We start from the raw sequence: 228,587 nt of genomic DNA, 5'->3' as shown, positions 1-228,587 counted from the left end.
AGTCGCGCGCGTCGACCAGCAGGTTCGCCTCGGGATAATAAGCCGCGACCGACCCGCGGGCGATCGGATAGGCGACGGCGGTCTGCTTGGCCAGCACCCGGTCGTCACTTGCCACCACATCCACCGTGTCGCCATGCGACAGTCCGAGGGCAGCAAGGTCGTCGGCATTGACGAACACCACGTCGCGCCGGCCGCTAATGCCGCGATAGCGATCGTTCAGGCCATAGATGGTGGTGTTGTACTGGTCGTGGCTGCGCAACGTGGTGCACACAAGCGTGCCCTCGTCGCGCCCGTCATCCTCGTCGAGAGGTGCGCCGGCGAGGAAGTTCGCCCTGCCATTGGGCGTGTGCCAGACGCGCTCCGCAGCGCCATTGGGCAGGCGGAAGCCGCCCGGCACGGCGATGCGGGCGTTGAAGTCGCTGAATTCCGGGAATACTTGCTCGATCTTGTCGCGGATGCCGGCGTAGTCGTTGCTCAGTCCCTCCCAGTCGATGGCGCTTTTGGCGAGGGTCGCGCGGGCGATGCCGGCAATGATCGCGACTTCGGAGATCAGCATTTCCGATGCCGGCTTCAATGTGCCCCGCGAGGCATGGACCATGGACATGGAATCTTCCACGGTCATCGCCTGCAGCGTGCCGGCCCGCAGATCGCGCTCCGTGCGCCCGAGGCAGGGCAGGATGTAGCTGTGCGTCGCCGTCAGCAGTGCGGTGCGGTTGAGCTTGGTGATGATCTGCACATTGAGATCGAGTTTCCGGAAGGCGGCGAAGGCGACCTCCGGATCCGGCATTGCCACGGCGAAATTGCCCCCGAGCCCGATGAAGGCGCGCGAAGAGCCGTTCGCCATCGCCGCCAGCGCCTCCACCGCATTGTGTCCGTGCTTGCGCGGCGCGGTAATGCCGAAGGCCGCATCGAGGCGCGTCAGGAAGGCCTCGGTGGGAATTTCGGTGATACCGACCGTTCGGTCGCCCTGAACGTTGGAATGCCCGCGCAGCGGACAGATCCCGGCGCCGGGCTTGCCCATATTGCCGCGAAGCAGCAGCAGGTTGACGATCTGGCGCACATTCTCCGTGCCGTGCCGGTGCTGGGTGATGCCCATGCCGTAGCAGGCGATGACGCGCTCGGCGTTCCAATAGACGTCCGCCATGCTCTCGATCGCGGCGCGGGAAAGGCCGGAGCGACGCTCGATGGCGGACCAGGACGTGGCGTCGAGGTCCGCTCTCAGCTCATCGAAGCCGACCGTATGCTCGGCGATGAAGGCGCGGTCCAGAAGCCCCTCGCCGCCGGCAGCGAGGCGTGCCTCGTCCGCAGCGAGCAGGGCTTTCATCATGCCCTTGAGCATGGCGACGTCGCCGCCGACCTTCACCTGATGATAGGCCGAGGCGAGACGGGTGGAGGACAGGGTGAGCATCTCCACCGGGTCCTGCGGGGCGGCGAACCGTTCCAAGCCCCGCTCCTTCAGCGGATTGGCGACGATGATCGGCGCGCCGCGCTTGGCTGCCGCCCGCAGGGTGGTCAGCATCCGCGGGTGGTTGGTGCCCGGGTTGTGACCGATGCAGAAGATCGCGTCGGCATGGTCGAAATCCTCGAGCGACACGGTGCCCTTGCCGATGCCGATGGACTGCGGCAGGCCGATGCTGGTCGGCTCATGGCACATGTTGGAACAGTCGGGGAAGTTATTGGTGCCGAAGGCGCGCGCCAGCAGCTGGTACATGAAGGCCGATTCGTTCGACGCGCGGCCCGACGTATAGAATTCCGCCCTGTCGGGATGGTCGAGCGCGTTCAGGCGTGCGGCAATGCCGGCGAACGCTTCCTCCCACGACACCGGCACGAAACGATCCGTTGCAGCCTCGTAGCGCAGCGGGGTCGTGAGGCGTCCGGCATCCTCCAGCGCGTGGTCGCTCCAGCCCCAGAGCTCGGAAACCGAATGCTCGGCGAAAAAGGCCGGGCTCGCCCGCTTGCCGGTCGCCTCCCACGTCACGGCCTTGGCGCCGTTCTCGCAGAACTCGAAGGAGGAGGTGTGCTTGGGGTCCGGCCAGGCGCAGCCCGGGCAGTCGAAGCCGTCGGGCTGGTTCATGCGCAGCAGGGCGCGCGTATTGGCGACCTCGGTCTCCATCTCGTTGCGGACAGCCTGAGCCACCGCCGCCAGCGCTTGCCATCCGCCGGCCGGGCCGGAATATGGTTTCACTCCGTCGGGTGAATTCTCGGACATCAGCGCCTCTCAGTGCGTTCCATGGGGGCTGGCGAAGGGACATGATTTCGGTCTCCGCCCATGAGGTCAACTGAGGCGCAAATGCGCGACCGGTCTATCTCCCATATGGAAGATGGACGGCGGCAGCCGAGTACGGCAATAGGAAATGCATTAGAATCTCAGACCGCTGGGGGCTTTGCCTCCATTAATCGAGCTGTGTCATTCGATGTCTTTAGAGCGCGAAGTCGATGTCTGCCTTGCGGCCTTCGTTGTCGCGGCATGAATCTTCCGCCATCTGCCCCATGCCGCACGGTGATCTCCGTCGCCGTTCGTGCTTTGCTGCCGTAGGGTTTCGGGCTGATAACCAGAGGTAGGGCGCCGTGCTTGTCAGGGCGTGCGGGGGTCGCAAGGGGGGTGTGATTGAAACCGAGCGCAGTATTTGGGCTGCTTTTTGCGAGCGTTCCGATAACGGCTTATGCTGGCAGCTTCCTTGAGCCTGCGGGGCCGATCGCGTCGGCGCAGCTGTCGCATTTCGGCGTTATCAGCGGGCTGATGCTGATCGTCATCGTGCCGATGTTCGTGGCGCTGCCGATCGTGCTGTGGCGTTACCGGCGCGGCGGCGCGGGCGCGTACCGGCCGGACTGGGAGTTCAACTGGGGCCTCGAGCTGCTGATCTGGGGCGTTCCGGTCGCGCTGGTCGTCGCCCTTGGCACGGCGCTGTGGCGGCAGACGATCACGGGCGACCCCTACCGCGCGCTCGGCCCCGACCCGCTGGTGGTCGAGGTGGTGGCGCTCGACTGGAAATTCCTGTTCCTCTACCCCGAGCAGGGCGTGGCGACGCTCGACCTGCTCGCTCTGCCCGAGGGCCGGCCGGTCACGCTGAAGCTGACCAGCGGCACGGTGATGCAGTCCTTCATCATTCCGCAGCTCGCCGGGCAGATCTACGCGATGGCCGGCATGCAGACGCAGCTGAACCTGGTTGCCGACAGGACCGGCGATTTCACCGGCCGCAACACCCAGTATAACGGCCTCGGCTTCGCCACCCAGTCCTTCACCACACGGGTGATGAGCCCCGACGCCTTCGAGGGCTGGGTCGCGGCGACGAAGGCGCAGGGAACCGCGCTCGATGCCGCCGGCTACGCCAAACTTCTCCCGTCCTCGGTGGTGAACGCGCCGGTGCTCTACAGCCAGTTCACCCCGGGCCTGTTCGACCAGGTGATGGCGGGCTTCGCGCCCGGCATGTTCCAGCATCACGGCCATGCGGCGATGCCCGGCCATGCGGCGATGCCCGGCCCTGCGGCGATGCCCGCTCCGCCCGCGCCCCACCAGGGCCATGACCATACGCCGGAGGCCGCGCAATGAACTGGGAGCTCATATTCGGCCAGATCAAGTGGACCTCCTTCGTCTTCGCCGGGATGATCGAGAACCCCTCGCTCAGCGAGGCCATCGCCTCGGGCGCCGGGTCGATCGCGGTGCTGGGCGCGCTCGCCACCGTCATCCTGCTGACGGTCAAGGGCTGGTGGGTGCCGCTGTGGCGCGACTGGCTGACCAGCGTCGACCACAAGAAGGTCGGCATCATGTACATCGCGATCGCGCTTGTCATGTTCGCCCGCGCGGTGATCGAGGCGGCGCTGATGCGCGCCCAGCAGCTCGCCGCCACCGAGGGCGCCGGCTTCCTGTCGGCCGATCATTTCGGCCAGCTGTTCAGCACCCACGGCACGATCATGATCTTCTTCGTGGCGATGCCGTTCATCACCGGGCTGATGAACTATGTCATGCCGCTGCAGATCGGCGCCCGCGACGTCTCCTTCCCGCTGCTCAACGCCATCTCGCTGATGCTGACCATGGCGGGGGCGATCCTCATCATGGTGTCGCTGGTGGTGGGCCAGTTCTCCACCGGCGGCTGGTCGGCCTATCCGCCCTTCACCGGCATCGAGTTCAGCCCGGGCGAGGGGGTCGACTACTGGATCTGGGCGGTGTCGCTCGGCTCGATCGGCTCGACGCTGACGGGCCTCAACTTCGCGGTGACGATCTACAAGAAGCGCTGCCCCGGCATGTCGCTGTTCCGCATGCCGCTGTTCACCTGGACGACGCTGTGCACGTCGATCCTGATGATCTTCGCCATGGCGCCGCTGACCGCCGCCACCATCATGCTCGCCCTCGACCGCTATGCCGGCTTCCATTTCTTCACCAATGGCGACGGCGGCAACATGATGAACTACGCCAATCTGTTCTGGCTGTTCGGCCATCCGGAGGTCTACATCCTGATCCTGCCGGCCTTCGGCGTCTGGTCGGAGGTGGTGGCCACCTTCTCAGCCAAGCGCATCTATGGCTACACCTCGCTGGTCTACGCCACCATGTGCATCGCCGTGCTGTCCTTCGCGGTGTGGCTGCACCACTTCTTCACCATGGGCCAGAGCGCCAATGTGAACGCGATCTTCGGCATCGCCACGATGATCATCGGCGTGCCCACCGGCGTGAAGGTCTATGACTGGCTGCTGACCATGGTGGGCGGGCGCATCCGCTTCTCCACGCCGATGCTGTACCACATCAACTTCCTGCTCACCTTCATCCTCGGCGGCATGACCGGCGTGCTGCTGGCCAATCCCGGCGTCGATTTCCAGGTCCACAACACGCTGTTCCTGGTGGCGCATTTCCACAACATGATCATTCCCGGCGTGCTGTTCGGCATGTTCGCGGCGGTGCAGTTCTGGTTCCCGAAGGTGTTCGGCTTCCGGCTGCATGAGGGGCTGGGCCGGGCCTCGTTCTGGTGCTTCGCGCCGGGATTCCTGCTGGCGTTCTTCCCGCTCTACTGGCTCGGCATGATGGGCGCGACGCGGCGCACCTATATGTGGTCGAACCCCGACTACGTGCCCTGGCTCGCCCTCGCCATGCTCGGCGCCGGGCTCATCCTGGCCGGCTTCGCGCTGATGGTGACGCAGATCGTGGTCTCGGTGCGCCAGCGCGCGCAGCTCGCCGCCCCGCTGGGCGATCCCTGGGACGGGCGGGCGCTGGAATGGTCGATCCCCTCGCCGCCCCCTAGCTGGAACTTCGCCGTTCTGCCGCAGGTGTCCTCGCAGGACCCGTTCTACGAGGCCAAGAAGGCCGGCATCGCCTATCGCTCGCCGGCGGCCTATGAGGATATCGAGGTGCCGCGCAACACCGCGACGGCGCCGCTGATCGGCCTGTTCGCCTGCGCCTGGGCGTTCGGCCTGGTCTGGCACATCTGGTGGCTGGCGATTGTCTCCTTCGTGCTGATCTGGGCCGTCGTCATCGCCCGCTCCTTCGCCACTGACACGGAGGAGACCATTCCCGCCGCGACGGTGAAGGCTTTGAACGAGGCCTTCCTCGCCGCGGCGCGCGCCACGCCGGGCGTGACCCGCGACCGGGAAATGACCTCCGACAACAAGGGCCGGGCGCACCCCGAAGCGCTGGAGGGCCGCGCCGGGACCCTCGCCTCCGGCACCGCCGTGGAGGCGCTGTGATGAGCCTTTCCGAACGCCTTCATCCCGGACTGAACCTCGCCGGCACCGATCCCGAAGGCCATGAGGCGGCCGAAGAGACGCTGTTCGGCTTCTGGATCTTCCTGATGAGCGATCTGGTGCTGTTCGCAGTGCTGTTCGCGACCTATGCGGCGATGAGCGTGCAGGGCATCGCCGAAGGCCCCCGGCCCGCCGAGGTCTTCGACCTCACCGCCGCCTTCGTGGAAACGCTGCTGCTGCTGTTCTCCAGCTTCGCCTTCGGCCTCGCCATGCTGGAGATGAAGTACCGCGAAAACCGGCGCGGCGTGCTGGTGTGGCTGCTCATCACCGGCGTGCTCGGCGCGGCCTTCGTCGGCATGGAGCTGCACGACTATTACGTGATGATCACGGAGCATGCGGCGCCGCCGCAGGCCAGCGGCTTCCTCTCCGCCTATTACCTGCTGACCGGCACCCACGCGCTGCACGTCTCGTCCGGGCTGGTGTGGATGGTCATCATGGCGGTGCAGGTCGCGGTCTTTGGCTTCAGCACGCCGGTGAAGCTGCGGCTGATGCGCCTCGCGCTGTTCTGGCACATGCTCGACGTGGTCTGGATCGGCATCTTCACCTTCGTCTATCTCTACGGGGTCGCGTCATGAGCCGCCGCATTGCCGCCGACACGCCCACCGTCGACCATGCGGAAGAGGGCCGCGAGCGCCGCTCCTATGTGATCGGCCTGGTGCTGGCGCTGGTTCTGACCACCGGCGCCTTCGCGGTGGTGGGGCTGAACCTACTCAGCGGCGCCGCCGCGCTCGCCGCGCTGGGCCTGCTCGCCCTGATCCAGGCGGTGGTGCATCTGCGCTACTTCCTGCACATCGACCTCGAACGCTCGCACCGCGACGACCTGCTGCTGATCCTCTTCACCGTCCTCATCCTGATCATCATGGTCTCCGGAACCATCTGGATCCTCTACGATCAGCACATCCGAATGATGCCCTGACAGGCGGACGCGCAGACGGGGGAGGCGCAGCTGCCCGATCGCGACGGTGGCGACACCCGCGCCGACCGCCGTCGACATCCTCCACGCCCGCGGCCGCACAAAAAACCCCGCGGAGATGGCGGGGTTCGTCAGCGGTCTGGGCGTCGGGTGGGTGATACGGCTTTCAAGAGAGGTTCCGTTGCCCCATTCGCGGTGGGGCAACGGAAAGTCGCGGAGAGGGTCAGACGGCCTTCTTGAACTTCGCGGCTTCTTCCGAGCCGCCGGTGGCATTGCCCTTGGAATAGGAATGCGCCCCAGTGCCCGCCAGCGCGCCACCCTGGACGATGAGGTATTCGTCGCGGATCGCCCGGCCCTCGAAGAAGCATTCGAGGATTTCCCGCGTGCCGGCGGCGTAGCGCGCCTGGGCGGAGAGCGAGGTGCCTGAAATGTGCGGCGTCATGCCGTTCCACTTCATCGTCCGCCAGGGGTGATCGGCCGGCGCCGGCTGCGGGAACCACACGTCGCCGGCATAGCCGGCCAGATGCCCGTTCTCCAGCGCCCGGGCTACTGCGTCGCGGTCGCACAGCTTGCCGCGGGCGGTATTGACGATATAGGCGCCGCGCTTGAACAGCTTCAGCGTCTCGTCATTGATCATGTGCTCGGTTTCGGGATGCAGCGGGCAGTTGAGCGTCACCACGTCGCAATGCGGGTACATCTCCTCGCGCGAGGCGTGCCAGGTGAGGTTCAGCTCCTTCTCCACCGCCTCCGGCAGGCGGTGACGGTCGGTGTAGTGCAGCTTCACGTCGAACGGGGCGAGGCGGCGCAGCACCGCGAGGCCGATGCGGCCGGCGGCGACGGTGCCGACGCTCATCGCTTCGAGATCGTAGGAGTGGGCGACACAGTCGGCGATGTTCCAGCCGCCCTGGCGAGCCCAGTCATGCGAGGGCAGATAATTGCGCACCAGCCCGAGGATCATCATCACCACATGCTCGGCGACGCTGATCGAGTTGCAATAGGTGACTTCGGCCACGGTGATGTTGCGGTCGATCGCCGACTGAAGATCGACATGGTCCGAGCCAATGCCGGCGGTCAGCGCCAGCTTGAGGTTCTTCGCCTTGGCGATGCGCTCGGGCGTGAGATAGGCCGGCCAGAAGGGCTGGGAGATGACGATGTCGGCGTCGACCAGTTCCTTCTCGAACACCGAGTTCGGCCCGTCCTTGTCGGAGGTCACGACCAAAGTGTGGCCATTGGATTCCAGATAGCTGCGCAGGCCAAGTTCGCCAGACACCGAGCCGAGCAGATGGCCGGGGGTGAAGTCGATCGCCTTCGGCGTCGGCAGCGTCTGGCCACCGGGATAGTGGTCGATCTTCGGCAGGTCGTCCCGGGCATAAGTGGTGGGGTAGCCGTCGATCGGGTCGTCGTAGAGCACGCACAGAATCTTGGCCATCGGGCATTCCTCTCGTCAGAGTGAGCAGGGACGCTTCCGCCGCGCACCGCCCGCACGGGCTGCGCCGCGCTGTGGTCGGGCGGCGCGCCCACCACGAGGCGGGGCGACGGGCGTCCTTCGTGCCGGTCCGGTGCGAAAGCCCAGGCTTCCCCGCCGCCGACCATGCGAGAGTGGACGGGGCCGGCAGGGGATTCAAATTGAAAGGGACGAACAATTGATAGATGGCGGCAATGAAGTGCTTGTCATTTAAAGATATTCTCAATCGAACCTTCGCGCCCGAAGCTCTGCGCCATCTTGAGCAGAGCCCCCGCCACCGGGCTCAGCGGGTCGCGCTCGGACAGGACGAGGCCGATCGGCTGGACATGCACCGGATCGACCAGCGGCAGGGCGACGAGATCCGCCGCCTCTCCCAGCCCGCGAAAGCTCGCCTCCGGGACAATGCTGTTCCACGGCCCGCGCCGCACGAAGGACCACACGCCCATGAAGGAGTTGGTCTCGATCGCCGGGGTTGAGGCGATGCCGGCCGCCCCCATCACCTGGTCGATGATGCGGCGGTTCTGCATGTCAGGCGTGAGCAGGCACAAAGGCTGCGCCGCCGCCTCGGCCCAGCGCAGGCTGCGCCGGCGCGCCAGCGGCTCGTCGGGGCGGGTGATGAAGACATAGTGCTCGCGATAGAGTGGCAGGCGGCGCACCCGGTTCAGCGGTTCGTTTTCGAGATAGGTGATGCCGGCGTCGAGTTCCATCTCGTCGAGGCCGCGCTGGATGGCGGCGGAGGAGAGGGTGAGCATCTGCACCTTCACTTCGGCGTGCCGCAGACGGAACGGCGCGAGCAAAGCGGGCGCGGCCGCCGTGGCGGCGGGAATGGCGCCGACGCGCAGCGTGCCGGTGATCTGGCCTGATGTCTCGACCTTTTCCTGCCGCAGGCTCTCATAATCGGCGGCGATCTGCCGGGCCCAGCCGAGCACACGCTCGCCTTCCGCCGTGAAGCCGAGGAAACGATGGCCGCGCACCACGATGGGCACGCCGAGTTCCTGCTCCAGCTTGCGGATGCCGGCCGAGAGCGTCGGCTGGGTGACGTGGCAGGCTTGCGCCGCGCGGCCAAAGTGCTTCTCGCGCGCCAGCGCGACGAGATAGTGCATCTGCCGCACAAACATGGGCGCTTTCCGTGGCTGTCACAGGTTCTGCCGCGCCGCGACTTGCGTGGGCGACGTTATTTCCTCTCGGATACAGCAGACATATAGGCGGAAAGCCGGCGGCGGAAGGCCCTCGGCTTTTCCGCGAACAGCCGGGCCTGCAGCAGCAGGGCGGAGTGGGTGAGCCTTTCCTGCCGCGTGTCGATCGCGGCGAGCAGTTGCGTGCGCCAGAGCGGCCCGCCACCGGCACGCACTGGATGCGCCTCGACCAGCGCGCGCAGGACGGCGAGGTCGTGATGCTTGCCGAGCTTGTCACGCAGCCGCTGCAACTCGTCCACCCACAGCTCGCCAAGCGCCGGCCAGGCTGAAATGACCAGCTCCATCTGGTAGCGCTGGGCGACCACCTCCTTGCGCAGCTCGTGCAGGCTTTCCTCGTCCCGAGGGTCGGCCGCACGGCCGGCGCGGCGCGCCCGGATATAGGAGACCGTCAGCGCGGCGATGAGCGCCTTGTCGTCGAGCGCAGCGCCAAGCCGGGGTAGCGCCTGCGCCAGCGCCGCCATCTCGGTCTCGAGCGCGGCGCGGTGTGTGCCCACGCCCGCATCAGGCGCGGACGTCGTCGCCGGGGCAAAGGCACGGCTGGCGGAACGTCGTGCGGCAGCGGAAAGGCCAGCCTTGGCCACGAGATCATCCAGCGCGTCCTCGCGGGCCGCCGTATCCCGGGCCTGCGCCAGGTGGCGGGCGATGGCGGCGAGCGCGCGCCGCGACGCGCGGGCAAGGGCGGCCACCTCGCGCTCGCGGGCCGTGCCCGCCAGCCGCAGAAGAGCCCGCAGCCGCTTGAACCCCTTGCGCACGCCGTGCACCGCCTTCACAGGATCGGGCAAAGCAAGCGCGTCGCAGGCCTCTTGATGCGCCGCGTTCAGCGCCAGGGCGAGGCGCTGCGGCGGTGCAGCGAGGGGAGCGGGAGAGCTATCCACCGCTTCGGCAACGACATCAGAGAGCTTGTCCGGCATGAATTACCCTTCCGACGCAATTGGTTAGATGAGTCTTTCACCCTCGGCGCGACGATCCGATGACAAAAAGATAGCCCAGCCCCCTTTCAATTGGCCATGCGGATTGCTAGATACCCGCCATCGGCAAGCGCGTGACGCGACGTGCCGGTTCTGACGCGGGGTGGAGCAGCCCGGTAGCTCGTCAGGCTCATAACCTGAAGGCCGCAGGTTCAAATCCTGCCCCCGCAACCACTGATACCGACAAACCCGCAGCCTCGGCTGCGGGTTTTGTTTTTTTGCCGATCTTTCCGATTGCTTGGCGCTCGGTCCATTCGAGGATGGTGCGCAGTTCACCGTGCAGCGCCGCGAACATTTCGCCTCGTTCATTGCCGGGCGGCAGCACGATCCGCTCGATCAGCATCCGCAAAGCTCCCGCGGCCTGAGGCCTTTCCTCTGGCCTGTTCAGCGCACGGGTCAGAGTCGCCACCTTGCTCGCATAGAAGACCGCTGCCCTCGCCAGCATGCCCGGAACGTCGTTGGGAACATCGACCAGTAGCTCCGAAAGCCCCTTCTTTCGGGCCTCCAATGTGTCCATTTCGGCCTTCATGCTCTCATGGAACATCCCAGCCTTGATGGCTTCGATGATGCCCCTGATCTGCTTCTCCACCTTGACCAGCTCGGCTTTCCAGGCGTCGCCATTCGAGCGGCGTTCCCGATTGAGCCGGTTCGTTTCTTCGGCATAAGCACGCATCGCCTCAGCCGCGACCTCAGGCGCCATCATCCGGCCCTTGAGACCGGTCAGTACGCCGCGCTCCAAGTCCTCGCGCGGGATCGTCCGGCTGTTGGAGCAGCTACCCTTGCTGATGTGGTTTGAGCAGGCGAAACGGTCGGACCCACGCATGGAGTACGGGCCACCACAGCAGCCGCAGAATATCAGCCCAGAGAGCAGCGACTTCGGCCGGCGGCCGCCGTTCAATCGATTCTTGGTATGGTGATCACGGATGGCCTCGGTGACATTCACGTACTTCTCGGTGATCTCGCCTTGCCGCTCGAGCACGGCTTGCCACAGCTCGTCGTCGACGATTCGCAGTTCAGGGACGTCCTTGGCGATCCATTCCGACTGCGGATTCATCCGCGAGACCCGCCTCCCGGTTGACGGGTCTTTGACGTATCGAAGCCGGTTCCAGAGCAAGCGGCCGATATAGAGCTCATTGTTCACCAGGCCGGTTCCGCGCTTGACGTGACCGCGGATCGTTGTGTCGCTCCACAGTTTGCCGCTCGGGCCGGGAATGCCCTCCTCGTTCAGTCGGCGCGCAATTGTGCGCGGACCTACACCATCCGCGAACTCGCGAAAGACACGTCGAACAATGTTGGCTTCGACCTCGTCGATCTCACGGTCTCCCCGAACAGGATTGCCGTATGTGTCGAGCTTCTTCACCACCTTGTAGCCGTAGCAGAGCCCACCGCCCGACTTGCCGTCCTCGATACGACCACGGAGGCCGCGATGCTGAACCGCCCCGGGTTTCCCGGAGGCCGTTTCTTTTGAGTCACGCCGCCATGGCTGGCTGGTCCAGCGTGGCGTAGTAGCGTTCCTCGGCCTCGGCCGGCGGGATGTTGCCGATAGGCTCCAGCAGCCGGCGATGGTTGAACCAGTCGACCCAGGTGAGCGTCGCGAACTCGACGGCCTCGAAGGATCGCCACGGACCCCGCCGATGGATGACCTCGGTCTTGTAAAGGCCGTTGATCGTCTCGGCGAGAGCGTTGTCGTAGCTGTCGCCGACGCTGCCGACAGAGGGCTCGATGCCTGCCTCGGCGAGGCGTTCGGAGTATCGAATGCTGACGTATTGAGAACCCCTGTCGGAATGATGCACGAGGCCGCCGCGATGGACGGGCCGTCGCTCCTGCAAAGCCTGCTCCAGCGCGTCGAGCACGAAGCTGGCGTGTGCGGTCCGCGATACGCGCCAGCCGACGATGCGGCGGGCGTAGGCATCGATCACATCAGCGCAAATGCGGAGCATTTGTCGCGAGGCGACATAGACGAAGCCCGACCAAGTGCTGACGTAGGTGAAGTCGGAGAGCCAAAGCATGTTCGGCGCCGGCGCGCGGAACATGCGGTTCACGTGATCGAGCGGACACGGCGCCGCCCTGTCTTGAACCGTGGTGCGCACAGGCTTGCCACGGATCACGCCTTGCAGACCCATGTCGCGCATGGCGCGAAGAGGTCCTTCGCAACGGCGTGTCGGGAAGGCCGCTTTGGGACAGCGGTGCTGGCGACACCTCAATCCGCTCCAACGGATGAATCTCATGTGCTGCCCCCGCTTGCCGCACTCGATCCACACGTGTATCGGGTGTCATGATTCCAAGACGATCAGCATATCGGCAACAGCGCGAGCCTTCGGCCGTTTTCCTTTTGGCGCGCCGACTCAACGCCCCGCTGGCACTCTGCCGCCGCGCCTACAGCCTAAGGCGCCTCGTGTCCTCGCTCGTCGGAGCAATCCTCCGGACATCGATGAGCTAGACACCAAGGTCTCAAGAGGCCACCGATATAGGTCCAAACAGCAAGCCCAGATGCAGAGCGGCGTTCCGAGGATCAGGTTTGAAACGACTATTGTTGGTTAGCGCGCTTAAAAACATAAAGCGTTCATTGTGCGGGTTCGGCCTCGTAGTCGGAGCTTTGTTCTTCGCCGCCTCGTTAACTCCCAGCCTCATTCCGCGCAGCTTCGAGGTTCAGGGAGTTCTTGCAGGCGTCGCGTTCAGTTCCGGTTATGGGATAGGCGTCCTAGTCCGTTGGCTGTGGCGCTACCTGGAGATGCCAAGTCTCAGTGCACGGATTTTAAATTACACCACGTTGGCATCAGCGGCCATTTGCTTGTGCATCGTGCTGCTCGCTTTGCGTCAGGCCGGCATCTGGCAAAATTCGGTTCGAGTGGTGCTAGATATGGCGCCGGTCGATACCGGGTACCCCTTCAGCGTCAGCCTGATTGCCGTTGCAACCTTTGTGACTCTGCTTTTCGGGGCGCGCGGCCTGCTCGGGATAGGACGACGTATAGCAAATAAGCTAAACAGCTACCTTCCACGCCGGGTGTCCATCGTCGCCGGCATCGCCATCACTGCCGTCTTGACCACAACCATTGTAAATGGGGTGCTTGTCGACTATGCGTTTCGCGCTCTAGATCGTTCGTTTGAACGATTGGACGCCTTGATCGAACCGGATCGGCCGCAGCCACTCATAGTTGAGCGCGCTGGAAGTCCGGGATCGAAACTTGAATGGCGTAAGCTGGGCCGAACCGGCAGAGCATTCGTTGCCTCAGGGCCAAGTGCAGCAGAAATAAGCGATTTCACCCAAAAACCGGCGCTTGAACCGATAAGGCTCTATGCTGGCCTTCAGGCCGCCGAGACGCCAAGTGAGCGCGCTAAATTATTGCTCGACGAGTTGATCCGGGTAAATGCCTTTGATCGCGCCGCGTTGGTTATTATAACCCCAACGGGTACGGGATGGGTAGACCCGTCTGCCATAGATGGACTTGAGTTCTTGTTCAATGGCGACGTCGCGAGCGTTGCCTTGCAGTATTCCTATTTAAATAGCCCTCTTTCTTTGCTGTTCCAACCCGAACATGGGCTTGAATCGGCAGAGGCTCTGTTCCGAGCAGTTTATAGTCACTGGAAAAAACTCCCCGTCAACGAGCGCCCGGAGCTGTATCTTCACGGACTGAGCCTTGGAGCGTTTAACTCTCAGCGGTCGATAACGTTTTTTGACATCCTTGGAGATCCGATCCACGGGGCCGTTTGGAGTGGAGCACCTTTCCCAAGCGAAAAATGGCGGTCGCTCACCGATAACCGCGACGCGGGCTCCACCGAATGGCTGCCCGTGTTCCAGAAGGGACGATTTGTGCGGTTCATGAACCAGGACGGCCCTCCTGCGGGAAATACAGCACAATGGGGCAGCGTGCGTTTCGTGTACTTACAGTACGCAAGCGACGCGATTACGTTTTTTGACAAAAGCCTGCTCTATCAAGAAGCTGACTGGATGAAATCGCCGCGTGGTCCGGACGTTTCGCCGGCGCTTAGGTGGTATCCCGTCGTGAGCATGCTCCAAGTTCTCATAGACATGCCCTTGGCGGACACTGTTCCTATGGGATATGGGCACGTTTATGCACCAGAGCACTATTTGAACGCATGGTTGGAAGCAACTGGGATTGAAGGGTGGAGCGCTGAAGACGTCGACGCGCTCAAACAGCACTTGAGGACCAGGAGCCAAAGCGACGATGGATACGAGTATCGCGGTGGCTAGGCTGCAGAGTCATGGGCCGCGAGGTGAGATCTGAATAGGCTACGCAGAGGGCTGAGATAAGGGCTGACGAACGAGTTGTGCGCCCGCTGGAAACGCTGGTCGCGGCGCCCCGCGATAGCCGTATCCGCTTCGTCCAGTTCGAGCCGTACAGCGTGGTGCGGATCATCGGCACCCTGCGCTCATCCGTTCAGGTCGAATTCGCGCCCGAAGAGGAAATCGTGCACGTCGCCACGGGCAACAGCATTGCCTGGGAGGTGGCGCCGGCGGGGAGGATCCTGTTCCTCAAGTTCCGCGAGAAGCAGGTCGTGACCAACCTGCAGGTCGTCACGGCACGCCGGGACGGCTCGAAGCGCAGCTATCAGTTCGAGCTGACGGTTCGCGAAAGGGGAGGTTGGTCCCGGCTCCGACACCTATTCCTTGCCAAATTCCGATACCCCGGCGACGAAGCCGAGGAGCGCCGCCGGATTGCTGCCGCCAGGGCGGAAGTTGAAAAGGCCAACCAGGCCGACAAGGTGCTGGAATTCACGATGCGTTCGGGCCGCGCAACGGGCGCTGCTCGGCGCAGGGGTCGCACGTTATCGGGCCGGCGTCGGTCTACGAGAATGGCAAGGTGACGACGTTCGCCTTTTCCGGGAGCACAGGTTCCGGCGATCTATGTCGTCAACGCCGATGGGTTTGAGAACCTGGTGCCCAGCTCGACCCATGGCGATCTCGTCACGGTCCATGCCATTGCCACGAAATTCGTGCTGCGGCGCGGCAATACGGAACGTCTCGGCGAGATCCGCAAGGCGCTGTCTGCCGCCGGCCGGGTGATCATCGCCACGGACTGCGGCCGCGAGAAACCCACTTCGCACCAGTCGAAGACGCCCCCACCCCCATGCTGATCCTCACCAACTCGGCGGGGGGGTATCGAGTGACGGGTGGGTGGACCGGGCCTCTCCTGTGACCTCAGCCCTGCCCGACGAAGGTCTGGCGCTGGACGCCCAACTTCTCGATGCCGAGCTCCACCACGTCGTTGGCCTTGAGATAGCGCGGCGGTTTCAGGCCGAGACCAACGCCGGGCGGCGTGCCAGCCGAGATTATGTCGCCAGGATGCAGGCTCATGAACTGGCTGAGATAGGACACCAGATGCGGCACACCGAAGATCATGGTGCGGGTCGAACCGTTCTGCATGGTCTGGCCGTTCACCTTGAGCCACATGCCGAGATCGTGCGGGTCGCCGACCTCGTCCGCCGTCACCAGCCACGGGCCGATGGGCCCGAAAGTGTCGCAGCTCTTGCCCTTGGTCCACTGCCCCTGTCGCTCCATCTGGAAGGCGCGCTCCGAGACATCGTTGATCACGCAGTAGCCCGCCACATGGTCGAGCGCCCCGGCTTCATCGACATAGCTCGCCGTCCGGCCGATGACGATGCCCAGCTCGACCTCCCAGTCGGTCTTCTGCGACCCGCGCGGTATCCGCACCTCGTCGTGCGGCCCGGATATGGCGGAGGTGGCCTTCATAAACACGATGGGCTCGCTCGGCACCTCGACGCCGGCTTCCGCCGCGTGGTCGGAGAAATTGAGCCCGATACAGATGAACTTACCGACGCCCGCGACACACGGGCCGAGCCGGGGCGAGCCGGCAACGGCTGGCAGGCTCGCCGGATCAAGAGCGCGCAACGTATCGAGCGCGGCCGGCGCAAGGACTGCACCGCCGATGTCGGCCACCTGCGCCGACAGATCGCGCACCACACCATTGTCATCGATCAAGCCCGGCTTCTCGGCGCCGGGCGCGCCGTAGCGAACCAGTTTCACGTCATGTCTCCCTGGAGTTTGCGGCCCGGCCGGGCCTCCGGCCTCGTAGCGGAAGGCGCAGGCCGGCACCCTGGGCGGTCAGAGCGACCAGCCGCCATCGATGTTGTAGGCTTGGCCGGTGGTGTAAGTGGCGCCGGCAAGATGCACCGCCAAGGCCGCGATTTCCTCGGGCTGGCCGATCCGCCCCATGGGCTGGCGGGCGATGAAGGCCTTCCGGGCAGCCTCATAATCGCCGGTCGCGCTCAGCCGCTGCTCCAGCGACGGGCTTTCGACCGTTCCCGGACAGATAGCGTTGCAGCGCACCCCACGCGCCACATAATCCGCCGCGACCGCCTTGGTAAGACCGATGACGGCCGCCTTGGTGACGCCGTAGACAAAGCGGTTCGGCGCGCCCTTGGCCGCCCCAACCACCGAGGCCATGTTGATGATGGCACCCTCGCCGCGCTCCAGCATGGCCGGAAGCGCGGCGCGGATGGTGCGGACCATGGAGCGGACATTGAGATCGACGGCGAAATCGAATTCGGCATCGGTCATGTCCAGCACGGTGCCCGCATGCACGAAGCCGGCACAGTTGAACAGCACGTCCACTGGGCCGATCTCGGCGAAGGTGGCTGTCACGGCCGCATCGTCGCGCACATCGAGCCGGCGCGGCACGATGCCAGGCACCACTTCCAGCCGGCCGAGCGCCTCGGCATCGATGTCGGTGGCGTAGACGCGGGCTCCGGCGGCGGCGAAGGCGAGCGCGCTCGCCCTCCCTATGCCCTGGGCAGCGGCGGTGATGAGAACCGAGCGATTGCGGACCCATCCACTCATGCGACGGCGCTCCTGCGCTGGACGGCGACAGCGGCGTCGTACAGGTCGCGGTTCACGCAATCACGCGAGCTGCCGCTTTCGAGATAACCGAGCGCGGTGCGCGCCGACTTCTGCCGCAGGTCGACCAGGCTCGACGGGCTGTAGAACGCCGCGTGCGGGGAGAGCATCAGCTTGTGGCGGATCGAGGAGCCCGGCGTGCGCCAGAGCGCCATCAGCGGATGGTCCGCCGGCAGCGGCTCCTGTTCCAGCACATCGAGCGCGGCACCGCCGATGCGGCCAGCGGCAAGGGCCTCGGTGAGAGCCGCGAGGTCGACCACCCCACCACGGGCCGTGTTGACGAGCAGGGCGTCCGCCTTCATCGCCACCAATTCGGCGGTAGAGATGAGATGGCGCGTCTCGGTCGTCAGCGGCGTGTGCAGCGACACGACATCGGATTGCGCCAGCAGCTCTTCGAGGCTGTTCACGCGGCCGAGGCCGACGGCGAGCTCGGTACCGGTCGGGCGATAGGGGTCGAAGAAGATGACCTTCATGCCCAGTGCCTTGGCCCGCAGCGCCGTGGCCGTGCCGATGCGGCCGAGGCCGACCACGCCGAAGGTCTGCGTCGACAGGCGGCGGATCGTGGTCGGAATCTGGAAGCGCCAGCCGTCGATCGGATCGTCCAGAAGGGCGCTATTGTACTGCACCAGCCCACGCAGGAAGGCGAGGCTCATGGCGATGGCGTGGTCGGCGACGTCCATCGTGCCGTAATCGGGCGTGTTGCAGACCGCCACCCCGCGCCGCCCGGCGGCCGTGAGGTCGATATTGTCGAAGCCGACGCCGGCACGCACCACCACGCGGCAATTTGGCATGCGCGCGAGCACCGCATCGGTCACCTCGATCTCGTGGTAGCAGACCATGGCGACCGCATCGTGCCAGACCTGCTCGGGAATGCTGCCGAGATTCTTCGACTTCGACGTCACGACCTTGTAGCGCGGCCCATAGACCGCCTGCTCAAGATCCGCCTCGCCGTCGAACTGGACGTCCGGCTGCAGGATGATATTCGGCATTTCCTTTTACCCTTTTCTTGGCCGGCGCGCAGTCCTCGCCGCGCTGCCGTCATGTGTGCGAAGTTTCAGTTGTGAAGACCGGCCAGACGCGGCAGCCACAGCGACAGCGCCGGCACATAGGTGATGAGGAGCAGCGCCACGATCTTGATGCCGTAAAATGGCAGCAGTGCCCTTGAGATTGCCATCATCGGGCGCCCGGCCACCGAGGAGATCACGAACAGGTTCGTGCCGACCGGGGGCGTGTTGAGCCCGATCATCAGATTGACGATCACCACGATCGCGAAGTGGATCGGGTCAATGCCGAACTGCACGGCCGTAGGCTGCAGGATAGGTACGAAGATCAGGATCGCCGGCACCGTGTCGACGAAAGCCCCGACGACCAGCAGGAAGACGTTGACCAGGAGCAGGAAGACAAAGGGGTTGTCTGTGAGCGACTGGAACAGGTCGCGGGCGGCGTTCGGCACGTTCTCCATCGCCAGATACCAGGCGAAGAGATTGGAGGTCGCGACGATGATCATGATCGTCGCCGTGGTCATCGCGCTCTCGCGGAAGACCTCGATGAGCTTGGTGAGCCCCACGGTGCGATAAGCCACCGCGCAGAGCAGGATGGCGTAGCCGCACAGAATTCCCGCCGCTTCCGTGGCAGTAAACATGCCCCCACGCACGCCGCCGACGATGAGAAGTGGGGCCGCCAGCACCGGCAGCGCGGTGATGGTGGCCTTCACATAGACCCTGAAACCCGTCTGCGCCGGCACGATGAGCGCGTCTTTGCGGCGGGCGAAGGCGACATATCCCATCAACAGCAGGGCGATGAGGACCGCTGGCAGGATGCCGGCAAAGAACATGGCGCCGATGGAGAGCTTGGTGGGGATCGCATAGATCACCATGATCAGGCTCGGCGGCAGGATGGGCGCCATGATCGCCCCGGAGATGGTGAGCGCGGCGGCGAAGTCGGCGGTGTAGCCGCGTTCCTTCATCGCCGGGATCATCACCGCGCCGATGGCGGCTGAATCCGCTGTGGCGGATCCCGATACGCCCGCCATCATCAGGTTGGCGAGCACGTTCACCTGGGCCAGACCGCCGCGGATGCGGCCGACCATTACGTCGGCGAAAGCGATGAGCCGCTGGATGACGCCGCCGGCCACCAGGATGTTGCCGCCAAGGATGAACAGCGGCAACGCCAGCAGTGCATAGGCGTTCATGCCAGAGAACATCCGCTGGGCGGCGATGCTCGGGGTCGAAATGCCCGCCAAAGTCAGCCCCGCGACGGCGAGAAGCCCGATGCTGAAGGCGATCGGCACGCCGACCGCCAGCATCACCACCAGAAGCACGATCAGGATTACCGCGGTCATCGGTTGCGTTCCACGGTCAGCAGCAGGTGGATTCTGGCGAGGAGCGCCAGGAATGACAGCAGGCAAGCGATGGGAATGACGAGGTAGAACATCCCCATCGGCAAACGCATGGCCGGAGAGGGCTGCGCCCATGAATTGCGGGCCAGTTCGAGGCCGCCATAGCCGATGTAGGCGACGAAACCGGCAGCGGCGAGCAGGCCCGCCGCCTGAAGAAGGCGGACCAAGGGTCCGCCTCCCTCACGAGGAAGAACATCCAGCCGAATATGCATGTCCTCTCCGATCGCCCGGTACATGCCGAGGAAGGAAAGACACACGAGCAGGAGCTGCGACAGTTCCTCCGGCCAGGGGAATGCGGCGTGAAAGAAATACCGCGCCACCACCTGAAGAATTATCGAGAAGACGATCACCGCGAGACACCCGATGATGATCGCGTCGACGAATTTATGAAGGATCACTGCTCGGTTCATCGAAGCCCCCTGTACGTCCGTAATGGCGCGACACGCTTCGCCCCGCAGATTTACTTGACGTCGGAGGCCCGCGCCGCACGGATTTGCTCGATCTCGGCGTAGACCGCCTTCACGAAGGTCGGATCAAGCTCCTTGTTCAGGTAGGCCTGCATCGGGCCCTTCACGGCGTCGCGGAAGGTGGCCGATTCCGCCGGAGTCGGGAAATAGACCTCCATACCCTTCTTGCGCAGGGCATCGACCGTCACGACGCGGGACTGGTAGTTTCGCTCGCCGTATTCCGTTGCGGCGGCCATCTGCGCGCCCACGGCGACGACCTCGCGAAGCTCCGGAGAGAGCCTCTGAAAGAACGGCTCGCTGATGATGATGCTGTTCAGGCCGAGCTGGTGGTTGTCGACGGTGAGGTACTTCTGAACCTGATAGAAGGAGTAGTCAAAGATGACACCCAGCGGGTTTTCCTGCCCGTCGACCACGCCGGTCTGCAGCGCGCCATAGAGCTCCGCCCACGGAATGGGCGTCGGAGAGCCGCCCATCGCCTCGACCATCGCCAGCGACATCGGGCTCGGCGGCACGCGCATGCGGATGCCCTTCATGTCCGCCGCCGACTTGATGGGGCGCACATTGTTGGTGAAGTCGCGGAAGCCGTAGGAGGCCGCCGCGAGCAGACGCAGGCCGGACTTGGCGGCCATCTCGTCATTGGTCTTCTTGAACAGGTCGCTGGCGAGGAAGGCCCGGGCCTCCTCGTCATCGGCGAAGAGATAGGGCGTCGCCAGGATCATCATCGGCTTATAGAAGGCGTCGAGCGTCTGCTCATCGCCCTGCGCGATCTGGATCGCCCCGGCCTTGGCCTGTTCGAGCCCGTCGGTGATGGAGCCGAGCTGGCCGGCCGGCGAGATGACGACATCGATCTTGCCGCCGCTCGCGCCTTCCACATAGGCCTTGAAGACGAGATATCCCTTGTGCAGAGGGCTTTCCGGGGCCTCCGAGTGGGAGGCCCGGATGGTGTAGTCGGCCGCCATGGCGATGGCCGGCACCACGAGGCCGGCCGCCATGACGGCGACAGTGAAGATCTTCAATCCGTTTCTCATGCTTTTCCCCTGGACGTTCTATGTTTTGATTGATGAGACAGATCGGAGAGCTGGGATCAGGCCAGCTCAGAGCACGCCATACTTGGCGTAGACGTCCGCGAGCAGCAGACCGTTCTCCAGTTCCTGGCGGGTCTTGTTCTCGCTGGTGACCTTCCGCATCGCCGCCTCGACGACCTGGACACTGACCTCCTTCGGCACGACGACCACGCCGTCGACATCGCCGAACACCAGATCACCCGGCTTGACGCTGACGCCCCCGCACTGGATCGGCAGGTCATAGGCCATCATCTTGCCGCGGCCGCGCGAATCCAGCGGGCCAATGCCGCCATGGAACACCGGGAAGCCGAGCGAGCGGATGTGGCGGACATCGCGCACCAGCCCGTCGGTCACGCAGCCGACCGCGCCACGCTTCATCGAGGCGGTGGTAAGCAGCTCGCCCCAGGGGGCAATGCGCTGCGTCGGGCCGGCGCAGCCGAGCACCGCGACATCATTCGGCTTGAGGTCGTCGATCAGCGCGATCTCGATCTCGTAGGGGTTCTCACCCTCGCGCACCGAATAGGTGTTCATGAACAGGCCCGTGCGGGCATAGCCGACCAGCTTCTTGCCTTCGTCCAGAGGACGGACGAATGGGGCCATCGCCTGATTGGGCAGGCCGAAATCGTCGAGCACATCGCTGAGGACGGCCGTATACAGAGTGGTCTTAATTGCGTCGAGGTCGAGAACGTCGTTGGGCAAGGAAACCTCCTGATCGCCTTTGTTAAACGTTTAACAAACGATATGAGCGTTTCCGTATGGCGTCAATGGCCTTATTAGACACAACTTCCGCGAGGGATGGTCGAATGGCAAAAGTGAACCTGCACACCGTCGCAGCCCATGCCGGGGTCTCAACCGCGACCGTGTCCAAGGTGGTCAACGGCGTGCGCCAAGGCATCTCGGCGGAAACCGTGACGCGCGTACAGGAAGCCGTGCGGGTGCTGGGTTACAGACCCAACCGGACGGCGCGCGAACTGCGCACGCTGCAGCGGTCGATCATCGGCATGACCATTGTCGATCCCTCGCCGATGTTCCTCGCCGACCCTTTCACCACCCATGTGGCAGCCGGTCTATCCAACCGGCTGAGCGAAAAGGGATTCGGGCTTCTCGTACACGGGGTCAAACCCAAACAGATCAACGATTCCTTCCTCGTCCGGGAGACCGTCGTCGATGCGATCTGCCTGATGCTGTCGGGCTCGGCGGCCAGCCGCCGGAGCACCATTCAACTCTTCGCCGATCTCGGCCAGCCGATACTCGTCTTCCAGGACAAGCCGTCGATCGAAGCGGCGGATGTCTGCTACGTGAACCAGGACGATGCGGGCGGGGCCGACGCACTGGCGCGCCATGTGCTGCGGCGCAATCCCGCCTCGACGCTGATCGTCATTCCGAAGATCTTCTGGCCCGCCATCGAGGCGCGGCTCGACGCCATATGGCAGCGATTCAAGCAAGCCGGACGCCCGGCCCGCATCCTGCGCTGCGACGAGAACAACCGAGAGGCGATCGCCCGGGCTATCACCGACAACATCGACCGCCACGGCCTGCCCGAGGCCGTCATGGGCGGCAACGACCGAATCGCCGCCATCGCGCTACGGCTGCTGACCGCACAGGGCGTGAAGGTGCCGGAGCAGGTGGCGGTTACAGGATTCAACGCCTTCGAGCCCTACAGCCAAGACCACGTGACCTTGACCACGGCGCGCTCGCCCGCCTTTGAGCTCGGCCAGCTCGGCGCCGAGCTGCTGCTGACCAGGCTTCGCGCAGGGACGTTCGAGAGTCTCGAATACACGCTGCCAGTCTCCCTCGTCGAGGGCACCAGCGCGTGACGTACGGCCGCGCTCGCAAGCGCGCGAACGCGGAACCATCGGAGAAGCAGCTCGCCCAAGGTCGCAAGCTGACCGTGAAGACAGGAACGGAGCTGCCTGAACCGGCGCAGCTCGATACAGCCACTCTGTCGAGACAGCGCCTCTCCTGCTCATGCTGAAGGTTGTGGCCGGCGGTAATCGTCGCATTCGTCGCGACCATGCGTGGCTGGAGAGCGGCAAGGTGCTCCTGCTGCTGGGCAGGAACACGCCCCGCCAGCTCCTGTTCGCTTGCACTATCGTAATCGCCGAACCGTGCGCGAAGCGCCTTGTCGAGCTGGGCAATCTCCGCCCGGGCCTCATGGCTCGAGCCCGCGACGACGGCCTGTCGAGCGGCATAGCCTTTGTCGCGTGTACCTGCTCGATGGCCTTCACAGATGCCGGATAGGCCTGGCACCTCGATCGCCATGCGCGACCGGTTGGCGGCTTTACGTGCTTCGGCATTGAAACCATCAGGGATCTGATCGCCAATCCACACACGACCGAGAGGTGAACGTCCCGCGGCCCTCTCCTGCGCAGCATACCGGGTATCGGTGACGTGACCGCCATAGCGCTCATCGTTGATATGCCGGAGCTCTGCTTGACCAACACGGATACTCAGGAGTTGGAGCCTCCGACAAATCCGAGGTGGTTCACATCTTGACCATCCTGCAGGGGCGAGGGACTTCGCTGGATTCCAGGGCCAAATCTCAGTGAGAATTGCACAGACCTTGACTAGATTTTTCCCTCAAGCCCCATCTGATGATATTTGTGGATCACTTGGTCCTGGTTTTCCAGCAACCAGTCGATAGACGGCGCGCACGTCATCGCCTTGCGGATGGCTTCGGTTGTTGCCCGGCGGTGCAGATCAAACAGAATCTTGTGGTCGAGCTTGTCGTCGGTCGCGACGGAAGGGTTGAGCCAGACCGAGCAGATGATGCCGAGGTCGTTGGCCTGCTCCTTCGGGATATGGCCGGCGCGTACGGCATCGAGCACGCCATTGGCGATGGCGAACTGGACCGTTCCCATCAGGATGTTGGTGTATCGGGCATTATCCGCCGTCACCTTGGAAACGCACAGCGTGATTGGGCGCACCATGATGTCGGTATTGAGCAACGCGAACACCTTGGTGTGGCCGGCAACCTGGGCGCCGGTCAGCGTAGCCAGCGCCGTGCCTACCGGCCCGTCGAGCGCACCGATGATCACTTCGGGTTCAGCGGCCGTGCCTGCGGGGCCGCCGGCGACGAGCGCTTCGCCCGCGCGCAGAATGATACGGTTCATCATTGTGTTCTTTATTCCCTATGGAGAGGATCGTGAGGTGTCACGATACAGCAAGGCGCTGGAATAGCTGGAGATAATTACCCGAAGGATCGATGACCGTCACGGTGCGACCATGGTCCCCCATGTCGCGGGCGGCGACGATGCGGATGCCCGCAGCGGCAAGCTCCTCCTGGCGAGCTTCGAGATCGGACACCTCAAACACCACGACCGCGCCCGCCGCACCCTCAGGAAACTCCGCGGGCGAACAGATTGCAAAATTCACCCCACCGGCATCATATTGTACCCAGCGCTCGCCATCGGCGAACTTCGGTGTCAGGCTTAGCACGTGCTCGTAGAAATGACGGCTAGCCTCGATATTGCTGGTGCTGACATAGACATTCTGCAGTTTCTTCACGGCCATTTCCGCATTTCCTTTCCGGGGCGACGGCAGAGCTACGCACGCGACGGTCTTTCTTGGCGTTCGCACGCTCGATCCCTCACGTCTATCGCGATTGCAGTCAGCCGGCCGCGGCGAACGAGCCGGCGCGGTAGAGCAGAGCCGCGCGCTGCGGCGAGACCGTCGTGGCGGTGACGGCGCCGATAAATACCGTATGCGTCCCGGCCTCGATCGCCTGCACCAGCTGGCAGTCGAAGGCGGCGATGGCATCGGCCAGCACCGGCGCGCCAGTCGCCAATGCGCGCCATTCGCCATGATCGAAACGCTCGGCACCGCGCGCGCCGTCCCGCCCTGCGAAGCGCTCGGCCAGGCGCTGATGCTCGACGGCGATCACGTTCACGCAGAAACTGCCACTTTCCGTTATCGCCGCGTGCCCCTCCGCGCTGCGGTTGATGCAGACCAGCAGCGTCGGCGGGTCGGCGGAGACCGAACACACCGCGGTGGCGGTTAGGCCACGGCGTCCATGCTCCCGCCCGGCGGTGATGATGGTGACGCCGGCAGCAAGCTCGCGCATCGCCACCCGGAAATCGGCCGCGCGGGACACCTCTAGCGTCGCGGTGGGAGTATCAGTGGTCGAAGGGCCGGCATGAGAGAGAATCATGCGTCATATCCGAGATAGGCACTGCGCACGCGCGGGTGGGTGATGAGGTCGGGGCCGTTGCCGGTGAGCGTTATCTCGCCGGATTCCAGCACAAAGGCGCGGTCGGCGATCTCCAGCGCGCTATAGGCGTTCTGCTCGACCAGAAGCACCGTGACGCCCTCGTCATTAACCCGGCGCACCGCGTCGCTGACGAGATCGACGATCTGCGGCGCCAGCCCCATGGTCGGCTCGTCGAGCAACAGCACCTTGGGAGCGGCCATCAACGCGCGGCCCATCGCCACCATCTGCTGCTCGCCACCCGACAGCGTGCCGGCAAGCTGCCGGTATCGCTCGCGCAGGCGCGGGAACAGCTCCAGCACATGGTCGAGATCGTGCTTGCGCGCCGCATGGTCGCTGCGCGCGTACGCGCCGATCTCGAGGTTCTCCGCCACGCTCATCCGGCCGAACAGCCGGCGTCCCTCGGGCACCTGCGAGAGCCCGTGGCGGACCCGCTCATGCGGCGGCAGGGCGGTGATGTCCTCACCGCCGAGCACGATGGAGCCCGCGCGCACGTCCCGCAGGCCGCAGAGCGCATTGAGGATCGTCGTCTTGCCGGCACCGTTGGCGCCGATGATGGTGGCGATCTCGCCGGCTTCCACGGTGAAGCTCACCGCGCGCACGGCCGCGATCTCGCCATATGCGACGGTCAGGTTGGAGACTTCAAGCGCCTTGCTCATGCGATCCTGGCCTCCATAGGGCGATGCGGTTCGCTCTCAACGACAGGGGTCGCCACATGCCCGCTGCGGCGGCCGAGATAGGCCTCGATCACCCGCTCGTCGGACTGTATCTCGGCCGGCGGGCCCTCGGTGAGGACGGCGCCACGGTTGAACACGGTGATGCGCTCGGCCACTGCCATCACCACGCGCATGTGGTGCTCGATCAACACGACGGTGACGCCGAGCTCTGCGCGGATCCGCTCGATCAGCTCGACCAGCGCGCGGCCCTCGGCGGGGTTCATGCCCGCCGCCGGCTCGTCGAGCATCAGAATGCGCGGCCCGGCCACCAGCGCGCGGGCAATCTCCAGCCGGCGCTGATCGCCATACGGCATGTTGCGGGCGAGATCGCCGGCGCGCTGCGCGATGCCGACAAAGGCGAGATACTCCCTCGCCCGCTCGCGTGCCTCCGCCTCCTCGCGGCGGAATCGCCCGCTGCCGATGATCGCCTCCCAGAAGGTGGTGTGCAGCCGGCGATGCTGGCCGACCAGCACATTCTCCAGCGCCGTCATGTTGGGGAACAGCCGGACGTTCTGGTAGGTGCGCGCCACGCCGTGCCTCGCCACCACATGCGCCGGCAAGCCGTCGATGCGCGCGCCGCCGAGGAAAATCGTGCCGGCGGTCGGCGGCACGAAGGCGGTGATGCAGTTGAAGGCCGTGGTCTTGCCCGCGCCGTTCGGCCCGATGATGGCGTGGACGCTGCCTTCGGCAATGCTGAGATCAACGTTCTGGATGGCGATCATGCCGCCGAAAGCCTTCTTCAGGCCGCGTACCTCCAGGAGCGGCGCGCGCGCCGGGCTTTTGGGAAGCAGGTTCTTCGGAAGGGCGTCAAGCACGGGCGTTCTCCTTCGTCCGCGTTGTTGCCGGCCACAGACCCTCAGCTCGCATATGCATCATCGCCACTAGCGCGATGCCGTAGAACAGATAGCGGAACTCGCCAAACTCGCGCAGCAGCTCGGGCAGGCCGATCAGCACGATGGCGCCAACCAGCACGCCGGGCAGCGAGCCAAGGCCGCCGATGACCAGGATGGCCAGCACGTTGATCGACACCAGCAGCTGGAAGGAATGCGGGTAGACCGACCCGACCAGCGCCGCGAACACCGCGCCCGCCGCCCCGGCGAAGGCCGCGCCGATGGTGTAGGCGAGCAGCTTCGAGGCCACGGGATCGATGCCCAGCGCCTGCGCCACGTCCTCATCCTCGCGCATGGCAAGCCACGCGCGCCCGATGCGGGCATGCTGCAGCCGCCAGGAAATGAAGGCGACCACACCGGCCAGCGCCAGAGCGAGATAATAGAGCGCCGCCGGCGACTGCAGCGAGACGCCGAAGATGCGCGGATGGTCGATCTCGATGATGCCCTGCGATCCCCCGAGATAGGGTGCCAGCGCGTCGGACAGCACCAGCACGCGGATGATCTCGCCCAGGCCCAACGTCGCCATTGCGAGATAGTCGCCGCGCACCCGCAGCACCGGAAGGCCGAACAGCATGCCGGCGCCGGCGGCGAGCACCACCGCGACCGGCAGCGCTACCCAAAACGACACATCGACCAGCGCCAGCGGGCCGGACGAGCACATCAGCGCCACCGTGTAGGCCCCAACCGCGAAGAAGGCGACGAAGCCGAGATCGACCAGTCCCGCTAAGCCCAGCTCAATATTCAGCCCCATGCCCATCAGCATGTAGAGCGCGACCAGCATGGCGACCTGGGCGACGAAGTCGTTCGTGACGAGCGGGAGAATGAGAACGCCCACCAACAGGAGAACGAGCCCCGCCTTCGAGGAGCGCGCGCGGCGCGCCGGATTGTGCCCGGCGTTCCACCGATCCCGCAACAGAGCGAAGATCCCGCCCGCCACCAGCAGCACCAGCGCCGGCACGCGGTTGAGCCCGCCCGAGCCGAACACCTCGGCCTCCGGACCGTTGAAGTCCGGCACATTGTCGAGCACACTGACGAACACGTCGCGGAACAGGCCGGCGATAAGGACAATGGCAAAGCCGCAGGTCAGCGCCCGGCGGTAGCGGCTTGGCATGGCCGCGAACACACCGCCGATCATCCCGAGCAGGGCGCCGAGTATGGGCACTTGCGCCAGCGCCTGCAGTGAGCCGATCGGCGCGCCAAGGCTGAGCGCCTTGGTCAGCATCGGGCTCGCCGCCACCAGCGTGCTGCGCAAGCTGACCGACGCCATGAGCAGCATGAGCGCCGACACGCACAGCCCGGCGACGAGACCGGTCAGCGCGCCATGCAAAACGATGCGGCTGCCCGAGGGTCGCCCCTGCGTGTCCCGGCCGGCGACAAAGCCGGCGGCGATGGCCATCAGCGCATAGGCGATCTGCGACAAGGTCAGCGTGTCTTCCACCACATGGCGCTTGTCCATCGCCACATAGGCGCCGATCAGCGCGAAGCCGATCGCCGCGAGGCCGGCGAGAGCGCCGATCTGAAGGGTCTCGGCCAGCGGGGATTTCCGCCGCCGCGCGACCTTGAAGGAGCTGGTAACGGCGTTAAAGGACATGTGTCAGGCCCGCTTCGAGGCGAGTCGCTCGCCGAGCAACCCCTGTGGACGGAAGATCAGGATCATCACCAGCATGCCGTAGCCGATCACGTCCTTGAGCTGGTAGGGCGCCGGCAGGCCGAAGCCTTCCAGGATCAGCGCAGGGCCAAGCGCCTCGGCCAGTCCCAGCACCAGCCCGCCGAGCAGCGCGCCGCCGAGATTGCCGATGCCGCCGAGAATGGCCGCGGCGAAGCCCTTGATGCCGAGGGCGAAGCCCATGAACACGGTGATCTGCTTGAACACCAGCGCGTAGAGCACACCGGCGACCCCGGCCATGGCGCCGCCAATGGCGAATGTGGCGACAATCACCGCCCCGACATTGATGCCGACCAGTGCCGCCGCATCACGGTCTTCCGCCACCGCCCGCATCGCCTTGCCCAGCGGGCTCAGCTTCACCAGTGCCAAGAGGCCGGCCAGCACGATGAGCGCGGCCACAAAGGCGACGATCTGCGGGATCGGCACGATCAGCCCGAACAGGCTGACAGTGCCTTCCATCCAGCCGAAGCCGGGATAGGCGCGGTTGCGCGTGCCGAACAGGCCGCGCGCGGCATATTGCAGAACGAAGGACATGCCGATGGCACAGATCAGCGGCGCCAGCGAGCGCACATGCAGGAAGGGCCGGTAGGCAATGCGCTCGATGATGAGCGACATCGCCGCGCCGCCCGCCATGCCTGCGCACAGCACCAGCGGGAGCGCCAGCAGCGGCAGGGCGCTCAGCAGCCCCACATCGTTGAGCGCCCCCGCCGCAAACAGCCCGGCGAAGGACCCGATCATCATCACGTCACCATGGGCGAAGTTGATCATGCGCAGGATGCCGTAGACCATGGTGTAGCCGAGCGCGATCAGCGCGTAGACACTGCCGATGGTGAGGCCGAACATCGTAAAGGACACGAAGTCGGCGGCGGAGTAGGTGCCGGCGGTAAGACCGCCGGCAAGACCTACCAGGACGAGAGCCGCGACGCTGATCCGTATGGCGAGGAGCACGTGATCGACCCAGGTCGACCGGCGCAGCCATTCGGACAATGCCCCCGGCTCCGTCGCGGAGCGTGGGATATCGCTCACGGAAAGATCCGCTTCGGGTTGGTGCCCGGCGCGAACGAGGACTGGTCGTCGCTGGTGAACTCCCAGATCGCATAGGTCGCCGCGCCGCAATCGCCATAGACGTCACAGGTCAGCGCGCCGGTGAGGCCCGGAAGGGTCTTGGTCGCCATCATCGCGTCGTGGAGCGCCTTGCGGCCGATATAGAGGTTGCCCTCCGCGTCGGTCTTGCCGACCTCCTTGATGGCCGCCATGGTCAGCAGCGCCGCGTCATATCCATAGGCGCTGAAGCCGCCGATCGGCGCCTCGCCATATTCCGCGGTGAAGTTCTTCACGAACACCGGAAAACGCTCGGAAAATAGGTCGGTCGAAGGGCCGACGATGTTGAAGCCGATAACCTTGGGGCCGACGGCTTCGATCACATTGGCGCTGAACACGCCTTCGCCGCCGATCACCTTGGTGCCTGCGAGCCCGACCACTTCGTCCTTCTGGCGCATCAGGAAGCCGATGGTGGAGGTGAAGACCGGGGTGAAGATAAGCTCCGGCTTCTTGGTGGCGATGCGCGTCAGCACCGGACGCAGGTCGGTGTCGGTCGGGGAAACGGCTTCGCTGGCAACGATGGTGCCGCCCTTGGCGGTGAAGTCCTTCTCGAAGGCGCGCACAAGCTGCTCGGTATAGGGGCTGCCGTCATGGATGGTGGCAGCGGTCTTCACCCCGAGCTTGTCATAGGCATAGCTGGCGGTGAAAGCCGCGCTCTTGAGGTCGTTCGGCACAACGCGCAGGAAGCCCTTGAAGCCGTCCGGCCGGTCGGTGGCGGTCAGCGCCGGCGCAGTGGCGCCGATCGCCACGCTGGGAATGCCGAGCTTCCACAGGATGGGCGCGCCCGCACGGGCACCCGAGGAGCAACTCGGGCCAAGCACGGCAACGATCTGTTTGTTGCCCGCAAGCTTGGTGGCGGCGGTCTGGCCGCCCTCGGCGGTGCACTGGGCGTCCTCGCCGAGCAGCTTCACCGGGAAGCCGAGCACCTTGCCGCCGGCGTCCTTGATGGCGATCTCGGCACCACGCAGTTCGTCGATGCCCTGGTTGGTATCGCCGCCGGACTGCGAGGAATAGCCGCCGATCAGGATCGGCTGGCCCTTGGCGATCTTCACGACGCCAAGGGCATCCGTTACGGGGCCGAGCGTTTCAGCCCGGCTGCCGGAGCCGGCGAGAAGCACCGCGGCAAGCGTCGCCGCGGACAACAATACCCTATTCATCTTCGTCCATCCTCTGGTTAGGCGCGCGACCTATTTGCCGGCCGCGTCGTTCGAAAGATCGGTTTGGGCACCTCTCCGAAGCTGCGATCCGGAGTTCGTCACATGTCACTCGGCCGCGGCCGGGACAGGCATTCCGATGGCTGACAAGGGGCCCACCTCGCGCTCGACCAGCGGGATCACCTCGGCGCCGAAGCGCTCCAACGCGCGTCGCGCGCGGGCGACGGGCATATCGCCGAACTGGAAGAAACAGTTGTAGTGCTGCGGGTTGAGCCGGCGGATCTCCTGCACCAGCCGCTCCGCCACATGGTGGGGGTCGCCGATCAGCAAATTGTCGCGGAAGGTCTCCAGCGGCGGCTCGTCGGGAATGGGGGCCGCCTCGACGAAGGAGCCGTTGAGCGTCAGCACATTGCTGCGCAGGCCGTGCACCATCCGCCCGACATAGCGGGCACGCTCGGCCGCCTCGAGCGCTTCGCTCGCGCTGTCGGTGACGTGGATGTACTGCTGAAGCGCCACCGGCATGGTGGGAGCGTCGAGCCCGCCCTGCACCCAGGAGGCGCGCACCTGCTCGGCAATGCCGAACAGCGCCTCGGAACCGCGCCAGCCGGCGGTGATGAAGGGCACGCCACCCCATTTCGCCAGCGCCTTCAGGATCGGCGGGTGCGGCGAGGTGCAATAGACGGGCGGCATGGGCTGCTGCACCGGGCGCACAGTGATGGCTGTTTCCGGCACGGTGATGTGCTTGCCCTCGAAGGCGACGCGGCCTTCCGCGAGCACCTGCTCGACCACCGACCAGTATTCGAGGAAGATTTCCGTCTTCTTGGCGACATCGGCGCCGTAGCGCTCGAACTCATAGGCCTGATAGCCAGTGCCAACGCCGAGCACCGCGCGCCCGCCGCTGAGCTGATCGAGCAGGCCGATCTCCTGCGCCACACGCAGCGGCTGGTAGAGCGGCAGCACCACCACGCCGGCGCCGAGGCGGATGCGGCGGGTATGGGCCGCCATATGCGCCGCCACCATCAGCGGCGACACGCTGACCGAGTAATTGGTGAAGTGATGCTCGGCAAACCAGGCAATGTCGAAGCCGATATCCTCGGCCAGCTTCACCATGCTTCGCGTATCGTCGATGACGCCAGCGACACCGCCGGGGTTGTCGCGCAGGCCCATAAGATTGAATATGCCGAAGTGCATTTTAATACTCTGATTTTCAGTTAGGCGTACAACATCAGGCGATGAAGTAACCACCACTTATCGCGACGGTTTCGCCGACCATGTATCTGTTCTTTTCCGAGACCAGAAAGATAACCACATCAGCGACATCTTCCGGCTCCGCCGCACGCCCGAGCGCGGTCTGCGCCGCGAGTTCCGGCAGGAAGCCGGCGGCGCGCGCCTTCTCGGTGGCAATGCCGGCCGGTGCCACACCGTTGATGAGAATCTGATCAGGGGCGCAGGCCAGACCCATGCTCTTGGTCAGACTCACCACCGCGGCCTTCATCGCCGCATAATGTGCATTCTTGGGGTGCGCCTTCAGCGCGTCGATCGACGCGATGTTGACGATGCGCCCGCCGCCTTGAGCCTGCATGTGGGCGATGGCCGCCACCGAGACGTTGTAGAGCCCGCGCACATTGACCGAGAAGCTGAAGTCCCAGTCGGCGTCGGTAATCTCAAGAATCGGGCGGCGCGGATACACGCCCGCGCAGTTGACCAGGCCATGAATGCGCCCGGCCTTTGCAATAGCTTCGTCCACCAGCGCCTTGGCGCTGTCGCGGGTGGTGATGTCGCCGATCACCGAGAAGGCCTTGCCGCCCTTCGCCGTGATCTCGTCGATCACCAGCTGCGCGCCTTCCGCATTGATCTCGAGGATAGCCACCTGCGCGCCGGCATCGGCGAGACCGAGACAGATGGCGCGGCCGAGGCCGCTGCCGCCGCCGGTGACGATAATGGTATGACCCTGCATGGAGGCTCCGATCTCTGGAAACGTGGCGCCACCGCTTGAGGCACGATGGCATTGTTGAGGCTGAGTGTTCCCGACCGGTGGTGCCGATCACAAACGATCAATTCTCATGGAACGATAAGGAAAGCCGCGGCTGGCGCGGGCCCGAAAGCCGCGCTTGGCCAAGCATAAGAAGTGCTAATTTGCGGCGGTCCGGCGCTGTTCATATGCTTTGAGATGAAGAGCGCCATGTCGGCGATAATAGGCATGCGTGCAGTGACAGGCTTGCAACGGACCATGGGGCATGCGCCGGGACGTGCGTTCCGGGACGAGTTCCGTCGCCACGGGAGGGGACCGCAATGACAAAACTCGGCCTCTTCAATCTCATGGGCCTTTACGATCGCAACACCTCACCCGCCTCGGTACTGCGCACCACGGTCGATACGGTGAAGATGGCGGAGGATTTCGGCTTCGATGTCGCCTGGTTCGCCGAGCATCACTTCACAAACCATTCGATCTGTCCGTCATCCCTGGTAATGGTGGCCCATTGCGCGGCCGAGACCACCCATATCCGTCTCGGCCCGGCCGTTCTCGCCCTGCCGTTCTACGAGCCGTTGCGGCTGGTGCAGGAAGCCGCCTTCACGGACCTGCTGACACGCGGCCGGCTGATATTGGGACTTGGTTGCGGCTATCAGCCCTATGAGTTCGACCGTTTCCGCGTCGACCCGAACTATCGTTACCAGAAGATGCTGGAGACCTGGGACATACTGGAACAGGGACTGACAAGTGGTGTCGTCGAATATTCCGGCCAGTTCCACCGCATCCCGCGTACCGAACTCTCGATGCGTCCGTTCGGGCTGGCGATGCCGGAAGTCTTTGTGGCGAGCAGCCACCCCGAAGTGCTCGCCCGCATGGCAACGCGGGGGCACACCCCTTTCATGAGCTTTGGCCATCGTGGCCTTCAGGCGGCACGAACATTTCGCAACATCATCGCCGAGCGCTGGGAGGCGGGCGGCGGCAATGCCTCGCATATGCCACTGGCGGTGCAGCGCTATGTCTATGTCACGGACAATCCGGATGAGGCACGCCATGCTGCGCAATGTGTGCGCGACCTCGCCCGTGCCGCCGTGCCGCTTTCAACCGCCGCCCCCAACAAAGACGGGCCATTCCTCAGGTTGATGCCCCTCAATGACGAACCCCCCCTGGACAATTTCCTCGAAAATGCGGTGATCGGATCGCCGGCCTATTGCGCGGACAAGCTGGCCGGGGAGCTTGATGGTCTCAAGCCGACGCATTTATCCTGCTTCATGGGTTTCGCCGGCATCGGAAGGCGCGAGACGCTGGCGTCGCTGGAGCGCTTCGGCTGCGACGTGATTCCACAGCTCGACGGGTTGGTTGAACTGCGCGACGGCGGCCTGCAGGATGCCGCATGAGATGAGCAAGCCCCCGGACGACAGCCTCGTGAGCAAAGCGCAAATCCTCACGGACCATGAAGCCGTCTCACACGCTCCGCCATCCAACATGCGTCCGGTTCGCCGCGCCGCCCGGCTGCCGCCGCTCAATCTTTTCCGGGTGTTCGATGCCGCCGCGCGCAACGGCAATTTCACCACCGCTGCCGAGGAACTATGCGTCACCCAATCAGCGGTGAGTCAGCAGATCCGCCAGCTTGAGGAATTGTTGGAGGTGCGCCTGTTCCGGCGCATGCCGCGCCGGGTCGAGCTCACGCGCGAAGGCACTGCATTGGCAAGCGCAGTGGGCGAATCCATGGCACTTCTCGTGCGGGCGTGTGAACGCATCGCGGACCCGAAAGCGCCCGTCGTGCTCTGCGTCAACGCCCCTCCCGCCATTGCCTCTCGCTGGCTAGTGCCTCGGTTGAAGCGCTTCATGCAGCTTTACCCACAATTCAAGGTCACGCTGCTCGCCTCCAATGACCCAGTTGATTTCGACCGTCAGGATATAGACGTCGCCATACGCTGGGGACATGGCGACTGGCCCAATGCGCGTATCGAGCTTTTGGCGCCCGACCGGCTGTTCCCGGTGTGCAGTCCGGCGCTGCTGCGCGAAGGGCCGCCGCTGCTGGTGCCGAGTGACATCATCCGCCACACGCTGCTTCAAGTGGTGAATGGCAGCTTCTGGGGCAGTTGGTTCGGCGCCGCCGGGGCCGGGGGCATGGCGTTCGACGAGACACTCTATTTCAACGATGCCGGGCTTATGCTCGACGCCGCCGTGCAGGGCCAGGGCGTCGCCTTGGCCAGCCGGCTGCTGGCGGAAAGCGACCTCAAGGCCGGGCGGCTGGTCCGCCCGTTCGATCTGGAGATCGAGACCGGCGCCGGCTTCCATGTGCTGACCAGCCCGGTTTTCTCCGAGAAGCCGGCCGTGGCCGAGTTCCGCCGCTGGATCGGACTCGAAGGAAGCGAAAGCGCCTGACGCGCCACGTCCTCACCCTCCCCTCTACGCAGCCTTCATCAGGAGTACAGCCATGTTGCGCCTCGGTTTCGTCGGTACGGGCACCCTTGTGAGCGCGGTGGTCGACGGCCTTCAGGCGACCCATGGCAATCGCTGCACCATCCTGCTGTCGCCGCGCTCCAAGGAAACCTCGCAGGCGCTCGCGTCGCGCTATACTAACGTCGAACGCGCGGAGAGCAGTGCGGCGGTCGTCGAGGGCAGCGATGTCATATTCCTCGGCATGCGACCCAACCAGCTCGACGAGGCCATCGCCGACCTGCCCTTCCGCCCCGACCAGACCGTCGTCAGCTTTCTCGCTGGCGTGCCGCACGCGCTGGTGAGCGAGAGGGTGCGGCCGGCGGCGCATGTGGTGCGGGTCAACCCGCTGCCGCCGATACGCCTGCGCAAGGGGCCAGTGGTGATCTACCCCGCCAATCCGATCGTCGAAGAACTGTTCGGCGGGCTCGGCGATCTCATTGTCGCGGACAAGGAAAGTGATCTCGCGGCAATCGCCAACGGCAGTGCGATGATGTCCTCCCATTACGCGCTGCAGAATCGGATTGTCGACTGGCTGATCTCACGCGACATGACGCCGGAAACCGCGACGCACTATGTCCGCTCCATGTTCAGCGGCCTGGCTGCCGTAGGTCTGGACGCCTTCAGCAACGGCGTGACCGTCGATCCCGCCCATCACGAGACCAAAGGCGGGCTGAACGAGCGCGGGCGGCGCTATCTGACCGAAATCGGCTGGTTCGACGAAGTCGGTCGCGCACTCGACGTGATCGAGAACCACGTCCTCATGGCGCGGCCAAAGGCCTGATACTGATCATGCTCTCTGGATAAGTTATAGCTGCCTGACTTTTCAGCGCGCCTCGCCGCGCGCGCCATCTGGGATCTGTCGGCCGGGTGATCGACAAGCGACCAGGCGGGGACGAGATAGGCGAGCAGTTCTATCTGGTCATCCCTACGGCATCCGCCTCATGCTGTTCGCGGCAGGCGGGTCTGTTCGCCAGTTCCGCCCGCGACCACCTGATCAAAACACGCCTTATCGAGAGGGATGCACGAACGAACGAGCACGAGCTTTCGGTCGTCAGCGTTTGGGATTTGGCACGGTCAAGGAGGAGCTGAGGCGCGCTCCTGCCGCGGCGCCGCGCGTCTGGCATGGGACGCGCCGACACCACTTGAACAGCTCATCAGGCGAACATTGCTTCCGTGGGGTGCCGTCGCCCTTACAAAGACGCTCGAGTGGACGGGCGATCGCGTCGGCGAGGGCGCGTCGCGCGCCGGCGTCTTCACGTCGATCGAGGAAGCGCGCGGGTGGTTTGAGACGGGATACCAGCGAATGATGGCAGCGGCGATCGAGCTCGATGCGCCGTCACCGTCGCCCCCGGCGGCGCTCTCTGTGCCGGCGGCGGTTTTGGCGCTTTGGGAAGAGACGGCCGGGCGACCATGGCCGCAGGCGGCTCCGCTGGGACCGGGCATAGAGGCGAAGATGGCCGGTGGCTGGATACGGCTGGCCGGGAAAAGTGGCGGATCGCCTTCCGCATATACCGCCATGCTGCAGTGGACCGCCGCCGCCCAGATAGCGATGTCCCGCTTGGGCGCGATCTAGTCTAGCCGATCTGGCTTCGGGTGCGCTGCGCGTTCCGACCGCGACCCGCTTGCTCCGCTAGGTCGCTCTGCCCGCCGCGCGCTGTGTCGCCTCCAGCCATGAACCGCCGCAGGCTCGCCGGAGACCGCTTGGTTCGAGGCACGCCCCCATCGACCAATCGGCCGGCGCCACAGGCGGATGAGTGGGCATCTTTGGACGAGACTCTTGTCGGCTAAGACCAGAGGTAAGCCCTTCCCAGAGGTAATTGTTGCAGGAAGGCCGCGCGCGATCGGTGAATGTGGCGAGAATGCGCCGGCCATCTTGACGCTGCCAGAGCCACCATAATACCGCTTTGTTTGTATCGATTTTTAAATCAGGCGGTCCGCATGCTTCTCCCCTTGCCCAAGGTTTCCTCGCGCGCGCTGCGGCGCCTGCTTCTGGCCTCTGCCGCCGTGATGGTCGCTGGCTCTGCGCAGGCCCTGGACCTGACCATGCCGGGCAGGGGCGGCACAGGCGGCGGCAGCGTCGCCGGCGGCGCGGCAAACCCCTCGTCAGATGGCACGGGTGCCGCAGGCACCAGCGGCACCACGGGGTCAGAAGGTGGCGGCGGCGGCGGCGCGGGCGCAACGGGCGGCGCGGGCGGCAGTGGCGGCAATAGCGGCGGTGCGGGCGGGGCCGGCGGCGCGACTGCCGGCGCCAGCGGTGCAGCCGGAAGCAGCGGCGCCACGGGCGGCGGCGGCGGCGGCGGCGCCCATGGCTATGCCGGCGCCGTATCGGGCGTGACCGATTCGACCCTAACCTTTACCGGCGGCACCGGCGGTGCTGGCGCCGCTGGCGGCACGGGCGGCGGCGGCGGCGGCGGCGGCTATGGCGGATCGGTGACGTCGGGAGCCGGGTCCAGCACGATCGGCGCGGATTTCGTCGGTGGTGCCGGCGGCGCGGGTGGCTCGGGCAGCATGGCCGGCAGCGGCGGTGGTGGCGGTGCCGGCCTCACTATTGTGACAACCGATGTGGGCGCCGATGTCACGTTTGGCTCCACCGCCTCCGCGACGGGCGGCGTCGGCGGCGCCAGCGGCGGCAACAATTCGATCGGCGGCACGGGCGGAGCGGGCCTGTTGATCGCCAACAGGTCGGCCGGCCCCACGACCGTGACGATCGAGGGCACGGTGACAGCGGGCATCGGTGGCGCAGCCATCGGGGAACCGTCCGCCGGCGGCCAGGGCGGCATGGGGATCTACATCGTCACATTCCGGGAGACGGGCGCGGTGACCGTCAACGTGAATTCCGCCCTTGTCGGCGGTACGGGTGGCGCGGTGTCCAGCGGTTCGACACTCACCGGCGGCGAGGGCGGCATGGGCATCTTTGCCGGCAACGTGGATTCGACGCCCGGCCTCGCCATCATCAACGTCAATGCCAACGTCACCGGCGGCGCCGGCGGGGTCGCCAACTCCTTCGGGACCAGCGGCGCGGGCGGGACGGGCATTGGCGCGATCAATTCCCTCATCACCGTGGCGAGTGGGGTCACGGTTTCCGGCGGCGACGGCGGTGACGGTACAGGAAGCGCGGCCGATGGCGACGGCGGCGTCGGCATCGGCGGCAGCGCTATCTGGGTGGTGCTCGAAGGCACGGCCACGGTGAATGGCGGCACCAATGTTGGGAACTGGGAGATTGCGGCCGCGATCAGCTTCGGCAATGGCGACAATACGCTCGAGCTGCGCGCGGATGCGAATGGCAATCTGCCGACCCTCATCGGCGGCGTCACGCATTCCAGCGGGACCGACACGCTCGTTCTCAGCGGCACCAATGACAAGACCATCGACGCGACCACGCTGACCGGTTACGCCGACGGCTTCGATGCCCTGGGCAAGACCGGCACCTCGACCTGGACCCTGACCGGCGACTTCTCGAGCAGCAGCCTCGCCTGGACGATCGAGGAAGGCACGCTCTCGATCAGCGAAGACAATAATCTCGGCGCTTCGTCCGCCGGTGTGACGCTGAAAGGCGGCACGTTGCTGACGACCGAATCCTTTACCTCCTCGCGCACCTACACCCTGGGCGCCGGCGGCGGCACGTTCTCCGTCGCGGCAGCCACGACGCTGACCCTCGACTCCTCCCTCGACGGCTCCGGAGCGCTTGCCAAGGCCGGCGCCGGCACGCTGACGCTGACAGCCGGCAACAAAGGCTATGCCGGCGCTGTCACCGTCTCCGCCGGCACGCTGGCGCTGAGCGGCGGAGGCAGCCTTTCGAACGCCAGCGGCGTCACGATCGAGAAGGCCACGCTCGACATTTCCGGCACGGCCAGCGGCGCCACGCTCAAGAGCCTGAACAGCACCGAGGCCACCAGCAGCGTGGTTCTGGGCACCAAGGACCTCACGATCCAGGTGAACGGAACTTCGTCCAGCTTTGCCGGCGTCATCAGCGGCGAGGGCGGGCTGAACATCACCGGCACCAACGGCACGGTCACCCTCAGCGGCGACAACACCTATACCGGCACCACCACCATCTCCTCCAGTGTCCAGATCGGCGCCGGCGGCACCACCGGCTCGGTGGCGGGCGATATCGTGCTCAGCGGGTCCGGCGCGCTCACCTTCAGCCGCTCGGACACCTACACCATCACCAACAACATCACCGCCGATCTCGGCACGGCTCTCGGGTTGATGGGCGGGGGCACCTTCACCTATGCGGGCGGAGAGGGCTTTGAAGGCTTTGTGTCGGTCGCTAACGCCACCCTGAACCTGACCGGCAGCGAGTTCGCCACCGCCTCCAGCGTGGAAGCCTATGAGGGCGGCATCATCGCCGGCAATGGCACGGTCACTGCCCTCATCATCCATGATGGCGGCACGGCGGCGCCCGGCAATTCGCCCGGCACCCTCAACGCAACGACCGTGTCCTTCGAGAAGGGCGCCACCTATCAGGTGGACGTGACCCCGTCCGGCGAGCACGATCTCATCATCGCCAGCGGCGCCGCGACCATTAGCGACGAGGCCAAGGTCGAGGTCGTCGCCGTGCCCGGCCGCTATGAGGTGGACACGAAATACGCCATTCTCACCGCCACGGGAGGCGTCAGCGGCACCTTCGGCAGCGTGACCGACAATTACATCTTCCTCGACGCCGCGCTGGAATATGACCAGACCAACGTCTACCTGCTGCTGCACTACACCGGCGCGAACTTCGCCGACTACGCGCTGACGCCGAACCAGTTCACCACCGCCACGGCGGCGCAGGAGCTCGGCGCCGGCAATGCGGTGTTCGACGCGCTGGTGCAGCAGACCGCCACCTCCGCCCCGGGGGCCTTCAACGCCCTCTCCGGCGAGGCCTATGCCTCGGTCGGCAGCGTGATCCAGCAGCAGTCGGTCTATCTGCGCGACGCGGTGGGGTCGCGGCTGATGCAGTCGCTCACCGCGCCGGGCGCCACGCCGCTGGCCTATGGCCCCGGCCCGGTGAAAGCCCAGCTCGCCGAAGGCTACACCCCCACCCTGTGGCTCGAAGGCTATGGCGGCTGGGGCGACACCTTCTCCAACGGCAATGCCGCCACCATTTCCAACTCGATCGGCGGCTTCCTGATGGGTGCCGACGTCGCGGTGGCGGAGAATGCCCGCGCCGGTCTGTTCGCCGGCTACAGCCAGTCGGATTTCGACGTGACCGGCCGTTCCTCCTCCGGCTCGATGGATAATGTCGACATAGGCCTCTACGCCGGTGCGCAGCTCGGCGCGGTCGCCCTTCGTGGCGGCGCGGCCTATACGTGGCACGACGTGTCGATGTCGCGCAGCGTCGTCTTCCCCGGCTTCTTCGACGCCACCGAGGGCGACTTCACCACCGGCACCACCCAGGTGTTCGGCGAGCTGGGCTATGACATGGAGCTCGGCGCCGTGGCCTTCGAGCCCTTCGTGGGGCTGGCCTATGTCAACGTCTCTGGCGCCTCCTTCGCGGAAACCGGCGGCGCGGCAGCGCTTGCCGTCTCCACCGGCGGCATGGACACGGTCTATTCGACGCTCGGCCTGCGCGCGGCGACGACGGTCCAGCTCGGCGGCAAGACGCTGACGCCGCACGCCACGCTCGGCTGGCAGCACGCCTTTGGCGACACGTCTGAGGTTTCGACCATGCAGTTCCTCGGCGGCGCGACGCCGTTCTCGGTCACGGGCGTGCCGATTGCGGAAGACGCGCTGCTGCTGGAGGCCGGGCTCACCTATGCCCTGTCCGACACGGCGTCTCTCGGCGCGTCCTACACCGGCCAGCTCGCCAGCGGCGCGTCGCAGAATGCCTTCACGGTACAGTTCGGGATGAAGTTCTGAACTAACGCCGGTGGTCAGCCCAGCTGACCATTGGCGGCCCAGCCCGGCGGATCGGTTCAGCAGCGCCGAGCTCTAACCGCCGGGTCGGGCGATGTCACGGTTTTCGCGCTTTCGAGGAACGCCCGATCCTCGTCCGGCCGTCGGAAGGCCGGATGAGCGATCATAAGGGTGCTCGCCGAAGGTGCTCGCCGTCCTGGCCGCCCTGCCGCCAGCCCAGCACCTAATCACCGACTGGGACGATGACCCTGTCTGGCTAAGGAACGCGCTCGCCACCAAAGGCATCTCGCCCCGCATCTTAAGGGGCCATTGCTGCCGCTCCGACACGTTGATTGGCATCACGTTCAAGCGTGAAGAGCCGAAGCGATTCATGCGGACGGGGTCGCGCTTATAGCGCCCTCGAGGGCCGGTGCGCGACTCTCGGCTCATGATCGCGCAACCCTGCCACCTCTATGTCGAACGGCGGGACCCGGCCCGTAAGATGGCCCGCTATTATGTGCTGTCGATCGAACAGACGTTGTTCGGCGACGTCTGCCTCACACGCCGCGCTGGGGGCGCATCGGCGTGCACGGGCAGGCGCAGTGCACTCCTTCGAGCGCGAGGATGAAGCCGTCCGGCGGTTCCTCGACCTGCTTCGAGGCCAGCGAAAGCGCGGCTGTCGTCCAAAGGCTAGAGAAAACGCGCGTGGCAGTCTGCCAACATTTGAACTTCCGACATCACCGAAGGAGCCGCCTTCCACCTGTCCGGAAATCAACCTTGGCGGCCGCGCGAGGGGCCGCGACATGGGGGGCCGTCCATCGGCCCCCCATGTCGGATATCATTTCGGGCGGCCGCGATCCATGTTCCAGAAATTGAAGGCGCTCTCGCCATAGAGCGGCCTATCGAGGCCTTCCTCCTGGATGAGGTCCGAGACCCGCAGGATGCCCATCCCGTCGAGCAGCTTCAACAGGATGTAGGTGATCAGCGAGGCATAGGCGGCGACGAGCACGACCGCGAAGAACTGCACGAGCAGTTGGTGCCCACCGGCGGCCACTTCGTTGATGTGCGAACTCGCCAGCACGCCGATCAGCAACGCCCCGGTCATGCCGCCGACGCCATGGGCGCGCCAGACCTCCAGCGAATCGTCGATCTTCAACCAGCTCTGGACATATTTGGCGTGGTAGCAGACCGTCGCGCCGACGGCGCCGATGAGCAGGGCGGCGATAGGCTCGACATAGCCCGAGGCGGGGGTAATGGTCGCCAGGCCCGCCACCGCGCCAACCAGCACGCCGGAGAAGGTCGGGCGGCGGGTTTCCCGCCATTCCCAGAACATCCACACCAGCATGGCGATTGAGCCGGCCAGCATGGTGTTGGTGAAGGCATAGGCCGCCAGCGCATCGGCCGCATAGGCGCCGCCGGCATTGAAGCCGAACCAGCCGAACCACAGCAGGCCCGCGCCGAGCGCCACCAGCGGCAGGCTCGCCGGTTCGGATTCGCTCTCGCCGGGCGCCAGCTTGCGCTTGCCCAGGAAGGCCGCGGTGACCAGCGCGGAGAAGCCGGCCGCCGTGTGGATGACAATGCCGCCAGCGAAGTCGACCACGCCCAGCCGGGCGAGGAAGCCGCCGCCCCAGATCCAGTGCGCGGCGGGCAGGTAGACCAGGATGGTCCAGAAGGCGATGAACAGCAGATAGGCCCCGAAGCGGAACCGGCCGACGAAAGCGCCGGTCATCAGCGCCGGGGTGATGATGGCGAACATCATCTGATAAGCGAACACCATGATGAAGGGGATGGAAGGCCCCAACTCCGGGTTGGGCGAGACGCCGACATGGTACATGCCGAAATAGGGCACGATGTCGCCGATGACGCCGCCGATATCCGGGCCGAAGGCGAGGCTGAAGCCGCCAAACACCCAGATCAGCCCGATCACGCCCATGCAGACGAAGTTCTGGATCATGATCGACAGCATGTCGCGCTGCTTCACCAGGCCGCCATAGAACAGGGCCAGCGCCGGGGTCATCATGCACACAAGCGCGGTGCACAGGAGAATAAAGGCGGTATCGCCTGCATTTATGCCTTGCATGGCAGTTCCTCAATAAATGCCGCGAGAGTCGGCGGCGGGGCGACCGGTATTGGAGACGACGGGCGCGCCTTGCCCGGCCGGGAAGCGGACGGGGCAAAGCGGCCCCGCCCCGTCGTCGATCAATGTCAGGACATGGCGGAGGGGGCCGGCGCCTTGCCCGCGTCCTGCTTGTCGTGCCGCGCCACCATGTGGCCGGAGACCGGCCGGTGCGGATGTGGGGCCATGAGCTTCTTCGGGGCGATGAACAGGTACATCGTCAGCACGTAGGGCGCGGTGAAGGAGGGAATGCCTACCGGCGCGACGAGGACGTCTAGCCCGCCCTGCACGAACACGGTCATCACCGTCGCCAGCAGGGCGTAGACGACGATTTTCGGGGTCGGGGCCAGGAAGATCACGCCGACGGCGATGGCGGTCAGCACCGAGCTGAAGCCGTAGAGGCCCTGGCTCACCAGTGCCGGATCGGCGCCCATCGCCATCGACACCGCCATGGCGACCAGCGAGCCGGCGGCGGCGGCGATGCCCGCCGGCACTGAGGCGATGAAGATGCCGGCGAGGATGATCGCGCCGCTGATCCAGGCATCCAGCAAATAGACCTGCCCGATGTTGCGGAAGAAGATCTCCACCAGTTCCAACGGCGCGGGGAGCGCGGCCACGCCCTGCACATAGTCGGTCGGCATTTTCGGCGCATCGCCGGTAACATGAAGCCCGCCGAAGGAATAGGCGCCGGCGACCATCAGCCAGCCGGTGAGGACGAAGGGCCCGGTGGAGCCGGGGATGCCCCATTTGCTGGTCAGCGTGGCGCTGAAGGCGGCGGTGATCACCGTGCTCGCCGCCGCGCCGACGACGACATAGACCCAGAGCTGCGGCGAGGCGGCTATGAAGGTCGGTAGCGCCGCGCCCACCAGAACGCCGTTGAACCCGTAGAGGCCGGAGGCGACCGACGCGTCGTCGCATTCCATGAGCCGCGCGGTAAGCGTCGCCACCACGACGCCCACTGCCGCGCCGATGGTGGTAGCCCACACCCCCGACACGTAGGAGGCGTAGGCCATAGCGGCGAAGAACAGCACGCCGGTCAGCGCGTTCTCCATGAAGAACACCTGACTGGTGCCACGCAGCGACTGGACGGCGAAATTGGTTGTCACCTTGGACATTCACGGCCCCCCACGGGTCAGCGCCACAGGAACTCGTCCGGCAAGGTATGTCCGCGGGCTTCCTCGCGAACGATGCGCCAGAACCGGCGCACTTCCTTGCGGACGTCATAGGTTTCCACGCCCACCGCGCGCAGCATCAGGCCGGCCTCGTTGGGCAGCCGGCACACGCCGGCGATCGCGCGCGGCGCCTCGGCGGGGAAGCAGGTTTCGAACCGCTCCTTGATGCGGGCGGCGATCGGCGGCGGGGTCAGGCACATGATGTTGGCGAAGGCGTCATAGCCGCGCATTACGGCCGGTGCGTCGACCATCGGGTCGTTCTTCTCGATCAGGATCTTCTCGGCGAACAGCCGGCGCCCGTCCGGGCGGCGCACCGAGACGGCGACTGACAGCAGGTCGAGGCCGAAACGCTCCTCGGCGAGATGATGCTTTCGCCCCGCCAGCATCATCTCGCCATAGAGCGCCGTCGCGTCCTCGGCGATGACGATGTCGGTCTGGTTGATGAAGCGGGACTGGCGGTAGGGGATGGTGAAGTCGGGCAGGTATTCCAGATAGGAACCGGCCTCCAGCGTCACCGTCTGGTGCTGGGAGGCGTAGTTCGCATCCATCCGGTGGACGCGGTTGGCGCTCTGCGAAGTCACATGGGCGCAGGCGCCCTCGCCGACCCGGATGTCGATCGTGTAGCGGTCGCCCTGCAGGATGCCGCCGCCGACCGAGATGATCGAGCAGATCGGCAAATCCGGCATCGCCTCGTCCCAGTACAGCGCCTGCTGCACGAGGAGCGGGGCGACGCGGTAGAGGTCGTGCAGCACCGAGCGGCCGTTGCGCAGTGAGAAACCAAGACGCAGTTCCCCGACCTTCCCGGGCGCGGCGGCGCGCATCTGCGCCGGCTCGTCCTTGAAGTCGCGCAGTTCGCGCGCCGCATCGAGGCGGACGAGTTGCTCGGGGAGCGCCATGGCGTCAGGCATCCACCGACGCCGGCGACGTGACCTTCACGTCGAACAGCGCCATGTCGAGGATGAGACGCATCAGATCGTCGATGCCCTCGCCGGTCTTGCAGTTGGTGAAGACGAACGGCTTCTTGCCGCGCATCAGCTTGGAATCGCGGTCCATCACCTCGAGGCTCGCACCGACATAGGGGGCGAGATCCTTCTTGTTGATCACCAGAATGTCGGACTGGCAGACGCCCGCGCCGTTCTTGCGCGGGATCTTGTCACCGGCCGCCACGTCGATCACGTAGATGTAGAAGTCGGCCAGCGCTGGGCTGAAGGTCAGCGTCAGGTTATCGCCGCCGGACTCGATCAGGATCACGTCGCTGTCGGGATATTTCTCCTCCAGTTCCTCCACGGCGGCAATGTTCATCGAGGGGTCTTCGCGCACCGCGGTGTGCGGGCAGGCGCCGGTCTCGACGCCGACGATCTTCTCCTCGATCAGGATGCCGTTCAGCGTGCGGCGCACCTGCTTGGCGTCCTCGGTGGTCACCACGTCGTTGGTGATGATCAGCGGCTTGATTCCGAGATCGATCAGCCGGGGGGTGATGGTTTCGATGACCGCAGTCTTGCCGGAGCCGACCGGGCCGCCGATGCCGATGCGCGTGATCTTCTTCATGGGCCGCTTCCTTTGCCAATGCCGCGTTCAGTTCATGAACAGCCGGACATGGGTAGTAGTGTGGTGGGCGACGAGGACGTCGAAGACGGGGGCGAACGAGGCCATTTCGTCGAGCGAGAGGTCGCGCACCGACAGATAGTCGCCCTCGACCCGTCCCTGGGCCGTAAACAGGATGCGCTGGGTGTCGAGATGGTCGATCCGCATCAGCCGCAGCGCCGCACTCAGGATCATCGAGGCGATGCCGTACTGGTGCATGACGAAGGCCTCGACCTCGTCCACGCCCATGTGGGCGAGCGCGATCGCCTGGCCGACGGGCAAGCAGCCCGGCGTCGCGTTCGCCTTGATGTCGTCGAGCCAGCGCCCGAGCGTGGGCGAGGGCATGATCTTGAGCACCAACTCGGCGAATTTCTTGCCGACGCGCGTCAGCATCAACTGCTGCTCCTCCCCCACGCGGCGGCAGAACAGCTCATCGTCGGCGCGCAGCAGGGTGGCGTAATCGCCTGCGCGCGCGGCGCGATGGGCGTGCAGCAGCGCGATGCCGTCCATCCGCGCGGTCTGGCGCAGGATGAGGTGGACATAGCTCAGCAGGCTCTCAGGATCGGAGACCACGCCGGTCTGCAGCGCGGATTCCAGCCCGTTGGAGAACGCGAACGACCCGATCGGCAGCGTGGAGTCCGAGAACTGCAGCAGGCGCGCCAGATGCACCATGCCGGTGGAGCCGCCGCCCCGATCTTTCTCCCCTTCCGCCATCACTTCACCGGCGCATGGGGGTGAGGATGTGCGTGCGGGTGTGCGTGGTCATGGTCATGTACGTGGTCATCGTCATGCGAATGCCCGTGCTCGTGCTCGTGCTCGTGCTCGTGGGCATGCCCTCCGTGATGATGGTGCGGCGTCGCGTCGGCTCCGGCGAAGAGCAAGCGCACCTCGCGGGCATCCAGCTTGGCGGCGATTTCCTCGCCGGGCGCGAAACGGGTCTTCACATGCTCGAAGGCATGGGTGCGCATCACCGACGCCATCACCTTCTGGTCGACCGAGAGCGGCACATAGACGGTGGAGCCCTTGATCACGGCCGGCCAGTGCTGGTTACCGAGGCCATGGCCCAGCTCGAAACAGGTGCGCAGGATCTCGGTCGGCGACAGCGTCTCAATGGCGTCCAGCTCGATGACCAGCACATCCTTGAGTGCGATGCGGGCGGCGACCACGATGTTCGCCGCGGCGTCATAGTGCAGCACGTCGCCGTCATGCAGGTGCGCGGAGCGCGGCAGCGAGATAGCGAGCTCGATTCCGCCCGCGCTGGCCTTGCGCAGCCGGCTCTTGGGCGCCTCCCACTGCTCCAGCTCCAGCAGGTCGAGCGTGCCAAGCCGGACCCGCTCCTGCCAGACCGGGTCGCGCAGATTACCGAGCGTGCTCTCAACGAGAATCATGTGTGCCTCCGAAACGACCCGTGCCTCAGGCGCGACGTATCCGCGTCGCGACGTTGAGGCCGAGCCAGGTAACGCTGTAGCCGATGACGAGACTGGCGATGCGATAGGCCACCGACAGGCCGAGGCCGCCAGGGGTCATCTCCGAATAAGATCCGTTGATGAAGGTGGAGAAGGTCGAACATGCTGCCGCACAGGCCGGTCAAGACGAACAAGGTCGCGTTATGCCGGGAGGCGACCAACCTCCCGGTTGTTGGATAGTCCGCTCAGCTGAAGAAATAGAGTTGGCTGAGAGGAACGCGTTTTGCCGGCTCGATAGTGGCGTGCGTGCCGTCGACCGTCACGGCGAAGGTCTCGGGATTCACCTCGATCGCCGGCATGGCTGTGTTGCGCACCATCGAGCTCTTGGTGATGGTCCGCGTGCCATACACCGGGACGACCTTTGACGTCAGCTGGTAGCGGTCCACGATGCCGTCCTCGACGCCGGCATGCGAGGTGAACGTCACGCGGGTCTTGGCCAGCGCCGAGCCCATCGCGCCAAACATCGGCCGATAGATCACCGGCTGGGGCGTCGGCAGCGAGGCGTTGGGGTCGCCCATCAGCGCCCAGGAGATCATGCCGCCCTTGATGACCATCTTCGGCTTGGCGCCGAAGAACGCGGTCTCCCAGAGCACGAGGTCCGCCATCTTGCCGATCTCGATCGAGCCGATCACATGGGCGACACCCTGTGCGATGGCGGGGTTGATCGTGACCTTGGCGACGAAGCGCAGCACACGCTCATTGTCGTTGCCCGAGGTGTCGCCGGCATAGGCACCCTTGCGCTGCTTCATCAGGTCAGCGGTCTGAATGGTACGCGTCCAGTTCTCGCCGACACGGCCCATGGCCTGGCTGTCGCTCGACAGGATCGAGATCGCGCCGAGGTCGTGCAGCACGTTTTCGGCCGCGATGGTCTCCGCGCGCACGCGGCTCTCGGCAAAGGCGACGTCGGTTGGGATCTTCGGGCTGAGGTTGTGACAGATCATCGTCATGTCGAACAGCTCGGCCTGGGAGTTGATCCCGTAGGGCAGCGTCGGGTTGGTCGAGCTGGGAATGACGTTCGAGAGCCCGGCCACCCGGATGATGTCCGGCGCGTGGCCACCGCCGGCGCCTTCCGTATGGTAGGTATGGATGGTGCGCCCCTCGAAGGCGGCGATGGTGTTCTCGACGAAGCCGGCTTCGTTCAGCGTATCGGTGTGGATGCAGACCTGAACGTCGTAATTGTCCGCGACGGTGAGCGCATTGCGGATCGCCGCCGGCGTGCTCCCCCAGTCCTCGTGGATCTTGAGACCCATGGCGCCGGCACGGATCTGCTCCTCGAGCGGCAGCGGCGCCGAGCCGTTGCCCTTACCGAGCACGCCCGCATTCACCGGCCACGAGTCGAATGAGCGGAGCATCATCTCGATGTTCCAGGTGCCCGGCGTGATGGTGGTGCCGTTGGTGCCGTCGGAGGGGCCGATGCCGCCGCCGAACAGCGTGGTCACGCCATTGGACAGCGCCGCCTGTGCCTGCTGCGGCGAGATGAAGTGGACATGGGCGTCGATGCCGCCGGCCGTAAGGATCAGATGCTCGCCCGAGATCGCGTCGGTGCCCGGCCCGAGCGCGAGCCCCGGCGTGACGCCTGACATGGTCGAGGGGTTGCCGGCCTTACCGATGGCGCAGATCAGCCCGTTCTTGATGCCGACATCCGCCTTCACCACGCCCTGGATGGCGTCGACGATGGTGACGTTGGTGATCACCAGGTCGGGTGCGCCAGCAGCACTGGTGAGTTCGTTATCGTAGCCCATGCCGTCGCGCAGGGTCTTGCCGCCGCCATAGACGGCTTCCTCACCATAGACCCGGAGATCGTTCTCGATCTCGATATAAAGATCGGTGTCACCAAGACGGATCTTGTCACCGGTCGTGGGGCCGTAGAGGTCCGAATATTGTTGCCTCGAGATCTTCGCCATCTCAGAGCTCCATTGGCTGAATGTTGCGGCCTGTCACGACTTGCTCTTGAATCCATAGCGCTTGGCGCGCTCCAGGGCGTCCGTCAGGCGGGGGCGGTAATCGTCGTAGTTCTCGTCGCCGACCCAGCCGTTGACCAGGCCGTTGAAGCCGAGCACGCGCTGCTTGCCCTGGTAGGGAACGAGCACGACTTCCTTCTCGTCGCCGGGCTCGAAGCGCAGCGCCGTGGTGGCGGGAATATTCAGCCGCTTGCCGAAGGCCTGCTCGCGGTTGAACTCCAGCGAGGCGTTCACCTCGAAGAAATGGAAATGCGACCCCACCTGGATCGGCCGGTCGCCGGTGTTGCGGACCTTCAGCATCGTGGTCGGATAGCCGGCGTTGATCTCGATGTCGCCGTTGCCGAGGACGAGGCCGCCAACCGGGGTCTTCTTCGGTTCTTTGCTCATGATGTCACCCGCTCGTCCCGGCTACTTGATGGGATCATGGACAGTGACGAGGCGGCTGCCATCCGTAAACACGGCCTCCACCTGCACATACGGGATCATGTCCGCGACACCTTCCATGACGTCGTCGCGGGTGATCGCCTTGCTGGCGAGCTCCATCACCTCCTCGACGGTCTTGCCGGCACGCGCCCCGTCGAGCGCGGCGACGGAGATGAGCGACACCGTTTCCGGATGGTTGAGCTTCAGTCCTTGATCCTTCCGCTTCTGCGCAACCTGGGCGAGCGTATAGATCAGCAGCTTATCGATTTCTCGCGGGGTAAAGTGCATAAGCAACCTCCTCCTCATCCCGCCGGCCGGTGGCCGACCGTCCTGCGCGCATCCGCATCATTACGGAACTCCAATCGTGATAACAGAGGTTTTTCGGCCTGTCGTCCCGCAAGTCGGCTATTTTTTACCGTCCGCCGTGTAGAGCCACCGACTCTCGGGCGCTTGCACATTATCGACGACAACCGTCACGGCATTCGCCTGAATGTACACTTTTGACAAACGCATATACCAAATTGGATACGTCGCAAAACGTTGGCACACGGACTTACCATCTCGCGACTTTCTGTTCTGATTATAATATATACAATCAAAGTTTTCTAATTATTGGATTGCCGCCGCGATCGCCATATCGTGCCGGCGGGGGGCGCTGCGCGCGTCTAAATAGCTGCCATGACTATTCGCGTCGGTGTGAGAGACTGCCCGTAGTTGTTCCGCCTGCGGTGTCTGCTGTCAGGGCCCCTGGCGCCGGCAAGCGCGGGCTGGCCGGCGTCAGGGCCTGTGCCTCACGACGCGGTCAAGGGCCTGCGTCGTGAGGCACAGGCCCTGAAGGAAGCCGCGGCGGATATGAAAGGGGAAAGGTCTGTCCAGCTCAATCGACACAGATCGGAGACGGATGTTCCGGCCGAGCCTTGGGCATCGATGAGCGATCCGTGCCGACAGTTGCTGGGGCGAGCCTTACCGCAGGATCAGCCGTCTCAACCGAGAAACAAGCTCCGCCTGCCGGCTTACGCCGAGTTTGGAAAATATGCGCTTGAGGACAAACCGGGCCGTCCCCTCGGAAATATCGAGGGTCTCTGCTGCCTCCCGGACACTTCGTCCGCTCCCGAGCAGCGAGGCCAGACGCGCTTCGGCCGTCGTCAATCCGAAGACCTTGCGGATGACCGTGGGATCGATGATCTGGTCGTTCTCCAGATCTTTCGCCAGCATCAGAACGTGCTTATCGGGCCTCACCAGCCCCAGAGCGTCTGCCGACGGTCCAACAAGCGGCGCGGTCCACACGACAAGGCGTTTCTTCCCATCCGGATCGGAGACGGTGGTGGGGTGAGGCAGGCGGCCGTCGAGGCGGCCATCGGTCTGCGCACGTTGAACGGTCGAAACGAAATCGTCGACGTCGGCCCGCATGGTCGGGCGGAGACCTTCTTCGCTATCAACAAAGTACCGCCCCACCAATGGCTCGGCCGATCGGTTGACGCGGAGAGGGCGCATTTTCCCGTCGAGGATGACAGCCGGTTGGTCCATCGTGTCGAACGCTTGAGCGACCGTATCACCCGCCGCCTTCGCCTTCAGATAGGCCGATGTGATCCTCAGCGACTGTTCAAGGTGCCGCGCGAGCAGCAGCAGTGCCTCGCGATCATCGTCCCCGAATGGGCCCACGGAGGCCGCCCGACAGACCACGAGGCTGGTCGGGTTTCCCAATTCGGAGTGGATGATCGAGGCCATCACATGGGAGATACCGTACCGGGAAAGGAAGTCCCCATAGAACGTATTCAGGGACACTTCCGAAAAATCGAGAATATCCTGTTCCGTATAGACGTCGCCGGCATGAAAGCCAGCTGGCAACCTGCCTTCGAGCCAGGGATTGCGTCGAGACCACCCCTCACGCAGATAAGAATTGACGGCCTCCGCGAGGCCGGCGGAATGGGAGGGAAAGGCCCAGCTATCCTTCGACTTCGCGAAGATGACCGCGCCGACCGACATGGACAGCGTCGCAACCGACTCAAGGGCCGACGACCAGCACTCTGAATTCAAGGCTGCCGCGTAAAGGCTGTAGATTGCTCCATCGACGCCCATCGCAGCCGGCATGCCGGCAGGGGGGGACAAATTCAGATCAGTCATGATTCCTTCCTACGACTGTTGTCAGGCGTCCGTCCAAAAGAGCACGTCTGGCTGGGGCTAACGGACCCTTATATCCTGGGCACGCCCGGAGAGGACGGCTCCCGCGAGCCCAGAGGGCCAGCCAATGGGTAACACCCGCAGCCCCCGGGTTCGTCCCCTGGCGGCCGATCGGCGCGGCGCGTCCGCCTGTCAGGGCATCATTCGGATGTGCTGATCGTAGAGGATCCAGATGGTTCCGGAGACCATGATGATCAGGATGAGGACGGTGAAGAGGATCAGCAGCAGGTCGTCGCGGTGCGAGCGTTCGAGGTCGATGTGCAGGAAGTAGCGCAGATGCACCACCGCCTGGATCAGGGCGAGCAGGCCCAGCGCGGCGAGCGCGGCGGCGCCGCTGAGTAGGTTCAGCCCCACCACCGCGAAGGCGCCGGTGGTCAGAACCAGCGCCAGCACCAGGCCGATCACATAGGAGCGGCGCTCGCGGCCCTCTTCCGCATGGTCGACGGTGGGCGTGTCGGCGGCAATGCGGCGGCTCATGACGCGACCCCGTAGAGATAGACGAAGGTGAAGATGCCGATCCAGACCACGTCGAGCATGTGCCAGAACAGCGCGAGGCGCATCAGCCGCAGCTTCACCGGCGTGCTGAAGCCAAAGACCGCGACCTGCACCGCCATGATGACCATCCACACCAGCCCGGACGAGACGTGCAGCGCGTGGGTGCCGGTCAGCAGGTAATAGGCGGAGAGGAAGCCGCTGGCCTGCGGCGGCGCCGCATGCTCCGTGATCATCACGTAATAGTCGTGCAGCTCCATGCCGACGAAGGCCGCGCCGAGCACGCCGGTGATGAGCAGCCACACCAGCACGCCGCGCCGGTTTTCGCGGTACTTCATCTCCAGCATGGCGAGGCCGAAGGCGAAGCTGGAGAACAGCAGCAGCAGCGTTTCCACGAAGGCGGCGGTGAGGTCGAAGACCTCGGCGGGCCGGGGGCCTTCGGCGATGCCCTGCACGCTCATCGCCGCATAGGTCGCGAACAGCACTGCGAACAGCACCAGATCGCTCATCAGGAAGATCCAGAAGCCGAACAGCGTCTCTTCGGCCGCCTCATGGCCTTCGGGATCGGTGCCGGCGAGGTTCAGTCCGGGATGAAGGCGTTCGGAAAGGCTCATCACAGCGCCTCCACGGCGGTGCCGGAGGCGAGGGTCCCGGCGCGGCCCTCCAGCGCTTCGGGGTGCGCCCGGCCCTTGTTGTCGGAGGTCATTTCCCGGTCGCGGGTCACGCCCGGCGTGGCGCGCGCCGCGGCGAGGAAGGCCTCGTTCAAAGCCTTCACCGTCGCGGCGGGAATGGTCTCCTCCGTGTCAGTGGCGAAGGAGCGGGCGATGACGACGGCCCAGATCAGCACGAAGGAGACAATCGCCAGCCACCAGATGTGCCAGACCAGGCCGAACGCCCAGGCGCAGGCGAACAGGCCGATCAGCGGCGCCGTCGCGGTGTTGCGCGGCACCTCGATATCCTCATAGGCCGCCGGCGAGCGATAGGCGATGCCGGCCTTCTTGGCCTCGTAGAACGGGTCCTGCGAGGACACCTGCGGCAGAACGGCGAAGTTCCAGCTAGGGGGCGGCGAGGGGATCGACCATTCCAGCGCCCGCCCGTCCCAGGGATCGCCCAGCGGGGCGGCGAGCTGCGCGCGCTGGCGCACCGAGACCACGATCTGCGTCACCATCAGCGCGAAGCCGGCCAGGATGAGCCCGGCGCCGAGCATGGCGAGGGCGAGCCAGGGCACGTAGTCGGGGTTCGACCACATATAGGTGCGCCGCGTCGCGCCCATCATGCCGAGCCAGTAGAGCGGGAAGAACGCCAGCAGGAATCCCGGCGCGAAGCACCAGAACGAGGCCCGGCCCAGCCCCTCATGCAGCCGGAAGCCGAACACCTTCGGGAACCAGAACTGCACCGCCGCGAACATGCCGAACAGCACGCCGGGAATGATCATGTTGTGGAAATGCGCCACCAGGAACAGCGTGTTGTGGACCTGGAAATCGACGCCGGGATTGGCCAGCAGCACGCCGGTCATGCCGCCGAGGATGAAGGTGAGCAGGAAGTTGATGTGGTACAGCATCGGCGTGGAGAAGCGGATGCGCCCGCCCACCATGGTCAGCAGCCAGTCATAGACCTTCACGCCGGTGGGCACGCCGATGATCATCGTGGCGATGCCGAAGATCGCGTTCACATTGGCGCTCTGGCCCATGGTGAAGAAGTGGTGCAGCCACACCGCGAAGGACAGCACGGCGATGCACATGGTGGCGTAGACCAGCGAGGTGTAGCCATAGATGCGCTTGGCTGAGAAGGTGGCCACCACCTCCGACCAGACGCCGAAGGCCGGCAGGATCAGGATGTAGACCTCCGGATGGCCGAACAGCCAGAACAGATTGGCGTAGTTCATCATGTTGCCGCCGTCGCCATTGGTGAAGAAATGGAAGCCGGCATAGCGGTCGAGGGCGAGCATGATGGTGGCGGCGGTCAGCGGCGCCATGGCGAAGATCATCAGGATCGACGTGCACAGCGTCGTCCAGGTGAACAGCGGCATGCGGAACAGCGACATGCCGGGGCAGCGCTTCTTGTAGATCGTCACCGCGAAGTTGAGGCCCGTCAGCGTCGAGCCGATCGAGCCGAGCGACACCGCCCAGATCCAGTAGTCGACCCCCTCGCCCGGGCTGAACTCGATGCCGGTGAAGGGCGGATAGGCCGACCAGCCGCCGGTGGAGAACTGGCCCACCACCAGCGACACCATGATGAGGATCGCCCCCGCCATGGTCAGCATCAGCGAGATGGCGTTGAGCAGCGGGAAGGAGACGTCGCGGGCGCCGATCTGCAGCGGCATGACATAGTTCATCAGCCCGGTGATGAACGGCATCGCCACGAAGAAGATCATGATCGTGCCGTGGGTGCTGAACAGCTGGCCGAAATGATCGGCCGACAGGAAGCCGGCGCCCTCGGTGGCGGCGAGCTGCTGGGCGCGCATCAGCGCCGCCTCGATCACCGCGCGGGCGAACATGACAAGCGCGATCGCGATGTACATGATGCCGACCTTCTTGTGGTCGACGCTGGTCAGCCAGTCGCGCCACAGCGGCACCCACCAGCCCTTGACCGTCAGCAGGATGACGGTGGCGAGCGCGCCCAGCACCGCGATCGACCCGGCGCCCGAGGCGATGGCCTCGCTGAGCGAGGGGTTCTCGATCATCCCGGCGAAGACGAAGGAGGTCCACTTGATCTGGCCGAATATGAGCTCCCAGTTCATTGCGCGGCCTCCGGCGTATGGTCATGGCCCTGGTGGGGCGCGGGCGGAGCGGGCATCGCCGCAGGGCCGGGCATCGCCGCATGGCCGGGCATCGCCGCATGGCCGTGATGCTGGAACATGCCGGGCGCGAAGCCCGCCATCACCTGGTCGAACAGGCCCGGGGTGAACTGGCTGTAGAGCACCGGCGCGTTCACCACCGAGGACGGGAGAAGTTTGGCGTAGCCGGCGGCATCGAGCGCGGTTCCCTGCGCCTTCGTCGCCGCGACCCAGCCCTCGAAGGCGTCAGGGGCTCATCACCCGTGTGGTGAAGGACTGGGTGGCGAAGCCGAGGCCGTTATACTGGGTGTTGCGGCCGGTGAAATCGCCGGTCCTGTCGGCAACCAGGTTCAGCTGCGTCTGCATGCCGGCCATCGCGTAGATCTGCCCGGCGAGCTGCGGAATGATGAAGGACTGCATCACCGTGCCGCTGGTCAGCTTCAGCGTGACCGGCCGGCCCTCGGGCAGAGCGAGCAGGTCGAGCGTCGCCACGCCCTGCTCGGGGTAGAGGAACAGGAATTTCCAGTCGAGCGCCACCACCTCGACCACCAGCGGGTCGGGGCCGAGCGCGCGGTAGGGGTCGCCCGTGATCGTCTGCCGCCACAGCGCCGTGCCAAGGGCGACGACCAGCGCGACCGGAACGCCCCAGATCAGCAGCTCGAGGCCCCAGTTGAACTCCCAGTCCGGCCGGTACGCGCCCGCGCCGCCGCGCCGGTAACGCCACAGCACGATCGGCAGCGCCACGAACATCGGCACGATGACGATCAGCATCAGCCCGCTGATAACGCCGAAATGCGACAGCTGCCCGGCCGCGACAGGCCCCGCAGGCTCAAGGAAGCTGCCGGCATAAGCCGTTATCGGCAAAGCGATCCCCGGAATGGCTACGGCGAGCCATCCGGCTCTTCCCCTCAGCGTCACGCTGCCCCCTTTGCGACTGTTGCGCGCCATTTCGCGTGCGGTCTCTCACCTGGAGGTATCCGTCCAACCCCAGTTGCAGGAAAGCACGAATGGAGACGGATATCATCGTACGGCGCGTCGGAGATTGCGGAAAATTCATGGCGGGGGGAAGACAGCCGCACGGCGACTCCGGTGCCAGGAGGTGCCGAGGAACGGGATCAAGACCCCGCGTCTCATGAAAGCGTCGGCGTCAGCACGTTTGCGGGTGGGGCGGGAATGGAACGGCCGGCGCCGCGTCTTCACTCCCGGAGCGAGAGCGAAGACGCGGGTGATTCGGCCGAATCCCGTTCAGTCAGAGATGCCTCAGCTGAAAGGGGCTCAGTTCTTGCGGATATAGAAGCCGTGCTGACTCCCGGGCACCAGCTCCGAGGACAGGCCGAGCACGCTTTCCGCGCCGCCGAGCACGAGGTAGCCGTCGCGTGCCATGAGATTGGCGATGCGCCCGAGCACGTCGGTCTTCGTCGCTGCATCGAAATAGATCAGCACATTTCGGCAGAACACGATGTCGAACTGGCCGAGATGGGCGAAGGACTGCAGCAGGTTCAGTCGCGAGAAGCGAACCATGGCGCGGATATCGGCGTTGATCCGCCACATCTGCCCCTCCTGGTTGAAGCACTTCAGGAGGTAGTGCACCGGCAGGCCCCGCTGCACCTCGAACTGGGTATAGACGCCCTCCTGCGCCCGCTCGATCACTTCGGCGGACAGGTCGGTGGCGACGATCTCGACCCGCCGGCCGCCGAGCAGTCGCTCGTTGTCGCGCAGCAGCATGGCGATGGAGTAGGGCTCCTGTCCGGTCGAGGCGGCCGCGCACCAGATGCGCAGCGGCTGGCCGGGCGGGCGGCGGGAGATCAGCTCCGGCAGGATCAGCGCGGCGAGCTGATCGAAGGGGCGCTTGTCGCGGAAGAACAGCGATTCATTGGTCGTCATCGCCTCGATCACCGCCTCGGCCAGCGGGGAGGAGCCCCGCTCGCGCAGGGTGGCGACAAGCTGCGTGATGCTGGCGACGGACGCCTTCTTCATGACGGGATCGAGCCGCGTCTCCAGCAGGTAGCGCTTGTCGTCACCGAGGGCGAGCCCCGACTTGTCCTTGAGAAAGCGCTGCAGAAACTCGAAATCGGAGGGGCCAATCATTCGCGGCCTCCCACAAGCATTCGGCTGACCCGTGGGCCGATCTCCGCCATCGGCAGAATGCCGGCGCAGGCGCCGATCGCCACGGTGGCGCCGGGCATCCCCCAGACGACGCTGGTCTCCTCGTCCTGGGCGATCACGCTGCCGCCGAGTTCGGCGATCTTCAGCGCCCCGCGTGCGCCGTCGCTGCCCATGCCCGTGAGCACCACGGCGAGGGCGGCGGCGCCATAGATGCCCGCGACCGCCTCGAACATCGGGTCGACCGCCGGCTTGCAGAAGTTCACCGGCGGGCTGTCGAGCAGCCGGATCTTGCTGGTGCCGCTGGAACGGACGATATCCATATGCAGGCCGCCGGGGGCCACATAGATCTGGCCCGGCACGAGGTCCTCGCCGTCGCGCCCCTCCGCGCACCGCCGGCCCGAGGCGCGGGCGATGTGCTCGGCGAGAATGGCGGTGAAGGTCGGCGGCATGTGCTGGACGATCAGCACCGGCACATTGCCGATGGCCGGGCCAATGTCGGTGAACAGCCGTGTCAGGGCCTGCGGGCCGCCGGTCGAGCTGCCGACGGCCAGAAGGGTGGGCGGCATCATCGAATAGGCGCGCAGCTTGCCGCCGGGGCGGGGCGCGCCCGCCACCGTGGCCGGCGTGGGTGCCTGCACGGGCTGCGGCGACGGTGCTCCGCCGCCACTTGCCGCGGGCACCCCCACCGGCGGCCGGGGCAGTGAGCGACGCCGCACGCGCTGGCCAAGGCTGCGCGTCTTCGCCAGCAGGTCGGCGCGGAACTCCTCTGCCGCCACCGGGCCGCGTGCGGCGTCCGGCTTGGGGAGATAGTCGGCCGCTCCGAGCGTCAGCGCCCTTAGGCTGATTTCCGCGCCGCGCCGGGTCAGGGCGGAGGCCACCAGCACCGCCGTTCCGGCCTTGCGCTCAAGGATGAGCGGCAGGGCGGTGAGGCCATCCATATCGGGCATTTCGAGATCGAGGATCACGACGTCGGGCTGCGCGCGCTGGACGTCGTCGGCCGCGCGCCGGCCATTGGGATGGACGGCGACGACGCTGAACTCGCCGGTTTCGCCCAGCCAGTTGCTGAGGATTCCGCGCATGAACACGGAATCGTCGACGATCATCACCTTGATGGGAGGGCCAGCCGGCTGCGGCGTACCGCCCGAAGAGCCCGTGGGGCGTGCGAGGCTCATAGCGGCTCTTCCTCCAGCAGGCCGACCTCGACGAGCTTCTCTCGCAGGATGTCGGCGTCGAACGGCTTCATGATGTATTCGTCAGCGCCGGCCGACAGGGCGCTGGCGATATGGGCGGCATCGTTGTGGGTGCTGCAGAACACCACGCGCGGCGCGGCGCCGCCGGCTTCGCAGCGCAGAAGTTCCAGGAACTCGAAGCCCGTGACTTCAGGCATGTTCCAGTCGAGCAGGATTCCGTCCGGCATGTGCTGCCGGCACCGATCCAGCGCCACGGCGCCGTTCTCGGCCTCCTCCACCTTGAAGGACCAGGTCTCCAGCATGCGGCGCGCCGCTTTGCGCACCACGGACGAATCGTCAACGACAAGAAAGGTCTTCATAGGCTTGGTTCCCGGATGAGCTGTCTCATGCCGCGCTCCGCGCGCCACCGACGTTGGCGAGAACGCGTTCGACGTCGAGCACCACGAGCAGTTCGCCCTCCAAGCGATGGACGCCTTCCGAGAACTGCGTCCACTCTTCGTCGAGATTTGGCGGATTGCTGTCATAGGTGCTGGGATCGAGGAGCAGAACGTCTCCGATCCCGTCGATCAGCAGGGCGAAGGCCTCGCCCGTGCGCTCGATGCCGACCGCCATGCGGGCGAGGGTTCCATCATGCAGGCCCAGCAGGCGGCGCATATCGATCATGGTGACGATCCGACCGCGTAGGTTCAGCACCCCATCGATCTCGCGTGAGGCGAGCGGCACGGGCGTGATCCGGTCGGGGACGAACACTTCATTGACCGCCGAGATCGGCAATCCGAAGAGCTGTCCGCCGATGCGGATAGTGACGTATTGATGGGCGTCGCTCGGCCCTTCCAGGTTGACAGCCGCCGTGCTCATGCCGCCTTCTCCTTGTCTTCGTGGGCCGTAAACTCGCGCAGCGCGGCCAGCAGGCCGTTACGGTCGAATTTCGCTACATAGTCGGTGAAACCGGCCAGGTGGCCGCGTTCGATGGTGTCCGGGTTGCGCCCGGCGGCCATGGCGATGATCGGCAGGTCGTGCATGTGCAGTTCGCTGCGCACGCGCTCGGCGAAGCCGATGCCGTCGATACCGCGCATGTCGACCTCGCTGACGACCGCGTCGAAGCGGGCTTCACCGGAGAGCTTCATCAGCGCATCGCTGGCGGAGGTGCAGGTTGTCACCGAGTAGCCGTTGCCCTTCAGGACCGGCTCCAGCATCGCGCGATGGAAGGCATTGTCGTCCACGAGCAGCAGCCGGCCGCTCCGCTCGCGCGGGTGCCCGACGGGAATGTCGAAACTGTCGCCGAAGGCCCGCTGCATGAAGTGCGCGACGTCGAGCACCTCGGTTGCCGTGCCGTTGATGATCGCTCCGCCCATGATGTCCGGGGCGCCCGAGGACAGCTTGAGCTCGAACTCGGTCTCGACAATGTCGACGATCTGGTCGACGAAGAGGCCCATTGTCCGCTCCCCTTCCGAGAAGATGAGCAGGGGTTGCTTGCCCGATGTCTTCCGCTCCACTTCGTCATTGGCGTAGAGGATCGGGATAAGAGTGCCGCGATACTGCGCCACGGAGCGGTCCGACAATAGCTCCACTTCTCCGGCGTCGAGTTCCTCGAGGCGGGTGACGAGTGCGAGCGGCACCGCCTTGATGCCCTCGGCGCCGGCCCGGCAGAGCAGGAGCGACATCTTGTTGGAATCGGCCTCCGTGCCGGCGTGCGCCTCGTTCTTGCTGGCCTCGTCGGTCTTGTCCGACCGGGCGGCGGCGTACTGGGACAGGCCGTTGGGATCGATAATCATGATGACGCGCCCGTCGCCGAGGATGGTGCTGCCGGAGATCAGGGAGATGCCCCGCAGCACCGAGGCGAGCGGCTTCACCACGATTTCCTCGGTGTGCAGAACGCTGTCGACCACGACGCCGAAGCGCTGGTTGCCGACCTGCATCACCACGATCAGTTCGCCGTCGGGATGTTCGCCCCAATGGCAGGACAGACCCATCACCGAGCCGAGATCGATGATCGGCAGCAGCCGGTCGCGCAGGCGCAGCACATGGGCATGCTTGATGAAGCTCAGCGAATGCTCGCTGTCGCCGCGCACCCGCACCAGTTCGACGACGGACGTCTGCGGCAGGGCGAAGCGCTCGCCAGTGGTTTCCACGATGAGCGCGGGAACGATGGCGAGGGTGAGCGGGATCTTGATGGTGAAGGTCGTGCCTTCACCCCGCTTCGAGCGCACGTCAACCGTGCCGCCGATCGACTCGATGTTGCAGCGCACGACATCCATGCCGACACCACGGCCGGATACGCTGGTGACCTGCTGGGCGGTGGAGAAGCCGGCGTGGAAGATGTAGCGGTAGAGCTGTGCGTCGGTCATGCGCGCGGCATCGGCTTCCGAGCACAGGCCGTTTTCGATCGTCTTGGCGCGGATGCGAGCGACATCGAGCCCTTTCCCGTCATCGGAAATCTCGATGATGACATGGCCGCCCTCATGATAGGCGGACAGGCGGATGGTGCCCTTTTCCGGCTTGCCGGCCAGTCGGCGCATTCCGGGTGTTTCCAGCCCATGGTCGGCCGAATTGCGCACCATGTGGGTGAGCGGGTCCTTGATCTGGTCGAGCAGTTGGCGGTCGAGTTCGGTCTCGGCGCCGTGCTGTTCCAGCTCAATTTGCTTGCCGAGTTCCTGCGCGAGATCGCGCACGATGCGGGGCAGCTTCTGCCACGCATTGCCGATCGGCTGCATGCGGGTCCGCATCACGGCTTCCTGCAGCTCACCGGTGACGGTGGAAAGTCGCTGCAGCGGGCTCTTATAGTCGCTGTCTTCGTTGCGGCGGCTGATCTCCATGAGCTGGTTGCGGGTGAGCACCAGTTCGGAAACCATCGTCATCAGATGTTCGAGCACCGAGACGCTGACGCGGATGGTCTGTGCCGCGGCGGCTGCCGGGTCGGGCGCGGTCGCCGGTGCGTGCTCGGCCTCGGGCGCGGCGGCCGCCAGCTGCGGCACGAGCGCGGGGGCGGCCAGCGTCGGCACCTTGGGCCGTGCCTCCACCGCCGTCTCGCGGAACATGCGCTCCAGTTCGTCAAGCGGCACTTCGCCCGGCAGCAGCTCGCGCTCAAGCGAGACCACAATGGCGGGCTCGGCTTTCGCCGCGGGGGCGGGCGCCGGTGTCGGCGCGGCCTCCGCGTTGGCGGCTTCCGCTTCCAGCGCCGAGATCAGGTCTTCATCCGCGCCGGGCGGCTCGACGCCATCGCTGCGCTCGATTTCGGCCAGGATGAGCTTGATCCGGTCGATGGTCCGCAGGATCAGATCCACCGCGCCGGACTTCACCGGGCGGCCGTTGCGGAACTCGTCCATCAGCGTTTCGGCGGCGTGGGCGAGCCGCGCGAGCCGAGCCAGGCCGATAAAGCCGCAGGTGCCCTTGATGGTGTGCACGAGGCGGAAGATGTTGTTGAGGATGTCCCGATTGTTCGGGTCGGTTTCGAGCTTAAGCAGCTCGCCGTCGGCGACATCGAGGCTTTCGCCGGTTTCCGTCAGGAATTCGCGGAGCAGGTCGTCCATGACACTCACTGGATTGGGGTGATCAGGAGAAGCCGGCGCCGTGAGGCGCCAGCAAGGGGCTCAGGCGGCGCGGATGCGTTCGATGAAGGTATCGAACTGCGTGCGCAGCCGGGTCGCCTGCGATGAAAGGTCGGCGGCGGAGCGCACGATCTCGGCCGAGACGCGCCCGGTATCGGCAGCCGCCACGCTGACCGTGGAGATGCTGGAGGAAACCTCCTGCGTGCCTTGGGCCGCCTGGTGGACGTTCTGCGCGATCTCGCCCGTCGCCGCGCCCTGCTCGTCGATCGAGGTGGCGATGGCGCTCGAAATCTCGTCGATGCGGCGGATGGTGCCGGAGATGTTCTCGATCGCCTTCACCACATCGTTGGTCGCGCCCTGTACGGCGGCGATCTGCGAGGAGATTTCGTCGGTGGCCTTCGAGGTCTGTTCGGCCAGGGTCTTCACTTCCATCGCGACGACGGCGAAGCCGCGTCCCGCCTCGCCGGCCCGCGCCGCCTCGATGGTGGCGTTGAGAGCCAGAAGGTTAGTCTGCGAGGCAATGTCGGTGATGAGATTCACCACCTGGCCGATGCGCTGGGCGCTGGTGGCGAGGCCGCGCACCACGTCGGCGGTGCCGTTGGCCTGTTCGGTGGCCTCGCCGGCGATCTTCGCGGCGGTGGACACCTGGTGGCCGATCTCGCGCACCGAGGCGGCGAGCTCCTCGGCGGCGGAAGCGGCGATCTGCACATTGCCGGTCGCCTGCTCGGCCGCCGCGGCGACGACGGTCGACTGGCGGCTGGTCTCGTCGGCCGACGAACTCATGCTGGAGGCGGAATGTTCAAGCTGGGTAACAGCGGCGGCCACCGAGCGGACGACGCCGGAAATCTCGCTGTCGAAGCGATCGGCGAGGTCGCGCATGGCCGTCCGTTTCTCGATTTCGATGCGTTCGGCGGAGGCGGCCTGCTCGGCGCGCAGGCGCTCGGCCTCCTTCAGCGTGCCGAGGAGTTCGCCGGTGGAGCGCCAGAGCTCGCCGATCTCGTCATTGCCGGGCTTGGCTTCGATCTCGACGTCGAGCTTGCCGTCCGCCACCGCCTTCACGGTCTCGATCACCCGGCGGATGGGGCGGCTCAGCGTGACGACGCCGATATAGAGGCCGGTGCCGATGCCGATAAGCAGGCCGATGCCGGTCGTGATGAGGATGATGATCTCGGACCAGAAATCGATGGTCAGAAATTCCTCGCGCAGCGGGTCGGTGCGCTCGCGCAGCTGCTCGACATGGGTTCCGAGCGAGGCCTGAAGCGCCTTGCGGTTGGCACGGTTGGCTTCGTTGTTGCCTTGGGCGTTGGCCGCCGGCGGGCCGTCCTCCGTGGCGAGGCGCACGGTTTCGGAGCGGAAGCTCAGGAACTGCTCGACATCCTTGGCCACGGCGCCGAAGCTGCCGTTCCCTGCGGCATCGCTCGCCGCCGTGCCTTCGCCGACGACGTCGCGCAGCTGGTTGAGGCTGCGCTGCATGCCGGCAATATAGCCTTTGGCCGCCTCGCGATCGGCCGACATGTAGATGCCGCGCGCGTCCATGACGACGGTGCTGACCAGGCCATTGATGCGCTCGGCGAGGAACGCCTGACGATGGAGACGATCGAGCTCCTCGGACAGCGAGGCCTGAAGCGTAAGCGTATAGATCGAAATGCCGCCGACCAGGGCGGTCGTCAGGCCGAGCGTGGCGACGATGGTGTAGATTTTGCCGGTGATCTTCATGAGGGCAATTCCGGATTGAGGCTCAATGGGTTGCTTTTTCGCCTGTGGCGGCGGAGGTCTTCTTCGGTGCTTCGCCGGATCGGTCGACAAGTGCACGTATTTCGGACTTGTCGATATAATTGATTCCGTCGACGAGTATTTCCTTTACGACGTCGCCGTTCAGCTTTTCATTTACCTTGGCCCGGATGTTGTTCAGCATTTCGGACAGGTTATACTTAGATAGTTTTCCGAATTCGATACGGCCGTCCGTGTATATTTCCTGGAACGCGGCGTGGGTAACGAAGATCTGGGGCTCTATCGGCAGCTGGCGCAGCGTCGCCGCATCGGCGGTAAAGACCAGCTTGGCGATCACGTAGCCGCGCACCGTGCCGTCGATGATCATCGGCACGTTGATCGGTTCGAGGCGGCGGTATTCGAGCCCCGCGAGAAACGGCTGCTCGTCCTTGCCGGTGGGGGAGCCGGCCATCCAATAGGCGCCGCCATAGCTCGCCAGAAGCGTGACCAGGCAGACCCAAAGGCCGATGAACAGCAGCCGCATCATCGCGAGGCATGCCTCGTGACCTGCGCGAACGAGTAGGTTCCGTCCGAGTCCGCCTCGCCCATCTCGCTGCCGAGAATGGCGGCGATCTCCTGCGCGGCGGAAAGATGAATGCGCAGCATGTCCTGGTTGCCCAGCAGCTTGCTGCGCAAGCTGGCCAGTCGCGCCGGCAGCGCGCCTTCACGCGCGCCGGCCAGCGCCTCGGGCAGAGAGCGGATAGCGCGCGTCAGCTCCAGCAGGCTGCGGCTCTTGCGCCGGTTGATCTCCTCGAAATCGAGCGGCCGGCGCTGGGTCAGCGCGGCCGTTTCCTCCTCGACCGCCTCTTCGAGCCGGTCGAGCAATCCATGCAGCGTTATCAGGGCGGGATTGGCGTTCATGCTGCGTCCTGCCCGCCCCGTACCGAGGCAAGGTGCTGCGCGAGGCCGATGCCGCCCGACTTGGCGACCTCGTCGGCGATGCGCTCGGCCAGCATCGAACGCCAGACCTGCCCGGCGGTGCCGGCGCCGAAGAGGGTGGCGCTGGATTTGGGCAGCAACTGCTCGACAAAGCCGCTCAGCACCATCGCCTCGAAGCGACGATAGGGAGAGGGATCGCCGGCCGGCTCGCGCGAGGACAGCGCGGTGGCATTGGACAGCGTCCGCGCGGAGAACGTGCCGAGCGGGCTTCCCCCCTCGCCCAGGGCGACGGGGGTGGCGCTCTCGCCGGCGAGGGCATCGTCGAAGCGCGGCCCCTCAACCGCCGCCCCGCCCGCCGCGGCGCTGGCCGTGGCAGACGCGACCTGCCGCAGCCGCGCGGCCATGGCCTGCGCCTTCTGCGGGTCGGCGGCCTTCACCACGTCGAGAAGGATGTCGGAGGGAGGTTGGATGCTCATCGGCTGCACCGTTTCTTTTGACCGATGCAACCTCGCAGATCAGGCTGGCGGGAAGCTTGCGCTCCCTCGGGCGATGAACGCCTCCAGCGCCTCGTCAAGGCTGGCGCGCTCCTCAGCGGCGTGGGCGTTCGCCTCGGCCTTGCCGGTCATGCGCTCGGCGCGCTTGAGCCGCATAGCGGCTTCCAGCGCGACGGCCCGCTGCGCCGCCGCCTCATGCTGCAGGCGGCCGATCTGCGCATCGAGCGCGCGCAGGCGCGGCGCGGCGAGGGCGATCACGAAAGGGGCGATTGCTTCGTTGTTCAGCACCGCCATGATGTCCCGCCGCTCGCGCTCGACGTCGGCCTGCGCCCGTTCGATCCGCGCGAGCGCGCTCTCGGCGCGCTGGTGCATCTGCCCCTGAACGGCTTCGATTCGGCGCGCCTTGCGCAGAAGGGCGATCATCGTTCAGCCTTTCGCCAGCCAGGAGGTGAACGCCTCGACGAACATGCGCAGCACGTCGTCGACTGTCACATAAAGCAGCAGCAGCCCGCCGGCGGTGACCATGGGCATGGCGATGAAATAGACCGGAATCTGCGGGGTGAGCTTGTTGATCAGCCCGACCGCGAGGTTCACCACCACGGAATAGACCAGGAACGGGCTCGCCAGCCGCAGGCCGAGCAGGAAGGTGTCGCTCAACCGGTCGACGAACAGGCCGAGCGAGGCGCCGGCGACGAAGGGGCCGGCGGGCGGCAGGCGGGAATAGGATTCGACCACCGCCCGCAGAATCTCCCAATGCTGGTCGGTGGCAAAGAGCAGCGCGGTGGCGGACAGGGTCATCAGCGTGGCGATTTCCGGCATCTGGCCGTCTTCCTCGCTCACCATGCTTGAGGGGGTGGAAAGGCCCACCGCCTGCGCTGCCGCCGTCATCAGGGTCTGAAGAGCGAGGAAGAAGGTGCGGGCCAACAGGCCGATAATGCCGCCCGTGGCCAGCTCGCCGGCGATCGCCAGCAGCAGCTGGGCCTGCGAGAGACCCGCCACCGTGCGGGTGATCTCGTCGCCGAGCAGCGGGGTGAGCGCGTAGGAAAGGCCGAGCGCCAGGAACAGCCGGATCTTGGCCGGCAGCCGGCTGCTGGAAAAGGCTGGCATCAGCATGAAGCAGGCGCCGATGCGGCAGAAAATGAGGAAGGCCGCGATCAGCGGCGCTTCAGCCGAGCCGTTCACGCGATCGCCCCGAGCGAGGCGATCTCGACCCCGCGCGCGATTTCCACATGCGACAGAACCGGCAGGGCGGGGAACATGCGCTCAATGATCATCCGGACATAGGGCCGGGCGTCGGGGGCGGTGACGAGGGCGAAGCTGCCGGCGCTGCGCATCCGCTCGCGAATGGCGGCGGAGGCCTCGGTGCCGAACTGCTCGACCAGGCGCGGGTCGATGTCGAATTCGGCCACCTCGCCCTTGGCGTCGCGCTTCAGGCTCTCATGGAAGGTCAGGTCCCATTTGCCGCCGAGGCGCAGCACCTTGAGTACGCCGCCCTCGGAAAGGTCGCCGCAGATCTGCTGCGCCATCCGCATCCGCACATGCTCCACCACCTGTTCCGAACGCCGCGCATGCGGCACGATTTCGGCGATCGCTTCGAGGATGAGGTGCAGATTGCGGATCGAGACACGCTCGGCCAGCAGCAGCTTCAGCACCGCCTGCAGCCCGGAATAGGAAATCTGCGAGGGGCACATGTCCTCGATCAGCCGCTTGTATTCGGGATCGAGCCGCTCCAGCAGCGAGCGCATGTCCTTGTAGGACAGCAGCTGCGCCAGGTTGTTCGACACCACTTCGCTGACATGGGTCAGCATGATCGAGAGCGCGTCGATCGGGGCAAAGCCCTCGCGCTTGACCTCCGCCGCATAGGAATCGGAGACCCACAGGGCCTTCATGCCGAAGGCCGGCTCGCGGGTCTCGTCGCCGGGCACGTCCGGGCGCGGGCCGTCGCCGATCACCACCAGCGCTTCGCCGATCCGCATTTCATGGCCGGTGATGGCGGTGCCGTGCAGCTTGATCTGGTAGTTCTTGGCCGGCAGGGCCAGACCCTCCGAAACCTTGATGTCGGGGACCACGAAGCCGTAGCGCTCGGCGAATTTGCGTCGCATCTTGCCGATGCGGTGGGCCAGTTCCGCCGGGTTGCGCAGCACGATGGTGGCGAGCTGCTTGCCCACGGCCACCTCGACCTCGGCGGTGCGCAGCGATTCCCGCACCGAATCCTTGCTCTCGGCGGCCACCTGCTGCTGCATCTGCGCCTCGCGGGACCTCTCCGCCTCCTTCTCGCGGGCGAGCTGCTGCGGCACCTTGTAGGCGATGAAGGCCATCACCGCGCCGAGCGCCGCGAACGGAACGAGAGGCAGGCCGGGCACCAGTGCGAGGGAGAACATCAGCGCGGCGGCAACATAGAGCGCACGCGGATAGGCGCCCAGCTGGCCCAGCACGGCCTTTTCCGTCGTTCCCCGCGTGCCGCCCTTGGACACCAGCAGGCCGGCGGCCAGCGAGACGATGAGCGCCGGAATCTGCGAGACCAGGCCGTCACCGACGGAGAGGCGGGTGAAGATATCCGCCGCCTCGCGCAGCTCCATCTCATGGCGGGTCACGCCAATGATGATGCCGCCGAAGATGTTGACCGCGATGATGATGAGGCTCGCCACCGCCTCTCCGCGGACGAATTTCGAGGCGCCGTCCATCGAGCCGAAGAAGGAGCTTTCCTCTTCCAGCTCGCTGCGCCGGCGCTGCGCTTCCTTGTCGTCGATGAGCCCGGCATTGAGATCGGCGTCGATCGCCATCTGCTTGCCGGGAATGGCGTCGAGGGTGAAGCGCGCGCCGACCTCGGCGATGCGGGTCGCGCCCTTGGTGATGACGAGGAAGTTGACGGTGATCAGGATGACGAAGACGACGATGCCGATGACGAAGTCACCGCTCATCACCAGCTGCGAGAAGCCGCTGATGATGTGCCCGGCGGCGTGAACGCCATCGCCGCCTTCCGCGAGGATCAGCCGCGTGGTGCCGATGCCCAGCGCGAGGCGCAATAGGGTGGCGATCAGCAGCACGGTGGGGAAGGCGCTGAATTCGAGCGGCTTCTGAATCCACAGCGATACCATCAGGATAAGCACTGAAAGCGCAATGGAAAGTGCCAGCCCGAGGTCGATGAGGGGGGCGGGGATGGGGAGGAAGAGGACAGTGAGGATGGCGATGATGCCGACCGCAAAGCCGATATCGCGCCGTGAGGCGCGCGCGGTGGCGGGGGCGGCGGTCAATGCGCTCATGATGCTTCAGAATCCGGTGCCGATCCGGCCGTAGATTTCCTGGGTGAAGGCAAGAATCTGCTGGCCGATGAAAGTGGCAGTCAGTGCAGTGACGACAAGCACCGCGATGATCTTGGGGATGAAGGTGAGGGTGACTTCCTGCACCTGGGTCAGCGCCTGGAACAGCGCCACCGCGATGCCGACCAGCATCGCCGCCGCGACCGCCGGGCCGGAGGCGATGATGATGGTCCAGATCGCGGACTGGACGATGTCGAGGGCGTCGGCCTCGTTCATCGCTCAGGCGATCCGGATGCCGGCGCCGAGAGTGACCTCGCGGCCATCGGTGAGGGTGGCCACCGGCGCGTCGGAAGAAATGCGGACCGAGGCCACCTGGCCGGTCACGCTGCCATCGGCGCTGGTGACAGTGCGGCCGACCGCGGCATCGGCGATCTGCAGCGCCGAGGAGGTGAGCAGTTGATCGAGCTTGGCATTGGCGGCCACGCTCTGCTCGACCTGCGAGAACGACGCGAGCTGGCCCATATACTGGGCGGTGTCCATCGGCTCGGTCGGGTCCTGGTTCTTCATCTGGGCGATGAGCAGCTGGAGGAAGGCGCTGTAGTCGAGCGTGCCGCCGGCCGGCTTGGCGGCAGGGGCCGACGCGGCCGAGGTGCCGCCAAGGGCGTTGATGCTGGTCATGGCTGAATTTCCCTGATGCCTTTCCCCGCACGACGGGACCCGTCGGCGGCCGGAAAGCGCGTCGAAACAACAAAGGCCTCAGGCGGCCCTGGGCGCGTCGCAGCCGAGGATGGTCTCCTCGACGAGGAACAGGCGGCGCAGGGCGCGCAGCGCGTCGAAGAAGCGGCCGGTGTCGACGAATTCGCCGATCTGGGTCAGCGCGGCGATCATCGAGTCGGTGCGGAACGACACCATCAGCGCCGACAGCTGTTCGCGGAACAGGCGCTGCGCCTGCGCCATCCGGCGCGGCTCGATCAGCATCATCTGCACGACGAAATAGAGCTGGCGCAGCGGCGTGGTGGTGTCCTCGACCTGGAGCACATGGCTCTCCAGTAGAAACGCCACATCGTTCATCAGTTCGACCGTCACCTTGCGGTCGACGCGGATGACCGCGCCATTGAGGAAAAGCCGTTCGCCGGGCTTGAGGGAAATCTGCATCGCGCGCCTCACATAAGCCCGTCGCGGATGGAGCGGTTGACCTCGATGAGGCCGGCGAAATTGGAGGAGCGCTCCTGCACGATCTGGTCCGCCTCCTTGATCACCCACAGGCCGATGGAGATCAGGTTGCCGCGCAGCGTCTCGGCCAGCTCGTTATGCGGGTCGCTGAGGTCGCGGATGAGGAAGCCCCAGAGCTTCTGGAGATAGAGCACGGCCTGCGCGGCTTCCGGCGAGGCCGGGCCGTTCGCCTGGGCGCGCGTCAGCAGATCGATAGCGTGATCGAGCGCCAGGCGTTCTTCATCACGGCCTTCGGCGCTGGAGTCACCGAGAATCTCGGCATACGAGAAGCGATACATCTGTCGACCCTTCGTACTAGATGTAGTCCATGATGGACAGTTTAAGTATTCGCGAAGTCAGAGAGTAGGACATCTCGATCTGAGTGGTCACGGTGTCCAGTCTCGTCTTGGCTTCGGCGGGATCAATGCCTTCGAGAGCGTTGAGGCGGCGATCCGTGGCGTCGATGGCGCCACGCATCAGCGTGTCGGCGGCGGCGATGCGGCTTTGTGCGGAGCCGACGCGGGTGGCGATATCGGTGACGCCGGAAACGGCGCTTCCCATCAGCGATCGCGTCTTGTCGAGCACGGTGGCCAGCGCGTCGCCCTTGAGCGGGGCGGCGCCGAGCGTCGCTATGACCGTGTATGCCATGGCGAGCTTGCGCATGGCTGGCTCGTTGGCGCTGGCCCCGACTTCGATCCGGCTGGTGGAGGAAATGGCGGCGCTGCGATTCTCGTTGCTGGCGTCCGACCAGGTGGCGCTCCAGCCGGGTTCCTCGAAAGAGGCGGCGAGGGTGGTGTCGATGAAGTCGGCGAGATCGGCGGCCGGAATCTGCGCCACCGCCGGGTCCTTCAGCGGGTCGGCGGGATCGAGGCCGAAGCGGGCGGCGAAGGCGCTGGTGATCGCGGCCTGCGGGCCCTCGTCGAAGCTGGCCATCGGCTTGGCGGCGCTGTTCAGCCCACCGAAGAGGTAGCGCCGGCCATCGGTCAGGTTGAGCGTGGCGGTAAGGGCGTCGAGCGCGGAGCGCCCCTGCGCCGCCAGCACGCCGGCGCCGCTATCGGCCTGGGAGATGCCGACCAGCGCGCTGAGGAAGCCGTCCGCCTGCGCGCGAATGTCGTCGAGCGCGGTCTGGGTGCGGTCGAGCGCCGCCTCGGTGGAGGCGTTGCCATCGATCAGGCTCTGCAGCGAGGCTTGGTCGCGTCGCAGGGTGAGATTCTCGCCAATGCCGACGCCGAGATCGAGCCCGACATCGGCGCGCCGGCCGGTGGTCAGTTCCTGGCTCGCCTTGGCCAGCTCGGTCTGCAGCCGGGGCAGGGCTGCGCGGGGGGCGTGGTTGAGCGAGAGCGTGGAGATGAAGCTGGAAAACATGGCTTACCTCACGGCCTGGAAGAGCGCGTCGTATAGGCCGTTGATCACCGCGATGAGCTTGGACGAGGCCTGGTAGCTGCGTTCGAGATCGAGCTGGCGGGCATATTCGTCGTCCATGTTGATCCCGGTCGCGTTGGAAAGCGCCTGCGAGGCATGCGAGAGCAGGGCGTATTCGCTGTCCGCCGCGCCGGCGGCGACCTGGCGCTGGCCTTCCAGCCAGCCGGTGGAGGCGGCGGCGAAATCAGCGAGGGTGGACCGCGCGGGAATGCCGGCGGCGGGGTCGAAATCGCGGACATCGGCCAGTGCCGTGCCGGTGGCCTGCAACTGGTCGGCAAAACTGGCCTGCCCGCCGGCATTGGCGACATAGGCGGCGCCGTTGATGCCGCCATCGCGCAGGAGGCTCGGGCTGCCGCCGCGCGCGGGATCGACCGCGGCATTGACGGCCAGGCGCGCGGCCAGCCCCGTGGCCTGCGCCGGCAGGTTCGCGGTGCCATCGGTGAACAGGCCGGGCGCGTCCGGCGCGCCGGTGCCGCTCTGGTCGGTCTCGGCGAAGGCCTGCACCAGACCCAGCGCCATGGAGTCGAGCTGCGTCTCCAGCGTCACGGCGGAGCGGTCGCGCAGCTCGGCAAGGCCGGCAATGCGCCCGGAACGCAGCGGCATGGCGGCATCCGCGCCGGTGACGCTGACGCCGTCGACCATCACCGCCTGGCCGGCCATCCCGGCCGCCAGCACCGGCGTGGTCTTGAAGGTGACGGAACGCGGCACGGTTTCAAAAAGGGTGGCGCCGCCATCGGTGTAAAGCACGAGGTCGTTATTGGCGCGGGAAACGGCGGTGACGCCCATCTCCTCGGCGATGCCGGCGAGCAGCGTGTCGCGCCGGTCCAGCGCGTCGCTCACATCGCGCCCGGCGCCGGTGCCCTTCACCACCGCATCGTTCTCGGCGGCGAACTGCTTGAGCAGGTCGTTGACCCGGACCACCGAGCGCGCCATGCCGGCATCCGCATCGGTGCGGACGGTGCGGACGGTGGTGGCGGCGGCGTTGAGGGCGGTGGCGAGATCCTGCGCCACGGTGACGGCGCGGACGCCGAAGGCGGGATCGTCAGGCGCATTGGCGAACTGGGCGAGGGCATCGCCCAGCGCGCCGATGCGCGCGGCGGGCGCGCTGTCGCCGGTGGGGTCGCCCATGCCGGTGCGCAGCCGGTTCAGCCCGTCCAGCACCGCCTGGCGGTCGGCGGCGTTCGAGGTCGCCCCGAGCATGCGCGTATAGAGCGCGCTGTCGCTCGCCCGCGAGACGGCGACAACATAGGCGCCGCCAGAGGCTTCCGTGGTGGTGACGGCGATCTTGCGCGAGGCGCCCGGCTGCCCCGCATTGCCGATGTTGCGCGCCGTCGTCTCGATCTGGGTCGAGGTCGCGGACAGCGACGCGCGGGCGGTGTTGAGGGCAAGCGAGAGGCTCATGAGCGCATCACCGCTTCAGGCTCATCAGCACGTCGAGCAGTTCCGAGCCGGTCTGGAACACCTTGGAGTTGGCGGTGTAGTCGCGCTGGGCGCTGATCATCTCGGTCAGCTCGGACGCCATGTCGACATTCGAGCGCTCGGTGGCGCCCGACACCATGGTGCCGAGACCGCCCTCATTAGCGAAGCCGATCTGCAGCCCGCCGGATTCGCGCGTGGTCTCGAACACGTTGCCGGCCTTGGGATCGAGATTGTCCGGGCTGGTGACAAAGGCGAGCGGGATCTTGTAGAGCGCCGACTTGCGCCCGTTCAGGTCGACGGCGGAGACGACGCCGTCCTTGTCGATGGTCACGCTCGCCACCGAGCTGGGAGCGTTGCCGTCCACCGTCGCGGTGAGCGGGGTGTAGCGGTCGGCCAGCTGGGTCATGCCGGCGAGGTTGAGGGTCAGCGTCTGCCCGCCCGGCACATCAAGCACCATGGAGGCGGTGGAGGTGAGGTTGCCGAGTGCGTCGAAATCGAGCGTCTGGGTGGTGAGCGCGGCATTGGCATAGGGGAAGCCGCCGCCCACCGCCGCATCGGCGCGGTCGAAGGCGGTCATCTCCCACGCGATCGGGCTGTTGCTGGTCTTGGTAAGGTAGATGTCGAGCGTGACCTCGCTGCCGAGATTGTCGAAGGTGACCAGCGAGGACTTCTGCGAGAAGCTGGAATCGGCGGCGTTCGCGGCCGGGGTGTTGCCGGTCACGACGTCATCGGCGGCCGGCAGGTTGGCGGCGAAGGCGCCGTCGCGCGAGGGGTTGGCGGCCAGCCGCACATCGGCGACTCGCACCGGCTGCAGGCCGCCGGCGCCGTTCAGCACCACATTGGGGTCGCCGCCGGTGATGTCGTAGCCCATCAGCGTGAAGCCGGCGGTATTGGTGAGGTTGCCGCTGGCGGCGTCGACGGTGAAGGAGCCGGCGCGGCTGAGATAGGAGGTGCCGTTGGGGTCTGCGACCAGGAAGAAGCCGTTGCCCTGGATGGCGAGGTCGGTCGCCGAGGTGGAATAGTTCAGCGCGCCCTGCTGGCTTATCGAATGGCGCACGGCGGTGTTCACAGCACCGGAATTATACTCGCCCGGGCCGCTCTGCAGCAGCAGGGTGGAGAATTCGGCGGAGGCGCGCTTGTAGCCGGCGGTGCCCGAATTGGCGATGTTGTCGCCGATGGTGCTCAGCTTGTTGGACTGCGCCGCCATGCCGGACACGCCGGTCCGCATCATGCCATAGAGGCTCATTTCATCACTCCTCGGTGTCGTTGCCGCACTTGACCGTGTCTGGCTTGTGCGAGACTGGCGTCAGCCGCGCCTCGCCTAGCCGCGTATGACTAGCCGCGTATGGCCTGGGCGAGTTCGGCGAAGGGTTCGCGGCTGGGTGGGGCGTCGGCATATTGCGACAGCGCCTCATAGATGCGGGGCACCACCTTCACCGCCTGGTCGAGCTCGGGGTCGGCGCCGGGATGGTAGCCGCCCATCAGCCTGAGGTCGCGCGTGTCCTCGAAGCGGGCGATGAGGCTGCGCAGGCGGCGGATCAGGTCGCGCTCTTCCGGGCTCCACACGAGATCGGCGAGGCGCGAGACCGAGCGCAGCACGTTCACCGCCGGAAAGCGCCCCTGGTCGCCGATCGCCCGGTCGAGCACGATATGGCCGTCCAGCGTGCCGCGCACGGCGTCGGCCACCGGGTCGTTATGGTCGTCGCCATCGACCAGAACCGAGAAGATGGCGGAGATCGCGCCCGCGCCGTCCGGTCCCGGGCCGGCGCGCTCCAGCAGGCGGGGCAGGGTGCTGAACACGCTCGGCGCATAGCCGCGCGCCACCGCCGGCTCGCCTGCCGCCAACGCCACGTCGCGCGCGGCATGGGCGTAGCGGGTGACGCTGTCGACGATGAGCAGGACCTGCTCGCCGCGATCGCGGAAATATTCGGCCACGGCGAAGCCCGCGCGCGGCGCCAGGCGCCGCATCATCGCGCTCTCGTCGCTGGTAGCCACCACCACCACCGAGCGGTGGCGGTTGGGCGCCAGCGGGCCTTCGAGGAATTCGCGCACCTCGCGGCCGCGCTCGCCGACCAGGGCGACGACGATGGTGTCGAAGCCCTCGCAGCGGGCCAGCATGGCGAGCAGGGTCGACTTGCCGACGCCCGAGCCGGCGAAGATGCCGATGCGCTGGCCCTCGCAGAGCGGGGTGAACAGGTCGATCACCCGGACGCCGGTACGCAGGGGCTTGTGGATGCGCGCCCGCGTCATCGCTTCCGGCGGATCGGCTTCGAGCGCGCGCGCCTCGTCGCCCAGGGTGAGCGGGCCGAGCCCGTCCAGCGGCTGGCCCAGCGCGCCGATCACCCGGCCTTTCCAGTCGGCATGCGGGCGGAAGGCGAGGGTGCGCGCCAGATGCGCCGGCGCGCCGAGGCCGATCGGCACCCGCTCGTCGAACGGCTTCACCGTGGCGCCGCCCTCGTCGAGCCGCACCACTTCGCCGATCAGCTGGCGCCCGCCCGCCTCCACCCCGACGCAGGCGCCGAGGGTGAGGTGGGAGGACAGGCCCGACACGCGAAAATGCGTCGGCGTCACTTCGCGCACCACGCCCGAGACGCGCACGAAGGGCAGGTCGTCGAGGCCCGACTGAACGGTGCCCTCCAGGCGCGCCAGCGCGTTCATCTCAGGACGGCCCCAGCGTGCGGATGGTCTCGGAGGTCTGGTCCTCGGTCTGCTGCACCGCCTGGGCAGCCATCTCGAAAGTGCGCTGGACGGCGATGAGCCGTGTCATCTCCATGATCGGATCGACATTGGAGCCTTCGATATAGCCCTGGCGGACGCCGAGCCGGGAGAAGTCCTGCACCGGCTGGGCGGGGCGGTCGGGAATCACTGTCCCGTGGCCGTTACGCTCCAGCTTCGCCCCTGCCGGCAGGGTGAACAGGCCGAGCGTGCCGGCCTGGTTGGCGCCCTGCGTGATCGTGCCGTCGGCGCCGATGCGAATCTCGCCGGCGGAGGGATCGAGCAGAAGCTGCGTGCCACCGGCGTCGAGCACCGGGAGGTTGTCGACGGTGAGCAGTTCGCCCGCCGGCCCCATATGCAGGCGCCCGTCGCGGGTATAGGCGCGGCCGGCCGGGGTCTGCACCGCGAACCAGCTGTCGCCCTGCGGGGCGACATCAAGCGGATTGCCGGTGAAGATGGCCGGCCCGGCATTGAGCGAGGTGTAGCTCTCGCCCTCGGAGACGAAGGCGACTTCCTGGTCGCCGGCCGTCGACAGCAGCCGCTCGAACTTGATCTCCTCGGCGCGATAGCCCGGCGTGTTCATGTTGGCGATGTTGTTGGCGATGGTCGCCATGCGCCGTTCCGTCGCCATCTGCGCCGACAGCGAGACGTAGAGATTCGGCATGGGTCAGCCTCCATATCTGAGGTTCAGCAGCGCCATGCCCATGCCGGAACCCACGCCGTTGTTGTTGAACAGGGCAAGCACCGGCGCGTTGAGGCCCTGATCGGCGTCCCAGCGCGCGGTGAAGCGCCGGACCAGCCGGTCGAGCTTGGTGGGGTCCTGCAGGTCGGAGAGATCGAGCCGCTGGGTGACGGCTGCCGCCTGCTTCTCGATGGCGGCCGAGGCCATGGCGGGGGGGAAGCCGTAGACGGTCTTCAGCACCTTCCACAGAGCGGGGTCGGCGAGCAGCCCGTAGGCCGACTTCACCTTCGGCGCCTCGCGCTCGAAATACAAAGCAAGGCGCACGCCCTCATTCTCCGCCCCGGCATCCACCTCCAGCGTCTGGCGCACATAGGCATCGGCGACATCCTGGCGGGCCGCCGCGCGCGTCGTGGTCAGGGGACCGTAGCTGTCGAAGTCGAACGCCTTGGCGAAGGCGACGAAGCGCTCGTCATTCAGCCGATTGGCGAAGGATTTCTTGTCGGTGATGCCCTCGGTCAGCACCTTGCGCATATAGCCCTTGGCATAGGCCATGTCGCCGAGCCCGAAGGCGTTCATCGCATAGGTGAAGGCGCGGGTGTTCTTGAGGAAGGCGTCGACGGTCTTGATCTTCGGAATGGTGGCGAGGAAATGCTTGGTCTCCAGCGCCACCGTGGGTTCGGCGGCCTTGAGCGCCAGCGTGCGGGTCATGTTGCGCGTGAGCGACTTGTAGGTCGCGAAGGTCGTGTCCATGGCGATCCCTGGCTGCAGTCCTGCCCCCAAGGTGAACCGGCAAGCTTGCGCCGGGCTTCCCGCCGCATCAGCCGAGGGTGGCCAGCGGCGGCCAGCCTCACGCAATCTTCCCCGCCTAGACCGGAGCTCCACAACGGAGGAGCATCGCTTTGGGCATTCTGATCGGCATTGTCCTGGGGTTCGCCTCGATCGGGGGTGGCTTCGTCGCCATGGGCGGCCATCTCGAAGTGATCTGGCAACCCTTCGAATATGTCATCATTTTCGGCATCGCCTTCGCCACCTTCCTCATCGCCAACCCGATGTCGACGATCAAGGACACCGGCAAGGCGCTGGGGCAGGCCTTCGCGGGCAAGGCGCCCAAGCGCAAGGATTTCCTCGGCCTGCTGGGCCTGCTCTATGCGCTGATGCGCGAGCTGCGCACCCGCCCGCGCAACGAGGTCGAGGGTCACATCGACGACCCCGCCAATTCCGCGCTGTTCCAGCACTTTCCGAACATTCTGAAGGACAAGGAGCTGACGCAGTTCATCTGCGACTACGCCCGCCTGATCGTCATCGGCAATGCCCGTTCGCACGAGATCGAGGGGCTGATGGAACAGGAAATCTCCACCATCAAGAAGTACAAGACCAAGCCGGCCGGGGCGCTCAGCACGGTGGCCGAGGGCATGCCCGCCATCGGCATCTGCGCGGCGGTGCTCGGCATCGTCAAGGCGATGGGCGCCATCGACCAGTCGCCGGAGATCCTCGGCCACTACATCGCCTCGGCGCTGGTTGGCACCCTCATCGGCATCTACACCTCCTACGCGATCCTCGGGCCGATGGCGCACAGCATCAAGATCATGCGCGAGAAGCAGGTCCAGCCCTTCATCATCGTGAAGCAGTCGCTCATCGCCTACATGAACGGGGCGCTGCCGCAGATCGCGCTTGAGCATGGGCGCAAGACCATTTCCTCGTCCGAGCGCCCGACCATCGACGAAGTCGAGGCGGAAGCCATTTCCAACGTGCCGACGCTCACGGCCGTGCCACAGGCAGCCTGACCCCATGAACATGCGCGCCGCCCCACCCACCGGCCCGTCGACCGATATTCGCGACCTGCTGCTCGATGCCGCCGGGCTCTCGCTCGACAAGCTGCCGATGCTGCACGTCATCTTCGACCGGATGGCGACGCTGTGCGCGGAAAGCCTGCGCCAGCTGGCCTCCTCGCAGGCCTATTATTCGCTGAGCCAGGTGGAGAGCGGGCGTATCGGCGACGTGCTCGACAGCTATGAGGGCATGGCGATCGTCGGCGTGTTCCATTCCCCGGAATGGGACAGCCACGTCATCGTCGGCTTCGACCGCGACTTCGTGTTCAGCATGGTCGAGGTGCTGTTCGGCGCCGATGGCTCGGAGCCGCCCGTGGAGGAGGAGCGCTCCTTCTCCAATATCGAGCTACGCATCGCCATCGCCCTGTTCGAGCAGGTGACGAAGGCGCTGCAGGGCAGCTTCGCGCTGGTGAGCCAGGTCAGCTTCAAGTTCCAGCGCCAGGAAACCCGCATGGATTTCGCGGTGGTCGGCCGGCGCAACAACCTCGCCATCTGCGCCAAGTTCCTGCTGCAGGCGCTCAATCGCGGCGGCGAGATGTTCGTGCTCATCCCGCAGGGGGCGCTGACCCCGATGCGCCAGCAGCTCGCCAGCACCACGGCGGGCGAATCCTCCCCGCGCGACCCGGTCTGGACCAAGCACATTCGCGGCGAGGTGCAGCGCACCGAGGTGCGGCTGCGCGCCGTGCTGGAGGAGCGGGAGATCACGCTCGGCGAGGCCGCCCAGCTGGAGGTCGGGCAGATCCTGCCGCTGCAGGCGACGCCGCGCAGCCGCGTCAAGCTGGAGAGCGTCGAGCAGCCGCTGTTCTGGTGCAGCCTCGGGCAAGCTGAAGGGTCTTATGTGCTGCGTATCGAAGAGGCGGTCGACCTCGATCAGGAGTTCATAGATGACATTCTCCCCCGCTGAGGCGGTGCTGTTCGTGGCGCTGGTGGTGACCAGCGGCTGCGTCGTCCTGATGTATCGCAAGCTCAACGAGCTCTCGACCGTCGGGCGTCACTACCGGCTGGCGCTGCATGACAGCGCCGCCGCACTCGACCAGGCGCGCGAGGCCGTCGCCCTGCTGAACAATGACAGCCGCGAGCTGATCGCCGAGCTCTGCGTCCGGATCGGCGAGGCCGAGACGCTGGTCGCCCGGCTCGACCGCGCCCGCGCCGATGCCGCGCCGGCCACCCCCACCCACCCGACCCAGGAGCTGCACGGATGAGCCACGAAACCTTCGCCCCGGAAGCGCTCGCCCCCAGCGGCGCGGTTGAGGAGAGCTTCGGCGGTCGCGGCCTGGAATCGCTGCTGCGCGTGCCGGTCACGCTGCAGGTGGTGCTGGGCTCGGCGAATCTGCCGGTGGCCCAGCTGATGAAGCTCGGCCGCGGCGCCATCGTGCCGCTCGACCGCCGCGTCGGCGAGCCGGTCGACATCGTCGTCAATGGCCGGATCATCGCGCGCGGCGAGGTGGTGGTGGTCGACGAGGACAATTCCCGCTTCGGCGTGTCGCTGACCGAGATCGTCGGCACGTCCGGCGCCGACCTGTCGCGCTGACGCGGTTGAGGGCGCATGTCCGCCGTTACCGCCAGGGTTGCCCGCCCGCTGCAGGGTTCCGATCGCGTCGCTGCTCTGCTCATGGCCATGGGCCGGCCGGTGGCGTCGCGGCTGATGAAGCATTTCAAGCCGGATGAGATCAAGGCGATCACCCGCGCCATAGCGGAAATGCGCCCCGCCTCGACCGCGCAGGTCGAGTTGGCCATCGAGGAGTTCGCCACCCAGTTCGTGGCCGGGGCCAATGTGGTGGGCTCGCCCGGCGATGTGGAGCGCATGCTGGACGGGGTCCTGCCCCCCGACCAGATCGCCGCCCTCATGACCGATATTCTCGGCTCGACCAATCACAGCATCTGGGATCGTATTTCCGGCGTCTCCGAAGGCACGATCGCCGCCTATGTGATCAAGGAACATCCGCAGATCGCGGCGCTGATCCTGTCCAAGGTCAAGCCGTCCTGCGCCGCCAAGGTGCTGGGCCATCTGCCCGAGGCGATGCGCAACGCCGTGATGCGCCGCATGCTCGGCTTCAAGCCGATCGTCGACGAGACGATGCGGATCATCGAGAACACCATCCACGAGGACTTCATGGTGAACCTCGCCCGCAATGCGGGCGCCGACACCCATGCGCGCATCGCCGACATCATCAACAAGATGGAACGCGACGACATGGAGAACGTGCTCTCCAGCCTGGCCAGCACCCGGCCGAAATCGGCGGAAATCCTCAAGGGCCTGCTGTTCACCTTCGACGACATCATCTCCCTGCCGCCCCGCGCCCGCACGGCGCTGTTCGACCAGGTGCCGAACGACCGCACGGTGATGGCGCTGAAGGGTACCGACGCGCAGTTCCGCGAAGTCATCCTGCAATCGCTCGGCTCGCGCGTGCGGCGCATGGTCGAGCAGGAACTGACGAGCAGCGAGCCTGCCTCGCACCGCGACGTGCACGAGGCCCGCCGCGCCATCACCGACATGGCGCTGGAAATGGCCGGGCGCGGCGAGATCGAGCTCAATGCCGGGGGCGAGGACGAAGCCTATGTGCGCTAGCTCCGGCCGCCATGGGGTTCGCCATGTCCGAGGATAACGACAAGGAGAGCAAAACCGAGGAAGCCAGCGAGAAGAAGATTTCCGACGCCGTCGAGAAGGGAAAGGTGCCGTTCTCGCGTGAGGCGCCGCTCTTCGCCTCGCTGCTCGGCATTCTCGTCAGCCTCTCCTTCTTCGCCGGCCCGCAGGTCAAGCTCCTCACCGAGGGGCTGGCGCGGCTGATCGACGATCCCGGCGGCTTCCGCATCGCCGGCAGCGAGGATGCGCTGAACCTGTTCTGGCTCGCCTTCGGCCTTGCCGCGCGCTTTCTGCTGCCGATCGCCCTCGTTCTCGCCGCGTTCGGGCTGGTGGCCTCGCTGGCGCAGAACATGCCGCGGCTGGTGGGCGAGCGCATCCGCCCGCAATGGTCGCGCGTCTCCCCCGCGGCCGGCTGGACCCGCATCTTCGGCCGGCACGGCCAGGTCGAATTTCTGAAATCGCTGTTCAAGTTCGGCGCGGTCACGGTGATCTGCGTCATGCTGCTGCTGTCGGCCAAGGACAGCATCATGGGCGCCATGTCGAGCGACCCGGCGCTGGTGCCTTCCATGATCCTCGGCCTCGCGGTGCGGCTGGTGTCCGCCGTCTGCGTGGCGACCATCGCGCTGGTGTGCATCGACCTCGTCTGGTCGCGCATGAGCTGGCGCGCCGAGCTGCGCATGACCAAGCAGGAGGTGAAGGAGGAGTTCAAGCAGGCCGAAGGCGATCCCATCGTCAAGGCGCGGATGCGCTCGCTGGCCAAGGAGCGCGCCCGCCACCGGATGATGAACGCGGTGCCGCGCGCCTCGCTCGTCATCGCCAACCCCACCCACTACGCCATCGCCCTGCACTATGACCGGGTGAAGGGCGGCGCCCCGCTGGTGCTGGCCAAGGGTGTCGACCTGATCGCCCTGAAGATTCGCTCCATCGCCGAGAGTTCCGGCGTGCCTGTCGTGGAAGACCGCGCGCTGGCGCGGGCGCTCTATGACGCGGTGGAGGTCGACCAGTGGATTCCGGCGGAATTCTACCGCCCGGTGGCCAAGATTCTCTTCTTCATCTACTCGCGAGGCCAAAATGCCCGGAAATGAAGGGCCCTGCTGCCTCGACATCTCCAGCCTGCCGGAACTGGCGCTGCTCACCTATGAGAAACGGCTGGCCGAGGCGCTGCGCGGTTTCCTCACCGAGCTGTGCCTGACCAATGCCGGGGTGGTGATGGCCTATATCAACAGCGGGCAGGACAGCAATATCGACGACCTCATCGCCTCCTCGGCCGAGCTTTTCCTCAAGCCCGGCCAGATTTTCTATGCCCGCCAGGCGATCATCGAGAGCGACTGGGGCGCGCCCCCGCATGTGTCCATCGCCCTGCGCTTCCGCCAGCCTTCCATGACGGCCGCCTTCCATGTGGTGTTCGACCACAGCTCGATCGGCGTGCATATCGACGCCATCGAATTCGCCAGGCCGCTGGGCACGGAAAGCGAGAACCTCGACCGCTTCGAGGCGGCGCTCGCCGCCGCCCGCATCGCCGGGCACTGAACGCTCCAGCCTCGTGCAAGGTTCTGCTCCTAAGGTCCGCCCATCGGAATGCGGAGACCCCCGTGGACAAGATCTTCCTGTTCGATCTCGCCTCCCGCCACGCCGACTGGGCGTCGGTGCGGCAGGCGACGATCGCCGCGAACATCGCCAATGCCAACACGCCGGCCTATCGGGCGGCGGATGTCGAACCTTTCGCCAAGGTGCTCGACCAAACCCATCTCACCCCGATGCGGACATCGGCGGGTCATATGGCCCTTGGTGCGTCGGAGGCGGAGAGCGCCAAGGTGAAGGATGCCGACAGCTGGGAAGTCTCCGAGTCCGGCAACACGGTGAGCCTTGACCAGCAGATGGTGAAGGCCGCCGAAACGAGCGGGGCCTTTACCTTGAACACGAGCGTCGTGCGCGCCTTTCACCGCATGGTGCTTTCCAGTGTGAGGAACGCCTGATGATCGATCAGCTGAAATCCATCTCCTCCATCGCCAGTTCGGGCATGCAGGCCCAATCCACCCGCATGCGGGTGGTGTCGGAAAACATCGCCAATGCCCGCTCGACCGGCGCCACCCCCGGCGCCGAGCCGTATCGACGCAAGACGGTGCATCTGGCCGGCCCGGAAGGGCCGGGCGCCGGCCCCGGTGTCAATGTTCGCGCCATCGGGCTCGACCAGACGACGCCTTTCACGGTCGAGAACGACCCGGGCAACCCGGCGGCCGACGCCGACGGCAATGTCAAGCTGCCGAATGTGAACGTGCTGGTCGAGATGGCTGACCTGCGCGAGGCCGGCCGCTCCTATTCCGCCAATCTCCAGATGATGAAGCAGGCACGCTCGATGATCTCCATGACCATCGACCTGTTGAGGGCTGGCTGATGATGGACGCGCTCAATTCGCTCTCCGCTCTGCGCGGACCCGGTGCCACCGCCTCGACCGGGGCCTCCGCTGCCGCTTCGGCGGCGCGCCCGGCGGCGGGCGTCGGCTTCGCCGACATGCTGGCCGACATTTCCGGCCAGGCGGTCACCTCGCTGAAGGGGGCGGAAGCCGCCTCCATCACCGGCCTGCAGGGCAAGGCCTCCGTGCAGCACGTGGTGCAGTCCATCATGGCGGCGGAGACCACGCTGCAGACGGCGCTGGCGGTGCGCGACAAGGTCGTCGCCGCCTATCAGGAAATCTCGCGCATGGCGATCTAGCGCGCCTTTGCCGGGCTCCGGCCCGGCGAAGGGGTTCCAGCCTCTTGTTTTGACGCATTTTCTTCGCGCGAGCGGGCCTCCCCGTCGCTTGAAAATGCCCCAGGGAATTCGACATGAAAGCACTGGCCATCGCCGCCACCGGCATGAGCGCGCAACAGACCAATGTCGAGGTGATCGCGAACAATATCGCGAACATCAACACGACCGGCTTCAAGCGCGCCCGGGCCGAATTCTCCGACCTGCTCTACCAGGCCGAGCGCGCCCAGGGCGTGCCCAATGTCGATGGCGGCCTGCCGGTTCCCGATGGCGCGCTGGTCGGCCTCGGCGTGCGGACGGTGGGGGTGCGCAACCTGCATATCCAGGGCCCGCTCGCCCAGACCGGCAATCCGCTCGACATGGCGATCAACGGGCGCGGCTGGTTCCAGATCACCGGCCCGACCGGCGAGACGCTCTATACGCGGGCCGGCTCGTTCAGCAAGGGGCCCAATGGCGAGCTCGTCACCAATGACGGCTACATCGTGCAGCCGGCGATCACCTTCCCCGCCGACACCACCGAGATCGTCATCAACGAGACCGGCAATATCTACGCCAAGACCCCGGGGCAGGCCGATCCGCAATTGCTCGGCCAGCTCGGCCTCGCCAATTTCGCCAATGATGGCGGGCTGGAGCCGATCGGCAACAATCTCTACCGCGAGACCGCCGCCTCGGGCCAGCCGGTGACCGGCGTGGCGGGCGATGCCGGCTTCGGCAAGATCCACCAGGGCTATCTCGAGGGTTCCAATGTGGATCCGGTCAAGGAGATCACCGAACTCATCTCGGCGCAGCGCGCCTATGAGATGAACTCCAAGGTGATCCAGGCGGCCGACGAGATGGCGGCGACGGTTGCCAAGGGCATCCGCTAGAAAGGACATCTTCCATGCTTCGGCTGCTGCCGGGGGCCGCGCTCGCCCTCGCCCTTTCGTGCGCGCCGCTGCTGGCGCAGGCGCCTGCCGCCGCGCGTCAGCGGCCGATCGCCGACACCGTGTCGAGCGTCGCCGCCCCTGCCGCGCCGGCGCCGGTTCCGGCCGCGCCGCCGCCGGTGGTCGTCGCCGCGCCGGCGCAGATCAACCTGCCGGTTGCCGCGGCCAATATCGCGCCGGGCGAGACGATCACCGCCAGCATGCTGGACGAGCGCGCCTTCCCGGCCGCGACAGCCAGCCAGCACCCGGTGGCGGTCAATCAGGGCCAGCTGATCGGCAAGGTGGCGCGCCGCCTGCTGGTGGCCGGCAACACCATCCCGGTCGCCGCCGTCGCCGAGGCGCAGCTCGTCACAAGGGGCGTCGCCACCGAGCTGCGCTTCGAGCATGAGGGGCTCAGCATACGCGCGCTCGGCGTGCCGCTGGAATCCGGGGTGCTCGGCGCCATGGTGAAGCTGAAGAACGCCGATAGCGGCAAGATCGTCGCCGGCGTGGTGCAGGCCGACGGCTCGGTGAAGGTGAGCACGCCATGACGGGTCGGATGACGCGGCGCGGCCGTCTCGGGCGCGGGATCGTGAAGCGTGGCTTCGGCGTGATCCTGATGCTGCTGGCGCTCGCCCCGAGCGGTGAGGCGGCGAACCGCATCAAGGATATTTCCAGCGTGCAGGGCGTGCGCGACAACCAGCTCATCGGCTATGGCCTCGTCATCGGCCTGCAGGGCACGGGCGACACGCTGCGCAACTCGCCCTTCACCGAGCAGGCCATGCAGTCCATGCTCGACCGGCTGGGTGTCAGCACGCGCGGCGTGCCGCTGCGCTCGCGCAATGTCGCGGCGGTGGCGGTCACGGCCAATCTGCCGTCCTTCGCCGGGGTCGGCGGGCGCATCGATGTCAACGTCGCCTCGATGGGCGATGCGACCTCGCTCAAGGGCGGCACGCTGCTCATCACCCCGCTCAACAGCGCCGATGGCCAGACCTACGCGGTCGCGCAGGGCCAGCTCGCCGTCACCGGCTACACCGCCGCCGGCGAGGCCGAGAGCGTGACCCAGGGCGTGCCGACCGCCGCGCGCATTCCCAATGGCGCGCTGGTAGAGAAGCCGGCGCCGGGGGAACTGGCGGAACTGCCCTATTTCGTGCTCGAACTCAGCAATCCCGATTTCGCCACCGCCGCCCGCATGGCCGACGCGATCAATGCGCGCTTCGGCGCTGTCGCAACCGACAATGGCAAGATCGGCGGCCCGGTTCGGCCGACCGCACTGGCGCGCGACCAGCGCTCGGTGGTGGTGCAGCGGCCTCCGCGCATCACCGCTGCCCGCTTCCTCGCCATGGTCGGCGATCTCGCGGTGGAAACCGACGCCCCGGCCCGGGTGGTGGTCGACCAGCGCTCCGGCACGGTGGTGATCGGGCGCAATGTGAAGATCTCCACCGTCGCGGTCACCCAGGGCAACCTGACCGTGCGTGTGACCGAGACGCCGCAGGTCTCCCAGCCCGCCCCGTTCTCCTATGGCGAGACGGTGGTGGTCCCCAACACCGAGGTGCAGGTGGAGCAGGATGGCGGCTACCTCTCGGTGGTGCGCGGCCCCGATCTCGACACCCTCGTGCAAGGTCTGAACCGTATGGGGATGAGGCCCACGGACATCATCTCCGTCCTTCAGGCGATCAAGACAGCCGGTGCTCTGCAGGCCGAGCTCGTCATCCAGTAATCGGCGCTCCGCAGGCGCCACCGGCCCGGGGGACTTCCCGCATGAGCATGATACTGGTCTTCTCGCATCTGGCGGCCCTCACGGTGGGCTGCCTGCTCGGCCTTCTCTCCGCCGCGCTCTGCTTTGCCGCGCGCGACAGCGAGCCCACGGGGGACGAGGGCGACGAAGAGCCGGCGCGTCTGCCGCCGCCCGTCCGCCATACGCCGGCGCCGCACCGCGACTGGAGCGAACGCGCAGTGAAGGCCTCGGTTATCGTGGCGCTCACTTTGGGCACGACGTTCCTCGGCGTGCTCAGCCTTCGGGCCGAGACGGCGCCTGCCGCCGACCCGGCCGCCACGCCCCCCATCGCCACGCGCCCCGCCCCCGCCGCGCCGAAGGGCGACAATGCCGACCAGTATTGCCAGGCGATGGTGGATGCGGTGCGGGACGCCCGCTTCGCCCGGCAGCAGGCGGCCCTCGCCGCGCTGGAGAAGGAGATCGAGGAGCGGATCGCCAAGCTGGAGGCCAAGCGCGCCGAATATGAGCAGTGGCTGACGCGGCGCGAGGATTTCCTCAACAAGGCGGATGGCGCGGTCATCGCGGTGATTTCGCAGATGCGGCCCGACGCGGCCGCCGCGCAGCTGACCATCATGGGCGACGATCCCGCCGCCGCCATCCTCGCCAAGCTCAATGCGCGCGTTGCCAGCGCGATCCTCAACGAGATGGAGCCGGCCCGCGCCGCCCGGCTCACCGGGGTGATGGTGGGCATCGCCAAGCGCACGGCACCGGGTGGAAAATCATCTTGACACGCTCCCGCATGAACTTCTCCCTGCCGCTCGTCCTGCCGCTCCTCGCCCTCGCGCTGGGCGGTTGCCAGAAAACCTATGACAGCCTCGCCTTCGGGCCGAGCCTGACGCCGGTCGGCTACGGCATCAACCAGCCGACCGACCCGATTCCGATGAGCTACCCGCCGCCGCCCAAGCGCAGCTTCGCCTCGACCTGGGACCAGGGCACGCAGAGCCTCTATCGCAGCATCCGCGCGAGCAAGGTCGGCGACGTGGTGACAGTCACCATCGCCATGAACGACAAGGCGCAGTTCGACAACCAGACGGACCGTTCGCGCAAATCGGCGCAGCAGGCCGGGCTCGATGTCGCCGTCGCGGCGGAGGGCTTCGGCTGGAGCGGCGCGGCTGGCACGGCCATGGGCGACCTCACCATGAATTCCGACACCGCCGCCAAGGGCAAGGGCTCCATCGATCGTTCCGAGAAGCTGCAGCTCCAGGTCGCCGCCGTCGTCACCGAGGTGATGCCCAATGGCAATCTGATGATCAGCGGCTCGCAGGAAATCCTCGTCAATTACGAGGTCCGCGTGCTCAACGTCGCCGGCATGGTCAACCCGCTCGATATTTCGGGCCGCAACCTCATCTCCTACGACAAGATCGCCGAGGCCCGCATCTCCTATGGCGGACGCGGCCGGCTCATGGATGTGCAGCAGCCCGCCTGGGGCCAGCGCATCTATGACGTCGTGGCCCCGTTCTGAGGCGCGCGACCATGGCCTCGAAAGCAGCGCCGGCCGACAAGGGCGGCAAAAGCGACGACAAGAAGGGCGGCGGGCTGATCCTGCCGCTCGCCATCCTCACTCTGCTCGCCGCCGGCACCGGCGGGGGGCTCGGCATCCAGCTCGCCTCCAGCGTCGAGAAGGTGGTGAGCGAGAAGGCGAAGGAAAAGCCGCCCGAGCCGGATTCGCCGCCGCTGACCTATTCCAGCCCCGACACGGTGATGGAGCCGCTGAAGCCGATCGTCGCCAATCTCGCCGCGCCCTCGAAGACGTTCATTCGGATCGAGGCGTCGATCATCTTCAAGACCGGCGCGCTGGCCGACCCGAAAATCGCCGCCGCGCAGATCCGGGACGACATCATGGGCTATCTGCGCACCCTCTCGCTCAGCCAGCTGGAAGGGCCGAGCGGCCTGCTGCACCTGCGCGAGGACCTCGACGAGCGCGCCCGGCTGCGCACCGAGGGCCATATCGACGAACTCATCATCGAGACGCTGGTGGTGCAATGAGCACGCGCTTCCGCCTTCCCGTCGCCGCCGGCCTTGCCGTCGCGGCCTCCCTGGTCGCCGGCCTGTTCGCGGCCCCGGCCTTCGCGCAGTCGGTGCCGGCGCTGAGCGAGCTGCTCCAGCAGTCCGGCGGCACGGCGGCGAGCGGGCGCATCGTGCAGATGATCGCCCTGCTCACCGTGCTCTCGGTGGCGCCGGGCCTGCTCATTACCGTCACCAGCTTCACCCGCTTCGTCATCGCGCTGTCCTTCCTGCGCTCGGGGCTCGGCCTGCAATCGACGCCGGCCAATATGGTGCTGATCTCGCTGTCGCTGTTCATGACCTTCTATGTCATGGGGCCGACCTTCGACCGCGCCTGGCAGCAGGGCATCCAGCCGCTGACCGAGAACAAGATCTCCGAGGAGGAGGCGCTGGCGCGCGTCGCCGCGCCGTTCCACGACTTCATGATGTCGCAGGTGCGCCCGAAGGACCTGCAGACCTTCGCCGACCTCGCCGCCGCCAACGGCCAGGCCCCGGCGGAGGAGGGGGAGAAGGTGGCGCTGCGCATTCTCATCCCGGCCTTCATGATTTCCGAGCTGCGGCGCGGCTTCGAGATCGGCTTCCTGATCGTGCTGCCGTTCCTGATCATCGACATGATCGTGGCAACGCTGGTCATGTCGATGGGCATGATGATGATGCCTCCTGTTGTCATCGCCCTGCCGTTCAAGATCCTCTTCTTTATTCTGATCGACGGCTGGAATCTTCTTGTCGGCGGGCTGGTGCGCTCTTTCTACTGACGTCATTACTTTGGGCATGAAAAAGGGCGGTGCGCGCGGGCGGGCCGCCCTTTTTCATGTCGTGGATCTCGTCCCGCACCGGCCGCAAAAGGTGCAAGCCTCGCGCAAGCCAGCGATGCGAGAGTGTGTGCATGGCAGATTGATTGCCGGTCCCGGTCGGGCCGGCACACGGATCGCACGCCCCAGGGCCCGATCATCAAAGGCATGATGCCGCCTCTGCCATGCCGGTGAAAGCCCGGTATGTCCCGTGAAAAAACTCACACCAACTCAAGGGACATTACGATGACCAGCCTGATGACCAACACGTCTTCCATGGTCGCCCTGCAGACCCTGCGGAGCATCAACTCGAACCTCGACCAGACCAATAACCGCGTCTCCACCGGCCTGCGTGTCAACTCGGCGTCGGACAATGCGGCTTACTGGTCAATCGCCACGACGACCCGCTCCGACAACGGTGCGCTCGGCGCGGTGAAGGACTCCCTCGGCCTCGCCAAGTCTTCCGTCGACACCGTCAATACCGGTCTCGATACGGTTCGCACGGCGCTGCAGAAGGTGAAAGAGAAGCTGATCACGGCCGCGTCCCCCGACGCCGACCGTGCCAAGCTGCAGACCGAAATTGGCAGCCTGCTCGGCGCTCTGAAGAACAATGCCGAGAGCACGGTCATTTCCGGCAGCAACTGGCTGTCGGTCGACTCGAGCGGTGCCAATTACAACGCCACGAAGGCGGTTGTCGCTTCGTTCTCCCGCACCGGCGATTCGGTGCAGGTCGATACGATCGACATCGACACCAGCAAGTTCAAGCTGTTGGACGCAAACGCCACGGTTCACACTGCGGTTGACGCGGCGGTGACCACCTCGTCGGCGACCTACGCCACCGCGAAGACCACGGCGGAAACGGCCTACACCACCGCCAGCACCACGGCGACAACTGCCTACGACACGGCGATCGGCACTGCCGATACCACGTTCGCCGGCAGCGCTATGGATGCCGCGGCCGTTGCAGCCCGTGACACCGCCTATGCCACGGCCACCAACACCCGCAACGCCGCCGTCGCAACGGCGGATACGGCGAAGACGACGGCTCTCGACGGCGCGGTTCTCGCGCTGAAGAACTCGCTGGGCGCCTCCGGTACCAACACCCTCGGTATCCTGGACAAGTCCCGCGTGGCCGCTACCGACAACGGCACGGCAACCGTCAGCTCGATCATGGACATCGACATCTCGTCCCTGACCTCGAGCCAGACCGACCTCGACAAGATCGCGAACTACACCTCGATCGTCGATGCCGCCCTGACCGACCTGACCGATGCGTCGACGAGCCTCGGCTCGACAGCTAGCCGCATCGAGTCGCAGACCAACTTCGTCCAGGCGTTGCAGGACGCCAACAACCGCGCGATCGGCGCGCTCGTCGATGCGAACATGGAAGAGGAGTCGACCAAGCTGAAGGCGCTGCAGACCCAGCAGCAGCTCGCCGTTCAGTCGCTTGGTATCGCCAATTCCAGCTCGCAGAGCGTGCTCAGCCTGTTCCGCGGCTGATACTTACGGGCTCTCTCCCGGTTTCCCCTACCCCGCCGCCGTGTTCCACGGCGCGCCTTGGCCACGCTTCTCCTCCCGGAAGCGTGGCCTTCTTTTTTCCCGCATCCGCCCGCGCAACGCTCAGGCAAGCTCGCCGACGCACTCTCCCCTCGGCGCAACGGTCCTGTCCTCTCAGGCCGGCCCCGCGCGGCCCGCGCCAAGGGCGCGCCGGATTCTAGGGAGCGGGATGCCAGATGTTCGCAAGCCAGCAGCTCGACATGCTTCTTGGCAATCTGCGGCAGCTCGGCGCTCGCCGTCTGTTCGCGCTGGCGATGATCGGGCTGGCGGTGCTGGCGGCCATCGGCCTCGGCGCCTATTTCCTCAGCCGTCCGACCAGCGAAACGCTCTACGCCAATCTCAGCCGCGAGGATGTGACCCGTATCGGTGGGGCGCTGAAGGATGCCGGCATTTCCTTCGACGTGAATTCCGACGGCACGGCGGTGCTGGTGGCGCCCGCTGACACCGCGCGGGCACGCATGCAGCTGGCCGAGAAGGGCCTGCCGCAAAGTTCAAGCTCCGGCTATGAGTTGTTCAACGACGTGAACTCGCTCGGCCTCACCTCCTTCATGCAGGAGGTGACGAAGGTGCGCGCGCTCGAAGGCGAACTTGCCCGCACCATCCAGACCATGAAGGGCGTGAAGGCGGCGCGGGTGCATATCGTGCTGCCCGACCGCGGCTCGTTTCGCAAGGACCAGCAGAGCGCCTCCGCCTCGGTGGTTATCCGAACCGAGAATGCCGAGGATGGCTCCTCCGCCGAGGCGATCCGCCATCTCGTCGCCGCTGCCCTGCCGGGCATGAAGATCGACGCCGTCACCGTGCTCAACACGGAAGGCGCCATCCTCGCCTCCGGCGACGACCCCGCCAATGCCTCCTCCGGCAAGAAGGCGATGCTGCAGGAGCAGATGAATCGGGAGACCGAGGCGAAGATCCGCCGGGCGCTGACGCCCTATCTCGGCATCGACAATTTCCAGATCAGCGTGACCTCGCGGCTCGACATCGACCGCGTCACCACCAATGAGACGACCTATGACCCCGGCTCCAAGACCGAGCGCTCGGTGCGCGTGGTCAAGGAAACCGGCACCTCGCAGAACCGCTCGAAGCAGGGGGCGGCCGGCGTCCAGCAGAACATTCCCGCGCAGGATGGCGGTGGGGACGCGGGCAGCAATTCCAATGAGGAGAACAGCCGCCGCGAGGAGCTGACCAATTTCGAGATTTCCTCGCGCAGCACCGAGACGGTGCGCGAAGGCTTCAACGTGCAGAACCTCTCCATCGCCATCCTGGTCAACCGGGCACGCCTGGCACCGCCGGGCGAGGCGGCCGAGGGAGCGGTTCCGCTGGAGACGCAGATCTACGAGATCGAGCAGCTGGCGGCCGCCGCCTCCGGCTTCGACAAGGCGCGCGGCGACCGGCTGAAAGTTTCCGCGGTCGGCTTCGCCGACGGCAATGGCGAGCTTGACCCCGTGGCGGCGCTGCCCTGGTCGGAGGTGCTGATGCGCCAGGCCGGCACGCTGGTGAACGCCGCCACCATTCTCATCGTCGCCGTGCTGCTGATCTGGTTCGGGCTGCGCCCTGCCGTCCGGGCGATTGTCGCCCGGCCCGACGACGCGGAACTGATCGAGACCAGCATGCTGGCCGGCCCCGGCATCACCGCCGGCGAGCTGACCGGGCCCGATGGCAGCCCGATGGCCGCGGGGCCGAACGAGCCGATCAGCCTGATCGAGGACCTCACCAGCAAGATGAACCGTTCGCCGCAGAAGCGGCTGGAGCAGATCATCGACTTTGATGAGGAGCAGGCCGCCGCCATCCTGCGGCAGTGGCTGCAGCAGGAGGTGCGCGTCTGATGCGGGCGCTGATCAGCCATCTCCCGGATTTTTCCAGCGCCGCCGTCGCCCGGACGCCGGCGTGGCCGGTGCTCCGCCCAGGGGAGGCCGGCCACGCCTTGCTGGCCTCGCCCCCGCCCGAGGCGGCGGCAAAGCCGGGCGCATCGGCTGCGCCCGCCGCTCCCGCTCCCGACCTCAAGGCGATGCTGCTGGAGGCCGAGGAGGCCGGCCGGCAGGCCGGGGAGGCGGCCGCGCGGGCACGCTTCGACCAGCAGCGGGCCGAGGACGCCGCCTTGGCGCAGGAGCAGCTGGCGCAGGCGCGTCAGAACTGGGCGGAGGCCGAGGGCGAGCCATTGGCGCGCGCGGTCACTGAAGGATTCGAGCAGCTGGGAGAAGAGCTTTCCTCCCGCCTCGGCCGGGTGATCGGGCCGTTCCTGTCCGCCGCCCTGCGCGAGCGCGTGCTCGCCGACATGGCGGCGGCAATCACACGCGCGCTCGCCGACAGCACGGCGCCGCTGCTGCGCGTCACCGGCCCGGCCGATCTGATCGAGAGCCTGCAGGCACGGCTCGATCCGCGCGCCCCGCTGTGCTTCGAGGCCGATGCGGGCGCCGAGATCGTCGTCACTGCCGGCGCCACCACCTTTGAAACGCAGCTCCGCGCCTGGGCCGAGCGTCTCGACCTGGCGCGGGAGTAAGCGACGATGGCCGGACCCGAACACCAAGAACTCATCATCATCAAGCGCTACGAGGAAGATGAGCACGAACATCATTCCAGCGCCTGGAAGGTCGCGCATGCCGACTTCATGACCGCGATGATGGCGTTCTTCCTGATCATGTGGCTGATCAACGTCACTGACAAGGACGTGCGCAAGGCGATCGCCAACTACTTCAACCCGGTCAACCTCGCCGACAGCATGACGGAGCGGAAGGGGCTGAACGACCCCGAGGATATCAAGGACGCCGGCACCTCGGCCGATGGCGACCAGATGTCGACACTCAAGGACACGGTGGGCGAGAACACCGGCCCGGGCGAGGATGTGCAGCAGGGGCCGCGCGAAGCGGCGCTGTTCCAGGACCCCTATGCGGTGCTGGCCGAGATCATCGCCGACGCCCCGCCCGGCACGCCGACCTCGCCCGATACGCCGCTCGGCGTGAGCAGCGAGCCCGGCACCGGCAGCGGCGATGCCAATCGCGACCCGTTCGACCCGGTCTATTGGCAGATGACGTCCACCCGCAAGGCACAGGCCACCGCCCCCGGCACTGCCGGCATCGGCGCCCCGCAGGGCAAGCGCCCCGATGCCGGCGCCGTGCGCGACACGCCGAACCCGGCGGTGGAGGACGCCACCGGCGATCCCACCGGCGCGCCGGCATCGGAAGCCGACGCCCTCACCCCTGAGGGGGGGCCGTCCGCGACGATCGCGTCGACCCAGACTCTAAAGAGCGAGAGCGCCAAGGCAGGTGCCAAGGAGGCGGCGAATGGGGCGGCCAAGGCAGGCGACAAGGCGGGCGACAAGGCGGATGCGCCACCGCCGGCCGGTGCCGCGACCGCGCCGACGGAACAGCTCGAACAGCAGATCAAGGCCGATCTTGCCGCCGCCATGGGCGCCGCCACCGGCCCGCAGCTCGACGTGCGCAAGACCTCGGACGGCACGGTGATCAGCCTGACCGACGACATCGACTTCTCGATGTTCCCCATCGGCTCGGCCGTGCCGGACGCGCGCATCGTCGCCGCCATGGCGCGGATCGCCCAGACGCTGAAGGACCGGCCGGGCGACGTGGTGATCCGTGGCTACACCGACGGGCGGCCGTTCCGCTCGCCGAACTATGACAATTGGCAGCTCTCCGCCGCCCGCGCCAACATCACCCACTACATGCTGGTGCGCGGCGGGCTGGATGAGCGCCGCATTCGCCAGATCGTCGGCTTTGCCGACCGCAACCTGAAGAACAAGGCCGATCCGAACGCGCCGGAGAACCGGCGGATCGAGATCGTCCTGCAGGAGCCCGCGCGATGACGCCAAACCTTTTGCCGGCTTATGTCCTTGGCGCACTGCTTCTCGCTCCGCTTGCCGCGTCCGCGCAGGACCCATGGAGCGACATGCGCGCGCTCGACGCCGCCATCCTCGCGCAGTCCCAGGCCGCGCCCGGGTCCGAGGCCGCGCCCGAGCCAGACCTAGAGCCTTTGGACCCGGTGGCGGTTCCCGTCACCGCCCCTGCCATGGCCGCACCCCGGCCGACATCGGTGTCCAAGCCGGCACCCAAGCTCGTGCCTAAGCCCGCCCTCCTTCCAGTGCCGCGCCCCATGCCACGGCCCGCACTCCCCGCCGCACTCCCCTCCGCCACGCCCGCAACCGCAGAGACGCCGAAGCCAGGCGTGCTGCCCGCGCCTGCGCGCGCGGCGGTGCCGGCACCGGTGCTTCCGGTTTCCGTTCCCCTGCCGCCGGTACGGCCGGAGCCACGGCCGGCGGCCGCGCCGCTGGTAGTGGCTGCGCCGCCCCCGTCGCCGCCGCCCGTTCTGCCCCCGGCCGAGCCGGCCCCCGAGTCGGCGCCCGCGCCCGCGCCGGAGGTTGTCGCCGTTCCGCCGCCGCCTGCACCGGAGGTTGTCGTCCTGCCGCCGCCGGCGGCGCCTGCGCCGGAGGCCGCGCCTGCCCTTGCCCGGGAAGCCTTCGCTCAGACCTCGGTCGTGCGAACCTCAATCGCCCAGGATACGTTCGCGTCCGAGACCTTTGCTCCGCAAACCTTCGCTCCGAAGCCTTTCGTACCGCAGGCCGTTTCCACGCAGGCCCAGCCGATTCAGGCTCAAGCCCTGCAGGCGCTCGCCTCGCAGGCCCAAAGCGCGCAGACCGTTCCCTTTCAAACTGCTGCCGCGAAGGTCCAAGATCCGCCGGCCCAAAGCGCGCCGGCCGATTCCTCGCCGGCCGATTCCTCGCCGACCGATTCCTCGCAAATCGTTGCCCCGGAGATCCCATTCCTCCCGGCCCCCCCCGCGCCGGCCGTTCTTGCGGCCCAGCCGTCGCTGTCGGGTTCGGTGGCCGGCGCCCTCAGCCTGCTCAGCGTGCCGGCTGAGACGCTGTTCCCGCCGGCGCAGGCCTCCGAGGTGGCATCGCCGGGTGGGGCGCATGAGGACGCGGCGCCGCCCGCCGCCGGGGAGGCGCCCAAGGCGGGCGAAGAGGCGCCGCAGCAGGCGCCGGCCCTGCCGCCGGCCCCGCCGCTCTATCGCGAGGTGCGCGAGCTTCAGCGCCTGCAGGACAGCATGGCGGTGGGAGGGCCCGGTGCTTTGCCGGCGCAGAACGCGCTCATCGGGCAGATCGACCAGCTGTTCCGCGCGGCCGATGCCAGTGCCTGGAACGACCCGCAAAACGCCCGCGCGCTCGTCATCTTCGCCCTCAGCGGCGGTGGCCCGGGCGTGCTGCGCGCTGTTCTGGGCAAATCCGCCACGCCCAATATCGACGAGCGGCTGCTGCGCGGCAGCCTCGCCTATCTCGAAGGCCGCGAACCGGAGGCACTGAAGCAGCTGGGCGAGGTCGACATGCGCAGCCTTCCTGACAGCCTCGCCGGCCAGGTCGCCCTGGCGCAGGCGGCGCTCTGGGTGCGCCGGGACCCCGCCCGCGCCGCGGTGCTGCTGGGGCGTGCGCGCCTGATCGCGCCGGGCACGCTGGTGGAGGAGGCGGCGCTGCGGCGCGCCATCTTCATCGCCGCGCAGGCCGATGAACTCGGCACGTTCGAGCGGCTGACCGCCACCTATCTCGCTCGCTTCCGGCACTCGGTTTATGCTGGCAATTTCCGCCTGCGCTTCGCCGCCGCGCTGACTCGGATGAGCTTCATCGACAAGCCGGACGAATTCCACCGGATCAATGATCTGCTCGCCCCGCTCGAACCAGCGAGCCGGCGCGAGATCGCCCTCATGGTCGCGCAGGGAGCGGTGGGCCAGGGCAAGAAGATCGCGGCGGAGCGGGCGGCGGATCTGGTGCTGAAGGGCGCGGTGTTCGGCAGCCTGGAAGCCGACCGCGCCACGCTCTACCGCGCCGCCGCGACAGTGGCGTCGCCCGAGCGCTTCACTGAATCGCAGACCGAGCTGGCCGGCCTCGCCGGCGAGCGGTTCGCGCCCGACGATGTCCGGCTGCTGGGCGCCGCGCAGGCGGTGGCGGCGTCGATCCTGCACGCGGTCGATGTTCCGGCGCCGGCGCCGGAGGAGGCGACGCCCGCCGCCGATGCCTCCGTTGCCGCCAGTCCTGCCAATGCGGCCGATACCGGCCCGCCACCGGCCACCCTCGCCAAGGCCCAGGCCGCCCTCGCCACCGCCGACCAGATGCTGGGAGACGCGCCGCTATGAACCCGGTGATCTTTCCTTCCTCCCGCTCCCCGGCGGGCGCGACCGACGAGCCGCCCGGCCGGGCCGAGCGTGGGGGCACCCAGGATGCCTTCGCCAGCCTTCTCGCCGAGCTGGATGTGCGGACCGCGCCTGCCGAGGCTCCGCCGATGGGGCGCGCGCGGGACGAAGGCGCCCCCGTGCGGCCGCAGGGGCTGACCGGGCGGATGGCCTCGGCGGCTGCGACGGGCGAGATGAGAGAGATGGCGGCAGCGCTGGTGGAGGGTGCCGCGCCGCCCGAGACGGCGTCGTCCTCCAAAGGTCCGCTTGCCGCCGCGCCGGAACCGCCGGCCGCCGAGAGGGAGCTTGCCGCGCTTCTCGCCCGGCCAGCCGCCGGCTCGACCGAAGGGGCGAGCCGCCCCCCGCCTCAAGCCGCGCTGCGGGTGCGGCTGGAGGCGACGGTGCTGGCCGATGCAGGCGCCCAAGGCGAGGGCGCGGCGGTGCAACCCGATGTGCTTCGCGAAGTGCGGACCGAAGTGCGGCCCGAAGTGCGACCCGACGTGAAGGCGCGCGCGGCGTCCCCCTCCTTGGGGCGCGCGATCACGCCCGCGCCGGCTCTGTCCCTCGCCCTGCCGGGCTCGCCGGCGCCCGCCACCGAGGCGCTTGCGCCGGGCGCGTTGTCGCCGGCGCAGGAAACCCCGCCGGCGCCGGCTGCGCCGGTTGTTGAGGAATCGGTACCGGCCGCGCCTGATGTCGGGGCGGCGGCCGCGCCCTCGATCAGCCTGCCGTCGGCGGCGATGATCGGCGCGCTCGGCCCCGTCTCCGCGCCGGGGCTGGAGGAGGAGGGCGCCTCGGCGCCGTCGACCGGGCCGCTGGCCCTGGTGGCGCCGCAGGGCGACATGGCGCCGGACGAGGCGGCTTTGCCGGCGGCCAAGGTTGTTCTGTGCGAAACCCATTTCGCCCCGGTGACGCCGCGCGACCTGCGCGCCGTTGCCGCCATGCCTTCGGCTGCCCTACCGTCGGCAACCCCACCCTCGGCAACCCTACCTTCGGCCGTCCTGCCTCCGGCCAACATGCTTTCGGCTGCCGCCGCCATGCCACCGGCCGACGGCTTGCGCGTGCCGGCGCCGGAGGACAGCCCCACGCCGCTGTCCCGCGACGGTGCCGCCGCCGCGACTCCGGCAGTTGCCGTGGAGGCCGACATGCCCGCGAGCGCGCCGCGCCCGCCATTGGCCGCGCTCGCCCGCCTGGGCGCGCGCGAAAGCACGACGATCTTGGATGGGCCGTCCCCCGAAGGCCGGGCCGAGACCCTGTCGCCGCTCCGCGACACGGCGCGTGCGGAACGGCGGGAGGCGACGCGATTTGAGCGCGAGGCGCCGGCCCTCGCAACGGGAGGCACGGCACCGGCCGCCATCCTCCCGACAGCCCCGCCCTTGCCGGGCGCGGCGCCGTCGCCGGCCGCCGTGCAGCTGGGCGCTGCCATTGCCGAGGCAGTGCGCGCCGATGTGCCACCAGCCCCGCTGCCCGGCGAGGCGGCGCAGGCGCGCGGCCCGGTGCGTATTCTGGAGATCCAGCTGCACCCGGTGGAGCTCGGCTTGGTGACGGTGCGGTTGCGCACCGGGCGCAACGGGCTGGAGATTCACGTCCATGCGGCGCGGGCGGAGACGGCGCGCCTGCTGGAGCAGGATCGTTCCAGCCTGCTCGCCACACTGGTCGAGGCCGATGCCGGGCCGCTCGACCTCACCATCAGCCAGACCGGCATGCCGGCCCCACTCACCGGCGACGATGCCTTCGCGCCGGTGGAGCGGGACCGCCCGGGCGGGGATGAGCCCCGCGACGGACAACCCGGCGATTCCGACCCGCGCAGGAAGAGACAACAGAATGGACAAGCGCCATTTCGCGCTGCTGACAGCGGCGCTGCTGATTAGCACCCTTCAGGCGGCCGCTGCCCCGACGGGCGAGGCGCCGAAAAAGCCGGCGGCAACCACCACGGCCGCGCCGCTTGGCGTCTGCGAGGCGGCGATGGCGCGCGCCTCGGCCAAATATGGCGTGCCGCTTGCCATTCTCTACGCCGTCGGCCTGACCGAGACCGGCGGCAATGGCACGCTGCAGCCTTTCGCGATGAATGCGGGGGGCAAGAGCCATGTCGCGACCAGCGCGGCCGATGGCGCGCGCAAGCTCAAGGAATTCAACGCGCGCGGCGTGCGGCTGGTGGATCTCGGCTGCATGCAGATCAACCATCGCTGGCACGGCGAGCAGTTCGCCTCGGTGGCCGACATGTTCGATCCCGAGCGCAATGTCGATTACGCCGCCCGCTTCCTCGCGGAACTGCGGCAGCGCCATGGCAACTGGACGATGGCGGCGGCTCGCTACAATGCCGGGCCGAACAATGATCCGGCGCAGAAGCGCTATGTCTGCGCCGTCATCCGCAATCTGGTGCGGTCCGGCTTTGGCAGCTGGACCGCCCAGTCGCGGGCATTCTGCGGCTGATCTCAGGCTCTGTCTCGGCCTGGTCCGCCCGCAGAGAAATTCCCGATCGAACGTCAGTACGTGCACCGGAAGGGGCACGGGGCCCTTCCCGAGAGCCGTCGCCTGCCTGCCGACCATCCCGGCTCCCGCCTCAGGCGGCGGCCGGGATGCTGGCTTCAAGGGAACTTTGCAACAACGCGCTCAGCCGAAGAGGGAGTCGATATCGTCCTGCGACACGACATTCTCGTCGTCGGCCAGCGCCGGCCCGTTGAGCAGCGCCTCGTCGCCGGTGCGCTCGGGGGCGATGGTCTCGGCGATGCGCGCGACTTCTTCCTGCCCGCCCCAGATGTTGCACATTTTATCCACCCGCTCCTCGATGAAGACCATGAGGGCGACGACCTTGCGGATGCGCTGACCGCCAATGTCCTGGAAATTGCAGGCCTCGAAGATGCGCGTGGCGTAGCTGTGGATCGCCTGGGCGACCACCTTCTGGCTGCCTTCCAGTTCGCTGACCAGCGAAATCGCCGCGCCGTCGATGTTCTCGGCCATCTGCAGGATGTCCTCGGTCGCCGCCTCGGTATCGGCGACGACCGCATCAAGCTCGTCGGTCGCGCGGTTGAAGCGGGCGCCCTTGGCCCCGCCCGACTGCAGCGTGGCAAGCTCGTTCTTGGTGCTCTCGATTGCCTGGCGGATCGTTTCCACGTCCATCAGCATGGAATGCCGGGAGCATTCGGGGTCCGCTTCGGGGCACCTGCGATCGAAACGCGCGATGACGCCGCGCAGTTCGTGCAGCTCCTCCAGCACGCGGCCGATCTGGGCCGAGACCGAGCCCTGCGCCGACATCGTTGCGGCACCCGGTCCCTCCCCAACCCTGTGAGGTCGTTCATTGGCTTCAATTCGGAACGGCCGCCGCGCTGACGACATGTATATTCTCCAATGCTCGTCAATAATGTTCGATCATTGCTTATAGTTCAAACCTGTAACTCTGAGAATAACCCCACTGTTTCACCTGCAAGCTTCGCGCAAGCAATGCAATTCAAACATGTTCCTACGCAAGGACGGCAATCGGCTGTCCGTGGATCTTATTACCCGAGGGACGGAGCGCTCTATGTCCGTGGATTTGTCGATGCCGGTTCTTGTAGTCGACGATTACAAGACGATGGTCCGAATCATTCGCAACCTGCTGAAACAGATCGGCTTTGAGGACGTGGACGAAGCCTCCGACGGCGTCGAAGCCCTCTCCAAGCTGAAGGAGCGGCAGTATGGGCTCGTCATTTCCGACTGGAACATGGAACCGATGACGGGCTACGAACTGCTCAAGCAGGTTCGCGACGACAGCAATCTCAGTGCTCTGCCCTTCATCATGGTCACCGCCGAGGCCAAGTCGGAAAACGTCATCGCCGCCAAGAAGGCGGGAGTGAACAACTATATCGTCAAGCCGTTCAACGCGCAGACGCTGAAGAGCAAGATCGACACGGTCTTCGAAGGCTGAACCTTTCGCTGAAGATCATTTTGATCAGGTTGAAACACCTGATCGACATGGAATGTACTCCGCACGCAATGAGCCGGAGCCTTTTCCCGGCGTGAAAGCGTGTCGAGTGTCGCGGGAAAGGCTCGCCTATCAACATGGCGTCCCTCGGGTCCTCCCGGGGGCGCTTGTTTTGCGTCGCCCGCTCTCGCGCGGAAACCCCGGATTTTGCCGATACCCTCCAGAATGGAGGGAAACACCATCCAACCCTGAAGCAACTCAGCTTGAGTGGATATAATCGTCAAAATAGTCCTTTGGCCAAGGACACGCGCAGCCAGCAATCAACATCGTTGCATGACTGCAAATCCAAGGCAGGGGAATTGAATCATGTATGTCATCGTCGATGACCGGTCGATTGTTGCGGATAGCTATGTTTCCAGCTTCTCGCGTGAAGGTTTTTCTAGCTTCGGCGTCAATGAAGACGAGTTCAAGGGCTGGATCGAAAGCGCCTCGGGCAATGACATTGCCGCGGTCGAGGGCTTCCTCCTCGGCGATTTCGAGCGCCGCCCGACCTATCCCGAGATGATCCGCTCGCACAGCAGCGCGCCGATCCTTGCCCTCAGCGACCAGAAGAGCCTGACCCAGACGCTGGAACTGTTCACCGCCGGCATCGACGATGTGGTGCGCAAGCCGGTTCATGTCCGCGAGATCGTGGCGCGCACCGATGCCATCTGGCGGCGGGTGAACTCCAATGTCGCCCCCACCAGCGAAGACCGGCTGAAGGTGTTCTTCGACGGCCGCGATCCCGAGATCGACGGCGAGGCGCTGGCGCTGCCGCGCCGCGAGCGGCACATGCTGGAGTATCTGGTCAAGAATTCCCGCCGGCGCGTGACCAAGACGCAGATCTTCAACACTATTTACGGCATCTTCAACGACGACGTCGACGAGAGCGTGGTCGAAGGCCATATGAGCAAGCTGCGCAAGAAGCTGCGGCTGAAGCTCGGCTATGACGTGATCGATGCCAAGCGCTATCTCGGCTACCAGTTCGTCGGCTGACGGCGCGGGGCCGGCGGTGGCAGACCGCCGGCTCAATCAAGCGGAAGGCCGAGGCGCTCGGCCTGGCGCTTGACGAAGGTTTCCATGCGCTGGCGGCCGCTCTCGGTGAGCTCGACGATGATCCGCCGGCGATCGGCCGGGTCGGGGCGGCGCTCGATCAGGCCGGCCTCGCGCAGTTCGTCGATGCGGCGCAGCGCCGTCGTCGTCGGCGCCCCGGAGGCGATGCACAGGCTGGTCACCGAGATGGGCCGGCCCGACGCTTCCGCCATCGCCAGATCCAGCAGCATGTCCCAGGCCGGGTCCGAGAACAGGTCGGACTGGAAGATGGCGTCGCGGTCGGCACGGGCAGCCACCAGTGTTTTTAGATAATTCGGCCGGATCACCGGCTTTTCCGCCCCCGTCAGGGGGCTTCCCGCCGCGCCATTGGAAGCCTTCTGGCTGTCCTCGACCAGCGAGAAGGCGCGGCGCACCGCCTGCGCGACTTCTTCGGGCAGCAGAGGCTTCTGCAGGAAATCCACCGCATTCAGACGCAGCGCGCCCACCGCCCGGTCCAGCGAGGCATGGCCGGTGATGATGATGGTCGCCAGCGGGCGCTTGCGGCCCATCAAGGCGAGTTTCTGCAGCAGTTCGATGCCGTCGATGCGCGGCATCTGCAGATCGGTGACGACCACCTGCAGCTGTTCATTGCGCTGCACGAGATCGATCGCCTCCACCGGGGTGTTGGCGATGAGGCTGGGCAGGCCAAGCGACGCCAGCCCCTCGCTCAGTTCGATCAATATGTCCGGATCGTCGTCGACGAGCAGGACACGGGGAAGTTCCAGCTCTGTTTCAGCCACCATCACACCGCCACACGCCGGATCAGGGCGAAAAGAACGTCGCGCCCGGCGACGTTTGCAACAACTCTATGATAGTGCCGCAGAGGCATCTTTGGGAAATGACAAATCCCTGCGCGGGGGGCCTTTTTGAGGAAGGCGCGCCGGTGGTCATGTCGGCTCCCGGTCCGCACCTCACGCCGGCGCTCAACCCTCTCGCGTCGCCCGCTTGGCGAGGCCGGCGGCGATGTCGTCGAGAATGTCGTTCGGGTCGACCGGCTTCACATAGAGAAAGTCGCTGTCGAAATCGGCCGCCGCCACATTGTGCATCACATGGCCGGTGATGATGATGATGATGGCCGGGCGGAGCGCCTCCGGCAGGGCGCGCGCCTCGGCCACCACCTGGCGCCCGTCGACGGCGCCGATGCGCAGATCGGTAATCAGCACCTGCGGCGCCAGCCCCCGGCGCAGGTGCCCGATCGCGTTCTCCGCCGTGACGGACAGCTCGACGCGCCAGCCCAGCGAGGTGAAATACTCGCCGAGCTCGTTGGCCAGCTCCTCCTCGTCGTCGCAGATCAGCATGGTTCGTGCCGTGTTCATGCTGCATCCTGCGCGGCGTTGGCCTGGGTGGTCGGCAAGTTAATGGCGAAGCAGGCGCCGCCGCCCCTGTTCTCCGCCACGATGGTGCCGTTCATGTCGCGGATCACGCTGCGGGCCAGCGAGAGGCCGAGCCCGGTGCCCTTCTCGGTGGACTTGGTGGTGGCGAAGGGCTCGAACAGGCGTTCCAGCATTTCGGGGGGAACGCCGCCGGCATTGTCCTGCACCAGAACCACCGCGCGCCCCTCCTCCAGCCCGATCGACACCCGAACCTCGCGGTCCCCGGCGCCGCTCTCGCGGTCGCCCGCGCCGCTCTCGCGGTCGCCCGCGCCGCTCTCGCGGTCCCCGGCTTCGCCCTGGCGGTCGGTGGCGAGGCGAGCGGCCTCTCCGTCGTCCTGCCCCTCATAGGCGTCGCGGGCATTGATCAGCACATTGACGATGACCTGCTCGAACATGGTCTGTTCGCCAAAGACCAGCAGCTCGCTCGGGGCGCTGGTCTCGATCGACAGCGCGATATTGGCGGCGCGGAACTGTTCGGCGACGAAGCCGGCGGCGAGTTCCACCGCGTGGCGCAGCGAAAAGGGCAGGAGGGTTTCGGTCGGCATGCGGCCATAGCGGCGGACCTGGTCAGTGATGCGCTTGGCACGGTCGACCTGCGCCGAGATGCGCTCCAGCTTGGCCGCCACCGGCTCGCCGCCCGGCAACGGTTCGAGCAGGCGGCGGGCATTGGCCACCGCCATCTTGATGACGGCGAGCGGCTGGTTGAGCTCATGGGCGATGGCGGTGGCCATTTCGCCAAGTGTCGCCAGCTTGGCGGCCTGCATCACCTGCAATTCGGCATTGCGCACCCGCGAGGTATCTACCACGACGATCAGCTGCTGCTGGCGCCGCTCCCACAGCACGCTGCCCACCGAGCCACGCAGCGAGACGATATCGCCCGGACTGCGGACATAGCCCATGCTCAAGGCGCCCCAGCGGCGGGTCTCCGGCTCGCCGGCGGCGCCGCGCACCGCCTTGACGAAGCGCGGCCAGGCGGGGTCGTCGAGCGAGGGGGAGACAAGGGTGGCGGCGCTGGGGTTGAAGAAGCTCACATGGTCGGTGTCGGGGTCGATCACCACGACGCAGGCCGGTACCGCCTGAATCACCGCGCGCAAATTTTCCTCCACCGCCGCCAGGGCCGCCTGCGCCTCGCCGATCTCGCCGAGCCGGATGCGGTCGCGCCGCGATTGCAGGATGAGCACGGCGGCAAGGCAGGCGCCGCTGATGAACAGCAGCAGCAGCGGCGTGGCGCCCGGCCGCTGCGCCAGGGCGCGCTCGCGCCGGAAGATCTCCTGATTATAGGCGACCGATTGCATCAGGATGGTCTGCAGCGCCTCGCCGAGCGGTTCGAGCTCAGCACTCAGCGCCTTCAGCTCCTCGGCGGCGGCGCCTTCTTCGGGGTCGAGCCGGGCGACATCGTCGATGATCTGGTCCAGCCGGGCCTCGAAGATCTGCGTCGGGCCACGGGTGTCCACCACGTCGCTCAGCACCCGTCCCTCGTCGGAATCATAGAGAAGCGGCAGCCGCGAGCGCAGGATTTCGAGGCGAAGCATCAGCGCGTGCAGGCCCTGCGCGCTTGGGACGATCGAGAGCTTGGCGAATTCGGCCTGCGCCTTCACGAATTCCAGCTGCGCCTGATAGGCGACCCATCCCGAGGAGCGGATCGTCGCGGTGAGAAAGGCCTGCTGGCGTGTCTGCGAGACATAGACCAGCGCGGTCGCGAGGAAGAGCGCAACGGAAGCGACGACGAGGCCGATTTTCAGAAGGCCGAGCGACCGCCTATTGCGCGATAAAATCAATGGACTTCACCTGCCAGACCATCCGCGACTGGAAATATTGCTGCCCCAGCGCGGGGTCGGAATCGATGGGGTACATTACCCAGAACGGTCCCTTGTCGCGCACCCGCATGGTCGCACCGTCGAGCCGGGTGGTGAGGATCGCGCCATGGTCCTTCCAGTCCTCGGCCGGAATGGGGGCGACATAGTCGTTCAGCGCCATCACCTTGGCTTCGCGCACCGGCCGGCCACCAAGGGCGGCCAGCACGCCGAGCGAGGGGCCGGTGAAGGTGTTCACGCCCTTGGTCCATGGGGTGCCGGTCTCGATCCGGGTCTGGGGCAGCGTGTCCAGTTCGGCGAGGGTCAGCGTTTTCTGCGCGATGACCTGCCCATCCGCGCCAAGCCAACGCAAGGCCAGAGCCTGCGCGTGCGCCATGTTCGGCGCCACGCAGGCCATCAGCGCAAGCACCAGGGCATAGAGCAGCCTGACCGACATCGTTAGCTCCCTGAATGGCGCCCGCGCGTCAAGGCGCCCGCGCGCCGTGCTCGCCCCCGAGCGCTGGGAAGATCGCACGCGCCCTTGCGCCGGGCCTGCCGAATCGCTGCCATTTCGGCAGCGACAGAGCGGAGATCGTTCCATTTTGGATCAAATAGCGCGCACGGGGGTGCTGGCGGGCGATGGAGCCCCGCGCCGAGGTGAGCCGCCGCAACGAGTTATCTTCCGAACCGGCAGCAAAGGGCGACTTTTGACGTAGGGAAATGCGCCCGATTGCATCCAAAATCCCGGAAGACTAGGAAAGAGTGACTGCGAAAGTGTCGAGGTGCCGCGTGCCCGCCCGCAAGACACTGGCCCGGGATGAGGCGGCAGCGACGTGCCCTTTTTGATGCGGCGGCCATGACCCCAGAAACTTCCCTGCAAGCGGCGTCGATGGCGCCGTCACCCGAGGGCTCCGCCGCGCCGGAGATCGCTTCCGACACCGTACCGATGTGGAAGGGGGCCTCCCGCCGCCTCCTGATGCTGCTGTTGCTGCTGCTGGCGCTGCTGGTGCCGGCCTCGGTGGCGTTCCTCACCATCCAGCTGCATGAGCAGCACGAGGACGACGTCGCCGTTGGCGCCTCGCGCAAGCTGGCGCTGGCGCTGACCTCGCATCTGGAGCGGACGGTCGAGTCGATCGAATCCTTCCTCGACGGCTTTTCAAGTCTTCCCGAGGAGGCCTCGCCGCAGGAAATCTACAGCCGCCTGCTGACGGCCCGGCTGCCGGCCTCGGTCATCCAGGTCACGTTCCTCGATCCGAGCGGCGCCGTGGTGGCGAGCAATCTGCTGCCTCCCGGCAACGGTTTGAACCTTGCCGACCGCGAGCATATCCGGGTGCATATGAATGATGACCCGACCGACCGTGACATCTTCATCAGCAAGCCGGTGAAGGGTCGGATCAGTGGTGCCTGGTCGATCCAGTTCACCCGCGCGCTGCGCGCGCCGGACGGCAAGCTGCGCGGCATCATCGCGGCGTCCTACCAGATTTCCGACTTCATCGACTTCTATGAGAGGCTGCTGCCGGAGGGGCAGGGGCTGATCGCCCTGGTCGGCTTCGATGGGGTGGTGCGTGCCAGCGTGCCGGCGTCCAGCCAGCTGGACGGGCTGGACGCCGGCGCGATTCTCCCCGGGCTGGAGACCCTCGGCAGCCATGCCAATGGACCCTATGTCGGCGTCGCCTGGGACGATGTGCGCCGGATCGGCTATTCCGTGCATTCCGACCGCTACCCCTTCCTGGTGGTGGTAGCGGCCGATCGCAGCGCAATCTTGGCCGAATCGCACGATTTTCATGTAGCGATCTGGGCGATCGCCGGCGGGCTCGGCCTCACCTTGGCCGCGCTGGCGCTGTTCGGCCTGCGCCATTCGCGGCTGGAGCGCGCCTATCGCGAGCGGGAGTTGAAGGCCAACGCCCAGGAGCGCGAGGCGCAGGTGCTGCAGGCGATCAGCCGCGTGCCTGGCATCCACGTGCTGCATATCGAGAACGGCCGGGCCGTGCGTATCGGCGACGCGACGGACGACATCCTGCCCCGGCTGATCGCCGCGCATGTGGAAGCGCCTGATTTCCTCGCCCGCGTCGAGCAGGGCAATGCCCCCTCCGTGGCGATGGAGCATTTCTCCGGCGAGGGCGAGGAGTTCGAGGTGGAACTGGTGCTGACGCGGCTGCGCCCGGCCACGCAAGACCGGTCCGGCCCGCCGGCCCCCGTGACGCCCGCCGCGGTGGTGTTCGCGCTTGACGAGACCGCCAAGCGCATGGAGGAGAACAAGCTCTACCAGATGTCGAAGATGGCGGCGCTGGGCGAACTCGTCACCGGCCTCGCCCATGAGATCAACCAGCCGCTCGGCGTCATCCGGCTGGCGGCAAGCAATGCGATGACCGGCCTGCGCAAGGGCCTGCCGGGCGAGCACACCAGCGAGAAGCTCGAACGCATCATCCGTCAGGTCGAGCGCATGAAGTCGATCATCGACCACATGCGGATCTTCGGGCGCAAGGACGCGCTCACCATCGACCCCTCCTCGGCGGAGACGGCGGTGGAGGGCACGCTGCAGGTTCTCGGCACGGAAATCCGGCTCGACGGCATTGACCTCACCTTCGCTGGCGGTGCCGGCGGCGCGCGCGTGCCGTGCCGGCAGGAACAGCTGGAGCAGGTGCTGATCAACCTGGTGCTGAACGCGCGCGACGCCATCCGCGCGCACCGCCAGGAGCAACCGGACTGCTCCGGCCGCATCGCCATTGCCATCGAGCGCCGCGAGATGGAGGGGCGGCGCTGGGTTCTCGTCACCGTGCGGGACAATGGCGGGGGCATCCCCACGACGGCGATCGGCAAGATCTTCCAGCCCTTCTTCACCACCAAGCCGCCCGGCCAGGGCACGGGGCTCGGCCTGTCGGTCAGCTTCGGCATCATCCGCGAATATGGCGGCACGCTCGCCGTCGCCAATGTCGAGGATGGCGCGCTGTTCACCATCGCTCTGCCGGAGGTGGCGCCGCCGCCACAGGACGACGTGGCGGGAGCCGCCCTGGCGCTGCACGCCGGGCGAAGCGAGCCTGAGGCAAGCTCCGGGAGCTAGCCAAAGGGAGCCGTCCTGATCGTCTCGGACCGGCCAATTGTTCCGACCGGAGATCGGCATGAGCTCAGCTTCCCTCTATTCCTTCAAACGCCGTTCCCCGGCGCGTGGTTTCGACGCCGCCCTGCTGGACGACCTGCCCGCGGCCGTCCTGATGTGTGACCCGCGGAGCGGGCAGATCGACTACGCCAATGCGCGTTCGCAGGCCCTGTTCGAGACCATCCGTCAGGCGCTGCCGAAGGCGCCGGAGCATCTCACCGGTGCCTCGCTGGCGCTGTTCTCTCTCGATCTCGGCCCGAAGGGCGAACGCCTCGCACGCCACGATCTGATGCCGCTCAACGCCGATGTGAGCCTTGGCGGCGAGACACTGCGCTTCGCCATCACGCCGATCCGCAATGCGCGGGGCGACTATGTCCACGCCCAGGTGGTGTGGAGCGTGGAGACCGCCGCGCTCGCCGCCGAGGCGAAGATCCGGCGCCTGATGCAGATGGTCGATCAGATGCCGATCAATGTGATGACCTGTTCGCTCGACGGGTTCATCGTCGACTATGCCAACCGCACCAGCCTCGACACGCTGGCCCGCATCGAGCAGCATCTGCCGATCAAGGCCTCCGAGCTGGTCGGCTCGTCGATCGACGTCTTCCACAAGAAGCCGGAAATGCAGCGGCACATGCTGGCCGACGCCTCGCGCCTGCCGCACACGGCGCGCATCAAGGTGGGCCCGGAAACACTCAATCTCAGCGTCTCGGCGCTGATGACCCCCGATGGTCGCTATGACGGCCCCATGCTCACCTGGGCGCTGATCACCGACACGGTGAAGGTCGCCTCCAGCGTCACCGCTGTCATCAACGAGATGAACCAGACCTCCACGGCGATGGAGCATGCGAGCGCCGAGCTCGATGGCCTCACCCGCCAGAGCGAGGAGATGACATCCTCGGTGGCGGCGGCGGCGGTCGAGATGTCGATGTCGTTCGGCGAGGTCAGCAAGCAGATCCACAACGCCACCACCATGACCGCGCAGGCGGCCGAACGCGCCACCTCGGCCGATGGGCTGGTCAGCGGGCTGGTGGAGAGCATCGAGCGCATCGGCAACATCTCGGCGATGATCCAGGGCATCGCCTCGCAGACCAACCTCCTTGCCCTCAACGCCGCCATCGAGGCGGCCCGGGTCGGCGATGCCGGCAAGGGCTTCGCGGTGGTGGCTTCCGAGGTGAAGGAACTCGCGCTGCAGACCGCCAACGCCACCAAGGAAATCAGCACCCAGGTCGACGCGGTGCAGCGGGCCAGCAGCGATGCGGCTCGGGCGGTGAACGAGATCACCCACAGCGTCGGCACCCTGCGCGACGTGTTCACCAGCCTATCCGCCGCCGTCGAGGAGCAGAGCGCAACCAATGGCTCGGTCACGCAGAGCATTGATGGCGTCTCGCGCATTTCCGGCCAGATCCGGGGCACGGCTGGCCAGATCGAACAGGTGTCGGACGCGGTATCCGCTCTTGGCGGGCGGCTGCGCGAGGAAGTGAAGGTGCTGACCGCCTGAGCGAGAGGCGGGCCGGGCACCCGCGAATCCTATCCTCCCTGAACTCCCCGCAAGGGCCGGCTCGCGCCGGCCCTTTTTTCGTGTCGTCACGATGGCCCTGTCGCCACACCGAGGCCCGGTTAGCGGGTGCTGGCAGGAACTTTTCTTCACGTGCGCGCGTTCTGCGAGCGGCCCTTCACGCGGTCATGCACGCGAGATCATCCATGTCTGAGAGCTATTGGGACGCCTGTTTCGACCGTCCTTTGCCAACGCGCGAAGGGCGCCATCTGCGCACACTGCGCGATGCCCATGACTTCATCCGGGAACGTTGCGCCTATCCCGGCCATCCGCTGGCGAGGGCCACGCTCAGTGCGCTGCACATGGCGGCGCAGAGCGGCGGCTCGCCCGATGCGCGCCGCGCGCAGGAGCGCACCGCCCGCCTGATGCGGATCAACCGCTGGGGCGGACACTGACGCCCGTGCTGGCGCCGTTCGCGACGGCGCGTGTGACGGCCCCCTTGGCGATGCGCCGGCTCGTTGCGCCGCGCAGGCCCCGCTTTCCTTGCCTTTTTCTCTCCTGACGGTGAACCCCATCATGCGCAAGATACTGCCTGGCTCCGCCTTTCCGCTCGGCGTGACGGTCGACGGGAGAGGGACGAATTTTGCGCTGTTCTCCGACAATGCGGTCGGGGTGACGCTGTGCCTGTTCGATCGCTATGGCGACACGGAGCTTGAGCGGATCGACCTGCACGAATGCACCAATGGCGTCTGGCACTGCTATCTCCCCGGCGTCGGGCGCGGGCAGGTCTATGGCTGGCGCGTGCACGGGCCGTGGGCGCCGGAGGCGGGCCATCGCTTCAACCCGAACAAGCTGCTGCTCGACCCCTATGCCCGCATGCTGGTGGGCGACATCAAGTGGCATGACGCGCTCTATGGCTACACGATCGGCGCCGGCGACGACGCCGACCTGATCATGGACGAGCGCGACAGCGCCGCCTTCATGCCGAAGGCCCGTGTCGTCGCCGGCACGCCGATGGCCGCGACCCAGCACCCGCGCATCTCCTGGGCCAAGACGGTGATCTATGAGGGCCATGTGCGCGGGCTGACCATGCGCCACCCGCTGGTGCCGGAATCCATTCGCGGCACCTTCACCGCGCTCGGTCAGCCCGAGTTCATCGACTACATCGCCAAGCTCGGCGTCACTGCGGTGGAACTGCTCCCCGTTCATGCCTTTACCCAGGACCGGCATCTGCTCGACCGGGGCCTCGCCAATTACTGGGGCTACAACACGCTGAACTTCTTCGCGCCGGAGCCGCGCTATCTCGGCGAGGACGGGCTCGACGCCATCGGCGAGGCGGTGGACCGGCTGCACCAGGCGGGGATCGAGATCATTCTCGACGTGGTCTACAACCACACCTGCGAGGGCAATCATCTCGGTCCGACGCTCTCCTTCAAGGGCATCGACAACGCGTCCTATTACCGGCTGCTGCCTGGCAATGGCCGCTATTATGACGACCTCACCGGCTGCGGCAATTCGGTCAATACCGACCATCCCCGCGTGCTGCAGATGGTGATGGACTCGCTTCGCATGTGGGCCTCGATCTACGGCATTGACGGGTTCCGCTTCGATCTCGCCACCACGCTCGGCCGCCGGCCGGAAGGCTTCGATTCCGGTCATGCCTTCTTCAACGCGATCCTTCAGGATCCCACCCTCGGTGGCCTGAAGCTGATCGCCGAGCCGTGGGATGTCGGCCCCGGCGGCTACCAGCTCGGCGCGTTCCCGCCCGGCTTCTCCGAATGGAACGGCGATTACCGCGACACGGTGCGCGAGTTCTGGTGTGGCTCCGAGGGGCTGCTGCCGAGCTTCGCCACCCGCTTCGCCGCCTCGCAGGACATCTTCTCGGAAGGCCGCCGCCGGCCCTGGTCGAGCCTCAACTTCATCACCGCCCATGACGGTTTCACCCTGCACGACCTCGTCACCTATAACGATAAGCACAATGAGGCCAATGGCGAGGATGGCCGTGACGGCCATGACGACAATAAGAGCTGGAACTGCGGCGTCGAAGGCGAGACCGACGATCCCGCCATCAACGCGCTGCGCCGCCGGCAGAAGCGCAATTTGATCGCCACGCTGTTCCTCAGCCAGGGCGTGCCGATGCTGCTGGCCGGCGACGAGCGTTCCAACTCGCAGGGCGGCAATAACAACGCCTATTGCCAGGACAACGAGATCGGCTGGGTCGACTGGTCGGATGACGACCCGGAACTGCCTGACTTCGTCGCCCGCCTCGCCGAGATCCGCAAGACGCATTCCTGCCTCTCGCGGCCGGAATTCCTCACCGGCTCGCGCAATGAGATGGGCCAGCCCGATGTCGCCTGGTTCAATAATGGCGGCACCCGGATGACCGAGGAGAACTGGGCCGACCCGCACTCCAAATGCATCACCCTGCGCCTCGCCCCGGTGCTGCCGGAGGAGCCCTCGCTGGTGATCATGCTCAACGCCTCGCATGTCGACGTCGATTTCGTCGCCCCGCCGGTGCAGTCCGGCCGCTGGGAGGCAATCCTCGCCACCGGCGACGACCTGGAAGGCTCCAGCCTTGAGGGCGGTGGAAGCTTCGGCGTGCCGGGCCGCACGCTCATCGTCTGGGAATGGCGCGCATGAACAGCACCCGCTTCGGACCGATCCTCGACGGCACGGCCACACGCTTCCGCCTCTACGCGCCGGATGCGGGCCATGTGAGCGTGGAAATCGACGGCGCCGCGCCCAAGGCCATGGACAAGGCCGGCGATGGCTTCTTCACCGCCGCCATCGATGGGCTCAACGCGGGCACGCGCTATCGCTTCCGCATCGGCGAAGGGGAGGGGGCGGTCGCCGTCCCCGATCCCGCCTCGCGCGGGCAGGCGGAGGACGCCGATGGCTGGAGCCTCACAGCGGCGCCGGTCGCGATGTCGGCGGGCGGGGTGCCGCGCCCCTGGCATGAGGCTGTTATCGCCGAGGTGCATGTCGGCACGGCGACGCCGGAAGGCACGTTCCGGGCGCTGATCGAGCGGCTCGACCATTACCGCGACGCCGGCTTCACCGTGATCGAGCTGATGCCGGTCGCCGATTTTCCCGGCCGGCGCAACTGGGGCTATGACGGGGTGCTGCTCTACGCCCCCGACACCGCCTATGGCACGCCAGACGATCTGCGCGCCCTTATCGACGCCGCCCATGAGCGCGGGCTCGGCGTGATGCTGGATGTGGTCTACAACCATTTCGGCCCGAGCGGGAACTACCTGCCGCTCTACGGCAAGTCCTTCTTCCGCGAGGATATCCACACCCCCTGGGGCCCGGCGATCGACCTGGAGAACCCCATTGTGCGGGCCTTCTTCACCGAGAACGCCGCCTATTGGCTGGCCGATTTCGGCTTTGACGGGCTGCGCTTCGACGCGGTGCATGCGCTCGCGACCGGCGGCGCCGAGACCTTCCTGCGCGAGATCGCGGCCGCCTGCCGTGCGGTGCGCCCGGATGCGTGGCTGGTGCTGGAGAACCACGACAACATTGCCGGCTGGCTGACGCGCGAGGAGCATCTGTTCACCGCTCAGTGGAATGATGACTGGCACCACGCCTTCCATGTGCTCGGCAGCGGCGAGCGCACCGGCTATTACGCCCCCTATGCCCGGGACGCGGTGGCCTCCGCCGGGCGGGCGCTCGCCGAGGGCTTCGTCTTCCAGGGCGAACCCTATCCGGGCGAGGGCGGGCATCCGCGCGGCACGCCCTGCGCCGACCTCGCCCCGGACGCCTTTGTCAGCTTCGTGCAGAATCACGACCATATCGGCAACCGCCCGCTCGGCGACCGGCTCGCCGGGACGCTGGCGCCGGAGCGGCTGGCCTTCCTGCGCTTCGTGCTGATGCTCTCGCCGGAAATCCCGCTGCTGTTCCAGGGCGAGGAAGCGCTGCTGCCCACGCCCTTCCCGTTCTTCTGCGATTTCGAGGGCGAGCTGGCGGACGCGGTGCGCAAGGGCCGCCGCAGCGAGTTCGCCGATTTTTTCGACGCCCATGGCGAGAGCTTCCCCGACCCGCTGAGCGAGGCGACTTTCCTTGCAGCCAAGCTGAAGCCCGAGGACATGCGCACCCCGCAGGCGCGGGCGGAGCTCGACGCTTTTCACCGTCTGGCTGAGCAGCGCCGTCGGCTGGTCTGGCCGCTCACCGCCAGCCCCTATCGCGGCAGCGAGTTGAGCCGGACCGGCGAGGCGCTGCGCGTCGCCTGGCACTATGGCGCCGGCACGCTGGTGATGGTGCTGAATGGAGGCAAGGAGCGCGTGCGGATCGACCCGCAGACCACATTCTCCGGCATGCCGGCGGGCGCCAGCATTGGCGGCGTCATCCACGAGGCGGAAGGGCAGCTGACGCTCGACCCCTTCGCGGCCGCCCTCTGGAGCCTTGCCCGCGCATGAACCCCGCCCTTCGCGCTACCTATCGGCTGCAGTTCCATCGCGGCTTCACCTTTGCGGATGCGCAGGCGCTGGTGCCCTATCTCGCCGACCTGGGTGTGAGCCACCTCTATGCCTCGCCGATCACCACGGCGGTGCCGGGCTCGACCCATGGCTATGATGTCGCCGATCCGACCCGGATCAATCCGGAGCTGGGCGGGGAGGCGGGTTTTGAGGCTCTCGCCGGCGCGCTGGCGGCGCGGGGCATGGGCGTGGTGCTCGACATCGTGCCGAACCACATGGCGGCTTCCAGCCACAACCCGTTCTGGCTCGACATGATGGAAGCCGGCCCGGGCTCGGCCGCCGCGCGCGTGTTCGATGTGAAATGGGAAAGCGGCCGGCTGCTGCTGCCGGTGCTGGGCGACCCGCTCAAGGCGACGTTGGAGTCCGGGGCGCTGTCGCTGCGCGCCGATTACGATCTCGGGCGCGTCAATGTCGCCTATGCCGACCACGTCTTTCCGCTGCGGGCGGAAAGCGTGGCGGGGCTGCTGCGCGCGGCCGGCCTCACGGCCGCTGCCGATTGCTTCGCCGTGGTGGAGGGCGGATCGGACGACACCGGAAGAGGCGCGGCCCGCGCCGTTTTCACCGCCCTCGACGCCGCCGCGCGCCAGGCGCTGGAGGTGGCGCTGGCGCAGGCGGACCTTGCCGCCGTGCTGGAGGCGCAGCACTGGCGCCTCGCCTGGTGGCGCACGGCGGCGCATGATCTCAATTACCGCCGCTTCTTCAACATCACTGATCTTGCCGGCGTGCGGGTGGAGGACCCCGAGGTGTTCGACCTCGTCCACCGCCTGCCGCTGGCGCTGATCACTCGCGGGCTCGTGCATGGGCTGCGGATTGACCATATTGACGGGCTGGTCGACCCTGCCGGCTATTGCGACCGGCTGCGGGCCGCGGTGGGTCCTGATGTCCCCCTGCTGGTCGAGAAGATCCTGGAGCCGGGCGAGGTGCTGCGTCCCTGGCCGATCGAGGGCACCACCGGCTATGAGCGGCTGAACGACATCAACGCGCTTTTCGTCGATCCGGAGGGCTATGGCGCCTTCGAGGCGGCGCTGCGGGCGCGTCACCTTCTCGTCGGCGCGCTGCCCGAGCGGCTGGCGGGCGCCAAGCGGCAGGTGCTGGAGGCGAGCCTCAAGGCCGAGGTCGACATTCTGGCCATGCTCGCGCGCGAGGGGCTGGACGAGGCCATGACCGCCGGCGACCTCACCAACACGGCGATCCGCGACGGGGTGGTGGCGCTGCTCGCCCATTGCCCGGTCTATCGCTCCTATGCGACCCCCAAAGGCCATGAGGCGGAGGATGTCGCGATCTGGCAGGAGATCCGCACCCGTATCGAGGCGACGGAGAACCCGCTCACTGCGGCGGCGGCGGCGCTGCTGCTCCGCCGGCTGGAGAGCCCGGAGCGGCCGAGCGACCATGAATTCCGCTCGCGCTTCCAGCAGCTCAGCGGCCCGGCCATGGCCAAGGGCTTCGAGGATACGGAACTGTACCGCTATCCCGTGCTGCTCTGCGCCAATGAAGTCGGCGGCAGCCTCGACCATCCCGCCCGCAGCGCGCAGGAGATGCACGCGCTTTGTGAGGCGCGCGCCAGGGACGGCGCGGTCGACCTCATCCCGCTGGCGACGCATGACACCAAGCGCGGCCCCGGCCCGCGCGCGCGCCTCGCCGCGCTGAGCGGCAGGCCCGAGGCGTGGCTGGCGTTCTGCGAGGCGGCCGAAGCGCTCACCGTCCCGCTGCGGCGTGAGGAGGCGGGCATCGCGATGCCCGACGCGCTCGACGCGCATATGATCCTGCAGACGCTGGTTTCCGCCTGGCCGATCACGCCGGAGCGGATGGAGACCTATCTCACCAAGGCGCTGCGCGAGGCCAAGCGCCACAGCAATTGGGAAACCCCGAACGAGGCCTATGAAGCGGCGAGCCTCGGCTTTGCCCGCGCTCTGGTCGAGGCGCCGGAAGCGGCGGAATTCCGCGCCCGGCTCGAGGCGTTTGTGGGCGAGCTTGCTCCCGCCGGACGCTTGGTCGGGCTCGGTCAGATTATTCTCCAGCAGACGCTGCCGGGCACGCCCGACATCTATCAGGGCACGGAGCTTCGCGATTTCTCGCTGGTCGACCCCGACAACCGTCGCCCGGTGGACTGGGCGGCGCGGGCGCAGGCACTGGCGGGGAATACGGCCGCGCTCGACCCCGACGATGCCGCGACTTTCGCGCTGACGCGGGACCTGCTGGCGCTGCGCGCCCGCAACCCGGCGCTGATGCGGGGCGATTATCGCCGGCTTGAGATCGCGCCCTCTCCCTGGGGCTGGTTCGGCTTCGAGCGCCGGCAGGGGGCGCATGCCGTGCGGGTGGTGCTGCCGACCCGGATCCCGGCGCCAGGCGCACCGCTGGATGACCTTACCGAATGGCTTGGCGCGTGGATTGGCGATGGCTGGCGGCAGGTGGACGGCCACGTCTTCAGCGCCGACGCGCCATACCTGCTGGCGGAAAGTGGCCCGGCGTGAGGGTCAGCCTCTCGGCGCCTTGAAGAAGGCGACCACCTTGACGAGGCTGCGCAGCGCGATCCAGCCGATGATGGCGTTGCCGGCGATGAACAGCGCCAGCGCCATCTGCGTCACCGGCTCGCCCGCGCCCTGTTCCGTGAGCTTCAGCGCCGCGAGCGGCAGGGTGGCGACGCCGAAGGTGTAGCCCCAGGCGCCGGGGCCGAAGGGCTGCTGGCGCAGCCATGGCACAAGTCGCGCCATCACCAGCGCCAGAAAACAGCCATAGCCGAACAGAGCGAGCGCCACCTTGTCCGCCGGCCCCGGCGTCAGCGAGAGATAGGCGACGCAGGCGACCGCCGGCGGCGCCAGTTCCATGCCGAGGCTGGAGCGCTGCGCGGCCGGCAGCGCGTGCTGGAACAGGCGGGTGAGGAACACCGATTCCATCGACAGCCACGACATCACCCCCATGCCGAAGAACATCCAGCCGAGCGCGGTCTGGCCGAAGGTGGCGCAGGCGATGGCGCCGACCAGCCCGCCGCCGACGGTGGGGAGATAGAGGATCGGCGTCACCTCCTGCGGCATCCGCCCGCCCTGCCACAGGCCACCGACGCTCCAGGCGGCATAGAGGACAACGCCCGCCGCCCCCAGAATGAACAGACTCCAGCCGAGCAGCGGCACATGCGGGCCGATGGCGATGGCGGCGATCAGGGTGGAAACCGGTGCCAGCGCGGCGATGAGCCCCTGGGCGGGGTGGTTCAGCTCCTCCCGCGCCACGCCGGGATGGACCAGCCATTTCAAGCCGTAGAGCACGCTCCACAGCAGCCAGAGCCCGAAGGCGAGCACCGCGAGCGTCTCGCCGATCAGGACAGGCGCGCCCCACAGTCGCGTCGCCATGCGCCAGCCATTGGCGAGGCCGCCAATGCCGAGCACGCTGCCGAAGAACATAGGGCGCATGGTGAGGAGAAGGGAGGTCACGGCGGTCACGTCGGGGGGCACCTGTCGCTTGAGGCGCGACACTTACCCCAGAGTGGGGGCGGAATGCACCTTCCGCCCGCCTATTGGAACTTCGCCCGCAGCCGGTCGGTGAGGAATTCCATCGCCAGCACGATGATGAAGATGGCGAGGATGATCGCCGAGGCGTTGCGGTACTGAAACAGGTCGAACGCCACTTTCAGCTCCTGCCCGATGCCGCCGGCGCCGACGAGGCCGAGCACGACGGAGGCACGCACGGCCTTTTCCAGCGCGAACAGCGAGGAGTTGATCAGCGTCGGCATCACGTCGGGCAGGATCGCCCCGCACAGCACGGTGACGCGGTTGGCGCCGATGGCGTGCAGCGCCTCCTGCGGCTTCTTGTCGGCCTCCTCCATCGCCTCGGCGAAGAAGCGGCCGCAAAAGCCGATCGTGTCGACGACGATGGTCATCGTGCCGGCCACCGCGCCAAGGCCCAGCGTCGAGACGAACAGCAGCGCCCAGACGAGATCGGGCACGGTGCGGAACAGCGAGATCAGCGCGCGCGGAAAATGCCGGAAGGCGCCGAGCGGGGAGATGCCCCGCGCCGCCAGCCAGCCCATCGGCAGGCTGATGATGACGCCGAAGACGGTGCCGACCAGCGCGATCTGCAGCGTCTCCAGAATGCGCCAGCCCATGCGCTGGAGAAAGCCGGGTTCGGTGTTGGGCGGCAGCATCCGCCCCACCAGCTCCGCCATGCGCGGCAGGCCGTTGGCGAGCTTTTCCGGCGAGGGAGCGACCTGGCCCATCGAGACGAGGAACAGCGCCCCGACCACCACCAGAATGGTGAAGGACAGCGGCGAGATCGCGGGCAGGCGCGAGGGGGGAAGCGTGCGGGGCAGGGTGGCCGAGGGGGTGCTAACCATGGAAGACGCCATCCATATCGCGCAGGGAAACCCGCATAGTGGGCCGGTCGAAATGCACCTTGCCGTCTTTGAGTGCGACGATGCGGTCGGAATAGTCGAGCGCGTGCTGCATGTCGTGGGTGGTGTAGACGAGGGTGATGCCGTGATCGCGGGCGAGCTCGGAGAAGATCCGCATGATGTCGCGCCCCACCGCCGGGTCGAGGCTGGCGGCCGGCTCGTCGGCGATCAGCAGGCGCGGGCGGCGGATCAGCGCGCGGGCGATGGCGACGCGCTGGGCCTGCCCGCCGGAAAGCTGGTCGGCGCGGGCGCTCGCCTTGTCGGCGAGGCGCACCTCGGCCAGCACCGCCATCGCCTCCTCGCGCCATTCCTGCCGGGCGAGGGCGTGGTGGAAGGCTCGCCAGCTGCCGGGCAGGCCGAGCTTGCCCTGGATGACATTGGTCAGCACAGATTGCCGCCCGACCAGACCATGATTCTGGAACACGAAGCCGATCTGCCGGCGCAGCCGGGTCAGCTGCGCGGCGCTGGGGGCGGCCATGAAGCGCTCCCCCAGCGTGGTGATCTCGCCATGGGTCGAGGGCAGAAGGCCGATCAGGCATTTGAGCAGGGTCGACTTGCCAGCGCCATTGGAGCCGATCAGTGCCACGCGCTGGTCGGCGCGGATGTCGAGATCGACCCCGGCGAACACCGCCTGGCCGTTGGGATAGGTCTTGGCGAGGCCGCGCGCGCCGATGATCTGCGGGGCGAGGACCGGCGCTACCGACTTCACCAGCGGGCCGATCTCGGGATTGCCGGTGTTGGCCGGGCGCAGACCGGCGAGGGGCGGCACGGGAACGTGCTCGGTCGGAACGCGCTCCATGGCGGCCTCCATCACGAACGAAAAGAAGCGCCGGACGGGAGCGAGGCCCGTCCGGCGCTGGGGTGAGGGGTTCAGTTGATGAAGGAACCGAAATTCTCGATGCCAATGGTGCGGTACATCGAGCGGACATAGTCGTAGTCGCTGTCCTTCACGTCGGTGATGAAGATGCCGCCCTTGAACTTCTGATTGTCCTCGCCCTTGAGCACGGCGTTCATCAGCTCGTTGCCGTGCTTGAGGAAGGCCTCGCGCACCTTCACGAACACCTCTTCGGGAATGTCCTTGCGGGCGACGAGGATGTCGTTGGGCAGGTCGCGGCCACGGGCGACGACGGCGAAGGCGGCGTTGGGGAACGCCTTGCGGATCGAGTTGAGGTGGCCATAGTTCAGGCCGATGGCGGCGATGTCGCCACGGATCAGCGCTTCCGCCGCCACGTTGCGGGAGATGATGACGCCGTCATAATCCTTGCCATACATGATGCCGAAATCGGCCAGCACCTGCGCCGGGCCGAGATGCTGCGAGGTCGAACCGACCGAGCCGAAGGAGACCTTCTTGCCCTTTAGGTCGTCGATGGTGCGGATCGGGCCGTTGGCCAGCACGGCGATCTGCGCGAAATAGTCCGGGCGCTGCCAGGCGACGACGATGCGCGGGTCGCTAAGCTCCTTCATGACCACATATTCGGCCGGGCCGGTGAGCACGAGCTCGACATGGCCGGAATTCATCGCCTCGACGGCGGCGGTGCGGGAGCTGACCGGGATCAGCTCGATATCGAGGCCGGTGAGCTTGGAAAGCTCCTTCTGGAAGCCGCCGAACTCCTGCTGCAGCGCCTCCAGGCCTTCAATGTCGGTGACAGCGAAACGAACCGGTTCGGCCGTCGCCGCGAAGGCCGTCGCCAGGGTAATGGCGAGGGCGGAAACAAGCTTGCGAAACATTTTGTGCCCCTTGCTGTATAGACAGGAACTGTGGACTACGGTTATCTGTATAGACAGCGTATGACGTGTCCATGACAGTGGCTTAGGGGTGCCGAGGCGGATGATGAGTGTGCGGATCGAGAATGGGCGGGCGCTCCGGAGCGGCCAGTGGAGCGACCGGCCGGTGGTGGTGAGTGGTGGGCGCATCGCCGGGGAGGCGCACGACGCCGCTCCCGACCCCGCTCCCGACCCCGCTCCCGAGCGGGTGATCGACGCGCGCGGCCTGCTGGTGCTGCCGGGCATCGTCGACATTCACGGCGACGCCTTCGAGCGTCACATCATGCCCCGCCCGGGCGTGCGCTTCGACATGACGCTCGCTTTGCGCGACACCGACCGCCAGCTGGTGGCGAACGGCGTCACCACCGCTTTTCACGGCGTTACCATCTCCTGGGAGCCGGGCCTGCGCTCGGTGGAAGCCGCGCGCAGCTTCGTCGCCACGCTGCTCGCGTTGCGCGAGGGGCTGGCCTGCGACACCCGGCTGCATCTGCGCTGGGAAACCTTCGCGCTGGAGGCGCTGGAGGAGGTGCGGGAATGGCTGGCGCTCACCCCCGCGCCGATCCTCGCCTTCAACGACCACACGACAGGCTCCGTGCTCAAGGGCACCATCGCCCGCAAGATCGGCCAGATGGCGGAACGTTCCGGTCTCAGCCGCGAGGACTACATGACGCTGCTCGACCGGGTGTGGGGCGCGCGGGACGCGGTGCCCGCTGCCATTGAGAGCCTGGCGGCGAGTGCGCGGGCGAACGGCAATGTGCTGCTCGCCCATGACGAGGATTCGCCGGCCGAGCGCGCGCGGTTTCGGGCGCTGGGCGCGGTGGCCTCCGAATTCCCGATGAACCAGGAGACAGCGCAGGCCGCCCGCGACGCCGGAGAGGACGTAATCCTCGGTGCGCCAAACGTGGTGCGTGGCGGCAGCCATAATGGCGCGCTAAGCGCGACTGAAGCCATCGCCGCCGGGCGCTGCACGGTGCTGACCAGCGATTACCACTACCCCTCGCCGCTCTATGCCGCCTTCACCCTGGCGGCGGGCGACCACGAGGCGCTGGCGCGGCACTGGCCGCTGGTCTCCGCCAATCCCGCCCGCGTCGCCCGGCTCAAGGATCGCGGCAGCCTGGAGGCCGGCCGGCGGGCCGATCTCCTTCTTGTCGATGCCACCGACATGGCGCATCCGGAAGTGGTGGCGACGCTGGTGGCGGGACGAATCGTCTATGCTCGCCGGGCTCTGGAGCGTCGGCCGTCCGCGGGCCTGGCGCAGGCAGCGGAGTGAGGGCGTGAACAGGAGCGTGAAGGCGCAGCCGGGGCCGGCGAACGGCATATCGGGTTTTGACGGGCTGGTCTTCCGCCCGCGCCGCGACGCGCCGATCTGGCAGCAGATCTACGACTATATCCTCTCGCTGATCGACAGCGGCTGGCTCACGCCGGGCGGCCAGCTGCCGGGCGAGGTGCATCTGTCGGAGAAGCTGGGCGTTACCCGCATCACGTTGCGCCGGGCGCTGCAGCAGCTTCAGCAGGAAGGGCACCTCACCTCGCGCAAGGGGGTGGGGGTGTTCGTGCGCAGCCTGCCCTCGGCGCTGGTGGTGCGCGACGGTAGCCGCTTCGCCGAGAGCCTGCGCGCCGACGGCAAGGCCGTGACCACCACGACCACCGTGCTGGAGGAGGAGTTCGCGGATGCCGCCGCCGCCGAGCAGCTGCACCTGGCGATCGGCGCGCCGGTGGTGCGCCTGCGCCGCGTGCGCTCAGCCGATGGCCAGCCGATCTATATCAGCACCAAGGTGTTCCCCGCCGCCCTGCTGCCGGACTTCACCACCGTCTATTCCCGGCGCCAATCGGTGACGGATGTGTTCATCGCCCATGGCATCCAGAAGTACCGCCGCGCCGAGACCCGCATCAGCGGGGGCTTCGCCACGCCTGACGAGGCGAGCCTGCTGGCGCTGACCCCGGGGACGCCGGTGTTCCGCACCAGTTCGATCAACACCGACGCCAGCGGCAACCGGATCGAATGGGCACGTGGCTGCTGGCTGCTGACCTCGGTCGACTTCGTATTCTGAGCCGATCTCACGCGCGCCAGTTTCGGCACTTCTTCACCGCCTCGCGGAAACGGGCGTGGTCCTGCGCGCTGACCGAGCCGTCCGGCTCGAAGCGCCGGAAGGCGGCACGGGCGGCGCCGGTCTCGGCGCCGCAGAGCGCGGCGAGGCCCAGCGCGGTCATTTCGTGCAGGTCCGGCACCTTGATGGCACGGCCGCTGGCGGCGGCGAGGAAGGCGGCGAAGCAGCGGCTCCGCGACAGGCCGCCATCGATCGAGATGTCGGTGATGCTGCCGCGGCCGAGTTCCGCGGCGTCGATCAGCCCGACGGTGAGCAGGGCGATGCCCTCCAGTGCCGCGCGGACCATGTCGCGCCGGTCGGTCGACGCCTCCATGCCGATGAACAGCGGCGCCGCCTTGCGGTCCCAATAGGGCGCGGCGAGGCCCGACAGCGCCGGCACGAAGACGAGCCCCCGGCTGAGGGCGGAAGGCCCCTTGAACCCGTCGAGTTCGTGCGTCTGGCTGAACAGGCCGAGCCGGCGCAGCCATTCCAGCGCTGCCCCGGCATCGTAGACGCCGCCCTCGACGGCGAAGACCGGCGCCTCGCCCTTGCGGTGCCAGGCGATGGTCGGCAGCAGGCCGGCGGTGTCGGGGCGCGCCGGGCCGGCGACCGCCAGCAGGAAGGCGCCCGTGCCGAAGGTGATCTTGGCCTCGCCCGGCGCGCGGCAGCCATGACCGTAGAGGGCCGCCTGCTGGTCGACGATCGAGACCTTCACCGGCACGCCGTCGATCTGTCCGAAGCCGCTGTCGGAGGGCCGAATGCAGGGCAGGAAGGTGCGCGGCACCCCATGCAGCGCGCAGAGTTCGTCGCTCCACAGGCCGGTCGAAAGATCGAGCAGGCCGGTGCGCGAGGCGGTGGCGAGGTCGGTGGCGAAGGTGCCGGTGAGCTGATCGAGGAAATAGGCGTCGGTGGTGCCAAGCCTGAGCCGGCCATTGGCCCGCGCGGTGGCGACGGCGGGGATGTTCTCGACCAGCCAGGCCAGCTTGGAGGCGGAGAAATAGGGATCGAGCGGCAGGCCGCAGATCGCCCGTGAGCGGATCACATCGTCTTCGGAGCGGGCGGCGAGGGCGTCCGTGGTGCGCGAATCCTGCCAGACGATGACGGGAGAGAGCGCTTCCCCGCTCACCGCGTCCCAGGCGAGGCAGCTCTCCCCCTGATTGGCGAGGGCGATGGCATCGACCGGCCCAGCGGCCGCCAGCACGGCGCGGATGTTGCGCAGCAATTCGCGCGGGTCGTGCTCCACCCAGCCCGGCGCGGGGTGGCGCTGGCCATGGGCAAGGCTGGCGGCCAACCAGGCGGTACCGTCCGCCTCGACGACGAGGCAGCGGGTTGACGTCGTGCCCTGGTCGATAGCGGCGACACGCACTAGGTCCTCTCCTCGAAACCGATATGCACGCGGTCCGCCGTCTGGGCGGCGGACGGAATTGGTAAGGCAATGCGACGTTCCGGTCGCCACGTCTTCTCTTGCGCCCACATTTCGCGGCCGTCCAGCACCAGCGAAAGGCGCCCGCGCGCCTGCCGCGCGAAGCGCAGCTGGAAGTTCGGGAAAGCCGGTGCGGCACGGTTTCCGCGCCGGATCAGGCCGGGCACGACGAGCTTGACCGGCGGGTCGAAGGTCACGGGGAGGAGGGCGTCCCCGTCGAGGCCAGCGTCCGCGTCGCGCGCCAGATCCTCGGCGATGGCGCGGCCGACCGCGCGGCCCTCGCGGAAGGACCAGCCGGCGGTCTCCACCGCGCGCAGCAGATTGCCGGCGGCAAAAAGGTGAGGGTCGGCGGTGCGGCCATAGGGGTCGATCGCCGGGCCCGCACTGAAGGGGTCGACGCCGATGGCCGACTGAAGCAGCAGCGCCGATTCCGGGGTGAAGCGTCCGGTGAGCAGCACCCCGTCGCAGGCAAGCTTATGCAGGGTGCCGTCGCGCAGGCGCAGCGTGACATCCTCCACCCGGCTCGCGCCATGAATGTCGAGGAGTTCCGCCCCGCAATGGAACGGGATGCCCATCGCGCGGGGAAACCACATCAGCGGCGCCGGGGCGAGCGGGTGCGGGCCGGGCTCGATCATGGCGACGGGGCGGGCGCCATGGCTGAGGCAGGTGAGCACGGCCGACAGGCTCACCAGCTCCGAGCCGACGATGAGCGGGCGCCTGAACGGCATCAGGCCGTGAAAGGCGACATAGGACTGGAGCGCGCCTGTCGTCACCACCCCGATCGGCCGGTCGCCTGAGATCAGCCGGGCGGCGCGGGGCGTCTCACGGGCGCCGGTGGCGATGAGCAGCCGCCGCGCCTGCAGCGTCTCGACGCCGTGCGGCGTCGCCAGCTCAACCCGACCTCCGGCGATGAGCCGCACCACGGAGTGGCCGGTGCGGACCTCCACTCCGGCGCGGGCGGCTTCCGCTTCCAGCCTCTTGCCGTAGGCGGCGCCAAAATAGACCCGGTGAAAATCGAGCATGCCGAAGGGCGAATGGCTGCAATGGCGGGTGGCGCCGCCGAGCTGCGCCTCGCGTTCCAGCAGCACGACGCGGCCGACGCCCTGCCGGCGCAGCTCCACCGCCGCCGCCACCCCGGCCGGCCCGCCGCCGACGATGATGACATCCGCGTCGCTCATGAGGGTTCGTCCCCGACCGCCAGTGGCTCGCGCAGCTTGCCGCGCGTCATCTCCGCCAGCCGCGCATTGCAGTAGAAGCCCTGGCAGCGGCCCATGCCGGCGCGGGTGCGCCGGCGCACGCCGCCGAAATCGCCGGGTGGCACCGGGCTTATGAGCGCCGCCTCGATCTCGCGCCGTGTCACCATTTCGCAATGGCAGACGATCTCGCCATGGTCGGGCGCCTGCCAGTCGCGCGGGCAGGTTTCGGTGAGGTTGGGCAGGCGCAGTTCCGGCGCGTCGCTCGCCGGGGACAGCGAGAGGCCGAAGCCCTCGATAAGCTTCAATGCATGCTGCGCCAACCCGAGCGCGGCGCTGAGCCCGGTGGAGCGGATGCCGCCGAGCGTGACGGCGCGCTTCTCCGGCCGGCAGAAGATGCGGTAGGCCTTCGTCTCGCTCGCCGGCCGCAGCCCGGCATAGACCGCCGTCACCGGCATGCCCGCCAGCGCCGGTACGATCTGCGCCCCGCGCGCCAGCAGGCCCTCCAGTGTCGCGGTCTCGACGGTGGCACGCACGCGGTCTTCCTGTTCCTCGGCGGTGGGGCCGATCAGCACATTGCCGAAGGCGGTGGGGCAGACCACCACGCCCTTGGTGATCTCGGTCGGCACCGGCAGCACGATGCGCGGCACAAGGGCGTAGGCTGCCTTGTCCAGGACTACGAACTGGCCCTTGCGCGGGCGTATCTCGAATTCCGGGGTAAAGCCCAGCCGCGCGTCGACGATGTCGCCATAGAGCCCGGCCGTATTGACCACGGCGCGGGCCGTCACCGCGCCGGCGGTGGTCGCGAGATGCCATTCACCGTCGAAACGCCCCCCGATCAGCTCGGCATTGCGCAGGAAATGCGCCCCCAGCGCCACGGCTTGCGTGAGATAGGCCAGCGGCGCGGTCCAGGGGTCGATGATGTGCTCGTCCGCCACCTCGATCGCCGCCACCAGCCGGTCGGAGAGGCCGGGCATGGTGGCGCGGGCCGCCGGTCCCGACAGCAGCGCCAGGTTAGAGATACCATTCTCGCGCCCCTGCGCGGCGATGGCGTCCAGCTTTTCCGCCTCAAGCTCGTTCCAGGCGCAGACCAGCGCCCCGGTCTTCACCAGGTCGAGGCCGATGCTGGGACCGAGGGAGAGATATTCCTCCCGCCCGGCCTTGATCAGCTCAAGCTCCAGACTGCCCGGCGGGGCGTCGAAGCCGGTGTGGAGAATGGCGCTATTGGCCTTGGAGGCGCCGGACAGGATGTCGCTGCCCTTCTCGATCAGCACCACTTTGGCACCGGCCAGGGCAAGCCTGCGCACCACCGCGCAGCCCACGACCCCGGCGCCGATGACGGCAATGTCGAAGCGCTCGTTGTCGAAGCTCTCGTCACGGGCGGTCGGTTCGGGGCGCATGGCGCTCCTTTCCATGTCGGCACGTTCCTGTCGGCACGGCGCGGCCGGCTCGTCCGGGCGCGCGGTCCCCGCCACCCCTTTGGGCGGCGGGGATCTCTGCGGGGGGCTCAGCGATAGGGGTAGCCGGCCTTCTGCATGGTCTCGTCATACTTCTTGAAGGCGGCGACGACGCGGGCCGCGCGCGGGCTGGCGGCGGCGGTCTCGTCCCAGAAGCCCTTGGAGTCGTTGACCACAGTCGCCCAGTCGGCCGGCGGCAGCGAGGTCAGCTCCATCTTGTTGCCCTCGACGCGCAGCTTGGCCTCGCCGCCCCAGTACCAGACGTCGCGGTAGTAATGCGACTGGTCGATGCTCATCAGGAACAGTTCCTTCAGATGCGGCGGCACCTTGGCCCAGCTCGGGGAGTTGGCGAAGTAGCTGCCGAACCAGGCGCCGGTGACCGAGTTGGTCAGCGCGTAGTTGCACACATCGGCCCAGCCCACTTCATAGGCTTCGGTGAAGCCGCACCAGGCGACGCCGTCGAGTTCGCCGGTCTGCAGCGCCACTTCGACGTTGTCCCACGGGATCGTCACCGGCACGAGGCCATACTTGGAGAGGAACTTGCCGGCGGTCGGCACGCCGAAGACGCGCAGGCCGGCCATGTCGGCAAGGCTCTTGATCGGCTTGTCGACGGTGAAGATGTGCAGCGGGTCCCAGGCGCCGGTGGACAGCCAGGTGACGTTGGGCACCTCGGCATAGGCCTCGGCCCAGATTTCCTTCAGCCCGTAATAGCGGAACAGCGCCGGCACATCGAGGCTGTAGCGGGTGGCGAAGGGGAAGTAGCCGCCGAAAACCGCGATATCGACCGGCGAGGCCATGGTCGCCTCGTCCGACTGCACCGCGTCGAGCGTGCCGGTCTGCAAAGCGCGGAACAGGTCAGAGGTGGGGACCAGCTGGTCGGCGTAATAAAGCTCGATCTCCATCGCGCCATTGGCGGCGGCGTTGAAGGCGTCGATCTGCGGCTTGATGACATGGGCGCCGAGCGGGGCGCCGGAATAGGTCTGCAGGCGCCATTTGATGGTGCCGGCCTGGGCGATGACGGCGGGCGCCGCCAGCGTCGTGGTCGCCAGCGCCGCGCCAGTGCCGAGCGCTGCCTTGCCGAGGAAGCTGCGGCGGGTGGCGAGAATGGCGTCGGCGGCGGGGTCCACCTTCTTGGGCGTGGGCTTCTTGATGTCGTCGGTCATCGGTTGCTCCTCTGTTTTCTGGAAGGGTCGGTCGGCTGTTGCGATCAGCCTTTGACTTTCATGTGTTCGGGAAGCCAGAGCGCGATCTGCGGGAAGACCATCAGCATGACGATGGTGAACAGCATGATCGCGGCGAAGGGCCAGATCGACTTGTAGATGTCGACCAGCGAAATCTCCTTCGGCGCCAGCGAGCGCATCAGGAACAAATTGTAGCCGAAGGGCGGGGTGATATAGGCGATCTGGCAGGTAATCGTGTACAGGATGCCGTACCAGATCAGCTGGTTGTCGAAGCCGAGATCGAGCGCCTTGACCAGCGGGATATAGAGCGGCGCGACGATGACCAGCATCGCGGTGTCGTCGAGGAACATCCCCATGATGATGAAGCTCAGCTGCATCATGATGATGATGGTCCAGGGATTGAGGTCCCATTGCTGGACGAACAGGAACTCGACCGCCTTCACCGCGCCGAGCCCGTCGAACACCGTGCCGAAGGCGAGCGCGGCGAGGATCAGCCACATGAACATGCAGGAGACGTTCAGCGTCTTCAGCGCGGTGTCGCGCAGCACCGGCCAATTCAGCCGGCGCTTGGCGAGTGCCGCCAGCGTCGCCGTGGTGGCGCCCACCGCCGAGCTTTCCACCAGGCTGGTGACGCCAAAGACGAACAGCCCGGTCATGAAGAAGAAGATGGCGAAGGGAATGATGCCCGCCCGCGCCAGCGCGAACTTCTCGCGCAGCGGCATGTTCAGTTCTTCGTCCGTCAGCTGCGGCGCCAGCTTCGGGTTCAGCTTCACCCGGACATAAATGTAGAGGATGAACAGCGCCGCCATCAAAAGGCCGGGCCCGACGCCGGCGAACCAGAGCTTGGAGACCGGCTGGCGGGCGATCATGCCGTAGAGCACCAGCACCACCGAGGGCGGGATGAGGATGCCGAGCGAGGAGCCGCCCTGGATGACGCCTGAGATCAGTACCTTGTCATAGCCGCGGCGGATCATCTCCGGCAGGGCGATAGTGGCGCCGATCGCCATGCCGGCGACGGAAAGCCCGTTCATCGCCGAGATGATGACCATCAGGAAGATGGTGCCGATGGCAAGGCCGCCGGTGAAGCGGCCGAACCAGACATGCAGCGCCCGGTACAGATCCTCCGCGATGCCGGATTCCGCGAGGATGTAGCCCATGTAGATGAACATGGGCAGGGTCAGCATCGCGTACCAGTTGAACAGCTTGAACACCTGGTTGAACGGCAGGTCCATCGCGCCGGGGCCATAGAGCAGCAGCGCGGCGGCGGAGGCGACGAAGCCGATGCCGGCGAAGACCAGCTGGCCGCTGACCAGCGCCAGCACCATCGACGCGAACATCAGCGCCGCGATCATCTCATAGGTCATCAGAGCTTCTCCCCACGCAGGGTGGCGACATGCTTGAAGACCAGCGCAAAGGCCTGCAGCAGCATCAGCACGAGGCAGACCGTGAGCAGGGCCTTGATCGGAATCACCGAAGGGTTCCAGATCGAGAAGCGCTTCTCATTGGTGGCGATGGCGTATTGCAGGCTGGAGATCGAGCCGATGAGCAGAACGCCGAGATAGAAGATCAGGCACCAGACGGTGGCGAGGTCCATCTTCGCCTTGCCGCGCTCGGACAGCGTCGCGTACCAGAGGTCCATGCGGACATGCTCGTGGTTCTTCAGCGTGAACGGGCCGCCCATGAAGTAATAGGCCACGAGCATGAACTGGGTGAGTTCCACCGCCCAGTGGACCGGCATCTTGATCAGGTTGCGGGTCACGGCATCGAACAGCAGCACGCCGCCCATGGCGAAGACGAGCGACGCGGCGAGATAGCCGACATAGTCCGAAACCCGGTCCGTCAGTCGCACATAGGCGCTAATGAACCGCCAGGCGCCGGCGCTCTGTTTCACACCTTCCACATTCACGCTGTCGCTCCGTTGCTGCCGGTCTCCAGCCCGCACCGCCGGCGCCGGACCCCCGCAGGGCCGTTGCGCCGGTGGCGGCACGGTCGGGTCGCGTCCGTGTGGACGCAGGCCGCAGCCGGCGGCGCCAGACGAGCGCGCGACCGGAAGGCCGGAAACCGGACATGTCCATTCCCCTCGCGCGCCGCATTGCACTAATGTTGTGCTTGCTTGATTTTTCCGCGCTTGCAAACACTGTAACGGATCGGGATACGAAAGGAAGCCCGAAAATTGACTAAATTGCCCATTCGGTCTTCAATTATGCACAGACTACCGATGAAGAGGGCTTTGCCGGGCGCTAATTATGCCCGTTCGGGCATATTGGGTGATTGAAAGGCATTGCATGCCAGGCAGTTCGGGTAGCGCTAGCCATGTTGACCGAATTTTCTCCGCTGGCATAACCGATATCAGGCGTCCTATGTCCGAACGGGCAGGGTGCTGGATGCGAGGTGGTCGCCTCGCGGCGGCATCGCAGGGAGACAGGCTTGGCACTTTCCTCGCGCCATGAGGACATCATCGCCCTGCTCGCCGATTCCGGCGAGGTGACGGTCGAGGTTCTTGCCGATCGGCTCGGCGTGTCGCGCGAGACGGTGCGGCGCGATCTCGCCCGGCTGGAGAGCAACGGCCATCTGCGCCGCTATCACGGCGGCGCCCGCTCGCTCGCCACCGGCCCGGACCCCGATACCGAATGGCCCTTCGCCCAGCGCATGGCGCAGAACGCCGCCGGCAAGAAGCGCATCGCCCTTGCCGCGCGCGAGCTGTTCGGGTCGGAGGAATCGCTGTTCATCGACACGGGCAGCACCACCATCGCCTTTGCCGAGGCGCTGGCGGCGCGGCCCGCGCTGATGGCCATCACCAATTCGCCACGCATCGCCGCGACGCTGGCGGCCAATCACAGCCACAAGGTGTTCCTTCTCGGCGGCGCCTATGGCGCCGATGCCGGCGAGAGCCTCGGCCCGCTGGCGCTGGAGCAGATCGGCAAGTTCCGCGCCCGCCACGCCGTGCTCACCATCGGCGCTATCGACACCCATGCGGTGATGGATTTCGACCTGCAGGAGGCGGAAGTCGCCAAGGCGATGATCGAGCGCGCCGACCGCGTCACCGTGCTGGCCGATCACAGCAAGTTCGAGCGCGGCGCGGTGTTTGAGCTCGCCCCGCTGGCGCGCATCCACCGGCTGGTGACGGACCTGCCACCCTCTGACGCCATGGTCCGCGCCCTGGCCGAGGCCGGGGTCGAGCTGATCGTCGCCGACCGCGACTGAGCCCGCCGGGCGAAAGCGGCCCCGGCTTGCGCGGGGTCAATGCGGGCGCGTCATCAAGAGACTGTTCTCCTCGCCTATCATGCCGCACCGCACCCTCGGTGCCAGGCGGCGGGAAGACGGGTGCGGACATGATCGACGACGCCATCGCCTATGCCACCGACGCCGCCCAGCGGGGCACGCTGTTCCTCGACGCCTTGCGCCGGCGCGGCCTGCAATATGAGGCGCATCTGGCCGAGCCGCTGCCCACCGTGCTCGACTATGAGGCGGAACTGATCGTCGACGGGCGCGACCTGCCGCACGCGGTGAACTATTTCCTGCTGCGCATCGTGCCGCCCGAAGGGGTTGCGATCGACCCGATGAAGCGGCCCTTCGTGGTGGTCGATCCCCGCGCCGGGCACGGGCCGGGCATTGGCGGCTTCAAGGCCGACAGCGAGATCGGCGTGGCGCTCGCCGCCGGCCATGCCTGCTATTTCATTGGCTTCCTTCCCGCGCCGATGCCGGGCCAGACCCTCGAGGACGTCGGCCGCGCCGAGGCGGTGTTCCTGGAGACGGTGATCGCCCGACACCCCGAGGCGGAGGGCAGGCCCTGCGTTATCGGCAATTGCCAGGCCGGCTGGGCGGTGATGATGCTGGCGGCGGTGCGGCCGGAGCTGTTCGGGCCGATCATCATCGCCGGCGCGCCGCTGTCCTATTGGGCGGGGGTGAAGGGGCGCAACCCGATGCGCTATTCCGGCGGCCTGCTGGGCGGCAGCTGGCTCACCGCGCTCACCAGCGATCTCGGCGCCGGCGTGTTCGACGGCGCCTGGCTGGTGCAGAATTTCGAGAACCAGAACCCCGCCAACACGCTGTGGAGCAAGCAGTATAATCTCTACGCGAAGATCGACACCGAGCTGGAGCGCTATCTCGGCTTCGAGAAATGGTGGGGCGGCCATGTGCTGCTGAATGGCGAGGAAATCCAGTTCATCGTCGACCAGCTGTTCATCGGCAACCATCTCGCCTGCGGCGACATTCGCACCAGCGACGGCACGGCAATCGACCTGCGCAACATCCGCTCGCCCATCGTGGTGTTCTGCTCGCAGGGCGACAACATCACCCCGCCGCAGCAGGCGCTGGACTGGATCCTCGACCTCTATGACAGCGTCGACGAGATCCGCTCCTATGGACAGACCATCATCTACACGGTGCACGACACGATCGGCCATCTCGGCATCTTCGTTTCCGCCGACGTGGCGCGGAAGGAGCATGACGAGTTCGCCTCCAACATCGATTTCATCGACGTGCTGCCGCCCGGCCTCTATGAGGCGATCTTCGAGCCGAAGAGCGCCGACACCGCCAGCGCGGAGCTCGTGCACGGCCAATGGGTGATGCGCTGCGAGGCGCGCGACCTCGACGATATCCGCGCGCTCGGCGGCAATGACGCGGCCGACGAGCGCCAGTTCGCCGCCGCGGCGCGCGTGTCGGAGATCAATCTCGCGCTTTATCAGGCGCTGGCGCAACCCTTTGTGCGCGCGCTGGTGAACCCGGCGATGGCGGAAGCGGCGCGCGCGCTGCATCCGCTGCGCCTCGGCTATGAGATGTTCGGTGCCGGCAATCCCTTCCTCGGCTGGCTCGACGATGCGGCTGCGACGGTGCGCGCCGGGCGCCGGCCGGTGGCGCCTGACAACCCTTTCCTCAAGGCGCAGGAACAGGCCTCGCGGCAGATCGTCGAGGGGTTGGAGGCCTGGCGCAAGGCGGTGGAGCACCAGAGCGAACAGGTGTTCCGCGCCATTTACGGCGCGCCGCTGCTGCAGGCGGCGGTGGGGATCGAGCCGGACGGCGGGCAAGGCCCGCGCCGCGCCGCCAAGAGCGCGCTGCATCGCGAGCTGATCGCGCGGCGCATCGGCGAGCTGCGCGCGGCGATCGGCCAGGGTGGGCTGGTCGAGGCGCTGGTGCGGGCGCTGGTCTATGTCGCCCTCGCGCGCGGGGGCGCCGATGAGCGCGGCTTTTCCACCATCCGCCAGCTGCGCCGGCACTATCCTCGGGCGCGCCAGCTGACGCTGGAGGATTTCAAGCAGCTGGTGCGCGAGCAGTATTTCATGCTGCTGATCGATAGCGACAGCGCGCTGGCCGCGCTGCCCGCCTTGCTGCCGCAGGCGGCGGACGAGCGGGCGCAGGCGTTCGAGCTTCTGTGCCGCGTGCTCACGGCGGCCGGGCCGCTCACCGGCGCAGCGGCGGCGAAGCTGGAGGAGGTGCGGGCGCTGTTCGTGCTTGAGCCATCGCCCCCGCCGCCCCCGGCCGTGGAAGCGCCGCCGCGCGCCCGCGCCGTGCGCAAGCCGGCGGTGCGGCGCGCGGCTAGGAACGCGGCGAAGGGTTCAGGCTGAGACGGGGAGGGAGCGCATGGTCATTCCAGCCGCAGGGTTGAAGCTGTTCGAGGGCAAGCGGGGGCTGGTGGTCGGCATCGCCAACGACCAGTCGATCGCCTGGGGCTGCGCCCGCGCTTTCCGTGCCTTCGGGGCGGAGGTCGCCGTCACCTATCTCAACGACAAGGCCCGGCCTCATGTCGAGCCGCTGGCGCGCGAGCTGGAGGCGCCGATCTTCCTGCCGCTCGACGCCACCGTGCCGGGCCAGATGGAAGCGGTGTTCGCGGTCATCACCGAGCAATGGGGTGAACTCGACTTCCTCGTCCATTCCATCGCCTTCGCCCCGCGCGACACGCTGGCCGGCCGCGTCACCGACGCGCCGCTCGATGGCTTCCTGAAGACGATGGAGGTGTCCTGCTGGTCGTTCATCCGCATGGGGCATCTGGCCGAGCCGCTGATGCGGAAGGGGGGCGCGCTGTTCACCATGACCTATTACGGCGCCGAGAAGGTGATCGAGAACTACAACATCATGGGCGTCGCCAAGGCCGCGCTGGAGAGCGCGGTGCGCTATATGGCGGCGGAGCTGGGGCCGAAGGGCATCCGCGTTCACGCCATCTCGCCCGGCCCGCTGGCCACCCGCGCCGCGTCCGGCATTCCGGAATTCGACGCGCTGCTCGACAAGGCCCGGCGCAAGGCGCCGGCGCGCGAACTGGTTACAATCGACGATGTCGGCATCGCCACCGCCTTCCTCGCCCATGAATCCGCCCGGCTGATGACCGGGCAGGTGCTTTATATCGACGGCGGCTACAACATCATCGATTGACGGCGCGGCCCGAACCCGGGCCGGCCTTCAGTGTCCGCCGAACACGAGCGTCTGCACCGGCAGGATCAGTGCCTGGATGCGCAGCAGCAGGGCGTGCACCACCGCCACCGTGTCGACGAGGTGCAGATAGAGCCCGCGCAGCACGCCGACCTCGCCGGAGGCGATCAGGTCGTGATTGTTGGAATAGGCATTGGCAACGCAGCTCGATCCGGGCGGTATGCCGTCGAGCCCGCCCTTATAGAGCGGTTCGAGGAACACGGTGATCGTGCCCGGCACGTTGACCTGCTGCGTATCGATCAGCTGGTCGGTGGCGCGGAATTGGCCGGCGGCGATGACATCCTGCACGCTGGTCACCACCATCGGAATGATGGTGAGGGGTTTTGACAGGCAGGTCGCCTCGGCGGCCATGCCGGGCTTCATCACCTGCGCCTCGATCTGGCCGAAGCCGGCGCCGAGCTGCCGGCGCGACCCCGCGTCGTCCGGGATCAGCACGCCGGCCGGGCGCATCAGCGGGTTGACGAGATCGCCGACCCGCAGGGCGAACTGCTCGACCCGGCCGGAGACGCCGGCGCGGATCACGGTCTTGGCGAGTTCCACCTCGGCCTGCGCCAGCGCCGCCTCGGCGCTGGCCTTCTGCGCCGGAAGCAGCGTTTCCAGCCGGATCTGCGCCCCTTCCTTCGCCGCCATCGCGGCGGCGACCGCCCCTTCTTGACCGTCGACCACGACCTGCAGCCGCTCCAGCTCGCGCCGGGAGACGATATCGGCGTTGCGGCTGCTCAGCTGGGCCTTGGTGTTAAGCTCGTCGCGCGCCTGCTGCAGCGCCTTTTCCGCCTGGGTGATCTGGCCCTGCGCGGCCGCGACATCGGTGGCGGCGACGGTCATCTGCGCCTCCGTCTCGGCGATGCGCCGGCGCGCCGTCTCCGCCGCCGCCTTTTGCGCCGCGTCGTTCAGCCGGAAGATCGGCTGGCCCTGCGCGACCTGGTCGCTCATGCCGACATAGATCTCTGCCACCCGGCCGATGGTCTCCGGCACGATGGGAACGGTGCGGAAATAGGCGGTGACGTTGGAGGAGGAGGGGTGGTTGTAGAAAATGATGGTGATCAGCGTCACCGTCAGCATCAGGCAGGCGGTGATGCCCCAGCGCAGCTCGAACCACACCGAGAACAGCGTGATCTCGCGGCCGATGCGCTTGCCCTGGCCGTAGCGGCGGTAAAGATAGTCCGGCAGGATGGTGAGCAGCGAGCAGAGGAGCAGCTCAAGCATGGGTGCCGTCTCCCGCCTTGGCCGGGTGGCCATGGCCCGAGGGTGCCCGCTCCTCCCGCGGTTCCGGCGGCGGCAGCCCGGCCACCACCTCGGCGGCCCGGGCGATGCGGTTCATCGGCGTGGCGAAATCCGGCAGGTCAACGAAGGCGAGCAGCAGCGCGATCACCCAGAGCGCGTGGTTGTGGGTGAATAGCGCCAAGAGGCACAGCACCGCGACGATCTCGAATTGCAGCTTCTGGCCGCGATGGGCCATGCGCTCGGGCAGCGAATGCACATGCAGGAAGGCGACGCCCGCCAGCAGCACCGAGCCGATCAGCGTGAGGGTGGCGATCACCATCAGTATATCGGTGCTGCCCGGCGGGGTAATGAAGAAGGGCAGGTGCTCGGTGGCGGCACCATGGGGCAGGGACGTCATGCCATTCTCCGGGGCGCGGCGCGCGGCGGGGAAGCCGCGCTCACAGTTCAGCCGGCCGAATCCACCGGCCAGCCCAGTGGTGCGAACGTACTACTTTCCCCAGGTCAGGAACATCCCCACATCGCCCGGCATGCCATTTGGCCACTCCACAATCATGGCGGACAGCCCGTAGCCGGCGGCCCGCAAATGGTCGCGCCAGAGTTCATAGGCCTGGCGCGGGCGCCCGGTCAGCGTGTCCGTCCAGCTGGCGTCGCCATTATTGACCGCGCGGCCATGGTCGCTGCACAGCGTGTTGGGGAAGCGCATCACCATGATCTCGTTCTCGCCGCGCTCGGCGGCGGCGCGCAGCTTGATCAGCAGCGTCTCGGTGATCTCCTGCAGCTTGGTCGGCGTGAGGTCGATCGGCTGCGACAGCGTCTTGGCGAGTTCCTCCTTGGCGTGGCGGGCGCGGTCCATCGCCTCCACCGCCTCGTTCATCTTCGCCAACGTCACCTTGTCCATATAGCCGCGCAGATCGGCGGCGGACATGAAGCTCTCATCGCCGAGCTGCTGGTGCGGCCCGTCGGTCGGGCGGGTGGTCTCGCTCATCGTCTCGCTCCTTGGTCGTTGCCGCCAATGGCGGAGGGGTGATTTTCAGAAAATCGCCGGGACGTGGTGGTGCACATCCTCCGGCTCCACATAGCCCTTGGGCTTCTGCCGCTTCGGCAGGGTGATCTTGGCGCGCTTTGGCGCCTCATAGGGCACCTTGGACAGAAGATGGCTGATGACGTTCAGCCGCATCCGCTTCTTGTCGTCGGAGGCGGCGACATACCAGGGCGCCCAGGCGCTGTCGGAGGCGGCGAACATCGCGTCGCGGGCGCGGGAGTAGTCGTACCAATGGCTGTAGGATTTGAGGTCCATCGGCGAGAGCTTCCAGATCTTGCGCGGGTCGTGGATGCGCTGCTCCATCCGCCTTGTCTGTTCTTCCGGGCTCACCTCCAGCCAGTATTTGAGCAGGATCACGCCGGATTCGACGATCACCCTCTCGACGGCGGAGATGGTGTCGAGGAACTTCTCGGCCTGGGTCTCGGTGCAGAAGCCCATCACCCGCTCGACCCCGCAGCGGTTGTACCAGGAGCGGTCGAAGATCACGATCTCACCCGCCGCCGGCAGATGCGGCATGTAGCGCTGGGCGTACATCTGCGATTTTTCCCGCTCGCTAGGGGCGGTGAGGGCGACGACACGGAACACGCGCGGGCTCACCCGTTCGGTGATCGCCTTGATGACGCCGCCCTTGCCGGCGCCGTCGCGCCCCTCGAACAACACGCAGATCTTGGCGCCGGTCGCCTTCGCCCATTCCTGCAGGGCGACCAGCTCGCCGTGCAGCCGCTTGAGCTCCGTGTCATATTCCTTGCGGGAGAGGGTCTCTGCCGTGTCGAGGGTCGCCTTTTTCATCGGTCTTGCCCTTTCAGCACAGGTCACGCCGGTGCCAGCCCGCCCGGAGAGGCGCGCGGCCCTACGAGCATACCTTAGGCGGCGCGCGCGGCGAGGCTTTGATTTTAGGCAAGCGCGAAGGGGGAAGGGGCGCCGCTCAGCCGCCGGAAGCCGCCGCCTCCAGCGGGGCGATCTGCAGCGACTGGAACTGGATTTCGCCCGAGGCGAACTGTTCGGAGGTGGAGCGCGAATCGTGGATCAGCCGCAACCGCTGGGCGTCGCAGCGGCCATTATTGGGAATGGTGATGTCGAAGGTGAAGGGGCGCCAGGTGCGCGGCGCGCCGAGCAGCTGGGTCGACTGGCCGGCCACCGGCCCGCCGGGATAACACAGAACCTGCCAGACCATGCCGCGCTTGGACGACATCAGCCCCTTCTGCTCGCCGGAGAAGCGGTAGCTGCCGGGGCGCAGGAAGGTGACCTGCTCCAGGGCGCCCAGCTTCACCCGGCCGACGCCGAAGCGGATGCGCAGCACCCGGCCGGCACTGTCGTCACTGCGCCGCTGCAGGTCGATGAAGGCATTCACCGAGCGCGGCAGGTTCCAGTTGAAGGGAAGGCTGCTCGGGTCCTGGGCGAAATCGAGATTGTTGGCCGGCTTGACCTTCAGCACCTCGTCCGTCGGTAGCATCTGCAGCCAGATATTGTAGGCGCCGCCGGCCCGCTTCTCCGCCGCCATGCGCGCCCGCAGCAGCGGAACCAGCTCCGCTTCGCTCGGCGGGCTGCCGGCGTCCTTGAGCTGCTGGAACAAGGCAAGCGGCGCGTCGGACGCGGCGAGCTTGTTGCCCACGCTCCGCATGAACAGCGTGCGCCAGCTCGGGTTCTGGACGAGCGCCGCCACCAGCGCGTCGCGGCCCTCCGGTGTCAGCGCCAGCGAGTTGAGATAGCTGAGCGTGTACTCGTTCAGCGCCGGACGGGTGCGCAGCAGCACGTCCGCCAACCGCACCACGCCTGAATAATCGCGCTGCTCATAATCCTGGTGCATCAGCCAGAAGGCTGCGACGGTTTCGCGGCGCGAGCGTGCCACCGCTTCCTGCATGGCCTGGTTGCTGCTGGCGAGGTCGTCCGACGTCTCGCCGGTCAGCCGCCAGGCGGAGGCGTCCAGCGGGGCGCCGGCGAGGATGCGCGCGGCGAGATCGCGGAGAGTGGCGCGTATGGCCGGCAGGTCTTCCGGCGCCGGGGGCGGGGAAGTGTCGGCGGCGTCAGGCGCCTCCGGCTCGGCGGCTTCGGGCGGCGGCGTGAGAGAGGCGGCGTGCGCGCGCTCCTGCTGTGCGAGAGCGTCGGCATCGTCGGCGGGCACGGGCGGCAGGCCGGCATCTTCCGCCTGTTCGCCACCGGCGGCGGTGGCGGCGGCTGCCGCCGCGTCGGCCGCGGCTTGCTCCGCCCGGGCCGCGGCCTGTTCTTGCTCCTGCGCCGTGGCGGTGGCGAGCCGGGCCCGTTCCTGGCCCGCCAGCGTCAGCAGGGCGCGGGGATGTTCGGGATGCAGCGCCAGGGCCAGCGCGGGATGGCGCTCAGCCAGCGCCATGGGCAGCGATGTGGTCGCGATCAGGGCGGCGAGAAGCAGCGCGCCCGCGCCGATCCCGGCGCAACGCCAGGGATGGACGGTGACGGCGAGGCGCAGCGTGCGCAGCCAGACCCGTCGCGGCCGTGGCGCGCGCGGCGCGCGGCGGCGCTTGGGTTGCGGTGGGCGGGAGGCCTCGCTCATCGCCGCCTCCAGAGGAAGCCCCACAGGCGCACCCAGAAGGAGGCGCCCTCGATCCGGTTCACGCTGAGCGGCACGGGCCGTCGCCGGGCTACGCCGCCGGGGCTTTCGGGCCGGCGGATCTTGGCGGCCCCGGCCGACGCTGAGGGATACCGGGCCGCTGTCGCTGGCCGGCCGGTCCCGTCCTTGCCGGCGCTGCCGATCCCGGCGCCCGCTTTTGCGGAGCCGCCGCTGCGTTTGCCGGACCCGCCCTTGCCGGCGCCTGAATGAGCTGTGCCGCTGCGGGTGCCGCCGCGCGGGTCGGATGACGCCCGCGTCTCGCGGCGCCCGGGGCCTGGGGTTGCGCGGGACGAGGCCGGGGGATGGCGCAGGTCATAGGCGCTGCGGCGCTCCCCGGTCTTCAGGTCTTCCCAGGCGCGGGCGATGCGCGTGGTGAACACTTCGCGGTCCAGCGGGCCGCTGCGCAGCGATTGCAGATCGGGATGCAGCCAGCGCATCAGCAGCGCCATATTGTGGCGCAGTTCCTCATGCGTCGCGCCGCGGCCCGCGCCCAGCACGCGATAGCTGTCGGCGTCGTGGAAGAGCAGGGCCTGTTCGATGAAGAAGCCGGCCGCCTGCTGCAGCACGCCGCGCGCGATGCCGCTGCGCCGCTCGGCTGCCGTCAGCGCCTCCTCGTCGCCGACCGCGACTGCGAGCACGCGGTCCATGCCGTGTGGCAGCGGGAGTTCGGGCATACCGCGCGCCGCGACGGGGTCCTTGAACAAAGCGAGCGCGGCGTCGAGCGCGTCGGGCTCCGGCATGGTCACGCCGCTTCGGAGTGGTCGGTCTTGGTGTCGCGGCGGCCGAATTTGGGCAGCAGGGCCTTCACCCCGCTGAGGCCACCACTCAGTCCGCCACCGCTGCCGCCGGTGCTGCCGGTATCGGTCCCCTGGCCATATTCATAGCCATAGCCGTAGCCATATCCATAGCCGTAGCCGTAATGGGCGCTGCGGGTGTCGAATTTGGTGAGCACCACGCCGATGGTGACGGCGCGGGCGATCTGCAGCCGGCGCAGCGCGTTGCGCGCAATGGCGCGGCGCCCGTCGCCCGAGCCGGTGACGAAGATGGTGGCCTGGGCGGCAGCGCCGAGCAGCTGGGCATCGGCAATGCTGAGCATGGGGGGGCTGTCGAAGATGAGGAGATCATAGATCTCCAGCCCGACCGAGATCAGCGAGAACACATGCGTGCCGCCCAGAATTTCGGCGGCGTTGGGCGGCAGCGGGCCAGAGGCGAGGAAGTCGAGCGTGGCGAGGTCGGTCGCCTGCACCACGTCGTGCAGCGTCGACATGCCGGTAAGGCAATTGGACAGGCCGACGGCATTGTCATAGCCGAGCTTGGAGTGCACCGAGGGGCGGCGCAGATCGGCGTCGATCAGCAGCACCCGCTTGCCGGTGATGGCGTAATGGCGCGCCAGGGCAATGGCGGTGCTCGACTTGCCCTCTGAGGCGCCGGCGCTGGTGACGACCAGGGTGCGCGGCAGGCCGGTCTCGGTAGAAAATTGCAGCGATGTGGCCAGTGATCTGTAGGCTTCGGCCACCGCCGATCGTGGATCGCTGAGTTCGGCGACGATCCCCTGCGGAAACTCGGCCCGGGGCACGATGCCGAGAATGGGCAGGCCTGTGGCCTTTTCGGCGTCCTCCGGAGTGCGGATGCGGTCGTCGAGCAGCTCGATTAGGCTCGCCGCTCCGAAGCCGCAGACCAAGCCGATCATCAGCCCGCCGGCGAGCAGCAGCATGGTGCGCGGGTGCGAAGGCCCGCGTGGGGGAAGCGCCCGGTCGACGATGAAGACATTGTTGGTGCCAACGCCGCTGGCGACATCGACCTCTTTGAAGCGCTGCAGCAGGTCATTGTAGAGGTTGCGGTTGGATTCAACCTCGCGCTGCAGGATGCCGTACTGGATGCTCTTGCGCTGCAGTACCAGCACCTCGCCGCGCAGTTCCTCGATCCGCTGGCGCATCTGCGCTTCCTGGTTCGCCGAGGACTCGAAGGCCGCCCGCAGCGAGTTGCGGATGGTCGAGACTTCGGTCGCGAGCTGGCGATCGATCTCGGCGATCTTGTTGGCGATCTCCACCATGGCGGGATAGCCGGGCTTGAATGTCTCCAGCCCCTCCTCATAGTCGCGCCGCAACTCGTTGCGCTGGGTGCGCAGCCCGTCGATCACGTTGTTGGTCAGCAGCTGCGGGAGGTTGATTGCGGTGGAAGCCTCCACCTGCCGCCAGCTTTCCTCGTCACGGATGCGGGTAGAGATAAGCTGGCCGAGTGCGGTGTTGGCGGCGGCGAGATTGCTCTCGGCGATGGAGACCTTGTCGTGGGTCTGGACCATGTTCTCGCGTTCGGCGAAGGCGAGCATCCCGCGCTCAGACTCTTCCAGCCGCAGCTTCAGCTGCTTGATCTGGTCCTCAAGGAACACTTTGGCGTAGGAGCTTGCCTCGAAGCGCTTGTCGAGATTGGAGGCGATATAGGCATCGGCATAGGCATTGGCGATCGACGCAGCGCGGGCGGGCGAGGTGTCGGTGTAGGTGATGTCCACGAGGCGTGAGGAAGCAACAGGCCGAATAGTGACGTCATCCTTGACCCGGCTGACGCTTACGCGATGATTGCGCTCCTGCGCCGCCGCGGGATCGTTTTCTTCGCTCGGACCCGAGAAGAGCCCGAACAGGCTGCCGATAAATCCCGGAGAGGTCGTGGTAAATTCGGCGTTCTGATCCAGGCCCAGTGCCGCCACCACGCGCTCGGACATGGCGCGGCTCTTCAGAAGTTCGTACTGGGTCTTCTGGAATTCGGCGCCGCCGCGCTCGGCTGGTGCGAGAACGCCGTCATCGACGACCTTGCTGGCCTCATTGTCGATCTGGATGCGGACATTGGCGGTGTAGAGCGGTGTCGCCAGGAAGGAGTAGACAAGAGCGAGGACGGCGAAGGCGCCGGCGGTGCTGAGGATCAGCGTCCGCCATTTCAGCACGATGCCGATGATGTAGTGGATCGCGGCGGCGAGTTCGGATTCGTGTTGCGTGTCGGGTGCGGCATAGGCGGCGGCGCCATAGCCGTAGCCATAGCTGTCACGCCCGGCCGGAAGGTTCCGGCTCTCCTGCACAACCGGGAGATTGCGTTCGTTCCCGCCCGGCCGCCCGCTCTCTGCCCCCTCGTTCATCATCCGCTTCTGCTTCCTGTATGGCGCGCGCCGCTGCTCGCTCTGGTTGGGCTACAATAGCAAGAAGGCGTTGAAAAGCGGCACCGACTGCATAATGTACTTCATCCCGATCTTCAGGTCCGAGGAGGGCACCGTCACGATGTCGCCCGCCTGAAGGTCCGGATCACTCGCCTTTTGCGAGCGTAGGTCGGCGACGCTGAACTTGGCCACGGCGGTCTTGCCCTCGATGCGGCGGAATACCAGGATCGTGCCGTCCGCCACCTCCTGCATGCCGCCGGCCATCGCCACCGACTGCAGCAGCGACATCGGCCCCTGCATCGGGAACACGCCCGGCTTGTTGACCGCGCCGTCCACTGTGATGCGGTGGCTGTTATATTCCTTCACCAGCACCGTCACCTGCGGGTTGCGCAGGTAGTTGCCGCCCAGCTTGGCGGCGAGGTCTCTCTCGATCTCGCTGACGGTGCGACCGGAGGCCTGCACATCGCCCACCAGCGGGTAGGTGAAATTGCCGCTCTCGGAAACCTGCACGACCTTGGTCAGGTCCTCGACCTTGAACACCGTGATATCGAGCACGTCGAGCGGCCCGACGCGGTAGCCTTCCGCGCCCGGCGTGCTCACGGCAGTCGCGGCGGAAACGGCGGCCACCTCGCTTGCGGGGAGGGGCTCGGACACGGTGCTGACCGGGATCGAGGACCCGCCCGCAGCCGCCCGCGCGCCGACGGTGCCTCCGCCGGACGACGAGCTCGGGTCCGAGCGGGTGGCAGACGCGCGCGCCGTGGACGGCGCGGCGGCGGCGCCACTGGTAAATCTGGCGGTGGAGGCGGCCGGCGGAACACCCGCCTCGGCGCCCGGCGAGGGATTATCGCCCGAAGAGGCGACGCAGCCGGCCAAGCAGATCGCCAGCCCCGCCGCCAGCGCTGCCATGCGCGCGGACATCCCTGCGGTCTTCCTGCCCCACCTCATCAAGCTTCACTACCCCTATGGGCGCCGAGTCCGACGGCGCCCTGTTCAAGACAATATCCCTCGGACGGCCCAGCGTCATCTGCGCCGCTTCCGCCGCCCCCACCAGTCGCTCGGCCCCGAGACGGCCCTCCGCGAGGTCTGGAGGGCGCTTGACCGTATCATGGGCGTCGCTGGCAAGGATATGCACCCTTCCTTCGCCAATCATCCGCTCTGCCCAGTATTTCGGCCGGCGGCCAAAGCGGCCGTTCAGAGAGCCGGAGGTAATCTGCATCCAGACGCCGCGTGCCGCCATGCGCTCGATAAGATCGTACTTCTCTTCTATCCACTTGAACCGCTCTGGGTGCGTCAGTATTGGCACATAATTCGCCAAAAGAATGGTAAACACCAACTCGTCGAGGCGCGCCGGCGCGACGTTGTGCGGCGGTTCCACCAGAACATAGCGTGTATCGCCGAGGGTCAGCAGCCTTCCCTTGCGCACTTCGTCGACGAAGTCCGGCACCACATGGTTGTCAGCGCCGGGAATGAGGATGAGCGGAATCCCTGCCTCGTCCAGAGCCTGCTGGAGGGCGTCGACCGCGTGGCGGATCGCCTCGCCCTCATTATGGTAGACGCCCGGCAGGATATGGGGCGTGCAGGCAACGATCTCGACACCCTGGGCGACATGCATCCGCGCCATTTCCAGCGCGACGGAAAGATCGGCGGCGCCGTCATCGATGCCCGGCAGAATGTGGTTATGCAGGTCAATCATCGGCCGGACTTGAACCGCAGGCAGGACCCATCTTCCCGGCGGGCGCCGATTCTCCTGGTCGAGCCGGTCCTTGCCGACCTGGGCGCAGGTTGTTCATGCCGTTTCTTATAAGGTTCGCCTGCGTTTCCGGCAATGGCCGACAGTGTTTCATCATCATGGTAACTATGCGCCATCAAGAATAGGTCCCGGCCTCTCCTAGCGTGATGAATCATTAACCAAGATATCGGTGCGCACGAGACTAAACCGATCAGTTTTGTTGCATTCCGGTCACGAACGAAGGGATAAGAGGGACTCGTCATATGGCTCTTTGATTTCCGAACGTGAAGCTAGTAACATTCTGTAAGGCTCATGCGCCAGTGGCGTGTGCGGGCAATCGAGGGGCGAGATGAAGCGTTCAGTGGCGTATGCAGTCGTCGTCGGTTTTTCCTTTCTTGGCATGGCCGGGGCGGCGTTGGCTGATGCCTGCCAGACGACGGGGACGCTGACCGAGGCCGTTGGCACGGTGCTGGTGGATAGGGGGCAGGGCTTTGCCACTGCCAGCGTCGGTACCTCGCTCAAGGGCGGCGACATGGTGTCCGTGCAGGGCACCGGCAGCGCCGTGGTCGATTTCGGTACCGATCGCACCGTCATGGTTCCTGGCTCCACCACCACGACGCTGCAGGTTCCAGGCTGCGGTCTGGCCGTCGACAGCAATACCGGCCTCGTCATCGGCGCGGTCGCCGTTGGTGGTGGCGTCGCGGCGGCCGTCGCGCTCTCCGATAATGGAAGCGGCAATGGGTTCATCTTCCCGGTCAGCCCCTGACAGAGGCGTTTGGCCCTGTTTTTGAAGTCACATGGCGATTGGGGCCCGGCGTATATCGCGTCGGTCCTTCTGCTGTTCGCCAATGTCGTGCTCGGCGGCGCCACGCGCACCGGCTATTTCGCCGATGTGTTGCTGCAGTTCTTCTCCCTGCCTTTTCTCGCCCTGGCGGCGTGGCTCTGGCTTGACCGGCTGACGGCGCCCCCGGCCCGACTGAGCTTCGGGCTGGCGTGTGGCGCCGGGATCGCGGTGGTCGGCCTTCTCATCGCGCTGGCCCAGTTCCTCCCCCTGTTCGGCGCTCCCGGCTGGGAGGGGCTCTCGGCCCGTATCGCGGCGGCGGGCGGGGCCGGGCTGGAAGGGGCGTGGACGGGGAGCTCCTCCGTCGATCCGGCGGCGAGCCTCGCCGCCCTGCCGGCCGTTCTTCCCCCGCTGGCGCTCTTTCTCCTCGTGGCGCTGCTCGACGAGGATCACCGCCTGCGCTTTGCCGGCTGGGCAGTTGGCTTCGGCATTCTGGCGCTCGGACTCGGCATCGCGCAGGTGATGCAGGGGCCGGCCAGCCCTCTGCGCTTCTTCGAGATCAGCAACCGGAGCGAATCGGTCGGCTTCTTCGCCAACCGCAATCATTTCGCCGCCCAGCTTTACGTCACCTTCCTGCTGGGGGTGGCGTGGTTCGCGGCGCGCGGTGAGCGCGTGCTCTCGCACCGCACGCCCACCACCCAGCGGGCGATCTGGTTCGCCCTGGCGTTTTCGCTGGCGCTGCTCCTGCTGGCGGGCATCGCGCTGGCCCGTTCGCGCGCGGGCATATTGCTGCTGCTGGTCGCAGTTGCCGGGGTGGTGGCGATGGCGCCGGCCCTGCTTGCGCTGCTGAGCGGGCGCGAAGCGCGTCCGCGTCGGGTGCGCGGCCTCGTCATCCTCATCGCGGCGGGCTTTGTCCTGCTGGTCGGGCAGCTCGGCGCCGGGCGTTTCCTGACCCGGTTCGACGCCGGCCTCGTCGACCAGCTGCGTGCGACCCTCAATGAGAAGACGCTGCAGGCCGCGACCGAGGCGCTGCCCTTCGGGACCGGGCTCGGCACCTTCACCGCCGTTTTCCCGCTCTATGAGGATGGGTCGACGCTTTCGCCGCAATATATCAACCGCGCCCATGACGACTGGCTGGAGTTCTTCCTGGAGACGGGCCTTGCGGGCGCGCTGCTGCTGGCGCTTTTTCTGGTCTGGTTCGCGGAGCGGGCCTGGCGCCTCTGGTCCTCCGCCGTTGCGCCGGGCGAGGCGCGCCTGCGCCTGTTGCAGCAATGCGCCTCGCTGGCCATTCTGCTGCTGATGCTACATTCCGTTGTGGACTATCCGCTGCGCACGGCAACCATGCTCGCCTATTTCGCCGCCTGCTGCGCGCTGATGACGCCGCGCTCGGTGACTGGCGGGGCGAGGGTGGCCGAGGAGCGGGCGCCGCCATCGGCGCGCGCCGGGGGCCGCCCGCCGGCGCCTCGCCAGGCGCCGCGGGGCAGCTCGCGCGTGCGGGCGCCGGAAGGGGGAGTACGGTGGTCATGAAACGCGGCTTCGACATTCTGGTCGCCGGACCGCTGCTCGTTGTCCTGCTTCCGGTGTTTCTCGTTCTCGTGCTGCTTGTGCGCGCCCGGCTGGGCTCGCCCGTCCTGTTCCGCCAGCAACGGCCGGGATTGCACGGAAAGCCGCTCGAGATCATCAAGTTCCGCACCATGACGGACGCGCGCGACAGCGAGGGGCGGTTGCTTCCTGATGGCGAGCGCCTGACCCGCTTCGGCCGTTTCCTGCGCTCCTCAAGCCTGGATGAGCTCCCCGAGCTCTGGAACGTCCTCAAGGGCGAGATGAGCCTTGTCGGGCCCCGGCCGCTGCTGATGGAGTATCTTCCGCTTTATTCACCGCAACAGGCCCGCCGCCATGAGGTGCGCCCGGGCATCACCGGCTGGGCGCAGGTGAACGGGCGCAACGCGATTTCATGGGACGAGAAGTTTGCCATGGACGTCTGGTACGTCGACAATCGCAGCTTGATTCTCGACATTCGCGTCCTGGCGCTTACGGTTCTGAAGGTTTTCAAGCGCGAGGGTATAAGCGCCGTGGGCGAGGCGACCATGTTTCCATTTGGTGGAAATAATACAAAGGCTCAATGGAAAGCGGCTACGATATATGAAACAGCAAAAATAATAAGGAGAGAAAATTTATATATTGGATCAAACTCGCAGATTGATGATTTCACATTCATAAATGCGGGTTCGCGAACTGAGATCGGGAGGTTTGTACATATCGCAGCGTTCAGCTCTGTAATCGGTGGTGGCGAGCTGGTCATCGAGGACTTCGCCGGGCTGAGCGCTGGCTGTCGGATCATAACGGGTAGCGATGATTTTGCTGGTCATGCGCTTACCAATCCCACAGTCCCTGCGGCATTCACGCAGGTCGTGCGCGGGAGAGTTCACATCGGAAAACACGCGATTCTCGGAACAAATGTCATTGTATTTCCAAATGTAACGATCGGCGAAGGGGCGGCATTAGGGGCTGGCTGCATTGTTCGGAAGGATGTCCAGCCATGGGGGGTTTATGTCGGAGCGGAGTGTAGACTTATAAAGCCGCGACCGAGCGCTGATATATTACGTCTGGAGGCCGAACTCCTGAGCTCGCTAACGAAGGGCGCGAATAATTGCTAGGTTCGCCCCCCTTTTCTCCCTGGCCGAGCGTCACCTCCGAGGAGATGGAGGCCGTCCAGCGCGTCTTTGCCTCTAACAAGGTCAACTACTGGACCGGCGAGGAGGGGCGGCTGTTCGAGCGCGAATTCGCCGCCTGGGCCGGCACGCGCCACGCCATCGCCCTTGCCAATGGCACGGTGGCACTGGATCTCGCCCTGCATGGCCTTGGCATCGGGCCGGGCGACGAGGTTATCGTCACCCCTCGCACCTTCATCGCCTCAGTGTCCTGCGTGGTGAATGCGGGGGCGACGCCGGTCTTCGCCGATGTTGACCGCGACAGCGGCAACCTGACCGCGGATAGCATCGCCGCCGTCCTCACCCCCCGCACCCGCGCCGTGGTGTTGGTCCATCTGGCGGGATGGCCCTGCGATATGGACCCGATCATGGAACTATCGGCGCGGCACGGCTTCAAGGTGATCGAGGATTGCGCCCAGGCCCATGGCGCCCGCTATCGCGGCCGCAGCGTCGGCTCGATCGGCCATGTCGGTGCCTGGTCCTTCTGCCAGGACAAGATCATGACCACTGGCGGCGAGGGTGGCATGGTCACTACCGACGACGCCGATCTCTGGGCCCGCATGTGGGCCTACAAGGACCACGGCAAAAGCTGGGACGCGGTGTATAACCGCCAGCACCCGCCGGGCTTCCGCTGGCTGCATGAGAGCTTCGGCACCAATTGGCGCATGCTCGAAATGCAGGCCGCGATCGGGCGTGTGCAACTGCGGCATGTCGATGACTGGGTGGCCACGCGGCGCGCCAATGCCGAGAGGATACTGGACGCGATCGCACCTTTCGCCGGCTGCGGCCTGCGCGTGCCGGTCCTGCCGAACCGCGGCGCGCTCGCCTCATCGACGGATGGTCACGCCCGCTACAAGCTTTACGTTTATGTGCAGCTGCATAAACTGCGAGATGGCTGGTCGCGCGACCGCATCATATCCGAGATAAATGCGCTCAATGTGCCCTGTTATCAGGGCAGTTGCTCGGAGGTTTATCTGGAGAAGGCCTTCGAGGCGACAGGCTGGCGGCCACGGGAAAGGCTGCCGGTGGCGCGCGAGCTGGGGCAGACAAGTGTGATGTTTCTTGTCCACCCCACTTTGACGGAGAGCGAGGTGGCGCGCGCCGGCATATCCGCTGCGCAGATCCTGGCCCGAGCGTTTCGGGAAAAGCAGTGAGGTCTTTTCCTATTGGAGGATACACGCCTTATGGGCGTAGAGAGCAGTGCGCGGGACAGAAATGTAAATGACAGGGCACGCGCTCAATTATCTGATCGGGCTCAGCCGCGGGAAGAAGCGGGCCGTGCTCTATTTCGTGGACGCTTCGCTCCTGGCGGCCAGCTTCTTCCTGGCGATGGCCTTGCGGCTGGACAGTTTCTCGCTCGCCTTCGCGCCCGAAAGCTGGGCCGTGTTCGTGATCGTGCTGCCCCTGACGATCGGGCTGCTTCATTTGCTCGGGCTCTATCGGGTGGTCGTCCGGCATATTTCGGGCCGCACGCTGCGGGAGCTCGCCATCGGCGCAGCGATTTCCTCGGTCATTCTTCTCGCCGGGGCCAAGGGGCTGGATCTGTTCCTGCCGCGTTCCGTGCCGATCATCTACTGGCTGTTGGCAATGGTCTCGCTCGGCGGCGCGCGTTTCGGCCTGCGCGCGCTCTATCTCCAGCGCCAGTCGCGTCTGAGGGCGCCCGTGGTGATTTATGGCGCGGGCCGTGCCGGCCAGCAATTACTCGCCTCGCTCCAGGGGAGCGAATATGCCCCCGTCGCCTTTGTCGATGACGCACCGGAACTGCAGGGGCGGGACATGGGCGGCTACCGGGTTCACCCGACCCGCGCGCTGGCCGACCTTGTCGCCGAGTACGAGGTCGAGAACGTTCTCCTCGCCATTCCCAGCGCCACGCGCCTGCAGCGCAAGGTGATCCTGGAGCGGCTGGTGCCGCTGGGTCTGCGGGTGCGGACCATACCGGGCATCACCGATGTCGTGTCGGGCCGGGCGCAGTTAACTGAGCTGCGGGAGGTGTCGATCGAGGATCTGCTGGGCCGCGACCTCATCCCGCCCCAGCAGGAGCTTCTCGACGCCAATATCCGCGGCAAGGTGGTGATGGTCACGGGCGCTGGGGGATCCATCGGCAGCGAACTGTGCCGGCAGATCCTGCGCCAGGGGCCTGCCCGGCTGGTGCTGCTGGAACTGTCGGAATACGCCCTCTACAGCGTCGATCAGGAACTGCGGCCGCTGGCGGTGGCCGAGGACGTGCGGATTCCGATCGTGCCGCTGCTGGCCTCCGTCACCGATAGACCCCTGATCGAGGACCTGCTTCGCCGCTTCAAGGTCGACACCTTGTTCCATGCCGCCGCCTACAAGCATGTGCCGCTGGTGGAGCACAATGTGGTGGAGGGCGTGCGCAACAACGTGTTCGGCACGCTGATCCTGGCCGAGGCGGCGCTCGCCTGCGGGGTCGGCGCCTTCGTGCTGATCTCGACCGATAAGGCAGTGCGCCCCACCAACATCATGGGGGCCTCCAAGCGGATGGCGGAGCTGGTCTGCCAGACGGCGGCGGCGCAGGCGGAGACGGAGACGGTGTTCTCCATCGTGCGCTTCGGCAATGTGCTGGGCTCCTCCGGATCGGTCATTCCGCTGTTCCGCCAGCAGATCGAGGCCGGCGGCCCGATTACCGTGACGCACCCCGAGATTACCCGTTATTTCATGGCGATACCGGAGGCGGCGCAACTGGTGATCCAGGCCGGTGCGATGGCGCGGGGCGGAGATGTGTTCATTCTGGACATGGGCGAGCCGGTGCGGATCGTCGACCTCGCCATCCGCATGGCGCGGCTCAGCGGGCTCACCCCTGTGATTGCGGAAGGTATTCGCCGGGAAGGTGCGCCACCCGAAGGCGACATCGAGATCAGGTTCACCGGGCTGCGGCCCGGCGAAAAGCTCTATGAGGAGTTGCTGATCGGCGGCGCGGCACAGGAGACGCAGCACCCGCGCATCATGACCACGACCGATCGGTCGTTGACGGCCGCCGAGCTGAAAGAGCTTCTCCGACAGCTCGAAGCGGCCTGCAATGCCCAGGACATTCCGGGCGTGCGCGCGATTTTGAGCGCTGCGCCCACAGGCTACGTGCCCGATGACGGTATCGCCGATCTCTTCTGGCAAGCGCGTGAAGCCGCGCTGCCGGAGCGTCGCTCGCTGCATGGCTAGACGCCGCCCGCCGCCATACCCCGGTAGGTACGTGAGCGAGCGCCTTGAATAATCGGCGCCGGCGCGTCGCCTGACGGCGATTGCATGGCGTCCGAGGCCATGCCACAAGCGACCTTGATGCCGCCCAGCACGAGGCTCACTCAGCCGGCGTGTGGAGAGGTCATGCCTATAGTCACCGTCGGCAGGGCCTACTGAGGGCCGGGCGGAACACCGCCAGAGACAGCGACACATTGAGCGCCGCAAGGATCGCGACATTGACGTCAGACATTCCCCTTTGGTCCGCCCTGCGTGCCGCGTTTCGCGAATTGTCGCCGCGCCGCCGCCTCGCCGTCGTGCCGCTGCTTCTGCTGATGTTCACGGGCGCGGTGGCAGAGCTTGTCAGTCTCGGCGCACTGATCTCCTTCCTGTCGCTGATCGCCCAACCTGAGCGGATCCAGCAGGCCGGTCCGGTCGGCATGCTGTTCCGGGCGGTCGGTGCCGAAACACCGCTGCATGTTGTGGGTCTCTCGACAGCGCTGTTCGCCACCGCCGCCCTCGTCGCGATGGGATTGCGGCTATTGCTGACGCGAGCGACGCTCGGTTTCGCTTTTGGCGTGGCCTATGAACTCGGTGTGCGCCTGTTCGCCAATGTGCTCCACCAGAGCTACATTTACCACACGCAGGGCAATTCCAGCACCGTCATCGCCGCCATCAACAAGGCGCAGATCGTCACCGGAGAGCTTCTGCTGCCGGCCCTGCAGGCGGTCGTGGCCACCGTCATAGCCCTGTTCATCATCGCCGGGCTGGTGTGGGTGGATCCCCTGCTGGCGCTTCTTCTCGGCGGGCTGTTCGCGGCCATCTACCTGACGATGTCGGCCATCACCCAAATTCAGCTTCGGCGCAATGGCAAGATTCTCGCGCAGATGCAGGAAGCCCGCGTGAAGATCATGCAGGAAGGACTGGGCGGCATCCGCGACATCCTGATCGACCGTTCGCAGCCCGTCTTCATCGAGGCCTATGAGCGTACCGAGGCGTCGCTGCGCGACGCGCGTGCCGCCTCGAGCTTCGCCGCGCAGTCCCCGCGCTTCATCGTCGAGGGGTTAGGCATGATCGTGGTGGCGGTCGTCGCGGCGGTGTTGGCGGTGCGGCATGGCGGGCTCGTCGACGCGATTCCCATTCTCGGCGTGCTCGCGCTGGGGGCCCAGCGCCTGCTGCCGTTGCTGCAGATCATCTATAGCGCCTGGGCCATGTCGGCGGCCGGCCGCCAGTCGCTGATCGATCTCCTGCGGCTGCTGGCGCGGCCTGTGTCCTCGGAGCCCGAGCGGCAGGAGGCGATCACCTTCGATCACGCGCTGGAGCTCGATCGGGTGGGGTATCGCTACGGCGAGAATGGGCGGCCCGTGTTGACCGACATCTGTCTGCGGATTCCGCGGGGCGCGCGCATCGGCATCGCTGGGCAGACCGGCAGCGGCAAGTCGACCCTCATGGACCTCATCATCGGCCTGCTGGAGCCGACCGAGGGGTTGATCCGCATCGACGGCGCGCCGCTGACCGCGCATAACCGCGCGGCCTGGCAGCAGCATGTCGCCCATGTGCCGCAGGCGATCTTTCTTTCCGACGCGAGCGTGACGCAGAACATCGCCTTCGGTGTGCGCGACAATGAGGTTGATCACGACCGGGTACGGCGTGCCGCGGAGCAGGCGGAACTCACGGATGTCATCGCGGCGCTGCCCGAGGGCTATGCCACCCGCGTCGGCGAGCGCGGCATCCAGCTTTCCGGCGGGCAGCGCCAGCGCATCGGCATTGCGCGTGCGCTCTACAAGCAGGCGTCGGTGCTGGTGTTCGACGAAGCCACCAGCGCGCTCGACAACGACACTGAAGCCTCCGTAATGCGTGCCATCGAGCGGCTGGACCGGCAACTCACCATCCTCATCATTGCCCACCGGCTGACGACGCTGGAAGGTTGCGACGAGGTCATCCGGCTGGAGAAGGGGCGCATTCTGCGACGGCCGGCGGTGGCGAACGCGGCGTCGACGGCCGGTTCCTGACGGTCCCTACGGGGTTGGCGGCCGGCTGACCGCCGTTCGCGTGCACGGGGTGGGTGCGCGCGGGCGAAGTTCCCTTGACGGCTACGTCCCGCTATACAGTGCCCAGCCATGGCAGTGATTTTTCAACGCCGCAACCATTTCGGGAGGCCCACATCCGGATCGCTTTCTTCATTGGTATTATGGCCGGAGGAGGTTCCGAGCGGTCGACCAATCGCCTGGCGGGGGAACTGGTCGGGCGCGGTTATCAGGTCGATGTGGTCGCCAATAGCGTGCGCCGCGACATGGTCGACGAGGTGCCTGCGGGGGTGCGGCTGTTCGATCTCGAGGCCGGGGGAACCGCCAAGGCAATTCTTCCCTATATCCGCTATCTCTGGCGGGAGAATCCGGACATCGTCATCGCCTGCCCGAGCAGTGTCGCTTTCGTGGCCGTGCTGGTGAACGGGACACTGACCCGGCGGCGGACCATCATCGTGGTGCAGCGGACCTTCGAGCAGGTACTGCATGGGCCGCAGGGGCGACCGCGCTACGCGCTCCTGCAGAAGGTCGTGCTTCCTGCCTATCGCCGCGCGGCGGCGATCATCGCCGTGTCGCACGCCACCCGGCAGCAATTGCTCGGGATTCCGGGGATACGGCCGGAGCGCGTTCACGTCATCCACAACCCGATCTGGAGTCCGGCGCTGGCGGAGCGGGCACGTGAACCCGTCTCCCACCCCTGGTTCGTGCAGGCCGGCGGCCCTCCGGTCATTCTCGCGGTCGGCCGTCTCGCGCCGGAGAAGGGCGTCGATGTTCTTCTGCGGGCCTTCGCCCTTCTTCGCCGCGAACGTGACGCCCGGCTACTGGTGCTTGGCGAAGGCCCCGAGCGGCCCGCGCTTGAGCGGCTGGTGGCCGAACTCGGGCTCACGGACAGCGTCCTGATGCCGGGCTTCGAGTCCAACCCCTTCGCCTATATGGCGCGCTCGTCGGTTCTCGTCCTGCCGTCCCGCCATGAGGCGCTGGCAAATGTTCTGGTCGAGGCTATGGCGCTGGGCGTGCCGGTGGTCGCTACCGATTCTCCGGGCGGGTCGTCCGAGATTCTGGACAGTGGACGATGTGGCCGATTGGTTCCGGTGGACGATGCGGAGGCACTGGCGCTTGCCATGCGGCAGACACTCGATGCCCCGCTCAATCCCGAGCTTCTGAAGGAGAGGGCCCGCCATTTTTCTGCAACCAACTCGGTCGCTGCTGTCGAGCGGCTTTTTCGCGAGATCGGTGCAGTGGATCGGACCGCCTGAATTGATCTGTCGCAGCATTTTCGGCGATGTCTGATAGATTTTCGTTAGAAAAAAGATGCCGCCGCTTGTTGATGGCCAGGCGTTTTCTCATCAACCCGGTGGGGGCGCCTGATTGGATAGGGCTGGTGTCCCTGGAGAGGATCGCCAATGATGGCTGCGCCAGAAAAATGGGCCGTAACGCAGGGGCGGCGATGCCATGGAAGATCCCTGGGACGATCCTTTGCCGGCGCGCCCCATGAGTAAGCGGTGCGTTCTCTATCTTGGCGGGTTCTACCTGTACCCGCCGGACGCCGCCGGCCGCCGGGTGCTTAGTATTGCCAGTCTCATTGCGAAGGAGGGATTCGAGGTCATTCTCTATCCCTCCAACATGGACGCGCCAGAGGGGACGGTGTTTTCCGCGAGCGAGAATTACGAAGCTGCCCGCGACCTCTCGCAACTGCCCCATCTGGCCTATGTCCGGCTTGTAGCCCGTGCCCTTCGTCGGCGGCGCCCCGATGCCGCGATCGTCTACAACCCGACCAGCCTGCTGGCGGCCACCGTGTGGCTGGTGGCGCAGCGGACAGGGACGCGGTGCGTTCTCGACGTGACCGAATGGTACCAGTATTCGCATTTCGGCTCCCTCAAATGGGTGCTCGAAATCTTTGTGCGGATGCATCTCGTCTACCGGCTCTTCGCGCGGGCCATCTGCGGCAGCTACTACCTTGCCGAGCATTTCGGGCGGAAGCTGTCGGTCGTCATCCCGCCGCTTCCCAGCATCGGGGCGGTGGCGGGCCCGCACGCACCGCCCCTCGCGCCGGGACCGCTTCGGCTCGTCTATGCCGGCTTTCCCGGCCAGCACAAGGACAAGATTCCCGAGACCATCCAGTTTCTTGACGAGGTAGCTTTTGCGACGCCATTTCCGATCGAGCTCCATCTGGCCGGCCCCGAACGCAGCCAGATCGGCGATCTAATGCCGCGCTCCGGCAATTTCCGGCTTATCGCGCATGGCCGGCTGGGCAGGGAAGAACTGCGCGACCTCTATGCGTTGTGCCACCTGTCGGTCCTCATCCGCAGCAATGAGCGCTACGAATGGGCGGGCTTTCCGATGAAAGCCACTGAGAGCTGGGCGAGCGGCGTGCCGGTCGTGGTCATGTCGCATTCACGCTTCGCCCAGACCGCCACCGCCTATGGTGCCTCCGTCGTCATCGATCCCCAGGACCCTGTCGGCTCCCTGCGGAACGGGCTTACGACTCTCTACGGCAACCCGGACGCCTATCGCGAGAAATCCACTGGGGCGCTGCGCCTGGTCGAAGACAGGCACAGCCCGGAAACATATCGGGAAAGCATTCGCCGGATTCTTCTCTAGTGCATTTTGCACGAAATTTGAGAAGGCCGAGGAATTGGGCAACAGGGCCGTTTATCTCCAAGGTCGTTCAATACCCATGACGTGAGCCCTGATACTCCTCCAGATTTAGGTAGAGTCCGTCGATCAATTGATCCGAGACCATTTTCTGGACCGCCGGAAGCTGGAGTTTCCGGGCTGCTTCACGGCGGTGGGCTGGCTACGCCGCCGGGGTTCTGCAACGCGATCGGGGGCTTGTGGCCGATGGCCCCGTGCGGCCGATCCTCGTTGTAGTATCTGACCCAAGCCTCCATCTTTTCGGCCGCATCCGCAAGCGTCAGGAACCAGTGCGTGTTCAGGCACTCGCTCCGGAAGCGGCCATTGAAAGCCTCGATGAAGGCGTTGTCGGTGGGCTTGCCGGGCCGGGAGAAGTCCAGCGTGACCCCCTTGGCATAGGCCCACAGATCGAGGTCGCGGGAGATGAACTCGGAGCCCTGGTCGACCCGGATGGTCCGCGGATAGCCCATCTTGGCGCAAACCCTCTCCAGGGTCGCCACCACGTGCTCGGCCCGATAGCTGAAACGCGGATCCACCACCGGTGAGAAGCGAGAGAAGGTGTCGACGACCGTCAGCACCCGGATCTTGCGGCCGGTGGCCAGCTGGTCATGGACAAAGTTCATCGCCCAGACATCGTTCGGCCGGGTGGCCGGCGTCCGGTCCTCCCGCAACTTCGCCTTCACCCGACGCTTCGGCGTCTTGTTGCGCAGCTGCAGGCCTAACTCGTTGTAAATCCGCCGGGTTCGCTTCTGGTTGATGATCCAGCCCTCCCGGCGCAGCAGCACCTGCACGCGTCTGTAGCCGTAGCGGACGCGCGTTTCACAGATCGTCCTGATGCGGGCCGCCAACGGGGCCTGGTCGGGTCGGCAGGATCTGTAGTGGTAGGTGGACCGGTCGAACTCCAGAGCCGCACAGGCCCGGCGGATCGACACCTGCCACTCGCCACACATCCTGCCGACGAGCTCGCGCTTGCGACCAGGCCTCAGATTTTTCGGCGGACGATATCCTGCAGCATCTCCCGGTCGAGGGAGAGGTCGGCGACGAGCTTTCGCAGCTTCGTGTTCTCGTCCTCGAGCTGCTTCAGCCGCCTCATCTCGAGCGGGGCGAGCCCCTCATATTTCTTCTTCCAGTTGAAATAGGTCGCCTGGCTGATCCCGGCCCGCCGGCAGATATCCGCCACCGGCACGCCATCCGCTCCCTGCTTCAGAATGAACGCCTTCTGCGCGTCCGAAAACTTCGATGCCTTCATCGTCTTCCGCTCCTCACAGCCAAGGGATACTGCCGCGGAAAAATCCAGCTTCAAACGGTCCAGTTTTCGGGGATCAGATCAAGCGGTTGCGGTGCTCTGGCGGCTGGGCGATGATGGAACAATGTCGCTCCCGCTGCGACCCCAGACCGTCGATTTAATGGTACCATGGCGGCCGAGGCAGCTTTTTGTTGCCCAGGAGAGACTAGCCGGGCTTTACTGCCGCAGCTTGCGGCGTCGTGATTGGGCACGCTTTTGAGACACAGGTCCTATGCCTTCTATCACCGCCCCGTCGAGCCGCCATGGGAGCGTGGCTTTGGCCGTCTGACCTACCTGCCGCTTGTCGCTGCCGTCGTGCTGCGGCTCGCTTCATCCCCTACTGCTGATCTCAGCTATCTCGTTCTTGCGGGCTACGCGGCACTGGGCCGTCCTCATGCCATTCGGGCGTTCATTGTCTCCTGGCTCTTCACGCTGATGAATCCCGGTTTCTCACCCGACGGTGCGTTGGGCGGGGCCGGGCGGTATGGGGTTCTTATCGCGTCGATCATCTCGGCAGTGGCGTACAAGCCGGCCGTGCGCCGCCATTCGGATAGCTTCATTTCCGGAACGTTTATCCTAGGGGCGTTCTTTATCGTCCATTCGTTGCTTTTCAGCAGCGTGGTGGATGTATCGCTTCTGAAGTGCATTTCTTGGCTGTTGACGATGGTCGTCTGCCTTTCGGCCTGGTTGGGCTTTTCCGACTGGCAAAGGGAAAGAGTGGGCGATGAGCTGTTCTGGATTCTCGTTGCGACGCTGGTTTTCAGTCTGCCACTGTTCGTGACGCCAATGGGCTTTCTGGCTAATGGAACCGGATTCCAGGGGATTTTCAACCAACCGCAGGCCTTCGGCGTGACGATGGCGCTCCTCGCGAGTTGGAGTGTCACCCGGTTCCTGTCTCAGCGGCAACCTTCCTGGGTTCTGGTGGGTATCATGGGCGCCAGCGTCTTCGGCATTCTGCTCTCGGAGGCCCGGGTGGCCGGTCTCGCCATGTTCGGTGGCGTCCTAGGCAGCCTTGGGCTCACAATGCTCGTCGGCGGGCGCCGGGTTCTCAATGTCATGCCGGGACTGCGAAGCTGGCGCGTCTGGAGCATGGTCTGCCTAGCCGTGGCCGCGATGATTGTCTTCTTACCCAAGATTGTGAGTCTTATTGATCACTATCTGACGAAGTCGGGACGGGCTGACGTCGCAGGCCTTACGGACGCCTACAACGCCTCGCGAGGCGTTCTCATGCAGCCCATGCTGGCGAATATCTGGAACTATCCCTTCACGGGCATCGGATTCGGCATCGGTTCCGATCCGATGGCGATGGAGATCGTTCGCGATCCGATCCTAGGGCTGCCGCTCAGCGCTGCGGTGGAGAAGGGCGTCACCCCCATCGCTATTTTGGAGGAGACCGGCATATTTGGGCTCGTGCTCGTTCTCCTCTGGGTGGTCCGACTGGTGCAAGTGGCGGCCCGGGGCGGGGTGGTCCCTCTCGCCGTGTGCCTGACGGCACTCCTGGTCAATCTGGCCGAAGCGTCGATGTTCTCCGCCGGCGGCCAGGGATTGCTGGCCATGATGTTGCTCGCGTGGAGCTATTCCTGTGGGAGCGCGAATCAATCGGAGGCGAGCCGTCGACCGGGGCGATCGTCTGCGGTGAGGGGGCCGGCGCCGCTGGAGCACTGCGCAGGTGGGTTCGGTCCACGCTCTGACTATCCCGGCGCTCGGACCCTCCCCGGCGCCGGGTACCGGCGCGAATCCTGGCGTCCGTGATGACGTGGAGGCCTCGTGCCGATCTCTGAGAACCCTTGCGCTTCCGGAAAGCCCCGCATCCTCCTGCCGCTCTCCCACTATCTCCCCGGCTTCCGCGCAGGTGGGCCGTTGCGCAGCATTGCTAATCTCGTCGAGCATCTGGCGGATGAGTTCCACTTCCACATCCTCACTTCCGATCGCGACCTCGGCGATGTGGCCGCTTATGCAGACATGGAGACCGATCGCTGGGTGCCGGTGGGCCGGGCGCAGGTGTATTATGCGTCGCCCGCCCGGCAGGGGCCGCTGGCGCTGGCCCGCCTCATCCGCCAGACCCCGCACGATCTGCTCTATATCAACAGCTTTTTCTCGCCGCGCTTTTCCATCGCCCCGCTGGTGGCGCGGCGGCTCGGCCTGGTTCCCTCGCGGCCGACCGTGCTCGCGCCGCGCGGCGAGTTTTCCGTCGGCGCGCTAGCGCTCAAGACCGCCAAGAAGCGGGCTTACCTTCGCGCCAGCCGCGCGGCCGGCCTGTTCGCCGGTCTGCGCTGGCAGGCGTCGACACCCTTTGAGGCCAGCGACATCCGGGCCGTCATGGGGCCGGAGATGGACGTAGCGGTGGCGTGCGACCTGTCCGAACCCATCCTCGGGCCGCCGCCGGTCCATCCGCCGCGCGCGCCCGGCCAGCCGCTGCGCGTGGTGTTCCTCAGTCGGGTGTCGCCGAAGAAGAATCTCGATTTCGCCCTCACCGTGCTAGCCAGCGTCCGGTGCGAGGTGGATTTCGTCATTTATGGCCCGCTGGAAGACGCGGACTATGCCCTGTTCTGCCGCGAGCTTGCCGAAAGCCTGCCGGCGCACGTCACCGTGCGATGGGCGGGCCCGGTGCATCCTGACGAGGTACCGGCGGTGTTCGCGGCGCATGATCTGTTCTTCTTCCCCACCCGGGGCGAGAATTTCGGCCATGTCATCGCCGAGGCACTGGCGGCGGGGACGCCGGTCCTGCTGTCGGATGCCACGCCCTGGCGCGCTCTCGCAGTGGCGGGGGTGGGGGATGACCTGCCCCTCGGCGCGCCCGGCGCCTTCGCCGCCTTTATCGAGGCGATGGCGGTTGAGCCCACTGAAGCCGCGCTGGCGCGCCGCGCCCGGGCCGCCGCTTTCGTGCGCCGGCGGCAAAGGGAGGGCAACGACGTGGCGGACAGCCGCAATCTCTTTTTGTCCGCTCTCGCTTCCCGCTCCGTCATGGCATAGGTACAGCCTGCGGGCCGCAGCCAAGAGGAATCGCATGCAGGAAGAGCGCGTTCTGATCACGGGGGGTACAGGCTCCTTCGGCCGGACGATGCTGCACGACCTTTTGCGCCGAGGATGTCCGGAAATCCGCATCTTCAGCCGCGATGAGGAAAAGCAGGACATGCTGCGCAACACGCTGCGCAGCGGCAATGTGCGCTTCTATATTGGCGACGTGCGCGACCGCGACAGCGTCGACCGGGCGATGGCGGGCGCGACGCGCGTCTTTCACGCGGCGGCACTGAAGCAGGTGCCCTCCTGCGAATTCTTCCCGATGGAAGCGGTGCGGACCAATGTCCTCGGCTCGGAGAATGTGGTGCGTGCGGCGGTGGCGGCGGGCTTGCGCTCGGCGGTGTTTCTGTCCACCGACAAGGCGGTGTTCCCGGTCAATGCCATGGGCATCTCCAAGGCGATGATGGAGAAGCTGGCGCATGCCATGGCGCGCTCCATCGGCCCCGAGGCGCCGACCACGGTGTCGCTGGTGCGCTACGGTAATGTCATGGCCTCGCGAGGCTCGGTCATCCCGCTGTTCATCCGGCAGATCAAGGCCGGCCAGCCGATCACCATCACCGAACCGAGCATGACGCGCTTCCTCATGCCGCTGCGCGATTCGGTGGCGCTGGTGCACCACGCCTTCGAGAACGCGCGGCAGGGCGACCTCTTCGTGCGCAAGGCGCCGGCAGCGACCCTCGCCGATCTCGTCGCCGCGCTGAAGGAGCTGTTCGGCCGCCCGGACCATCCGGTCGAGGTCATCGGCTGGCGCCATGGCGAGAAGCTCTACGAGACGCTGGTCAGCGCCCAGGAACTCACCAAGAGCGAGGATATGGGCGACTATTTCCGCGTCGGCATGGACGGTCGCGACCTCAATTACCGCCCCTATTTCTCCGAGGGCGATCTCGAAACCGTCGGCCAGAACGACTACCATTCGCACAATACCGAGCGGCTGGACGTCGCGGCGGTGAAGGCCCTGCTGCTGACGTTGCCGGAGGTCGTAGCCGAGCTTGAGGGCTGGAACGCATGAGCGGCAATGGTGCGGGCGCTGTGCGTCCAGGGAGACCGGAATTCCAATGAAGGTGGTCGTTCTCGGCGCGCTGGGCATGCTCGGCAATGGGGTGACGCGGGTGCTGGCGCGCGAGCCCGGGGTTGAGGTGATCGCTGTCGCCCGCCGGCCGGACGCGGCCGCGCAACTGCCCTTTCTTTATCCCGGCGCCGTGCTGCCGCTGTTCGACATCCACGATCTCGACGCGCTGCGGGCGATCCTCGCGCGGACCCAGCCCGATGTCGTCGTCAACGCGATCGGCGTCATCAAGCAACTGGTCGGCGCCGAGGATCCTCTCCTCACTTTGCCGATTAACGCCGTTCTGCCACACCAGCTGGCGCGCCTGTGCGGGGAGGCTGGTGTCCGGCTCGTGCATGTCAGCACGGATTGCGTTTTCGATGGCGCGCGCGGCAGTTACAGCGAAGACGATACGGCGAACGCGACCGACCTCTACGGGCGAAGCAAGCTGCTCGGCGAGGTCGATTATCCCCATGCGATCACCCTGCGCACCTCGCTGGTCGGGCACGAGCTGGGCACGCATCATTCGCTGATCGACTGGTTCCTCGCGCAGGAGGGCCCGGTCGCCGGCTTCACCCGCGCGGTCTTCTCCGGGGTGACGACGGTCGAGTTCGGGCGGGTGCTGGTGCGCCACGTCCTGCCGAACCCCGGGTTGCGCGGGCTCTATCATGTCTCGGCGTCGCCCATCAGCAAATACGACCTGCTGCGCCTCGTCGCCGATGTGTATGGCAAGCAGACCGAGATCGTGCCGAGGCCGGAGCCGGTGATCGACCGCTCGCTGCGCTCGGACCGCTTCCGCGCCGCAACGGGCTACGCGCCGCCGGACTGGCCAACGTTGGTGCAGGAGCTGCACGATGTCTATGCGGGCTGAGCTGAAGGCAGCGCACCAGGCTCTTTCCAGGATAAGACGATGCTGAAGGTCATGACCATACTGGGCACGCGGCCCGAGATCATCCGTCTCTCCCGCGTGATGGCGCGGCTCGATGCGTTCTGCGATCATCGCATCGTCCATACCGGCCAGAATTACGACTATGAGCTGAACGAGGTGTTCTTCGAGGATCTCGGCGTGCGCCGGCCCGACCATTTCCTCGGCACCGGCGGCGGCAGCCTCGGCGAGACGCTGGGCAAGATCCTGATGGAGAGCGAGAAGGTGCTGGCCGCCGAGCGGCCGGACGCGGTGCTCATCCTCGGCGATACCAATTCGGCGATTTCCGCCCTGATGGCGCGGCGGATGAAGATCCCTGTCTACCATATGGAAGCCGGCAACCGCTCCTTCGACGGCAACGTCCCGGAGGAGACCAACCGCCGGCTGGTCGACCACATCTCCGATTTCAACCTGGTCTATACGGAGCACGCCCGACGGCACCTCATTGCCGAGGGCCTGCCGCATCGGCGCATCTACCTCACCGGCTCGCCCATGCGCGAGGTGCTGGAGCATTACCGGCCGCGCATCGAGGCCTCCGACGTGCTGGAGCGGCTCGGCCTTTCCCCGCGCGGCTATTTCATCGTCTCGCTGCATCGCGAGGAAAATGTCGACCGCGCCGACCGTCTGGGCGAACTGGTGGCAACGCTTTCGGCGCTCGCGGCGCGCTACGACCTGCCGGTGATCGTCTCCACCCATCCGCGTACGCGCAAGCGGTTGGAAGCGGCCGGCCTGGTCGCCGACCCGCGCGTGAGCTTCATGAAGCCCTTCGGCTTTCACGACTACAACAAGCTGCAGATGAGCGCGCTCTGCGCCATCTCCGACAGCGGCACCATCGCCGAGGAGGCCTCGATCCTCGGCTTCCCCGCAGTCACCCCGCGCGACGCGATCGAGCGGCCGGAGGCGTTGGACACCGGCTCGATCATCATCACCGGGCTTGCGCGCGAGGCGGTGCTGCGCGGGGTTGATATAGCCACCCGCCTGTTCACGGAGCGCGGGGCGGCGGGTCTGCCCTATCCGGTGCCGGAGGATTACCAGGTGACCAACACCTCGGAGCGCGTCGTCAGCCTTGTGCTGGGAACGGCGCCGCTGTCCAACGCCTGGGACGGCATTCGCGGGAATGACCTCTCGTGACACTAGATTCGTCCGCGCAGCCGGTGCGTCCACGTCTGCTCTACGTCGCGCAGTGGTTCGATCCAGAACCTACCGCCAACAAGGGGTCCGTCTTTGCCGAGCGGCTGCACGCGCTCGGCTTCGAGGTCGAGGTGGTGACGGGCTTTCCGAACTATCCCAGCGGCAAGGTCTATGAAGGCTACAAGATCCGGCCGATAAACCGGCGGCAGATCGGCAATGTGCTGCTGACGCGACTGGCGCTTTATCCCAGCCATGACAGCAGCCGCATCGGCCGCAGCCTCAACTATCTCAGCTTCTTCGCCTCGGCCCTTGTCTACCTGACCTTTTTCGCGCGCCGCACCGATGTCATCCTGGCCTATCATCCCCCGATCATGGTCGGCGTCACGGCTGCGGTGGCGGGTTTCTTCCGGCGCATCCCGGTCGTTGTGGATGTGCAGGACATGTGGCCGGACACGCTGCGCGCGACGGGAATGGTCAACAGTGAAAGGCTCATCGCCCTGATCGGCCGGGTTTGCCGCTGGACCTGGCGGCGGATGGACCGGATCATCGCGCAGTCGGAAGGGTTCCGCCGGCTGCTGATCGAGCGCGGCGTGGCGCCCGACCGGATCCGGGTGATCCACAATTGGGGGGACCATATCGAAACAGGCGGGGTTGCCCCCGCTCCGCCCGCCGCCCTCGCCGCGCCGGGTCGGTTCCGCGTGCTGTTCGCGGGAAATCTCGGCCGGGCCCAGGGGCTCGACACGGTGCTCGACGCTGCCGCCCTCCTCGCGGAATCTCACCCGCAGATCGAGTTCTGCATCCTCGGCGACGGGCTCGAAACGGAGAGGCTGAAGCTGGCGGCGGCCGCGCGTGGGCTGGGCAATGTGCGGTTCTTTCCCCGCGTGTCGAAGGCGGAGGTCGGCCCGTGGCTCGCGGCGGCGGATGTGCTGCTGGTCCATCTCAAGGATGATCCGCTCTTCGCCATCACGGTGCCGTCGAAGACGCAGGCCTATCTCGCCACCGGCCGGCCGATCCTCATGGCCGTGGCCGGCGACGGGGCGGACATGCTGCGCGCCGCCGATGCCGGCCTGGCCATTCCACCGGAGGATTCCGCGGCGCTGGCGGCGGCGGTGCAGCAGCTGGCCGCGCTCGATCCGGCCGAGCGCGAGCGGATGGGCGCGCGCGGCCGCGCCTTCTATGAGCGTGAACTGTCCTTCGAGAAGGGAACGCAAGCCTTCGCCGACGTCGTGAAAGCCGCCATCGCCGAACGGCGCAAGACCGGGTAGGCCGCGAGGCCTGCCCCCCGCTACAGGCGCAGGTCGGAATCCGCCGCCGGCAGAATGTATTTGAGGTCGTAGACCACATGCCGGGGCTTGCCGAGCGCGCGGATGCCGGCGGCACCGATTTCGCGGAAGACGCCATGCGCCACCGCGAGGACGATGCTGTCATAGGTCCCCGCTTCCGGCCGCTCGATCAGGTCGAGGCCATATTCGTGGCGGGCCGCCGCCCCGTCGACCCAGGGGTCCCAGACGTCGACGACGGCACCGAACTCCTGCAGCTCGCGCACCACGTCGACGACCCGCGTGTTGCGCAGGTCCGGGCAGTTCTCCTTGAACGCCATCCCCATGACCAGCACCCGGGCGCCGTCGACCTCGATGCGGCGCTTCAGCATCGCTTTCACCAGCTGGTTCGCGACATAGGGGCCCATGGCGTCATTGAGCCGCCGCCCGGCGAGGATGATTTCCGCGTGGTAGCCGATCGCCTGCGCCTTGTGGGTGAGATAATAGGGGTCGACGCCGATGCAGTGGCCCCCCACCAGCCCGGGCCGGAAGGGGAGGAAGTTCCACTTGCTCTCGGCGGCCCGCAGCACCGCCTCGGTGTCGAGGCCCATGCGGTTGAAGATGATGGCGAGTTCGTTGATAAGCGCGATGTTGAGGTCGCGCTGGGTGTTCTCGATCACCTTGGCCGCCTCGGCGACGCGGATGCTATCGGCCCGGAATGTCCCGGCGGTGACGATACTCGCATAGAGCTGGTCGATCGCCTCGGCGGCCTCCGGCGTCGAGCCTGACGTGACCTTGCGGATCGTGGTGAGCCGGTGCGTGCGGTCGCCGGGATTGATGCGTTCCGGGCTGTAGCCGACGAAGAAATCGCGATTGAAGACAAGGCCGGAGACGCGCTCCAGGACCGGCACGCAGTCCTCTTCCGTGGCCCCGGGATAGACGGTCGATTCATAGATGACGATGTCGCCCGGCTTGAGCACCGCGCCCACCGTCTGCGACGCGCGGAGCAGCGGGCCGAGGTCGGGCTGCTTGTAACGGTCGATCGGTGTCGGCACCGTCACGATGAAGACGGTGCAGGTGCGCAGGTCCTCCATGTCGTCGGAAAACGATAGCTGGTCCGCCTCGGCGAGTTCTTCGGGGGTGACTTCGAGTGTCGCATCGCGACCCGCACGCAGGGCCTCGACCCGCTCGCGGCTGATGTCGAAGCCGACGACCGGCCGTCGCTTGCCGAACTCCGCCGCCAGCGGCAGGCCCACATAGCCAAGCCCGATGACGGCGAGGCGGGCGGATTCGGTCGAGGGGCAGCGCATTCTTCACTCCGGGCGGCGGTCACACGCGGTAATAGTCGCGATACCAGGCGACGAAACGGGCCACGCCCTCGCGGATCGGCGTGTTCGGGCGGAAGCCGGTGAGCTTCTCGATAAGGCTGGCATCCGCCCAGGTGGCGGGCACATCTCCGGTCTGCATCGGCAAATAGTTGCGGATCGCCTTGCGGCCCAGCTCGGTCTCGATCGCCTCGACGAAATCGAGCAGGCGCACCTGGTCCGAATTGCCGATATTGACGACGCGGAAGGGCGCGGCCGGGCTGAGGCTGTCGCCGGGGATCGCCTCGCCGCGCGCGCCGGGAAGCGGCGGCACGGCGTCGATCAGCAGGCGGATGCCGCGCACGAGATCGTCGACATAAGTGAAGTCCCGCCACATCTCGCCATGATTGTAGATGTCGATCGGCGTGCCTTCGAGAATGCCGCGGGTGAACTTGAACAGCGCCATGTCCGGCCGGCCCCACGGGCCGTAGACGGTGAAGAAGCGGAACATGGTCGTCGGCAGGCCGTAGATATGGGCATAGGAATGCCCCATCGCCTCCGTCGCCTTCTTGGTGGCGGCGTAGATAGTGAGCGGGGTATCGACCTTTTCCGTCTCGCGGAAGGGCATGTCCTCATTGGCGCCGTAGACCGAGGAGGTCGAGGCCATGAGCAGATGCTGCACCGGGAGCGCCCGCGCGCATTCCATCACGTTGAAGGTGCCGACGATATTGGCGTCGATATAGGCGCGCGGATGTTCCAGGCTGTAGCGCACGCCGGCCTGCGCGGCGAGGTGGACGATAACGTCAGGCTGGAAGTCCTCGACCGTCCGCGAGAGCGTCTCCATGTCTTCCAGCATCGCCTCGGTGGCGGCGAAGGCCTCGTTCTGCGCCAGCATGGCGTGGCGGCGTTGCTTGATGCGGACATCGTAATAGTCCGTCATCGCGTCGTAGCCATGCACCCGGAAACCTTCGGCCAGCAGCAGCCGCGCCAGGTGAAAGCCGATGAAGCCGGCCGTGCCGGTGATGAAAATGCGCCGCTGCGCCACGCCCGTCCTCCGCTGCCGCGCCGATCTGGCGCCGCATTGCCTTGGCTGCCTTGTTACGCTGTGGCGGACGGGTTGGGAAGCAGGCTCGCGGTCGGCCTCCCCCTGCGGTCAGCCCACCGCCCGCAGATGGCGGATCGGCCGGCCGGGCGTCATCGCCTGCGCCGCACGCACCATGCCCTGCGCGTCGATGCCGAAATGGCGGTAGAGGTCGGCAATCGTACCGGTCTGGCCGAAATGCTCGACGCCCAGCGCCCGGGCGCGGTGGCCATGCACGGAGCCGAGACAGCCCAGCGTCGCGGGGTGAGCGTCCACGGCGGAAATGATCGCGCAGCCGGGCGGCACGGCGTCCAGCAGGGTCTCGACATGGGCGCGAGCCTCGACGTCGCCGCCCTCTCGCGCGCGCTGTGCCTGCGTCCAGCCGCCATGCAGCCGGTCTGCCGAGGTGACGGCGAGCAGGCCGACATCGCGCCGGTCCTCGGCGATCAGCCCCACCGCCTCGATCGCCTCCGGCGCCAGCGCCCCGCTATAGGCGAGCACCACCTGCGCGTTCGGCCCCGGCCGGCGCAGCCAGTAGCCGCCCTTGACGATGTCGGCGGCCAGCCCGGCGTCCATGGTCCGGCGCGGCTGCTCGATGGTGCGGGTGGAAAGGCGTAAGTAAGCCGAGCCGCCATCCTCCGCCTGCACGTGCTGGAAGGCGAAGCGCAGGATCACCGCGAGCTCGTCGACAAAGGCCGGCTCGAAGCTCGCCAGCCCGTCCTGCGCCATGCCGATCAGCGGCGTGGCGATGGACTGGTGCGCGCCGCCCTCCGGCGCCAGCGTCACCCCGGACGGCGTGGCGGCGATAATGAAGCGGGCGTCCTGGTAGCAGGCATAGTTCAGCGCATCGAGCCCGCGCTCGATGAAGGGATCGTAGAGCGTCCCGATCGGCAGCAGCCGCTCGCCGAACAGCGAATGCGACAGGCCGAGCGCGGAGAGCATGGTGAACAGGTTCATCTCGGCGATGCCGAGCTCCATATGCTGGCCCTTGGGCGAGAACTCCCAGTTGAAGGTCGAGGGAATCCGCTCCTTCTTGAAGGTGTCGGCCAGTTCCTCGCGGGCGAAGAGCTGGCGCCGGTTGACCCAAGCGCCGAGATTTGTCGAGACGGTCACATCAGGCGAGGTGGTGACGACGCGGCGGGCGAACAGATCGTCGCGCTTGCCGATCTCGTTTAGCAGCAGGCCGAAGCCTTGCTGGGTCGACATGGCAGGCTGCAACGGCACGTCGAGCGTGGCCGGCACCTCGATCTTTGGCGGCTGGTGCCGGCGCGTGCCACCGGTGCGGAACGGCACCGCGTCGAGAAACGCCTGCAGCGCGGCGGGCGGGGCGCTGAGCCCCTCGAACAAATCCCATTCATGCCCTTCGCGCACATTGTGGCGGGCGCGCAGCGCTTCCACCTGGGTAGGCGTCATCAGCCCAGCGTGGTTGTCCTTGTGCCCGGCCAGCGGCAGGCCGAAGCCCTTGATAGTGTAGGCGATGAAGCAGACCGGCCGGTCATGCGTGCGCGCCTGCTCGAACGCCTCCACCAGCGAGGGCAGGTCGTGCCCGCCGAGATTGCCCATCAGGGCGGCCAGTTCGTCATCGCTCCGCCGCTCGATCAGCGCAGTGATGTCACCCTGGTCGCCGATATCGTCCATCAGCCGCTTGCGCCAGGCGGTGCCGCCCTGGAAGGTGAGGGCGGAATAAAGTTGGTTCGGGCAGGTGTCGATCCAGCGCTTGAGCGCCTGCCCGCCGGGTTCCTCGAACGCCGCCTGCTGCAGCCGGCCGTATTTCAGGATCACCACATCCCAGCCGAAGCTGCCGAAAATGGATTCGAACCGCTCCCACAGCCCCTCGCGCACCACGGCGTCGAGGCTCTGCCTGTTGTAGTCGACGATCCACCAGGTGTTGCGCAGGCCGTGCTTCCAGCCCTCCAGCAGCGCCTCGAAGATGTTGCCCTCGTCCATCTCGGCGTCGCCGACGAGCGCGATCATCTTGCCTTCCGGCCCGTGGCCGAGACCTTTGGCGCCGAGATAGTCCTGCACGAGCGAGGCGAACAGCGTCTGCGCCACGCCGAGGCCAACCGAGCCGGTGGAGAAATCCACGTCGTCAATGTCCTTGGTCCGCGAGGGATAGGACTGCGCGCCCTTATAGGCGCGAAAATTCTCGAGCTTTTCCCGCGTTTGCTTGCCGAACAGATACTGGATGGCGTGGAAGATCGGGCTCGCATGCGGCTTCACCGCCACCCGGTCCTGCGGCCGCAGCGCCTTGAGATAGAGCGCGGTCATGATCGTTGCCATGGAAGCCGAGGAGGCCTGATGGCCGCCCACCTTCAGCCCGTCGGCATTGGGGCGGACATGGTTGGCGTTGTGGATGGTCCACGTCGCCAGCCAGAGGATCTTGCGCTCCAGCTCCCTCAGCATCGCGATGTCGTCGGCACTGCGTTCGGCGATCTTGACCATGGTCGGCGTTCCCGGCTCACCTATCCGAATAGCCTAGCCACAGGGAAAGGGCGTTTGGAGCTATTTTCGGTCGCCAGGTGCATCTAGTATGGCTGAACTCACCAATGCAGCCCTCTCAGGCAGAAAAATATGCCAGACGCCCGGCTCGATACCATCGACCGAAAAATCCTCGCCATCCTCCAGCAGGACGCGCACACGACGATGGAGGTGCTCGCCGGCGAGGTCGGCCTCTCGCCCTCGCCCTGCGCCCGGCGGGTGCGCAATCTGGAGGCAGCCGGCGTCATCAAGCGCTATGTCGCGGTGATCGACCAGGACAAGGTCGGCCTGCCGGTCAGCGTCTTCGCCTCGATCAAGCTGGAGCGCCAGCGCGAGGACGAACTCGACCGCTTCGCCCGCGCCATCGCCCGTTGGCCGGAGATCGTCGAGTGCTATCTGATGACCGGCCAGCGGGACTATCTCCTGCGCATCGTGGTCAAGGACCTGCCGGCCTATGAGGCCTTCCTCAAGCGCACCCTCACCCGGCTGGAAGGCGTCGCCTCCATCGAATCGAGCTTCGCGCTGAGCCAGGTAAAGCATTCGCAGGCGCTTCCGGTGAACTAGACGAGCTCTTGCGCCCGGCGCCGGGGGAGGTTGCAAAACGGCTGGCAGGCCGCCAGAAAGACGGACCGCGTGGCGGGGGCTCCCGCTTCGCCCCGCTCCCTCCCGCTACCCGCGCGCCCCCGCCGCTTGTAAGGTCGACCGATGATCGTGTTCATCAGCTTTCGTGGCCATCAGCTGGCGGTGCAGAGCCGCCTCGACAAAACCTTCGGCGTGCCGACGCCCGACATACGCCACACCCATTACGAGCGCCTGTTGCGCTCGGTCCGCATTCCCCGCGCCACCTATGTGTTCTGCGATTTCGAATCGCTGCGGCCCTGGATGCTGCAACTCGCCGCAGAGCTCTACCGGATGATGACGGCGGCCGGCCTGCGCTGCCTGAACGACCCGGCGATGGCGATGTCGCGGGTCGAACTGCTGACCACGCTCCGGCGCGAAGGGTTCAACCCGTTCGGCGTCTACCATGCGGACACCGATCCGCATCCCCGTCGCTTCCCCGTCTTCGTGCGCAATGAGCTCGGCCATGGCATGCCGTTCGACACGCTCTACGAGGACCAGGAATCGCTGACCGCCGGCCTGGCGGCGCTGAAGAAGGCGGGGATGCCGCTGCGCGGGCTTCTCGTCATCGAACTCGCGGCCGAGCGCTACAATGAAACCCTGTGGGCGAAGTGGGGCACCTGGTGCATCGGCGGCCAGACGGTGCTCGAACACATCGCGGTCGACGATACCTGGCTGGTGAAGATCGGCGACCACGCCAAGGTGACGCCGGAGATCGCGCAGGACGAGCACGACGCCGTGCTTGCCAACCGCTACGCGGACGACCTCTCCCGCGCCTTCGCCCTGGGCAATCTGGAGTATGGCCGCGCCGATCACGCCCAGTATAACGGCCGCACGGTGCTGTTCGAGGTCAACACCAACCCGTATATCGGCCCGTTCAAGCCACGGTCGCCGGCCATCCGCACGGAGACGACGTTGTTCGCGCGCCGGCGCATGGCCGAGTGCCACGAAGCCATCGACACCCCGGTGGGAGGAAGCGTCTGGCTACCGAACTGGCGGGCGCGCCGCCCCTGGGTTTGGTTCCGCCCGGGTTTCGTCGGCCCTCCGGGCCCCTGAAACGCACGTCTCGTGTCGTCTTTCCAAAAAGAAAACGCCGGCCGCAAGGCCGGCGTTCTACCGCTGGGACGCGGTTTAATTCACTTGGGCTGGATCGGGGGCGGACCCATGGGGGCGGGGGAGGCGACAGGGCGGAACGTGTACTTCACAGCTTATCTCCTTGAAATGCAGGACCAAAACGGCTTCAAACCGATGGTACCGCAGAAACGCTAGCACGGCTCCGCCGGGCTGTCATCGGTCGGAATGTCGTTCGCGTTGCTACGGGGTGGGGCGGTCTCCGACGCCGGCATTTCCACCATGAGAGGTTCGGCAAGACGAAGCTTCGACACATGGAGAGGGTTGCCGGGCTTCCCGTCGGGATGCACGCCCCGGAAATACCATTTCTGCCATCCCTGCCGCATCGCCTCCGGGTCTCCGCTGTTGAGCAAAGCGTTGAATGCTCCCCGCAGCTCTCCATACTGGCGCACGGCCTCTTGTCGGTCGGCTGCCATCTCGATCGGGACGATCTTTGGACGGACGGCCTCCAGCGCGCGATAGGGCACGGGTGCCAGAAAGCAGAACGGTTCATCTTTCTCGAAGCGCACCGTTCCGGGGCGGGTGAACTTCCAGTTCATGGTGAAGGGAAAGTCGAGCCAGTCCGTTTCAACCAGGCCCTCCAGCGCGTGGATTCCATCCTTGGGCAGGTTGGGACAGCCGCGCACGCTCATGCCGATGCCGGGCTCGGTCCGGAACAAATAATGGGTGAACATGGTCAGAACGCCGAAGCCGAAATGCGACGCCGCATGGAACTCGATGTCCATCGAATCCGCCGAGATGGCGATGGCGTCGAGCCCGTCCCGCCCGTCCCATTCTGCCTCGAAGGTGATCGGGCAGAGCAATTCCCAGCCCATGCTGTTGGCGATGGACAGCGGCAGGCAGCGATAGGCGAAGCGCTGGGATGTCGCGTCCATCCACGCGCGTTCGGCGCGTGCCGGCACCAGCGCAGGGGCGTCAGTTCGCAGGCGGTAGCTGGTCAGAGAGGTCATGGGGCAAATGGAGGCGTGAGGGCAATAGCGCGGGAAGCGATCCGAAGGCCGCGCCTCTAGGATCGCACCGTTTCCGCCGCTCCGGCAAGCCGGCGCGACGCCCGCGAAGTGGCTGTGGTCTGTGTCTTCGAGGCTGCAGGCCCCTCTATCGGCCGACGCGCCGAGACGCTACCTGAGGATTAGATTCTCCTCGTCCTGGAAGAGGCGGAGCAGGTGGAGGCCGCAGATTTTACAGTATCTGAGAAAAGGCGCGGCGACAAAGTCCGAGGGGGTTGTGGCCTGCCCCGATTGAGTGGTCCAGCTTGACCCTAATGCATTGTCGGCCTTTGTGTCGGGTTTGATGTTGGCGATGACGCCTCGCTGCGTGAGCGGATGAAGGCCGTCCCCCAGGAACGGCGGCGGTCCGGCTACAGGCGTCTCCACGTCCTGCTCAGGCGGGAGGGCTTCCGGGTCAACCACAAGCGGCTGTTCCGGCACAACCCATGAGGAAAGGCTGATGGTCCGCCGGCGTGGCGGCCGCAAGCGAGCGATCGGGACGCGGGCGCCGATGATGCCCGCTGCGACCGAACGAGCGCTGGTCGCTCGACTTCGTCGCCGACCAGATGACCGATGGCCGCCGCTTCCGGATGCTGGCCATCGTCGACGACTGCACCCCCGAGTGCCTGGCGCTGGTGGCGGACACCTCGCCGTCCGGGGTGAGGGTCGCTCGCGAGCTCGACAGGGAGTGTCAGGAATTTCGTGTGCGGGGCGGCGGGTTGAAGATCAGGCCGCCATGGCCCTTGTGAAACGCTCTCCGAAGAGAACGGCGAACTGGGCCTTTGCCATGCCCCATTCACGCTGAGCCATCTTCCACTGAGGTGGTCCCCGAAACCCGGACAGGGAGCTAAGCTTGGTTCGACCTGACGGAAGGACGAGCCCGATGACGGGGAAGAGGAAGCGGTATTCTGCGGATTTCAAGGCCAAGGTGGCCCTGGTGGCGCTCCGCGGCGAGCATACGGTGGCTCAACTGGCGGCGAAGCACGGCGTTCACCAGACCCTGATCAACGCCTGGAAGAAGCAGGCGATCGAGGGGATGGCCACGGTGTTCTCCGGCAAGTCAGAAGCCGCCGAGGCTGCCCGCGAGGGTGAGATCGACCAGCTCCACGCGAAGATTGGCCAACTGGTGGTGGAACGGGATTTTTTGCGTCGGGCCTCCGGGCGCTGAGCGTGGGGGCGAGACGCGACATGATCGAACCGGATCACCCGCACCTGCCGATCACGCGGCAATGTGCCCTGGTCGGCATCAGCCGGTCGGCGTTCTACGGCGGCTCGCGGACCGAAAGCCTCGAGACCCTTGCCATCATGCAGGCGATCGACGGCCAGTTCCTCGATACGCCCTGGTACGGCTCGCGACAGATGGTGCGCCATCTGCGCCGGCAAGGACACGCAGCCGGGCGCAAGCGCGTGCGGCGCCTCATGGCCCGCATGGGGCTGGCCGCCATCTACCAGCGGCCGAAGACCACGGTGCGGCACCCCCAGCACCGCGTCTTCCCCTATCTCCTGCGGAATATGGCGATCGACCGGCCTGACCAGGTCTGGTGCGCCGACATCACCTACATCCCGATGCGGCGCGGGTTCCTGTACCTGGTCGCCATCATGGACTGGCACAGCCGCAGGGTTCTGTCCTGGCGGCTCTCCAACACCATGGAGGCGGACTTCTGCATCGAGGCGCTGGAGGAGGCCTTGTCCCGGTTCGGGCGGCCCGGCATCTTCAACACCGACCAGGGCAGCCAGTTCACCAGCCCGCGCTTCACCGAGGTGCTGCTGGACGCCGGCGTGCGGATCTCCATGGATGGCCGCGGCCGCTGGATGGACAACGTGTTCATCGAGCGCCTCTGGCGATCGCTAAAATACGAGTGCATCTACGTCAATGCCTTCGAAACCGGTTCCGAGGCTCGGGCCGGGATTGGCAAGTGGGTCACCTACTACAATCGCACGAGGCCCCACTCGGCTCTCGGCGGCAGAACGCCGGAGGAGGTCCATACGGCCTGCGACGGCATCAACATGGCGGCGTGACACTGACCAGAACCAAGCTTAGCGAAGCCGCCAAACTGTCCGCCAAATGGGGACCACCTCAAGGGCGACTGGCCCTATCTCTAATCGACGCCACCTACCTCTAGGTCCGGCGTGGCGGAGGGATCGTCTCGATCTGCGCTCAGCCTCGGACGCCTCGCGCCGCGCGGCGCTGACCCAGTTCGAGGCCGACGCCCATCGCATCGCCGAACAGCGCGGCCTCGGCGTGGACATCTCCGCGTCTCACGAGGTGGCGACTGTTCCCTGCTACCCCGACATTCAGCGGCAGCTGGGCGATGCCGTCGCCTCGCTCGGGGCGCGGGCGCCGCTGCTACCTTCCGGCGCCGGCCATGACGGGCAGGCGATGGCAAAGCTCTGCCCGGTCGGCATGCTGTTCGTGCGCTGCACGGGCGGCATCAGCCATAACCCGGCGGAATATGCGTCGCCCAGCGACATGGGGATGGCGGCAGCGGCCCTCATCCGTTTCATCGAACGGTTTCAACAGCCCCCTTCCAAGGGTGGCACAAGCGGAGCACAGACGTGAGCAGTTCCGGCGACACTGACAGGCTGGCGCGCGAGGTCGATTTCCTCAAGGCACTGGTGCGCGTACCCAGCGACAACCCGCCGGGCGACTGCGCCCCCCATGCCGAGATCGCCGGCCAGCTGCTGGAAGAGCTGGGCTTCGAGGTGCCGTGATCATCGCCATCGGGTTCAACGCCGAGGGGCGGCGCGAGGTGCCGTGGCTCGCGATCGGGATCTCCGAGGCGGGGCCGATGTGGACCGAGTTTTCGCGCCGCTGATGCGCCGGGGCCTGCGCGGGGTGAAACTGGTGGTCTCCGATGCCCATGGAGGCATCAGGGCGGCGATCTCGAAGGTCTTCAGCCATCTGGCAGCGCATCGGGTGCACTTTGACGCAATGCCCTGGCCCATGCAGGCAAAAGCGGCGGCGGATGGTCTCGGCCTTCATCTCCACGCTTTCGCCCAGGAAGCCGCTGAGGCGGCCAGGCTGCAATGGCGCACCGTTGCCGATCAAATTCGACCCAAGGTCCCGAAGCTGGCCACTATCATGGAGGAGGCCGAACATGACGTATCGTCGCCGCCCGCGCCAGCTCCACCACTTGCTGCGACACGATCAATCTTGTTCGTTGCAACCGGTTGCAATTCGTGTCGACAGATTGGTGGGACAGTGGGGCATGATGCGGGTGGCCGCCCAGTACCTAGACCAAACTACGCCTCTCCTGCTCGGGCACGGCCACTTCACGAGCGTGTCACCGGGCGTGACGGAGGTCTTGGTTGAGGTCGTCACGGGGGGGGGCGGTCAGGGGTTGGTGGCTTAGCGAGGGCAGGGCGAGGATGCTCGCGACCTCATAGTGGTCGCCGTCGAAACCCGCTTCAGACCGGTCAATCGCCTCCTGTGGGAGTGTCAGGGATTTCGTGTGCGGGGCGGCGGGTTGAAGCTCAGGCCGCCATGGCCCTTGTGAAACGCTCCCCGAAGAGAGCGGCGAATTGGCCTTTCACCATGACCCATTCACGAGGTGGCATTTTCCACTCCTTTTCCGAACGGTTCAAGACGAGGAATGAGGAGCTTCATCGCGGCCTCGTCGGTCGGGAAGTGGCCGCTTGCCCGCACGGCGCGGCGCGGCTTAGCGTTCAGCGCCTCGATCGCATTCGTCGTGTAGAGAATGCGGCGGACGCCGGCCGGGAAGGCATAGAACGGAACGACCTCGCCCCAGGCCCGTCGCCAGCTCTGGCCGATAGCTGGGTAGCGGCAGCCCCACTCGCTTTCCTCGAAGGCCCCGAGCGCGACCTCGCCGGCAGCGGCGTCCACGGCACGATAAATGCCCTTCAGCGCCGCGGCGTGACGCGCCCTGGCACGGTCGAGCTGCGCATCCCCAAGCTGAGGAAGGGCAGCTACTTCCTGGGCTTCCTCGAGCCGCGCCGAATGGCCCAGGTGTCGCGGCTCTGCGAGTAGATTGACGAACGGTCCAAGCCTTCCTCGATCGTCCCATCGAGGGCGACTGGCCCTATCCGGGATCGACGCGACCTATGTGAAGTTGCGCCAGGCCGGCCGGATCGTCTCGGTGGCGTTGATCGTCGCCGTCGGCGTCAACAGCGACGAAAGGCGCGAGGTGCTGGGCATGGATATCTGCCTCTCTGAGGCCGAGACCTTCTGGACCGGTTTCCCGCGCAAGCTGCCGCGGCGTGGCCTGCGCGGGGTGAAATTCGTCGTCTCCGACAGCCATGAGGCATCAAGGCGGCGGTCTTGAAAGTCCTCACCGCGACCTGGCAGCGCTGCCGCGTCCACTTCATGAGGACCGCGCTCGCCCATGCCGGCCGCTTGGGACGGCGCTCCATCTCGGCCTTCATCGCCAAGGCGTTTTTGCCCAGGATGATGCTCCCGCCGCCAGCCAGCAACGGCGCTGGGTCGCCAATCAGTACAGGCCGACGGTCGCCAAGCTCGCCGCCCTGATGGACACAGCCGAGACCGACGTGCTGGCCTACATGACCTTCCCGACGCAGCATCGCGCCAAGCCGCACTCAACAAACCCGCTGGAGTGCCTCAACGGCGAGATCAAGCGCCGCACTGAGGTCGTGGGCATCTTCCCCAACGAGGCCGTCATCACCTTGCCCGTCGGCGCGATCCTGCTCGAACAGAACGATGAATGGGCCGTCCAGCGTGCCCGCTACATCACGCTAGAAAGCACGCGCCGATCAGCGATGATCCCATCGTCAGCCTGCCAGCCGTGGCCGCCTGACCAGCCCGGCCAAGCCGGCATCGAGGTGGCTCCGTGAACCTACACCACCATCCGGGACACGACCCTTCGTTCCTGAAACACCACGACCTGCCGCTCGATGAGCCGTCGTGGCAACTGCCACGACAACGCCGTGGCCGCGAGTTTTTTCAACCTGCTTTCGTGATCGATGCCTTGGAACTGGCTCAGCACGAGCGCCGATCTGTGCACCATGGTTGGTTGGTGCATCATTCGGATCTCGGTTCGCAATATATCAGCACCCGCTATACCGAGCGCCTCGGAGAGGCGGGCATCGAATTCTCCGTCGGCAGCATGGGTGATAGCTATGACAACGCTCTCGCCGAGACGATCAAAGGACTCTGAAAAGCCCAGCTGATCCAGCGGCGCGGGCCGAGGCGATCATTTGAAGCCGTCGAGTTCGCAACACTGACTTTGATCGACTGGTTCAACAAAAGCCGGTTGCTGGAGGCCATAGGCAACACCCCACCGGCCGAAGCCGAAGTGCGCTACTTACGCTATGCTGGATGAGCTACGCTATGCGGGATGAGCCTGCCATCGAGGCATGGCTCAAACGAAACGGCCTTCGGCCAAGACGGGGCGGTTCAGCCTTTACAGATCGGGGCACGCAAAAATGACTGTTCTTCTTACCGGTGGCGCCGGCTACGTCGGCTCGCATGTCCTGTTCGGCTGTCTCGGGGCCGGACTTGATGTGGTGGTGCTCGACGATTTCTCCAACAGCTCCCCCGAGGCGCTTGAGCGCGTGCGGGAACTCGCCGGCGGCGACATCGCCGTTTACCGAGGCGATGTGCGGGACGGCAAAGTGCTGGGAAGCATCTTCGCCGACCACGCCATCACCTCCGTGCTGCATTTTGCCGGCAAAAAGGCCGTAGGCGAGAGCGTGAACCGCCCGCTCGACTATTACGACATCAATGTCGGAGGCAGCATGAGCCTCTTGCGCGCCATGACGCGGGCCGGGGTGTTCCGGCTGGTGTTTAGTTCTACCGCCTCGATATATGGCGAGGGTGGGCACATGCCTCTAACCGAGGCGAGCCCGGTGGGCGAGCCGGCCAGCCCCTATGGCCGCTCGAAACTGATGGTCGAGCGCGTGCTCACCGATCTCTGCCGCGCCGACCCGCGCTGGTCGGTCGGCGTGCTTCGCTACTTCAATCCCGCCGGCGCGCATCCCAGCGGACGTATCGGCGAGGACCCGCTCGGGGTTCCGTCCAATCTGATCCCGTATGCCATGCAAGTGGCGGTGGGGCGCCGCGCCGAACTCCTAGTCTTCGGGGACGATTACCCTACGTCAGATGGTACTGGGGTGAGGGACTACATACATGTGATGGATCTGGCGCAGGGCCATCTCTCTGCCTTGACGTACTTGATGGGTCACAAAGGCCATCATGTCTGGAATCTCGGCACCGGGCGGGGCCATTCGGTGTTCGACGTCATTCACGGCATCGAGCGCGTGACCGGCAAGCCGCTTCCCCGGGCTATGGCACCGCGGCGCGCCGGGGATATCGCGCAATATTGGGCCGATCCGGCGTTGGCTGCCAGGGAGCTCGGCTGGCGCGCGACACGCGGCCTCGACGAAATCCTTGTGGACCATTTGCGCTGGCAAGTGCAGAATAGCGAGGGATATGCGCCGCGCGTGGCGGACGCGGCTCGATAGCCGCACCATCATGGCTGAAGGCCGAGTTCAGCCCAGCAGTCGCTTCCCCCGGTCGAGGTCGGCCCTGGCAATCGCCCGCAGCCCCCGCGCTTCATAGCGTCGAGCACCGCAGCCCCGCACCAGAGATCCGCGTCGAACCGCTTCAGTTCCAGCACGGCCGGCCAGGCGAGGCCATAAGCAATTGTGTTGTGCTCGCGCCGCGTGGCCGCGAGATTGCCCGTCAGGTCGTCCGGGAACAGCCCTCCAGTTCCTCCAATATGCTCCACACGCATAGAATCCTGCAGGCATGGCGAGCCTACCAAATAGGGAACGCCCTTGCTGAGAACCCGCGTACGACTTCGTACACCTCGGGGTCCGGCCCGTCATCGGCGACGATGATGTCGATATCCTACCATATCCCGCTCTCTCAGGCGGCACAGCAAGGCCGCGAGCGGGCGGGGACGCTTTTAGGAGGGGATGAGGAGCGTCAGGCCGCGCTCACCGATCAACGCGTCGGACATGGCGGGAGCCGAATCTGCGGGACGTGCCGCGCCTCTAGAATCCATGATTTCCCTTTGCTCAACAGAGGTGAAGACAGAAGCCGGGTCTCGGCCCGGCGGGACCACGCCGCGGCCAGCCTGTTTCCGCTTCGACCATCATGGCCTAGGTGTTTGATCCCGGGCTTTGATGGTGCAGTCTTTTCGTAGAGATGGAACGATGCGCTATGGGCCAGGTTCACCACGGGACCGCCACGACGACAGCGCTGGTCCGTCGAGCGATACAGCATAGTCAAGAGAGCCTGAGGGCGCTGGCAAAGTGCTGCTGCGGCATCAACCAGAAGACGGTCGCGAAGTGGAGGAAGCGGACCTCGGTCACTGACCTGCCGACTGGTCCGAGGGCCCCGACATCGACGGTTCTGTCGATCGAGGAGGAGGCCATCATCATCGCCTTCCGCCGACATACGTTGCCGCCGCTCGACGACTGCCTCTATGCCTTGCAGGCGACGATCCCGCATCTGACGCGTTCATCTCTGCATCGCTGTCTGCGGCGCCACGGCATCAGCCGGCTGCCGGAGGTGGAGGGCGGCAAGGAGCCGATAGGGCCGTTCAAGTCCTATCTGTTAATTTCCGTCGAGAAGTGACCCGGGCTGATGATGGTCTTCGGGTCAGGTGGCGGTCAAGTTTCGAGGCTTCATGACGCATGGCGCGCCTCTCTGGCTCGGCGCAGGGTGTCATAGCGTTCGACGTTGGCTGCGGCTCGGTGGTCAACGTGAGGGCGGCAGGGGCCGGGATCGTTGGCGTGGTCAGCGGCGTACCGTCGATCAGACGGTGCAGCCGGTTGATGATGTGGTCTTGGTCGGTACGCCCGCTTGCAAGGCCAGCTAGACGGCTGTGAGCACGACCTGCTCGTCATGCTGGAGGACCAGGGACAGGACTTTCACCATCTCGCGGTCACCGCCTGGTCGCTTGAGCAGGTGCTGCTGCAGGGACCGAAAGGACGGTGGCATATGCGCGAAGGGAGCGCCATTGCGTAGGGCGCCGGGCTTGCGCTGGACCACGGCCAGATAATGGCGCCAGTCATGGACGGTCCGGCTCTGGCGATCATGGGAGCGAGCAAAGACCCTTTGATGCTCGCAGATCGCCTGCCCCTCAGCGACGACCACGATCCGGTCGGGATAGACCCGCAGGCTGACCGGGCGGTTGGCGAAGGACGCCGGCACTCTGCAGCGATTGCGCTCGAGATGGACGAGACAGCTCGGGGAAACGCGTTTGGCGTGCTCGACGAAGCCGTCGAACAGCCGGGGGACCGCCATCAGGTGCCGGATCTCCTCGCTCCACACATCAGTGATCGAGACAGGCTGCGATCCGTGCTGGGTCTGTGACCACAGCTCCCGGCACCGGGTCTCCAGCCACTCGTTCAAGGCCTCCAGCGAGGGGAAGTTCGGCATGGGTTGCCATAGCCGATGGCGGGCATCCTGCACGTTCTTCTCGATCTGCCCCTTCTCCCAGCCGGAGGCTGGATTGCAGAACTCCGCCTCAAACAGGAAGTGGCTCACCATGGCCGAGAAGCGGATGTTGACCTGGCGCACCTTGCCCCGGCCGACTTTGTCGACGGCTGTTCGCATGTTGTCGTAAATGCCCCGCCGCGGCACGCCGCCCAGAACCCGGAAGGCGTGGTTATGGGCATCGAACAGCATCTCATGGGTCTGGAGTGGGTAGGCGCGCAGCATGAAGGCGCGGCTGTAGGACAGCTTGACGTGGGCGACTTGCAGCTTGGTGCGCTCGCCGGCGATGATCGCCCACTCCTCAGACCAGTCGAACTGGAAGGCCTCTCCGGGCACAAAAGCCAGCGGCACGAAGCTGCCGCGGCCGCGGGTCTGCTGCTCGCGCAGCCGAGCGGCCTTCCAGTCCTGGGCGAACGCGGCTACCCGGTTGTACGACCCCTCATAGCCGAGCGTCACCAGATCGGCGTGCAACTGCTTGACCGTGCGCGTGTGCTTGCGCGACTTGCCGCCCTCGACCCGCAGCATCGCCGCCAGCTTGTCCGCATAGGGGTCGAGCTTGCTCGGGCGCTCGGGAACCTGAAACCGCGGCTCGACGCTGTCCGCCCGCAGATACTTACGCACTGTGTTCCTCGAGAGCCCCGTACGGCGGGATATCTCTCGGATTGAACGATGATCCCGGTAATGCCAGCGTCTGATGACCCTCAATAACTCCATGTCGATCACTCCGCTATCCCCCGGGCATGCCGCGTGAGACGTGGTGAAAACATGGGTCACTTCTCGATGGAAAAATCCGTCCCTGCCGGGTCAACTCTCAATGGAAATCAACAGCCAAGTAATTGGCGAGGAGACCCACATCCAGGGCATCTCGACCCGCTCGGTCGATGACCTGGTCAAGGCAATGGACATGAGCGGCATCTCCAAGAGCCAGGTGTCGCCGTTCTGCGAGGAGATTGACGAACGGGTCCAGGTCTTCCTCGATCGTATAGAGGGCGACTGGCCCTATCTCTGGATCGACGCGACCTATGTGAAGGCGCGCCAGGCCGGCCGGATCGTCTCGGTGGCGGTGATCGTCGCCGTCGGCGTCAACAGCGACGGAAGGCGCGAGGTGCTGGACATGGATATCGGCCCCTCCGAGGCGGAGACCTTCTGGACAGGTTTCCCCGCAAGCTGGCGCGGCGTGGCCTGCGCGGGGTGAAGCTTGTCGTCTCCGACAGCCGTGAGAGCATCAAGGCGGCGGTCTCGAAAGTCCTTACCGCGACCTGGCAGCGCTGCCGCGTCCACTTCATGAGGAACGCACTCGCCCATGCCGGCCGCTCGGGACGGCGCGTCGTCTCGGCCTTCATGGCCACGGCGTTTGCCCAGGATGATGCTCCCGCCGCCAGCCAGCAATGGCGCAGGGTCGCCGATCAGCTTAGGCCGACGGTCCCCAAGCTCGCCGCCCTGATGGACACAGCCGAGACCGACGTGCTTGCCTACATGACCTTCCCGATGCAGCACCGAGCCAAGCTTCACAGCACCAACCCGCTGGAGCGCCTCAACGGCGAGATCAAGCGTCGCACCCGAGGTCGTCGGCATCTTCCCCAACGAGGCCGTCATCACCTTGCCCGTCGGCGCGATCCTGCTCGAACAGAACGATGAATGGGCCGTCCAGCGTGCCCGCTACATCACGCTAGAAAGCATCGGGCCGATCAGCGATGATCCCATCGTCAGCCTGCCAGCCGTGGCCGCCTGACAACCCGGCCAAGCCGGCAACGCGGTGGCTCCGCGAAGTTACACCACCATCAGGGACACGACCCCAGACGACTTCCCCGCTGCGCCGCATGTCGTTCGTTGCAACTGGTTGCAATCCTCGGAGGTAGGTGCGTGCCATTTCATGCATTCGCAGCCAATCCCGGCATCCCGCCCCGACCGGGCTGCCCGTTGCAACTGGTTGCACTCGATGCGCAGACGAACTCTCAGTCTGATGAACCGCGCTCTGACCTGCACGCTGAGGCGCAGACGACGTTCCACGCTTCAACGCATGTCGTTCGTTGCAACTGGTTGCAATCCTTGTCGAGGGAATTGGCGGGCAGCGAGGCGGGATGCGACGAGGACGCAGACCAAACCTCCCCACCTCTTTGCTCGGGCAGGGGCAGTTCACACCGCCCATCGCTGTGAGGCGCGCGCAAAGATTGGGCGTAGCGTCATGGTGTGAAGCGTGGAAAGCCATGGATAGGTCCATGGAAGCCGCGCATTTCCTGCCTTTCGCGCGGGCAGGCCCGGTCCGAAGTCCAAAGACTTCACCGGCCAGCAGGCCAGAGAAAGTGACATGGCGGATGTTGCCCTGAACGTGCCATTCCCTGCATTCGCGACCAGTCGCTTTATCCCCATCCCGACCGGGCTGCCGTTGCAACTGGTTGCAATCCTCGTCGAAGAGAACGTGGGCAGCGGGGCGGGATGCGACGAGGATCACGACGTGACCAAACCTGCCCCCTCTTCGCTCGGGCACCGGTCAGTTCACACCGCTAATCTCTTTGAGGCGCCCGTAACGATGGGGCGTAGCGTCGTGGCATTGCGCGGGTTGTTAGAAAAGAGCCCCGACGCCGATCTTCTGCGAGAGGTGATCGGCTTTGCCGCGCAGCGCCTGATGGCGAGGAGGGCGGCGGCCTTAACCGGCGCCGGCTTTGGCGAGAAGAGCCCGGAACGGCAGGCACAGCGTAACGGATAACGCGAGCGCGACTGGGAGATGCGCGCCGGCACGGGAGTTACGCATCTCGACCCGCTCGGTCGACGACCTCGTCAATGGGGTAGAGGTGGGTGCGTGCCATTTCGTGCTTTCGCAACCAATCCCGCCCCGACCGGGCTGCCCGTTGCAACTGGTTGCACTCGATGCGCAGACGAACTCTTAGTCTGATGAACCGCGTTCTGACCTGCGCTGAGGCGCTGACGACGTTCCACGCTGCACTGCATGTCGGTCGTTGCAACTGGTTGCAATCCTTGTCGAGGGAATTGGTGGGCAGCGGGGCGGGATGCGACGAGAACGTAGACCAAACCTCCCCACCTCTTTGCTCGGGCAGGGGCAGCTCACACCGCCAATCGCTGTGAGGCGCGCGCAACGATGGGGCGTAGCGTCGTGGTGTTAAGCGTGGAAAGCCATGGACGGGTCCATGGAAGCCGCGCATTTCCTGCCTTTCCCGTGGACCGGCTCGGTCCAAAGTCCCAAGACACACTTCACCGGCCAGCAGGCCAGAGAATGTGACATGGCAAATGTCACCATGTGCGAGCGTGACATTTTGTGACATCCGCGACCGACCGCGGCATCCACATTCCGATAAATTTCTCGCGCGCATGCGGCCCGGAGGATGTGCCATGGCAAAATGTCACCCTGTGCGAGCGTGCCATTTTGTGCCATCCCCGACCGATCGCAGCATCGGCATTCCGACGAAAATTCGCCCGCTTGCGGCGTAGAAGGTAGAAGATGACATAGATGGCACGTGCACCAGTGTGCCATTTCGTGCCATTTGCCCCTCGCCAATCGACACTAAGCACTCAGCACGATGAACGGCGAGGTCCCCCATGCCCCATCCCGCACCCATCCGCATCGGCATCGGTGGCTGGACCTTCGAGCCCTGGCGCGGGGTGTTCTACCCTGAAGGCCTGACCCAGAAGCGCGAGCTGGAATATGCCGGCTCGAAGCTCACCGCCATCGAGATCAACGGCACCTATTACGGCTCGCAGAAGCCCGAGAGCTTCGCCAAATGGCGGGCCGAGACGCCTGATGGCTTCGTCTTCTCGCTCAAAGGCCCGCGCTTCACCACCAATCGCCGGGTGCTCAGCGAGGCGGGTGAATCAATCGAGCGCTTTTTCAAAAGCGGCGTCACCGAGCTGAAGGAAAAGCTCGGCCCGGTGAACTGGCAGTTCATGGCCACCAAGAAATTCGACCCGGACGATTTCGAGGGCTTCCTCAAGCTGCTGCCCAAGCGCGTCGACGGCCATGATATCCGACACGCGGTGGAGGTGCGGCATGAGAGCTTCAGGACGCCGGACTTCATCGCCCTGGCGCGGGAGTACGGCGTCGCCATCATCCATGCCGGCGACAGCGATTTTCCTCTGATCCCCGATGTCACCGCCCCCTTCGTCTATGCCCGCATCATGGGAACGACGGAGGAGGAGGCGCATGGCTATGGCGACGCGGCGCTCGACGGCTGGGCCGACGCGGCGAAGGCATGGGCAAAGGGCGGGGCGCCGGCCGCTCTCCAGCCGGCGCTGCTCACCCCGCCCGCCGAAGCGATGCCGCGCGAGGTGTTCCTGTTCGTCATCTCCGGCTTCAAGCCGCGCAACCCCGCCGCGGCCATGGCGCTCATCGCGCGGGTGTGAGCGGCGCCGCGCACGCGCTGCCGGCCGATCAGCCGACAGCACGGCGCGTCCCCACCGAAAGCGGGGGGAGCTACTTGCGGGGCTACTTGCCGCCCGCCCACACCCAGTCGCGGATTTCCGGCATGTCGAGGCCGTGCGCGCGGATATAGCGGGCGTGTTCGGTCAGCTTGTCGCGGATCGCCTGCCGCACATGGGTGTTGGTCTTCAGCTGCGGCACCCGATCCAGCACATCGGCGACGAGGTGGAAGCGGTCGAGCCGGTTGCGCACCACCATGTCGAAGGGGGTGGTGGTGGAGCCTTCCTCGACATAGCCGCGCACATGCATGTTGTCGTGGTTGGTGCGGCGATAGGCGAGGCGGTGGATCAGCCAAGGATAGCCGTGATAGGCGAAGATCACCGGCTTGTCGGTGGTGAACAGCGCGTCGAATTCCGCGTCGGAAAGCCCGTGCGGGTGCTCGGATTTCGGCTGCAGCGTCATCAGGTCGACCACATTGACGACCCGCACCTTCAGCTCGGGGAAATAGCCGCGCAGCAATTCGGCGGCGGCCAGTGTCTCCAATGTGGGCACGTCGCCGGCGCAGGCCAGCACCACGTCGGGGTCGGTGCCGGCGTCGGTCGAGGCCCATTCCCACATGCCGATGCCCGTGGCGCAGTGCTTGATCGCGCTGTCCATGTCGAGCCATTGCGGCGCGGGCTGCTTGCCGGCGACGATCACGTTCACCCGGTTCCAGGAGCGCAGGCAGTGGTCGGTGACATAGAGCAGCGTGTTGGCGTCCGGCGGCAGGTAGACGCGCACGATCTCCGCCTTCTTGTTCACCACATGGTCGATGAAGCCGGGGTCCTGGTGGCTGAAGCCATTATGGTCCTGCCGCCAGACATGCGAGGTGAGCAGGTAGTTGAGCGAGGCGATCGGCCGGCGCCATTCCACTTCCTTGGAGGATTTCAGCCATTTGGCGTGCTGGTTGAACATCGAATCGATGATGTGGATGAAGGCCTCGTAGCAGGAGAACAGGCCGTGGCGGCCGGTGAGGAGATAGCCCTCCAGCCAGCCCTGGCACATATGCTCGGACAGCATCTCCATCACCCGGCCGCTGCGGGCGAGATGGTCGTCATAGGAGAGCGTTTCCGCCTCCCAGGCGCGGTTCGTTACCTCGAACAGCGCCTGCAGCCGGTTTGAGGCGGTCTCGTCCGGGCCGAAGACGCGGAAATTCTTCGAAGCCTCGTTTTCCTTCATCACGTCGCGCAGGAAGCAGCCCATCACATAGGTCGATTCCAGCTCGCGATCGCCGGGCCGGGCGACTTCCACCGCATAGTGGGTGAAATCCGGCAGCCGCAGCGGCCGGCGCAGCGCCCCGCCATTGGCGTGCGGGTTGGCGCTCATGCGCTTCACGCCCTCGGGCGCCAGCGAGGCGATCTCGGGCTTCAGCCGCCCGTCCGCGTCGAAAAGTTCTTCCGGCCGGTAGCTCTTCATCCAGTTTTCGAGCAGCACGAGGTGCTCGGGCTTCGACATGTCGGAGAACGGCACCTGGTGCGAGCGCCAGAAGCCTTCCGCCTTCTTGCCGTCGACGGTCTTCGGGCCGGTCCAGCCCTTGGGGGAGCGCAGCACGATCATCGGCCAGCGCGGGCGGTCGGTGGCGCCCCGCGTGCGCGCCGCCTCCTGGATCGCGCGGATCTTGCCGAAGGCCTCGTCGAACGCCGCCGCCATCGCCTGATGCATCGGCTCGGGGTCTTCGCCCTCGACGAAGATCGGGTCGTAGCCATAGCCCTGCATCAGCGCCGCCAGTTCCTCATGCGGGATGCGGGCGAGAATGGTGGGGTTGGCGATCTTGTAGCCGTTGAGGTGCAGGATCGGCAGCACCGCGCCGTCGCTGGCGGGGTTGAGGAATTTGTTGCCGTGCCAGGAGGTGGCGAGCGGGCCGGTCTCGGCCTCGCCGTCGCCGACCACGCAGGCGACGATCAGTTCCGGGTTGTCCAGCACCGCGCCATAGGCGTGGCTGAGCGAATAGCCGAGCTCGCCGCCCTCATGGATCGAGCCGGGGGTTTCCGGCGCGGCATGGCTGGGAATGCCGCCGGGAAAGGAGAACTGGCGAAACAGCCGGCAGAGGCCGCCTTCGTCGCGCGAGATGTCGGGGTACAGCTCGCTATAGGTGCCCTCAAGATAGGTCGAGGCCACCACGCCGGGCGCGCCATGGCCGGGGCCGGCCATGAACAGCACGTCGGCGCCGGTGTCGCGGATGACGCGGTTGAGGTGGACATAGAGGAAGTTCAACCCCGGCGTCGTGCCCCAATGGCCGAGCAGGCGCGGCTTCACATGGTCGAGGGTCAGCTTCTCGCGCAGCAGCGGGTTGGCGAGCAGATAGATCTGCCCGACCGAGAGGTAGTTCGCCGCGCGCCACCAGGCGTTCATGCGATCGACAAGAGCGGGGCTGAGCGTGTCTGTCGCCGGTTGGGTCGCCATTGCGAAGTCCTTTCCAGAACGGTTGCTGAGAAATGAGATAGGGCGCTGGGGGCGTTAGGGCACCAGCACCGCCGCGCCCTGGAAGCGCCCGGCGCGCAAATCGGCCAGCGCCGCATTGGCGTCTTCCAGCGGGTAGGTCGTGGTGGTGGCGGTGATGCCCGCGCGCGGGGCGAGGGCGAGGAATTCCCGCGCATCTTCGCGGGTGAGGTTGGCCACCGACATCAGCTGCCGCTCCTCCCACAGGAGGGAATAGGGAAATTGCGGGATGTCGCTCATATGGATGCCGCCGCACACCACGCGCCCGCCCTTGCGCACCGCGCGCAAAGCCAGCGGCACCAGCGCGCCGACGGGAGCGAAGATCAGCGCGGCGTCGAGCGGCTCGGGCGGCGCCTCGCCGGACCCGCCGGCCCAGCGCGCCCCGAGCGAAAGGGCCAACTGCTGGGCGCCCTCATCGCCGGCGCGGGTGAAGGCGTAGACCGCGCGCCCCTGCCAGCGGCAGAGCTGGGCGATGAGATGGGCGGCGGCGCCGAAGCCGTAAAGGCCGATCCGCTGCGCCTCGCCCGCCATCTTCAAGGTGCGCCAGCCGATCAGCCCGGCGCACATCAGCGGCGCGGCGGCCACCGGGTCGTCAAAGCCGTTGAGCGGGAAGCAGAAGGCGGCGTCGGCGATCGCATGGCTGGCGAAGCCGCCATCGCGGCTGTAGCCGGTGAAGGCGGGGGCGTCGCACAGATTCTCGCGCTGGCTCGCGCAATAGGGACAGTGGCCGCAGGTGTGGCCGAGCCACGGCACGCCCACCCGTGCGCCGAGCGGCGGGGCGTCGACGCCCGGCCCGTGCGCCTCGACGCGGCCGACGATCTCATGGCCGGGGATGATCGGCAGCGGGCCGGGCGGCAATTCGCCGTCGACGACGTGCAGATCGGTGCGGCAGACGGCGCAGGCTTCCACCCGCACCCGGATCTCGCCGAGCCCCGGCACGGGCAGGGGGCGCTCCTCAAGGCGCAACGCCTCCCCATAGGCGCGCAGGACCATGGCCTTCATCAGAACCTCGCCGGTGACGGAGGCGGCATCCAACAGTCTCATGGCCGTCCCTTCGTTGATCGCGGTCAAGGCGCGGGCGCAAACGACGTCTACTCAGGGGCTTCTGATCACGAACAGCTTGGCGGATGGGGTGGCGCGCGTCATGTTGCCCTGATCGGGCGCAATCCTACGGAGGCACGATGGCAGGTCAGCGACGGTCCCACGCATTGTTTCTCGTGCTCGCCCTGTCCGCCTGCCTGACGCTCCCGGCGGGCGCGCAGCAGGCCGCCGCCGGCGACCCGCCTGCCGGCCTCACGGCCCGGCTGCAGGCCTTGATCGGCAAGCTCACCGGTAGCGGCCTGCCGGCCGGCATCGTCTCCACCAATGGGCGGATCGAGGCCGAGCAGGTGCTGGTCGCCGCCAAGCTCGCCGGCCGGGTGCTCGCCGTGCTGGCCGAGGAGGGCCAGACGGTGGAGACCGGGCAGGTGGTCGCCCGCATGGACACGTCCGAGCTGGAAGCCCAGCTCGCCGGCGCGCAGGCGCAGGTGCGCCGGGCGGAGAAGGCGGTGGCCGAGGCGCAGGCCGCCATCGCCCAGCGCGAGAGCGAGCGCACGCTGGCGCAGCAGGAACATGAGCGGGCCGCCAAGCTGAAGGAGAGCGGCTTCGGCACCATCCAGTCGCTCGATCTGCGCCAGAGCCAGCTCAATGTCGCCCAGGCCGCGCTCAAGGCGGCGCAGGCCGGGCTCGACGAGGCGGAGGCCTCCACCGATGCGGCGCGGGCGGAAGTGGCGCGGGTGCAGTCGCTGATCGACGATTCCACGCTGCGGGCGCCCCGGCGCGGGCGGGTCGAATACAAGCTGGTGCAGGCCGGCGAGGTGGTGGCGGCTGGCGCGCCGATCCTCACGCTGCTGGACCTGTCGGATGTCTACATGACCGTGTTCGTGCCGGCCCGCGTCGCCGGCCGCCTCGCCATCGGCGACGAGGCGCGGATCATCCTCGATCCGGCGCCGGATTACGTGGTGCCGGCCAAGGTCAGTTTCGTCGCCACCGGCGCCCAGTTCACGCCGAAATCGGTCGAGACGGCGGACGAGCGCGAGAAGCTGATGTTCCGCGCCAAGCTGCGCATCGCCCCGGAACTGCTGCGGCAATATGAGAACCGGGTGAAGGCCGGCGTGCGCGGCCTCGCCTATGTCCGCACCGACCCGGCGACGCCCTGGCCCGACACGCTCACGGTGAAGCTGCCGCAATGAGCGCGGCGCCGATGCAATCCGTCCTCGCGCTTTCCGGCGTTACCCACCGCTATGGCAAGACGCTGGCGCTGGATGGGGTGGATCTCGCCGTGCCTTCCGGCTGCATGGCGGGGCTGATCGGGCCGGACGGGGTGGGCAAGTCGACCCTGCTCGGGCTCGCCGCCGGCGTCACCCGCCTCCAGTCCGGCACGGTGCAAGCGCTGGGCGGCGACATGGCGGCGAGGGACTGGCGCCGGCAGGCCGGCGGGCGCATCGCCTATATGCCGCAGGGGCTGGGGCGCAATCTCTACCCCACGCTCTCCATCGCGGAGAATCTCGATTTCTTCGGCCGGCTGTTCGGGCAGGGCGCGGCGGAACGGGCCGAGCGCATCGCCGAATTGCTGGCCGCCACCGGCCTTTCCCCCTTCGCCGCCCGCCCGGCCGGAAAACTCTCCGGCGGCATGAAGCAGAAGCTCGGCATCTGCGCCGCGCTGATCCACGACCCTGATCTCGTCATTCTCGACGAGCCGACCACCGGCATCGACCCGCTCTCGCGCCGGCAGTTCTGGGAGCTGATGGCGCGGCTGCGCGAGCGTCGCCCGTCGATGAGCGTCATCGTCGCCACTGCCTATATGGAGGAGGCCGAGCGCTTCGACTGGCTGGCGGCGATGAATGCCGGAAAAGTCCTCGCCACCGGCACCCCGGCCGAGATCCGCGCCAAGGCGGGCGAGGCGACGCTGGAGCGCGCCTTCGTCGCCCTGCTGCCGCAAGCCGAGCGGGGGCAGGCGGAGCCGCTGCCGGACCTGCCCCGCGTGATCCATGATGGTGAGCCGGCAATCGAGGCGACCGGCCTCACCCGCCGCTTCGGCGCTTTCGTCGCCGTCGATCACGTGAATTTCCGCATCGAGCGCGGCGAGATCTTCGGCTTTCTCGGCTCCAACGGCTCGGGCAAGTCGACCACGATGAAGATGCTCACCGGGCTCTTGCCGGCCAGCGAGGGCGAGGCGAGGCTGTTCGGGGCGAAGCTCGACGGCGACGACATGGCGACCCGCAAGCGGGTCGGCTACATGTCGCAGGCCTTCTCGCTCTATGGCGAACTCACCGTGCGGCAGAACCTCGTGCTGCACGCGCAGCTGTTCGAGATACCGGACGTGGCGGCGCGCGTCACTGAGATGGAGGCCCGCTTCGACCTCGCCGGTGTCGCCGATGTGCGGCCCGAGGCGCTGCCGCTCGGCATCCGCCAGCGGCTGCAGCTGGCGGTGGCGGTGATCCATCGCCCGGAAATCCTCATCCTCGACGAGCCGACCTCCGGCGTCGATCCGGTGGCGCGCGACGGCTTCTGGCGCACGCTGATCGAACTCTCGCGGCAGGATGGGGTGACGATCTTCCTCTCCACCCATTTCATGAACGAGGCCGAGCGCTGCGACCGCATCTCGCTGATGCATGCCGGCAAGGTGCTGGCCATCGGCACGCCGGAGGCGCTGAAGCGTGAGCGCGACATGGACACGCTGGAAGAGGTGTTCATCGCCGTGCTGGAAGAGGCGGGGATGGGCCGGGAGGAGGAGCGCGCCGAACTGAAGCAGCGCCCCACCGCCCTCGCGCCGGTCAAGCGCTTCGATGCCGGCCGGCTCTGGGCCTATGCCAGGCGCGAGGCGCTGGAGATCGTGCGCGATCCCGCCCGGCTCGCCTTCGCCCTCATCGGCCCGATCCTCCTCCTCTTCACCTTCGGCTATGGCATTTCCTTCGATGTCGAGAACCTGCCCTATGCCGCGTTCGACCAGGACCGCAGCGCCCAGAGCCGGCAGGTGCTGGAGAGCTTCGAGGGCTCGCGCTATTTCGAGACCCACGCGCCGATCGCCTCCATCGAGGAGCTGGACACAAGGCTGAAGAGCGGCGAGCTCAAGCTCGCCATCGAGATCCCGCCCGGGTTCGGCCGAGACCTCCTGCGCGGGCGCCAGCCGGAAATCGGCGTCTGGCTCGACGGCTCGATGCCGTTCCGGGCCGAGACCACCCGCGGCTATGTGCAGGGCATCGCCCAGAGCTACCTCGCCGATGCGCAGGAGCGGACCACCGGCACGGCCAGCCCGTCGGCGCCTTTCACCCTGGAGCCGCGCTACCGCTACAATCAGGCGTTCAAGAGCGTGAACGCCATGGTGCCGAACGTCATCATGCTGATGCTGGTGCTGATCCCCGCCATCATGTCGGCGCTCGGCGTGGTGAAGGAGAAGGAGACCGGCTCGATCACCAATTTCCAGTCGACGCCGGTCACGAAGCTGGAATTCCTCCTCGGCAAGCAATTGCCCTATGTCGCCATCGCCTTTGTCAGCTTCCTCACCATGGTGGTGGCGGCGCGGCTGGTGTTCGAGGTGCCTGTCAAAGGCTCCTTCGCCACGCTGGCTTTCGGCTCGCTGGTCTATGTGTTCTCAACCACCGCCTTCGGCCTGCTGGTGTCGAGCTTTGTGAAGAGCCAGGTGGCGGCGATCTTCGCCACGGCGATCATCGCCATCATCCCTGCGGTGAATTTTTCCGGCCTGCTCACCCCGGTCTCCTCGCTCTCCGGTGGGGCGCGGATCATGGGGCTGGCCTTTCCTTCCGCCTGGTATCAGCAAGTGAGCGTCGGCGCCTTCACCAAGGGGCTGGGCCTGTCCTCGCTCTGGCCGGATATCGCCATGGTGTTCGCGCTGGCGCTCATCTTCATCGCCGGTGCCATGCTGGCGCTGCGCAAGCAGGGGGCGTGAGCATGCTGGACGGAGTGTTCGCCCGCCTCGCCCGCATCTGGCGGCTCGGCATCAAGGAACTCTACAGCCTGAAGGCCGACCCGGTGCTGGCGGGGCTGATCCTCTACACCTTCACCGTGGCGGTCTATACCGTCTCGGTCGGCGCCAAGTTCGAGGTCGAGAACGCCGCCGTGGCGGTGGTGGACGAGGACCAGAGCGCGCTGTCGCGCCGGCTGGGCGACGCGCTGCTGCAGCCCTTCTTCAAGCCGCCGGTGCCGATCAGCGCGCGCGAGATCGACGCGGCGATGGATGCGGGGCGCTATGTCTTCGTGCTCAGCATCCCGCCGAAATTCGAGCACGACCTGATCGCCGGCCGCCAGCCCGCCCTCCAGCTCGACATCGACGCCACCGCCATGTCGCAGGCCGGCAATGGCGCCGCCTATATCCAGAACATTCTCGTGCAGGAAGTGGCGGCGGCGATGGGCGGGAGCGCCACCACGCCGGTGAATGTCGTCATCCGCCCGAAATTCAACGCCAACCTCACCTCTGCCTGGTTCACCGCCGTGATGCAGGTGATCAACAATGTCACCATGCTCGCCGTCATCCTCTCCGGCGCGGCGCTGATCCGCGAGCGCGAGCACGGCACGATCGAGCATCTGCTCGTCATGCCGGTGACACCGAACGAGATCATGCTGGCGAAGATCTGGGCCAATGGGCTTGTGATCGTGGTGGCGGCGACGCTGTCGTTGCTGATCGTGGTCGAGCGGCTGCTCGGCGTGCCGGTGCAGGGCTCGGTGACGCTGTTCGTCGCCTCCATGCTGGTCTACCAGTTCTCGGTGACGGCGCTCGGCATCCTGGTGGCCACGGTGTCGACCTCGATGGCGCAGTTCGGCCTCATCGTCATGCCGATCCTCATCGTCATGAACCTCTTGTCGGGCTCGACCACGCCGATGGAGAGCATGCCGGTCTGGCTGCAGAATGTGATGCAGCTTTCCCCTTCCACCCATTTCGTCGCGCTGTCGCAGGCGGTGCTGTATCGCGGCGCCGGGCTGTCGGTGATCTGGCCGAACCTCTTGGCGCTCGCCGCCATCGGCGCCGCCTTCTTCACGCTGGCGGCGCTGCGCTTCCGCAAGGCGCTGCAGGGCGCGGGGTAGGGGTGGGGCAGGGGGCCGGCGAACGCCCCTTGTGCGCTGCGGCGAATGGATTTCTAATGGTCGCGCCGGGCGACAAGGACGTTGCCCGCGCACCGGCAGGGATTGCCGACTGCCCCTCGCGGGGCCGTCCTTTCCTGCATGGGACGGCCGCGCTTTTCCAGCGGAGACCCCATGCCAAGCGCCACCTCCCCGAGCGCCCTTTCGCCCAGCGCCTTCACCGCCCGCGCCCCCGACCTTACCCCCGACCTTGCCGCCTATCGCCTCGCGGCCGAGCCCTATTATCGGCCGGTGGGCGACGAGATCGCCGTGTTCGAGGCGGCGTGGCGCCACCGTTTGCCGGTGATGCTGAAAGGCCCCACCGGCTGCGGCAAGACCCGCTTTGTCGAGCACATGGCGTGGCGGCTGGGGCGCCCGCTGATCACCGTGGCGGCGCATGAGGACATGACCGCCGCCGACCTCGCCGGCCGCTTCCTGCTCACCCCGGAAGGCACGGTGTGGCAGGACGGACCGCTGACCCAGGCGGTGCGTCACGGCGCGCTCTGCTATCTCGACGAGATCGTCGAGGCCCGGCAGGACACCACCGTCGTCATCCACCCGCTCACCGATGCGCGGCGCATCCTGCCGCTGGAAAAGCGCAACGAGCAGGTCGCCGCCCATGCCGATTTCCAGCTCGTCATCTCCTACAACCCCGGCTACCAGAGCGCGGTGAAGGACCTGAAGGAATCCACCAAGCAGCGTTTCATCGCCATCGCCTTCGACTATCCCGCCCCGGAACTGGAGGCGGAGATCGTGATGCGCGAGGCCGGCACCGACGCCGCGCTCGCCCGCATCCTCGTGGCCATCGCCGTCTGTTCGCGAAACCTGCGGGGGCAGGGGCTGGACGAGGGCGCCTCCACCCGCATGCTCATCCATGCCGGGCGGCTGGCGGCCGGCGGCGTGTCGCTGGAGGCGGCGGTGCAGGCGGCCATCGTGCTGCCGATCACCGACGATGCCGAGATGCGCCGGGCGCTCGGCGCGGCGATCGCCGCCTGCCTGCCGTGACGGCGCTCATTCACCGCGCGGCGCCGGTTCGCGACGCTCCCGCCCTTGCCCGCCTCGCCGGGCTGATGCGTGCGCGCGAAACCCTCGCCGCGCGCTTCGAGGAGACGTGGCAGCAACTGGCCCGGCGCCATGGCACGGCGGCGCTCGAACCATGGGCGCAGGGCGCGCTGGCGCTGGTCGAGGTGAATGCCGGCGCGGGGGCGCTGCTCGCCTTCTGGCGCGCCGGCGTGGAACTCTCCGGCCAGCTCTCCCCGGCGGTGCTCGGCGAGATCGGCCATGCCGCCGCCGCGCTGTGCCGCGAGGCCGGGGGACGGGCCACGGTCGCCGCGCTTGACGGCTTTGTCGCCATCGCCCCGCGCCTTGCCGGGGAGGGCGAGCGCGCCCTGTGGTGGCGGGCGCTGCTCACGCTGGCGCGGGCCGCGCCGGACTGTGTGGAAGATGTGGCCGCGCAGGCGCGCCGCCTGGTGCTGCCGGGCCATGTCGCTGAGTTCGAGGGTTTTGTCGCCGCCGGGCTGAAGGCGGCGGGCCGCGACCGGGCACGCCGGCGGGCCTTCTTCGCGCTGGAGGACCCGCTGGCGCTCGGTTTGCTGGCGCGCATCGGCGCCGGGCCGGGCTTTGCCGAGTTGGAGAGCGAACTGCGCCGCGTGCTCGCCGCGCTGTGGGGCACGGCGCCGCAACTCCAGCCGGTGCCGCCGGCTGGCGAGGGAACGCCCCGCCGCGTCAACATCGCCGGCCCCGTGCTTCGCCTGCCCGACATCTTCCCCAGCGTGCAGGGCGAGGCCGCGCGCCATCTCTACCGCGCCGCCGCGCTGCATGCCGGGGCGCATCTTCACTTCGGCAATCCGCGCTTTCCGGTGCGCCGATTCCGGCCGGTGCAGATCGCGCTGGCCGGCCTGATTGAGGATGCGCGCATCGAGGCGCTGGCGATCGCGCGCTATCCCGGCCTGCGCCGGCTGTGGGCGCCGTATCATGTGGCGAGCGCCGAGGATGGGCCGACGCTCGCCGCGCTTCTCGCCCGGCTGGCGCGGGGGCTGTTCGACCCTGGATATAGCGACCCCGACGCGCTGGTCGGCAAGGCGCAGGCGCTGTTCGCCGCCGCCGGCACCCGGCTCGACGATCCCGCCATCAGCCTCGATATCGGCACGCGGCTGGCCAACGATATCGGCCAGCGGCGCCTGCGCTTCGACGCGCGCGGCCATGTGGTGGAGCCGGCCTATCGCGATGACGGGCTCGGCCTGTGGGACTTTTCCGACATCGACCCGGAGGTTTCCGACGAGGTGCAGCTGCTGGTCGAGGCCGCCCGGATGGAGCGGCGCGAAGGCGCGGACGGCCCGCCGGACGCGACGCCCGCGCCGGCACCCGCCGGCCGCGCCCGCCCGCAGCCGTCCGGCGCGACCGGCGCCGTCATCGCCACCTATCCCGAATGGGACGCGCAGGCCGGCATCGAGCGGGCGGACTGGACAAGCGTGCGGGCGATGCTCCCCGCCCCGGCCGACCCGCGCCCGCTTCTTCGCGCGCTGGAGGCGGCCGCACCCGCCCGCCAGCGCATCGCCCGGCTGGTGAAAGCCGCGAAAGTCGGCCGCGCCGCCCGGCTGAAGCGGCAATGGGAAGGGCACGATCTCGACCTCGATGCCGTCATCGAGGCCGCGATCGCCCGGCGCACCGGCGAGATGCCGGATCTGCGGGTGTTCCGCTCCACCGCGCTGACGCAGCGCGACCTTGCCGTGCTGGTGCTGGTCGACATGTCACAGTCGACGCGGCAGCGGCTGGCCGGCGGGGCGAGCGTGCTGGATGTGGAAAAGCTCGCCGTGGCGATGCTGGGCGAGGCCTTGGCGGCGCTGGGCGACGCTTTCGCCCTGCTCGCCTTCGCCTCCAATGGCCGCGACGATGTCAGGCTGTGCGAGGTGAAGGGTTTCGCCGTGCCCTATGACACGGCGGCACTGGCGCGGCTCGCCGGGCTCTCTTCCGGCCTGTCGACCCGGCTCGGCGCGGGGCTGCGCCATGCCGGGGCGGAGATCGCGCGCGTGCGCGCCTTCCGCAAGCTCATCCTCGTGCTCACCGATGGCGAGCCCTCCGACATTGATACGCCGGCGCAGGACCTTGTGCAGGATGCCCGCCGTGTGGTGCTGCAATTGCGCGCGCAGGGCATCGACACGTCAGGCATCACCCTCGATCCCGCCGGGGTGGGCTGCGGGCCGGCGATCTTCGGCAAGGCCAATGCCATGCCGGTGCGCCGGATCGAGGATTTGCCGCAGCGGTTGTCGGAACTGTATTTCCGCCTGGCGCGGCGGTGAAGGGTGAGGCGGTGGCCCGCGCCTGCGTGCTTCGAGGCCGGCGCGGGGGGCGCCGGCACCTCAGCATGACGACTGCTCTTGCAGAAGAAGACCGTCATCCTGACGAGGCCTCTTGCAGCAGACCGCCGTCATCCTGAGGTGCGAGCGAAGCGAGCCTCGAAGGATGGTTCTCGTGGCCCAGGACCGTCATGGCCGGGACACGCCCAGCCATGACGTCGCATTGCCTCACCGATGCGTGGTGTCGGGGTTGGGGATTCCCTCGATCGGGCATTCCTCGGTACCGACGGTGGAGCGGGTGAAGGATTCCACCATTTCCCGCGTGCCCTCGGGGTCGGCGATCCATTTGGCGTAGAAATCATACGGGCAGGCGGCTACGCCCTTGTCGCCGTCGCCGGAATTGATCAGGCCGGTATAGCCGCGATGCACCAGCTTGAAGAGGTGGTTCTGCGACTGCATGTTCTTGCGCGCGTCGCGGATCAGCGACACGGAAAGCGCGGCGTACTGGATGCCATAATCCTCCTCGCCGCATTCGCCGAGCGTGCGCCCGTCGAAGCCGACAATCGCCGAATGGCCGAAATAGGAATAGACGCCGTCAAAGCCGGAGGCATTGGCCACCGCGACATAGACATTGTTGGCGAAGGCCATGGCCTTCGACATCAGCACCTGCTGCTCCTTGGCAGGGTACATGTAGCCCTGGCAGCGCACGATCAGCTCCGCGCCCTTCATCGCGCAGTCGCGCCAGATTTCCGGGTAATTGCCGTCGTCGCAGATGATGAGGGAGATCTTCATCCCCTTCGGCCCTTCCGAGACATAGGTGCAATTGCCGGGATACCAGCCCTCGATCGGCACCCAGGGCATGATCTTGCGGTATTTCTGCACGATCTCACCCTTGTCATTCATCAGGATGAGCGTGTTGTAGGGCGCCTTGTTGGGGTGTTCCTCATGGCGTTCGCCGGTCAGCGAGAACACGCCCCACACCTTGGCCTTGCGGCAGGCCTCGGCGAAAATCTCGGTCTCATCGCCGGGAATGGTCGAGGCGGTCTCGTACATCTCCTTGGAATCATACATGATTCCGTGGGTCGAGTACTCGGGGAAGATCACCAGGTCCATGCCCGGCAGGCCGATCTTCATGCCCACCACCATGTCGGCGATCTTGCGGGCGTTCTCTAGAACTTCGGCCTTGGTGTGCAGGCGCGGCATCTTGTAGTTCACCACCGCTACGCCGACGGTGTCTTTGCTGCTGGAAATGTCGCCGTGCAACATGGGAAGTCTCCTCGAAAAGGCGCGCGGGCGCGCCTTGCCGGCGGCCGGGGCCTTGCGGTGTCGGGAAGGGGGATGGGGCGGAACCGCGTTGTTCCCACGCGGATCGACGGTCGATCCGGGTCACATCAGGCACAAAAAAACCCGTCGGGCTCCTATGAGCCTTTCGGGCGACAGTGCCAGGGCCGGCCAACAGCATTGGTGGCGGGCGGAAGAGCGATCCGCGGGCCGTCTGCCCGGAAATCGTCCATGGGCACTATCTAATCACCCTCGCCGCGCGACTTCAAGAGCCGGCCGGCGGACCGGCCCGCGCGTCGCGGCTGCGGGGCGACATTTGCAGCAATTCGCTGGCGTGGATCAGCGAGGCCGCCATGTCCTCCAGCGGCATGCGCTTGGCCATCGCCTGCCGGCGCAGGCTCTGATAGGCGTCCTCCTCGCTCAGGCCGAGATTTTCCATCAGGATCGACTTCGCCCGCTGCACCGTCTGCAGGCCGGCGAGCTTGTGCTCCAGCCGGGCGACGCGCTTCTTCGCCTCCTCGCGCTCCAGCCAGAGCGTGCGGGCGATGGTGAGCTGGGTGAGCAGGCCGAAGGGGCGGATCGGCCGTTCCACCACCGCCACCGCGCCGGCTTCCAGCACGATCTGCAGCGTCGCCGGGTTTTCATAGCCGACAATGGCGATCAGCGTCGGGCGCCGGGCGGGGTCGGCTTTCAGCAGGCGGGCAATGTCGGCCCGCGCGTCCGGCTCGATGGCGAGCAGCACGACATCGGCGCCGGCCGGCCAGTGCGCCGGCACCGGCCACACCGCCTCCACCGCGCAGCCGATGCGGCGCAGATGTTCGATGAGGCTCGGGCGCTCCTCGTCGGGTGGGTGGATCACCGACACCCGAAGGCCGCGTAAATCCTTGAGCACCTGCATCGCCATCTCGCCGCCTCCCGTCACGACAGCGCGAACCGGCGGCCATCGGCCGGCCAGTCGTCGAGGTTCTGAACCACGCAATAGGGGTCCGGCTTTACCGCCGCCCCGGCGTCCCACACGATGTGAAAGCGCCCATCCGCGCCGATCTCCGCGATGCGCGGGCGCAGCCAGGCATGGTGATTGCTGGGCTCGATCCGCACCCGCCCCTGCGGCGCCTCGAAGCTGCCGGCGCCGAGTTCGGCCAGCAGCGCCTGCGGCGCGTCGGTGCCGGCGCGCTCCAGCGCCTGCATGGCGAGGTGCATCTGGAAATAGGCCGCCTCCGCCGCCGCCGTCACCGACCGGTGCACGCCGTTGCGCTTCTTGAAGGCGGCGACGAAGCGCCGCGCTGCCGGCGTGCCCAGCGTCTCGAAGAAGGGCGCGGCAGTGATGTGGCCGGCCGCCACCTCGCGCGGCATCCGCGCCACTTCCGCCTCGCTGGTGGTGAGGCTGGCGATGGGGAGGCGGCGGGACGAGAAGCCGGCGGCGTGGTGGGCGGCGTAGAGCTTCGCGGTGTCCGTGCCGACCACGGTGGAGAAGATGACGTCCGGTTCGGCTTCGCGCACCTTCTCCATCACCTCGGCGAAGGCGGCTTCCGGCGCGTCGAGCGGCACATAGACCTCGCCCAGCACGCGCCCGCGCGACTGCACCACGAAATCGCTCATGATGCGGTTGGATTCGTAGGGGTAGACGTAGTCGGAACCGATCAGAAAGAAGCGGTTGCCGTGATGGCGCAGCAGATAGGTGGCGAGCTGGATCGAATTCTGGTTCGGCGCCGCGCCGGTATAGACGCAGTGGCGCGAATATTCGAAGCCTTCATAGAGCGTGGGGTAGAACAGCAGCCCGTTATGGGCTTCCACCACGGGGAGCACCGCCTTGCGGGTGGAGGACATGTAGCAGCCGAAGACGAGCCGCACGCCATCCTCGGCCAGCAGTTTTTCGGCGAGGCTGCGGAAGGCGCGCGGGTCGGAAGCCGGATCATAGGCCACCGCCTCGATGCGCCGCCCGCGCACCCCGCCGGCGGCGTTGATCTCGTCAATGGCGAGCAGCGTGCCGCCGCGCTGCGAGGTTTCCACATCCGCCGTCACGCCGGTGGCGGAGAACAGCAGTCCCACCCGCCAGGCGTCATCCTTGCTGTCGCTCGCTGGGGAACCTGCCCGCATCAGCCGCCGCACTCCGCACCGGAACCTCGTCCGGCCCATGCGACCAGCCGGGGGCGCGCGGCGCAATACGGCGTTTGCCCCCTTTACGCGCCGAAATGGCTGCGTAACTGCTCGCGTGCGGCAGCGAGGATGGCGTCGGAGAGCGCGGGGTCGCCGCTCGCCACCGCGCGCGCCAGGGTGAGGGCGCCGATCATGCAGGACAGCACCGCCATGGCCTGCTGGCGCCGTGCCTCCGGCGGGGCCTCGTCCATGTGACGTTCAAGGGCGTCGACGAAACGGCCCATGCCCTCGGCAAAGCTCTTCTGCACCTCGCCGGGCTGGCGCGCCACCTCGGCGCCCAGCGCCGCGAGGGCGCAGCCGGCGGCCGGGTTGTCGCGATGGGCGGGGGAGAGGTAGCGGTCGAGGATCTCGGGGAGCGAGGCCGATTCCAGCCAGCGCTGGGCGCCTTCGGCACAGGCCTCCTGGCATGCGGCATCGGCCAGTTCCGCCTTGGAGCGGAAATGACCGTAGAACGCGCCATGGGTCAGCCCGCTCGCCTGCATGATCTCGGCGACGCCGACATCCCGGAAGCCGCGCTCGCGAAACAGGCGGGAGGCGGAATCGAGGATCGACCGGCGATGCTCGGCGACCTTGGCTTTCGTGACCCGCAACGCGGCTCTCCTGGAGGGGGCGCCGCATGCGGGCGCCTGTTGGCAACGCCCTCAAAGCACAAAAACGCTGGCGGTGGGAATAGGAATAAGTCCCGACCACCGGGCCGTGCCGGATTGTCGCGTGCGAGGGAAGGCGGGCGGGGCAAGAGCGGTGCGTGCGGTGCGCGTGTGCCGTTTCGCGCGTGGCCCGGCCCGCGGCGCTGCGGTCAGCGGCCGGGCGCGAGGCTCGCCATGTTGCGGCTGTCGTTCATCTTCTTGAGCTCGTTCACATAATCCTCCGGAAGAAGGAGATGCGAGGGGGTGTCGAGGCCCATGAAGGAGGCGACCTGGCCGATGAACCAGGTGCAGTTGGTGGTGGTGGCGTTCCAGAACGGCGTCGTCTTCTGCAGCTTCTGGATATAGGCGAAAACCTTGGGCGCGTCTTCCTCGGAGAGGTAGACCCGGTAATTGGCGGTCAGATACTGCTCGTCGAGATCGCCATAGCTGGCGCCGGTTTCCGACTGCACGAACATGAAGTGCCCGAGCACATAGGGCACCGGGCTGTCGGTCGCCGGGTGGAGACCGGCAACGTCGACCGCGCGCTCGCTGGACTTGCCGTACCAGAGAAAGGCATGGCCATAGGTGGCGGCGGTGCGGGCGCGGAAATCGACATAATAGGGCGCCGGCGCCGGCGCGGCGGCAGCTTCCGAAGCGCCGGGGGCGCTGGCAGCAGGGGAACTTGCGGCAGGGGAACTTGCGGCAGAAGCGCCGGCGCCGATGCTGGCGACCTGTGTGCCGGCGGGGGAAGTCGCAGCCGTCTGCGTCGCGCCGGCCTGCGTGGCGAAGGCCGGCGCGGTCAGCAGGCCGGACGCCGTGAGGGCGCACAGCGCGAGGGCGCGGCTGCGGCGGCGTATCATCGGGAAGATCATCGTCATAACGGCACTCCGTCTTTCTCTCGAACACATCGCGCGGCCGGGCGGGCCGGCCGCGCTTATGTCAAGCACGCCTCAAACGGGGTGCGCGGGCAGAAGGGCTCAGCCCTTGGTGGCGATCGGCTCGGGAGCCTTGCCGACCGGGGCCTTGCCGACGGGCGCGGCCTGGGCCTTGACCGGCTGGGGCTGGGGCATGTCGGCGGCGACGGCGGCGCCGAGCATGAAGAGGGAGGCGGAGACGACGAGGAGCGACTTGATCATGGCGGATTACCTTAGGTTAGAAATAATTCAGAGTAATGAGACCGGCGGAGCCTGGGTCTTAACTAGATGTTGAGTAGCGCTTCCTTTGTGGCGGTCAATTGACAGCAGGGGGGCACCGCGCCGGCATATCCGGGATTTTGCCGACTGTTGCATAAAGGGCACGAAGATTGCCGGGAATCGCCTCTCGGCCGGTCTGCCGACCCGCGGGCGGGCGGGTTTCTGCTATCAGGACAGCCAAGAAATCACAGGCCGGCGGGCGGGAGTGAAAGAATGCGGCGTGGAATCCTCCTGGCCCTGGTCGCGGCGGCGGCGCTGCTGATTCCCGCCTCCGCGAGCCTGGCCCGCGAGACGGTGGCGTTCGCCAATCTGGCCTACCGCCCGGGCACCATCGTGGTCAGCACCAGGGAGCGCACGCTCTATCTGGTGGTCGGCGAGGGGCAGGCGATCCGCTACCCCGTGGCGGTCGGCCGCAAGGGCAAGCAGTGGCAGGGCGAGACCCGGATCGAGCGCAAATATGTCGAGCCGGCCTGGTCGCCGCCCGAGGAGATCAAGCGCGACAACCCGAAGCTGCCGGATGTCATCGCCGGCGGCACGCCCGAGAACCCGATGGGCGCCCGCGCCATGACGCTGACGGGCGGCGGGCAATACGCCATCCACGGCACCAACAAGCCGAAATCCATCGGCACCTTCGCCTCCTATGGCTGCGTGCGGATGCTGAACGAGGACATTATCGACCTGTATGAGCGCGTGCGCGTCGGCACCACGGTGGTGATGCTGCCGTGAAGGCTCAGCCCGGCTCGTCGCGGTCGCGCGCGTGCTGCTCCGCGCCCTCCTGCGGCGCGAGCCAGTGCTCGCGGCGGATCGTCCAGAGTTCGTAGGAGGGCACCAGCGCGGATGGCGGCGCGTCCAGCGTGCCGAGCTTGACCTCGATCTCGTCCGACCCCTCCTCCCAGCAGAACAGCTGCGACCCGCAGCTGGGGCAGAAGCGCTCGCCCCCCGCCCGGACCTGCCAGCAGGCGAGTTCGCCGGACAGCGTGACCCCCGCGCGCGGCCAGATGCCGAAGAAGGAAAAGGCCGAGCCGGACTGTTTCCGGCAGGTCGCGCAATGGCACAGCCCGACCCGCAGCGGCGCGCCCTCGATCTGGTAGCGGACGTCTCCGCAATTGCAGCCACCGGTAAGGGTCATGGGGATCTCCTTGGGTCGAGACTCCAGCATCGCGCGGCACGGGCTGCAGGCCAACCACGCGCGGGGCCTCCGGTTCCGGCAGTCCTCCGGACATTGCTTTCCGCCGATCCGTCAATTTGCCCGCCGCGCGCCCGATGTGCCACCCTGCCGCATGGCCTCGTTCCAATTCCGATCCGTGCTGAGTGACGGCCGCGACGTTCATCTGCGCGACATTCTCCGCCTCTTGCAGCCCCGTGGCGACCATGCCGCGTGGGAGTTGGATCACGGCGACGAGGGCGAATTCTGGGCGACGGCCAAAGCGGGCCACGACATCAGCTGGGCGCAGGCGATCGCCGGAACCGGCCAACGCCTGTCGGGCGAGACCTTGCGCGTCCGCGCGGACGATATTCTTCAGGTCATCACCGGAGAATTCCGGGCCTTCGAGGGAGCGGCGGCGGCCCCGTGGCTGATGGTGCGCGCGTTCGACAGTTCGTTCTACGAGATCGTCACCGAGGACGAGGCGACTATCGCCCTCGCCCGGCGCCATTTCAGCGGGTAGCGCCGCCGGGTTCCACACCCCGCCTGCAACGAAAAAAGGCCCGGCGCGAGCCGGGCCTTTCGGTATTGAGCAAGGCGCCTGGCGCTGCTTCACTCCGCCGCCGGTTCCACCGGGGCGGAGCGCAGCACGGCGTCGTCGGCCTTCATCGCCGCGGCGCGGGGGCGCATGGAATCGCCGGTCTCTTCCGGGCGCGGGGTGCGGTGGGCCATCGCCTTGTCGATGGTGACGAGGCGCAGCACATTGGTGGTGCCGGGGGTGGCGAAGGGCACGCCGGCGGTGATGGCGATCAGGTCGCCCTCGGTGGCGAAGCCGTGCTCCACCGTCACCTGCGTCGCCTTGGCCGCCATCTCGCCGAAGGTGTGGATCTCCTCCGGCGCGTGCACGACATGCACGCCATAGGACATGACAAGCCGGCGGGCGGTCGACAGCTGGCTGGCAATGCCGATGATCGGGATGCGCGGGCGCTCGCGCGCCGCGTGCAGCGTGGTGGTGCCGGACAGGGTGTAGGTGACGATCGCCGCCGCATTGGTCGATAGCGCGGCGTGATAGGCGGCCTGCGTCACCGCATCGGCCACCGAATGGCCTTCCTCGGGACGCTGCGATTCGATGATCGCGCGGTAGCCGGGATCACGCTCCACCTGCTTGATGATCTGGTCCATCATCGCCACGGCTTCCACCGGGTACTGGCCGGCGGCGCTTTCGGCCGAGAGCATCACCGCGTCGGCGCCATCATAGACGGCGGTGGCGACGTCGGAGACTTCGGCGCGGGTCGGCACCGGGGCGCTGATCATCGATTCCAGCATCTGCGTCGCCACGATCACCGGCTTGCCGAGGCGGCGGGATTCGCGGATGACGCGCTTCTGCAGCGCCGGGATTTCCGGCAGCGACAGCTCGACGCCGAGATCGCCGCGCGCCACCATGATGCTGTCCGACAGCTCGGTGAGGCGGGTGAGGTGCTCGACCGCGAGCGGCTTCTCCAGCTTGAGGTTGATCTGGGCGCGGCCCTGGATCAGCTCCTTGGCTTCGAGCACGTCCTCGGGGCGCTGCACGAAGGAGAGCGCGATCCACTCGACGCCGAGGTCGAGGGCGAAGAACAGGTCGGCGCGGTCCTTGTCGGTGAGCGCCGAGACCGGCAGCAGCACGTCGGGGACGTTGAAGCCCTTATTGTTCGACAGCTTGTTGCCGGCGACCACTTCGGCGTCGATATAGCCTGCGCCCTTCTTCACCACCCGAACCCGCACTTTGCCGTCGTCGAGCAGCACGGTGGAGCCTTCATTGAGGGCTTCGAGGATTTCCGGGTGCGGGATCGAGACGCGGGTCTCGTTGCCCGGCGTCGGGTCGGTGTCGAAGCGGATGGTCGAGCCGGCGGTCAGGTTGATAAAGCCGTTCTCGAAGCGGCCGAGGCGCAGCTTCGGGCCCTGCAGGTCGGCGAGCACGCCGATCGGCCGGCGGACTTCCTTTTCCAGCGCCCGTACAGAGGCCAGAACGCGGCCATGGTTTTCCTGGGTGCCGTGGCTGAAATTAAGCCGGAACACATCGACCCCGGCCTCATAAAGCGCCTTGATCATTTCCGGACTTGAAGAAGCCGGACCCAGCGTCGCCACGATCTTGGTCGCGCGTCCACGCCTGCTAACCATAATATCCTCCGTCGGTGGGCTCGCCGATGCGCGGCACCGGCGCGTCTCATATGGACCAAAAGTCTAGCTCTGTCTCTCGGATGTTATCTTGCACCGCAGCGTGTCCCTTTCGCGACGCGCCGGGCCGCGCGGCTCACAAAAGCGTAACGCTGGGTCAGCATTGGCAACCGTCCAGGCCGGGGACAGGACACCGACAGCGACGCCGGTCCGGCTGAAAAATCTTGCTGGCATGCGTAATTCTGTATACCACTATGCGTGTCACGCATGCGGCATCTGTCCGAGCGCCGGTATCCCGTCACGGAATACGGCATGGCTGATGCATCGCCCTTCTGCCGGTTCCGGCAGCGGCAGGCAGGCGGGGCGCCCGTTTGGTCCGCAGCAGGATGCAGGTTTCGAGTTTTCAACATTCGCTGACCGCAACCACGGGTGACGCCACGCCATGACGCGAACGATCAAGAAGCTCCTCGTCGCAAACCGGTCCGAGATCGCGATCCGCGTCTTTCGCGCCGCGACCGAACTCGGCATCACCACGGTCGCCCTCTATGCGGAGGAGGACAAGCTCTCCCTGCATCGGTTCAAGGCGGACGAGGCTTATCAGGTCGGGCGCGGCCCGTTTCTGCCCAAGCCGCTGGGTCCGATCGACGCCTATCTCTCCATCGACGAGGTGATCCGCGTCGCCAAGGAGGCGAAGGTCGACGCCATCCATCCCGGCTATGGCTTCCTTTCCGAGAGTCCCGAATTCGCCGAGGCGTGTGCGGAAGCGGGAATCATCTTCATCGGCCCGACGCCGCAGACCATGCGCGACCTCGGCAACAAGGTGGCCGCGCGCAACCTCGCCATCTCGGTCGGCGTGCCCGTCATGCCGGCGACCGAGCCGCTGCCGGACGACCCGCAGGCGGTGCTGGCGGCGGCCCGCGCGGTCGGCTACCCCGTCATGCTCAAGGCGAGCTGGGGCGGCGGCGGGCGCGGCATGCGCCCCATCGACAGCGAGGACAAGCTGCTCGACGCCGTGATGACCGCCAAGCGCGAGGCCAAGGCGGCCTTCGGCAAGGATGAGGTCTATCTCGAAAAGCTGGTGCGCCGCGCCCGGCATGTCGAGGTGCAGATCCTCGGCGACACCCATGGCAATCTCGTCCATCTGTTCGAGCGCGACTGCTCGATCCAGCGCCGCAACCAGAAGGTGATCGAGCGCGCCCCGGCGCCTTATGTCGACGCGGCGACCCGCAAGGCCCTCACCGACGCCGCTCTCGCCATCGGCCGGGCCACCGACTATATCGGCGCCGGCACGGTCGAGTTCCTGATGGATGCCGACACCGGCGCCTTCTATTTCATCGAGGTCAATCCGCGCATCCAGGTCGAGCACACGGTGACGGAAGTCGTCACCGGCCTCGACCTGATCAAGGCGCAGATCCGCATCCTCGAAGGCGGCCATATCGGCGATCTCAGCGAGACCGGCATTCCCGCGCAGGACGCCATCCGCCTCAACGGCCACGCCCTGCAGTGCCGCATCACCACCGAGGACCCCGAGAACAATTTCATCCCGGACTATGGCCGCATCACCGCCTATCGCGGCGCCATGGGCTTCGGCATCCGTGTCGATGGCGGCACCGCCTATTCCGGCGCCGTGGTCACGCGCTTCTACGACCCGATGCTGGAGAAGGTGACGGCCTGGGCGCCGACCTCGGACGAGGTCATCGCCCGCATGCACCGGGCGCTGCGCGAATACCGCATCCGCGGCGTGGCGACCAATCTGCCCTTCCTCGAAAACGTGCTGACGCACGACGATTTCACCTCCTGCCGCTACACCACCCGCTTCATCGACACCACGCCGGAGCTGTTCGATTTCGGCGGAAGACGTGACCGCGCCACCAAGCTGCTGGCCTGGATCGCCGATGTCACGGTGAACGGCCACCCGGAAGTGAAGGGCCGCGCCCGGCCTTCCGCCACCGCCCGCATTCCCGAGCCGCCGGCCTTCCGCGCCGCGCCGGCGCCCGGCACGCGGCAATTGCTCGACCAGCTCGGCCCCAAGGGCTTCGCCGACTGGATGCTGGCGCAGAAGCGGGTGCTCGTCACCGACACCACCATGCGCGACGCCCACCAGTCGCTGCTCGCCACCCGCATGCGTTCGCACGACATCGGCCGCGTCGCCGAGTCCTACGCGCGGGGGCTGCCGGGCCTCCTCTCGCTGGAATGCTGGGGCGGGGCGGCGTTCGATGTCTCCATGCGCTTCCTCTCGGAAGACCCGTGGGAAGGGTTGGCGAAGATCCGCGAGGCGGTGCCGAACATCCTGACGCAGACCCTGGTGCGCGGCGCCAACGGGGTCGGCTACGCCAACTACCCCGACAATGTCGTGCGCTTCTTCATCCGCCAGGCGGCGGATGCCGGCATGGACATTTTCCGCGTCTTCGACTGCCTCAACTGGATCGAGAACATGCGCGTCTCGATCGACGAGGCGCTGAAGACCGGCAAGCTGGTCGAGGGCGCCATCTGCTATGCCGGCGACCTGCTCGACCCGGCACGGTCGAAATACGACCTGAAATACTATGTCTCGATGGCCAAGGAACTGGAGAAGACCGGCATCCATGTCCTTGGCCTCAAGGATATGGGCGGCCTGGTCAAGCCCGCCGCCGCCAAGGTGCTGTTCAAGGCGCTGAAGGAGGAGATCGGCCTGCCCATCCACTTCCACACCCATGACACCTCGGGCGTCGCCGGCGCCTCGGTGCTGGCGGCGGTGGAGGCGGGGGTCGACGCGGTCGACCTCGCCATGGACGCGATGAGCGGCATGACCTCGCAGCCGTGCCTCGGCTCCATCGTCGAGGCGCTGCGCGGCTCGGAGCGCGACACCGGGCTCGACCCGGAAGCCATCCGCCGCATCTCCTTCTATTGGGAAGGCGTGCGCGCGCAATACGCCGCCTTCGAGAGCGACCTCAAGGGCCCGGCCTCGGAAGTCTATCTGCACGAAATGCCCGGCGGGCAGTTCACAAACTTGAAGGAACAGGCCCGCTCCATGGGGCTGGAGAGCCGCTGGCACGAGGTGGCGCGGGCCTATCGCGACGCCAACGACCTGTTCGGCGACATCATCAAGGTCACGCCCTCCTCCAAGGTGGTGGGCGACCTCGCCCTCATGATGGTGAGCCAGGGCCTCTCCGCCGCCGACGTGCTGGACCCCGCGCGCGACGTCGCCTTCCCGGCCTCGGCGGTGGCGATGCTGCATGGCGAATATGGCCAGCCCCTCGGCGGCTGGCCGGAAGCGCTGCAGGCGAAGGCGCTGAAGGGCGAGGCGCCGATCACCGTGCGCTACGGCTCGCTGCTGGAGGACGCCGATCTCGAAGCCGAACGCGCCGATGTGTCGGCGCTCATCGGCCGGCCGGCCTCCGACCGCGAACTCGCCTCCTACCTCATGTACCCGAAGGTGTTTTCCGACTTCGCCCCGGTGCTGGCCCAGTTCGGCCCGGTCTCGGCGCTGCCGACCCCGGTGTTCTTCTACGGCATGAAGCCGGGGGATGAGACCACGATCGAGATCGAGCGCGGCAAGACGCTGATGGTGCGCCTCACCGCGCTCGGCGACACCCGCGACGACGGCCAGGTCGAGGTGTTCTTCGAGCTGAACGGCCAGCCGCGCATGATCCTGGCGGTCGACCGCGACGCGGTGCCGAAAATCGCCGGAAGGCGCAAGGCGGAGGAGGGCAACCCCGCCCATGTCGCCGCGCCGATGCCGGGCACCATCTCCTCGCTCGCCGTGCAGGGCGGGCAGGCGGTGCAGGCCGGCGACGTGCTGCTCACCATCGAGGCGATGAAGATGGAAACGGCGATCCATGCCCCGCGCGCGGGCACGGTGGCGGAGATTCTGGTGGCGCCCGGCAACGCGATCGACGCCAAGGATTTGCTGGTCGTTCTCGACGACCAGACGTGAAACGAAACGGTTAACGACCTTCTCGGGAGGAAGGCGATCTTGGGAGGCAGGCAAAAATGCGATTGGCAATACTGAAGGAAGAGACGGGCCTTGAGCCCCGCGTGGCGGGCAGTCCCGACACGGTAAAGCGCTATCTCGGCTTGGGGGCGACGGTTGTTGTTGCCTCGGGTGCGGGTGTGGCGTCGGGGATTGGCGATGCTGATTATGAGGGCGCGGGCGCCAGCGTTGTCGCGGACAATGCGGCGGCGGTTTCGGGGGCGGATCTGGTGCTCGCCGTGCGCCGGCCGGAGGCGGCGGCGCTGAAGGGCATCAACCCCGGCGCGCTTGTGATCGCCATCGCCGACCCGCATGGCCATGAGGCGGCGCTGACCGAGATCGCCGGCACCGGCGCCAGCCTGTTCGCGATGGAGCTGATGCCGCGCATCACCCGGGCGCAGGTGATGGACGTGCTGTCCTCGCAGGCCAACCTTGCCGGCTACCGCGCGGTGATCGACGCCTCGTCCGAGTTCGGCCGGGCCTTCCCGATGATGATGACGGCGGCCGGCACCGTGCCGGCGGCGCGCGTCTTCATCATGGGCGCGGGTGTGGCCGGCCTGCAGGCGATCGCCACGGCGCGGCGCCTCGGCGCGGTGGTCTCGGCCACCGATGTGCGCCCGGCGGCGAAGGAACAGGTCGAATCCCTCGGCGCCAAGTTCATCGCGGTGGAGGACGAGGAGTTCAAGCAGGCGGAAACCGCCGGCGGCTACGCCAAGGCGATGTCGGCGGAATACCAGGCCAAGCAGGCGGCGCTGACCGCCGCCCACATCGCCAAGCAGGACATCGTCATCACCACGGCGCTGATCCCCGGCCGCCCGGCGCCCAAGCTGGTGGCGGCCGACACGGTGGCGGCGATGAAGCCGGGCTCGATCCTGATCGACCTCGCGGTGGAACGCGGCGGCAATGTCGAAGGCGCGGTCGCCGGCGAAGTCGTCACCACGGCGAACGGTGTCAAGATCGTCGGCCATCTCAACGTGCCGGGACGCCTCGCGGCCACCGCCTCGCAGCTCTACGCCAAGAACCTCTACGCCTTTGTCGAGACGCTGGTGGACAAGAGCACGAAGGCGCTCGCGGTGAAGTGGGACGACGAGCTGGTGAAGGCGACGCTGCTGACCAAGGACGGGGCGGTGGTGCATCCGGGCTTCAAGCCGGCCGACGTTGCGCCGGCGGCGGCGGCCACGGACGCTTCGGCGGCTTAAGGGCGGACGGCGTAGGGCGGACGGCGTAAGGCGCGGGCCGCCTCTCCCACGTCATCCCCGGGCTTGACCCGGGGATCCACGGGCCACCGGAACCATGGACCCGCGCTGCGGCGTGCGGGACATGGATCCCCGGGTCAAGCCCGGGGATGACGGTCTGGGAGGGGGATGACGGCCGGAGGGAAGGGCTCGCCGGCGCGGCACTCGTCCGGCGCTCTTCCGGCACCCGCCCGTCTTGCTTGCGATCCCGGCTCGGCGCTTCGCGCCGTCCGGGATGACGTGGCAGGGGCGCCTTCCGGGGACGCCTGCCGGGACGCCTGAAACGAGATCAAGTCTTAAGGGCGGCCCAGCCGGGGAGATCGGCGGCCGGCTCACAGAACGGGGAATAGAGGAAATGGCCAATCCGGCAGGGGGCGTGATACTCGCCCAGAACGCGCCAGGCGTCTCGGACGCTGTGGCGCAGGGAGCGATGGCGCAGAACGCGGCCGAAGGGGCGCGGATGGCGGCTGAGGTCGCCCGGCAGGCGGCGGAAGCGGCCGCCGCCTATGCCCAGGCGGCGCAGCAGAGCTATGCCGACATTGCCGGCGCGACGGTGCACACGCTTTCAGGCGGGGCGATCGACCCGTTCGTGTTCCAGCTCGCCATCTTCGTGCTTGCGGTGTGCGTCGGCTATTACGTCGTATGGTCGGTGACCCCGGCGCTGCACACGCCCTTGATGAGCGTGACCAACGCCATCTCCTCGGTGATCGTGGTCGGCGCGCTGCTGGCGGTGGGCGTCGACACGGTGGCCGAGGGCACCGGCTGGGCGCGCGGCTTCGGCTTTGTCGGCCTGATCCTGGCGGCGGTGAACATCTTTGGCGGGTTCCTGGTGACCAGCCGCATGCTCGCCATGTACTCGAAGAAGAAGTGAGCGCACGGACATGAACGCCAATCTGGTCGCGCTGCTCTATCTCGTCTCCGGTGTCCTGTTCATCCTGGCGCTGCGCGGGCTCTCCAGCCCGGTCACGTCCCGCCAGGGCAATATTTTCGGCATGGTCGGCATGACCATCGCCATCGTCACCACGCTGGCCGCCTCGCCCCCGGCGGGGCTGGGCGGCTGGGCGCTTGTTATCGGCGGCCTCGCCATTGGCGGCGGCGCCGGCGCCATCATCGCCAAGAAGATCGCGATGACGCAGATGCCGCAGCTGGTGGCGGCCTTCCATTCGCTGGTCGGCCTCTCCGCCGTGATGGTGGCGGCGGCGGCGCTCTACGCCCCGGCGGCGTTCCACATCGGCGAGCCCGGCCTCATCCACGCCCAGGCGCTGATCGAGATGAGCCTTGGCGTCGCCATCGGCGCCATCACCTTCACCGGCTCGGTGATCGCGTTTGCCAAGCTCAATGGCAACATGTCGGGCAAGCCGATCATGCTGCCGGCCCGGCACCTGATCAATGCCGGCCTCGCCGTGCTGATCGTGGTGCTGATCGGCGTGCTGGTGGCGACCGAGAGCCACACCGTGTTCTGGCTGATCGTCATCGCCGCGCTGGTGCTCGGCGGGCTGATCATCATCCCGATCGGCGGCGCCGACATGCCGGTCGTGGTGTCGATGCTCAACTCCTATTCCGGCTGGGCGGCGGCGGGCATCGGCTTCACCCTGCAGAACACGGCGCTGATCATCACAGGCGCGCTGGTGGGCTCCTCAGGCGCGATCCTGAGCTACATCATGTGCAAGGCGATGAACCGCTCCTTCATCTCGGTGATCCTGGGCGGGTTCGGCGGCGACACTTCGGGCGGCCCGGCCGGCGCGGTGGAAACGCGGCCGGTGAAGCAGGGCTCGGCCGAGGACGCGGCCTTCATCATGAAGAACGCCTCCAAGGTCATCATCGTGCCGGGCTATGGCATGGCGGTGGCGCAGGCCCAGCACGCGCTGCGCGAGATGGGCGACCGGCTGAAGGAGGAAGGCGTCGAGGTGAAATACGCCATCCACCCCGTCGCCGGCCGCATGCCCGGGCACATGAACGTGCTGCTGGCGGAAGCCAACGTGCCCTATGACGAGGTGTTCGAGCTGGAGGACATCAACTCCGAGTTCGCTCAAGCCGACGTCGCCTTCGTCATCGGCGCCAATGACGTGACCAACCCGGCGGCCAAGACCGACCCGACCTCGGCGATCTACGGCATGCCGATCCTCGACGTGGAAAAGGCAAAGACCGTGCTGTTCATCAAGCGCGGCATGGCGGCCGGCTATGCCGGCGTGGAGAACGAGCTGTTCTTCCGCGACAACACGATGATGCTGTTCGCCGACGCCAAGAAGATGGTCGAGGACATTGTGAAGAACCTCAACCACTGACGCCTTAACCACTGACGCCTTCGCCGCGAATGTTGCCCGGCTTTCGCGATCGGCAAGGGCGTGGGGAAGAAGGGGCGGGGGGAGCGGACCGGGGAGGCTGGACGCTTTGGCCGCATCGGCCTGATCGTCCACCTCACTGCACTGATTGGTCACGCCTCGCAGCGCCGAAAAAGCCGGGCTTTTTGCCCGGCTTTTTTGTTTTCCGCCGCCGGGGCGGGCGAGCTTAACCGGCTGTCAACCAAGAGCCGCTAGCGTTTGCCCATGACGCGCGGCGTATCCTGGTTTTTCGTAGCCCCGCTCGTCCTTCTGGGGCTTTCCGGTTGCAAGTTCGGGCTGTACGAGCAGCGCGAACCCTGGCGCACGGAAGCCGAGGAACGGTGTCTGGCGGAGGGCCGGGTCAAGCCCTCCGCCTTCATCGTCCCAGACCGGGCGATCAATGGCGCTGGTACATGCGGCATGGACCATGCCTTCCGCATCACGGCTTTTTCCGAGGGATCTGTTGAGGTTAGCCCGCGCGCGACGCTGGCCTGCCCGATGACCTCGGCCGTCGACCAATGGGTGACGCAGGACGTTCAGCCCGCCGCCATGGCCTGGTTCGGCCAGCCGGTGGTGAAGGTGAAGCAGATGTCGTCCTATTCCTGCCGGCGGATGAACGGCGCGAAGACGGGCAAGATTTCCGAGCACGCCTTCGGCAACGGGCTCGACATCGCCGGCTTCGTGCTCGCCGACGGACGCGAGATTTCGGTGAAAAAGGACTGGAAGGGCAGCGCCGATGCGCGCGGATTCCTGCGCACCGTGCAGGCTGATGCCTGCGAGCGATTCACCGTCGTGCTGGCACCCGGATCGAACATCTATCACTACGATCATATCCACATCGACCTGATGCGCCGCGCCTCCGGTAGTTCAACCTGTAAGCCTTTGGCACAGCGGCCGAATCCGCCGCGTCTGCCGGTGTTCAAGGCGCCGGCCTACAAGGCCCCGCCCTATGGCGCCTCGTGGCAGACCGGGCCGATCTCGTCGGTGCCGGGTGCCGCCGAGCCGGTGGAGAATTACGGCCCGGAAGGTGCCGAGCAGGAAGGGTACGATGGCGAGGCCAGCGCGCCCGCGCCGGCTCTGCTGGCGCCGTCGCGCCCCGCAGCCGCTCGGACAATGCCGGCTCCCAGCTATCCGGCGGCGCCGGCGCCGACCTATTCCACCGCTCCGGCCTATCCGGCGGCAAGGCGCGCCCCCGCCGACACCGTGGGGGCGCCGATGGTGCTGACCCCGCCGGCGGTCGATCCCTATGCCAATGGCGGCTACGCACCGGATCCCGTCTCCGGCGCACCGGCTCAGCGGGGTTATCCCGCCCAGGCCTACCCGGCGCAGACGTACCCGGCGCAGACTTATCCCACTCCCGCGCCGGCGGCTCCCGCAGCGCCAGCCCGCCCGCGGCCGCCCGGCCTCCTGCCGCCGGGTAGCATCCCGCTGGCGAAATGGCTTGGGCTCGACACGACACCCACGGCGGCGACCGGTAATGTGCGCTCCTTCACCACCGAGCGGGAATTCGCCAGCCCGATCAGAGGCGTAGCGGCGCCGGCGGGTGGCGACTGAGCCTTCGCGGGCGTCAGTTGAGCAGCGTGTCGAGCCCGCGCTTCACCCCGATCCAGCCCCGCACCTTGCGGGCGGCGAGCAGCGTGCCGGCGACATAGGGCGCGGCCGAGGACCCGGCGTCGTGGCGGATGGTCAGCCGTTCGTCCGGGGCGCCGAAGATCGCCTCCACCCCCAGCACGAAGGAGGGCAGGCGCAGCGCGTGCACCCGCACCTCGCGCGGTCCCTCGCCAAAGGCGCCGCCGCGGGTCTCGGGCACGCCCACCACCTCGGAAATCGGGCGCGACGTGGCCGGCTGGCGTACTCCGGCCAACGCTTCGGCCAGTTCTCGGCCGGTGCCGGAAGGGGCGTCCGGCTTGCCGGCGGAGGCGTAGTCGATGAGCTCGACATCGGCGACATACTTCGCCGCCTCCAGCGTGAAGCGCTTGAGCAGTGTGGCGGTGATGGAGAAATTGCCCGCCGCCAGCAGGCCGGTCTCATGCGCCCGCGCTACGTCGTCGAGTTCGGCATAATCGGCGGCACCCAGCCCCGATGTGCCGATAACCACGGCGAGACCCGCTTCCAGCGCGGCGCGGGCATTGGCCTTCACCACGCCGGGCTTGGTGTAGTCGATCAGCACGTCGGCGGGAACGGCGAGAGCTTCGGCCACGCTGGCGAAGACCGGGACCCCGCTCGCTGCGCCGCCGAGCGCGGTGCCCAGGTCACTGCCGGCCTGCGAGCGGGCAATGGCGGCGACCAGTTCGAGATCCGGGGCGGCGGCGATGGCCGGCGCGAGGGCGCGGCCGACCCAGCCGGTGGCGCCGGCGAGAATGATGCGGATCGCCATGGCGGGCTCCTTGACGGCTGGCGTGGGAGCGCAGTCGTAGCAAGCCTGGCGCCCGGCGCCAAATGGCGCGCGGGGAAGGAGGGTGCCAGCCGGCCTATAAGCCGGGTTTTGTATGGCGGGATTTCTCCCACGTGACGGCCATTCCTCTGGGACGCCAATTACTTGACGCCTCAAGCAGTCAACCCGGGTGACTGTCCGAAGACGGGACCTGAAGCGCGGCCATCTCTGACGGCGCGTCGTGCCACCCCTATACGACTTTGCTCCCGGTGGGGTTTGCCGTGCCGCCTCCGTTGCCGGACGCGCGGTGCGCTTTTACCGCACCGTTTCACCCTTACCGCGGGCGAACCCGTGGCGGTCTGATTTCTGTGGCACTTTCCCTAGGGTCGCCCCCGCCGGACGTTATCCGGCACCGTGTCTCCGTGGAGCCCGGACTTTCCTCGGCATCTTGCGATGACGCGGCCGTCCGGCCGGCTGGCGGCGCAGCAATGGGCGAGGCGCGGGGCCGCGTCAAGTGTGGGGAGGGCGGAAGGGCTGCCGCGCGCGCCCGCTTCTGGGGACGACGCGGTTCGCAGCCCCTGCTACAGGCGCACGCCGAGAGGTCGTCAGTTGGAGGCCATGATGGTGCGTGCTTTGCTGCAATAGCTGCGCGCCGCCGAGGACATGCGCTTGGCGCCATGCCCACCTTGGTAGCGCATCACGGTGCCGCAGGTGTCGCCGCCGGCCAGGCGATAGGCCCCGGCGAGGTAGCGCATGCCCCAGCGGATATTGGTCGCGGGTTCATACAGCTTGGCGCGGGAGCCCTTGTAGCCGACCCCTCGCGCGGTCTGGTGCTTGATCTGCATAAGGCCGACCTCGCCGGCGCGGCCGGTCACGTTGGGTTTCCAATTGCTCTCGATACGCACCACCGCGCGGGCGAGGGCGACTGGGATGCCGTTGGCACGGGCTTCGCGATCTACCAGGCTGGTCAGTTTAGTTTCTGTGATGGAATGGTTTAATTCCGACGTTTCAGCGACGACATTCGAACGCCGCTCGATGTTCGATTTGGCACTTGCGTCATTCACGGCAGAGGCGATGAAAATAACGGCGATGAAGGAAGCAGATAGGAGGCGGGAGACGTTCATTATGTGGCGATGGCCTTCTCATCCGGTTGCGACGGCCGGGAAAAGCCAATCAAATCTGTTGTGAATGTGACGTTTAACGCACGGGTGGAGCCGCAATCGAAACGTGCCGCAGCCGCAACCGGGCATCAATACCGTGGAATGTGGTGCAATCGCAGCGAACGTGAACGATGCTTGCGTCAAAGGGGCGGCACGCGCAGCATCCTGTCTCGCGACGCGAATTTTATGGGCGTGCCGCTATTTTAGGCGGAATCGGAGGTGGTCGCGGCCCCATCGCCGGTCGCCGCCGGCCGGGCGGCGCAGAGGGCGTAGAGCGTCGCCAGCGTCGAGACATCGGCGATGCCGTCAATGCGGGCGCGGCGGAAATGGCGCTGGAAGGCGCGCACAACAGCCTCCGTTGTCTCGCAGAACGCTCCGTTTACCGGCACCCCATAGCCATAAAAGGCGAGCATGGCCTGCAGCGCCTCTATCGGCTGGCCGTGCTCGCCGCGCATGAAAAAGCGTCCGTCGCTCGGCGGGGCCTCTTCCACCAGGTGGCCGACGCCGAAACGGTGCAGCACTTCCCAGGGGAATTTCTCGCCCGGATCGTTCTTTCGCAGGGGGGCGACGTCGGAATGGGCGAGCACCCGGTCCGGCGCAATCGGGTTGCGCGAAAGAATGTCCTTGGCCAGCGCGGTGACGGCCTCGACCTGGATGGCGGGGAAGGACGGGTAGCCGAAATCATGGCCAGGATTGGCAATCTCGATGCCGATAGAGTGCGAATTTAAATCGGTAGCGCCCGCCCAGACGCCGGCGCCGGCATGCCAAGCACGGCGCGCTTCGGGCACCAGCTGCAGGATGTGGCCATTCTCCAGCACAACATAGTGCGCGGAGACCTGCCGCTCGGGTGCTCGCAGCCAGTCAATCGCCTCGTCCGTTGATTCCATGCCGGTATAGTGCAGCAGCAGCATGTCCGGCCGGGCGACGCCGAGGCGCGGGCCATGGTTCGGCGAGGGCAGCACCTGCGCAACCAGCGGCGAGTCGGGCGGAAAGGGGGCGTCAGTGTCGCTCATCGCGCAGCAGCTAATCCCGACGGGCAGGTGATTCAACAGATTCTTAAGGTTCATGGGGCGTTAATCGCGAGATGCCGATCGCGGCGGAATCACCCTTGTGGACACTCCACAGGACGTGGAATCGCAACGGTCATTCCATTGACGCCCATCGTGTCCCATGGTATCCCAAATTATCCCGTTGCAGTACCGCGTAAGCAATGCCGATGGCGCCTTTCCGGCGCCAGTCGTCCGGCATTTCCTGTGCGGAGAGGGCCTTGCTGCGGGACGTGTTTGCGTAGGGGCGTACCGGGCCGATGGAACGTTTCGTATCGACCTATCCGATGCGGCTCGATTCCAAGGGCCGGATGTCGATCCCGGCGCCGTACCGCGCACTTCTGGCGCGGGACGGGCTGGAACACCTGTACTGCCATCCGGCGCTCGATCGTCCCGCCCTGCAGGCGGGCGGCGCGCGGCTGATGGCGGGGATCGACGCCCTGATCGCGCGCTATCCGCCCTATTCGGATGCGCGGGAGGAGCTGGCGGGCGCGCTCTACGGGGCGATCGAGATGGTGAAACTCGATCCGGAGGGCCGCGTGATGCTCAGCGAGGGGCTAAAGGCCCATGCGCAAATCAAGGACGAGGCCGTGCTTGTCGGCCTCGGGGATCATTTTCGAATCTGGGAGCCCGATCGCTTCCGGGCGCATCTGGCGGAGGCCACTGCCAAAGTGCGCGCGCTGAAGCAGGAGATCGGCTTCCAGGGGGCGACGCGGGATTCCCGCGCCGATGGGGTATGATGGCGGGTCGCGGCGGTTCGGAGACGGACGCTGCCGGCGGACCGGCCCGTCATCTGCCTGTCCTTCTGAACGAGGTTCTCAACCATCTCGCCCCGCAGCCGGGCGGCGTCTATGTCGACGGCACCTTCGGCGCCGGCGGCTACACGCGCGCCATTCTCGATGCGGCGGATTGCCGGGTGATCGCCATTGACCGCGACCCCAACGCCATTCGCGACGGGCAGGCGCTGGTCACGGAATTTGGCGGGCGGCTGACGCTCGTGCCCGAGCGTTTCAGCGCGCTCGACGCGGTGGCGCCGGCGGCCGGCGAAGCGCTGGTCGATGGCGTCGTGCTTGATATCGGCGTCTCCTCCATGCAGATCGACGAGGGCGAGCGCGGCTTCTCCTTCCGCCGCGACGGGCCGCTCGACATGCGGATGTCGCAGGACGGGCCTTCCGCCGCCGATTTGGTGGCGAAGCTGTCCGACACCGAGCTGGCGAACCTCATCTATCGCTTCGGCGAGGAGCGTCATTCCCGTGCCGTGGCCAAGGCCATCCTCGCGGCGCGGGCGGAGGCACCGATCGAGCGCACGCTGCAGCTGGCCGACATCGTCTCGAAGGTCGTGTGGGCCAAGCCGCATGAACCGCATCCAGCCACCCGCACCTTCCAGGCGCTGCGCATCGCGGTGAATGACGAGCTGGGCGAGCTGGCCCGCGCCCTTGCCGCCGCCGAGCGCATCCTCAAGCCCGGTGGGCGGCTGGTGGTCGTGACCTTCCATTCGCTGGAAGACCGCATCGTCAAGAACTTCCTCGCCAACCGTTCCAAGGTCGCCTCCGGCTCGCGCCATCTCCCGGCGGTTGCGGGCGCGGCGCCGAGCTTCACGCTGCTGGCGCGCGGGGCTGTCGAGCCCGGCGAGGAGGAGCGCGCCGGCAATTCCAGGGCGCGCTCGGCCAAGCTGCGCGCCGCCGCCCGCACCACGGCGCCGGCCCACCCCTATGGCGATCTCGGATCGCTGCTGCCGCCTCTGCCCGTCCTTGACGCCCACCGCCGACGCTGAGGTCGAGACATGTTCCGCATCTTCAATGCCGTCTCGGTCATCGCGCTGCTCGCTGCCGCCGGCATCGTCTACCATGTCAAATATTCCTCGGCCTTCGAAGCCCAGGAAATCGCCAAGCTGCGGACGGAAATCCGGGCAGAGCGCGACCGCATCGCCATTCTGCACGCCGAATGGGCTCGCCGCACCGCACCCGATCGTGTCCAGGCGCTGGCGGAAAAGCACCTCGACATGCAGCCGCTCGATGTCGACCACATGGACCGTCTTGCCAGCCTTCCCGCCAAGCCGAATGCCGGTGGCGACGGGCTGAGCGGGATGATCGAGGCGCTGGTGGACGGTCCCTCGCTGAACCCGCCGGCGCCGGAAACTGCCGCGCCCAAGCCGGCCAAGCCGGTGCGCAGCGCTCCCGCTGCCCGGCTACCTGACGACGCGCCGCTGCCCGAGCAGCCTTTCTCCGCCGAGCCGCTGCCGCTCTCGGCGATGCCGTCGGCTGGCACCATGGGCACGCAGCGCCGCAGCGCCGCAGGGCCGCAGGGCGTTCTTGGCCCGCCGCTCAATCCGGCAGCGGCCGCGCCGCTGCTTCCCCCCGGCGATGTCGGCCAATAGTCCCGAGGTGGCACCATGACCAGCATTCCCAAAATCTCCGCCTCCCCGATCGGCCGTGGCCTGCTGCGCCTGCCGCGTCGTCTGCTGCGCCTGCCAAACGCCCTCCTGCGCGGCCTTCTGGCGATCGTGCGGGCGGCCTTCGGACGCGGCCGGCCGGAAGCCCATGCGGTGGCGCGGGCGCGCATCGTGCTGTGCATGCTGGTGTTCGCCGGGGCCTATCTCGCCATTGCCGGCCGCCTCGCTATTCTCGCCTCGGCGCCGGAAGGCGCGGTGGCACGCCGGATCGTGGCCACCGACGCGGTGGCTTCGGCGCGGCCGGATATCGTCGACCGCAACGGGCTGGTGCTGGCCACCGATGTGAAGTCGGCCTCGCTCTATGGCGAGCCGCGCCGGCTGATCGATGTCGACGAGGCGGTGGAGGCGCTCACCGCCGTGCTGCCGGACCTCGACGCCAATGAACTGCGCCAGCGGCTCTCCACCGATCGCGGCTTCATCTGGCTGCGGCGTGACATCACCCCGCAGCAGCAGCGCGAGATCCACAATCTCGGCCTGCCGGGCATCGGCTTCATGACCGAGAACCGGCGCATCTATCCCGGCGGCACGCTCGGGGCGCATGTGCTCGGCTCGACCAATATCGACAATCAGGGCATTGCCGGCATCGAGAAATGGGTCGACACACGCGGCCTTGCCGACCTGCACCTCGCCGGCTTCGCCTCGGACCGGCAGCAGGAGCCGGTGGAACTGGCGCTCGATCTGCGCGTCCAGCACGTGCTGCGCGACGAACTCTTTGCCGCCAAAGAGAAATTCAAGGCGATCGCCGCTGCCGGCACGGTGGTTGATGTGCGTACTGGCGAGATCGTGGCCATGGCCTCGCTGCCGGATTTCGACGCCAACGACCCCGCCCGTTCGCTCGACCCGAAGAACCTCAACCGTCTGACCACCGGCGTGTTCGAGATGGGCTCCACCTTCAAGGCGCTGACCTTCGCCATGGCGCTGGACAGTGGCCGCTACACCATCAACTCGACGCTGGATGCGCGCGGGGCGCTGAGTTTTGGCCGGTTCCGGATCAGCGACTATCACGCCGAGAACCGCGTGCTGACGCTGCCCGAAGTGTTCCTGTTCTCGTCCAATATCGGCACCGCCAAGATGGCTCTGTCGCTGGGCGTCGACGCCCATAAGGCGTTCCTCGCCAAGACCGGGCAACTCGACCGGCTGCGCACCGAGCTGCCCGAGAGCGCCATGCCGATCGTGCCCAAGCGCTGGGGCGAGGTGAACACCGCCACCATCGCCTTCGGTCACGGCCTGGCGGTGGCACCGCTGCAGGCGGTGATGGCTGTGAACGCGCTGGTGAATGGGGGCACTCTCATCCCCCCGACCTTCCTGAAGCGCACGCGTGAGGAAGCGCTGGCCGCCGGCACGCCGGTGATCAGCCCGAAGACCAGCGCCCAGATGCGCTATCTGCTGCGCCTCAACGCCGAGAAGGGTTCGGCCAAGAAGGTCAACGTTCCCGGCTTCTATGCCGGCGGCAAAACCGGGACGGCGGAGAAGGTGATCAATGGGCGCTACTCGAAGACCAAGCTGCTCACCACCTTCACCGGCGTGTTCCCGATGGACAATCCGCAATACCTCGTGCTGGTGATGCTCGACGAGCCGCAGGCGGTCGAGGGCACGTATGGCTACGCCACGGCGGGCTGGAACGCGGCGCCGACGACGGGCAAGATCATCTCCCGCATCGGGCCGATGCTCGGCATCATGCCGCGCACCGAGGTTCCGCCGGCCGAAAGCCTGCTCGCCAACACCACGCTGGCGCGCGCGCAGTGATGTGAACGGCGCCGTGTACAGCGCGCAGGACGACGCCAATGCCTGATCGGATGCGACCTACCGTCGACTGCGCCCGCCGCCTCTCTCTCAGGGGTTTGATCGGCGAGGATGCCGACTATGCCGGCGCCGATCCGGAGCTTTCTGTCGGCGAACCCTCGCTTGACAGCCGCAGCGCGCGCGCAGGTGACGTGTTCTTCGCGCTTTCCGGGGCAAAGACCGACGGCCTCGCCCATGCGGGCGACGCCATTGCGCGGGGGGCTGTGGCTATCGTGGCCGAGGTGGAGCGGCCGGAGTGGCTCGATTCCGCCATTTCCTATGTGCGCATCGGCAATGCGCGCCGCGCGGTGGCGCTGGCCGCCGCGCGCGCCTTTCCGCGCCAGCCAGAGACCATCGTTGCCGTCACCGGCACCTCGGGCAAGACCTCGGTGGCCGCCTTCACCCGGCAGATCTGGCAGGGCCTCGGCTTTTCCGCCGCCAGCCTCGGTACACTTGGCGTGGTCGCCCCTTCCGGCGCGGTCTATGGCTCGTTGACCACGCCCGACCCGATCGAGTTGCACCGCACCCTTCACGCGCTGGCCGAGCAGGGGGTGACGCATCTGTGCGTCGAGGCTTCCTCGCACGGCCTCGACCAGCATCGCCTCGACGGCGTGCGGCTGAAGGCCGGCGGATTCACCAATCTCTCGCGCGACCATCTCGACTACCACCCCGATATGGAGGCCTATCTCCACGCCAAGATGCGGCTGTTCCGCGATCTGGTGCCACGGGGCGGCGGGGCGGCGGTGTGGGTAGACACCACCGAGGGGAGCCATGTCGCCCAGATGGCAGCCGAGCATGAGCTGAACGTGCTTGGCATTGGCGTCACCGGGGCCGGGATCACGCTTCTCTCGCGCGCCGATGAGGGGCTCGGCCAGAATCTGGACATCGAGGTCGAGCGAACACGCCATACGTTGAAGCTGCCGCTGGTCGGCGCCTTCCAGGCCTGCAACGCGCTGGTGGCCGCCGGCCTCGTCCTGCTTACGGGCACTCCCGCGCGCGGGGTGCTGCCGCTGCTGGAGACGCTGCAGGGGGTGCCCGGTCGGCTGGAGCTCGTTGGCACCAGGGACGGCGCGGGCGTGTTCGTCGACTATGCCCACAAGCCTGACGCGCTCGCCAACGCCCTCGACGCGCTGCGCCCCTATGCGAGCGGGCGGCTGATCGTCGTCTTTGGTTGCGGCGGCGACCGCGACCGTGGCAAGCGGCCGATCATGGGCGGCATCGCCGCCGCGAAGGCCGATATCGTGATCGTGACTGACGACAATCCGCGCGGCGAGGACCCCGCTTCCATCCGTGCTGCCATTCTCGCTAGTGCCGTTGGGGCACGCGAGATCGGCGATCGCGCGGAGGCGATCGCCGCCGCCATTGCCCTGGCCGGGCCGGGTGATGTGGTGCTGATCGCCGGCAAGGGCCACGAAACCGGCCAGATTATCGGCGACCGGACATTGCCATTCTCCGACCGCGATGTCGCGGTCGGATTTCTCGGGAGATGACCGAATGGGCGCTGCTTCGGCTGCCGCTTCGCCGCTCTGGACCCCGGATGCGCTCGCGCGGGCGACCGGCGGCACGCTGACGGGACCGCCTGCCGGCGCCATTGGCGGCATTTCCATCGACACCCGCACCTTGCAGCCCGGGGACGTGTTCTTCGCCATTCGCGGCGAGAACAGCGACGGCCATGCCTATGTCGGCACGGCGCAGCAACGCGGCGCAGCGCTCAGCGTGGTGGAACGCCGGCGCGTGGGCGAGATGCCGGACGGCGCGGCGCTGCTGGCGGTGGACGATGTGCTCGGTGCACTGGAGGCGGCCGGCCGCGCGGCCCGCGCACGAACCCATGCCCGGATCATCGGCGTCACTGGCTCGGTCGGCAAGACCACGACGAAGGAGGCGCTGGCGCTGGCGCTTGGAGCCGATGGCCCGACCCATGCCTCGGCCGCCTCCTACAATAATCACTGGGGCGTGCCACTCTCGCTCGCCCGTATGCCGCAGGCCAGTGCCTATGGTGTGTTCGAGCTGGGCATGAACCATCCCGGCGAGATCACCCCGCTGGTCGCCATGGTGCGCCCGCATGTGGCCATCGTCACCACCATCGAGCCGGTGCATATCGCCCAGTTCGACAGCGTCGAGGCGATCGCCGACGCCAAGGCCGAAATCTTCACCGGCGTCGAGCCGGGCGGGGCGGCGGTGCTCAACCGCGACAACCCGCATTTCGAGCGGCTCGCGGCGGCCGCGCGGGCGGCGGGCATCGCCACGATCATCAGCTTCGGCGAGGCGGAGGGGGCCGATGCCCGGCTTTCCTGCGTCAAGCTCAAGCCCGACATGTCGACCGCGAATGCCGACATCATGGGCGAGAGCGTCAGCTTCAAGGTCGGGCTCCCGGGGCGCCATATCGTGCAGAACGCGCTGGCCGTGCTCGCCGCCGCTAAGCTGGCGGGGGCCGATTTGTGTTTGGCGACGTTGGCGTTGTCGGCACTTGGCCCGCCTCCGGGGCGCGGCGTCCGCACGGTGCTGGCGGTAAAGGGTGGCGAAGCCCTGCTCATCGACGAGAGCTACAACGCCAACACGGCCTCGATGCGCGCCGCGCTGGCCGTGCTCGGCACCACGCCGGCGAGCGGGCGCGGGCGGCGGGTCGCCGTGCTCGGCGACATGCTGGAACTGGGGAGCGCGGGGGAGGCCATGCATCGCGAGCTCGCGCCGGCGGCGGCCTGCGCCGATCTCGTCTTCTGCGCCGGCCCGCTGATGCGGGCGCTGTGGGAGGCCCTGCCCGAGAGCCGCCGGGGCGCGTGGGCGCCCGATTCGGCGGCGCTGCTGCCGCTGGTGGCGGAACGGCTGCGCGGCGGCGACGTCATCATGGTCAAGGGCTCGAATGGCAGCCGCATGGGACCGCTGGTGCGTGCCCTCACCGAGCGATTTCCCGCCGCACGCCTTGCGGAAGCGGCGGAAACGTCGGAATGAGCCCCGCCGGTCACTTCTTCCTGATTCCGGGCAAGCCCCGCCGCCCGAAGCGGCGCGCAGGCCTCTCGTCCCGCCCACCCGAAGGTTGATCCTCCATGCTGCAATGGCTCGCCGAGTTCCAGGGAAGCGTCCCGGCGGTTAACGTCTTCCGCTACATCACCTTCCGCACCGGCGGGGCGATCATCACCGCTCTGCTCTTCGTGTTCATGTTCGGCCCGGCGATCATTGCCCTGCTGCGGCTGAAGCAGGGCAAGGGCCAGCCGATCCGTACCGACGGGCCGCAGTCGCATTTGCTGACCAAGAAGGGCACGCCCACCATGGGCGGACTGATGATCTTCTCCGGGCTCATGGTGGCGACGCTTCTGTGGGGGAACCTGTCCAACCCCTATGTCTGGGTGGTGCTGTTCGTCACCATCGGCTTCGGGCTGATCGGCTTCTATGACGACTATCTGAAAGTCACGAAGCAGACCCATAACGGCCTGTCCGGCCGGGCACGCCTCGCCATCGAGGCGCTGATCGCCGGCACCGCAGCCGTGGTGATCATGCATGTGGGGCGCGATCCGCTCTCCTCCTCGCTGGCCTTCCCCTTCTTCAAGGACCTGCTGCTCGATCTCGGCTGGTTCTTCGTTATCCTCGGCGCCTTCGTCATCGTCGGCGCCGGCAATGCGGTGAACTTGACCGATGGGCTCGACGGCCTCGCCATCGTGCCGGTCATGGTGGCGGCCGGCAGCTTCGGGATGATCTCCTATCTCTCCGGCAATGTGCTGTTCGCGGACTATCTGCAGATCCACTATGTCGCCGGGGTCGGCGAACTGGCGGTGATCTGTGGCGCCATCATCGGCGCGGGCATCGGCTTTTTGTGGTTCAACGCCCCGCCGGCGCAGATCTTCATGGGCGACACCGGTTCGCTGGCGTTGGGTGGCTTGCTCGGCACCATCGCAGTGGCCACCAAGCATGAGATCGTGCTGGCGGTGATCGGCGGGCTGTTCGTGCTGGAGGCGGTGTCGGTGATCGTGCAGGTCGCCTCGTTCAAGCTCACCGGCAAGCGGGTGTTCAAGATGGCGCCGATCCACCACCATTTCGAGCAGAAGGGCTGGACCGAGCCGCAGATCGTCATCCGCTTCTGGATCATCGCCGTGGTGCTGGCATTGATCGGGCTTTCCACGCTCAAGCTGCGGTGAGGTCTGCCGAACCGGGCGGGCTCAGCCCACGCCCCTCGCCGCAAAGGCTTGAAACGTATCGCAGTCATGGCCGGGCTCGGCCCGGCCATCCACGTTTTGCCCGTCTGTATCGTGGATCCCCGGGCCAAGCCCGGGGATGACGTCGCGGCCCGGTGGTGGGACACGCCCGCCGCGATTTACGGCAGCGCCAGCACCTTCTTCACATTGTTGGCGTGGACCGCTTCATAGGGCGCGAAATAGCTGAGCGTCCCGGTGGCGAGGTCGCCGGCGATGAAGGTGGAAAGGTCCTGGTCGGCCAGCGCCATGTCGATGCGGGTGTGCAGCAGCTTGTTCAGATAGCGGATCGTGGCGTCGATCAACTCGGGCCCGTAGCCTCCGGCGGCGATCACATTAGGCGCGCCGTGATTGGGTAGGATGCGGGCATAGCCCCATTCCCGCACGCGCTTAAGCTCCTCGACATGGACCTGCAGGCGCTCGGGCTCGCCGACATAGGTGATCGGCTCCTCCAGCGTGTCGCCGGCCAGCATCAGGCCAAGCTGGGGCAGCAACAGGATCAGCCCGTCATGGCTGTGGATTTCAGCCGGCTCCAGCTTCACGGTGAGACGGCCGACCGTCAGTTCGCTCGGGCCGGTGATGATCTTGTTCGGCATGACAAGCGGGAAGATCGGCGGGTCGCCATTCTCCAGCGCCACCCGGTGGGCGGCGAGCGTCCGCTCGGTGCGGTCGAGCGCGATGATCTCATCGGTGGCGAAGACCGCGTTGCCGGCGACATGGTCGTCGTGCCAGTGGCTCAGCACAACCCGGAAGGACGTGACGCCTGCTGCCTCCAGCGTGCGGCGCATCATCTGGGCATGAGGAATGGAGATATGGGTGTCGTAGAGCAGCGCCTCGCTGCCATCCACCACCGCATAGACGCAGACGCCGAGCGCATAGGCCCCGTCGTCGAGCCAGTTCGGCGCCGCTGAATGCGCCCGCGCCCCGTCGATCCGACCGTCATAAAAGGCATAGATGTTGGGATGGGGCCGCAGAACCCGCATCGTTGAGCCGAGGGGAAGCAGGGAAGGGGCGGACATGGCAAGCTCTCAGGCTGGGGGGCGGAAATGCTGTCGTGTCGAGTGCCGATCATTTCATCGGTGGGCGAAATGCGCTAGCGAGAGGGGCCCGCGCCGCTCCTTTCCTGGGCGCCGTTTCCAAGGTTGCTCCCCATGATTCCCGTCTCCTCCCTCAAGGACCGCGCCGTCGCCCTGTTCGGGCTCGGCGGGTCGGGCCTCGCCACCGCGCGGGCGCTTCTCGCCGGCGGCGCCATGGTGACGGCGTGGGATGATTCGCCCACCTCGGTGGAAAAAGCGGTCGCGGAGGGCATTCCGACCGGCGACCTCAACGCGGCCGACTGGACCGGCTTTGCCGCTCTGGTACTGGCACCGGGGGTGCCGCTCACCCATCCCGAGCCGCATTGGACAGTGAAGAGGGCGCAGGACGCCGGGGTTGAGATCATCGGCGATATCGAGCTGTTCTGCCGTGAGCGGCGGCGTGCCGTGCGTCGGCCGGCCTTCGCCGCGATCACCGGCACCAATGGCAAATCGACCACGACGGCGTTGCTGGCTCATCTCCTCAAGGTCGGCGGCCGCGATGTGCAGATCGGTGGCAATTTCGGCCCGGCGATTCTCGGTCTCGAACCCCCCAAGGCGGGCCGCGTCTATGTGATCGAGTGCTCCTCCTACCAGATAGACCTCGCCCCCAGCCTCGATCCGGCGGTGGGCGTCCTGCTCAACCTGTCGCCCGACCATATCGACCGGCACGGGGCGATGGAGAACTACGCGGCAGTGAAGGAACGCCTGATCGCTGGCGTCGAGGCGGGCGGCACAGCGGTGGTCGGCGTCGACGACGAGTGGTCGCGTGCCGTTGCGGAGCGAGCCGAGGCAGCATGCAAGAACGTCGTGCGGATCTCGGTGCGAGGGGCACTTGATGACGGCGTGTTTCTCGACGGCACCGAACTCGTCTTGGCGGAAAAGGGCATTCGGGTGTTCAGCCTGAAGCTGGCCGGCATCGGCTCGTTGCGCGGCGCCCATAATGCGCAGAACGCCGCCGCCGCCTTCGCCGCCGCCCGCGCTTTGGGGCTCGCGCCCGAGGTGATCGCCGCCGGCATGGCGAGCTTTCCCGGCCTCGCGCACCGGATGGAGCAGGTGCGGACCCTCGGCGACGTGTTGTTCGTCAATGATTCCAAGGCGACCAATGCGGATGCGGCGGAGCGGGCACTGACCTCGTTCGACGACATTTTCTGGATCTCCGGCGGCAAGCCGAAGGAAGGCGGCATTGCGCCCCTGAAGCCCTATTTCTCACGGGTGCGAAAGGCCTATCTGATCGGCGTCGCCGCCGCGGACTTCGCCGCCACGCTGGGTGAGGACGTGCCGTTCGAGATCTGCGGCACACTCGACATGGCGGTGGCGCGGGCGGCGGCGGATGCGGCATCGTCCGGCCTGGCTCATCCCGTGGTGCTGCTGTCGCCGGCCTGCGCCAGCTTCGACCAGTACCGCAATTTCGAGGTGCGCGGCGATGCCTTCCGCGATCTCGTCAATGCCCTGCCGGATGTCTGAAGAACCGCGCCGGCATTAAGCGCCCGTCAACCTTAACCGTCCGATACTCCGGCAAAGCGTTTCCCGGAGTGGCGTACATGATATCGCGTGCCGAAAGGACGGTCGTCGGCGAGTGGTGGTGGACCATCGACCGACTGCTGCTCGGTGCTCTCGCCGCCTTGATGATTATCGGCATCGTGCTGGCGCTGGCGGCGAGCCCGCCGGTGGCGGCGCGCATCGGCATTCCCGACCCGTTCCACTTCGTGAACCGTCAGGTGATGTTCCTGGTGCCGGCACTCTGCATCCTGCTCGCCACCTCGTTCCTCTCGCCACGCAACATCAGGCGCATCGCGCTGGTGCTATTCCTGTTCTTTCTGGCTCTGGTCTGCGCCACGCTGGTGATCGGGCCGGAAGTGAAGGGTGCGCGACGCTGGCTCAACATTGCCAGCGTCACCGTGCAGCCCTCGGAATTCCTCAAGCCCAGCTTTGTCATCATCGCTGCCTGGCTGTTTTCCGAGAGCGTGCGACGGCCGGAAATGCCGGGCCAGTTCCTCGCCATCGGCCTGCTCGGTATGGTGGTGACGCCGCTGGTGTTGCAGCCGGATTTCGGCCAGACCATGCTGGTCTCGCTGGTGTGGGGCAGCCTGTTCTTCCTCGCCGGGCTGCGCATCGTCTGGGTGGTGGGCCTCGCCGGAATCGGCGCCTCGGGGCTTTTCATCGCCTACAAGACGGTGCCGCATGTCACTCAGCGCATCGACCGCTTCATGAACCCGGATTCAGGCGACACTTACCAGATCGATCTGTCGATCAACTCTTTCCTCAATGGCGGCTGGCTGGGGCAAGGGCCGGGCGAGGGCAGCTTCAAAAAGGTGCTGCCGGATGGGCACACCGACTTCATCTTCGCGGTGGCGGGCGAGGAGTTCGGTGCCGTGCTGTGCCTGATGATCGCCGGCCTGTTCGCCTTCATCGTGCTGCGCGCGCTCTCCCGGGCACTGAATGACGAGGACCCCTTCGTGCGCTTCGCCACGGCGGGCCTCGCCATGCTTTTCGGGCTGCAGTCCTGCATCAACATGATGGTGAACCTGCACATGATGCCGGCCAAGGGCATGACGCTGCCCTTCGTCTCCTATGGCGGCTCCTCTCTGCTGTCGCTGGCCTATGGCATGGGCATGCTGCTCGCCTTGACGCGCCGTCGCCCACGCACTGCGACGCTGGCGGAACTGGAACGGCTCGGCACGCGGCTTGGCGCGCCGATGCCGCGCGCGGCGTGAGGATCGACATGGCACCCGCATCCCGTCCGCTCGTCATGCTCGCCGCCGGCGGCACCGGCGGACATCTCTTCCCTGCCGAGGCGCTGGCCGGCGTGCTGGCTGCGCACGGCATTGATGTCGATCTCGTCACCGATTCGCGCGCCGCCCGCTATGCCGGGCACTTTCCGGCGCGACGGTTGCACGTGTTGCCGGCGGAGACGGTGCGCGGGCGCTCGCCGGTGGCACTGGCGCGCACCGCGCTCACGCTGGGGCTGGGCTTTATCAAGGGCT

Annotated in this window: 196 protein-coding genes, 1 tRNA gene, 1 other RNA gene and 12 pseudogenes (2 of these 210 only partly in view); 102 read left to right on the top strand and 108 right to left on the bottom strand. The window is 66.8% G+C overall.

Annotated elements, in window-relative coordinates:
- A protein-coding gene (locus A3M1_RS0105695; protein ID WP_018387992.1) for an FdhF/YdeP family oxidoreductase crosses the window boundary here: on the bottom strand, positions 1–2,209 show its 5' portion. 77 nt of this gene lie to the left of the window's left edge; only the first 2,209 of its 2,286 coding nucleotides appear in the window; its start codon is at positions 2,207–2,209; its stop codon lies off the left edge, out of view.
- A gap of 531 nt (positions 2,210–2,740) precedes the next feature.
- Here A3M1_RS0105695 and A3M1_RS0105690 point away from each other — a divergent pair.
- Genes A3M1_RS0105690 through cyoD (A3M1_RS0105675) form a run of 4 tightly spaced genes read left to right on the top strand, consistent with a single transcriptional unit; the run spans position 2,741 to position 6,646 of the window.
- The gene (locus A3M1_RS0105690; protein WP_018387991.1) at positions 2,741–3,550 is read left to right on the top strand and encodes a COX aromatic rich motif-containing protein; all 810 of its coding nucleotides are present in this window, start codon (positions 2,741–2,743) and stop codon (positions 3,548–3,550) included.
- Entirely contained in the window at positions 3,547–5,673 is a 2,127-nt protein-coding gene (locus A3M1_RS24965) for a cbb3-type cytochrome c oxidase subunit I (protein ID WP_018387946.1), read from the top strand. Before A3M1_RS0105690 ends, A3M1_RS24965 begins: the two co-directional genes overlap by 4 nt.
- Positions 5,673–6,305, top strand: a complete 633-nt coding sequence (locus tag A3M1_RS0105680) for a cytochrome c oxidase subunit 3 (protein WP_018387947.1) — start codon at positions 5,673–5,675, stop codon at positions 6,303–6,305. The genes A3M1_RS24965 and A3M1_RS0105680 overlap by 1 nt, the downstream gene beginning before the upstream one ends.
- Positions 6,302–6,646, top strand: a complete 345-nt coding sequence (gene cyoD / locus A3M1_RS0105675; RefSeq protein ID WP_018387948.1) for a cytochrome o ubiquinol oxidase subunit IV — start codon at positions 6,302–6,304, stop codon at positions 6,644–6,646. The genes A3M1_RS0105680 and cyoD (A3M1_RS0105675) overlap by 4 nt, the downstream gene beginning before the upstream one ends.
- 220 nt (positions 6,647–6,866) lie before the next feature.
- On the opposite strand, the gene A3M1_RS0105670 is transcribed toward cyoD (A3M1_RS0105675), so the two are convergent.
- From A3M1_RS0105670 to A3M1_RS0105660, 3 genes are all read right to left on the bottom strand, one after another.
- Complete coding sequence (locus tag A3M1_RS0105670; RefSeq protein ID WP_018387990.1) at positions 6,867–8,072, bottom strand: NAD-dependent formate dehydrogenase; 1,206 nt, start codon at positions 8,070–8,072, stop codon at positions 6,867–6,869.
- A 242-nt stretch (positions 8,073–8,314) separates the two neighbouring features.
- On the bottom strand, positions 8,315–9,226 hold the full coding sequence (locus A3M1_RS0105665; protein ID WP_018387989.1) for a LysR family transcriptional regulator: 912 nt from the start codon (positions 9,224–9,226) through the stop codon (positions 8,315–8,317).
- 56 nt (positions 9,227–9,282) lie between these two features.
- A complete protein-coding gene (locus A3M1_RS0105660) occupies positions 9,283–10,215 on the bottom strand; it encodes a CHAD domain-containing protein (RefSeq protein WP_018387988.1) in 933 nt (310 codons plus the stop codon).
- 154 nt (positions 10,216–10,369) lie between these two features.
- Between A3M1_RS0105660 and A3M1_RS0105655 the strand changes: the two genes are divergently transcribed.
- Positions 10,370–10,446: transfer RNA gene (locus A3M1_RS0105655), tRNA-Met, on the top strand.
- Here A3M1_RS0105655 and A3M1_RS25805 read toward each other — a convergent pair.
- Both A3M1_RS25805 and A3M1_RS24960 read right to left on the bottom strand, forming a co-directional pair.
- Positions 10,403–11,632, bottom strand: a complete 1,230-nt coding sequence (locus A3M1_RS25805; RefSeq protein WP_245261863.1) for a recombinase family protein — start codon at positions 11,630–11,632, stop codon at positions 10,403–10,405. The genes A3M1_RS0105655 and A3M1_RS25805 overlap by 44 nt on opposite strands.
- Before the next feature lie 109 nt (positions 11,633–11,741).
- Positions 11,742–12,410 (bottom strand): annotated as a pseudogene (locus A3M1_RS24960) (IS3 family transposase); the annotation flags it as partial.
- A 458-nt stretch (positions 12,411–12,868) separates the two neighbouring features.
- Here A3M1_RS24960 and A3M1_RS25800 point away from each other — a divergent pair.
- Positions 12,869–14,485: an alpha/beta-hydrolase family protein gene (locus A3M1_RS25800; RefSeq protein WP_245261584.1), complete on the top strand. Its 1,617-nt coding sequence runs from the start codon at positions 12,869–12,871 to the stop codon at positions 14,483–14,485.
- Between the two features lie 56 nt (positions 14,486–14,541).
- Positions 14,542–15,243: pseudogene (locus A3M1_RS24955) on the top strand (TrbG/VirB9 family P-type conjugative transfer protein); the annotation flags it as partial.
- Positions 15,244–15,433: 190 nt separating this feature from the next.
- Here A3M1_RS24955 and A3M1_RS0105625 read toward each other — a convergent pair.
- The 7 genes from A3M1_RS0105625 to A3M1_RS0105595 all read right to left on the bottom strand — a co-directional run bounded on the left by A3M1_RS0105625 (position 15,434) and on the right by A3M1_RS0105595 (position 21,777).
- The gene (locus tag A3M1_RS0105625; RefSeq protein WP_018387984.1) at positions 15,434–16,279 is read right to left on the bottom strand and encodes a fumarylacetoacetate hydrolase family protein; all 846 of its coding nucleotides are present in this window, start codon (positions 16,277–16,279) and stop codon (positions 15,434–15,436) included.
- 78 nt (positions 16,280–16,357) lie between these two features.
- Positions 16,358–17,092, bottom strand: coding sequence for an SDR family oxidoreductase (locus A3M1_RS0105620; protein WP_018387983.1), 735 nt, complete (start codon positions 17,090–17,092; stop codon positions 16,358–16,360).
- The gene (locus A3M1_RS0105615; protein WP_018387982.1) at positions 17,089–18,138 is read right to left on the bottom strand and encodes a C-terminal binding protein; all 1,050 of its coding nucleotides are present in this window, start codon (positions 18,136–18,138) and stop codon (positions 17,089–17,091) included. The genes A3M1_RS0105620 and A3M1_RS0105615 overlap by 4 nt, the downstream gene beginning before the upstream one ends.
- A gap of 65 nt (positions 18,139–18,203) precedes the next feature.
- Complete coding sequence (locus A3M1_RS0105610; protein WP_018387981.1) at positions 18,204–19,490, bottom strand: TRAP transporter large permease; 1,287 nt, start codon at positions 19,488–19,490, stop codon at positions 18,204–18,206.
- Entirely contained in the window at positions 19,487–19,957 is a 471-nt protein-coding gene (locus A3M1_RS0105605) for a TRAP transporter small permease (protein WP_245261583.1), read from the bottom strand. The genes A3M1_RS0105610 and A3M1_RS0105605 overlap by 4 nt, the downstream gene beginning before the upstream one ends.
- A 50-nt stretch (positions 19,958–20,007) precedes the next feature.
- The gene (locus A3M1_RS0105600) at positions 20,008–21,042 is read right to left on the bottom strand and encodes a TRAP transporter substrate-binding protein (RefSeq protein WP_245261582.1); all 1,035 of its coding nucleotides are present in this window, start codon (positions 21,040–21,042) and stop codon (positions 20,008–20,010) included.
- A 66-nt stretch (positions 21,043–21,108) separates the two neighbouring features.
- The gene (locus A3M1_RS0105595) at positions 21,109–21,777 is read right to left on the bottom strand and encodes an RraA family protein (RefSeq protein ID WP_018387978.1); all 669 of its coding nucleotides are present in this window, start codon (positions 21,775–21,777) and stop codon (positions 21,109–21,111) included.
- Between the two features lie 104 nt (positions 21,778–21,881).
- Here A3M1_RS0105595 and A3M1_RS0105590 point away from each other — a divergent pair, with 104 nt between their 5' ends.
- Positions 21,882–22,895: a LacI family DNA-binding transcriptional regulator gene (locus tag A3M1_RS0105590; RefSeq protein WP_018387977.1), complete on the top strand. Its 1,014-nt coding sequence runs from the start codon at positions 21,882–21,884 to the stop codon at positions 22,893–22,895.
- A gap of 151 nt (positions 22,896–23,046) precedes the next feature.
- Entirely contained in the window at positions 23,047–23,319 is a 273-nt protein-coding gene (locus A3M1_RS0105585) for a hypothetical protein (RefSeq protein WP_018387976.1), read from the top strand.
- Between the two features lie 326 nt (positions 23,320–23,645).
- On the opposite strand, the gene A3M1_RS0105580 is transcribed toward A3M1_RS0105585, so the two are convergent.
- The 10 genes from A3M1_RS0105580 to A3M1_RS0105535 form a co-directional block, all read right to left on the bottom strand.
- Positions 23,646–24,194, bottom strand: coding sequence for a formaldehyde-activating enzyme (locus A3M1_RS0105580; RefSeq protein ID WP_018387975.1), 549 nt, complete (start codon positions 24,192–24,194; stop codon positions 23,646–23,648).
- Between the two features lie 37 nt (positions 24,195–24,231).
- Complete coding sequence (locus A3M1_RS0105575; protein ID WP_018387974.1) at positions 24,232–24,591, bottom strand: VOC family protein; 360 nt, start codon at positions 24,589–24,591, stop codon at positions 24,232–24,234.
- Between the two features lie 97 nt (positions 24,592–24,688).
- Entirely contained in the window at positions 24,689–25,228 is a 540-nt protein-coding gene (locus A3M1_RS0105570; RefSeq protein ID WP_018387973.1) for a flavin reductase family protein, read from the bottom strand.
- A complete protein-coding gene (locus A3M1_RS0105565; protein ID WP_018387972.1) occupies positions 25,225–25,944 on the bottom strand; it encodes an ABC transporter ATP-binding protein in 720 nt (239 codons plus the stop codon). The genes A3M1_RS0105570 and A3M1_RS0105565 overlap by 4 nt, the downstream gene beginning before the upstream one ends.
- Positions 25,941–26,723: an ABC transporter ATP-binding protein gene (locus tag A3M1_RS0105560; protein WP_371258778.1), complete on the bottom strand. Its 783-nt coding sequence runs from the start codon at positions 26,721–26,723 to the stop codon at positions 25,941–25,943. The genes A3M1_RS0105565 and A3M1_RS0105560 overlap by 4 nt, the downstream gene beginning before the upstream one ends.
- 85 nt (positions 26,724–26,808) lie before the next feature.
- Positions 26,809–28,482 (bottom strand): branched-chain amino acid ABC transporter permease, encoded by a 1,674-nt coding sequence (locus A3M1_RS0105555; protein ID WP_018387970.1) that lies wholly within the window; start codon positions 28,480–28,482, stop codon positions 26,809–26,811.
- Positions 28,483–28,485: 3 nt separating this feature from the next.
- Positions 28,486–29,583, bottom strand: a complete 1,098-nt coding sequence (locus A3M1_RS0105550) for a branched-chain amino acid ABC transporter permease (RefSeq protein WP_245261581.1) — start codon at positions 29,581–29,583, stop codon at positions 28,486–28,488.
- Positions 29,580–30,815: a branched-chain amino acid ABC transporter substrate-binding protein gene (locus A3M1_RS0105545; protein ID WP_026221161.1), complete on the bottom strand. Its 1,236-nt coding sequence runs from the start codon at positions 30,813–30,815 to the stop codon at positions 29,580–29,582. The genes A3M1_RS0105550 and A3M1_RS0105545 overlap by 4 nt, the downstream gene beginning before the upstream one ends.
- Positions 30,816–30,920: 105 nt before the next feature.
- Positions 30,921–32,003 carry an LLM class flavin-dependent oxidoreductase gene (locus tag A3M1_RS0105540; RefSeq protein WP_018387967.1) on the bottom strand — a complete coding sequence of 361 codons (1,083 nt, stop codon included), beginning with the start codon at positions 32,001–32,003 and terminating at the stop codon, positions 30,921–30,923.
- Positions 32,004–32,037: 34 nt separating this feature from the next.
- Entirely contained in the window at positions 32,038–32,769 is a 732-nt protein-coding gene (locus A3M1_RS0105535) for an SDR family NAD(P)-dependent oxidoreductase (RefSeq protein ID WP_018387966.1), read from the bottom strand.
- Positions 32,770–33,104: 335 nt separating this feature from the next.
- Here A3M1_RS0105535 and A3M1_RS24950 point away from each other — a divergent pair, with 335 nt between their 5' ends.
- The 6 genes and pseudogenes from A3M1_RS24950 to A3M1_RS26855 all read left to right on the top strand — a co-directional run.
- Positions 33,105–34,178 carry an LLM class flavin-dependent oxidoreductase gene (locus A3M1_RS24950; RefSeq protein WP_018387965.1) on the top strand — a complete coding sequence of 358 codons (1,074 nt, stop codon included), beginning with the start codon at positions 33,105–33,107 and terminating at the stop codon, positions 34,176–34,178.
- Positions 34,168–35,172: a transcriptional regulator GcvA gene (gcvA, locus tag A3M1_RS0105520; protein ID WP_018387964.1), complete on the top strand. Its 1,005-nt coding sequence runs from the start codon at positions 34,168–34,170 to the stop codon at positions 35,170–35,172. Before A3M1_RS24950 ends, gcvA begins: the two co-directional genes overlap by 11 nt.
- A 52-nt stretch (positions 35,173–35,224) precedes the next feature.
- Positions 35,225–36,010: an NAD(P)-binding domain-containing protein gene (locus tag A3M1_RS0105515; RefSeq protein WP_018387963.1), complete on the top strand. Its 786-nt coding sequence runs from the start codon at positions 35,225–35,227 to the stop codon at positions 36,008–36,010.
- A 384-nt stretch (positions 36,011–36,394) separates the two neighbouring features.
- A complete protein-coding gene (locus A3M1_RS0105510) occupies positions 36,395–36,802 on the top strand; it encodes a hypothetical protein (RefSeq protein ID WP_018387962.1) in 408 nt (135 codons plus the stop codon).
- Between the two features lie 365 nt (positions 36,803–37,167).
- Positions 37,168–41,073 carry an autotransporter domain-containing protein gene (locus A3M1_RS0105505; protein WP_018387961.1) on the top strand — a complete coding sequence of 1,302 codons (3,906 nt, stop codon included), beginning with the start codon at positions 37,168–37,170 and terminating at the stop codon, positions 41,071–41,073.
- Between the two features lie 424 nt (positions 41,074–41,497).
- A pseudogene (locus A3M1_RS26855) lies at positions 41,498–41,741 on the top strand (WGR domain-containing protein); the annotation flags it as partial.
- A gap of 146 nt (positions 41,742–41,887) precedes the next feature.
- Here A3M1_RS26855 and A3M1_RS0105495 read toward each other — a convergent pair.
- The 37 genes from A3M1_RS0105495 to A3M1_RS0105315 all read right to left on the bottom strand — a co-directional run bounded on the left by A3M1_RS0105495 (position 41,888) and on the right by A3M1_RS0105315 (position 76,667).
- A complete protein-coding gene (locus tag A3M1_RS0105495; RefSeq protein WP_018387959.1) occupies positions 41,888–43,129 on the bottom strand; it encodes an ammonium transporter in 1,242 nt (413 codons plus the stop codon).
- A 125-nt stretch (positions 43,130–43,254) separates the two neighbouring features.
- A complete protein-coding gene (gene yut, locus A3M1_RS0105490) occupies positions 43,255–44,280 on the bottom strand; it encodes an urea transporter (protein ID WP_018387958.1) in 1,026 nt (341 codons plus the stop codon).
- Between the two features lie 17 nt (positions 44,281–44,297).
- On the bottom strand, positions 44,298–45,233 hold the full coding sequence (locus A3M1_RS0105485; protein ID WP_018387957.1) for an urease accessory protein UreD: 936 nt from the start codon (positions 45,231–45,233) through the stop codon (positions 44,298–44,300).
- Between the two features lie 4 nt (positions 45,234–45,237).
- Complete coding sequence (gene ureG / locus A3M1_RS0105480; RefSeq protein WP_018387956.1) at positions 45,238–45,885, bottom strand: urease accessory protein UreG; 648 nt, start codon at positions 45,883–45,885, stop codon at positions 45,238–45,240.
- A gap of 27 nt (positions 45,886–45,912) precedes the next feature.
- On the bottom strand, positions 45,913–46,635 hold the full coding sequence (locus A3M1_RS0105475; RefSeq protein ID WP_018387955.1) for an urease accessory protein UreF: 723 nt from the start codon (positions 46,633–46,635) through the stop codon (positions 45,913–45,915).
- Positions 46,635–47,309, bottom strand: a complete 675-nt coding sequence (gene ureE / locus A3M1_RS0105470) for an urease accessory protein UreE (RefSeq protein WP_018387954.1) — start codon at positions 47,307–47,309, stop codon at positions 46,635–46,637. Before ureE ends, A3M1_RS0105475 begins: the two co-directional genes overlap by 1 nt.
- A 263-nt stretch (positions 47,310–47,572) precedes the next feature.
- Complete coding sequence (locus A3M1_RS0105460) at positions 47,573–49,291, bottom strand: urease subunit alpha (RefSeq protein WP_018387952.1); 1,719 nt, start codon at positions 49,289–49,291, stop codon at positions 47,573–47,575.
- Between the two features lie 33 nt (positions 49,292–49,324).
- On the bottom strand, positions 49,325–49,735 hold the full coding sequence (locus tag A3M1_RS0105455; RefSeq protein WP_018387951.1) for an urease subunit beta: 411 nt from the start codon (positions 49,733–49,735) through the stop codon (positions 49,325–49,327).
- A gap of 21 nt (positions 49,736–49,756) precedes the next feature.
- The gene (locus A3M1_RS0105450) at positions 49,757–50,059 is read right to left on the bottom strand and encodes an urease subunit gamma (RefSeq protein ID WP_018387950.1); all 303 of its coding nucleotides are present in this window, start codon (positions 50,057–50,059) and stop codon (positions 49,757–49,759) included.
- Positions 50,060–50,734: 675 nt separating this feature from the next.
- Complete coding sequence (locus A3M1_RS0105445) at positions 50,735–51,895, bottom strand: helix-turn-helix transcriptional regulator (protein ID WP_018387949.1); 1,161 nt, start codon at positions 51,893–51,895, stop codon at positions 50,735–50,737.
- A 189-nt stretch (positions 51,896–52,084) separates the two neighbouring features.
- On the bottom strand, positions 52,085–52,429 hold the full coding sequence (cyoD, locus tag A3M1_RS0105440; RefSeq protein WP_018387948.1) for a cytochrome o ubiquinol oxidase subunit IV: 345 nt from the start codon (positions 52,427–52,429) through the stop codon (positions 52,085–52,087).
- On the bottom strand, positions 52,426–53,058 hold the full coding sequence (locus tag A3M1_RS0105435; RefSeq protein WP_018387947.1) for a cytochrome c oxidase subunit 3: 633 nt from the start codon (positions 53,056–53,058) through the stop codon (positions 52,426–52,428). The genes cyoD (A3M1_RS0105440) and A3M1_RS0105435 overlap by 4 nt, the downstream gene beginning before the upstream one ends.
- Entirely contained in the window at positions 53,058–55,184 is a 2,127-nt protein-coding gene (locus tag A3M1_RS24945) for a cbb3-type cytochrome c oxidase subunit I (RefSeq protein ID WP_018387946.1), read from the bottom strand. The genes A3M1_RS0105435 and A3M1_RS24945 overlap by 1 nt, the downstream gene beginning before the upstream one ends.
- Positions 55,181–55,378 (bottom strand): hypothetical protein, encoded by a 198-nt coding sequence (locus A3M1_RS26850; RefSeq protein ID WP_245261580.1) that lies wholly within the window; start codon positions 55,376–55,378, stop codon positions 55,181–55,183. Before A3M1_RS26850 ends, A3M1_RS24945 begins: the two co-directional genes overlap by 4 nt.
- 88 nt (positions 55,379–55,466) lie before the next feature.
- Entirely contained in the window at positions 55,467–56,084 is a 618-nt protein-coding gene (locus A3M1_RS26845; protein ID WP_018387944.1) for a cytochrome c oxidase subunit II, read from the bottom strand.
- A 411-nt stretch (positions 56,085–56,495) separates the two neighbouring features.
- Positions 56,496–57,308, bottom strand: a complete 813-nt coding sequence (locus A3M1_RS0105420) for a protein-glutamate O-methyltransferase CheR (RefSeq protein WP_018387943.1) — start codon at positions 57,306–57,308, stop codon at positions 56,496–56,498.
- Entirely contained in the window at positions 57,305–58,498 is a 1,194-nt protein-coding gene (locus tag A3M1_RS0105415) for a chemotaxis response regulator protein-glutamate methylesterase (protein ID WP_018387942.1), read from the bottom strand. The genes A3M1_RS0105420 and A3M1_RS0105415 overlap by 4 nt, the downstream gene beginning before the upstream one ends.
- Complete coding sequence (locus A3M1_RS0105410) at positions 58,495–58,875, bottom strand: response regulator (RefSeq protein ID WP_018387941.1); 381 nt, start codon at positions 58,873–58,875, stop codon at positions 58,495–58,497. The genes A3M1_RS0105415 and A3M1_RS0105410 overlap by 4 nt, the downstream gene beginning before the upstream one ends.
- Before the next feature lie 25 nt (positions 58,876–58,900).
- On the bottom strand, positions 58,901–59,374 hold the full coding sequence (locus tag A3M1_RS0105405; protein WP_018387940.1) for a chemotaxis protein CheW: 474 nt from the start codon (positions 59,372–59,374) through the stop codon (positions 58,901–58,903).
- A complete protein-coding gene (locus tag A3M1_RS0105400) occupies positions 59,371–62,046 on the bottom strand; it encodes a chemotaxis protein CheW (RefSeq protein WP_018387939.1) in 2,676 nt (891 codons plus the stop codon). Before A3M1_RS0105400 ends, A3M1_RS0105405 begins: the two co-directional genes overlap by 4 nt.
- A 60-nt stretch (positions 62,047–62,106) precedes the next feature.
- Positions 62,107–63,780 (bottom strand): methyl-accepting chemotaxis protein, encoded by a 1,674-nt coding sequence (locus A3M1_RS0105395; protein WP_018387938.1) that lies wholly within the window; start codon positions 63,778–63,780, stop codon positions 62,107–62,109.
- A gap of 22 nt (positions 63,781–63,802) precedes the next feature.
- Positions 63,803–64,321, bottom strand: coding sequence for a hypothetical protein (locus tag A3M1_RS0105390; RefSeq protein WP_018387937.1), 519 nt, complete (start codon positions 64,319–64,321; stop codon positions 63,803–63,805).
- Positions 64,318–64,695, bottom strand: coding sequence for a hypothetical protein (locus A3M1_RS0105385; protein WP_018387936.1), 378 nt, complete (start codon positions 64,693–64,695; stop codon positions 64,318–64,320). Before A3M1_RS0105385 ends, A3M1_RS0105390 begins: the two co-directional genes overlap by 4 nt.
- A complete protein-coding gene (locus tag A3M1_RS0105380) occupies positions 64,692–65,189 on the bottom strand; it encodes a rod-binding protein (RefSeq protein ID WP_018387935.1) in 498 nt (165 codons plus the stop codon). The genes A3M1_RS0105385 and A3M1_RS0105380 overlap by 4 nt, the downstream gene beginning before the upstream one ends.
- Positions 65,190–65,228: 39 nt before the next feature.
- Positions 65,229–65,630, bottom strand: a complete 402-nt coding sequence (locus A3M1_RS0105375) for a hypothetical protein (protein WP_018387934.1) — start codon at positions 65,628–65,630, stop codon at positions 65,229–65,231.
- Positions 65,631–65,633: 3 nt separating this feature from the next.
- Positions 65,634–66,389 (bottom strand): flagellar biosynthetic protein FliR, encoded by a 756-nt coding sequence (gene fliR, locus A3M1_RS0105370; protein ID WP_018387933.1) that lies wholly within the window; start codon positions 66,387–66,389, stop codon positions 65,634–65,636.
- Positions 66,386–68,470 (bottom strand): flagellar biosynthesis protein FlhA, encoded by a 2,085-nt coding sequence (flhA, locus tag A3M1_RS0105365; RefSeq protein ID WP_018387932.1) that lies wholly within the window; start codon positions 68,468–68,470, stop codon positions 66,386–66,388. Before flhA ends, fliR begins: the two co-directional genes overlap by 4 nt.
- Before the next feature lie 6 nt (positions 68,471–68,476).
- Complete coding sequence (gene fliQ / locus A3M1_RS0105360) at positions 68,477–68,743, bottom strand: flagellar biosynthesis protein FliQ (RefSeq protein WP_018387931.1); 267 nt, start codon at positions 68,741–68,743, stop codon at positions 68,477–68,479.
- Positions 68,744–68,746: 3 nt separating this feature from the next.
- Positions 68,747–69,145 (bottom strand): flagellar hook assembly protein FlgD, encoded by a 399-nt coding sequence (flgD, locus tag A3M1_RS0105355; RefSeq protein ID WP_018387930.1) that lies wholly within the window; start codon positions 69,143–69,145, stop codon positions 68,747–68,749.
- 78 nt (positions 69,146–69,223) lie between these two features.
- On the bottom strand, positions 69,224–69,622 hold the full coding sequence (flbT, locus tag A3M1_RS0105350) for a flagellar biosynthesis repressor FlbT (protein WP_018387929.1): 399 nt from the start codon (positions 69,620–69,622) through the stop codon (positions 69,224–69,226).
- An 8-nt stretch (positions 69,623–69,630) separates the two neighbouring features.
- Positions 69,631–69,978 (bottom strand): flagellar biosynthesis regulator FlaF, encoded by a 348-nt coding sequence (gene flaF / locus A3M1_RS0105345; protein ID WP_018387928.1) that lies wholly within the window; start codon positions 69,976–69,978, stop codon positions 69,631–69,633.
- Between the two features lie 16 nt (positions 69,979–69,994).
- The gene (locus A3M1_RS0105340) at positions 69,995–71,044 is read right to left on the bottom strand and encodes a flagellar hook-associated family protein (RefSeq protein WP_018387927.1); all 1,050 of its coding nucleotides are present in this window, start codon (positions 71,042–71,044) and stop codon (positions 69,995–69,997) included.
- Between the two features lie 3 nt (positions 71,045–71,047).
- Entirely contained in the window at positions 71,048–72,502 is a 1,455-nt protein-coding gene (flgK, locus tag A3M1_RS0105335) for a flagellar hook-associated protein FlgK (RefSeq protein WP_018387926.1), read from the bottom strand.
- A 7-nt stretch (positions 72,503–72,509) separates the two neighbouring features.
- Positions 72,510–73,766 carry a flagellar hook protein FlgE gene (locus A3M1_RS0105330; RefSeq protein ID WP_018387925.1) on the bottom strand — a complete coding sequence of 419 codons (1,257 nt, stop codon included), beginning with the start codon at positions 73,764–73,766 and terminating at the stop codon, positions 72,510–72,512.
- Between the two features lie 89 nt (positions 73,767–73,855).
- Positions 73,856–75,178, bottom strand: a complete 1,323-nt coding sequence (fliI, locus tag A3M1_RS0105325) for a flagellar protein export ATPase FliI (protein WP_018387924.1) — start codon at positions 75,176–75,178, stop codon at positions 73,856–73,858.
- Position 75,179: 1 nt separating this feature from the next.
- The gene (gene flgF / locus A3M1_RS0105320; protein ID WP_018387923.1) at positions 75,180–75,899 is read right to left on the bottom strand and encodes a flagellar basal-body rod protein FlgF; all 720 of its coding nucleotides are present in this window, start codon (positions 75,897–75,899) and stop codon (positions 75,180–75,182) included.
- Positions 75,900–75,902: 3 nt separating this feature from the next.
- On the bottom strand, positions 75,903–76,667 hold the full coding sequence (locus A3M1_RS0105315; RefSeq protein ID WP_018387922.1) for a DUF1217 domain-containing protein: 765 nt from the start codon (positions 76,665–76,667) through the stop codon (positions 75,903–75,905).
- Positions 76,668–76,816: 149 nt separating this feature from the next.
- Here A3M1_RS0105315 and motA point away from each other — a divergent pair, with 149 nt between their 5' ends.
- From motA to A3M1_RS0105195, 24 genes are all read left to right on the top strand, one after another.
- On the top strand, positions 76,817–77,701 hold the full coding sequence (gene motA, locus A3M1_RS0105310) for a flagellar motor stator protein MotA (protein WP_018387921.1): 885 nt from the start codon (positions 76,817–76,819) through the stop codon (positions 77,699–77,701).
- A 4-nt stretch (positions 77,702–77,705) separates the two neighbouring features.
- On the top strand, positions 77,706–78,650 hold the full coding sequence (locus A3M1_RS0105305; RefSeq protein WP_018387920.1) for a flagellar motor switch protein FliM: 945 nt from the start codon (positions 77,706–77,708) through the stop codon (positions 78,648–78,650).
- Positions 78,631–78,948, top strand: a complete 318-nt coding sequence (locus A3M1_RS0105300) for a hypothetical protein (RefSeq protein WP_018387919.1) — start codon at positions 78,631–78,633, stop codon at positions 78,946–78,948. The genes A3M1_RS0105305 and A3M1_RS0105300 overlap by 20 nt, the downstream gene beginning before the upstream one ends.
- Complete coding sequence (fliN, locus tag A3M1_RS0105295) at positions 78,945–79,277, top strand: flagellar motor switch protein FliN (RefSeq protein ID WP_018387918.1); 333 nt, start codon at positions 78,945–78,947, stop codon at positions 79,275–79,277. The genes A3M1_RS0105300 and fliN overlap by 4 nt, the downstream gene beginning before the upstream one ends.
- A gap of 15 nt (positions 79,278–79,292) precedes the next feature.
- Positions 79,293–80,315 (top strand): flagellar motor switch protein FliG, encoded by a 1,023-nt coding sequence (locus tag A3M1_RS0105290; RefSeq protein ID WP_018387917.1) that lies wholly within the window; start codon positions 79,293–79,295, stop codon positions 80,313–80,315.
- Between the two features lie 23 nt (positions 80,316–80,338).
- Positions 80,339–81,415, top strand: coding sequence for an EscU/YscU/HrcU family type III secretion system export apparatus switch protein (locus A3M1_RS0105285; RefSeq protein WP_026221157.1), 1,077 nt, complete (start codon positions 80,339–80,341; stop codon positions 81,413–81,415).
- On the top strand, positions 81,402–81,860 hold the full coding sequence (locus tag A3M1_RS0105280) for a hypothetical protein (protein ID WP_018387915.1): 459 nt from the start codon (positions 81,402–81,404) through the stop codon (positions 81,858–81,860). The genes A3M1_RS0105285 and A3M1_RS0105280 overlap by 14 nt, the downstream gene beginning before the upstream one ends.
- A gap of 62 nt (positions 81,861–81,922) precedes the next feature.
- The gene (flgB, locus tag A3M1_RS0105275; protein ID WP_018387914.1) at positions 81,923–82,306 is read left to right on the top strand and encodes a flagellar basal body rod protein FlgB; all 384 of its coding nucleotides are present in this window, start codon (positions 81,923–81,925) and stop codon (positions 82,304–82,306) included.
- Positions 82,306–82,725: a flagellar basal body rod protein FlgC gene (gene flgC / locus A3M1_RS0105270; RefSeq protein WP_018387913.1), complete on the top strand. Its 420-nt coding sequence runs from the start codon at positions 82,306–82,308 to the stop codon at positions 82,723–82,725. Before flgB ends, flgC begins: the two co-directional genes overlap by 1 nt.
- Positions 82,725–83,042, top strand: coding sequence for a flagellar hook-basal body complex protein FliE (locus A3M1_RS0105265; protein WP_018387912.1), 318 nt, complete (start codon positions 82,725–82,727; stop codon positions 83,040–83,042). The genes flgC and A3M1_RS0105265 overlap by 1 nt, the downstream gene beginning before the upstream one ends.
- A 113-nt stretch (positions 83,043–83,155) precedes the next feature.
- Entirely contained in the window at positions 83,156–83,944 is a 789-nt protein-coding gene (gene flgG, locus A3M1_RS0105260) for a flagellar basal-body rod protein FlgG (RefSeq protein ID WP_018387911.1), read from the top strand.
- Between the two features lie 14 nt (positions 83,945–83,958).
- A complete protein-coding gene (gene flgA / locus A3M1_RS0105255; protein ID WP_018387910.1) occupies positions 83,959–84,531 on the top strand; it encodes a flagellar basal body P-ring formation chaperone FlgA in 573 nt (190 codons plus the stop codon).
- Between the two features lie 8 nt (positions 84,532–84,539).
- Complete coding sequence (locus A3M1_RS0105250) at positions 84,540–85,700, top strand: flagellar basal body P-ring protein FlgI (RefSeq protein WP_018387909.1); 1,161 nt, start codon at positions 84,540–84,542, stop codon at positions 85,698–85,700.
- A gap of 41 nt (positions 85,701–85,741) precedes the next feature.
- On the top strand, positions 85,742–86,485 hold the full coding sequence (locus A3M1_RS0105245; RefSeq protein WP_018387908.1) for a MotE family protein: 744 nt from the start codon (positions 85,742–85,744) through the stop codon (positions 86,483–86,485).
- Positions 86,486–86,496: 11 nt separating this feature from the next.
- Positions 86,497–87,219, top strand: a complete 723-nt coding sequence (gene flgH, locus A3M1_RS0105240) for a flagellar basal body L-ring protein FlgH (RefSeq protein ID WP_018387907.1) — start codon at positions 86,497–86,499, stop codon at positions 87,217–87,219.
- A gap of 11 nt (positions 87,220–87,230) precedes the next feature.
- Positions 87,231–87,743, top strand: coding sequence for a flagellar basal body-associated FliL family protein (locus A3M1_RS0105235; protein WP_018387906.1), 513 nt, complete (start codon positions 87,231–87,233; stop codon positions 87,741–87,743).
- The gene (fliP, locus tag A3M1_RS0105230) at positions 87,740–88,516 is read left to right on the top strand and encodes a flagellar type III secretion system pore protein FliP (RefSeq protein WP_018387905.1); all 777 of its coding nucleotides are present in this window, start codon (positions 87,740–87,742) and stop codon (positions 88,514–88,516) included. Before A3M1_RS0105235 ends, fliP begins: the two co-directional genes overlap by 4 nt.
- Before the next feature lie 282 nt (positions 88,517–88,798).
- Positions 88,799–90,052 (top strand): flagellin, encoded by a 1,254-nt coding sequence (locus A3M1_RS0105225; RefSeq protein WP_018387904.1) that lies wholly within the window; start codon positions 88,799–88,801, stop codon positions 90,050–90,052.
- A gap of 233 nt (positions 90,053–90,285) precedes the next feature.
- Positions 90,286–91,932 carry a flagellar basal-body MS-ring/collar protein FliF gene (fliF, locus tag A3M1_RS0105220; protein ID WP_018387903.1) on the top strand — a complete coding sequence of 549 codons (1,647 nt, stop codon included), beginning with the start codon at positions 90,286–90,288 and terminating at the stop codon, positions 91,930–91,932.
- A complete protein-coding gene (locus A3M1_RS0105215; RefSeq protein WP_018387902.1) occupies positions 91,932–92,606 on the top strand; it encodes a hypothetical protein in 675 nt (224 codons plus the stop codon). Before fliF ends, A3M1_RS0105215 begins: the two co-directional genes overlap by 1 nt.
- Positions 92,607–92,612: 6 nt before the next feature.
- Positions 92,613–93,923: a MotB family protein gene (locus A3M1_RS0105210; protein WP_018387901.1), complete on the top strand. Its 1,311-nt coding sequence runs from the start codon at positions 92,613–92,615 to the stop codon at positions 93,921–93,923.
- Positions 93,924–94,936: 1,013 nt separating this feature from the next.
- Positions 94,937–96,241, top strand: a complete 1,305-nt coding sequence (locus tag A3M1_RS0105205) for a chemotaxis protein MotC (RefSeq protein ID WP_245261579.1) — start codon at positions 94,937–94,939, stop codon at positions 96,239–96,241.
- Positions 96,238–98,145 carry a flagellar hook-length control protein FliK gene (locus A3M1_RS0105200; protein WP_026221155.1) on the top strand — a complete coding sequence of 636 codons (1,908 nt, stop codon included), beginning with the start codon at positions 96,238–96,240 and terminating at the stop codon, positions 98,143–98,145. The genes A3M1_RS0105205 and A3M1_RS0105200 overlap by 4 nt, the downstream gene beginning before the upstream one ends.
- Positions 98,099–98,707, top strand: coding sequence for a lytic transglycosylase domain-containing protein (locus tag A3M1_RS0105195; RefSeq protein ID WP_018387899.1), 609 nt, complete (start codon positions 98,099–98,101; stop codon positions 98,705–98,707). Before A3M1_RS0105200 ends, A3M1_RS0105195 begins: the two co-directional genes overlap by 47 nt.
- 180 nt (positions 98,708–98,887) lie before the next feature.
- On the opposite strand, the gene A3M1_RS0105190 is transcribed toward A3M1_RS0105195, so the two are convergent.
- Positions 98,888–99,529 carry a protein phosphatase CheZ gene (locus tag A3M1_RS0105190; protein ID WP_018387898.1) on the bottom strand — a complete coding sequence of 214 codons (642 nt, stop codon included), beginning with the start codon at positions 99,527–99,529 and terminating at the stop codon, positions 98,888–98,890.
- Between the two features lie 265 nt (positions 99,530–99,794).
- Between A3M1_RS0105190 and A3M1_RS0105185 the strand changes: the two genes are divergently transcribed.
- Together A3M1_RS0105185 and A3M1_RS0105180 are read left to right on the top strand one after the other, a co-directional pair.
- Positions 99,795–100,178 (top strand): response regulator, encoded by a 384-nt coding sequence (locus tag A3M1_RS0105185; RefSeq protein WP_018387897.1) that lies wholly within the window; start codon positions 99,795–99,797, stop codon positions 100,176–100,178.
- A 363-nt stretch (positions 100,179–100,541) separates the two neighbouring features.
- Positions 100,542–101,210 carry a response regulator transcription factor gene (locus A3M1_RS0105180; RefSeq protein WP_018387896.1) on the top strand — a complete coding sequence of 223 codons (669 nt, stop codon included), beginning with the start codon at positions 100,542–100,544 and terminating at the stop codon, positions 101,208–101,210.
- Between the two features lie 32 nt (positions 101,211–101,242).
- Here A3M1_RS0105180 and A3M1_RS0105175 read toward each other — a convergent pair whose 3' ends face one another.
- The 4 genes from A3M1_RS0105175 to A3M1_RS0105160 form a co-directional block, all read right to left on the bottom strand.
- The gene (locus A3M1_RS0105175; RefSeq protein WP_018387895.1) at positions 101,243–102,049 is read right to left on the bottom strand and encodes a response regulator; all 807 of its coding nucleotides are present in this window, start codon (positions 102,047–102,049) and stop codon (positions 101,243–101,245) included.
- A gap of 180 nt (positions 102,050–102,229) precedes the next feature.
- A complete protein-coding gene (locus A3M1_RS0105170; RefSeq protein WP_018964186.1) occupies positions 102,230–102,622 on the bottom strand; it encodes a response regulator in 393 nt (130 codons plus the stop codon).
- Positions 102,619–104,457: a sensor histidine kinase gene (locus tag A3M1_RS0105165; RefSeq protein ID WP_018387893.1), complete on the bottom strand. Its 1,839-nt coding sequence runs from the start codon at positions 104,455–104,457 to the stop codon at positions 102,619–102,621. The genes A3M1_RS0105170 and A3M1_RS0105165 overlap by 4 nt, the downstream gene beginning before the upstream one ends.
- Positions 104,438–104,929 carry a hypothetical protein gene (locus A3M1_RS0105160; protein ID WP_018387892.1) on the bottom strand — a complete coding sequence of 164 codons (492 nt, stop codon included), beginning with the start codon at positions 104,927–104,929 and terminating at the stop codon, positions 104,438–104,440. Before A3M1_RS0105160 ends, A3M1_RS0105165 begins: the two co-directional genes overlap by 20 nt.
- Before the next feature lie 432 nt (positions 104,930–105,361).
- Between A3M1_RS0105160 and A3M1_RS0105155 the strand changes: the two genes are divergently transcribed.
- The 6 genes from A3M1_RS0105155 (at position 105,362) to treY (ending at position 116,010) form a co-directional block, all read left to right on the top strand.
- Positions 105,362–107,533 carry an ATP-binding protein gene (locus A3M1_RS0105155; protein ID WP_018387891.1) on the top strand — a complete coding sequence of 724 codons (2,172 nt, stop codon included), beginning with the start codon at positions 105,362–105,364 and terminating at the stop codon, positions 107,531–107,533.
- Between the two features lie 58 nt (positions 107,534–107,591).
- Complete coding sequence (locus tag A3M1_RS0105150; RefSeq protein WP_018387890.1) at positions 107,592–109,067, top strand: methyl-accepting chemotaxis protein; 1,476 nt, start codon at positions 107,592–107,594, stop codon at positions 109,065–109,067.
- A 203-nt stretch (positions 109,068–109,270) separates the two neighbouring features.
- Positions 109,271–109,519 (top strand): hypothetical protein, encoded by a 249-nt coding sequence (locus A3M1_RS0105145; RefSeq protein ID WP_018387889.1) that lies wholly within the window; start codon positions 109,271–109,273, stop codon positions 109,517–109,519.
- Positions 109,520–109,640: 121 nt separating this feature from the next.
- Positions 109,641–111,704 (top strand): glycogen debranching protein GlgX, encoded by a 2,064-nt coding sequence (glgX, locus tag A3M1_RS0105140; RefSeq protein ID WP_018387888.1) that lies wholly within the window; start codon positions 109,641–109,643, stop codon positions 111,702–111,704.
- Entirely contained in the window at positions 111,701–113,479 is a 1,779-nt protein-coding gene (treZ, locus tag A3M1_RS0105135) for a malto-oligosyltrehalose trehalohydrolase (RefSeq protein ID WP_018387887.1), read from the top strand. Before glgX ends, treZ begins: the two co-directional genes overlap by 4 nt.
- Positions 113,476–116,010: a malto-oligosyltrehalose synthase gene (treY, locus tag A3M1_RS0105130; RefSeq protein ID WP_018387886.1), complete on the top strand. Its 2,535-nt coding sequence runs from the start codon at positions 113,476–113,478 to the stop codon at positions 116,008–116,010. Before treZ ends, treY begins: the two co-directional genes overlap by 4 nt.
- A gap of 3 nt (positions 116,011–116,013) precedes the next feature.
- Here the strand turns inward: treY and A3M1_RS0105125 are convergent, their stop codons facing one another.
- From A3M1_RS0105125 to A3M1_RS0105110, 4 genes are all read right to left on the bottom strand, one after another.
- On the bottom strand, positions 116,014–116,964 hold the full coding sequence (locus tag A3M1_RS0105125) for a dicarboxylate transporter/tellurite-resistance protein TehA (RefSeq protein ID WP_245261578.1): 951 nt from the start codon (positions 116,962–116,964) through the stop codon (positions 116,014–116,016).
- A gap of 80 nt (positions 116,965–117,044) precedes the next feature.
- Positions 117,045–117,863, bottom strand: coding sequence for a phosphonate ABC transporter, permease protein PhnE (gene phnE / locus A3M1_RS0105120; RefSeq protein WP_018387884.1), 819 nt, complete (start codon positions 117,861–117,863; stop codon positions 117,045–117,047).
- A complete protein-coding gene (locus tag A3M1_RS0105115) occupies positions 117,856–118,719 on the bottom strand; it encodes a phosphonate ABC transporter ATP-binding protein (RefSeq protein ID WP_018387883.1) in 864 nt (287 codons plus the stop codon). The genes phnE and A3M1_RS0105115 overlap by 8 nt, the downstream gene beginning before the upstream one ends.
- A 71-nt stretch (positions 118,720–118,790) precedes the next feature.
- The gene (locus A3M1_RS0105110) at positions 118,791–119,648 is read right to left on the bottom strand and encodes a PhnD/SsuA/transferrin family substrate-binding protein (RefSeq protein ID WP_018387882.1); all 858 of its coding nucleotides are present in this window, start codon (positions 119,646–119,648) and stop codon (positions 118,791–118,793) included.
- 103 nt (positions 119,649–119,751) lie between these two features.
- On the opposite strand from A3M1_RS0105110, the gene A3M1_RS0105105 reads away from it, so the two are divergent.
- Both A3M1_RS0105105 and phnF read left to right on the top strand, forming a co-directional pair.
- Positions 119,752–120,954 (top strand): alpha-D-ribose 1-methylphosphonate 5-triphosphate diphosphatase, encoded by a 1,203-nt coding sequence (locus A3M1_RS0105105; protein WP_018387881.1) that lies wholly within the window; start codon positions 119,752–119,754, stop codon positions 120,952–120,954.
- Positions 120,955–120,958: 4 nt separating this feature from the next.
- The gene (phnF, locus tag A3M1_RS0105100) at positions 120,959–121,735 is read left to right on the top strand and encodes a phosphonate metabolism transcriptional regulator PhnF (protein WP_245261577.1); all 777 of its coding nucleotides are present in this window, start codon (positions 120,959–120,961) and stop codon (positions 121,733–121,735) included.
- 7 nt (positions 121,736–121,742) lie between these two features.
- Here the strand turns inward: phnF and A3M1_RS0105095 are convergent, their stop codons facing one another.
- The 6 genes from A3M1_RS0105095 to A3M1_RS0105070 all read right to left on the bottom strand — a co-directional run bounded on the left by A3M1_RS0105095 (position 121,743) and on the right by A3M1_RS0105070 (position 128,931).
- Entirely contained in the window at positions 121,743–123,137 is a 1,395-nt protein-coding gene (locus tag A3M1_RS0105095) for an FGGY family carbohydrate kinase (protein WP_018387879.1), read from the bottom strand.
- Positions 123,137–124,372 carry an FAD/NAD(P)-binding oxidoreductase gene (locus A3M1_RS0105090; RefSeq protein ID WP_018387878.1) on the bottom strand — a complete coding sequence of 412 codons (1,236 nt, stop codon included), beginning with the start codon at positions 124,370–124,372 and terminating at the stop codon, positions 123,137–123,139. The genes A3M1_RS0105095 and A3M1_RS0105090 overlap by 1 nt, the downstream gene beginning before the upstream one ends.
- Complete coding sequence (locus A3M1_RS0105085; protein WP_018387877.1) at positions 124,369–125,787, bottom strand: NAD(P)/FAD-dependent oxidoreductase; 1,419 nt, start codon at positions 125,785–125,787, stop codon at positions 124,369–124,371. Before A3M1_RS0105085 ends, A3M1_RS0105090 begins: the two co-directional genes overlap by 4 nt.
- 107 nt (positions 125,788–125,894) lie before the next feature.
- The gene (locus A3M1_RS0105080) at positions 125,895–127,007 is read right to left on the bottom strand and encodes a hypothetical protein (protein WP_018387876.1); all 1,113 of its coding nucleotides are present in this window, start codon (positions 127,005–127,007) and stop codon (positions 125,895–125,897) included.
- Positions 127,008–127,051: 44 nt separating this feature from the next.
- Positions 127,052–128,389: a TRAP transporter large permease subunit gene (locus A3M1_RS0105075; protein ID WP_018387875.1), complete on the bottom strand. Its 1,338-nt coding sequence runs from the start codon at positions 128,387–128,389 to the stop codon at positions 127,052–127,054.
- Positions 128,389–128,931 (bottom strand): TRAP transporter small permease subunit, encoded by a 543-nt coding sequence (locus A3M1_RS0105070; protein ID WP_018387874.1) that lies wholly within the window; start codon positions 128,929–128,931, stop codon positions 128,389–128,391. Before A3M1_RS0105070 ends, A3M1_RS0105075 begins: the two co-directional genes overlap by 1 nt.
- A gap of 521 nt (positions 128,932–129,452) precedes the next feature.
- On the opposite strand from A3M1_RS0105070, the gene A3M1_RS0105065 reads away from it, so the two are divergent.
- From A3M1_RS0105065 to fabI, 3 genes are all read left to right on the top strand, one after another.
- Positions 129,453–130,229 carry a DeoR/GlpR family DNA-binding transcription regulator gene (locus A3M1_RS0105065; protein WP_018387873.1) on the top strand — a complete coding sequence of 259 codons (777 nt, stop codon included), beginning with the start codon at positions 129,453–129,455 and terminating at the stop codon, positions 130,227–130,229.
- Between the two features lie 128 nt (positions 130,230–130,357).
- A complete protein-coding gene (locus A3M1_RS0105060; RefSeq protein ID WP_018387872.1) occupies positions 130,358–132,589 on the top strand; it encodes a DUF3141 domain-containing protein in 2,232 nt (743 codons plus the stop codon).
- A gap of 16 nt (positions 132,590–132,605) precedes the next feature.
- Positions 132,606–133,391: an enoyl-ACP reductase FabI gene (gene fabI, locus A3M1_RS0105055; protein ID WP_018387871.1), complete on the top strand. Its 786-nt coding sequence runs from the start codon at positions 132,606–132,608 to the stop codon at positions 133,389–133,391.
- Between the two features lie 27 nt (positions 133,392–133,418).
- On the opposite strand, the gene A3M1_RS0105050 is transcribed toward fabI, so the two are convergent.
- From A3M1_RS0105050 to A3M1_RS0105010, 9 genes are all read right to left on the bottom strand, one after another.
- Positions 133,419–134,654 (bottom strand): HlyD family secretion protein, encoded by a 1,236-nt coding sequence (locus A3M1_RS0105050; RefSeq protein ID WP_018387870.1) that lies wholly within the window; start codon positions 134,652–134,654, stop codon positions 133,419–133,421.
- Positions 134,647–135,069, bottom strand: a complete 423-nt coding sequence (locus tag A3M1_RS0105045) for a hypothetical protein (RefSeq protein ID WP_018387869.1) — start codon at positions 135,067–135,069, stop codon at positions 134,647–134,649. The genes A3M1_RS0105050 and A3M1_RS0105045 overlap by 8 nt, the downstream gene beginning before the upstream one ends.
- A gap of 90 nt (positions 135,070–135,159) precedes the next feature.
- Entirely contained in the window at positions 135,160–135,657 is a 498-nt protein-coding gene (locus A3M1_RS0105040) for a hypothetical protein (protein ID WP_018387868.1), read from the bottom strand.
- 45 nt (positions 135,658–135,702) lie between these two features.
- Entirely contained in the window at positions 135,703–136,503 is an 801-nt protein-coding gene (gene ppk2, locus A3M1_RS0105035; protein ID WP_018387867.1) for a polyphosphate kinase 2, read from the bottom strand.
- 136 nt (positions 136,504–136,639) lie between these two features.
- Positions 136,640–138,241 carry a hypothetical protein gene (locus A3M1_RS0105030; RefSeq protein WP_026221152.1) on the bottom strand — a complete coding sequence of 534 codons (1,602 nt, stop codon included), beginning with the start codon at positions 138,239–138,241 and terminating at the stop codon, positions 136,640–136,642.
- Positions 138,238–139,038, bottom strand: a complete 801-nt coding sequence (locus A3M1_RS25520; RefSeq protein ID WP_051087025.1) for a J domain-containing protein — start codon at positions 139,036–139,038, stop codon at positions 138,238–138,240. Before A3M1_RS25520 ends, A3M1_RS0105030 begins: the two co-directional genes overlap by 4 nt.
- Before the next feature lie 2 nt (positions 139,039–139,040).
- The gene (locus tag A3M1_RS0105020) at positions 139,041–141,425 is read right to left on the bottom strand and encodes a polysaccharide biosynthesis tyrosine autokinase (RefSeq protein WP_245261576.1); all 2,385 of its coding nucleotides are present in this window, start codon (positions 141,423–141,425) and stop codon (positions 139,041–139,043) included.
- 51 nt (positions 141,426–141,476) lie between these two features.
- A complete protein-coding gene (locus A3M1_RS0105015; RefSeq protein WP_018387865.1) occupies positions 141,477–142,361 on the bottom strand; it encodes a polysaccharide biosynthesis/export family protein in 885 nt (294 codons plus the stop codon).
- On the bottom strand, positions 142,285–143,136 hold the full coding sequence (locus tag A3M1_RS0105010) for a tyrosine-protein phosphatase (protein WP_018387864.1): 852 nt from the start codon (positions 143,134–143,136) through the stop codon (positions 142,285–142,287). The genes A3M1_RS0105015 and A3M1_RS0105010 overlap by 77 nt, the downstream gene beginning before the upstream one ends.
- Before the next feature lie 385 nt (positions 143,137–143,521).
- Between A3M1_RS0105010 and A3M1_RS0105005 the strand changes: the two genes are divergently transcribed.
- The 8 genes from A3M1_RS0105005 (at position 143,522) to A3M1_RS0104970 (ending at position 154,481) form a co-directional block, all read left to right on the top strand.
- Positions 143,522–143,938: a hypothetical protein gene (locus A3M1_RS0105005; RefSeq protein WP_018387863.1), complete on the top strand. Its 417-nt coding sequence runs from the start codon at positions 143,522–143,524 to the stop codon at positions 143,936–143,938.
- Positions 143,939–143,947: 9 nt separating this feature from the next.
- Positions 143,948–145,480, top strand: a complete 1,533-nt coding sequence (locus A3M1_RS0105000; protein ID WP_018387862.1) for an O-antigen ligase family protein — start codon at positions 143,948–143,950, stop codon at positions 145,478–145,480.
- Complete coding sequence (locus A3M1_RS27175; protein WP_018387861.1) at positions 145,477–146,610, top strand: sugar transferase; 1,134 nt, start codon at positions 145,477–145,479, stop codon at positions 146,608–146,610. Before A3M1_RS0105000 ends, A3M1_RS27175 begins: the two co-directional genes overlap by 4 nt.
- Positions 146,604–147,818 carry a DegT/DnrJ/EryC1/StrS aminotransferase family protein gene (locus A3M1_RS0104990; RefSeq protein WP_026291375.1) on the top strand — a complete coding sequence of 405 codons (1,215 nt, stop codon included), beginning with the start codon at positions 146,604–146,606 and terminating at the stop codon, positions 147,816–147,818. Before A3M1_RS27175 ends, A3M1_RS0104990 begins: the two co-directional genes overlap by 7 nt.
- A 67-nt stretch (positions 147,819–147,885) precedes the next feature.
- The gene (locus A3M1_RS0104985) at positions 147,886–149,838 is read left to right on the top strand and encodes a nucleoside-diphosphate sugar epimerase/dehydratase (RefSeq protein ID WP_018387859.1); all 1,953 of its coding nucleotides are present in this window, start codon (positions 147,886–147,888) and stop codon (positions 149,836–149,838) included.
- Positions 149,839–150,092: 254 nt separating this feature from the next.
- Positions 150,093–151,865 (top strand): ABC transporter ATP-binding protein, encoded by a 1,773-nt coding sequence (locus tag A3M1_RS0104980; RefSeq protein WP_245261575.1) that lies wholly within the window; start codon positions 150,093–150,095, stop codon positions 151,863–151,865.
- 74 nt (positions 151,866–151,939) lie between these two features.
- Complete coding sequence (locus A3M1_RS0104975; RefSeq protein ID WP_245261574.1) at positions 151,940–153,136, top strand: glycosyltransferase; 1,197 nt, start codon at positions 151,940–151,942, stop codon at positions 153,134–153,136.
- A gap of 196 nt (positions 153,137–153,332) precedes the next feature.
- Positions 153,333–154,481, top strand: coding sequence for a glycosyltransferase (locus tag A3M1_RS0104970; protein WP_245261573.1), 1,149 nt, complete (start codon positions 153,333–153,335; stop codon positions 154,479–154,481).
- A 179-nt stretch (positions 154,482–154,660) separates the two neighbouring features.
- On the opposite strand, the gene A3M1_RS0104965 is transcribed toward A3M1_RS0104970, so the two are convergent.
- Positions 154,661–155,763, bottom strand: a protein-coding gene (locus A3M1_RS0104965) for an IS3 family transposase (RefSeq protein ID WP_085930250.1) whose coding sequence is annotated in 2 segments (ribosomal slippage) — positions 154,661–155,502 and positions 155,502–155,763 — 1,104 coding nt in all. Because the reading frame shifts where the segments join, the coding sequence is not laid out codon by codon here.
- 240 nt (positions 155,764–156,003) lie between these two features.
- On the opposite strand from A3M1_RS0104965, the gene A3M1_RS0104955 reads away from it, so the two are divergent.
- The 6 genes from A3M1_RS0104955 (at position 156,004) to A3M1_RS0104930 (ending at position 163,186) form a co-directional block, all read left to right on the top strand.
- Positions 156,004–157,551: an O-antigen ligase family protein gene (locus A3M1_RS0104955; protein ID WP_018387853.1), complete on the top strand. Its 1,548-nt coding sequence runs from the start codon at positions 156,004–156,006 to the stop codon at positions 157,549–157,551.
- Positions 157,552–157,659: 108 nt separating this feature from the next.
- Positions 157,660–158,772 (top strand): glycosyltransferase, encoded by a 1,113-nt coding sequence (locus tag A3M1_RS0104950; RefSeq protein ID WP_018387852.1) that lies wholly within the window; start codon positions 157,660–157,662, stop codon positions 158,770–158,772.
- 34 nt (positions 158,773–158,806) lie between these two features.
- Positions 158,807–159,829, top strand: coding sequence for a polysaccharide biosynthesis protein (locus A3M1_RS0104945; RefSeq protein WP_018387851.1), 1,023 nt, complete (start codon positions 158,807–158,809; stop codon positions 159,827–159,829).
- 46 nt (positions 159,830–159,875) lie between these two features.
- Positions 159,876–160,736 (top strand): SDR family oxidoreductase, encoded by an 861-nt coding sequence (locus tag A3M1_RS0104940; protein WP_018387850.1) that lies wholly within the window; start codon positions 159,876–159,878, stop codon positions 160,734–160,736.
- 39 nt (positions 160,737–160,775) lie between these two features.
- Positions 160,776–161,921: a non-hydrolyzing UDP-N-acetylglucosamine 2-epimerase gene (gene wecB / locus A3M1_RS0104935; protein WP_018387849.1), complete on the top strand. Its 1,146-nt coding sequence runs from the start codon at positions 160,776–160,778 to the stop codon at positions 161,919–161,921.
- On the top strand, positions 161,918–163,186 hold the full coding sequence (locus A3M1_RS0104930) for a glycosyltransferase family 4 protein (RefSeq protein ID WP_018964190.1): 1,269 nt from the start codon (positions 161,918–161,920) through the stop codon (positions 163,184–163,186). Before wecB ends, A3M1_RS0104930 begins: the two co-directional genes overlap by 4 nt.
- Before the next feature lie 20 nt (positions 163,187–163,206).
- On the opposite strand, the gene tviB is transcribed toward A3M1_RS0104930, so the two are convergent.
- From tviB to A3M1_RS0104915, 3 genes are all read right to left on the bottom strand, one after another.
- Positions 163,207–164,490: a Vi polysaccharide biosynthesis UDP-N-acetylglucosamine C-6 dehydrogenase TviB gene (tviB, locus tag A3M1_RS0104925; RefSeq protein WP_018387847.1), complete on the bottom strand. Its 1,284-nt coding sequence runs from the start codon at positions 164,488–164,490 to the stop codon at positions 163,207–163,209.
- A 19-nt stretch (positions 164,491–164,509) separates the two neighbouring features.
- Complete coding sequence (locus A3M1_RS0104920) at positions 164,510–165,529, bottom strand: NAD-dependent epimerase/dehydratase family protein (RefSeq protein WP_018387846.1); 1,020 nt, start codon at positions 165,527–165,529, stop codon at positions 164,510–164,512.
- Between the two features lie 108 nt (positions 165,530–165,637).
- Positions 165,638–168,007, bottom strand: coding sequence for a transketolase (locus tag A3M1_RS0104915; RefSeq protein WP_018387845.1), 2,370 nt, complete (start codon positions 168,005–168,007; stop codon positions 165,638–165,640).
- Between the two features lie 129 nt (positions 168,008–168,136).
- Between A3M1_RS0104915 and A3M1_RS0104910 the strand changes: the two genes are divergently transcribed.
- Both A3M1_RS0104910 and A3M1_RS0104905 read left to right on the top strand, forming a co-directional pair.
- Positions 168,137–168,607: an Lrp/AsnC family transcriptional regulator gene (locus tag A3M1_RS0104910; protein WP_018387844.1), complete on the top strand. Its 471-nt coding sequence runs from the start codon at positions 168,137–168,139 to the stop codon at positions 168,605–168,607.
- A gap of 141 nt (positions 168,608–168,748) precedes the next feature.
- Positions 168,749–169,717, top strand: coding sequence for a hypothetical protein (locus A3M1_RS0104905; protein WP_018387843.1), 969 nt, complete (start codon positions 168,749–168,751; stop codon positions 169,715–169,717).
- Positions 169,718–169,926: 209 nt separating this feature from the next.
- Here the strand turns inward: A3M1_RS0104905 and A3M1_RS0104900 are convergent, their stop codons facing one another.
- Positions 169,927–170,742 (bottom strand): DUF6065 family protein, encoded by an 816-nt coding sequence (locus A3M1_RS0104900; protein WP_245261572.1) that lies wholly within the window; start codon positions 170,740–170,742, stop codon positions 169,927–169,929.
- A gap of 348 nt (positions 170,743–171,090) precedes the next feature.
- On the opposite strand from A3M1_RS0104900, the pseudogene A3M1_RS25790 reads away from it, so the two are divergent.
- Positions 171,091–171,464 (top strand): annotated as a pseudogene (locus tag A3M1_RS25790) (IS3 family transposase); the annotation flags it as partial.
- 40 nt (positions 171,465–171,504) lie between these two features.
- Here A3M1_RS25790 and A3M1_RS27170 read toward each other — a convergent pair.
- Positions 171,505–171,636, bottom strand: a pseudogene (locus tag A3M1_RS27170) (IS256 family transposase); the annotation flags it as partial.
- A gap of 25 nt (positions 171,637–171,661) precedes the next feature.
- Between A3M1_RS27170 and A3M1_RS0104880 the strand changes: the two are divergent.
- The 4 genes from A3M1_RS0104880 to A3M1_RS27165 all read left to right on the top strand — a co-directional run bounded on the left by A3M1_RS0104880 (position 171,662) and on the right by A3M1_RS27165 (position 174,091).
- Positions 171,662–172,797 (top strand): IS3 family transposase gene (locus A3M1_RS0104880; RefSeq protein ID WP_085930249.1). Its coding sequence is split into 2 segments (ribosomal slippage): positions 171,662–171,917 and positions 171,917–172,797, totalling 1,137 coding nucleotides; the frame shifts between segments, so codons are not numbered across the junction.
- Positions 172,798–173,020: 223 nt separating this feature from the next.
- Positions 173,021–173,338, top strand: coding sequence for a M20/M25/M40 family metallo-hydrolase (locus A3M1_RS26835; protein WP_245261571.1), 318 nt, complete (start codon positions 173,021–173,023; stop codon positions 173,336–173,338).
- Positions 173,335–173,490 (top strand): hypothetical protein, encoded by a 156-nt coding sequence (locus A3M1_RS26390; protein WP_018387836.1) that lies wholly within the window; start codon positions 173,335–173,337, stop codon positions 173,488–173,490. The genes A3M1_RS26835 and A3M1_RS26390 overlap by 4 nt, the downstream gene beginning before the upstream one ends.
- A 103-nt stretch (positions 173,491–173,593) precedes the next feature.
- On the top strand, positions 173,594–174,091 hold the full coding sequence (locus tag A3M1_RS27165) for a transposase (protein WP_371258777.1): 498 nt from the start codon (positions 173,594–173,596) through the stop codon (positions 174,089–174,091).
- Between the two features lie 161 nt (positions 174,092–174,252).
- Here the strand turns inward: A3M1_RS27165 and A3M1_RS0104855 are convergent.
- Positions 174,253–174,646, bottom strand: a pseudogene (locus A3M1_RS0104855) (transposase); the annotation flags it as partial.
- Here A3M1_RS0104855 and A3M1_RS25775 point away from each other — a divergent pair.
- From A3M1_RS25775 to galE, 3 genes and pseudogenes are all read left to right on the top strand, one after another.
- A pseudogene (locus tag A3M1_RS25775) lies at positions 174,542–175,550 on the top strand (IS256 family transposase). The pseudogenes A3M1_RS0104855 and A3M1_RS25775 overlap by 105 nt on opposite strands.
- Positions 175,551–175,706: 156 nt before the next feature.
- A pseudogene (locus A3M1_RS26385) lies at positions 175,707–176,075 on the top strand (IS3 family transposase); the annotation flags it as partial.
- A 103-nt stretch (positions 176,076–176,178) separates the two neighbouring features.
- Positions 176,179–177,216, top strand: a complete 1,038-nt coding sequence (gene galE, locus A3M1_RS0104825) for a UDP-glucose 4-epimerase GalE (RefSeq protein WP_018387829.1) — start codon at positions 176,179–176,181, stop codon at positions 177,214–177,216.
- Positions 177,217–177,224: 8 nt separating this feature from the next.
- Here galE and A3M1_RS26380 read toward each other — a convergent pair whose 3' ends face one another.
- Complete coding sequence (locus tag A3M1_RS26380) at positions 177,225–177,488, bottom strand: hypothetical protein (protein WP_018964194.1); 264 nt, start codon at positions 177,486–177,488, stop codon at positions 177,225–177,227.
- Between the two features lie 431 nt (positions 177,489–177,919).
- On the opposite strand from A3M1_RS26380, the pseudogene A3M1_RS25770 reads away from it, so the two are divergent.
- Positions 177,920–178,312 (top strand): annotated as a pseudogene (locus tag A3M1_RS25770) (IS481 family transposase); the annotation flags it as partial.
- Positions 178,313–178,386: 74 nt separating this feature from the next.
- Here A3M1_RS25770 and istA read toward each other — a convergent pair.
- A pseudogene (gene istA / locus A3M1_RS0104805) lies at positions 178,387–179,914 on the bottom strand (IS21 family transposase).
- A 127-nt stretch (positions 179,915–180,041) separates the two neighbouring features.
- On the opposite strand from istA, the pseudogene A3M1_RS25765 reads away from it, so the two are divergent.
- The 3 genes and pseudogenes from A3M1_RS25765 to A3M1_RS0104780 all read left to right on the top strand — a co-directional run.
- A pseudogene (locus A3M1_RS25765) lies at positions 180,042–180,932 on the top strand (IS256 family transposase); the annotation flags it as partial.
- Between the two features lie 798 nt (positions 180,933–181,730).
- A pseudogene (locus tag A3M1_RS26825) lies at positions 181,731–181,904 on the top strand (IS256 family transposase); the annotation flags it as partial.
- 851 nt (positions 181,905–182,755) lie between these two features.
- Complete coding sequence (locus tag A3M1_RS0104780; RefSeq protein ID WP_018387822.1) at positions 182,756–183,556, top strand: DUF72 domain-containing protein; 801 nt, start codon at positions 182,756–182,758, stop codon at positions 183,554–183,556.
- An 82-nt stretch (positions 183,557–183,638) separates the two neighbouring features.
- Here the strand turns inward: A3M1_RS0104780 and A3M1_RS0104775 are convergent, their stop codons facing one another.
- On the bottom strand, positions 183,639–186,014 hold the full coding sequence (locus A3M1_RS0104775; protein WP_018387821.1) for a phosphoketolase: 2,376 nt from the start codon (positions 186,012–186,014) through the stop codon (positions 183,639–183,641).
- A 54-nt stretch (positions 186,015–186,068) separates the two neighbouring features.
- Positions 186,069–187,052, bottom strand: coding sequence for a zinc-dependent alcohol dehydrogenase family protein (locus A3M1_RS0104770; protein ID WP_026221146.1), 984 nt, complete (start codon positions 187,050–187,052; stop codon positions 186,069–186,071).
- 179 nt (positions 187,053–187,231) lie between these two features.
- On the opposite strand from A3M1_RS0104770, the gene A3M1_RS0104760 reads away from it, so the two are divergent.
- The 5 genes from A3M1_RS0104760 (at position 187,232) to A3M1_RS0104740 (ending at position 195,466) form a co-directional block, all read left to right on the top strand.
- Positions 187,232–188,281 carry an HlyD family secretion protein gene (locus tag A3M1_RS0104760; RefSeq protein WP_371258735.1) on the top strand — a complete coding sequence of 350 codons (1,050 nt, stop codon included), beginning with the start codon at positions 187,232–187,234 and terminating at the stop codon, positions 188,279–188,281.
- On the top strand, positions 188,278–190,998 hold the full coding sequence (gene rbbA, locus A3M1_RS0104755; protein WP_018387817.1) for a ribosome-associated ATPase/putative transporter RbbA: 2,721 nt from the start codon (positions 188,278–188,280) through the stop codon (positions 190,996–190,998). Before A3M1_RS0104760 ends, rbbA begins: the two co-directional genes overlap by 4 nt.
- Before the next feature lie 2 nt (positions 190,999–191,000).
- The gene (locus A3M1_RS0104750) at positions 191,001–192,131 is read left to right on the top strand and encodes an ABC transporter permease (RefSeq protein ID WP_018964196.1); all 1,131 of its coding nucleotides are present in this window, start codon (positions 191,001–191,003) and stop codon (positions 192,129–192,131) included.
- A gap of 171 nt (positions 192,132–192,302) precedes the next feature.
- Positions 192,303–193,172, top strand: coding sequence for a CbbQ/NirQ/NorQ/GpvN family protein (locus A3M1_RS0104745; protein ID WP_018387815.1), 870 nt, complete (start codon positions 192,303–192,305; stop codon positions 193,170–193,172).
- Positions 193,169–195,466 (top strand): nitric oxide reductase activation protein NorD, encoded by a 2,298-nt coding sequence (locus tag A3M1_RS0104740; protein WP_018387814.1) that lies wholly within the window; start codon positions 193,169–193,171, stop codon positions 195,464–195,466. The genes A3M1_RS0104745 and A3M1_RS0104740 overlap by 4 nt, the downstream gene beginning before the upstream one ends.
- A 225-nt stretch (positions 195,467–195,691) precedes the next feature.
- On the opposite strand, the gene A3M1_RS0104735 is transcribed toward A3M1_RS0104740, so the two are convergent.
- From A3M1_RS0104735 to A3M1_RS26640, 6 genes are all read right to left on the bottom strand, one after another.
- Positions 195,692–196,729, bottom strand: a complete 1,038-nt coding sequence (locus A3M1_RS0104735; protein WP_018387813.1) for an aliphatic amidase — start codon at positions 196,727–196,729, stop codon at positions 195,692–195,694.
- 280 nt (positions 196,730–197,009) lie between these two features.
- Positions 197,010–197,648 (bottom strand): ANTAR domain-containing response regulator, encoded by a 639-nt coding sequence (locus tag A3M1_RS0104730; protein WP_018387812.1) that lies wholly within the window; start codon positions 197,646–197,648, stop codon positions 197,010–197,012.
- Positions 197,649–197,662: 14 nt separating this feature from the next.
- Positions 197,663–198,841 carry a transporter substrate-binding domain-containing protein gene (locus A3M1_RS0104725; RefSeq protein WP_018387811.1) on the bottom strand — a complete coding sequence of 393 codons (1,179 nt, stop codon included), beginning with the start codon at positions 198,839–198,841 and terminating at the stop codon, positions 197,663–197,665.
- 83 nt (positions 198,842–198,924) lie between these two features.
- Positions 198,925–199,491, bottom strand: coding sequence for a TetR/AcrR family transcriptional regulator (locus tag A3M1_RS0104720; protein WP_018387810.1), 567 nt, complete (start codon positions 199,489–199,491; stop codon positions 198,925–198,927).
- A 206-nt stretch (positions 199,492–199,697) separates the two neighbouring features.
- Positions 199,698–200,405, bottom strand: coding sequence for a hypothetical protein (locus A3M1_RS0104715; RefSeq protein WP_018387809.1), 708 nt, complete (start codon positions 200,403–200,405; stop codon positions 199,698–199,700).
- Between the two features lie 99 nt (positions 200,406–200,504).
- Entirely contained in the window at positions 200,505–200,663 is a 159-nt protein-coding gene (locus tag A3M1_RS26640; RefSeq protein ID WP_018387808.1) for a hypothetical protein, read from the bottom strand.
- Between the two features lie 270 nt (positions 200,664–200,933).
- Here A3M1_RS26640 and A3M1_RS0104705 point away from each other — a divergent pair, with 270 nt between their 5' ends.
- Positions 200,934–201,446 (top strand): L,D-transpeptidase, encoded by a 513-nt coding sequence (locus A3M1_RS0104705; RefSeq protein WP_018387807.1) that lies wholly within the window; start codon positions 200,934–200,936, stop codon positions 201,444–201,446.
- Between the two features lie 4 nt (positions 201,447–201,450).
- On the opposite strand, the gene A3M1_RS0104700 is transcribed toward A3M1_RS0104705, so the two are convergent.
- A complete protein-coding gene (locus A3M1_RS0104700) occupies positions 201,451–201,849 on the bottom strand; it encodes a GFA family protein (protein WP_018387806.1) in 399 nt (132 codons plus the stop codon).
- Here A3M1_RS0104700 and A3M1_RS0104695 point away from each other — a divergent pair.
- On the top strand, positions 201,848–202,387 hold the full coding sequence (locus A3M1_RS0104695) for a hypothetical protein (RefSeq protein ID WP_245261570.1): 540 nt from the start codon (positions 201,848–201,850) through the stop codon (positions 202,385–202,387). The genes A3M1_RS0104700 and A3M1_RS0104695 overlap by 2 nt on opposite strands.
- 89 nt (positions 202,388–202,476) lie before the next feature.
- Here the strand turns inward: A3M1_RS0104695 and pyk are convergent, their stop codons facing one another.
- A complete protein-coding gene (pyk, locus tag A3M1_RS0104690) occupies positions 202,477–204,024 on the bottom strand; it encodes a pyruvate kinase (RefSeq protein WP_026291376.1) in 1,548 nt (515 codons plus the stop codon).
- 439 nt (positions 204,025–204,463) lie between these two features.
- Here pyk and pyc point away from each other — a divergent pair, with 439 nt between their 5' ends.
- From pyc to A3M1_RS0104665, 5 genes are all read left to right on the top strand, one after another.
- Positions 204,464–207,937 carry a pyruvate carboxylase gene (pyc, locus tag A3M1_RS0104685; RefSeq protein ID WP_018387803.1) on the top strand — a complete coding sequence of 1,158 codons (3,474 nt, stop codon included), beginning with the start codon at positions 204,464–204,466 and terminating at the stop codon, positions 207,935–207,937.
- A gap of 56 nt (positions 207,938–207,993) precedes the next feature.
- Positions 207,994–209,172, top strand: a complete 1,179-nt coding sequence (locus A3M1_RS0104680) for a Re/Si-specific NAD(P)(+) transhydrogenase subunit alpha (RefSeq protein ID WP_026221144.1) — start codon at positions 207,994–207,996, stop codon at positions 209,170–209,172.
- Positions 209,173–209,563: 391 nt separating this feature from the next.
- Complete coding sequence (locus A3M1_RS0104675) at positions 209,564–210,079, top strand: proton-translocating transhydrogenase family protein (protein WP_018387363.1); 516 nt, start codon at positions 209,564–209,566, stop codon at positions 210,077–210,079.
- Positions 210,080–210,089: 10 nt separating this feature from the next.
- On the top strand, positions 210,090–211,493 hold the full coding sequence (locus A3M1_RS0104670) for an NAD(P)(+) transhydrogenase (Re/Si-specific) subunit beta (protein ID WP_018387362.1): 1,404 nt from the start codon (positions 210,090–210,092) through the stop codon (positions 211,491–211,493).
- A 261-nt stretch (positions 211,494–211,754) separates the two neighbouring features.
- Positions 211,755–213,083 carry an extensin family protein gene (locus tag A3M1_RS0104665; RefSeq protein WP_018387801.1) on the top strand — a complete coding sequence of 443 codons (1,329 nt, stop codon included), beginning with the start codon at positions 211,755–211,757 and terminating at the stop codon, positions 213,081–213,083.
- Positions 213,084–213,096: 13 nt separating this feature from the next.
- Here A3M1_RS0104665 and dapB read toward each other — a convergent pair whose 3' ends face one another.
- The 4 genes from dapB to A3M1_RS0104650 form a co-directional block, all read right to left on the bottom strand.
- On the bottom strand, positions 213,097–213,906 hold the full coding sequence (gene dapB, locus A3M1_RS0104660) for a 4-hydroxy-tetrahydrodipicolinate reductase (RefSeq protein WP_018387800.1): 810 nt from the start codon (positions 213,904–213,906) through the stop codon (positions 213,097–213,099).
- Between the two features lie 81 nt (positions 213,907–213,987).
- Positions 213,988–214,381, bottom strand: an RNA gene (rnpB, locus tag A3M1_RS25550) — RNase P RNA component class A.
- 127 nt (positions 214,382–214,508) lie between these two features.
- Positions 214,509–215,027 carry a lytic transglycosylase domain-containing protein gene (locus A3M1_RS0104655; protein ID WP_018387799.1) on the bottom strand — a complete coding sequence of 173 codons (519 nt, stop codon included), beginning with the start codon at positions 215,025–215,027 and terminating at the stop codon, positions 214,509–214,511.
- Between the two features lie 239 nt (positions 215,028–215,266).
- Positions 215,267–216,076, bottom strand: coding sequence for an N-acetylmuramoyl-L-alanine amidase (locus A3M1_RS0104650; RefSeq protein WP_018387798.1), 810 nt, complete (start codon positions 216,074–216,076; stop codon positions 215,267–215,269).
- 293 nt (positions 216,077–216,369) lie between these two features.
- Here A3M1_RS0104650 and A3M1_RS0104645 point away from each other — a divergent pair, with 293 nt between their 5' ends.
- The 7 genes from A3M1_RS0104645 to mraY all read left to right on the top strand — a co-directional run bounded on the left by A3M1_RS0104645 (position 216,370) and on the right by mraY (position 224,473).
- Positions 216,370–216,849 carry a division/cell wall cluster transcriptional repressor MraZ gene (locus tag A3M1_RS0104645; protein WP_018387797.1) on the top strand — a complete coding sequence of 160 codons (480 nt, stop codon included), beginning with the start codon at positions 216,370–216,372 and terminating at the stop codon, positions 216,847–216,849.
- A complete protein-coding gene (gene rsmH, locus A3M1_RS0104640) occupies positions 216,846–217,883 on the top strand; it encodes a 16S rRNA (cytosine(1402)-N(4))-methyltransferase RsmH (RefSeq protein WP_026221143.1) in 1,038 nt (345 codons plus the stop codon). Before A3M1_RS0104645 ends, rsmH begins: the two co-directional genes overlap by 4 nt.
- A 9-nt stretch (positions 217,884–217,892) precedes the next feature.
- Positions 217,893–218,486, top strand: a complete 594-nt coding sequence (locus A3M1_RS0104635; protein ID WP_018387795.1) for a hypothetical protein — start codon at positions 217,893–217,895, stop codon at positions 218,484–218,486.
- A gap of 15 nt (positions 218,487–218,501) precedes the next feature.
- Positions 218,502–220,307: a penicillin-binding protein 2 gene (locus A3M1_RS0104630; RefSeq protein WP_018387794.1), complete on the top strand. Its 1,806-nt coding sequence runs from the start codon at positions 218,502–218,504 to the stop codon at positions 220,305–220,307.
- Between the two features lie 38 nt (positions 220,308–220,345).
- Entirely contained in the window at positions 220,346–221,833 is a 1,488-nt protein-coding gene (locus A3M1_RS0104625; protein WP_245261569.1) for a UDP-N-acetylmuramoyl-L-alanyl-D-glutamate--2,6-diaminopimelate ligase, read from the top strand.
- A gap of 4 nt (positions 221,834–221,837) precedes the next feature.
- Complete coding sequence (locus A3M1_RS0104620; protein ID WP_018387792.1) at positions 221,838–223,292, top strand: UDP-N-acetylmuramoylalanyl-D-glutamyl-2,6-diaminopimelate--D-alanyl-D-alanine ligase; 1,455 nt, start codon at positions 221,838–221,840, stop codon at positions 223,290–223,292.
- A gap of 95 nt (positions 223,293–223,387) precedes the next feature.
- Positions 223,388–224,473, top strand: coding sequence for a phospho-N-acetylmuramoyl-pentapeptide-transferase (gene mraY, locus A3M1_RS0104615; protein WP_018387791.1), 1,086 nt, complete (start codon positions 223,388–223,390; stop codon positions 224,471–224,473).
- Between the two features lie 176 nt (positions 224,474–224,649).
- Here the strand turns inward: mraY and A3M1_RS0104610 are convergent, their stop codons facing one another.
- The gene (locus A3M1_RS0104610; RefSeq protein WP_018387790.1) at positions 224,650–225,546 is read right to left on the bottom strand and encodes an MBL fold metallo-hydrolase; all 897 of its coding nucleotides are present in this window, start codon (positions 225,544–225,546) and stop codon (positions 224,650–224,652) included.
- Positions 225,547–225,678: 132 nt separating this feature from the next.
- Here A3M1_RS0104610 and murD point away from each other — a divergent pair, with 132 nt between their 5' ends.
- The 3 genes from murD to murG form a co-directional block, all read left to right on the top strand.
- On the top strand, positions 225,679–227,067 hold the full coding sequence (gene murD, locus A3M1_RS0104605; RefSeq protein WP_018387789.1) for a UDP-N-acetylmuramoyl-L-alanine--D-glutamate ligase: 1,389 nt from the start codon (positions 225,679–225,681) through the stop codon (positions 227,065–227,067).
- A 77-nt stretch (positions 227,068–227,144) separates the two neighbouring features.
- Positions 227,145–228,317, top strand: a complete 1,173-nt coding sequence (gene ftsW, locus A3M1_RS0104600) for a putative lipid II flippase FtsW (protein WP_018387788.1) — start codon at positions 227,145–227,147, stop codon at positions 228,315–228,317.
- A gap of 8 nt (positions 228,318–228,325) precedes the next feature.
- Positions 228,326–228,587 carry the 5' portion of an undecaprenyldiphospho-muramoylpentapeptide beta-N-acetylglucosaminyltransferase gene (gene murG / locus A3M1_RS0104595; protein ID WP_026221142.1) on the top strand. 851 nt of this gene lie beyond the right edge of the window, so only the first 262 of its 1,113 coding nucleotides appear in the window; it begins with the start codon at positions 228,326–228,328; its stop codon lies off the right edge, out of view.

The organism is Ancylobacter sp. FA202 (assembly GCF_000380205.1).
Classification (GTDB): domain Bacteria; phylum Pseudomonadota; class Alphaproteobacteria; order Rhizobiales; family Xanthobacteraceae; genus Ancylobacter.
Note: the sequence above shows the minus strand (reverse complement) of the source record. Positions and strands in the feature narration are given on the sequence as shown.

What these genes read in the sequence shown, in the direction of transcription:
- A3M1_RS0105690 (WP_018387991.1), top strand. Translation starts at nt 2,741, where the DNA reads ATGCTGATCGTCATCGTGCCGATGTTCGTGGCGCTGCCGATCGTGCTG.
- A3M1_RS24965 (WP_018387946.1), top strand. Translation starts at nt 3,547, where the DNA reads ATGAACTGGGAGCTCATATTCGGCCAGATCAAGTGGACCTCCTTCGTC.
- A3M1_RS0105680 (WP_018387947.1), top strand. Translation starts at nt 5,673, where the DNA reads ATGAGCCTTTCCGAACGCCTTCATCCCGGACTGAACCTCGCCGGCACC.
- cyoD (WP_018387948.1), top strand. Translation starts at nt 6,302, where the DNA reads ATGAGCCGCCGCATTGCCGCCGACACGCCCACCGTCGACCATGCGGAA.
- A3M1_RS0105670 (WP_018387990.1), bottom strand. Translation starts at nt 8,072, where the DNA reads ATGGCCAAGATTCTGTGCGTGCTCTACGACGACCCGATCGACGGCTAC.
- A3M1_RS0105665 (WP_018387989.1), bottom strand. Translation starts at nt 9,226, where the DNA reads ATGTTTGTGCGGCAGATGCACTATCTCGTCGCGCTGGCGCGCGAGAAG.
- A3M1_RS0105660 (WP_018387988.1), bottom strand. Translation starts at nt 10,215, where the DNA reads ATGCCGGACAAGCTCTCTGATGTCGTTGCCGAAGCGGTGGATAGCTCT.
- A3M1_RS0105620 (WP_018387983.1), bottom strand. Translation starts at nt 17,092, where the DNA reads ATGAGTGGATGGGTCCGCAATCGCTCGGTTCTCATCACCGCCGCTGCC.
- A3M1_RS0105615 (WP_018387982.1), bottom strand. Translation starts at nt 18,138, where the DNA reads ATGCCGAATATCATCCTGCAGCCGGACGTCCAGTTCGACGGCGAGGCG.
- A3M1_RS0105610 (WP_018387981.1), bottom strand. Translation starts at nt 19,490, where the DNA reads ATGACCGCGGTAATCCTGATCGTGCTTCTGGTGGTGATGCTGGCGGTC.
- A3M1_RS0105605 (WP_245261583.1), bottom strand. Translation starts at nt 19,957, where the DNA reads ATGAACCGAGCAGTGATCCTTCATAAATTCGTCGACGCGATCATCATC.
- A3M1_RS0105600 (WP_245261582.1), bottom strand. Translation starts at nt 21,042, where the DNA reads ATGAGAAACGGATTGAAGATCTTCACTGTCGCCGTCATGGCGGCCGGC.
- A3M1_RS0105590 (WP_018387977.1), top strand. Translation starts at nt 21,882, where the DNA reads ATGGCAAAAGTGAACCTGCACACCGTCGCAGCCCATGCCGGGGTCTCA.
- A3M1_RS0105585 (WP_018387976.1), top strand. Translation starts at nt 23,047, where the DNA reads ATGCTGAAGGTTGTGGCCGGCGGTAATCGTCGCATTCGTCGCGACCAT.
- A3M1_RS0105580 (WP_018387975.1), bottom strand. Translation starts at nt 24,194, where the DNA reads ATGATGAACCGTATCATTCTGCGCGCGGGCGAAGCGCTCGTCGCCGGC.
- A3M1_RS0105575 (WP_018387974.1), bottom strand. Translation starts at nt 24,591, where the DNA reads ATGGCCGTGAAGAAACTGCAGAATGTCTATGTCAGCACCAGCAATATC.
- A3M1_RS0105570 (WP_018387973.1), bottom strand. Translation starts at nt 25,228, where the DNA reads ATGATTCTCTCTCATGCCGGCCCTTCGACCACTGATACTCCCACCGCG.
- A3M1_RS0105565 (WP_018387972.1), bottom strand. Translation starts at nt 25,944, where the DNA reads ATGAGCAAGGCGCTTGAAGTCTCCAACCTGACCGTCGCATATGGCGAG.
- A3M1_RS0105560 (WP_371258778.1), bottom strand. Translation starts at nt 26,723, where the DNA reads ATGATCGCCATCCAGAACGTTGATCTCAGCATTGCCGAAGGCAGCGTC.
- A3M1_RS0105555 (WP_018387970.1), bottom strand. Translation starts at nt 28,482, where the DNA reads ATGTCCTTTAACGCCGTTACCAGCTCCTTCAAGGTCGCGCGGCGGCGG.
- A3M1_RS0105545 (WP_026221161.1), bottom strand. Translation starts at nt 30,815, where the DNA reads ATGAATAGGGTATTGTTGTCCGCGGCGACGCTTGCCGCGGTGCTTCTC.
- A3M1_RS0105540 (WP_018387967.1), bottom strand. Translation starts at nt 32,003, where the DNA reads ATGCACTTCGGCATATTCAATCTTATGGGCCTGCGCGACAACCCCGGC.
- A3M1_RS0105535 (WP_018387966.1), bottom strand. Translation starts at nt 32,769, where the DNA reads ATGCAGGGTCATACCATTATCGTCACCGGCGGCGGCAGCGGCCTCGGC.
- A3M1_RS24950 (WP_018387965.1), top strand. Translation starts at nt 33,105, where the DNA reads ATGACAAAACTCGGCCTCTTCAATCTCATGGGCCTTTACGATCGCAAC.
- gcvA (WP_018387964.1), top strand. Translation starts at nt 34,168, where the DNA reads ATGCCGCATGAGATGAGCAAGCCCCCGGACGACAGCCTCGTGAGCAAA.
- A3M1_RS0105515 (WP_018387963.1), top strand. Translation starts at nt 35,225, where the DNA reads ATGTTGCGCCTCGGTTTCGTCGGTACGGGCACCCTTGTGAGCGCGGTG.
- A3M1_RS0105505 (WP_018387961.1), top strand. Translation starts at nt 37,168, where the DNA reads ATGCTTCTCCCCTTGCCCAAGGTTTCCTCGCGCGCGCTGCGGCGCCTG.
- A3M1_RS0105495 (WP_018387959.1), bottom strand. Translation starts at nt 43,129, where the DNA reads ATGCAAGGCATAAATGCAGGCGATACCGCCTTTATTCTCCTGTGCACC.
- yut (WP_018387958.1), bottom strand. Translation starts at nt 44,280, where the DNA reads ATGTCCAAGGTGACAACCAATTTCGCCGTCCAGTCGCTGCGTGGCACC.
- A3M1_RS0105485 (WP_018387957.1), bottom strand. Translation starts at nt 45,233, where the DNA reads ATGGCGCTCCCCGAGCAACTCGTCCGCCTCGATGCGGCGCGCGAACTG.
- ureG (WP_018387956.1), bottom strand. Translation starts at nt 45,885, where the DNA reads ATGAAGAAGATCACGCGCATCGGCATCGGCGGCCCGGTCGGCTCCGGC.
- A3M1_RS0105475 (WP_018387955.1), bottom strand. Translation starts at nt 46,635, where the DNA reads ATGGCGGAAGGGGAGAAAGATCGGGGCGGCGGCTCCACCGGCATGGTG.
- ureE (WP_018387954.1), bottom strand. Translation starts at nt 47,309, where the DNA reads ATGATTCTCGTTGAGAGCACGCTCGGTAATCTGCGCGACCCGGTCTGG.
- A3M1_RS0105460 (WP_018387952.1), bottom strand. Translation starts at nt 49,291, where the DNA reads ATGGCGAAGATCTCGAGGCAACAATATTCGGACCTCTACGGCCCCACG.
- A3M1_RS0105455 (WP_018387951.1), bottom strand. Translation starts at nt 49,735, where the DNA reads ATGAGCAAAGAACCGAAGAAGACCCCGGTTGGCGGCCTCGTCCTCGGC.
- A3M1_RS0105450 (WP_018387950.1), bottom strand. Translation starts at nt 50,059, where the DNA reads ATGCACTTTACCCCGCGAGAAATCGATAAGCTGCTGATCTATACGCTC.
- A3M1_RS0105445 (WP_018387949.1), bottom strand. Translation starts at nt 51,895, where the DNA reads ATGACTGATCTGAATTTGTCCCCCCCTGCCGGCATGCCGGCTGCGATG.
- cyoD (WP_018387948.1), bottom strand. Translation starts at nt 52,429, where the DNA reads ATGAGCCGCCGCATTGCCGCCGACACGCCCACCGTCGACCATGCGGAA.
- A3M1_RS0105435 (WP_018387947.1), bottom strand. Translation starts at nt 53,058, where the DNA reads ATGAGCCTTTCCGAACGCCTTCATCCCGGACTGAACCTCGCCGGCACC.
- A3M1_RS24945 (WP_018387946.1), bottom strand. Translation starts at nt 55,184, where the DNA reads ATGAACTGGGAGCTCATATTCGGCCAGATCAAGTGGACCTCCTTCGTC.
- A3M1_RS0105420 (WP_018387943.1), bottom strand. Translation starts at nt 57,308, where the DNA reads ATGATTGGCCCCTCCGATTTCGAGTTTCTGCAGCGCTTTCTCAAGGAC.
- A3M1_RS0105415 (WP_018387942.1), bottom strand. Translation starts at nt 58,498, where the DNA reads ATGAGCCTCGCACGCCCCACGGGCTCTTCGGGCGGTACGCCGCAGCCG.
- A3M1_RS0105410 (WP_018387941.1), bottom strand. Translation starts at nt 58,875, where the DNA reads ATGAAGACCTTTCTTGTCGTTGACGATTCGTCCGTGGTGCGCAAAGCG.
- A3M1_RS0105405 (WP_018387940.1), bottom strand. Translation starts at nt 59,374, where the DNA reads ATGAGCACGGCGGCTGTCAACCTGGAAGGGCCGAGCGACGCCCATCAA.
- A3M1_RS0105400 (WP_018387939.1), bottom strand. Translation starts at nt 62,046, where the DNA reads ATGGACGACCTGCTCCGCGAATTCCTGACGGAAACCGGCGAAAGCCTC.
- A3M1_RS0105395 (WP_018387938.1), bottom strand. Translation starts at nt 63,780, where the DNA reads ATGAAGATCACCGGCAAAATCTACACCATCGTCGCCACGCTCGGCCTG.
- A3M1_RS0105390 (WP_018387937.1), bottom strand. Translation starts at nt 64,321, where the DNA reads ATGATGCGGCTGCTGTTCATCGGCCTTTGGGTCTGCCTGGTCACGCTT.
- A3M1_RS0105385 (WP_018387936.1), bottom strand. Translation starts at nt 64,695, where the DNA reads ATGAACGCCAATCCCGCCCTGATAACGCTGCATGGATTGCTCGACCGG.
- A3M1_RS0105380 (WP_018387935.1), bottom strand. Translation starts at nt 65,189, where the DNA reads ATGAGCATCCAACCTCCCTCCGACATCCTTCTCGACGTGGTGAAGGCC.
- A3M1_RS0105375 (WP_018387934.1), bottom strand. Translation starts at nt 65,630, where the DNA reads ATGATCGCCCTTCTGCGCAAGGCGCGCCGAATCGAAGCCGTTCAGGGG.
- flhA (WP_018387932.1), bottom strand. Translation starts at nt 68,470, where the DNA reads ATGAGCGCATTGACCGCCGCCCCCGCCACCGCGCGCGCCTCACGGCGC.
- fliQ (WP_018387931.1), bottom strand. Translation starts at nt 68,743, where the DNA reads ATGAACGAGGCCGACGCCCTCGACATCGTCCAGTCCGCGATCTGGACC.
- flgD (WP_018387930.1), bottom strand. Translation starts at nt 69,145, where the DNA reads ATGACCAGCATCAACGCCCTTGGCGGCACCTCGGCCGCGTCGGCCCCT.
- flbT (WP_018387929.1), bottom strand. Translation starts at nt 69,622, where the DNA reads ATGCAGATTTCCCTCAAGCCCGGCGAACGGCTTTTCCTCAATGGCGCG.
- flaF (WP_018387928.1), bottom strand. Translation starts at nt 69,978, where the DNA reads ATGTATCGCTTCTCGTATGCCGAGATTCTCGGTGACTCCAGCGCCGAA.
- A3M1_RS0105340 (WP_018387927.1), bottom strand. Translation starts at nt 71,044, where the DNA reads ATGTTTTCCAGCTTCATCTCCACGCTCTCGCTCAACCACGCCCCCCGC.
- flgK (WP_018387926.1), bottom strand. Translation starts at nt 72,502, where the DNA reads ATGAGCCTCTCGCTTGCCCTCAACACCGCCCGCGCGTCGCTGTCCGCG.
- A3M1_RS0105330 (WP_018387925.1), bottom strand. Translation starts at nt 73,766, where the DNA reads ATGAGCCTCTATGGCATGATGCGGACCGGCGTGTCCGGCATGGCGGCG.
- fliI (WP_018387924.1), bottom strand. Translation starts at nt 75,178, where the DNA reads ATGAACGCGCTGGCGCGCCTGGAGGGCACCGTTCAGTCGGGCCTCGAC.
- flgF (WP_018387923.1), bottom strand. Translation starts at nt 75,899, where the DNA reads ATGCCGAATCTCTACGTCTCGCTGTCGGCGCAGATGGCGACGGAACGG.
- A3M1_RS0105315 (WP_018387922.1), bottom strand. Translation starts at nt 76,667, where the DNA reads ATGGACACGACCTTCGCGACCTACAAGTCGCTCACGCGCAACATGACC.
- A3M1_RS0105305 (WP_018387920.1), top strand. Translation starts at nt 77,706, where the DNA reads ATGAACATGCGCGCCGCCCCACCCACCGGCCCGTCGACCGATATTCGC.
- A3M1_RS0105300 (WP_018387919.1), top strand. Translation starts at nt 78,631, where the DNA reads ATGACATTCTCCCCCGCTGAGGCGGTGCTGTTCGTGGCGCTGGTGGTG.
- fliN (WP_018387918.1), top strand. Translation starts at nt 78,945, where the DNA reads ATGAGCCACGAAACCTTCGCCCCGGAAGCGCTCGCCCCCAGCGGCGCG.
- A3M1_RS0105290 (WP_018387917.1), top strand. Translation starts at nt 79,293, where the DNA reads ATGTCCGCCGTTACCGCCAGGGTTGCCCGCCCGCTGCAGGGTTCCGAT.
- A3M1_RS0105285 (WP_026221157.1), top strand. Translation starts at nt 80,339, where the DNA reads ATGTCCGAGGATAACGACAAGGAGAGCAAAACCGAGGAAGCCAGCGAG.
- A3M1_RS0105280 (WP_018387915.1), top strand. Translation starts at nt 81,402, where the DNA reads ATGCCCGGAAATGAAGGGCCCTGCTGCCTCGACATCTCCAGCCTGCCG.
- flgC (WP_018387913.1), top strand. Translation starts at nt 82,306, where the DNA reads ATGATCGATCAGCTGAAATCCATCTCCTCCATCGCCAGTTCGGGCATG.
- A3M1_RS0105265 (WP_018387912.1), top strand. Translation starts at nt 82,725, where the DNA reads ATGATGGACGCGCTCAATTCGCTCTCCGCTCTGCGCGGACCCGGTGCC.
- flgG (WP_018387911.1), top strand. Translation starts at nt 83,156, where the DNA reads ATGAAAGCACTGGCCATCGCCGCCACCGGCATGAGCGCGCAACAGACC.
- flgA (WP_018387910.1), top strand. Translation starts at nt 83,959, where the DNA reads ATGCTTCGGCTGCTGCCGGGGGCCGCGCTCGCCCTCGCCCTTTCGTGC.
- A3M1_RS0105250 (WP_018387909.1), top strand. Translation starts at nt 84,540, where the DNA reads ATGACGCGGCGCGGCCGTCTCGGGCGCGGGATCGTGAAGCGTGGCTTC.
- A3M1_RS0105245 (WP_018387908.1), top strand. Translation starts at nt 85,742, where the DNA reads ATGAGCATGATACTGGTCTTCTCGCATCTGGCGGCCCTCACGGTGGGC.
- flgH (WP_018387907.1), top strand. Translation starts at nt 86,497, where the DNA reads ATGAACTTCTCCCTGCCGCTCGTCCTGCCGCTCCTCGCCCTCGCGCTG.
- A3M1_RS0105235 (WP_018387906.1), top strand. Translation starts at nt 87,231, where the DNA reads ATGGCCTCGAAAGCAGCGCCGGCCGACAAGGGCGGCAAAAGCGACGAC.
- fliP (WP_018387905.1), top strand. Translation starts at nt 87,740, where the DNA reads ATGAGCACGCGCTTCCGCCTTCCCGTCGCCGCCGGCCTTGCCGTCGCG.
- A3M1_RS0105225 (WP_018387904.1), top strand. Translation starts at nt 88,799, where the DNA reads ATGACCAGCCTGATGACCAACACGTCTTCCATGGTCGCCCTGCAGACC.
- fliF (WP_018387903.1), top strand. Translation starts at nt 90,286, where the DNA reads ATGTTCGCAAGCCAGCAGCTCGACATGCTTCTTGGCAATCTGCGGCAG.
- A3M1_RS0105215 (WP_018387902.1), top strand. Translation starts at nt 91,932, where the DNA reads ATGCGGGCGCTGATCAGCCATCTCCCGGATTTTTCCAGCGCCGCCGTC.
- A3M1_RS0105210 (WP_018387901.1), top strand. Translation starts at nt 92,613, where the DNA reads ATGGCCGGACCCGAACACCAAGAACTCATCATCATCAAGCGCTACGAG.
- A3M1_RS0105200 (WP_026221155.1), top strand. Translation starts at nt 96,238, where the DNA reads ATGAACCCGGTGATCTTTCCTTCCTCCCGCTCCCCGGCGGGCGCGACC.
- A3M1_RS0105195 (WP_018387899.1), top strand. Translation starts at nt 98,099, where the DNA reads ATGGACAAGCGCCATTTCGCGCTGCTGACAGCGGCGCTGCTGATTAGC.
- A3M1_RS0105190 (WP_018387898.1), bottom strand. Translation starts at nt 99,529, where the DNA reads ATGTCGGCGCAGGGCTCGGTCTCGGCCCAGATCGGCCGCGTGCTGGAG.
- A3M1_RS0105185 (WP_018387897.1), top strand. Translation starts at nt 99,795, where the DNA reads ATGTCCGTGGATTTGTCGATGCCGGTTCTTGTAGTCGACGATTACAAG.
- A3M1_RS0105180 (WP_018387896.1), top strand. Translation starts at nt 100,542, where the DNA reads ATGTATGTCATCGTCGATGACCGGTCGATTGTTGCGGATAGCTATGTT.
- A3M1_RS0105175 (WP_018387895.1), bottom strand. Translation starts at nt 102,049, where the DNA reads ATGGTGGCTGAAACAGAGCTGGAACTTCCCCGTGTCCTGCTCGTCGAC.
- A3M1_RS0105170 (WP_018964186.1), bottom strand. Translation starts at nt 102,622, where the DNA reads ATGAACACGGCACGAACCATGCTGATCTGCGACGACGAGGAGGAGCTG.
- A3M1_RS0105160 (WP_018387892.1), bottom strand. Translation starts at nt 104,929, where the DNA reads ATGTCGGTCAGGCTGCTCTATGCCCTGGTGCTTGCGCTGATGGCCTGC.
- A3M1_RS0105155 (WP_018387891.1), top strand. Translation starts at nt 105,362, where the DNA reads ATGGCGCCGTCACCCGAGGGCTCCGCCGCGCCGGAGATCGCTTCCGAC.
- A3M1_RS0105150 (WP_018387890.1), top strand. Translation starts at nt 107,592, where the DNA reads ATGAGCTCAGCTTCCCTCTATTCCTTCAAACGCCGTTCCCCGGCGCGT.
- A3M1_RS0105145 (WP_018387889.1), top strand. Translation starts at nt 109,271, where the DNA reads ATGTCTGAGAGCTATTGGGACGCCTGTTTCGACCGTCCTTTGCCAACG.
- glgX (WP_018387888.1), top strand. Translation starts at nt 109,641, where the DNA reads ATGCGCAAGATACTGCCTGGCTCCGCCTTTCCGCTCGGCGTGACGGTC.
- treZ (WP_018387887.1), top strand. Translation starts at nt 111,701, where the DNA reads ATGAACAGCACCCGCTTCGGACCGATCCTCGACGGCACGGCCACACGC.
- treY (WP_018387886.1), top strand. Translation starts at nt 113,476, where the DNA reads ATGAACCCCGCCCTTCGCGCTACCTATCGGCTGCAGTTCCATCGCGGC.
- phnE (WP_018387884.1), bottom strand. Translation starts at nt 117,863, where the DNA reads ATGGTTAGCACCCCCTCGGCCACCCTGCCCCGCACGCTTCCCCCCTCG.
- A3M1_RS0105115 (WP_018387883.1), bottom strand. Translation starts at nt 118,719, where the DNA reads ATGGAGCGCGTTCCGACCGAGCACGTTCCCGTGCCGCCCCTCGCCGGT.
- A3M1_RS0105110 (WP_018387882.1), bottom strand. Translation starts at nt 119,648, where the DNA reads ATGTTTCGCAAGCTTGTTTCCGCCCTCGCCATTACCCTGGCGACGGCC.
- A3M1_RS0105105 (WP_018387881.1), top strand. Translation starts at nt 119,752, where the DNA reads ATGAGTGTGCGGATCGAGAATGGGCGGGCGCTCCGGAGCGGCCAGTGG.
- A3M1_RS0105090 (WP_018387878.1), bottom strand. Translation starts at nt 124,372, where the DNA reads ATGAGCGACGCGGATGTCATCATCGTCGGCGGCGGGCCGGCCGGGGTG.
- A3M1_RS0105085 (WP_018387877.1), bottom strand. Translation starts at nt 125,787, where the DNA reads ATGCGCCCCGAACCGACCGCCCGTGACGAGAGCTTCGACAACGAGCGC.
- A3M1_RS0105080 (WP_018387876.1), bottom strand. Translation starts at nt 127,007, where the DNA reads ATGACCGACGACATCAAGAAGCCCACGCCCAAGAAGGTGGACCCCGCC.
- A3M1_RS0105075 (WP_018387875.1), bottom strand. Translation starts at nt 128,389, where the DNA reads ATGACCTATGAGATGATCGCGGCGCTGATGTTCGCGTCGATGGTGCTG.
- A3M1_RS0105060 (WP_018387872.1), top strand. Translation starts at nt 130,358, where the DNA reads ATGATCGACGACGCCATCGCCTATGCCACCGACGCCGCCCAGCGGGGC.
- fabI (WP_018387871.1), top strand. Translation starts at nt 132,606, where the DNA reads ATGGTCATTCCAGCCGCAGGGTTGAAGCTGTTCGAGGGCAAGCGGGGG.
- A3M1_RS0105050 (WP_018387870.1), bottom strand. Translation starts at nt 134,654, where the DNA reads ATGCTTGAGCTGCTCCTCTGCTCGCTGCTCACCATCCTGCCGGACTAT.
- A3M1_RS0105045 (WP_018387869.1), bottom strand. Translation starts at nt 135,069, where the DNA reads ATGACGTCCCTGCCCCATGGTGCCGCCACCGAGCACCTGCCCTTCTTC.
- A3M1_RS0105040 (WP_018387868.1), bottom strand. Translation starts at nt 135,657, where the DNA reads ATGAGCGAGACCACCCGCCCGACCGACGGGCCGCACCAGCAGCTCGGC.
- ppk2 (WP_018387867.1), bottom strand. Translation starts at nt 136,503, where the DNA reads ATGAAAAAGGCGACCCTCGACACGGCAGAGACCCTCTCCCGCAAGGAA.
- A3M1_RS0105030 (WP_026221152.1), bottom strand. Translation starts at nt 138,241, where the DNA reads ATGAGCGAGGCCTCCCGCCCACCGCAACCCAAGCGCCGCCGCGCGCCG.
- A3M1_RS25520 (WP_051087025.1), bottom strand. Translation starts at nt 139,038, where the DNA reads ATGCCGGAGCCCGACGCGCTCGACGCCGCGCTCGCTTTGTTCAAGGAC.
- A3M1_RS0105020 (WP_245261576.1), bottom strand. Translation starts at nt 141,425, where the DNA reads ATGAACGAGGGGGCAGAGAGCGGGCGGCCGGGCGGGAACGAACGCAAT.
- A3M1_RS0105015 (WP_018387865.1), bottom strand. Translation starts at nt 142,361, where the DNA reads ATGTCCGCGCGCATGGCAGCGCTGGCGGCGGGGCTGGCGATCTGCTTG.
- A3M1_RS0105010 (WP_018387864.1), bottom strand. Translation starts at nt 143,136, where the DNA reads ATGATTGACCTGCATAACCACATTCTGCCGGGCATCGATGACGGCGCC.
- A3M1_RS0105005 (WP_018387863.1), top strand. Translation starts at nt 143,522, where the DNA reads ATGAAGCGTTCAGTGGCGTATGCAGTCGTCGTCGGTTTTTCCTTTCTT.
- A3M1_RS27175 (WP_018387861.1), top strand. Translation starts at nt 145,477, where the DNA reads ATGAAACGCGGCTTCGACATTCTGGTCGCCGGACCGCTGCTCGTTGTC.
- A3M1_RS0104985 (WP_018387859.1), top strand. Translation starts at nt 147,886, where the DNA reads ATGACAGGGCACGCGCTCAATTATCTGATCGGGCTCAGCCGCGGGAAG.
- A3M1_RS0104970 (WP_245261573.1), top strand. Translation starts at nt 153,333, where the DNA reads ATGGAAGATCCCTGGGACGATCCTTTGCCGGCGCGCCCCATGAGTAAG.
- A3M1_RS0104945 (WP_018387851.1), top strand. Translation starts at nt 158,807, where the DNA reads ATGCAGGAAGAGCGCGTTCTGATCACGGGGGGTACAGGCTCCTTCGGC.
- A3M1_RS0104940 (WP_018387850.1), top strand. Translation starts at nt 159,876, where the DNA reads ATGAAGGTGGTCGTTCTCGGCGCGCTGGGCATGCTCGGCAATGGGGTG.
- wecB (WP_018387849.1), top strand. Translation starts at nt 160,776, where the DNA reads ATGCTGAAGGTCATGACCATACTGGGCACGCGGCCCGAGATCATCCGT.
- tviB (WP_018387847.1), bottom strand. Translation starts at nt 164,490, where the DNA reads ATGCGCTGCCCCTCGACCGAATCCGCCCGCCTCGCCGTCATCGGGCTT.
- A3M1_RS0104915 (WP_018387845.1), bottom strand. Translation starts at nt 168,007, where the DNA reads ATGGTCAAGATCGCCGAACGCAGTGCCGACGACATCGCGATGCTGAGG.
- A3M1_RS0104910 (WP_018387844.1), top strand. Translation starts at nt 168,137, where the DNA reads ATGCCAGACGCCCGGCTCGATACCATCGACCGAAAAATCCTCGCCATC.
- A3M1_RS0104905 (WP_018387843.1), top strand. Translation starts at nt 168,749, where the DNA reads ATGATCGTGTTCATCAGCTTTCGTGGCCATCAGCTGGCGGTGCAGAGC.
- A3M1_RS0104900 (WP_245261572.1), bottom strand. Translation starts at nt 170,742, where the DNA reads ATGACCTCTCTGACCAGCTACCGCCTGCGAACTGACGCCCCTGCGCTG.
- A3M1_RS27165 (WP_371258777.1), top strand. Translation starts at nt 173,594, where the DNA reads ATGCGCCGGGGCCTGCGCGGGGTGAAACTGGTGGTCTCCGATGCCCAT.
- galE (WP_018387829.1), top strand. Translation starts at nt 176,179, where the DNA reads ATGACTGTTCTTCTTACCGGTGGCGCCGGCTACGTCGGCTCGCATGTC.
- A3M1_RS26380 (WP_018964194.1), bottom strand. Translation starts at nt 177,488, where the DNA reads ATGCGTGTGGAGCATATTGGAGGAACTGGAGGGCTGTTCCCGGACGAC.
- A3M1_RS0104780 (WP_018387822.1), top strand. Translation starts at nt 182,756, where the DNA reads ATGCCCCATCCCGCACCCATCCGCATCGGCATCGGTGGCTGGACCTTC.
- A3M1_RS0104775 (WP_018387821.1), bottom strand. Translation starts at nt 186,014, where the DNA reads ATGGCGACCCAACCGGCGACAGACACGCTCAGCCCCGCTCTTGTCGAT.
- A3M1_RS0104770 (WP_026221146.1), bottom strand. Translation starts at nt 187,052, where the DNA reads ATGAAGGCCATGGTCCTGCGCGCCTATGGGGAGGCGTTGCGCCTTGAG.
- A3M1_RS0104760 (WP_371258735.1), top strand. Translation starts at nt 187,232, where the DNA reads ATGGCAGGTCAGCGACGGTCCCACGCATTGTTTCTCGTGCTCGCCCTG.
- rbbA (WP_018387817.1), top strand. Translation starts at nt 188,278, where the DNA reads ATGAGCGCGGCGCCGATGCAATCCGTCCTCGCGCTTTCCGGCGTTACC.
- A3M1_RS0104750 (WP_018964196.1), top strand. Translation starts at nt 191,001, where the DNA reads ATGCTGGACGGAGTGTTCGCCCGCCTCGCCCGCATCTGGCGGCTCGGC.
- A3M1_RS0104745 (WP_018387815.1), top strand. Translation starts at nt 192,303, where the DNA reads ATGCCAAGCGCCACCTCCCCGAGCGCCCTTTCGCCCAGCGCCTTCACC.
- A3M1_RS0104735 (WP_018387813.1), bottom strand. Translation starts at nt 196,729, where the DNA reads ATGTTGCACGGCGACATTTCCAGCAGCAAAGACACCGTCGGCGTAGCG.
- A3M1_RS0104730 (WP_018387812.1), bottom strand. Translation starts at nt 197,648, where the DNA reads ATGGCGATGCAGGTGCTCAAGGATTTACGCGGCCTTCGGGTGTCGGTG.
- A3M1_RS0104725 (WP_018387811.1), bottom strand. Translation starts at nt 198,841, where the DNA reads ATGCGGGCAGGTTCCCCAGCGAGCGACAGCAAGGATGACGCCTGGCGG.
- A3M1_RS0104715 (WP_018387809.1), bottom strand. Translation starts at nt 200,405, where the DNA reads ATGACGATGATCTTCCCGATGATACGCCGCCGCAGCCGCGCCCTCGCG.
- A3M1_RS26640 (WP_018387808.1), bottom strand. Translation starts at nt 200,663, where the DNA reads ATGATCAAGTCGCTCCTCGTCGTCTCCGCCTCCCTCTTCATGCTCGGC.
- A3M1_RS0104705 (WP_018387807.1), top strand. Translation starts at nt 200,934, where the DNA reads ATGCGGCGTGGAATCCTCCTGGCCCTGGTCGCGGCGGCGGCGCTGCTG.
- A3M1_RS0104695 (WP_245261570.1), top strand. Translation starts at nt 201,848, where the DNA reads ATGGGGATCTCCTTGGGTCGAGACTCCAGCATCGCGCGGCACGGGCTG.
- A3M1_RS0104700 (WP_018387806.1), bottom strand. Translation starts at nt 201,849, where the DNA reads ATGACCCTTACCGGTGGCTGCAATTGCGGAGACGTCCGCTACCAGATC.
- pyk (WP_026291376.1), bottom strand. Translation starts at nt 204,024, where the DNA reads ATGGTTAGCAGGCGTGGACGCGCGACCAAGATCGTGGCGACGCTGGGT.
- pyc (WP_018387803.1), top strand. Translation starts at nt 204,464, where the DNA reads ATGACGCGAACGATCAAGAAGCTCCTCGTCGCAAACCGGTCCGAGATC.
- A3M1_RS0104680 (WP_026221144.1), top strand. Translation starts at nt 207,994, where the DNA reads ATGCGATTGGCAATACTGAAGGAAGAGACGGGCCTTGAGCCCCGCGTG.
- A3M1_RS0104675 (WP_018387363.1), top strand. Translation starts at nt 209,564, where the DNA reads ATGGCCAATCCGGCAGGGGGCGTGATACTCGCCCAGAACGCGCCAGGC.
- A3M1_RS0104670 (WP_018387362.1), top strand. Translation starts at nt 210,090, where the DNA reads ATGAACGCCAATCTGGTCGCGCTGCTCTATCTCGTCTCCGGTGTCCTG.
- A3M1_RS0104665 (WP_018387801.1), top strand. Translation starts at nt 211,755, where the DNA reads ATGACGCGCGGCGTATCCTGGTTTTTCGTAGCCCCGCTCGTCCTTCTG.
- dapB (WP_018387800.1), bottom strand. Translation starts at nt 213,906, where the DNA reads ATGGCGATCCGCATCATTCTCGCCGGCGCCACCGGCTGGGTCGGCCGC.
- A3M1_RS0104655 (WP_018387799.1), bottom strand. Translation starts at nt 215,027, where the DNA reads ATGAACGTCTCCCGCCTCCTATCTGCTTCCTTCATCGCCGTTATTTTC.
- A3M1_RS0104650 (WP_018387798.1), bottom strand. Translation starts at nt 216,076, where the DNA reads ATGAGCGACACTGACGCCCCCTTTCCGCCCGACTCGCCGCTGGTTGCG.
- A3M1_RS0104645 (WP_018387797.1), top strand. Translation starts at nt 216,370, where the DNA reads ATGGAACGTTTCGTATCGACCTATCCGATGCGGCTCGATTCCAAGGGC.
- rsmH (WP_026221143.1), top strand. Translation starts at nt 216,846, where the DNA reads ATGATGGCGGGTCGCGGCGGTTCGGAGACGGACGCTGCCGGCGGACCG.
- A3M1_RS0104635 (WP_018387795.1), top strand. Translation starts at nt 217,893, where the DNA reads ATGTTCCGCATCTTCAATGCCGTCTCGGTCATCGCGCTGCTCGCTGCC.
- A3M1_RS0104630 (WP_018387794.1), top strand. Translation starts at nt 218,502, where the DNA reads ATGACCAGCATTCCCAAAATCTCCGCCTCCCCGATCGGCCGTGGCCTG.
- A3M1_RS0104625 (WP_245261569.1), top strand. Translation starts at nt 220,346, where the DNA reads ATGCCTGATCGGATGCGACCTACCGTCGACTGCGCCCGCCGCCTCTCT.
- A3M1_RS0104620 (WP_018387792.1), top strand. Translation starts at nt 221,838, where the DNA reads ATGGGCGCTGCTTCGGCTGCCGCTTCGCCGCTCTGGACCCCGGATGCG.
- mraY (WP_018387791.1), top strand. Translation starts at nt 223,388, where the DNA reads ATGCTGCAATGGCTCGCCGAGTTCCAGGGAAGCGTCCCGGCGGTTAAC.
- A3M1_RS0104610 (WP_018387790.1), bottom strand. Translation starts at nt 225,546, where the DNA reads ATGTCCGCCCCTTCCCTGCTTCCCCTCGGCTCAACGATGCGGGTTCTG.
- murD (WP_018387789.1), top strand. Translation starts at nt 225,679, where the DNA reads ATGATTCCCGTCTCCTCCCTCAAGGACCGCGCCGTCGCCCTGTTCGGG.
- ftsW (WP_018387788.1), top strand. Translation starts at nt 227,145, where the DNA reads ATGATATCGCGTGCCGAAAGGACGGTCGTCGGCGAGTGGTGGTGGACC.